Annotated in this window: 193 protein-coding genes, 6 tRNA genes, 1 other RNA gene and 5 pseudogenes (1 of these 205 cut by a window edge); 102 read left to right on the forward strand and 103 right to left on the reverse strand. The window is 64.6% G+C overall.

Annotated elements, in window-relative coordinates:
- Window positions 1-567, forward strand: the 3' portion of a protein-coding gene (locus EPD80_RS01660; protein WP_142808896.1) for a SphA family protein. It extends 366 nt beyond the left edge of the window; only the last 567 of its 933 coding nucleotides appear in the window; the start codon falls outside the window, past its left edge; the stop codon is at window positions 565-567.
- A 7-nt stretch (window positions 568-574) separates the two neighbouring features.
- Here the strand turns inward: EPD80_RS01660 and EPD80_RS01665 are convergent, their stop codons facing one another.
- The 5 genes and pseudogenes from EPD80_RS01665 to EPD80_RS01685 form a co-directional block, all read right to left on the reverse strand.
- Entirely contained in the window at window positions 575-1,345 is a 771-nt protein-coding gene (locus tag EPD80_RS01665; RefSeq protein ID WP_142808898.1) for an SIR2 family NAD-dependent protein deacylase, read from the reverse strand.
- 23 nt (window positions 1,346-1,368) lie between these two features.
- The gene (locus EPD80_RS01670) at window positions 1,369-2,763 is read right to left on the reverse strand and encodes an amidase (protein ID WP_142808899.1); all 1,395 of its coding nucleotides are present in this window, start codon (window positions 2,761-2,763) and stop codon (window positions 1,369-1,371) included.
- Between the two features lie 107 nt (window positions 2,764-2,870).
- The gene (locus tag EPD80_RS01675; protein WP_221928772.1) at window positions 2,871-3,815 is read right to left on the reverse strand and encodes a DMT family transporter; all 945 of its coding nucleotides are present in this window, start codon (window positions 3,813-3,815) and stop codon (window positions 2,871-2,873) included.
- A 310-nt stretch (window positions 3,816-4,125) separates the two neighbouring features.
- Window positions 4,126-4,856 (reverse strand): annotated as a pseudogene (gene istB, locus EPD80_RS01680) (IS21-like element helper ATPase IstB).
- Window positions 4,768-5,076 (reverse strand): gamma-glutamyltransferase, encoded by a 309-nt coding sequence (locus tag EPD80_RS01685; RefSeq protein ID WP_221928773.1) that lies wholly within the window; start codon window positions 5,074-5,076, stop codon window positions 4,768-4,770. Before EPD80_RS01685 ends, istB begins: the two are co-directional and overlap by 89 nt.
- A gap of 185 nt (window positions 5,077-5,261) precedes the next feature.
- Between EPD80_RS01685 and EPD80_RS01690 the strand changes: the two genes are divergently transcribed.
- Together EPD80_RS01690 and EPD80_RS01695 are read left to right on the forward strand one after the other, a co-directional pair.
- A complete protein-coding gene (locus tag EPD80_RS01690) occupies window positions 5,262-5,873 on the forward strand; it encodes a hypothetical protein (RefSeq protein WP_142808902.1) in 612 nt (203 codons plus the stop codon).
- A gap of 709 nt (window positions 5,874-6,582) precedes the next feature.
- On the forward strand, window positions 6,583-7,251 hold the full coding sequence (locus tag EPD80_RS01695; RefSeq protein WP_142808904.1) for a cupin domain-containing protein: 669 nt from the start codon (window positions 6,583-6,585) through the stop codon (window positions 7,249-7,251).
- A 49-nt stretch (window positions 7,252-7,300) separates the two neighbouring features.
- Here EPD80_RS01695 and ychF read toward each other — a convergent pair whose 3' ends face one another.
- The 12 genes from ychF to EPD80_RS01755 form a co-directional block, all read right to left on the reverse strand.
- Window positions 7,301-8,392 (reverse strand): redox-regulated ATPase YchF, encoded by a 1,092-nt coding sequence (gene ychF / locus EPD80_RS01700; RefSeq protein WP_142808905.1) that lies wholly within the window; start codon window positions 8,390-8,392, stop codon window positions 7,301-7,303.
- A complete protein-coding gene (pth, locus tag EPD80_RS01705; protein ID WP_142808907.1) occupies window positions 8,389-9,012 on the reverse strand; it encodes an aminoacyl-tRNA hydrolase in 624 nt (207 codons plus the stop codon). The genes ychF and pth overlap by 4 nt, the downstream gene beginning before the upstream one ends.
- A 20-nt stretch (window positions 9,013-9,032) precedes the next feature.
- A complete protein-coding gene (locus tag EPD80_RS01710) occupies window positions 9,033-9,638 on the reverse strand; it encodes a 50S ribosomal protein L25/general stress protein Ctc (protein WP_142808908.1) in 606 nt (201 codons plus the stop codon).
- 88 nt (window positions 9,639-9,726) lie between these two features.
- Complete coding sequence (locus EPD80_RS01715; RefSeq protein WP_142804780.1) at window positions 9,727-10,677, reverse strand: ribose-phosphate pyrophosphokinase; 951 nt, start codon at window positions 10,675-10,677, stop codon at window positions 9,727-9,729.
- An 87-nt stretch (window positions 10,678-10,764) separates the two neighbouring features.
- Window positions 10,765-10,841 (reverse strand) — tRNA-Gln (locus EPD80_RS01720).
- A gap of 22 nt (window positions 10,842-10,863) precedes the next feature.
- Complete coding sequence (gene ispE / locus EPD80_RS01725; protein WP_142808910.1) at window positions 10,864-11,706, reverse strand: 4-(cytidine 5'-diphospho)-2-C-methyl-D-erythritol kinase; 843 nt, start codon at window positions 11,704-11,706, stop codon at window positions 10,864-10,866.
- Complete coding sequence (locus tag EPD80_RS01730) at window positions 11,703-12,242, reverse strand: outer membrane lipoprotein LolB (protein ID WP_185957666.1); 540 nt, start codon at window positions 12,240-12,242, stop codon at window positions 11,703-11,705. The genes ispE and EPD80_RS01730 overlap by 4 nt, the downstream gene beginning before the upstream one ends.
- Window positions 12,243-12,463: 221 nt before the next feature.
- Window positions 12,464-14,182: a tetratricopeptide repeat protein gene (locus EPD80_RS01735; RefSeq protein WP_185957667.1), complete on the reverse strand. Its 1,719-nt coding sequence runs from the start codon at window positions 14,180-14,182 to the stop codon at window positions 12,464-12,466.
- 124 nt (window positions 14,183-14,306) lie between these two features.
- A complete protein-coding gene (locus EPD80_RS01740; RefSeq protein WP_142808915.1) occupies window positions 14,307-15,293 on the reverse strand; it encodes a metal ABC transporter solute-binding protein, Zn/Mn family in 987 nt (328 codons plus the stop codon).
- A gap of 21 nt (window positions 15,294-15,314) precedes the next feature.
- Window positions 15,315-16,187: a metal ABC transporter permease gene (locus EPD80_RS01745; RefSeq protein ID WP_142808917.1), complete on the reverse strand. Its 873-nt coding sequence runs from the start codon at window positions 16,185-16,187 to the stop codon at window positions 15,315-15,317.
- Window positions 16,184-16,954, reverse strand: coding sequence for a metal ABC transporter ATP-binding protein (locus EPD80_RS01750; protein ID WP_142808919.1), 771 nt, complete (start codon window positions 16,952-16,954; stop codon window positions 16,184-16,186). The genes EPD80_RS01745 and EPD80_RS01750 overlap by 4 nt, the downstream gene beginning before the upstream one ends.
- Window positions 16,955-17,051: 97 nt before the next feature.
- Window positions 17,052-17,477, reverse strand: coding sequence for a Fur family transcriptional regulator (locus EPD80_RS01755; protein ID WP_142808921.1), 426 nt, complete (start codon window positions 17,475-17,477; stop codon window positions 17,052-17,054).
- Window positions 17,478-17,576: 99 nt separating this feature from the next.
- On the opposite strand from EPD80_RS01755, the gene EPD80_RS01760 reads away from it, so the two are divergent.
- The gene (locus tag EPD80_RS01760; RefSeq protein WP_142808923.1) at window positions 17,577-18,284 is read left to right on the forward strand and encodes a fumarylacetoacetate hydrolase family protein; all 708 of its coding nucleotides are present in this window, start codon (window positions 17,577-17,579) and stop codon (window positions 18,282-18,284) included.
- A gap of 15 nt (window positions 18,285-18,299) precedes the next feature.
- Here EPD80_RS01760 and EPD80_RS01765 read toward each other — a convergent pair whose 3' ends face one another.
- Complete coding sequence (locus tag EPD80_RS01765) at window positions 18,300-19,646, reverse strand: malonyl-CoA decarboxylase (protein WP_142808925.1); 1,347 nt, start codon at window positions 19,644-19,646, stop codon at window positions 18,300-18,302.
- Between the two features lie 4 nt (window positions 19,647-19,650).
- On the reverse strand, window positions 19,651-20,466 hold the full coding sequence (gene lgt, locus EPD80_RS01770; protein ID WP_142808927.1) for a prolipoprotein diacylglyceryl transferase: 816 nt from the start codon (window positions 20,464-20,466) through the stop codon (window positions 19,651-19,653).
- 100 nt (window positions 20,467-20,566) lie between these two features.
- On the opposite strand from lgt, the gene ilvD reads away from it, so the two are divergent.
- From ilvD to EPD80_RS01800, 7 genes are all read left to right on the forward strand, one after another.
- The gene (gene ilvD, locus EPD80_RS01775) at window positions 20,567-22,417 is read left to right on the forward strand and encodes a dihydroxy-acid dehydratase (protein ID WP_142808930.1); all 1,851 of its coding nucleotides are present in this window, start codon (window positions 20,567-20,569) and stop codon (window positions 22,415-22,417) included.
- Between the two features lie 3 nt (window positions 22,418-22,420).
- Window positions 22,421-22,630 (forward strand): hypothetical protein, encoded by a 210-nt coding sequence (locus EPD80_RS01780; RefSeq protein WP_142808932.1) that lies wholly within the window; start codon window positions 22,421-22,423, stop codon window positions 22,628-22,630.
- Entirely contained in the window at window positions 22,623-22,925 is a 303-nt protein-coding gene (locus tag EPD80_RS01785; RefSeq protein ID WP_142804768.1) for a cell division protein ZapA, read from the forward strand. The genes EPD80_RS01780 and EPD80_RS01785 overlap by 8 nt, the downstream gene beginning before the upstream one ends.
- A gap of 23 nt (window positions 22,926-22,948) precedes the next feature.
- Window positions 22,949-23,130, forward strand: a non-coding RNA gene (gene ssrS, locus EPD80_RS11615) — 6S RNA.
- 34 nt (window positions 23,131-23,164) lie between these two features.
- The gene (locus EPD80_RS01790; protein ID WP_185955386.1) at window positions 23,165-23,977 is read left to right on the forward strand and encodes a sulfite exporter TauE/SafE family protein; all 813 of its coding nucleotides are present in this window, start codon (window positions 23,165-23,167) and stop codon (window positions 23,975-23,977) included.
- A gap of 6 nt (window positions 23,978-23,983) precedes the next feature.
- Window positions 23,984-24,790 (forward strand): NADPH-dependent 7-cyano-7-deazaguanine reductase QueF, encoded by an 807-nt coding sequence (gene queF, locus EPD80_RS01795; protein WP_142804766.1) that lies wholly within the window; start codon window positions 23,984-23,986, stop codon window positions 24,788-24,790.
- 305 nt (window positions 24,791-25,095) lie between these two features.
- Window positions 25,096-25,404 carry a c-type cytochrome gene (locus EPD80_RS01800; RefSeq protein ID WP_142804765.1) on the forward strand — a complete coding sequence of 103 codons (309 nt, stop codon included), beginning with the start codon at window positions 25,096-25,098 and terminating at the stop codon, window positions 25,402-25,404.
- A 59-nt stretch (window positions 25,405-25,463) separates the two neighbouring features.
- Here EPD80_RS01800 and EPD80_RS01805 read toward each other — a convergent pair whose 3' ends face one another.
- Entirely contained in the window at window positions 25,464-26,612 is a 1,149-nt protein-coding gene (locus tag EPD80_RS01805) for an EAL and HDOD domain-containing protein (RefSeq protein WP_142808934.1), read from the reverse strand.
- Window positions 26,609-27,631, reverse strand: coding sequence for a CDP-6-deoxy-delta-3,4-glucoseen reductase (locus EPD80_RS01810; protein WP_142808936.1), 1,023 nt, complete (start codon window positions 27,629-27,631; stop codon window positions 26,609-26,611). Before EPD80_RS01810 ends, EPD80_RS01805 begins: the two co-directional genes overlap by 4 nt.
- Window positions 27,632-27,678: 47 nt before the next feature.
- Between EPD80_RS01810 and EPD80_RS01815 the strand changes: the two genes are divergently transcribed.
- Genes EPD80_RS01815 through EPD80_RS01825 form a run of 3 tightly spaced genes read left to right on the forward strand, consistent with a single transcriptional unit; the run spans window position 27,679 to window position 30,203 of the window.
- The gene (locus EPD80_RS01815) at window positions 27,679-28,569 is read left to right on the forward strand and encodes an NAD-dependent epimerase/dehydratase family protein (protein ID WP_142808938.1); all 891 of its coding nucleotides are present in this window, start codon (window positions 27,679-27,681) and stop codon (window positions 28,567-28,569) included.
- 56 nt (window positions 28,570-28,625) lie between these two features.
- A complete protein-coding gene (locus tag EPD80_RS01820) occupies window positions 28,626-29,036 on the forward strand; it encodes a CopD family protein (protein WP_142804762.1) in 411 nt (136 codons plus the stop codon).
- Window positions 29,037-29,045: 9 nt separating this feature from the next.
- On the forward strand, window positions 29,046-30,203 hold the full coding sequence (locus EPD80_RS01825; protein ID WP_142804761.1) for a THUMP domain-containing class I SAM-dependent RNA methyltransferase: 1,158 nt from the start codon (window positions 29,046-29,048) through the stop codon (window positions 30,201-30,203).
- Between the two features lie 156 nt (window positions 30,204-30,359).
- On the opposite strand, the gene EPD80_RS01830 is transcribed toward EPD80_RS01825, so the two are convergent.
- Window positions 30,360-31,493 (reverse strand): PilT/PilU family type 4a pilus ATPase, encoded by a 1,134-nt coding sequence (locus EPD80_RS01830; RefSeq protein ID WP_142808940.1) that lies wholly within the window; start codon window positions 31,491-31,493, stop codon window positions 30,360-30,362.
- 11 nt (window positions 31,494-31,504) lie between these two features.
- Complete coding sequence (locus EPD80_RS01835; protein WP_142808942.1) at window positions 31,505-32,545, reverse strand: type IV pilus twitching motility protein PilT; 1,041 nt, start codon at window positions 32,543-32,545, stop codon at window positions 31,505-31,507.
- A 72-nt stretch (window positions 32,546-32,617) separates the two neighbouring features.
- Here EPD80_RS01835 and EPD80_RS01840 point away from each other — a divergent pair, with 72 nt between their 5' ends.
- Genes EPD80_RS01840 through EPD80_RS01855 form a run of 4 tightly spaced genes read left to right on the forward strand, consistent with a single transcriptional unit; the run spans window position 32,618 to window position 35,062 of the window.
- Window positions 32,618-33,337 (forward strand): YggS family pyridoxal phosphate-dependent enzyme, encoded by a 720-nt coding sequence (locus EPD80_RS01840; protein ID WP_142808944.1) that lies wholly within the window; start codon window positions 32,618-32,620, stop codon window positions 33,335-33,337.
- Complete coding sequence (gene proC / locus EPD80_RS01845) at window positions 33,334-34,152, forward strand: pyrroline-5-carboxylate reductase (RefSeq protein ID WP_142808946.1); 819 nt, start codon at window positions 33,334-33,336, stop codon at window positions 34,150-34,152. The genes EPD80_RS01840 and proC overlap by 4 nt, the downstream gene beginning before the upstream one ends.
- Entirely contained in the window at window positions 34,152-34,745 is a 594-nt protein-coding gene (locus EPD80_RS01850) for a YggT family protein (protein WP_142808948.1), read from the forward strand. The genes proC and EPD80_RS01850 overlap by 1 nt, the downstream gene beginning before the upstream one ends.
- Window positions 34,742-35,062 (forward strand): DUF167 domain-containing protein, encoded by a 321-nt coding sequence (locus EPD80_RS01855; protein ID WP_142808950.1) that lies wholly within the window; start codon window positions 34,742-34,744, stop codon window positions 35,060-35,062. Before EPD80_RS01850 ends, EPD80_RS01855 begins: the two co-directional genes overlap by 4 nt.
- Here EPD80_RS01855 and EPD80_RS01860 read toward each other — a convergent pair.
- The 6 genes from EPD80_RS01860 to EPD80_RS01885 are packed head-to-tail and all read right to left on the reverse strand — an operon-like array spanning window position 35,049 to window position 41,260.
- Window positions 35,049-36,326 (reverse strand): dihydroorotase, encoded by a 1,278-nt coding sequence (locus EPD80_RS01860; RefSeq protein WP_142808952.1) that lies wholly within the window; start codon window positions 36,324-36,326, stop codon window positions 35,049-35,051. The two genes, EPD80_RS01855 and EPD80_RS01860, sit on opposite strands and share 14 nt — an antisense overlap.
- Entirely contained in the window at window positions 36,323-37,294 is a 972-nt protein-coding gene (locus tag EPD80_RS01865; protein ID WP_142808954.1) for an aspartate carbamoyltransferase catalytic subunit, read from the reverse strand. The genes EPD80_RS01860 and EPD80_RS01865 overlap by 4 nt, the downstream gene beginning before the upstream one ends.
- The gene (gene pyrR / locus EPD80_RS01870) at window positions 37,272-37,796 is read right to left on the reverse strand and encodes a bifunctional pyr operon transcriptional regulator/uracil phosphoribosyltransferase PyrR (protein WP_142808957.1); all 525 of its coding nucleotides are present in this window, start codon (window positions 37,794-37,796) and stop codon (window positions 37,272-37,274) included. Before pyrR ends, EPD80_RS01865 begins: the two co-directional genes overlap by 23 nt.
- Window positions 37,793-38,260: a Holliday junction resolvase RuvX gene (gene ruvX / locus EPD80_RS01875; protein WP_142808959.1), complete on the reverse strand. Its 468-nt coding sequence runs from the start codon at window positions 38,258-38,260 to the stop codon at window positions 37,793-37,795. Before ruvX ends, pyrR begins: the two co-directional genes overlap by 4 nt.
- Window positions 38,261-38,268: 8 nt before the next feature.
- Window positions 38,269-38,835 carry a YqgE/AlgH family protein gene (locus EPD80_RS01880; protein ID WP_142808961.1) on the reverse strand — a complete coding sequence of 189 codons (567 nt, stop codon included), beginning with the start codon at window positions 38,833-38,835 and terminating at the stop codon, window positions 38,269-38,271.
- Window positions 38,836-38,851: 16 nt separating this feature from the next.
- Complete coding sequence (locus EPD80_RS01885) at window positions 38,852-41,260, reverse strand: penicillin-binding protein 1A (protein ID WP_221928774.1); 2,409 nt, start codon at window positions 41,258-41,260, stop codon at window positions 38,852-38,854.
- A gap of 112 nt (window positions 41,261-41,372) precedes the next feature.
- On the opposite strand from EPD80_RS01885, the gene pilM reads away from it, so the two are divergent.
- From pilM to rpoS, 19 genes are all read left to right on the forward strand, one after another.
- The gene (gene pilM / locus EPD80_RS01890) at window positions 41,373-42,443 is read left to right on the forward strand and encodes a type IV pilus assembly protein PilM (RefSeq protein ID WP_142804749.1); all 1,071 of its coding nucleotides are present in this window, start codon (window positions 41,373-41,375) and stop codon (window positions 42,441-42,443) included.
- The gene (locus tag EPD80_RS01895) at window positions 42,440-43,027 is read left to right on the forward strand and encodes a PilN domain-containing protein (protein ID WP_142808963.1); all 588 of its coding nucleotides are present in this window, start codon (window positions 42,440-42,442) and stop codon (window positions 43,025-43,027) included. The genes pilM and EPD80_RS01895 overlap by 4 nt, the downstream gene beginning before the upstream one ends.
- Window positions 43,024-43,692: a type IV pilus inner membrane component PilO gene (gene pilO, locus EPD80_RS01900; protein WP_142808965.1), complete on the forward strand. Its 669-nt coding sequence runs from the start codon at window positions 43,024-43,026 to the stop codon at window positions 43,690-43,692. The genes EPD80_RS01895 and pilO overlap by 4 nt, the downstream gene beginning before the upstream one ends.
- On the forward strand, window positions 43,689-44,231 hold the full coding sequence (locus EPD80_RS01905; RefSeq protein WP_142808967.1) for a pilus assembly protein PilP: 543 nt from the start codon (window positions 43,689-43,691) through the stop codon (window positions 44,229-44,231). Before pilO ends, EPD80_RS01905 begins: the two co-directional genes overlap by 4 nt.
- A 5-nt stretch (window positions 44,232-44,236) precedes the next feature.
- On the forward strand, window positions 44,237-46,393 hold the full coding sequence (pilQ, locus tag EPD80_RS01910; protein WP_260677337.1) for a type IV pilus secretin family protein: 2,157 nt from the start codon (window positions 44,237-44,239) through the stop codon (window positions 46,391-46,393).
- Between the two features lie 117 nt (window positions 46,394-46,510).
- Window positions 46,511-47,071: a shikimate kinase gene (locus EPD80_RS11435; protein WP_142808971.1), complete on the forward strand. Its 561-nt coding sequence runs from the start codon at window positions 46,511-46,513 to the stop codon at window positions 47,069-47,071.
- The gene (aroB, locus tag EPD80_RS01920; protein ID WP_142808973.1) at window positions 47,064-48,143 is read left to right on the forward strand and encodes a 3-dehydroquinate synthase; all 1,080 of its coding nucleotides are present in this window, start codon (window positions 47,064-47,066) and stop codon (window positions 48,141-48,143) included. The genes EPD80_RS11435 and aroB overlap by 8 nt, the downstream gene beginning before the upstream one ends.
- Window position 48,144: 1 nt before the next feature.
- Window positions 48,145-49,263 (forward strand): deoxyguanosinetriphosphate triphosphohydrolase, encoded by a 1,119-nt coding sequence (locus EPD80_RS01925; RefSeq protein ID WP_142804742.1) that lies wholly within the window; start codon window positions 48,145-48,147, stop codon window positions 49,261-49,263.
- Between the two features lie 218 nt (window positions 49,264-49,481).
- On the forward strand, window positions 49,482-54,161 hold the full coding sequence (locus EPD80_RS01930) for a glutamate synthase-related protein (protein WP_142808976.1): 4,680 nt from the start codon (window positions 49,482-49,484) through the stop codon (window positions 54,159-54,161).
- Between the two features lie 23 nt (window positions 54,162-54,184).
- Complete coding sequence (locus EPD80_RS01935) at window positions 54,185-55,651, forward strand: glutamate synthase subunit beta (RefSeq protein ID WP_142808978.1); 1,467 nt, start codon at window positions 54,185-54,187, stop codon at window positions 55,649-55,651.
- A gap of 71 nt (window positions 55,652-55,722) precedes the next feature.
- Complete coding sequence (locus EPD80_RS01940) at window positions 55,723-56,922, forward strand: MFS transporter (protein WP_142808980.1); 1,200 nt, start codon at window positions 55,723-55,725, stop codon at window positions 56,920-56,922.
- A 10-nt stretch (window positions 56,923-56,932) separates the two neighbouring features.
- Window positions 56,933-57,409 (forward strand): single-stranded DNA-binding protein, encoded by a 477-nt coding sequence (ssb, locus tag EPD80_RS01945; protein WP_142808982.1) that lies wholly within the window; start codon window positions 56,933-56,935, stop codon window positions 57,407-57,409.
- A gap of 254 nt (window positions 57,410-57,663) precedes the next feature.
- Window positions 57,664-58,623 carry an MBL fold metallo-hydrolase gene (locus tag EPD80_RS01950; RefSeq protein WP_142808984.1) on the forward strand — a complete coding sequence of 320 codons (960 nt, stop codon included), beginning with the start codon at window positions 57,664-57,666 and terminating at the stop codon, window positions 58,621-58,623.
- Complete coding sequence (locus EPD80_RS01955) at window positions 58,620-59,372, forward strand: tRNA threonylcarbamoyladenosine dehydratase (RefSeq protein ID WP_142804736.1); 753 nt, start codon at window positions 58,620-58,622, stop codon at window positions 59,370-59,372. The genes EPD80_RS01950 and EPD80_RS01955 overlap by 4 nt, the downstream gene beginning before the upstream one ends.
- On the forward strand, window positions 59,369-59,752 hold the full coding sequence (locus EPD80_RS01960) for a sirohydrochlorin chelatase (RefSeq protein ID WP_142808986.1): 384 nt from the start codon (window positions 59,369-59,371) through the stop codon (window positions 59,750-59,752). Before EPD80_RS01955 ends, EPD80_RS01960 begins: the two co-directional genes overlap by 4 nt.
- A 57-nt stretch (window positions 59,753-59,809) precedes the next feature.
- Window positions 59,810-60,568, forward strand: a complete 759-nt coding sequence (gene surE / locus EPD80_RS01965) for a 5'/3'-nucleotidase SurE (RefSeq protein WP_142804734.1) — start codon at window positions 59,810-59,812, stop codon at window positions 60,566-60,568.
- Window positions 60,565-61,221, forward strand: coding sequence for a protein-L-isoaspartate(D-aspartate) O-methyltransferase (locus EPD80_RS01970; RefSeq protein WP_142804733.1), 657 nt, complete (start codon window positions 60,565-60,567; stop codon window positions 61,219-61,221). Before surE ends, EPD80_RS01970 begins: the two co-directional genes overlap by 4 nt.
- Before the next feature lie 21 nt (window positions 61,222-61,242).
- Window positions 61,243-62,100: a M23 family metallopeptidase gene (locus tag EPD80_RS01975; protein WP_142804732.1), complete on the forward strand. Its 858-nt coding sequence runs from the start codon at window positions 61,243-61,245 to the stop codon at window positions 62,098-62,100.
- 13 nt (window positions 62,101-62,113) lie between these two features.
- Window positions 62,114-63,085 (forward strand): RNA polymerase sigma factor RpoS, encoded by a 972-nt coding sequence (rpoS, locus tag EPD80_RS01980; protein WP_142804731.1) that lies wholly within the window; start codon window positions 62,114-62,116, stop codon window positions 63,083-63,085.
- On the opposite strand, the gene EPD80_RS01985 is transcribed toward rpoS, so the two are convergent.
- From EPD80_RS01985 to EPD80_RS01995, 3 genes are read right to left on the reverse strand one after another with little or no spacing between them, the layout of a single operon-like run.
- Window positions 63,067-65,094 carry a transglutaminase TgpA family protein gene (locus EPD80_RS01985; RefSeq protein ID WP_142808988.1) on the reverse strand — a complete coding sequence of 676 codons (2,028 nt, stop codon included), beginning with the start codon at window positions 65,092-65,094 and terminating at the stop codon, window positions 63,067-63,069. The two genes, rpoS and EPD80_RS01985, sit on opposite strands and share 19 nt — an antisense overlap.
- On the reverse strand, window positions 65,091-66,074 hold the full coding sequence (locus EPD80_RS01990) for a DUF58 domain-containing protein (RefSeq protein WP_142808990.1): 984 nt from the start codon (window positions 66,072-66,074) through the stop codon (window positions 65,091-65,093). Before EPD80_RS01990 ends, EPD80_RS01985 begins: the two co-directional genes overlap by 4 nt.
- The gene (locus EPD80_RS01995) at window positions 66,071-67,006 is read right to left on the reverse strand and encodes an AAA family ATPase (RefSeq protein ID WP_142804728.1); all 936 of its coding nucleotides are present in this window, start codon (window positions 67,004-67,006) and stop codon (window positions 66,071-66,073) included. Before EPD80_RS01995 ends, EPD80_RS01990 begins: the two co-directional genes overlap by 4 nt.
- 110 nt (window positions 67,007-67,116) lie before the next feature.
- Between EPD80_RS01995 and EPD80_RS02000 the strand changes: the two genes are divergently transcribed.
- The 6 genes from EPD80_RS02000 to EPD80_RS02025 are packed head-to-tail and all read left to right on the forward strand — an operon-like array spanning window position 67,117 to window position 72,659.
- On the forward strand, window positions 67,117-68,043 hold the full coding sequence (locus EPD80_RS02000) for a histone deacetylase family protein (protein ID WP_142804727.1): 927 nt from the start codon (window positions 67,117-67,119) through the stop codon (window positions 68,041-68,043).
- Between the two features lie 52 nt (window positions 68,044-68,095).
- Complete coding sequence (gene dapA / locus EPD80_RS02005) at window positions 68,096-68,986, forward strand: 4-hydroxy-tetrahydrodipicolinate synthase (protein ID WP_142808992.1); 891 nt, start codon at window positions 68,096-68,098, stop codon at window positions 68,984-68,986.
- A 17-nt stretch (window positions 68,987-69,003) separates the two neighbouring features.
- Complete coding sequence (gene bamC / locus EPD80_RS02010; protein ID WP_142808994.1) at window positions 69,004-70,146, forward strand: outer membrane protein assembly factor BamC; 1,143 nt, start codon at window positions 69,004-69,006, stop codon at window positions 70,144-70,146.
- A gap of 5 nt (window positions 70,147-70,151) precedes the next feature.
- Window positions 70,152-71,459 carry a 23S rRNA (uracil(1939)-C(5))-methyltransferase RlmD gene (gene rlmD, locus EPD80_RS02015; protein ID WP_142808996.1) on the forward strand — a complete coding sequence of 436 codons (1,308 nt, stop codon included), beginning with the start codon at window positions 70,152-70,154 and terminating at the stop codon, window positions 71,457-71,459.
- Window positions 71,460-71,465: 6 nt separating this feature from the next.
- Window positions 71,466-71,843 carry a diacylglycerol kinase gene (locus EPD80_RS02020; RefSeq protein ID WP_390613029.1) on the forward strand — a complete coding sequence of 126 codons (378 nt, stop codon included), beginning with the start codon at window positions 71,466-71,468 and terminating at the stop codon, window positions 71,841-71,843.
- A gap of 15 nt (window positions 71,844-71,858) precedes the next feature.
- The gene (locus tag EPD80_RS02025; protein ID WP_142809000.1) at window positions 71,859-72,659 is read left to right on the forward strand and encodes an undecaprenyl-diphosphate phosphatase; all 801 of its coding nucleotides are present in this window, start codon (window positions 71,859-71,861) and stop codon (window positions 72,657-72,659) included.
- Here the strand turns inward: EPD80_RS02025 and EPD80_RS02030 are convergent.
- The 5 genes from EPD80_RS02030 to EPD80_RS02050 all read right to left on the reverse strand — a co-directional run bounded on the left by EPD80_RS02030 (window position 72,644) and on the right by EPD80_RS02050 (window position 79,954).
- Window positions 72,644-75,232 carry a [protein-PII] uridylyltransferase gene (locus tag EPD80_RS02030; protein ID WP_142809002.1) on the reverse strand — a complete coding sequence of 863 codons (2,589 nt, stop codon included), beginning with the start codon at window positions 75,230-75,232 and terminating at the stop codon, window positions 72,644-72,646. The two genes, EPD80_RS02025 and EPD80_RS02030, sit on opposite strands and share 16 nt — an antisense overlap.
- Entirely contained in the window at window positions 75,216-76,043 is an 828-nt protein-coding gene (gene map / locus EPD80_RS02035; RefSeq protein ID WP_142809004.1) for a type I methionyl aminopeptidase, read from the reverse strand. The genes EPD80_RS02030 and map overlap by 17 nt, the downstream gene beginning before the upstream one ends.
- Before the next feature lie 17 nt (window positions 76,044-76,060).
- Window positions 76,061-77,165, reverse strand: a protein-coding gene (prfB, locus tag EPD80_RS02040; protein WP_142804719.1) for a peptide chain release factor 2 whose coding sequence is annotated in 2 segments (ribosomal slippage) — window positions 76,061-77,083 and window positions 77,085-77,165 — 1,104 coding nt in all. Because the reading frame shifts where the segments join, the coding sequence is not laid out codon by codon here.
- Between the two features lie 39 nt (window positions 77,166-77,204).
- Window positions 77,205-78,923 carry a single-stranded-DNA-specific exonuclease RecJ gene (gene recJ / locus EPD80_RS02045; RefSeq protein ID WP_142809007.1) on the reverse strand — a complete coding sequence of 573 codons (1,719 nt, stop codon included), beginning with the start codon at window positions 78,921-78,923 and terminating at the stop codon, window positions 77,205-77,207.
- The gene (locus EPD80_RS02050; RefSeq protein ID WP_142809009.1) at window positions 78,920-79,954 is read right to left on the reverse strand and encodes a hypothetical protein; all 1,035 of its coding nucleotides are present in this window, start codon (window positions 79,952-79,954) and stop codon (window positions 78,920-78,922) included. Before EPD80_RS02050 ends, recJ begins: the two co-directional genes overlap by 4 nt.
- 51 nt (window positions 79,955-80,005) lie before the next feature.
- Between EPD80_RS02050 and EPD80_RS02055 the strand changes: the two genes are divergently transcribed.
- Together EPD80_RS02055 and EPD80_RS02060 are read left to right on the forward strand one after the other, a co-directional pair.
- The gene (locus EPD80_RS02055) at window positions 80,006-81,256 is read left to right on the forward strand and encodes a lipoprotein-releasing ABC transporter permease subunit (protein ID WP_142804716.1); all 1,251 of its coding nucleotides are present in this window, start codon (window positions 80,006-80,008) and stop codon (window positions 81,254-81,256) included.
- A complete protein-coding gene (locus EPD80_RS02060) occupies window positions 81,249-81,947 on the forward strand; it encodes an ABC transporter ATP-binding protein (RefSeq protein ID WP_142809011.1) in 699 nt (232 codons plus the stop codon). Before EPD80_RS02055 ends, EPD80_RS02060 begins: the two co-directional genes overlap by 8 nt.
- Window positions 81,948-81,962: 15 nt before the next feature.
- Here EPD80_RS02060 and EPD80_RS02065 read toward each other — a convergent pair whose 3' ends face one another.
- From EPD80_RS02065 to ppsR, 5 genes are read right to left on the reverse strand one after another with little or no spacing between them, the layout of a single operon-like run.
- Window positions 81,963-82,541, reverse strand: coding sequence for a DUF2062 domain-containing protein (locus EPD80_RS02065; RefSeq protein WP_142809013.1), 579 nt, complete (start codon window positions 82,539-82,541; stop codon window positions 81,963-81,965).
- Window positions 82,542-82,548: 7 nt separating this feature from the next.
- Window positions 82,549-83,517 carry an alpha/beta fold hydrolase gene (locus EPD80_RS02070; protein ID WP_142809015.1) on the reverse strand — a complete coding sequence of 323 codons (969 nt, stop codon included), beginning with the start codon at window positions 83,515-83,517 and terminating at the stop codon, window positions 82,549-82,551.
- Window positions 83,514-85,952 carry a DNA internalization-related competence protein ComEC/Rec2 gene (locus EPD80_RS02075; protein WP_142809018.1) on the reverse strand — a complete coding sequence of 813 codons (2,439 nt, stop codon included), beginning with the start codon at window positions 85,950-85,952 and terminating at the stop codon, window positions 83,514-83,516. The genes EPD80_RS02070 and EPD80_RS02075 overlap by 4 nt, the downstream gene beginning before the upstream one ends.
- A 21-nt stretch (window positions 85,953-85,973) precedes the next feature.
- Window positions 85,974-87,173, reverse strand: a complete 1,200-nt coding sequence (locus tag EPD80_RS02080; protein ID WP_142809020.1) for a DUF2863 family protein — start codon at window positions 87,171-87,173, stop codon at window positions 85,974-85,976.
- A gap of 22 nt (window positions 87,174-87,195) precedes the next feature.
- The gene (gene ppsR, locus EPD80_RS02085) at window positions 87,196-88,035 is read right to left on the reverse strand and encodes a posphoenolpyruvate synthetase regulatory kinase/phosphorylase PpsR (protein WP_142804710.1); all 840 of its coding nucleotides are present in this window, start codon (window positions 88,033-88,035) and stop codon (window positions 87,196-87,198) included.
- Window positions 88,036-88,144: 109 nt separating this feature from the next.
- Here ppsR and ppsA point away from each other — a divergent pair, with 109 nt between their 5' ends.
- Window positions 88,145-90,529 (forward strand): phosphoenolpyruvate synthase, encoded by a 2,385-nt coding sequence (gene ppsA / locus EPD80_RS02090; protein WP_142809022.1) that lies wholly within the window; start codon window positions 88,145-88,147, stop codon window positions 90,527-90,529.
- A gap of 11 nt (window positions 90,530-90,540) precedes the next feature.
- On the opposite strand, the gene EPD80_RS02095 is transcribed toward ppsA, so the two are convergent.
- Both EPD80_RS02095 and EPD80_RS02100 read right to left on the reverse strand, forming a co-directional pair.
- Window positions 90,541-93,723, reverse strand: coding sequence for a translocation/assembly module TamB domain-containing protein (locus EPD80_RS02095; protein ID WP_142809024.1), 3,183 nt, complete (start codon window positions 93,721-93,723; stop codon window positions 90,541-90,543).
- Window positions 93,723-95,474 (reverse strand): autotransporter assembly complex protein TamA, encoded by a 1,752-nt coding sequence (locus EPD80_RS02100; RefSeq protein WP_142809026.1) that lies wholly within the window; start codon window positions 95,472-95,474, stop codon window positions 93,723-93,725. The genes EPD80_RS02095 and EPD80_RS02100 overlap by 1 nt, the downstream gene beginning before the upstream one ends.
- Window positions 95,475-95,627: 153 nt before the next feature.
- Between EPD80_RS02100 and EPD80_RS02105 the strand changes: the two genes are divergently transcribed.
- Window positions 95,628-95,704 (forward strand) — tRNA-Arg (locus EPD80_RS02105).
- A 67-nt stretch (window positions 95,705-95,771) separates the two neighbouring features.
- Here the strand turns inward: EPD80_RS02105 and EPD80_RS02110 are convergent.
- The 4 genes and pseudogenes from EPD80_RS02110 to EPD80_RS02125 all read right to left on the reverse strand — a co-directional run bounded on the left by EPD80_RS02110 (window position 95,772) and on the right by EPD80_RS02125 (window position 101,479).
- The gene (locus EPD80_RS02110) at window positions 95,772-98,630 is read right to left on the reverse strand and encodes a valine--tRNA ligase (protein ID WP_142809028.1); all 2,859 of its coding nucleotides are present in this window, start codon (window positions 98,628-98,630) and stop codon (window positions 95,772-95,774) included.
- A gap of 111 nt (window positions 98,631-98,741) precedes the next feature.
- Window positions 98,742-99,019: pseudogene (locus tag EPD80_RS02115) on the reverse strand (ISAs1 family transposase); the annotation flags it as partial.
- A gap of 147 nt (window positions 99,020-99,166) precedes the next feature.
- Window positions 99,167-100,612 carry a mannose-1-phosphate guanylyltransferase/mannose-6-phosphate isomerase gene (locus tag EPD80_RS02120; protein ID WP_142809030.1) on the reverse strand — a complete coding sequence of 482 codons (1,446 nt, stop codon included), beginning with the start codon at window positions 100,610-100,612 and terminating at the stop codon, window positions 99,167-99,169.
- Between the two features lie 211 nt (window positions 100,613-100,823).
- A pseudogene (locus EPD80_RS02125) lies at window positions 100,824-101,479 on the reverse strand (hypothetical protein).
- 278 nt (window positions 101,480-101,757) lie between these two features.
- On the opposite strand from EPD80_RS02125, the gene EPD80_RS02130 reads away from it, so the two are divergent.
- Complete coding sequence (locus EPD80_RS02130; protein ID WP_142809033.1) at window positions 101,758-102,840, forward strand: MraY family glycosyltransferase; 1,083 nt, start codon at window positions 101,758-101,760, stop codon at window positions 102,838-102,840.
- A gap of 8 nt (window positions 102,841-102,848) precedes the next feature.
- On the opposite strand, the gene EPD80_RS02135 is transcribed toward EPD80_RS02130, so the two are convergent.
- From EPD80_RS02135 to EPD80_RS02145, 3 genes are read right to left on the reverse strand one after another with little or no spacing between them, the layout of a single operon-like run.
- Window positions 102,849-103,118 carry a hypothetical protein gene (locus tag EPD80_RS02135; protein WP_142809034.1) on the reverse strand — a complete coding sequence of 90 codons (270 nt, stop codon included), beginning with the start codon at window positions 103,116-103,118 and terminating at the stop codon, window positions 102,849-102,851.
- Window positions 103,115-103,543, reverse strand: coding sequence for a DNA polymerase III subunit chi (locus EPD80_RS02140; protein WP_142809036.1), 429 nt, complete (start codon window positions 103,541-103,543; stop codon window positions 103,115-103,117). The genes EPD80_RS02135 and EPD80_RS02140 overlap by 4 nt, the downstream gene beginning before the upstream one ends.
- Window positions 103,544-103,551: 8 nt before the next feature.
- Window positions 103,552-105,066 carry a leucyl aminopeptidase gene (locus EPD80_RS02145; protein WP_142809038.1) on the reverse strand — a complete coding sequence of 505 codons (1,515 nt, stop codon included), beginning with the start codon at window positions 105,064-105,066 and terminating at the stop codon, window positions 103,552-103,554.
- A gap of 25 nt (window positions 105,067-105,091) precedes the next feature.
- On the opposite strand from EPD80_RS02145, the gene lptF reads away from it, so the two are divergent.
- The gene (lptF, locus tag EPD80_RS02150) at window positions 105,092-106,138 is read left to right on the forward strand and encodes an LPS export ABC transporter permease LptF (RefSeq protein ID WP_185955366.1); all 1,047 of its coding nucleotides are present in this window, start codon (window positions 105,092-105,094) and stop codon (window positions 106,136-106,138) included.
- Window positions 106,135-107,214: an LPS export ABC transporter permease LptG gene (gene lptG / locus EPD80_RS02155; protein ID WP_142809039.1), complete on the forward strand. Its 1,080-nt coding sequence runs from the start codon at window positions 106,135-106,137 to the stop codon at window positions 107,212-107,214. The genes lptF and lptG overlap by 4 nt, the downstream gene beginning before the upstream one ends.
- A gap of 79 nt (window positions 107,215-107,293) precedes the next feature.
- Here the strand turns inward: lptG and rplS are convergent, their stop codons facing one another.
- The 5 genes from rplS to EPD80_RS02180 form a co-directional block, all read right to left on the reverse strand.
- Entirely contained in the window at window positions 107,294-107,692 is a 399-nt protein-coding gene (gene rplS / locus EPD80_RS02160) for a 50S ribosomal protein L19 (protein WP_142804425.1), read from the reverse strand.
- 63 nt (window positions 107,693-107,755) lie between these two features.
- Window positions 107,756-108,523, reverse strand: coding sequence for a tRNA (guanosine(37)-N1)-methyltransferase TrmD (trmD, locus tag EPD80_RS02165; protein ID WP_142809041.1), 768 nt, complete (start codon window positions 108,521-108,523; stop codon window positions 107,756-107,758).
- Between the two features lie 3 nt (window positions 108,524-108,526).
- Entirely contained in the window at window positions 108,527-109,039 is a 513-nt protein-coding gene (gene rimM / locus EPD80_RS02170; protein ID WP_142809347.1) for a ribosome maturation factor RimM, read from the reverse strand.
- Between the two features lie 16 nt (window positions 109,040-109,055).
- Window positions 109,056-109,307 (reverse strand): 30S ribosomal protein S16, encoded by a 252-nt coding sequence (gene rpsP, locus EPD80_RS02175; RefSeq protein ID WP_142809043.1) that lies wholly within the window; start codon window positions 109,305-109,307, stop codon window positions 109,056-109,058.
- Window positions 109,308-109,371: 64 nt separating this feature from the next.
- Window positions 109,372-110,067 (reverse strand): hypothetical protein, encoded by a 696-nt coding sequence (locus tag EPD80_RS02180; protein ID WP_142809045.1) that lies wholly within the window; start codon window positions 110,065-110,067, stop codon window positions 109,372-109,374.
- Window positions 110,068-110,299: 232 nt separating this feature from the next.
- Between EPD80_RS02180 and purL the strand changes: the two genes are divergently transcribed.
- On the forward strand, window positions 110,300-114,220 hold the full coding sequence (gene purL / locus EPD80_RS02185) for a phosphoribosylformylglycinamidine synthase (protein WP_142809047.1): 3,921 nt from the start codon (window positions 110,300-110,302) through the stop codon (window positions 114,218-114,220).
- A 38-nt stretch (window positions 114,221-114,258) separates the two neighbouring features.
- On the opposite strand, the gene EPD80_RS02190 is transcribed toward purL, so the two are convergent.
- Together EPD80_RS02190 and EPD80_RS02195 are read right to left on the reverse strand one after the other, a co-directional pair.
- Window positions 114,259-114,588: a type II toxin-antitoxin system RelE family toxin gene (locus EPD80_RS02190; protein ID WP_142809049.1), complete on the reverse strand. Its 330-nt coding sequence runs from the start codon at window positions 114,586-114,588 to the stop codon at window positions 114,259-114,261.
- Window positions 114,575-114,826: a type II toxin-antitoxin system prevent-host-death family antitoxin gene (locus EPD80_RS02195; protein WP_142804432.1), complete on the reverse strand. Its 252-nt coding sequence runs from the start codon at window positions 114,824-114,826 to the stop codon at window positions 114,575-114,577. The genes EPD80_RS02190 and EPD80_RS02195 overlap by 14 nt, the downstream gene beginning before the upstream one ends.
- 237 nt (window positions 114,827-115,063) lie before the next feature.
- Here EPD80_RS02195 and rimP point away from each other — a divergent pair, with 237 nt between their 5' ends.
- The 16 genes from rimP (at window position 115,064) to mnmC (ending at window position 131,006) form a co-directional block, all read left to right on the forward strand.
- Complete coding sequence (rimP, locus tag EPD80_RS02200; RefSeq protein ID WP_142804433.1) at window positions 115,064-115,519, forward strand: ribosome maturation factor RimP; 456 nt, start codon at window positions 115,064-115,066, stop codon at window positions 115,517-115,519.
- Complete coding sequence (gene nusA, locus EPD80_RS02205; protein WP_142809051.1) at window positions 115,516-116,988, forward strand: transcription termination factor NusA; 1,473 nt, start codon at window positions 115,516-115,518, stop codon at window positions 116,986-116,988. The genes rimP and nusA overlap by 4 nt, the downstream gene beginning before the upstream one ends.
- Before the next feature lie 12 nt (window positions 116,989-117,000).
- Window positions 117,001-119,838: a translation initiation factor IF-2 gene (infB, locus tag EPD80_RS02210; protein ID WP_142809053.1), complete on the forward strand. Its 2,838-nt coding sequence runs from the start codon at window positions 117,001-117,003 to the stop codon at window positions 119,836-119,838.
- Window positions 119,835-120,227 (forward strand): 30S ribosome-binding factor RbfA, encoded by a 393-nt coding sequence (gene rbfA / locus EPD80_RS02215; protein ID WP_142809055.1) that lies wholly within the window; start codon window positions 119,835-119,837, stop codon window positions 120,225-120,227. The genes infB and rbfA overlap by 4 nt, the downstream gene beginning before the upstream one ends.
- Window positions 120,199-121,161 (forward strand): tRNA pseudouridine(55) synthase TruB, encoded by a 963-nt coding sequence (gene truB / locus EPD80_RS02220; RefSeq protein ID WP_142809057.1) that lies wholly within the window; start codon window positions 120,199-120,201, stop codon window positions 121,159-121,161. The genes rbfA and truB overlap by 29 nt, the downstream gene beginning before the upstream one ends.
- 65 nt (window positions 121,162-121,226) lie before the next feature.
- On the forward strand, window positions 121,227-121,496 hold the full coding sequence (gene rpsO / locus EPD80_RS02225; protein ID WP_142804438.1) for a 30S ribosomal protein S15: 270 nt from the start codon (window positions 121,227-121,229) through the stop codon (window positions 121,494-121,496).
- A 73-nt stretch (window positions 121,497-121,569) separates the two neighbouring features.
- Window positions 121,570-123,663, forward strand: coding sequence for a polyribonucleotide nucleotidyltransferase (gene pnp / locus EPD80_RS02230; RefSeq protein WP_142809059.1), 2,094 nt, complete (start codon window positions 121,570-121,572; stop codon window positions 123,661-123,663).
- 43 nt (window positions 123,664-123,706) lie between these two features.
- A tRNA-Pro gene (locus EPD80_RS02235) sits at window positions 123,707-123,783 on the forward strand.
- 32 nt (window positions 123,784-123,815) lie between these two features.
- Window positions 123,816-123,892, forward strand: a tRNA-Arg gene (locus tag EPD80_RS02240).
- A 23-nt stretch (window positions 123,893-123,915) separates the two neighbouring features.
- A tRNA-His gene (locus tag EPD80_RS02245) sits at window positions 123,916-123,991 on the forward strand.
- A gap of 57 nt (window positions 123,992-124,048) precedes the next feature.
- Complete coding sequence (gene folD / locus EPD80_RS02250) at window positions 124,049-124,906, forward strand: bifunctional methylenetetrahydrofolate dehydrogenase/methenyltetrahydrofolate cyclohydrolase FolD (protein ID WP_142809061.1); 858 nt, start codon at window positions 124,049-124,051, stop codon at window positions 124,904-124,906.
- A 50-nt stretch (window positions 124,907-124,956) separates the two neighbouring features.
- Window positions 124,957-125,424: a 5-(carboxyamino)imidazole ribonucleotide mutase gene (gene purE / locus EPD80_RS02255; RefSeq protein WP_142804514.1), complete on the forward strand. Its 468-nt coding sequence runs from the start codon at window positions 124,957-124,959 to the stop codon at window positions 125,422-125,424.
- Window positions 125,421-126,587, forward strand: coding sequence for a 5-(carboxyamino)imidazole ribonucleotide synthase (locus EPD80_RS02260; protein WP_142809062.1), 1,167 nt, complete (start codon window positions 125,421-125,423; stop codon window positions 126,585-126,587). The genes purE and EPD80_RS02260 overlap by 4 nt, the downstream gene beginning before the upstream one ends.
- The gene (locus EPD80_RS02265) at window positions 126,584-127,579 is read left to right on the forward strand and encodes an L-threonylcarbamoyladenylate synthase (RefSeq protein ID WP_142809064.1); all 996 of its coding nucleotides are present in this window, start codon (window positions 126,584-126,586) and stop codon (window positions 127,577-127,579) included. The genes EPD80_RS02260 and EPD80_RS02265 overlap by 4 nt, the downstream gene beginning before the upstream one ends.
- 30 nt (window positions 127,580-127,609) lie before the next feature.
- The gene (gene gltX / locus EPD80_RS02270) at window positions 127,610-129,010 is read left to right on the forward strand and encodes a glutamate--tRNA ligase (protein ID WP_142809066.1); all 1,401 of its coding nucleotides are present in this window, start codon (window positions 127,610-127,612) and stop codon (window positions 129,008-129,010) included.
- A 157-nt stretch (window positions 129,011-129,167) separates the two neighbouring features.
- On the forward strand, window positions 129,168-131,006 hold the full coding sequence (gene mnmC / locus EPD80_RS02280) for an FAD-dependent 5-carboxymethylaminomethyl-2-thiouridine(34) oxidoreductase MnmC (RefSeq protein ID WP_142809067.1): 1,839 nt from the start codon (window positions 129,168-129,170) through the stop codon (window positions 131,004-131,006).
- A 6-nt stretch (window positions 131,007-131,012) separates the two neighbouring features.
- On the opposite strand, the gene lysS is transcribed toward mnmC, so the two are convergent.
- Window positions 131,013-132,527: a lysine--tRNA ligase gene (gene lysS, locus EPD80_RS02285; RefSeq protein ID WP_221928778.1), complete on the reverse strand. Its 1,515-nt coding sequence runs from the start codon at window positions 132,525-132,527 to the stop codon at window positions 131,013-131,015.
- Between the two features lie 187 nt (window positions 132,528-132,714).
- Here lysS and EPD80_RS02290 point away from each other — a divergent pair, with 187 nt between their 5' ends.
- Window positions 132,715-134,514, forward strand: coding sequence for a methyl-accepting chemotaxis protein (locus EPD80_RS02290; protein WP_142809069.1), 1,800 nt, complete (start codon window positions 132,715-132,717; stop codon window positions 134,512-134,514).
- Window positions 134,515-134,596: 82 nt separating this feature from the next.
- Here EPD80_RS02290 and lpdA read toward each other — a convergent pair whose 3' ends face one another.
- From lpdA to aceE, 3 genes are read right to left on the reverse strand one after another with little or no spacing between them, the layout of a single operon-like run.
- Window positions 134,597-136,465 (reverse strand): dihydrolipoyl dehydrogenase, encoded by a 1,869-nt coding sequence (gene lpdA / locus EPD80_RS02295; protein WP_142809071.1) that lies wholly within the window; start codon window positions 136,463-136,465, stop codon window positions 134,597-134,599.
- Between the two features lie 16 nt (window positions 136,466-136,481).
- On the reverse strand, window positions 136,482-137,867 hold the full coding sequence (locus tag EPD80_RS02300; protein ID WP_142809072.1) for a dihydrolipoyllysine-residue acetyltransferase: 1,386 nt from the start codon (window positions 137,865-137,867) through the stop codon (window positions 136,482-136,484).
- Between the two features lie 12 nt (window positions 137,868-137,879).
- Entirely contained in the window at window positions 137,880-140,570 is a 2,691-nt protein-coding gene (gene aceE, locus EPD80_RS02305; protein ID WP_142809074.1) for a pyruvate dehydrogenase (acetyl-transferring), homodimeric type, read from the reverse strand.
- A 187-nt stretch (window positions 140,571-140,757) separates the two neighbouring features.
- Here aceE and EPD80_RS02310 point away from each other — a divergent pair, with 187 nt between their 5' ends.
- Window positions 140,758-142,824 carry a PAS domain-containing sensor histidine kinase gene (locus tag EPD80_RS02310; RefSeq protein ID WP_142809076.1) on the forward strand — a complete coding sequence of 689 codons (2,067 nt, stop codon included), beginning with the start codon at window positions 140,758-140,760 and terminating at the stop codon, window positions 142,822-142,824.
- A 2-nt stretch (window positions 142,825-142,826) separates the two neighbouring features.
- A complete protein-coding gene (locus EPD80_RS02315; protein ID WP_142804452.1) occupies window positions 142,827-143,474 on the forward strand; it encodes a response regulator transcription factor in 648 nt (215 codons plus the stop codon).
- Between the two features lie 3 nt (window positions 143,475-143,477).
- Here the strand turns inward: EPD80_RS02315 and EPD80_RS02320 are convergent, their stop codons facing one another.
- The gene (locus tag EPD80_RS02320; RefSeq protein WP_142809078.1) at window positions 143,478-144,998 is read right to left on the reverse strand and encodes an NAD(P)H-hydrate dehydratase; all 1,521 of its coding nucleotides are present in this window, start codon (window positions 144,996-144,998) and stop codon (window positions 143,478-143,480) included.
- Between the two features lie 77 nt (window positions 144,999-145,075).
- Between EPD80_RS02320 and tig the strand changes: the two genes are divergently transcribed.
- From tig to EPD80_RS02360, 8 genes are all read left to right on the forward strand, one after another.
- Entirely contained in the window at window positions 145,076-146,395 is a 1,320-nt protein-coding gene (gene tig / locus EPD80_RS02325; RefSeq protein WP_142804454.1) for a trigger factor, read from the forward strand.
- Between the two features lie 100 nt (window positions 146,396-146,495).
- Window positions 146,496-147,122: an ATP-dependent Clp endopeptidase proteolytic subunit ClpP gene (gene clpP, locus EPD80_RS02330; protein ID WP_142804455.1), complete on the forward strand. Its 627-nt coding sequence runs from the start codon at window positions 146,496-146,498 to the stop codon at window positions 147,120-147,122.
- Between the two features lie 6 nt (window positions 147,123-147,128).
- Complete coding sequence (gene clpX, locus EPD80_RS02335; RefSeq protein ID WP_142804456.1) at window positions 147,129-148,403, forward strand: ATP-dependent Clp protease ATP-binding subunit ClpX; 1,275 nt, start codon at window positions 147,129-147,131, stop codon at window positions 148,401-148,403.
- A gap of 358 nt (window positions 148,404-148,761) precedes the next feature.
- Window positions 148,762-151,200 carry an endopeptidase La gene (gene lon / locus EPD80_RS02340; RefSeq protein ID WP_142804457.1) on the forward strand — a complete coding sequence of 813 codons (2,439 nt, stop codon included), beginning with the start codon at window positions 148,762-148,764 and terminating at the stop codon, window positions 151,198-151,200.
- A 57-nt stretch (window positions 151,201-151,257) separates the two neighbouring features.
- Window positions 151,258-151,333: transfer RNA gene (locus EPD80_RS02345), tRNA-Val, on the forward strand.
- 59 nt (window positions 151,334-151,392) lie between these two features.
- Window positions 151,393-151,743 (forward strand): hypothetical protein, encoded by a 351-nt coding sequence (locus tag EPD80_RS02350; protein ID WP_142809080.1) that lies wholly within the window; start codon window positions 151,393-151,395, stop codon window positions 151,741-151,743.
- Window positions 151,744-153,051, forward strand: coding sequence for a sensor domain-containing diguanylate cyclase (locus EPD80_RS02355; RefSeq protein ID WP_142809082.1), 1,308 nt, complete (start codon window positions 151,744-151,746; stop codon window positions 153,049-153,051).
- Window positions 153,052-153,083: 32 nt separating this feature from the next.
- Window positions 153,084-154,457 carry a UDP-glucose dehydrogenase family protein gene (locus tag EPD80_RS02360; protein WP_142809084.1) on the forward strand — a complete coding sequence of 458 codons (1,374 nt, stop codon included), beginning with the start codon at window positions 153,084-153,086 and terminating at the stop codon, window positions 154,455-154,457.
- A gap of 48 nt (window positions 154,458-154,505) precedes the next feature.
- Here the strand turns inward: EPD80_RS02360 and EPD80_RS02365 are convergent, their stop codons facing one another.
- Window positions 154,506-155,777 carry a bifunctional O-acetylhomoserine aminocarboxypropyltransferase/cysteine synthase gene (locus tag EPD80_RS02365; RefSeq protein WP_142809086.1) on the reverse strand — a complete coding sequence of 424 codons (1,272 nt, stop codon included), beginning with the start codon at window positions 155,775-155,777 and terminating at the stop codon, window positions 154,506-154,508.
- 263 nt (window positions 155,778-156,040) lie between these two features.
- On the opposite strand from EPD80_RS02365, the gene EPD80_RS02370 reads away from it, so the two are divergent.
- Entirely contained in the window at window positions 156,041-156,652 is a 612-nt protein-coding gene (locus EPD80_RS02370; protein ID WP_142809087.1) for a LysE family translocator, read from the forward strand.
- On the opposite strand, the gene EPD80_RS02375 is transcribed toward EPD80_RS02370, so the two are convergent.
- Window positions 156,636-157,391, reverse strand: coding sequence for an S-methyl-5'-thioinosine phosphorylase (locus EPD80_RS02375; RefSeq protein WP_142809351.1), 756 nt, complete (start codon window positions 157,389-157,391; stop codon window positions 156,636-156,638). The two genes, EPD80_RS02370 and EPD80_RS02375, sit on opposite strands and share 17 nt — an antisense overlap.
- A 94-nt stretch (window positions 157,392-157,485) precedes the next feature.
- Between EPD80_RS02375 and typA the strand changes: the two genes are divergently transcribed.
- Window positions 157,486-159,306 (forward strand): translational GTPase TypA, encoded by a 1,821-nt coding sequence (typA, locus tag EPD80_RS02380; RefSeq protein WP_142809089.1) that lies wholly within the window; start codon window positions 157,486-157,488, stop codon window positions 159,304-159,306.
- Window positions 159,307-159,345: 39 nt separating this feature from the next.
- Here the strand turns inward: typA and galU are convergent, their stop codons facing one another.
- From galU to smc, 4 genes are read right to left on the reverse strand one after another with little or no spacing between them, the layout of a single operon-like run.
- Window positions 159,346-160,260 (reverse strand): UTP--glucose-1-phosphate uridylyltransferase GalU, encoded by a 915-nt coding sequence (galU, locus tag EPD80_RS02385; RefSeq protein ID WP_221928780.1) that lies wholly within the window; start codon window positions 160,258-160,260, stop codon window positions 159,346-159,348.
- A 4-nt stretch (window positions 160,261-160,264) separates the two neighbouring features.
- The gene (ligA, locus tag EPD80_RS02390; RefSeq protein ID WP_142809091.1) at window positions 160,265-162,310 is read right to left on the reverse strand and encodes an NAD-dependent DNA ligase LigA; all 2,046 of its coding nucleotides are present in this window, start codon (window positions 162,308-162,310) and stop codon (window positions 160,265-160,267) included.
- 10 nt (window positions 162,311-162,320) lie between these two features.
- A complete protein-coding gene (locus tag EPD80_RS02395) occupies window positions 162,321-163,427 on the reverse strand; it encodes a cell division protein ZipA C-terminal FtsZ-binding domain-containing protein (protein ID WP_142809093.1) in 1,107 nt (368 codons plus the stop codon).
- A gap of 33 nt (window positions 163,428-163,460) precedes the next feature.
- Entirely contained in the window at window positions 163,461-167,033 is a 3,573-nt protein-coding gene (gene smc / locus EPD80_RS02400) for a chromosome segregation protein SMC (protein WP_185957670.1), read from the reverse strand.
- Window positions 167,034-167,045: 12 nt separating this feature from the next.
- Here smc and dapD point away from each other — a divergent pair, with 12 nt between their 5' ends.
- Genes dapD through prmB form a run of 4 tightly spaced genes read left to right on the forward strand, consistent with a single transcriptional unit; the run spans window position 167,046 to window position 171,129 of the window.
- A complete protein-coding gene (gene dapD, locus EPD80_RS02405; protein WP_142809097.1) occupies window positions 167,046-167,876 on the forward strand; it encodes a 2,3,4,5-tetrahydropyridine-2,6-dicarboxylate N-succinyltransferase in 831 nt (276 codons plus the stop codon).
- Between the two features lie 13 nt (window positions 167,877-167,889).
- Window positions 167,890-169,068, forward strand: coding sequence for a PilT/PilU family type 4a pilus ATPase (locus tag EPD80_RS02410; RefSeq protein ID WP_142809099.1), 1,179 nt, complete (start codon window positions 167,890-167,892; stop codon window positions 169,066-169,068).
- On the forward strand, window positions 169,065-170,216 hold the full coding sequence (gene dapE / locus EPD80_RS02415) for a succinyl-diaminopimelate desuccinylase (RefSeq protein WP_142809101.1): 1,152 nt from the start codon (window positions 169,065-169,067) through the stop codon (window positions 170,214-170,216). Before EPD80_RS02410 ends, dapE begins: the two co-directional genes overlap by 4 nt.
- Window positions 170,203-171,129 (forward strand): 50S ribosomal protein L3 N(5)-glutamine methyltransferase, encoded by a 927-nt coding sequence (gene prmB / locus EPD80_RS02420; RefSeq protein ID WP_185957671.1) that lies wholly within the window; start codon window positions 170,203-170,205, stop codon window positions 171,127-171,129. Before dapE ends, prmB begins: the two co-directional genes overlap by 14 nt.
- Before the next feature lie 52 nt (window positions 171,130-171,181).
- Here prmB and EPD80_RS02425 read toward each other — a convergent pair whose 3' ends face one another.
- From EPD80_RS02425 to EPD80_RS02460, 8 genes and pseudogenes are all read right to left on the reverse strand, one after another.
- Window positions 171,182-171,505 (reverse strand): HesB/IscA family protein, encoded by a 324-nt coding sequence (locus tag EPD80_RS02425; RefSeq protein WP_055422756.1) that lies wholly within the window; start codon window positions 171,503-171,505, stop codon window positions 171,182-171,184.
- Window positions 171,506-171,576: 71 nt separating this feature from the next.
- Window positions 171,577-172,719 (reverse strand): annotated as a pseudogene (locus EPD80_RS02430) (IscS subfamily cysteine desulfurase); the annotation flags it as partial.
- 12 nt (window positions 172,720-172,731) lie between these two features.
- Complete coding sequence (locus tag EPD80_RS02435; RefSeq protein ID WP_142804474.1) at window positions 172,732-173,895, reverse strand: cysteine desulfurase family protein; 1,164 nt, start codon at window positions 173,893-173,895, stop codon at window positions 172,732-172,734.
- A 4-nt stretch (window positions 173,896-173,899) separates the two neighbouring features.
- On the reverse strand, window positions 173,900-174,382 hold the full coding sequence (locus EPD80_RS02440) for an Rrf2 family transcriptional regulator (RefSeq protein WP_142809107.1): 483 nt from the start codon (window positions 174,380-174,382) through the stop codon (window positions 173,900-173,902).
- Window positions 174,383-174,474: 92 nt separating this feature from the next.
- Window positions 174,475-175,251: a serine O-acetyltransferase gene (gene cysE, locus EPD80_RS02445; protein WP_142809109.1), complete on the reverse strand. Its 777-nt coding sequence runs from the start codon at window positions 175,249-175,251 to the stop codon at window positions 174,475-174,477.
- A 42-nt stretch (window positions 175,252-175,293) separates the two neighbouring features.
- Window positions 175,294-176,055, reverse strand: a complete 762-nt coding sequence (locus EPD80_RS02450) for an RNA methyltransferase (protein ID WP_142809110.1) — start codon at window positions 176,053-176,055, stop codon at window positions 175,294-175,296.
- A gap of 13 nt (window positions 176,056-176,068) precedes the next feature.
- Window positions 176,069-176,347, reverse strand: a complete 279-nt coding sequence (locus tag EPD80_RS02455) for a type II toxin-antitoxin system RelE/ParE family toxin (protein WP_142809112.1) — start codon at window positions 176,345-176,347, stop codon at window positions 176,069-176,071.
- Window positions 176,344-176,619, reverse strand: coding sequence for a CopG family ribbon-helix-helix protein (locus EPD80_RS02460; RefSeq protein WP_142809114.1), 276 nt, complete (start codon window positions 176,617-176,619; stop codon window positions 176,344-176,346). Before EPD80_RS02460 ends, EPD80_RS02455 begins: the two co-directional genes overlap by 4 nt.
- Before the next feature lie 91 nt (window positions 176,620-176,710).
- Between EPD80_RS02460 and EPD80_RS11555 the strand changes: the two are divergent.
- The 6 genes and pseudogenes from EPD80_RS11555 to EPD80_RS02490 all read left to right on the forward strand — a co-directional run.
- Window positions 176,711-176,785: pseudogene (locus EPD80_RS11555) on the forward strand (organic hydroperoxide resistance protein); the annotation flags it as partial.
- Between the two features lie 104 nt (window positions 176,786-176,889).
- Window positions 176,890-177,693, forward strand: a complete 804-nt coding sequence (locus EPD80_RS02470; RefSeq protein ID WP_142804479.1) for an inositol monophosphatase family protein — start codon at window positions 176,890-176,892, stop codon at window positions 177,691-177,693.
- A gap of 16 nt (window positions 177,694-177,709) precedes the next feature.
- Window positions 177,710-180,349: a DNA mismatch repair protein MutS gene (mutS, locus tag EPD80_RS02475; protein WP_221928781.1), complete on the forward strand. Its 2,640-nt coding sequence runs from the start codon at window positions 177,710-177,712 to the stop codon at window positions 180,347-180,349.
- Window positions 180,350-180,602: 253 nt separating this feature from the next.
- Entirely contained in the window at window positions 180,603-181,139 is a 537-nt protein-coding gene (rloA, locus tag EPD80_RS02480; protein WP_142804480.1) for a retropepsin-like aspartic peptidase RloA, read from the forward strand.
- A gap of 5 nt (window positions 181,140-181,144) precedes the next feature.
- Window positions 181,145-182,674 carry an osmotic stress tolerance membrane protein RloB gene (gene rloB / locus EPD80_RS02485; protein WP_142809116.1) on the forward strand — a complete coding sequence of 510 codons (1,530 nt, stop codon included), beginning with the start codon at window positions 181,145-181,147 and terminating at the stop codon, window positions 182,672-182,674.
- A gap of 3 nt (window positions 182,675-182,677) precedes the next feature.
- Window positions 182,678-183,661: an alpha-L-glutamate ligase-like protein gene (locus EPD80_RS02490; RefSeq protein ID WP_142809118.1), complete on the forward strand. Its 984-nt coding sequence runs from the start codon at window positions 182,678-182,680 to the stop codon at window positions 183,659-183,661.
- Here EPD80_RS02490 and dnaQ read toward each other — a convergent pair.
- Genes dnaQ through EPD80_RS02505 form a run of 3 tightly spaced genes read right to left on the reverse strand, consistent with a single transcriptional unit; the run spans window position 183,645 to window position 185,551 of the window.
- The gene (gene dnaQ / locus EPD80_RS02495; protein ID WP_142809119.1) at window positions 183,645-184,361 is read right to left on the reverse strand and encodes a DNA polymerase III subunit epsilon; all 717 of its coding nucleotides are present in this window, start codon (window positions 184,359-184,361) and stop codon (window positions 183,645-183,647) included. The two genes, EPD80_RS02490 and dnaQ, sit on opposite strands and share 17 nt — an antisense overlap.
- A gap of 3 nt (window positions 184,362-184,364) precedes the next feature.
- Complete coding sequence (gene rnhA, locus EPD80_RS02500) at window positions 184,365-184,829, reverse strand: ribonuclease HI (RefSeq protein WP_142804485.1); 465 nt, start codon at window positions 184,827-184,829, stop codon at window positions 184,365-184,367.
- Entirely contained in the window at window positions 184,826-185,551 is a 726-nt protein-coding gene (locus EPD80_RS02505; RefSeq protein ID WP_206673205.1) for a class I SAM-dependent methyltransferase, read from the reverse strand. Before EPD80_RS02505 ends, rnhA begins: the two co-directional genes overlap by 4 nt.
- On the opposite strand from EPD80_RS02505, the gene gloB reads away from it, so the two are divergent.
- Window positions 185,550-186,326, forward strand: a complete 777-nt coding sequence (gloB, locus tag EPD80_RS02510) for a hydroxyacylglutathione hydrolase (protein WP_142809121.1) — start codon at window positions 185,550-185,552, stop codon at window positions 186,324-186,326. The genes EPD80_RS02505 and gloB overlap by 2 nt on opposite strands.
- A gap of 16 nt (window positions 186,327-186,342) precedes the next feature.
- Here gloB and EPD80_RS02515 read toward each other — a convergent pair whose 3' ends face one another.
- Together EPD80_RS02515 and EPD80_RS02520 are read right to left on the reverse strand one after the other, a co-directional pair.
- The gene (locus EPD80_RS02515) at window positions 186,343-187,392 is read right to left on the reverse strand and encodes a GGDEF domain-containing response regulator (RefSeq protein ID WP_142809123.1); all 1,050 of its coding nucleotides are present in this window, start codon (window positions 187,390-187,392) and stop codon (window positions 186,343-186,345) included.
- Window positions 187,355-187,834, reverse strand: a complete 480-nt coding sequence (locus EPD80_RS02520; protein ID WP_028874187.1) for an FKBP-type peptidyl-prolyl cis-trans isomerase — start codon at window positions 187,832-187,834, stop codon at window positions 187,355-187,357. The genes EPD80_RS02515 and EPD80_RS02520 overlap by 38 nt, the downstream gene beginning before the upstream one ends.
- Window positions 187,835-187,997: 163 nt before the next feature.
- Here EPD80_RS02520 and EPD80_RS02525 point away from each other — a divergent pair, with 163 nt between their 5' ends.
- The gene (locus EPD80_RS02525; RefSeq protein ID WP_142809126.1) at window positions 187,998-190,097 is read left to right on the forward strand and encodes a methyl-accepting chemotaxis protein; all 2,100 of its coding nucleotides are present in this window, start codon (window positions 187,998-188,000) and stop codon (window positions 190,095-190,097) included.
- 16 nt (window positions 190,098-190,113) lie between these two features.
- Here the strand turns inward: EPD80_RS02525 and EPD80_RS02530 are convergent, their stop codons facing one another.
- Window positions 190,114-191,892 carry a M61 family metallopeptidase gene (locus EPD80_RS02530; protein ID WP_221928782.1) on the reverse strand — a complete coding sequence of 593 codons (1,779 nt, stop codon included), beginning with the start codon at window positions 191,890-191,892 and terminating at the stop codon, window positions 190,114-190,116.
- Between the two features lie 73 nt (window positions 191,893-191,965).
- Between EPD80_RS02530 and EPD80_RS02535 the strand changes: the two genes are divergently transcribed.
- Window positions 191,966-194,005 (forward strand): putative bifunctional diguanylate cyclase/phosphodiesterase, encoded by a 2,040-nt coding sequence (locus EPD80_RS02535; protein WP_142809128.1) that lies wholly within the window; start codon window positions 191,966-191,968, stop codon window positions 194,003-194,005.
- Here EPD80_RS02535 and radA read toward each other — a convergent pair.
- The 10 genes from radA to EPD80_RS02585 are packed head-to-tail and all read right to left on the reverse strand — an operon-like array spanning window position 193,999 to window position 202,479.
- A complete protein-coding gene (gene radA / locus EPD80_RS02540; RefSeq protein ID WP_142809130.1) occupies window positions 193,999-195,387 on the reverse strand; it encodes a DNA repair protein RadA in 1,389 nt (462 codons plus the stop codon). The genes EPD80_RS02535 and radA overlap by 7 nt on opposite strands.
- Window positions 195,387-196,328, reverse strand: a complete 942-nt coding sequence (locus tag EPD80_RS02545) for a LysR family transcriptional regulator (RefSeq protein ID WP_142809132.1) — start codon at window positions 196,326-196,328, stop codon at window positions 195,387-195,389. The genes radA and EPD80_RS02545 overlap by 1 nt, the downstream gene beginning before the upstream one ends.
- Before the next feature lie 6 nt (window positions 196,329-196,334).
- On the reverse strand, window positions 196,335-197,246 hold the full coding sequence (rluB, locus tag EPD80_RS02550; RefSeq protein WP_142809134.1) for a 23S rRNA pseudouridine(2605) synthase RluB: 912 nt from the start codon (window positions 197,244-197,246) through the stop codon (window positions 196,335-196,337).
- Complete coding sequence (gene scpB, locus EPD80_RS02555) at window positions 197,227-197,808, reverse strand: SMC-Scp complex subunit ScpB (protein WP_142809136.1); 582 nt, start codon at window positions 197,806-197,808, stop codon at window positions 197,227-197,229. The genes rluB and scpB overlap by 20 nt, the downstream gene beginning before the upstream one ends.
- Window positions 197,805-198,641, reverse strand: a complete 837-nt coding sequence (locus EPD80_RS02560) for a segregation and condensation protein A (protein ID WP_142809138.1) — start codon at window positions 198,639-198,641, stop codon at window positions 197,805-197,807. Before EPD80_RS02560 ends, scpB begins: the two co-directional genes overlap by 4 nt.
- Window positions 198,642-198,643: 2 nt before the next feature.
- Window positions 198,644-199,846 (reverse strand): tryptophan--tRNA ligase, encoded by a 1,203-nt coding sequence (locus EPD80_RS02565; protein ID WP_142809140.1) that lies wholly within the window; start codon window positions 199,844-199,846, stop codon window positions 198,644-198,646.
- A 38-nt stretch (window positions 199,847-199,884) separates the two neighbouring features.
- The gene (locus tag EPD80_RS02570; RefSeq protein ID WP_142809143.1) at window positions 199,885-200,544 is read right to left on the reverse strand and encodes a site-2 protease family protein; all 660 of its coding nucleotides are present in this window, start codon (window positions 200,542-200,544) and stop codon (window positions 199,885-199,887) included.
- Complete coding sequence (locus EPD80_RS02575; RefSeq protein WP_142809145.1) at window positions 200,541-201,167, reverse strand: L-threonylcarbamoyladenylate synthase; 627 nt, start codon at window positions 201,165-201,167, stop codon at window positions 200,541-200,543. Before EPD80_RS02575 ends, EPD80_RS02570 begins: the two co-directional genes overlap by 4 nt.
- A 9-nt stretch (window positions 201,168-201,176) precedes the next feature.
- A complete protein-coding gene (locus EPD80_RS02580; protein WP_142809147.1) occupies window positions 201,177-202,016 on the reverse strand; it encodes a 3',5'-nucleoside bisphosphate phosphatase in 840 nt (279 codons plus the stop codon).
- Between the two features lie 31 nt (window positions 202,017-202,047).
- Window positions 202,048-202,479, reverse strand: coding sequence for an FKBP-type peptidyl-prolyl cis-trans isomerase (locus EPD80_RS02585; protein ID WP_142809149.1), 432 nt, complete (start codon window positions 202,477-202,479; stop codon window positions 202,048-202,050).
- Window positions 202,480-202,644: 165 nt separating this feature from the next.
- Between EPD80_RS02585 and gcvH the strand changes: the two genes are divergently transcribed.
- Both gcvH and EPD80_RS02600 read left to right on the forward strand, forming a co-directional pair.
- Window positions 202,645-203,034 carry a glycine cleavage system protein GcvH gene (gcvH, locus tag EPD80_RS02590; RefSeq protein WP_142809151.1) on the forward strand — a complete coding sequence of 130 codons (390 nt, stop codon included), beginning with the start codon at window positions 202,645-202,647 and terminating at the stop codon, window positions 203,032-203,034.
- Window positions 203,035-203,179: 145 nt separating this feature from the next.
- The gene (locus tag EPD80_RS02600) at window positions 203,180-204,727 is read left to right on the forward strand and encodes a glycoside hydrolase family 17 protein (RefSeq protein WP_185957672.1); all 1,548 of its coding nucleotides are present in this window, start codon (window positions 203,180-203,182) and stop codon (window positions 204,725-204,727) included.
- Here EPD80_RS02600 and EPD80_RS02605 read toward each other — a convergent pair.
- The gene (locus tag EPD80_RS02605; protein ID WP_142809153.1) at window positions 204,645-205,052 is read right to left on the reverse strand and encodes a hypothetical protein; all 408 of its coding nucleotides are present in this window, start codon (window positions 205,050-205,052) and stop codon (window positions 204,645-204,647) included. The two genes, EPD80_RS02600 and EPD80_RS02605, sit on opposite strands and share 83 nt — an antisense overlap.
- Before the next feature lie 176 nt (window positions 205,053-205,228).
- On the opposite strand from EPD80_RS02605, the gene EPD80_RS02610 reads away from it, so the two are divergent.
- Both EPD80_RS02610 and ettA read left to right on the forward strand, forming a co-directional pair.
- Window positions 205,229-207,895 (forward strand): glycosyltransferase, encoded by a 2,667-nt coding sequence (locus EPD80_RS02610; protein WP_142809361.1) that lies wholly within the window; start codon window positions 205,229-205,231, stop codon window positions 207,893-207,895.
- Between the two features lie 22 nt (window positions 207,896-207,917).
- Entirely contained in the window at window positions 207,918-209,585 is a 1,668-nt protein-coding gene (gene ettA, locus EPD80_RS02615; RefSeq protein WP_142804662.1) for an energy-dependent translational throttle protein EttA, read from the forward strand.
- Here the strand turns inward: ettA and EPD80_RS02620 are convergent, their stop codons facing one another.
- Together EPD80_RS02620 and EPD80_RS02625 are read right to left on the reverse strand one after the other, a co-directional pair.
- A complete protein-coding gene (locus EPD80_RS02620) occupies window positions 209,586-210,839 on the reverse strand; it encodes a sensor histidine kinase (RefSeq protein WP_185957673.1) in 1,254 nt (417 codons plus the stop codon). It abuts the gene before it with no gap.
- Window positions 210,820-211,509 (reverse strand): response regulator transcription factor, encoded by a 690-nt coding sequence (locus tag EPD80_RS02625; RefSeq protein WP_142809157.1) that lies wholly within the window; start codon window positions 211,507-211,509, stop codon window positions 210,820-210,822. Before EPD80_RS02625 ends, EPD80_RS02620 begins: the two co-directional genes overlap by 20 nt.
- Window positions 211,510-211,589: 80 nt before the next feature.
- Here EPD80_RS02625 and EPD80_RS02630 point away from each other — a divergent pair, with 80 nt between their 5' ends.
- Genes EPD80_RS02630 through EPD80_RS02640 form a run of 3 tightly spaced genes read left to right on the forward strand, consistent with a single transcriptional unit; the run spans window position 211,590 to window position 214,275 of the window.
- Window positions 211,590-213,248, forward strand: a complete 1,659-nt coding sequence (locus EPD80_RS02630) for an ArnT family glycosyltransferase (protein WP_142809159.1) — start codon at window positions 211,590-211,592, stop codon at window positions 213,246-213,248.
- A gap of 5 nt (window positions 213,249-213,253) precedes the next feature.
- Entirely contained in the window at window positions 213,254-213,982 is a 729-nt protein-coding gene (locus EPD80_RS02635; protein WP_142809363.1) for a glycosyltransferase family 2 protein, read from the forward strand.
- Entirely contained in the window at window positions 213,979-214,275 is a 297-nt protein-coding gene (locus tag EPD80_RS02640; RefSeq protein WP_142809161.1) for a lipid-A-disaccharide synthase N-terminal domain-containing protein, read from the forward strand. Before EPD80_RS02635 ends, EPD80_RS02640 begins: the two co-directional genes overlap by 4 nt.
- 59 nt (window positions 214,276-214,334) lie before the next feature.
- Here the strand turns inward: EPD80_RS02640 and EPD80_RS02645 are convergent, their stop codons facing one another.
- Both EPD80_RS02645 and EPD80_RS02650 read right to left on the reverse strand, forming a co-directional pair.
- On the reverse strand, window positions 214,335-216,509 hold the full coding sequence (locus EPD80_RS02645) for a putative bifunctional diguanylate cyclase/phosphodiesterase (protein WP_185957674.1): 2,175 nt from the start codon (window positions 216,507-216,509) through the stop codon (window positions 214,335-214,337).
- On the reverse strand, window positions 216,506-217,270 hold the full coding sequence (locus EPD80_RS02650) for an MBL fold metallo-hydrolase (protein WP_142809166.1): 765 nt from the start codon (window positions 217,268-217,270) through the stop codon (window positions 216,506-216,508). Before EPD80_RS02650 ends, EPD80_RS02645 begins: the two co-directional genes overlap by 4 nt.
- 233 nt (window positions 217,271-217,503) lie before the next feature.
- On the opposite strand from EPD80_RS02650, the gene EPD80_RS02655 reads away from it, so the two are divergent.
- Both EPD80_RS02655 and EPD80_RS02660 read left to right on the forward strand, forming a co-directional pair.
- Complete coding sequence (locus EPD80_RS02655) at window positions 217,504-218,298, forward strand: thymidylate synthase (RefSeq protein ID WP_142809167.1); 795 nt, start codon at window positions 217,504-217,506, stop codon at window positions 218,296-218,298.
- The gene (locus tag EPD80_RS02660) at window positions 218,295-218,789 is read left to right on the forward strand and encodes a dihydrofolate reductase (RefSeq protein WP_142809170.1); all 495 of its coding nucleotides are present in this window, start codon (window positions 218,295-218,297) and stop codon (window positions 218,787-218,789) included. Before EPD80_RS02655 ends, EPD80_RS02660 begins: the two co-directional genes overlap by 4 nt.
- Here the strand turns inward: EPD80_RS02660 and EPD80_RS02665 are convergent.
- The 5 genes from EPD80_RS02665 to apbC form a co-directional block, all read right to left on the reverse strand.
- Entirely contained in the window at window positions 218,761-220,872 is a 2,112-nt protein-coding gene (locus EPD80_RS02665) for a putative bifunctional diguanylate cyclase/phosphodiesterase (protein WP_185957675.1), read from the reverse strand. The genes EPD80_RS02660 and EPD80_RS02665 overlap by 29 nt on opposite strands.
- A 10-nt stretch (window positions 220,873-220,882) precedes the next feature.
- Complete coding sequence (locus EPD80_RS02670) at window positions 220,883-222,019, reverse strand: ABC transporter substrate-binding protein (protein ID WP_185957676.1); 1,137 nt, start codon at window positions 222,017-222,019, stop codon at window positions 220,883-220,885.
- Window positions 222,020-222,222: 203 nt separating this feature from the next.
- Window positions 222,223-224,457: an arginine/lysine/ornithine decarboxylase gene (locus EPD80_RS02675; protein WP_142809175.1), complete on the reverse strand. Its 2,235-nt coding sequence runs from the start codon at window positions 224,455-224,457 to the stop codon at window positions 222,223-222,225.
- Window positions 224,458-224,514: 57 nt separating this feature from the next.
- The gene (gene dcd / locus EPD80_RS02680) at window positions 224,515-225,081 is read right to left on the reverse strand and encodes a dCTP deaminase (RefSeq protein ID WP_028874211.1); all 567 of its coding nucleotides are present in this window, start codon (window positions 225,079-225,081) and stop codon (window positions 224,515-224,517) included.
- A gap of 85 nt (window positions 225,082-225,166) precedes the next feature.
- Window positions 225,167-226,255 carry an iron-sulfur cluster carrier protein ApbC gene (apbC, locus tag EPD80_RS02685; RefSeq protein ID WP_142809177.1) on the reverse strand — a complete coding sequence of 363 codons (1,089 nt, stop codon included), beginning with the start codon at window positions 226,253-226,255 and terminating at the stop codon, window positions 225,167-225,169.
- Window positions 226,256-226,403: the final 148 nt, after the last annotated feature.

Consider the following 226,403-nt stretch of genomic DNA (forward strand, 5'->3'; position numbering starts at 1 on the left):
ACGTTCAACCCATTTTTTCTCGCGTGGCACAAGGACAATTGGCACTGGGTGGCCGGGGTGGACATCAACGTGCCCACCGGCAAGTACAAATCGGGCGATCCGACGAAGAGCATCGGCGCGAACTACTGGAGCTTCGAACCGCTCTTTGCATTCACCTATCTCGGTGATACCGGCTGGGAAGTATCCGCCAAGTTCATGTACAACATCAAGACGGAGAATCAAGATTTTCGCCCCGCGCGAGGTGCTCCGAAAATGGATTATCAGTCCGGTGACGAATTCCACATGGATTATCTCGTGGGCAAGCGCTTTGGTCAGTGGGGGGTAGGGTTGGCGGGCTACTACCTCAAGCAGACGACGGACGATGAAATCGATGGTAAGAAGATCTCTTCTGAAATGGGACCATGGTCCGATGGCCGACGGGGGCAGGTATTCGCCATCGGCCCCAGCGTGACTTACGCCACGGCCAAGGGGACGCACATGGTGGCCCAGTGGCAGCACGAGAGCCACGTCGAAAACCGTTTCGAAGGGGACAAGTTCTACTTCAAACTCATCATGCCGCTACAGTAATCAAGATTTATCCCTCCCGCGCCCGCGCTCCGGCCACGATTCGTGGCAGGAGCTCGGCCGCGTCGCCGCGCAGGCGGTAATCGACGAGATGCGAGACGGCGGTTCGTTCCGGGTTGATTTCCACCGTAGGTATGCCGGCGCTGGCGGCGAGCGCCACCGGTTCGGCGATATAGGGAAAGAGGCTGGTGGTGCCGATAGTGAAGACGAGGTCGAAACCGCGCGCAAGTTCTTCGTCGAGCCGGGCAAGGGCTGCAGGCGGCAAGGCTTCGCCGAAGAGCACTGCGCTGGGGCGCATCACTGCGCCGCATTCAGGGCAGCGCGGCGGAATGGGCAGATTTTGCCAATCGTCGTTCGCACGCCGGTACGTGCAAACGGTACAGAGCAGCTCACGGAGGTTGCCGTGGATCTCGATTACATGGCGACTACCGGCTTCGAGGTGTAGTCCATCGACGTTTTGCGTGAGCACCACCGCGTGCGGTACTTCAGCGATGGCGCGGTGCGCGGCATTCACTTGAGCCTTGCCCGCGAGGCGATGTGCCATACGCACGATCTCGCGCCACGTGAGCTCTGGTCGGGTGCGCAGCATGTAACCGGAGAGCACTTCCTCGAAAGGGATGCCCTCCTCATTGACGCCATTTTCATATAGGCCGCCAACGCCGCGGTAAGTCGGCAAACCCGAGGCCGCCGAAATGCCGGCCCCGGTGATGAAGAGCGGCCGGCGTGAGGCGGCGAGCAGCCCGGCGATTTCGACGATATATTCGTTGTCGTCGCGATCCATAGGCGTTCTTGCTCCCGTTCCCGTCATAGCAACGGATGGCGGCGATGCCAATCCGTGATCTCCTGATAGGAATGGCCCAGACCGAGCAAAAGCCCTTCTTCCAGGTGCCGTCCAACGAGCTGGAAGCCGATGGGTAATCCTGTGCCGGTGACTCCCCCGGGTAACGTCAAGGTCGGGCTGCCGGACATATCGAAAGGAGCGGTATAGCGTAGCGCATTTTCTATTCCGTCTGGTTCGCTGAAGAGGGCTTCGACTTGCGCGTTGGTGGGATTGCCAAAGGGATGGATCGGAACGAGCAGGACATCGACTTCGCGCAGCAGCTTGCGCAGTTGCCCAGTGAAGACGAGTCGATCATGATAGATGCGGGCAAATTCTTGTCCCGGCACGGCCGCACCGAGCTCGATGAGCTGGCGCAGCACCGGTCCGTAATCTGATTGACGTTGGGGATAATAAGGGGCATGAGCCAGGGCGGTTTCCACGGCGCAAAAAGCCGTCCAGCCACGGATGACGGCTTCGGTACGATCTGGCATCTGCACTTCGACGATGCGCGCCCCAAGCGCGGCGAAAGCCTGCAGGGCTTCGTCGAGGACGCGTCGGGTGTCGTTATCGCAGGGTTCGTAGGCGTAGCGAGGATCGAAGCCGATGCGCACTTCGGCGGGCTCCACCTTCATCCCCGGCTCGGGAACGGGATATTCGAGCGTGGTCGGATCGCGCGGATCGGCTCCAGCCATGGCGGCGAACATGAAGGCGGCGTCGTCGGCGCTGCGCGTCATTGGGCCGACGTGATCGAGGCTGTCCGCCAGCGGCAGTACCCCGTAGCGGCTGACGCGCCCCCAGGTGGGTTTGAGCCCCGTGATCCCATTGGCTCCCGAAGGAAAACGAATGGAGCCGCCGGTATCGGTACCGATGGCGCCAGCACACAGACCTGCAGCCACGGCAACGCCCGAGCCGCTCGAGGACACGCCCGTCCAGTGGGCCGGATCCCAAGGATTGACGGGGGTTGGGAATTCGGGGTGATGGGCCGTGAAAGCGCCTTCGGTCATGTGCAGCTTGCCGAGCATGACCGCACCTGCGCTCAAGAGACGCTCGACGACGGTAGCCGTCGTGTGGGGGATGTGATCAAGGAAAGCCTTGCTGCCCCAAGTGGTACGAATGCCGGCCGTCTCGCAGAGATCCTTGATGCCGATGGGTATGCCCTGCATCGGACCGCGATCGATGCCGCGGTGGAATTCCTCTTCGGCGCGCTTGGCTTGAGCCAGTGCAGTCTCGGCGGTTACCGTCAGGAAGCTGTGTAGGCGGGCATCGAGGATTTCGATGCGTTCGAGCAGCGCCCGCGTGACTTCCACCGGTGAGAGGGATTTGCGACGATAGGCCGCACCGAGTTCGCTCATGCTGACGTAAGGAAGGAGGTCGGTCATGGGATTGCTCCGCGACTAGAGGAGGCGCTCAAGCTCAGCTTAGCGCAAGTCCATTCGCTCTGCAAATCCCTGCTGTTTCCCCCTACGATTGAAGGGGCGAGGCGCGCTCAAGAGCGAATCTGAGCACGGTGGCGCAAGGCATCGTCGAGCGTGGCGGAGACGACTCCGAGTAGGATGAGAGCGAAACCGAACACTTCACTCGGGGTAGGGACTTCCCCGAGCATGGCCAGGGAGAGAAGCGAACCGATGAGGGGCACCCCGAGCGAAGCCAGGCTGGTGGTGATGGCTGGCAGCGAGCGCGTCACATTGATCATCGCCCAGAAGCAGAAAGCCGTGGTCACGGGGCCGTTGTAGAGCAGTACCAAGACAAGGGGTCCGCCCCAGCGGATCTGGCCGAAATCCTCAAAGACATAAGCGAGCGGCCAGAGCGCGAGGGCGGCAATGCCCATTTGCCAGGGAGCCAGGGCGAGGGGCGAGCTGCGCCACCGGTAGCCGCGCACTTTGACGATCATGAGCGCCCACAATAGGGCCGCCAGTAGCAGCGCACCATTGCCGAAGACGACGTGGATGTCTCCCCAATCGAAATGGAATGGGTTGAACAGGACGAGCACGCCGGTCAAGCCAACGGTCACGCCGAGCAGGCGCAGGCGGGTCAAGGGTTCGCGGAGACGCCAGACCGCCAGAGGCAATACCCACAGCGGGGTGGTGTACGCGAGGATAGAGGAGCGTCCTGCCGGGACGTATTGCAGTCCGATCTGCACCAGGCCAGTGAAGGCAGCCATCTGCAGTAACCCAACGGCCAGCACCAATGGCCAGTCTTCACGCAAAGGAACACGCCACTGACCACACGCCGCCGCAGCCACAGAGATGATCATGGTGCCCAGGGTCATGCGCAAGGCGCCGAACGTGAGCGGGGGAACATAGTGGAGCCCATATTTCATCACGGGCCAGCTGATCCCCCAGAGCACGACGATGAGCACGAGCAGTCCCCAAGCGTGACGCGAAGACAGTGGGGCGGATTCGACGATGCGCTCCTCAGTATCCATGCTCATGCGGCATTCCCCAGGGCGACAGAGAGCAGAATTGTCCCATGAAGAGTGGCCGCGGTCAGCGGAAAAGTACTGCCCGGACACAGTCAGTGGTTCTGATTCGCGTGGTCGCCTAGGTTCCACACATCGTGCTACGACGCCTTTGCTCGTCCCACCAGAACTCTACAGGGCAGCAACGGAACCATCACTGCGTGGATCCCAAGCGCCTTCGATCAAACCGTTCGGATGCCGCTGTCAACACCGATTGAAAACTGATACAGTTTTGCTCCAATCAACGAAGTAAAACTGATACACCCCCTTGACGCAAGCGATGCTAGTCGGGCGTCACTGCGGCATTTCTGGCGGCGAGCATCCCCGCTTGGCGTTGATGCCTGAGGCGGTAGCTCTCCCCGGCGATGGGCACGATGTGCGCATGGTGCAGGAGCCGATCGAGCAAGGCCGCCGTCAGGGTGCTGTCCTGGGCGAAGGTGGCGTCCCACTGCCCGAAGGGAAGATTGCTCGTGACGATCACGCTGCCCTTCTCGTAGCGCTGGGCGATGACCTGAAAGAAGAGATTGGCTTGTTCCCGATTCATGGGCAGATAGTCGATCTCGTCGATGATGAGCAAGATAGGCAGCGATGGTACGGTGCATGACCGTTTTGAGCCGATTCTGGGCATGTGCGGCCGACAGGGTGAGCAGCAACTCGGCCGCGGTCGTGAAACGCGTCTTGACACCGGCCTGTGCCGCCCGATAGCCCAAGGCGATGGCCAGATGCGTTTTGCCCACGCCCGAGGGGCCCAGGAGCACGACGTTCTCTCCCCGTTCGAGAAAGCCCAGGCCCGCGAGCTCGTCGATGTGCTGGCGTTTGACGCCGCTGGCAAAGGCGTAGTCGAACTGCTCGAGGGTCTTGATCGCCGGAAATCCCGCCAAGCGGGTGAGCATGTTCGCTCTTGAGCACCGTCTCGAGGAAATCGCTATAGGAGTGCTCCCCGCGGGCCGATTCCTGGGCAGCGGCCGCGTATCCCTGGGCGATGAAGGGGAGCTGCAACCAGGCCATGCACATGGGCAAAGCCTTCGCCCTCGGTGATGCCGAGGCGTTCGAAGATGCCAAGAATCATCAGCGAGGCCAAGCCCTGAGTGGGCGGCGGCAGATTATAGATCGTGCTGTTGGCCAGGCGCACGGCAAGTGGCCCGATGATCTGCGCGACATAGGCGGCAAGATCGCTGCTCCGCAACACAGCATAAGCCATTTCCAAAGGATTGGTTTCGACACGCATCGCCATGATGGGCATACTCCTTTCTCGAAGTCATGGCGTCAGACCGAGCGTGGCGCACTTCCTGCCAGAGGCGCTAAACGGAATTTACAGAAAGGATGGTACACAACCAGAGAAAAATGATACTGCCGGAAGATTCACAATCCGGTAATCGGTTGTTCGTAGGATGATGCTTCTCGCAGGCGAAGAGCATCATGGCAGAAATTTTCCTCTCACAGGAGGTCGTCTTGACGAAGACGGCCGAAGGGCTCGAGGAAATCGAGCGACGTAGCCGCGGTGTTCCGGCGCGGCTACGTCGCATCCTGATTTTGTGCGATGGACGACGTCCCTTGGGCGATATCGCCTCGATACTGGGGCCCAATGCATATTCCTCGGCGCTCGAACTCATCGATCAAGGGCTTTTGGCGGTCTCGGTTGCCTCGGCGCGTTATCCGCCACCTGCTTCGCGGGACGCTGTGACCAGTGAGGCTGGCGACGAACCTGCCGATGTACGAGGAGGCAACGAGCACCATGGCAATGCGACTCCGTCGCGCAATCGGCGACGTTCCGTCGCCATGGCACGAATGTATATGTTCGATATGGTGCATCGGCTACTCGGGGATCAGGAAGAAGTGGCTAGAGCCTATCTGCGAGAGGCTCGCTCTCCGGAATCGTTGTTGGACGCATTTCATGAATGTCTCTTCCTGATCGAAGAGATCAGCGGCAAAGAAATGGCGGCCAAAGTGGCCACCCGATTGTTGGAGATGGTGCCGGAGGAAATGATACGGCCTTTGTCTTGCCGTACCGATCTAGAACGGCAAAGATAAACCCATGGTCTTTCGCGGGTTGGTCGATCACTTTCCCGTGATCTTCCCGCCCGGTGGCGTTCTCTGGGGTTCAGGCCGTCGCCTATAATCCCCGTCTCGCCTTCTTCACTCACCCCATGACCGCGCCCACCTGGCTTGCCCCGCTCCTGATCCGCAAGATGCTGGTCTGCATCTGTACCGGTTTTGCCCCCGGGGCTGCCGCTCTACCTGCTCGTCAATCTGCTGTCTTCCTGGTTGCGCAGCGAAGACGTCGATCTGAAGATCATAGGCTTCTTCGCCCTGATCCAGTTTCCCTGCACCTGGAGATTCCTCTGCTCGCCCCTGTTGGACCGGTTTGCGCCCCCGTTCCGCCGGCAGCGCGACCGGATGCTGATCACCCAGATCGACCTTTTATCGTGCATCGGCAGCCCGAGCGGGTTCGATCCGCGGCCGAGGCGGAACTGGGTCTGGGTTGAGTGGAGGTCTTTTTTCTGCTGCGTGGCGCTGGCCGTGTAGGGGATGCTCTTACTTCGACGGGTCGCGCCTTGACGTCGTCGTTTGCCCGTTTCCGCATGATGAGGCAGCAGTTGATTTCCCAAACCCAGGTTGCCGATGCGGGGTACAATGAAAAACAAAATCTCTATTCATTACTCTAAGTGCATTCTCGATTTCATTGGCGTGAACTTGCCGGAAGGTGCGCATGAACCGGAGAATAGATCAAGGATAGATCATGGAACTGAACGCCGATTTTTCCAAGCGCGTAGCCGTTCATGCCGCCGATCTTCCCTGGGTGCCGTCACCGACGCCGGGGGTCGATCGGCGCATGTTGGATCGTATCGGGGACGAGGTGGCGCGTGCTACGTCCATCGTTCGTTACGCCCCCAACAGCACTTTCCCGACGCACACTCATGGTGGCGGTGAGGAATTCTTGGTGCTGGAGGGCGTGTTTGAGGACGAAAGTGGGGCGTACCCGGTCGGGAGTTACGTGCGCAATCCCCCGCAAAGTCGCCACACGCCCGGTTCTCGGTCCGGCTGTATGATTTTCGTGAAGCTCTGGCAGTTCGACCCTGGCGACCAGGAATTCGTGAGGCTCGACACGAAGATCCTCCCTTACCAGCCTATCGTGGGAACTCCAGGCGTTTCGTCCAAGACACTTTTCATGCGAGGCAACGAAACCGTGCGGATGCAGCGATGGGCGCCTCATGCCCATGTGCGTTGGGTCGATATCGCCGGCGGCGCCGAATTGCTGGTTCTCGACGGCGACTTCGAGGAAAGCGGCGAACGCTTCCGCCGGCTGTCATGGCTGCGGCTGCCGAGTGGCGCCACCCTGGACGCCGTCGCTGGAGCGCAAGGGACCGAGATCTGGGTGAAAACGGGGCATCTCCCAGCTTCCAGATGACGCCCCGGGTGCAGAGGCAGGGAATCTGTTGCCCCTACAGACGCTGCGCTCAGACGTTGAACAGGAAGTGGATCACGTCGCCGTCCTGCACCACGTACTCCTTGCCCTCGGCGCGCATCTTACCGGCCTCTTTGGCACCGTGTTCGCCGCCGTAATGAATGAAGTCCTCGTAGGCGATGGTTTGGGCGCGGATGAAGCCGCGCTCGAAGTCGGTGTGGATGACGCCGGCGGCTTGCGGCGCGGTGGCGCCGACGGGAATGGTCCAGGCGCGTACTTCCTTGACGCCGGCGGTGAAGTAGGTCTGCAAACCGAGGAGCCGGTAGGCGGCGCGAATGAGCCGGTTCAGGCCAGGTTCCTCCAGCCCCATCTCGGCAAGGAAGGCTTGTTTGTCCTCGTCGTCGAGCTCGGCGATCTCGGATTCGATCGCGGCGCAGATGGGAACGACTTCGGCCCCCTCGGCGGCGGCGTGCTCACGCACGGCTTCGAGCAGGGGGTTGTCGGCGAAACCGCTCTCGCTCACGTTCGCGGCATAGAGCACGGGCTTGGCGGTGAGCAGAAAGAGGGGTTTGAGGAGCGCCCGCTCTTCCTTGGTGAGCGCGAGCGCCCGCACCGGTTTGCCGGCGTCGAGCTGGGCGTAGGCGCGTTCGAGTACGGCCACCAGCGCCTTGGCGTCCTTGTCCCCGGCCTGTGCCGGCTTGCGCCAGCGGGTGAGCGCCTTTTCCACCGTGGCGAGATCGGCGAGCGCGAGCTCGGTGTCGATCACCTCGATGTCGCGCAAGGGATCGACGCCGCCGGCGACGTGCACCACGTTGGGATCCTCGAAACAACGCACGACGTGCACGATGGCGTCGGTCTCGCGGATGTTGGCGAGGAACTGATTGCCCAGCCCCTCGCCCTTGCTCGCGCCGGCCACCAGTCCGGCGATGTCGACGAATTCGACGATGGCCGGGACGATGCGCTGGGGCTGTACGATGCGGGCGAGTTCGGCTAGGCGCGGGTCGGGGACTTCGACCACGCCCACGTTGGGTTCGATGGTGCAGAAGGGGTAGTTGGCCGCTTCGATCCCCGCTTTGGTAAGCGCGTTGAAGAGGGTGGATTTGCCGACGTTGGGTAGTCCGACGATGCCACAGCGCAGACTCATGACTTCACTTCCTTGTCCGTTGGGCCGCTCTTGGGCGGTTTGGGTTTGGCGTTGATGCGCCCCATGGCGCGTTCCCACTGCCCGGCGGCGATGTCGTGCCAGGCGGCGAGCGCGCGCTCGATGGCCTCCTCGATCGCCTCGCGCTCTTCGGCGCGGGGGGGCTTGAGTACGTAGTGGATCACTGCGTCGCGCTGCCCCGGGTGGCCGATCCCTAGGCGCAAACGCCAGAAATGGTCAGTGCCGAGCGCTGCTTGGATGTCTTTGAGGCCGTTGTGGCCGGCGTGGCTGCCGCCGAACTTGAGGCGCACCTGCCCGGGGGGGAGGTCCAGTTCATCGTGGACCACGAGGATCGCTTCGGGTTCGATGCGAAAGAAGCGCGCGAGTGTTCCCACCGCCAGCCCGCTGCGGTTCATATAGGTGGTGGGCAGCAACAGCCGCAGCTCACCCGCGCGGCCGACGAGGCCGTGAAATCGACTCTCGGGGGCGAGCGTGATGCCGAGCCGCTCGGCGAGCCGCTCACAAAACCAAAACCCGGCATTGTGCCGGGTCTGGGCGTATTCGGCCCCGGGGTTGCCGAGGCCGACCACGAGGCGCGGTGAGGCGGTAGGGAGTCGCGTCATCGCCGGGTTGTCTGCCTCATTCAGCTTTCGGTGGTTTCGCCGCCCTCAGGCCCACTTTCGCCGCGCACCTTGAGCGCCGTGGCCACGACCGGATCGCCTTCGCCGTGGTGTACGGCTTCAACGCCGGGGGGGAGTTCGAGCTGCGACAGGTGCAAGGATTGTTCGGGCTGCATATTGGAGAGGTCGACGGTGATGTATTCGGGCAGATCCTTGGGCAGGCAGCGTACCTCGATTTCGGTGAGTACGTGGCTGATGATGCAGCCGCCGAGCTTGACGGCGGGGCTGTTCTCACCGCCGACGAAGTGCAGCGGCACGTTGAGGTGAATCTTCTCGCCGGCCGAGACGCGCTGGAAATCGACGTGCAGCACGAGCGGTTTGTAGGCGTGCCATTGAGTATCGCGCAGCAGGACGCTCTCGCGCTCGCCGTCGATCTCGAGCGTCAGGATCGAGGCGTGGAAGGCCTCGTTGTTGAGCTGGTGGTAGAGCTCGTTGTGATCGAGGGTGATCGGTTGGGGGGGCTTGTCGCCACCATAGACGATTCCGGGCACGCGGCCGGCACGACGCAGGCGGCGGCTCGCACGCGATCCCTGCTCGGTTCTCCGGCTGGCTTTCACGGTGATTTGCATGAGGAGTTCTCCTTACGGTTGCTGGGTGCCGCCCGCGACCAGGCGGCGTAAACTCCCGACGCTCGCGCGTCGGGGAAAATTAGAGCGCTCATTCGCTGAACAGGGAACTGACGGATTCCTCGTTGCTGATGCGCAGCAAAGTGTCGGCAAGCAGGGCGCCGACGGAAATTTGGCGAATCCTGGGACAGGCGCGGGCATCGTCACGCAGCGGGATGGTATCGGTGACCACGAGTTCGTCGAGTTCGGAATCTTGGATACGGGCGACCGCCGTGCCGGAGAGCACGGGATGGGTACAGTAGGCGAGCACGCGCGTGGCACCGTTTTCCTTGAGCGCTTGGGCAGCCTTGCAGAGGGTGCCGGCGGTGTCGACGATGTCGTCCATGATGACGCAGGTGCGCCCCTTGACTTCGCCGATGATGTTCATGACCTCGGAGACGTTGGCCTTGGGGCGGCGCTTGTCGATGATCGCGAGGTCGCAGTCGAGGCGCTTGGCAAACGCGCGGGCGCGCACCACGCCGCCGACGTCGGGCGATACGACCATGAGGTTCTCGTAACGCTGTTTTTCGAGGTCGTCGAGCAGTACCGGCGTGGCGTAGATGTTGTCCACCGGGATGTCGAAGAATCCTTGGATTTGGTCGGCGTGGAGATCCATGGTGAGCACGCGCTGCACGCCCACGGCCTGGAGCATGTTGGCCACGACCTTGGCGGTGATGGGCACCCGGGCGGAGCGGGGGCGGCGGTCTTGTCGCGCATAGCCGAAGTAGGGCAGGGCCGCGGTAATGCGCCAGGCCGAGGCGCGCTTGAGCGCATCGACCAGCACGATGAGCTCCATCAGGTTGTCGTTGGTCGGGGCGCAGGTGGGCTGCAGGATGAAGACGTCCTGACCGCGGACGTTTTCCAGGATCTCGACGTTGATTTCTCCGTCGGAGAAACGGCCGACCGTGGCCGCTCCCAGCGGGATTCCCAGGCGCCGCACGACGTCTTGTGCGAGCTTGGGGTTGGCGTTGCCGGTGAAAACCATCATGCTGCCGCGAGGCATGCGTATTCTCCGCACCCGAGTCCGTCTTCACGGGACCAGACCCGTGAAAGTCGAAACGGGCAGGCGATGCTTGCCTGCCCGTCGTGTTGGCTGGGGAGGAAGGATTCGAACCCTCGAATGCCGGAATCAAAATCCGGTGCCTTGACCAGCTTGGCGACTCCCCAAGTAACCGGTTCGCAGCGGCGCTCAGATCCAATCATGGAGTGGATGGCGATGCAGGGTTCGCACGACCTTCGGCTGCCAGCCCGAAGGCACTTCGGCGGCGATGCGCTCGGCCTCGGAGGGCTCCGCGAATTCGGCGAACACGCAACTGCCCGACCCACTCATCCTGGCCGCTCCGGCATGCCGGGCGAGCCATTCCAGCGCCGCATCGACTTCCGGAAACAGCTCTCTTACTACTGGTTCGAGATCGTTTCGCGGAGGCGTCGTTGCGAGAGACGCTATTGTGCCAATGGGGGTATTTCTTGTCAAGCGGGGCGAGGCGAAAACCCGTGATGTAGGGACGTTGACGCCTGGCCACAGGATCAGGAACCAACGTTCGGGGCCAGGGTACGGGGTGAGGCGCTCGCCGATACCTTCGACGAAGGCGTCTTCGCCGAAGAGGAAGAAAGGAACGTCGGCGCCGAGCTGCAGGCCGAGTTCCATGAGCTGGGCCCGGGAAAGTCCCCCCTGCCACAAACGGTTGAGGGCAATCAGGGTGGTGGCGGCATCCGAACTGCCGCCGCCCAGGCCTGCGCCCGTGGGCAGGACTTTGTGCAGGGTGATGTCGACTCCGTAAGGGGTGCCGAGACGCGACTGGAGCAGATGGGCGGCCCGCAGGGTGAGATCGGCCGATTCCGGTACGCCGGGGAGCTCATGCGTGCGGCGGATGCGTCCGTCGTCGCGGCGCACGAAGTCGAGGGTGTCGCTCCAATCGATGAGGCGAAAGTGCGATTGCAGCAGGTGGTAGCCGTCTTTACGCCGACCGACGACGTGCAGGAAGGTGTTGAGCTTGGCCGGGGCCGGACAGCCGCTGAGCCGCGCGCTCATGATTCGGGGTTCCAGGTGTCGAGGAGCAGGACCAACCGTGCGGCGCCGCGCTCGATCGTCAGGCGCCGGGGACGGGCGTCTTGCCAGGAGTCGAACGTGACGATCCAACCAGAATGCCAGACGCGCTGGAGTCTGCCCGTCGGGTCGCGTTCGATCCGGTCGGGCGTAGGCCCGGGATGGCCTTGGATCCAGGCGGTGAGGGCGGACAGTGGGGGCGGGGCGAATCCGAGGAGCGGTTCGAGGAGCGCAGCGGCGTCGGTTTCCTGGCGTTCGCCATCGGGTGTGCGCAGGGTGGCTACGCTGGTTTCGAGTGTCAGGATCGCCAAAGTTTGTCCGGTGGGGGAGAGCAGAGTGAGCGTGCTGCGTTTGGGGGCGTGGTCCCAGGAAAAGGAGGTCGCAAAACGCTGTTGGTCATCTTCGGCGAGCAAGCGGCCGCCGAGGCGGAACGTTTCGCGATATGGAACTTGCGTCGGTGTGGTCGCAGAAGGGGTGTCGACCGGGGAAGTGGCGCAGCCGCCGACGAGCAGGAGCAGCAAGGGGAGTAGGTAGGCGATGAACCAAGCACGATGGCTGCATGGCGGCGTTCTCCGATGCTCGAACGTTTGCCCATCGAGGTGATGTGGCTCACAGCCTGCGCTTCGGCTGTCTACCCTTGCAGCCGATCTCGAGGGGCTTTTGCGGCAGCGGCAAGATAGATCGTTGCAGTACAGGGGACGCCTGGCGAGGATTTTGCTGCCGACGAATTTTTCACGAGGGATCATCGGTTCCGTTGCTCGAGCCAGCGCCGCACGCGTTGTAGCGGCTCGGCATCGGGTGAGCGTGCAGTCGCTTGTTTGAGCAGGGCTTGGGCTTCTTCGTGTCGCCCGAGGACGGTGAGGACTTCGACCAAATGGGCGGCGATCTCGGGGTCGTACTGGCGTCGGTAGGCGTTTTGCAGCAGGGAAAGCGCTTCTTCGAGCCGCCCCTGGCGATAGCGTAGCCAGCCGACGCTGTCGAGGATGAACGGATCGTTGGGAGCGAGCTCGAGCGCCCGGGTGAGCAGGCGTTCGGCTTCGTCGAGGTCGCGGTTGGCATCGGCGAGTAGATAGCCCAGGGCATTGAGGCCATGGGCATGGTCGGGATATAGCGCGATGAGTTTGCGCAAGTATCCTTCGGCGGATTCGTGTCTTCCGAGCCGTTCCAGAATCATGGCATATTCATAGAGCAGATCGGGTTCGTCGCCGAGCTCGGCGATTGCTTCGTCGACCCAGCGACGGGCGTCTTCCAAACGGCCGGCATCTTGTAGCAAGCGACTCTTGAGCAGAACCTCCGTTGTCGGGTCGAGTACGATCCTCGTCTGGTCGAGCGTTTCGAAGGCGGCGTCGATCTTGCCTTGTTTGGCGAGCGCGTGCGCGAGCAGGCGCTTGCTTTGGTCTTCGAGGGCGGGGTGGGTGATTTGGCGCAATACGGATTCAGCGCGACGTGGCTGCTTGGCGGTAAGGTAGAGTTGCGCGAGTTGGAGGCGCAGAAAATCGACGTTGTCTCCGCCTTTGGAAATGACGTGCTCGAGGGCGGAGATGGCGCGGTCGAGGTGGCCGGTGCGTTCGGCCATCAATGCCACGGCCTGGAGCAATTGCGCATCGTCAGGGGCATTCGCCAGCAGTATTTCGAGGTGTCGTAAGGATTCTTCTTCCCGGCCGGGGGTCACGGCGAGGTGCTTGGCCAGGGTAAAACGTACGACTCGGGCGTAAGGGTACTCTCGGAGGTAGGTTTCGAGGCGGGCGATTGCCGTATCGGTCTCGCCGAGTTCGCCAAGGATTTCGGCCCATAGCGCCAGCGCGAGATCCCAGTCGGGACGTAGGGAGAGCGCATGTTCGGCTGCAATGCGTGCCGTGAGGAGGTCGTTGGCACGGCGTGCGGCTTCGGCACGGGCGAGTTGCGCTTCGGGGTATTCGAGGTAGGGCGTGGTGGCCAGCTCGATGATACGGCGAGCCATTTCGGGGTCGCCGAGCTCTTCGAGGGCGGCGTTGAGCCCTAGCAGGTTGTTCGGGAGTTGTTCTGGGTGTCGCCTCAGGATTTCATCCAGTTGGGCCAGGACGGCTTTTTCGCGTTGGGCGTCGAGCTCGGCCCGCATGCGTTCGAATCGTTCGATGGTCTCGGCGTTCGGTTCCACTTGGCGCCATAGGGTGAGGGCGCGGTTGAGCATTTCGTTTTGGCGGGTGATGGCGGCGATCTCGGCAGCCCGGCGAGCGAGTTCCGGAGCGCGTGCGTGTTGTGCGGCAAGCAGAAAGGCTTGCGCTGCGCTGCCGAAGTCTTGTTGCCTCAGTGCGATCTCGCCGATGAGCGTCCAATAGAGGGTTTCGCCGTCCAATCCTTCGGCGGATGACACGATGGGGGGGGCAGTGTCCGCGGGGGGGTGGGGCGATTGGGCGAGCGCGCAGGCACAGGCCGTGGACAGGCCCAGCGACAGGAGAATACGGCCAAAGCGACGGTTCATGGCATCTCGATGAGAGGAAGGCCGGATCGAGGAAAGGGCGCGCGACCATGACGCCACTTCCTCTCCCGGTCGACGTTTTCCATAGGATAGCGCAGAAATGGCCGATCCGCGCTCCCGGCGTCGTTCAGCGGGCTGACGACGCCGCGAGCGCCTCATGGAGTGTACGGGCGTTGACTTCGACCAGGTCGAGGTAGGTGGGGGCGGGGCCGGTGGGCCCGCTGAGGGCATCCGAATAGAGACGTCCGCCCACGGTGAGTCCCGATTCGCGGCGTAGTTGCTCGACGAGGCGGGGATCGGCGACGTTCTCTAGGAAGGCGACGCGAATGCCCTCGCGTCGTGCGCGATCGGCGAGCGCGGCAAGTGCCTTGGCGCTGAGCTCGCCGTGCGGTACGACGCCCTGGATGCCGATGAGTTCGAGGCCGTAGGCCCGGGCGAGGTAACGGAAGGCGTCGTGATTGGTGTAGGCGCGGCGTGCGTCGGGAGGAAGGGCGGCAAAGCGTTCGCTCCATTGACGCCACAGGGATTCGAGACTATTCGCATATTCAGCGGCGCGTCGCCGGTAGTGGTCGGCGTGCGCGGGATCGCGCTGGGCGAGCGCTTCGGCTAGCGGCGGCATTGCCTGGGCCACGAGGCGTGGGTCCTGCCAGAAATGGGGGTCGAACTCCCCATGCGCGGGGTGATCGCCTTTATGGTCGTGCGCATCATGACGGTCGTGGTGGTCGTGACCGTCGTGTAAGGCGACGGCGGACAGGAGGGCCTTTTCGGCGAGCAAGATTTTGCCGAGCAGTAGCAAGTCGTTTTTCTTGCCCGCGCTACGGGCGAGCCGTTCGACCCAGTCGTCGAACCCCAAATCGATGCCGACGACGAGGGCAGCTTCCTTGATGGCGCGGGTGTCCGAGGGTTTGGGTTGGTAGCCGTGCGCATCGGCGTCCGGGCCGATCAGGGAGGTGACCTGCACGCGATCGCCGCCCACTTGGCGTATCCAGTCGGCAGCGATGGAAAAAGTGGCGACGACGGGCAGAGGGGAACTCGCCTGAACTTTGGGGGCGCGCAGCCCGAGCAGCGGCGCGGTGGCAAGTGCCAGGAGGATGCGGCGGCGGGCAGTAAGCATGATGGGGGAACTCCGATCGGTTCAGTTTTCGAGGTGGCGTTTGCGCGGATGGCGCCGGCGTAGAAAGCCGTGCGGGGCGAGCAAGAGCGAGATGAGATAGGGCAGCGCGAGTGCGAGTGCGATGGCCGGACCGGCGGGGAGGTCCCAGCGAAACGACGCGACGAGCCCGAGGTAACTGCCCAGGGCGCCGCAGCCGGCGGCGAGCACGAGCGCTTTCCCCAGGCCGTTGACCCACAGGCGGGCGGTGGCAGCGGGCAGGATCAGCACGCTGATCGCCAGCAGGGTGCCGATGGCATGGAAGGCGGCCACGAGGTTGAGTACCACCAGGACGAGGAATCCGTAGTGCGCCAGCGCCGACAGGCGCGGGCTGTGGCGGCGCAGGAAAGGGGCGTCGAAACATTCGAGTACGAGGATGCGCCAGCCCAGGGCGAGTAGCACCAGCGTGGCGGAGGCCACCAGGGCGATGAGCGTGAGCGTGTCGCGGTCGATCGCGAGGATCGAACCGAAGAGCAGCTGTAGCACGTCCACGGGGCGGCCGTGCGCCGTCATGAGCAGGATGCCGGCGGTGAGCGACAGGATCTGGAACGTCCCCATGGCGGTGTCTTCGAAGAGTACCGAGTGGCGTGCCGCCCAGCCCGTGGCGATCGCCACGAGCACGCCTGCGGCCAGGCCGCCGAGCGTCATCGCGCCCAGGGATAGGCCGGAGAAAAAGTAGGCGGCGGCTACGCCCGGAAGAACCGCGTGGCTCATGGCATCGGCCATGAGGCTCATGCGGCGCAGCATGAGGAAGACGCCCACGGGAGTGGCGCCCAGCGTGAGCATCAGGGCGCCGGCGAGCGCCCGGCGCATGAAATCATAGTCGGCAAAGGGGGTGAGGAGCTGGGGCAAGGTCATTGGGGGACTTCGTCTTTTTCCTCGTCCGCGGGCAGGGGACAAGGGGCGGCATGCTCGTCGAAGGCTTCCGCATGGTGTCGGGCGCGTTCGAGGTGCTCGGCGCTCAGCACCGCTTCGGTGGGGCCGAAGGCGACGAGCTCGCGCGCGAGCAGCAGGGTCAGAGGGAAGTGACGTCGTACCCGTTCGAGATCGTGCAGCACGGCGATCACGGTGCGCCCTTCGTCGTGCCAGCGACGGAGGAGGGCGAGGAATTCTTCCTCGGTGGACTCATCGAGTGCGTTGAACGGCTCGTCGAGCAGGATGAGCCGGGCATCCTGCACGATGATCTGGGCAAAGCGCACCCGCTGCAATTGGCCCCCGGAGAGCGATTGGAGCGGCCGATGCTCGAATCCTTGCAATTTGACCGCCGCAATGGCTTCCGCCACCCGACGGTGTGCCGCTTCATCGAGGGCGCGCCAAGGACCGAGCCAAGGCCAGCAGCCCATGGCCACCGCGTCGTGGACGTCGACGGGGAAATCCAGGGACCAAGTCGGCTGCTGCGTGAGGTAGGCGAGTCGCTGCCGGTACTCGGGCGGCATGCCGACGCGACCGGTCATGGGCTTGAGCTCGCCGGCGAGCACTTTGAGCAGCGTCGACTTGCCGGCACCGTTGGGCCCGGCCACGGCGAGTAGCGCGCCGCAGGGGATCGTTGCATGCAGGTGATGGATGGCCGGATGGCGGCCGTAGCCGGCGGTGAGATCGTGCAGGACGATGCCCGGGCTATTCATCGGGTACCCCAGACGTAGAGCAGCCAGATGAGCCCCAGGGGCAGCGTCGCCAGACCGAGGCGACCGACGATGCCCAACGTCCACAAGGATCGGGCGCTCATGGGGTATCTCCAGTACGGCAGGCGGCGCACAGGCCGTGGATCACCAGCTCGACGCGTTCGGCCGCATACCCCGGCGGCAGCGGCGGCAGCGGCGGTGTGGGTGCGGGCAGGCAGCGCGTTTGAGCGCAGCGGCGGCACTGGAAATGGGCATGCGCTTCCTTATCCTCGACCGGCTCGTAGCGGGCGGCGCGCCCTACCGTCGCCAGCCGCCGTACCAGACCGTGGACGGCGAGCCAGTCGATCGCGCGATAGATGGTGACCCGATCTGGGACGTGATCGGAATTCCGGCCGAGGTGCTCCAATACCTCATCGGGCGTGAGCGGCTCGTCGGCGTCCGCCAGACATCGCAATACGGCCAGGCGCGCCGTGGTCACGCGGCCGCCGGCATCGCGGATGCGCCGGGAAAGATCTGGATCGGTCATGGCGGGTTTCGTTCGGGTCTTTTTGCCATTTTATTGCATTTTTAACCGGCGTCAAGGCAGCGTAGAATCGCGCTGAACGTTCAAGACGAGGAGTCGAGCATGTCCCCTGAAGAATTCGTGATCCCCGTTCCTTCCCGGCCGGTGGTTCCGGTGGGCTGCGGGGGGCTCTTCCCCGTGCGCCGCATCTTCTGCGTGGGGCGCAATTACGCCGAACACGCGCGCGAGATGGGGGGTGATCCGAGTCGCGAGTCGCCGTTCTTCTTCATGAAACCGGCCGATGCCGTCTGGCACCCCGGCGATGCCGACGCGCGCTGGCCCTATCCGCCGGCCACCCACGAGGTGCACCACGAGGTCGAACTGGTGGTGGCGCTGCGCGCCGGAGGCCGGGAACTCTCCTTCGAGGAGGCGGCAGAGGCGATCTACGGCTATGCCGTGGGGCTCGACATGACGCGGCGTGACCTGCAGGCGGAGGCGAAAGCCAAAGGTCGGCCTTGGGACGTGGCCAAGGGGTTCGACGCCTCGCTGCCGATTTCCACGATCCTGCCGAAAGCGGGGGAAGTGCTGCGCCGTGGTGAGATCGGCCTGGAGATCGATGGGACGCCACGTCAGCGCGGCGATCTCGCACAGATGATCTACGACGTACCTGCGGTCATCGCCGAGATCTCGCGTTATTGGCGGCTCGCGGCGGGTGATCTGATCCTCACGGGAACGCCCGCCGGCGTCGGCCCCGTGCGACCGGGCGAGCGCGTCCGCGCCTGGATGGAGGGCGTGGGCGAGCTCGCCTTTCTGGTGGGCGAGGATGCGTAGTCTGGCGATCCCGTCTCAACGCGCGAGGCGCCGTACCGCGGAGGTCGCTTCGATGATGCCGTCGCGCTCGTAGGCGTCGATGCGATCCTGCAGTTTGTCGGGTTCGTAGCGATAATTGACCATGATCGCCCAGGATTGGCGCCAGCCTTTGGGCGAGGTGTCGGCGGGCCAGTTGAGCCGCTCGATGCGCGCGCCGTTGCCCAGATGGAATCGCGCCACCGGGTCGAGGGCGCGATCGTTCTCCGTAGCGAGCAGATAGCGCGCCGCGGCGCGCAGCAGCGGCGCGGCAAGCGCCTCGCGCCATGCTTCGGTGCCGGCGATTTCCGGCGTTTCGAGGAGCTGCTGCAGGAGCTCCGTTCCCTCGGGGGCGCTGGCGGCGCGTAGCCGGCGCCAGTCGGAAGCGGTGAAGGCTTGCGCGAGCGCTTCCGGGTGTGCCCGGTACCAGCGTACCAGCCCCGGCATGGGGGAGAGCGTGGCAAAGCACTCGAGTTTAGGGAAATCGCGGCGCAGGTCGTCGATCACCCGCTTGAGCAGAAAATGGCCGAAAGAGATGCCGCGCAGCCCTTTCTGCGTATTGCTGATGGAGTAGAAAATGGCCGTGTCGGCACGCTCGGAGGCAAAGAGGGGCGCCGAGACGTCGAGCAGCTGCTGCACGTCGCCCGCCAACCCTTCGGTCAGCGCGACCTCGACGAAGATGAGGGGCACCGAAGGCATGCGCGGATGGAAAAACGCGTAGCAGCGCCGGTCGGAATCGAGCCGGTTCTTCAGATCTTCCCAGGATTTGATCTCGTGCACCGCTTCGTATTGCACCAGGCGCTCGAGCACGTCGGCCGGGCTGTGCCAGGTGATGCGCTGCAGCTCAAGGAGCGCCACGTCGAACCACGAGGCGAGCAACCCCTGCAGTTCCAAATCGAGCGGGGAGAGCAGGGGATCGTCGCGCAGAAAGTCGAGCAGCTCGGCGCGCAGGTCGACGAGGAAATGCACGCCCGCATCCGAAGCGGAGAACTGGGTGAGGATACGGCTGCGGGGGGTGCGCAGGCTCTCGCGCAGCGCCGCTTCCGCTTGCCATTGCGCATCGCTGCCGCGCGCGCTGCGGTAGGTTTCATAGGCATCGTCGATGCGCTCGGGTTCGGGGCCGAATTCGGTGAGCAGGATGCGCAGGAATGCCCGCCGGCCGTTTTCATCGAGCTCGGTATACGTCTTGGCGAGCTTGGCGGCACGCTGGCGTGCGCTCACCTCGCCACCGATGAGATCGGCACATTCGCGCAGCTCGTCGCGGATGCGCTCGAGCACTTTCTCGGGCGGCGGTTCGAACCAAGCGCGCACCAGGGACAAGCCTTTGCTCAGAAGGTCGTTGCTCATTCGTTCATCCTTGCGTCGAAGAGAAGGAAGAATCGGGTCGTTGGCGTGCGTACAGGTACAGAACGGCGCCAGCCAATAGCATCGCCAGTGAGAGCCACTGCGCCGTGCTCAGCGCCGGGGTGAGCCAGGAGAGGATGCCCGGGTCGGGCGTACGGAAACACTCACAGACGAAGCGGATGGCACCGTAGCCCATGAGAAAGACCGCTGCGACCCGCCCCTTGGGGCGTGGGCGACCGGCATACCACCACAGCAGCACGAAGAGCAACAGACCTTCGCCGAGCGCCTCATAGAGCTGCGATGGATGGCGCGGCAGGGTATCGACTTGGGGATAGATCATCGCCCAGGGCAGGGACTCGGGGGCCGGACGGCCCCAGAGCTCGCCGTTGATGAAATTGCCCAGCCGCCCGAATCCCAGGCCGGGCGGCACGAGCGGGGCGACGAAGTCGGCTACCTGCCAAAACCCCATACCCTCACGTCGTGCAAAGAGCAACATGGCGACGATGGCGCCGACGAGCCCCCCGTGGAAACTCATGCCGCCACGCCAGATGGCGAAGATTTCGAGCGGATGGGCGAAATAGTATTGCGGCTGGTAGAAGAGCACTTCGCCCAGCCGCCCCCCGAGCACTACGCCGAGTACGCCGTAGAAGAGCAGCGCGTCGAGACGCTCCCGCGTCCATCGCACATCGCCCATGCGCTGTGCATGGCGTGGCGCGAGCCACAGGAAGGCGAGAAAGCCGGCGAGGTACATGAGGCCGTACCAGCGTACCGACAAGGGGCCGAGCGAGAAGGCGACGGGGTCGAACTGCGGATGCACGAGCATGGATCCCAGACCACTGTATGGACCGAGAGTTCATTGTAGCCCAAGGCCGGTTCGGGACTAGAATAACGGGCATCGCAGCCGACGTTCGAGGATACAGTCCATGCCGCAGTATCGATCCCGCACCAGTACCCACGGTCGTAACATGGCCGGTGCCCGCGCCCTGTGGCGCGCCACCGGCATGAAGGAAGAGGATTTCGGCAAGCCGATCATCGCGATCGCCAACAGTTTCACCGACTTCGTGCCCGGGCACGTGCACCTGCGCGATCTCGGCCGCCTCGTGGCCGAGGAGATCGAAAAGGCGGGAGGCGTGGCCAGAGAGTTTCACACCATCGCCATCGACGACGGCATCGCCATGGGGCACCAGGGCATGCTCTATTCCCTGCCCTCGCGCGAAATCATCGCCGACTCGGTCGAATACATGGTCAATGCGCACTGCGCCGATGCGCTGGTATGCATCTCCAACTGCGACAAGATCACCCCGGGCATGCTCATGGCCGCCTTGCGGCTCAATATCCCGGTCGTCTTCGTCTCCGGTGGTCCGATGGAAGCCGGCAAGGTGCGATGGAAGGATCAGGACCTCTCGCTCGATCTGGTCGACGCCATGGTGAAAGCGGCCGACCCCAACGCGAGCGACGAGGAAGTCGCGCTCGTCGAGCGTTCGGCCTGCCCTACCTGCGGTTCCTGCTCTGGGATGTTTACCGCCAACTCGATGAACTGCCTAACGGAGGCATTGGGGCTAGCGCTGCCGGGCAACGGCACGCTCGTGGCCACGCACCGCGACCGCGAAGGGCTTTTCCGCCGCGCCGGGCGGCTCATCGTCGAGCTGACCAAGCGCTATTACGAGCAAGGTGACGAATCCGTCTTGCCGCGGCGCATCGCCACCCTGGCCGCGTTCGAAAACGCCATGTCGCTCGACGTCGCCATGGGCGGGTCGACCAATACCGTGCTGCACCTCCTCGCCGCGGCGCACGAGGCCGGAGTGCCCTTCACCATGGCCGACATCGACCGCATCTCGCGCCAGGTGCCCTGTCTGTGCAAGGTGGCCCCGGCAGTGAGCACGGTCCATGTCGAGGACGTGCATCGCGCCGGCGGTGTGATGGGCATTCTGGGCGAGCTGCAGCGTGCCGGATTGCTGCACGACGAGGTGCCGACGGTGTATAGCCACACACTCAAGGCGGCGCTGGCGCACTGGGACGTGATGCAGACTGCGGTGCTCGACGTCTTCGAGTTCTATCGCGCCGCTCCCGGCGGCGTGCCGACCCAGCGTCCCTTTTCGCAAGAGCGGCGTTATCCCTCGCTCGACATGGATCGCACCGCCGGGGTGATTCGCGACCAGGCCAACGCCTTTTCCCAGGACGGCGGGCTGGCGGTGCTCTACGGCAATCTCGCGCCCAAGGGCTGCATCGTCAAGACGGCAGGCGTGGACGAGTCGATCTGGGTCTTCCGCGGGCGCGCCCGGGTTTTCGAGAGTCAAGAGGAAACCGTCGCGGCCATCCTCGGTGACCGGATCCAGCCCGGCGACGTGGTGGTGGTGCGCTACGAAGGGCCCAAAGGGGGGCCGGGGATGCAGGAGATGCTCTATCCCACGAGTTATCTGAAATCCAAAGGCTTGGGGAAATCCTGTGCGCTCCTCACCGACGGGCGTTTCTCCGGTGGAACCTCGGGCCTCTCCATCGGGCACGTCTCGCCGGAAGCCGCCTGCGGTGGCACGATCGCGCTCATCGAAGAGGGCGACACGATCGAGATCGACATTCCGCAGCGGCGCATCCATCTGGCGGTCTCGGAGGAAGAGCTCGCGCGCCGGCGGGCGGCGATGGAGGCCAGAGGAGAGGCGGCCTGGCGTCCAGCGTCGCGCCAGCGCCAGGTCTCGGTGGCCCTGCAGGCCTACGCGGCGCTCACCACCAGCGCCGATACCGGGGCGGTGCGCGATCTCGGGCAACTGCGGAGGTAAGCGATGGAGACGGAACTCGCGCATCTCGAACGCCAGGCCGAGCGGCTCGCGCAACTCGTCGAGCGTCTGAGCGCACACAACCAGCGGCTGGAGCGCCAGGTGGCGCAGCTCGAGGCCGACAAGCGCATCCTCGAGGGCAAGCTCGCACAGGCGATTCGCGGCATCGAGCGTGCCGTGACTCTGCTCGAACCGGAGGAGGTGAGCGATGTCTGAAACGCACGTCGATGTGACCCTCATGGGGCGCACCTATCGCCTGGAGTGTGAAGCGGGCGAGGCGGACTCACTCGCCCAGGCCGCGGCTTTGCTCGACGAGCGCATCACCGCTCTGGCGAAACGCTCGGGTCTGAGCGGCGAGAAGCTGGTGCTATGGACGGCGCTGGAAGTGGCGCTCGACCTGGTCAAGTTGCAGCAGCAGGGAGGGTTTGACATCACGCGATTCAAGCGTAGAATTGAGCTCATCGGCGCGCGGCTCGATGGGGTGCTGAGTCAATACGATCGCCCCTTGTAGAAGATGGAGCCGTCGCCCTCAGGTTTCCCCTGCGGCGTTCGGGAGGGTCGTACGATCCTAGAACCAATATCGTGACGATGGGTCGCGGCCCAGAGAAACCGCCAGTGTGCGCGCCCTTTGCGGGTGTGCCTGAGGCGGAAGGAAAGCGACCAACCTGAACCTCGGGTTCAGGAGCATCGGCCCGATCGGCGCTCGCGGGGGATCTCCTTCTTCAAACCCGGCTCAGTCCGGGTTTTTTCATGGGGCAAGCGATGGATGCATGGTGGCTGGCCTATCCGCTGCTCGGTGTCGTGGTCGGCCTCTTCGCCGGTTTGCTCGGCGTGGGCGGCGGGGCGATCATGGTGCCAATCCTCACTTCACTCTATACCGTTCAAGGGTTTCCCGCTGAAAACGTGGTGCATCTGGCGCTCGGAACGTCCATGGCGAGTATCGTGCTCACTTCGGTGAGCAGCTCCCGGGCGCACCATGCGCGCGGGGCGGTGGAGTGGGGGGTGGTGGTGGCCATGGGGCCGGGCGTGCTCGTCGGCATTTTCCTCGCCTCGTTCATCGCTGCTGCTTTGCCTTCGCGGCCTTTGGCGATCTTCTTCGCCTGTTTCATCGCCTACGTCTGCGTGCAGATGTTGCTCGACATCAAGCCCAAGCCCTCGCGGCAGTTGCCCGGCCCCTGGGGGCTGGCGACGGCCGGCGCCGTGATCGGGGCGGTGTCGGCGCTGGTGGCGATCGGCGGCGGTTCGCTCACCGTCCCCTTCCTCACCTGGTGTAACGTGCCGGCGCATCGCGCCATCGGTACGTCCGCCGCTCTGGGGCTGCCGATTGCGCTCGCGGGTACGGTCGCTTACCTCGTCATGGGTTGGGGGCATCCGGGCTTGCCATCCTATTCGCTGGGCTACGTTTATCTGCCGGCGGTGATCGGGGTGAGCGCCGTGAGCTATTTCACCGCCCCGCTGGGGGCGACGCTCGCCCATCGTCTGCCGGTGCGCACGCTCAAGCGCATCTTCGCCTTGGTGTTGCTCGCGCTGCTCGCGAAGATGCTGCATGCTCTCTTTGGATGATCGCCCATGAACGAATTGTGGCTCGGCCGCCAAGTGGCGGTTCCTGCGTCCTACGACCCCGGCGTGCTCACGCCGATCGCGCGTGCGCAGACTCGCCGCGACCTCGACCCGCCGCCTTTCGTCGGTTTCGACGAGTGGCATGCCTATGAGCTCTCCTGGCTCGACGGGCGCGGCAAGCCGGTAGCGGCGCTGGGGCGCTTGCGCGTGCCTTGCGATTCGCCCTGTCTCATCGAATCCAAGTCCCTGAAGCTCTACCTCAATGGCTTGGGTGGCACGCGTTTCGCCGAGGTCGAGGCGGTCGCGGCCACGATCCGGGCCGATCTGTCGCAGGCAGCCGGGGCGTCGGTGGAGGTGGCGATCGTACCGCTGTCGACCCGGCCGCGGCGCGCGCCGGGCTATCCCGAGGGGTATTGCGTCGACGATCTGCCGGTGGAAATCGAGACCTACCGCTATGATCCCACGCTGTTGCGCGTCGTCGAAAACACACCGAGCGAGCAGCGGCTCGTGAGCCATTTGCTGAAGTCGAACTGTCCCGTGACCGGGCAACCCGATTGGGGCTGTGTCGTCGTACACGCCCTGGGGCCAGTGATCGATCCGGCTTCATTCCTGCGCTACGTCGTTTCCTTTCGCGAACAGCAGGAATTCCACGAGCAGTGCGTCGAGCGCATCTACCGCGACCTGTGGCGCCTGGGGATGCAGGAGCTGCTGGTGTTCGCTTGTTACACCCGTCGCGGGGGATTGGACATTTCGCCGGTGCGCGCCTCGCGCGTCGGTTTGCTGCCATCCACGGTGCCCGAAGAGATCCGGCAATGATCGATGGATTGAACGAACGATTGGCCGCGAAGCGAAGCTGTAGGGGGCGCTCTCCGGCGCTCGGTGTGCCGTGCTTTGCGCCCGCTCGCAGCGGGGGCGGCAGCCTACGCTATTGTGTTTCCTTCGGTAAAAAACGCTTGCGTTCATCGTGTTTCGGGCTAAGGTGATGGATGTTCGAAGGTTCAGTTTGGGTTAACATAGCGCCTCGCGCCGCGGGCTGTGCCGCGGTTCGAGTGACGAAGGCCCTAGCAGCGCACCTCGCTGGGCGCTTCGCTCCATTTTCGGTGATACAAAGGAGAGAAACGATGTACAAGGCACTTTGGGTCGGCGCTGCGGCGCTGTTCTTGGCTGGGCCGGCGCTCGCTGCCACGGAAGGCGAAACGCTGATGAAAACCAAGGGCTGCGCTGCATGCCATGCCGTCGACAAGAAACTGGTCGGCCCGTCGTACAAAGACGTGGCCCAGAAATACACCGAAGCCGACGTGCCCAAACTCGTCGAAAAAGTGAAGAAGGGCGGTGTGGGCGTGTGGGGTCCCGTGCCGATGCCGCCCAATCCACAAGTGGCCGATGCGGACATCGAAAAGATCGTCCGTTGGATCCTGACCTTGAAGTGAGTCGAGTCAGCCGCGGCCCATCGAAAGAGAGGCCGCGGCTTTTCAGGCGGTCAGCACACTCACCCGTTGAGTCGATCCGCGTATTCCAGTGCGATGATATGTGCCCGATTCAAGGTGTCGGTGCTCAAACTCAATTTTTCTGCGTGATGGCGTAACGAGGCAGGGTCGGCACTTTCACACGCTTTGGCGAGCTCCAGGAAAGGGGCTAGCTCCCCTCGCCCTGTTAGGAGGGTCTCGCAGATCGACTCGCTCAGCGCGATCTCGCCCAAGAGCTTTTCCATTGGTATGCCGAGAAGGACGTCCAGGAGGGAACAGGCGCCACAGAGAAAGAGCTGGTCGGAGTATTCCTCTGCCAGAAAGGCTTTTCCGATCTCTTCCATGAGGCGCCCTCGGGCGATCGAAGTCTGCACGAGAGTCTGTTGTGAGGGGTGTGGTGAAGCGTGGAGCAACAAGAGCGTGAGCCATCGTAGCAGGTTACCGTAGCCGAGAATCTGCACGGCATGGCGGAACGAGGTGATCTCACACAGCAGACCCATTCCTGCGGAATTGATGTAGCGCAGCAGTCGATAGCTGAGTGCAACGTCGTGTTTCAGTAAATCTTCGATCTCGCCTATGTCGGCGTCTTCTTTCAGCTTTTGGATGAGTTGGAGGACGATGCCGTAGGATGGGGATACTCCCCGTTTTTCTGTGGTGAGATCCGGTCTGCGCAGGAAGAACCAGCCGCAGACGCCGGAAAACCCTTTCGCGATGGTTTCTTCGAAGTGGGTGGGGTCGGTCAGCCCCCACGCGAGGGCGATGCCGGGCGCTTTGCCCGGTACGGGGCTGAGGCGCAGATCCACGAGTGTAAAACGCCAGTTCCCAAGGGGTGGCACGGGGCTCGTGCCATCGTACCAGCCGAGGCAAAGAGGTAATTTTTTTTCTGCGGCCAGGGGCAAGAGGGCTTGAACTTTGGGGTGGGACAGGGCAGGCGAGGGGATTTCCAGGAAAGTCCCTTCCGGCCAATCCCATGTCAGGAGCTCTGGCCCGGGAACGAGTCGGCCGAAAGAAAGAAACACCGTGTGGGCAGATGGCCAAAACGGTCGTAGGCGACGCAGTGATTCCAGTGCGGATTCCGTGCTCGAAGCGTGCAGCAGCAGGCGATTGGCGGTGATCGCCTGCCTGAGGTTGACCACGGGCTCTCGGGTGAGAACGGTGTCGAGAACAGTCATGATGGATTCGCAAAAGTGAATGCGTCACTGTGGAAGGCATCGACGTCCAGCCCTTGGGAGAGGAAGTCGCGCCGCGCGGCCTCGATCATCGCCGGGGCGCCGCAGGCGTAGACCTCGTGGCCCGAGAGCGTCGGGAAGTCTTGCAACACGGCGCGGTGCACGAGCTCGGTGCGCCCTTCCCAGCGATCTTCCACGAGGGGTTCGGAGAGCACCGGGACGTAGCGCAACCAGGGATGTTCGGCGGCGAAGCGCTCGAGCCATTCGTGCCGATAGAGACCGGAACGCGTGCGCGCACCCCAGTAAAGCGTGGTTGGGCGGGCAATTCCGGCATGGTGCATGTGCCGCAGCATCGACTGGATCGGGGCAAACCCCGTGCCGCCGGCAAGAAAGAGGATCGGCGCTTCGCTTTCCTCTCGCAGGAAGAAACTGCCGAGCGGCCCCTCGAGTCGCAGCACCTCCTTGGGCTTCATCGCCGTGAAGACGTGCGTGGTGAAGCGCCCGCCGGGCACGAGCCGGACGTGGAGTTCGAGAAAATCGTTCTCTTCCGGGGCGTTGGCGAGCGAGAAGCTGCGCCGCGCCCCGTCGGGCAGCAGCACGTCTACGTATTGGCCGGCGCGAAAACGGAAATCCAGGCTCGCCGGCCGTTTGAGCGTGAGGATCATCACGTCTTCGGCGGCGCGCTCCAAACGTTCGACCCGGGCGGGGAATTTGTGCACGGGGACGTCGTCGGCACGGCGCAGCTCGCGCACGGCGATGACGAGATCGGTGAGCGCCCGGGCGCGGCAGGGTAGAAACCAGCCTTGGGCGCGTTCCTCTTCGGTGAGGGCCGAGGCGGCCACGGGGCCGGTATATTCGATCTTGCCTTCGAGGAGTCGGGCACGGCAGGCGCCGCAGGCGCCGTCGCGGCAGCCGTAGGGCAACAGCAGGCCGGCGGCGAGCGCCGCTTCGAGCACGGTCTGATCCGGTGCGACGCGGAAGTCGGCGCCGGGATGGTCGACGATGCGGACGGTGGCGTTCATGATAGGCTTGCGTATCCAGCGTGACGCAGAAAGCGCAAAAGGATAGCATGAAGCGGGCAAGGAGATTGCTGGTGGTTGGGGCGGGCGACGTGGCGGCGCGGGCGATGCGTTTCTTGCCGAAGGGGGTGTCGGTCATCGCACTGGTGCGTCGTCCCGAGGCGGCGACGGCCTGGCGTGAGAGGGGAGCGAAGGTGCTGATCGCCGATCTCGACGACCGGCGTAGTCTGCGTCGCCTCGCCGGGCTCGCCTCGTGGGTGTGGATGCTCGCGCCGCCGCCGGCCGCGGGGACGGAGGATCCCCGCTCGCGGCGCCTCGCGGCGGCGCTGGCCCGCGGCGGGAGGCGCCCTCGCCGTCTGGTCTATGTCGGCACGAGCGGTATCTACGGCGATCGCGGCGGCGCCTGGGTGAGAGAATCCGATCCCCCGCGGCCGCAGACCGCTCGGGGAAAACGGCGTCTTGCGGCCGAGCGCTGCTGGCGCGCGTTTGCGCGTCGCCGGGGCGTGCGGCTGACGATCCTGCGTGCGCCGGGAATCTACGCCAAGGATCGCTTGCCCCTGGAGCGGCTGCGCCGGGGCTGGCCGGTGCCGTGTGAGCCGGTGTGGACCAACCACATTCACGCCGACGATCTCGCCCGTGCGCTGTGGTTTGCCACCTTCCGTGGGGCGAGCGTGCGCGCCTATCACGTGGTCGATGAAAGCGGGCTGACCCTCGCCGCATTCTACGAGCGGCTCGCCGCGACCTTCGGCTTGCCGGCGCCGCCGCGTCTACCCTTGGCCGAAGCGCTGGCAGCAGTGCCGCCCGCCACGGCCTCCTTCATGCGAGAATCGCGCCGTCTGCGTTCCGAGCGGCTGCGGCGAGAATTGCGCCTGCGCCTGCGTCACCCGACGGTGGAGGGCGTATTGGCGGCGCTCGCAGCCCATGGTGAAACGGAGGAGTAGCGCGAAGAACCGTCGCACAGTAGGTTATTCGAGGTGCCCAAAAGGAGAATGAGTCCATGCTGGTCGTCAAATCGCTGCACATCATCTTCGTCGTGAGCTGGTTCGCCGGGCTCTTCTACTTGCCGCGCATCTTTGTCAATCTGGCGATGGTCGAGGAGCCGGCGGTGCGGGCGCATCTCTTGGTCATGGCGCGCAAGCTCTACCGCTTCATGACGCCGCTGGGGGTGCTCGCGATCGCTTTCGGTCTGTGGCTGTGGTTCGGCTTCGGCTTTTCCGGCGGCTGGTTGCATGCGAAGACGCTGCTCGTGGTCTTTCTCGTCGTCTATCACCTGGCGTGCGGCCGCCTGCTGCGTGCCTTTGCCGAAGGACGCAACCGGCACACTCATCGCTGGTACCGGGTCTTCAACGAGATTCCCGTGCTGGTGCTCACGGTGGTGGTGTTCCTCGCCGTGTTGAAACCTTTTTGAGGAGGCGGCGTGAGCGAGCGCTTTTTCATCCCTTGTCCGCGTGGTCTGGAGGGGGTGCTCGCCCAGGAATTGGCGAGCTTGGGGGTCGAGCGGCCCGAGCCGGCTTCTGCCGGGGTGGGGTTTGCCGGTGAGTTCACGCTCGGTGCCTGGCTGAACCTGACGAGCCGCATCGCTACGCGCGTACTGTGGCAGGTGGGGGAAGGGGTCTATCGCAACGAGGACGAACTCTATCGCCTGGCCCGCGACGTTCCCTGGCCACGGTATTTCGCCGTGGAGCGCACGATCCGCGTCGATGTGCGCGCGCAGCGCTCGCCTTTGCGTAGCCTCGAATTTGCAGCGCTGCGGGTCAAGGATGCGCTCTGCGACCGCTTCCGGGCGCAGCTGGGCACGCGACCCAGTGTCGATACCGCCACGCCGGAAGTACGCATCTGGGTTTTCTTGCAAGAGCGGCGCGCGCGGCTCTATCTCGACTTGAGCGGCGAGCCGCTCTACCGCCGCGGTTTCAAACGCTCGACGGTCGCTGCGCCCTTGAAGGAAAATCTCGCGGCGGGGATCCTCATGCTCACCGGCTGGCGGCCGGACGAACCGCTGGTCGACCCGATGTGCGGCAGCGGGACTTTTCTGCTCGAAGCGGCGATGGCCGCGTGCGGCATCGCCCCGGGGCTCGCGCGGGGGTTCGCCCTGGAAAAGCTGGAAAATTTCGATTCGACGCAGTGGCGGGCATTGCGCCGGCGTGCCGAGGCGCTGCGCCATGATACGCCGCTGAAGTTATGGGGGTCCGACGTCGACGCGGCGATGGTGGCGGCCGCGCGCGAGAACCTCGCCGCGGCGGGACTGGAAGAATCGGTGCATTGGCAAGTGGCCGATGTGGCAGAGCTGGCTACCCCGGCACCGGAAGGCGTTTTGGTGGCCAATCCGCCCTACGGCGTGCGGCTCGACGAGGCGCAGCGGCTGGCGGCGTGGTATCCGCGCCTGGGCGATGCCCTCAAGCGCCATTGGACGGGCTGGCGTGCCTGGATCCTTACCGCCGATCCGGAATTGCCGCGCGGCATCGGGCTCAAGGCGAGCCGGCGCGTGCCGCTCTTCAACGGGGCGCTGGAGTGTCGCCTTTTGGAATACCGCCTCGTGGCTGGCCCGATGCGGCGGCGCGCCAGTACGCCGCCGTGAGGCATGCCCTCAGGGAAACGCTGAAGAAATGAGCGAGTGGGATGAAGCGCAAGGCGCACGGAGCGCAGCGACCGAGACATATCGAGTAGATAGGCGAGGGAGCGAGCACCGCGCAACGCAGCGATTCGCCCGCGCAGCCAATTATTCAGCGTTTCCTCAGAGGACGTCGAGGCCATCGGGCGGACGAATGTCGGGTTTGTCTTCCCGTTTGCTGTAGAGTTTGATCTGCAGCCGCAGGTCATTGACCGAGTCGGCATAGCGCAGTGCGTCTTCATAGCGGATGAGCCCCGCCTCGTAGAGGTCGAAGAGGGCCTGGTCGAAGGTCTGCATGCCCAGCTCGCGCGAGCGCTTCATCACGTCCTTGATCTCGCCCACCTCCCCTTTGAAGATGAGATCGGCGATGAGCGGGGAGTTGAGCATGATCTCTACGGCCGGGATGCGGCCGGGGCCGTCGGCGCGTGGCAACAGGCGCTGCGACACGAAGGCGCGCAGGTTGAGTGAGAGATCCATGAGCAACTGCTGGCGCCGGTCTTCGGGGAAGAAGTTGATGATGCGATCGAGCGCCTGGTTGGCGCTGTTGGCGTGCAGCGTAGCGAGCGCGAGGTGGCCGGTTTCGGCGAAGGCGATAGCGTAGTCCATCGTCTCGCGATCGCGGATTTCCCCCATCATGATGACGTCCGGCGCTTGGCGCAAGGTGTTCTTCAGGGCGATTTCCCAGTTTTCGGTGTCGATGCCGATCTCCCGTTGCGACACGATGCAGTTCTTGTGCGTGTGTACGAATTCGATCGGATCTTCGATGGTGATGATGTGGCCGAAGGAATTCTCGTTGCGGTAATCCACGAGCGCCGCGAGCGAGGTGCTCTTGCCGGTGCCGGTGCCGCCGACGAAGACCACCAAGCCGCGTTTGAGCATGGCGATTTCCTTGAGAATGGGGGGCAGCATCAGCTCCTCGAAGGTGGGGACCCGGTCGGCGATGGCGCGCAGCACCAGCGCCACGGCGCCTTTTTCCAGATAGGCATTGACGCGGAAGCGCCCGATCCCGGTGGGATTGATGGCGAAGTTGCATTCCTTGGTCGCCTCGAACTCGGCGGCCTGCCGGTCGTTCATCAAGGAACGGGCGATCTCGGCGGTATGGACGGCGGTCAGCGGCTGCGCCGTTTGCGGCGTGACCTTGCCGTCGATCTTCAGCGCCGGGGGGAAATCCGGGGTGATGAAGAGGTCGGAAGCCTTTTTCTGCTTGGCGAGCTTGAGCAAGTCGTTGACGAAGCGCAGCGATTGGTCTTTTTGCATGATGACGGTCCTTAGCGGAACTGATCCTTGTTCTGCGCCACCGACCGGGCGTCGTCGACCGAGATCACCTGCTGGCGCACCAGCTCCATGAGGCACTGATCCAGCGTCTGCATGCCGATGGCCTGATTGGTCTGGATGATGGAGTACATCTGGGCCACCTTGTTCTCGCGGATGAGGTTGCGGATGGCGGCGTTGGCGATCATGATTTCATGTGCCGCCACGCGGCCGGTACCGTCCTTGCGCTTGAGTAGCACTTGCGAGATGACGGCGCGCAGGGATTCGGAAAGCATTGATCGCACCATCTCTTTCTCGGTGGCGGGGAAGACGTCGACGATCCGGTCGATCGTCTTGGCGGCCGAAGAGGTGTGCAAGGTGGCGAAAACGAGGTGGCCGGTCTCGGCCGCGGTGAGCGCGAGCCGGATGGTTTCGATGTCACGCATTTCGCCGACCAGGATCACGTCCGGGTCTTCGCGCAGCGCCGAGCGCAGCGCATTCTCGAAAGAATGGGTGTCGCGGTGTACCTCGCGCTGGTTGATGAGGGCTTTCTTCGGCTCGTAGACGAATTCGATGGGATCTTCGATGGTGAGGATATGGACCGGTTGATGGGTGTTGATGTAATCGAGCATCGCCGCCAAGGTGGTCGATTTCCCCGAGCCGGTCGGACCGGTGACGAGCACGATGCCGCGGGGTTGATCACAGATGGTCTTGAACACGGGGGGGGCGGAGAGATCCTCCAAGGTGAGAACTTTGCTCGGGATGGTGCGAAAGGCCGCTCCCATGCCGCGGTCCTGCATGAACGCATTGACGCGGAAGCGGGCGACACCGGGAACTTCGAAGGAAAAATCCTCCTCCAGATGCTCCTCGAAGTTCTTGCGCTGCGCATCGTTCATGATGTCGTAGACGAGCGCCTTGACGTCGGCATCGGTGAGCGTGGGCAGGTTGATGCGCCGGATGTCACCGTTGATGCGCAGCATTGGCGGCATGCCGGCGGAGAGGTGGAGGTCGGAGGCCTTGTTCTTGACGGAGAAGGCGAGCAGTTCGGTGATGTCCATACAGACTCCTGGGAGGCGGACGGCGGCGATGCTATACTCGATGCGGTCTTGGACTCGGAGTATGGCCTCGGAATGACGATTGTAGCGGATTCGCCGCATCGCGAGGAGTTTTTGTGTCATCGGCTCGATGCGTTGCGTGCGCGCGTGGCCGAGGCCGAGGTGCGCGCCGGGCGTCCTCCCGGCTCGGTGACGATCGTGGCGGTGTCGAAGACCCAGCCACCGCAGGCCGTACGTGCGGCTTTTGCCTGCGGGCAGAGGGTATTCGGCGAGAACTATGTGCAGGAAGGCGTGGCCAAGGTCGAAGCGCTCGCGGATCTGCCGCTCGAATGGCATTTCATCGGTCCGATCCAGAGCAACAAGACGCGCGCCATCGCCGAGCACTTCGCCTGGGTGCATTCCCTCGATCGGTTGAAAGTGGCCGAACGGCTGGCGGCGCAGCGGCCGGCCGCATTGGGGCCGCTGCAGGTGCTGCTGCAGGTCAATGTGAGCGGCGAAGCGAGCAAGTCCGGCGTGGCGCCGGCCGAGGTGCCTGCGCTCGCGCAGGCGGTGGCGTCGCTGCCTGGTCTGCGTTTGCGCGGTCTGATGTGCATTCCGGAGCCGACTTCCGATGAGCGGCTTTTGCGTGCGCGTTTTCGCACGCTGCGCCGTTGCTTGGATGACCTGCGTGCGAGGGGGCTCGAGCTCGACGTGCTCTCGATGGGCATGTCGGGTGATTTTGCCCTCGCCATCGAGGAGGGGGCGACGCACGTGCGCCTGGGGACGGCGATCTTCGGGGAGAGGAAGAAACCATGAGAATCAGTTTTCTTGGCGGTGGCCGCATGGCCGAGGCCCTGATCGGCGGCTTGTTGGCGCGCCAGGTGGCGAGTGCGCGCGGGGTTCAGGTCATGGATCCCGACGCGGTGCGCTGCCGGACGCTGGAAGCGCGCTTCGGCGTGGCGGCGCAGACGGTGCTCGACGATGCCTGGTTCGAGACCGACGTGATCGTGTTGGCGGTTAAGCCCCAACATCTGCGTGAGGCCGTGGCTCCGCTCGCCGGCCGACTGGGGCGGATCCTGGTGCTGAGCATCGCCGCGGGCTTGCCGCTGGCCGTGATCGGGCGCTGGCTCGGCGGCCATAGGCGGCTCGTGCGCGCCATGCCCAACACGCCCGCCCTGGTGGGAGCCGGTGTCACGGGGCTCTATGCCGACCCGAGCGTCGACCCCTTGGGGCGCGAGGAGGCCGAGCGCATCATGGCGGCGGTGGGTGAGGTGCTCTGGGTCGAAGAGGAAGGCAAAATCGACGCGATCACCGCGCTCTCAGGCAGCGGTCCGGCCTACGTCTTCGCCTTTCTCGAAGCCTTGCAGGCGGCGGGCGAAGCGCTGGGGTTCGATGCTACCACTGCCCGGCGCCTGGCGCAGACCACGGCCGCCGGGGCGGTGCGGCTTGCTCAGGGGAGCGAGGAGCCTTTGTCGCGTCTGCGTGAGAACGTGACGTCCAAGGGGGGGACGACGGAGGCGGCGTTGGCGCGCTTGAATGAACGCGGGTTCGCCGAAGCCATCCGCGAGGCGGTGTTTGCCGCTCATGCGCGCAGCCGGGAGCTTGCCCGGCAACTGGGCGAGGCGCCGTGATGATGGGACAGCAGCTTTTCGACCTGGTGTTCGGCACGCTCGCGCAGGCATTCACCGCCGTGCTCTGGCTGCGGGTGTTGATGCAGGCGCAGCGTATTTCCTTTTACACGTCGCTGGGCCGTTTCGTGCTTACGCTCACCGACTGGGCGGTGTTGCCGCTGCGCCGCGCCTTGAGGCCGCGCATGCGCTGGGACGTGGTGAGCCTGGGGCTGGCCTGGGCGACGCAGTCGCTCTTCGTGCTGCTGAAAATGGCAGTGTTCGGGCAGCTCGCGCTCTTGCCGCTCGGTGGCCTCGTCGGCCTGGTGGTCCTGGGCGGGCTACTCGAGACGTTCTACGTGCTGGGGTATCTCCTCTTTTTTGCCGTACTCTTCGCGGCGGTTTTGAGTTGGGTCAATCCCCATGCCCCGGCCGCGGCGCTGGCCGAAGCGATCGTCGCGCCCTGGCTCTATCCCATACGCCGAATCGTGCCCACCATCGGCGGCATCGATCTGAGCCCTCTGGTCTTTTTGTTGCTGCTGCAGGTGCTGGCGATCGCCGGCGGGCAGATGCGATTCCTGCTGGTGCGGCTGTTGCTCGGTGGCGGGATGGGATGAGCGAGGCGCCGATCCGCCTCGAGCGCGAGGCCTTGGTGGTGAGGCTGCACGTTCAGCCGGGCGCCAAACGCAGCCAGTGGGCGGGACGCCATGGCGACGCGCTGAAGCTGCGCGTGGCCGCGCCTGCCGTGGAAGGGAAGGCGAACGAGGCGCTCGTGCGCTTTCTGGCCGAATTCTGCGGCGTGCCGCGTTCGGCCATCGAGATCCTGCAGGGGGAAGCGAGCCGCACCAAGCGCGTGCGCATCGCCACCCCGGATCCGCAGGCGGTGGCGGCGCGGCTCGTGGCGATTTCCTCGCCGGCTCTCAGCAGCGACTGAAGACCGGTCGGCCGGCCACCAGGGTGGCGACCACGCGCCCCTGCACCGTTTTTCCCAAGAGCGGCGTGTTCTTCCCGAGGCTTGCGAGCGACTCGGGCGTGACCTGCCAGCGGGCCTGGGGGTCGAAGAGGCAGAGGTCGGCCACCGCGCCTTCTCCGAGATGCCCCGCGTCTGCCAGACCGAGGAGCCGGGCGGGGCGTTCGGTGATCGGAGCGAGCGCCGCAGCGAGGTCGAGCCCGCGCTCGCGCGCCCACGCGAGGGTGAGCGGCAGCAGCAGTTCCAGCCCGGTCGCGCCGGGTTCGCTCTCGGCAAAGGGCACGGACTTGGCGTCGTCGTCGACGGGAGTGTGGTTCGAATCGATCACGTCGATCAGTCCTTCGGCGACGGCCTGAGCGAGCGCTGCACGGTCGACTTGGCTGCGCAAGGGGGGGATCACGTGTGCGTTGGTGTCGAAGTGGCCGATGTCGTGTTCGCTGCAGGCAAGGTGCAGCGCCGAGACGCTGGCGCTCACGGGCAGCCCCGAGGCTTTCGCCTGGGCGAGCAGCGGCAGCGAAGCGGCGCTCGAGAGGTGTTGCACGTGCAGACGCACGCCGGTGGCGCGGGCGAGTTCCAGGAGCCGTGCCAAGGCGATCGTCTCGGTGCAGGTGGGAATGCCCGGCAAGCCCAGGCGGGCGGCGACTTCCCCGTCGTGCGCACAGCCGGCTGCCGCGAGCCAGGGGTCGGAGGCCGTGAGCCACACGGGGAGATCGAAGGTCGCGGCGTACTGGAAGGCGCGAAAGAGCGACAGGCTGTCGGCGATCGATACGTCGGCCTGACCCAGGGCGACGCAGCCGACTTCGGACAAAAGCGCCATCTCCGAGAGGCGCTCGCCTTTGAGTCCCAGCGTGAGTGCGCCCACCGGGTGCACGCGGGCGAGCCCCAGCGCTTCGGAGCGGAAACGCAGCATCTCGACGAGGCCGGCTTCGTCGAGCGGGGGATCGGTGTCGGGCGGAGTGACCACCCGGGTGATGCCGCCGCCGACGGCAGCTTTGAGCTCGGAGGCGAGCGTGGCGCGATATTCGAATCCCGGCTCGCGCAAGCGTGCGAAGGTGTCGATGAGGCCGGGGCAGACGACCAGCCCTTCGGCTTCGATCGTCTGATCGGCGTGGAAATCCGGGGCCGGGCCGCGGCCGACAATGCGTCCGTCGGCGATCAGCAGATCGGCGAGCTCTTCTTGGCGGCGACGGGGATCGACGAGGCGGGCGCCGCGGATGCGCACTCTCATGCTTGGGCTCCTTGTCCGGCGAGCAGGCTCATCACCGCCATGCGCACGGCGATGCCGAAAGTGACTTGCGGCAGGATCACCGACTGGGGACCGTCGGCCACCGACGAGTCGATCTCAATGCCGCGGTTGAGCGGCCCAGGGTGCATGACGATGGCGTCGGGCTTGGCGAGCGCGAGTTTCTCGGGCGTGAGCCCGAAGCGTTGGTGGTACTCTTCCTTCGATGGCAGCAATGCCCCTTTCATGCGCTCGTTCTGGAGTCGCAACATCATGACGACGTCGACGTCGCGCAAGCCCTGGCGCAGGTCGTGGAAGACCCGGGCGCCGAACTGTTCGAGCCCTACGGGCAGCAGCGTCTTGGGGCCGATCACGCGCAGCTCGCCCACGCCCAGGGTGGCGAGTGCGGCGATCTCGGAGCGGGCCACGCGCGAGTGGAGCACGTCGCCGACGACGGCCACCGTCAGCCGGGAGAAATCCTTCTTGTAGTGCCGGATGGTGTACATGTCGAGCAGCCCCTGGGTGGGGTGGGCGTAGCGTCCGTCGCCGGCATTGACCACGTGGATGTGCTCGAGGCCGCGCTCGCGCAGGTGGCGGGCGATAAGGAAGGGCGCGCCGCTGCTCGCGTGGCGTACGACGAACATGTCGGCGTTCATCGCGCAGAGGTTGTCGATGGTGTCGAGTAGCGACTCACCCTTGGTGGTGGAGCTCGTGCTGACGTTGAGGTTGATGACGTCGGCCGACAACCGCTTGGCGGCGATTTCGAAGGTGGTACGCGTGCGGGTGGAGTTCTCGAAGAAGAGGTTGAAGACGCTCTTGCCGCGCAGCAAGGGCACCTTCTTCACTTCGCGCTCGGTGACTTCGAGAAAAGGCTCGGCCATGTCGAGGATCTGGAGCAGCACCTCGCGCGGCAGCCCGTCGAGGCTCAGGAGATGCTGCAAGCGACCATGTTCATCGAGTTGTGGGTGGCTCATCGCGCAGGGTCCGGAGGGTGAAGAGGCCCGCCTCGTCGCGGGCGAGTTCGAGGCGCTCGCCCGCGGGTAGCGGTTGGGGTAGGGTGTGGGCTACATAGCGCGCGCAGATGGGGAGCTCCCGTTCGCCGCGGTCGACGAGCACGGCGAGCTCCACGCGCGCGGGGCGGCCGTAGTCGAAGAGCTCGTTGATCGCCGCGCGTACCGTGCGACCCGTGTAGAGCACGTCATCGACGAGCAGGATCCGCGCATCCTGCACCGGGAAAGGGATGTGGGAGGCGCGCACGCGCGAGCGCCCCAGACCCCGTTGGGCGAGGTCGTCGCGGTAAAACGAGACGTCGATGCTGCCGAGCGCCTTGGCAGGAGCGAGCTCGCGCTGCAGCCGCTCGGCGAGCCAGGCTCCACCGGAGTGGATGCCCACCAGCGCGTCGAAGTGGTCGATGTCGGGGGTGAGCCGTTCGCGCAGCGTCGCGTAAAGGCGTTCTGCCTCGGGTATCGGGTTCATGCGGGCTCCTTGGAGGCGAGAGCGTCGCGCCAGGGGGCACCGTCGAAGAAACTTTGCAGGATGACGCTCGCGGCGAGGGCATCGCGTACCGGTTTGCGGTGTCGCCAGTCGCGTCGGCCGATTTCTACGAGCTGGCGTTCGGCGAGGCACGAGGAGAGGGATTCGTCGACCAGCACGACGGGTAGGCGGTGACGACCGTGCAGGCGGCGGGCGAAGCGCTCGCAGCGCAGTCCAAATGCGTGCTCCTGGTTTTCACCTGGACGGCCAACCACGAGCAGCACCGGATGCCATTCTGCGAGCAGCGATGCGATGGCAGAGAAGAAAAACGACTCATCGGTGGATTCGAGCACCGCGAGTGGCATGGCAATCCGGGTCTCGAGCTCGCCCTGGGCGATGCCTGTACGTGCGAGGCCGTAGTCGAATGCGAGCACGGTTCCGCGGTGCGGGATCATCGGCGAAGACATGGGCGGTATCAGCCGTGTCCGGAATGGACGACGAGGTGGTGCAGCGCAACGCCCAAGAGTGCGAGGGCGGCTTCATAGCGTAGCGCCGGGTCCACGCCAAAGATCAAGTCCGGATCGGCAGGGACGCTGAGCCAGGCGTTTTGCGCGAGCTCTTGCTCGAGCTGACCGGGTGCCCAGCCGGCGTGTCCCAGCACGACGAGGAAATCGTGAGGGTCTTTGCCTTCGCCGATCGCTTGCAGCACGTCGCGTGAGCTGGTGAGCGCTAGGCCATGGGGCAAGACGGTGGTGCCGTGCCATGAACCGCCGGGGCGGTGCAGGACGAAACCACGCTCGGTGGCCACCGGTCCGCCGAAGAAGACCGGTCGGACGGCCACATCAGGGGCGGGGGCAGGCAGGTCGATGCGTTCGTAGAGCGTGCCGAGCGTGATTTCGGTGGGACGATTGATGATCACGCCCATGGCCCCTTCGTCGGAGTGCTCGGCGAGGTAGACCACCGTCTGGGCAAAGTTGGGATCGGCCATGTCAGGCATGGCGATCAGAAAGTGGTGTTTGAGGCTCATGCTGGTTTTCTTCATGGGCGGATTCTAGCATTCAGTTCAGGAATGGACGCTCCAGGATCGGTGCGTGCCTCGGTTCCACGGGTTGCGGTAGCCTTCGTTGCCGAATGAGGTCGTAGAGAGGATCTTCACTCGTGTCGTTTGCGGCGGGATGCTCGTACAGGAATTCGGGGAATTCGGGCATCGGTGGATAGGGCTCGGGGGGTGGGAATTCACTGTAATGATATTCGGGCACGTCGCCGAGTAGCACGGTCGAGATGCCTTCGGGCATGGGGCGTTTGACTTCGGGTTGGCCTCGCAGTGCCGTCTCCATGTACTCGATCCAGATCGGAAGCGCTGCGCGCCCCCCCGTCTCTGCGCGACCGAGCGAGCGCGGCTGGCTGAAACCGAGCCAGCTCACGGCGACGATCTTGGGTTGATAGCCGGCAAACCAGGTGTCGACCTGGTTGTTGGTGGTACCGGTCTTGCCGGCCAAGTCCGAGCGTTTGAGTTTGCGCGCGGCGGTGGCGGTGCCGCGTTCGACCACGCTGCGCAGGAGCGAGTCCATCAACCAGGCATTGCGCTCCGAGAGGACGCGCGGAGCATCCCGTGCGGCAACCTTGGGTTGTACGCGAAGCAGGAGGTTCCCCTGGGCGTCGCGGATCTCCTGGATGAAGTAGGGTTCGACGAGGTAGCCCCCGTTGGCGAAGACCGCGTAGGCGCGTGCCATCTCCCAGGGGGTCGCGCTGCCCGATCCCAGCGCCATTGCGAGATAGGGGGGGTGCTTGGCCGGGTCCAGACCGAAACGGGTGAGCCACTGCTGGGCGTATCCCGTCGTGATGTCATTGAGCACGCGGACGGCTACGACGTTCTTGGACTTGGCGACTGCATCCCGTAGTCTCATCCATCCTTCATAACGATTGTCATAGTTCTTGGGTTCCCAGTCTTTGCTGCCAGTGACTTCGGCAGAAAAGCTGATGGGTTCGTCCTCGACCCAGCTGCCCGGCCCCCAGCCTTTCTCGAGTGCGGCGGAGTAGATGAAGGGTTTGAACGAGGAACCCGGCTGACGCTGACCTTGAGTGGCGTGGTTGAATTTGGTGAGACTGAAGTCGTAGCCGCCCACGAGCGCGCGCACGGCGCCGGTATCGGCATCGATCGATACGAGCGCGGCCTGGGCTTCGGGAATTTGCGTCAATTCCCATCGTCCCTCGGGAAGTGCGCGGATACGTACGATCGCACCCGGACGCAGCCGTTTCGCTTCGGGTATCTTGGTTCCGATGTTACTGCGTACGAAATCGAGCGCTTTGCCGGTGAATTCGATGGTTTGGCCGTGCCGCCAAACGACGAGCTTACGCTCATCCGCTTCCACTACGACGGCCGCCAGCGCATCGGGTAGATCGGGGAAACCGGAGAGCTGGGCGTCGAGTGCGTCCCAATCCTCTTTGGTGATGGCCTCGGGCGCGATCCAGCCTTCTGGTCCGCGATAGCCGTGTCGCCGATCATAGGCCAGCAGGCCATGTCGCACGGCGGCCTCGGCCGCGCGCTGGTCTTCGATACGAATCGTGGTGAAAATCTGGATGCCGGCGGTGTAGGCCGCCTCTCCGAAACGTTCCAGCGCAAAGAGCCGGGCCATCTCGGCCACGTACTGGCCAGCGCCATTGTCATTGATGGCGGCGGGATCCTTACGGGAGCGGTCTTGTGCGAGCACGATCGGCTCGGCTCTCGCGGTTTCATATTGCGCTCGGTCGATGAACCCCGCGTCGAGCATGCGAGAGAGCACGTATTCACGACGCCTTTTGGATGCTTCGGGATTACGCAGGGGGTTGAGCAGCGAAGGAGCCTTGGGCAGTCCGGCGAGCAGTGCGGCCTCGGCCAGCGAGAGCTCCTGCACGGGCTTGCCGAAATAGGTACGAGCAGCAGCGGCGAATCCGTAGGCGCGCTGGCCGAGATAGATCTGGTTGAGGTAGAGCTCTAGGATCTGGTCTTTGGTGAGTTCGCGCTCGATCTTGAAGGCGAGCAGTATTTCGTAAAACTTGCGGTTGAAGGTCTTTTCACGCGAGAGGTAGAAATTGCGCGCCACCTGCATGGTAATGGTGGAAGCGCCTTGCGCCCTCCCGCCGCGCACGAAATTGACCAAGGCAGCGCGCGCGATGCCCATCACGTCGACGCCCGGGTGTTCGTAGAATCGTTCGTCTTCGGCGGCGAGGATGGCCAGCTTGAGATGTGTGGGCACGACATGCACGTTCAAGACCACCCGTTTTTCCTCTCCGAATTCGGCCAGCGGCTCCCCTTCGGCGGAATAGACGCGCAGAGGTATTTTCGGCTGGTAGTCGAGGATCTGATCGAGCTCGGGAAGTTTCTGCCAGGCCAGCGCAGCTGTAGTGGCGATGACGCCAAAAGCGGTGGCGATCAAGGCCAGGAGGGCGACGAGCAGGGATTTTACCCAAGGCATGAGGATATCCATCGAAGAATCTTTTGATTATACCGAGCCAAAGGGCGTTGTCGTTTGCATGATATGCCGATTATAATTCTCGCACATCGGATGGGTGTATGCCGTGGCCGCAGGGAGACGACGGATGGACTTGAAGCGGATTTTTGGGCTCGGGAACGGGGGAATCGGCAGTTTGATCGGCATCGACCTGTCGGCCTCGGCAGTGAAAACCCTCGAATTGTCGGGCACGCCCGATGCGCCGCAAATCGAGCAGTGTGCCATCGTCGCTTTGAAAGAAGGGGCCATGGTGGACAATGCCGTGGTCGATTTCGACGCGGTGGTCGGTGCGCTACGTCGCGCGCTCGATATGCACGGGAAAGGGAAGGAGCGTCTGGCCTTCGCACTGCCCGACTCGGTCGTCATGATGAAATCGGTGGTACTCGCCGCCATGCAGAGCGAGCGGGAGTTCGAAGAGCTCGTCATGATGGAGGCGGCCCGCTTCGTGCCTTTCTCTCTCGACGAGGTCGCACTCGACTGGCAGGTGCTGGGACCCGGGCATATCGAGGATACCGTCGAAACCTTCATCGTCGCCGCGCGGCGAGATCGCGTCGATGAGCTCGTTGCGCTCGCCGACGCCGTCGATGCCCAGCCGGCCGTGGTCGACGTCGCGTCGCTCGCCTGGCAGCGGGCGATGTTCCGGAATGCAGAAAAGGAAAGGTCGAATCGCATCGAGGCGCATTGTAATCTCGGCGCGAACCTCCTGGAAGTGCTCATCTTCCATCGCGGCAAACGTATCTTCGACCGTACCCAGCCCGTCGGCGGCAGGCAACTCGAACACGAACTGATGCGTCGCAGCGGGAAAACCGCCCAGGAAGTAGAGCAAATGATGCGGCAGCGGAGCTGGCCGATCGACCTCCTCTCCCAGGTGGTGACGCCGTTTTGTGACACCCTCGCCCAGGAGATCGCTCGCGCCTTGCAATATTTTTTTGCAACTCAGTCGTCCGATCACGTCGATGGGGTCGTCTTGGGTGGAGGTTTGGCGGCGCTACCGATGCTTCCCGACGCCGTCCGGCAGCGGGTCGCCGTGCCCGTGGAAGTGGCCGATCCCTGGAAAGGGTTCCATCTTCATCCGCGATTGCGCGATCGCTTGCAACCCGTCGATGCACCGCGGATGATCATCGCCACCGGTCTCGCTCTGCGGAGGTTCGAATCGTGATTCGCATCAATCTGTTGCCTTGGCGCGAAGCGCTCAGAGAACGCCGTCGACGCCTTTTTTACGTCCATCTGGGCCTGGCCGGTGCAGCGGGAATCCTGGTCGGAGTGATGGGCTCGCTGTATCTCGACGGGCTCATCGAGCGGCAGCAAGGGCGCAACCGCTTTCTCTCCGAGCAGATCGGCCAACTCGACAAGCAGCTGGCAGAACTCAAAGATCTTCGAGCGCTCATCGACGGCATCATCGCGCGCAAGAACGTCATCGAGTCCTTGCGTGCGCGTCGGGTCGAACCGGTTTTGCTCGTTGATGAGTTACCTCGGCGCTTGCCCGAAGCCACTTTCCTCGAATCGCTCGAGCGCCGCGATGCGTTGGTGACCCTGCGCGGTATCTCCCAGTCGAATGCGCGAGTCTCCGAGACGATGCGAAGCCTCGAATCCTCCCCTTACCTCACCGACGTGCGTCTGATCGAAACGGTAGGATTGGACCGTAACAACCAGCGAGTGGTTCGTTTCGGGCTTCAGCTGCGGATGGATCGAAAGACGATAGAAACCATGGGGGCGCCCGACGCGGGGGAGGGTAAGCCATGAAACGCACGGCATCGTTCGATTTGGCTCAGACGCTCGATCGCCTGCTTCTCCAGTTTCGCGATCTCGATCCGCAAGACCCTGGTCGCTGGCCCCCTGCGCCTCGATTCCTCGTCATGATCGTCGTCTTCGTCATGATCGTTGCCGGCGCCTGGTGGTTTTTCTGGGGGGATCAGACGATGGAGCTCGAAAAAGCCAGGGCTCAGGAAGCACAGCTGCGTGAACAATGGCTCTCCAAGAAGCGCCAGGCGGTCAATCTACCCGAATATCGTGCCCAGTTGCGAACGGCGGAGGCACAGTTCGGTGCCCTGCTCAAGCAGTTGCCGAGCAGGTCCGAAATGGACGGTCTCCTGCAGGACGTGCATCAAATCGGTTTGAAGCGGGGCTTGCGCTTCGAACTGTTTCGTCCGGGTGATGAGCTCAAGCGCGACTTCTACGTGGAAATGCCCGTGGCGATCGTCCTCGATGGTGGCTATCACGAGATTGCCGGTTTCCTGAGCGATGTGTCGTCCATGCCTCGTGTCGTGACTTTCGGGGATCTGAAGATTTCTCCGCAGAAAGAATCCGGGTTGAAGTTCGAGGCGACTTTGCACACCTACCGTTATCTCGACGAAGACGAAATCCCAAAAAATGAGCCCAAGCCGTCGGCACAAGGGAGGAAGAAATGAATTTTCCCTCCGTTCGGAGCACGCTACCAGCCTTGATTTCAGCAACATTGCTGGTGGCGTGCGTGGAAGCGCCTCCTTCCGGGGTCGCGGACATCGAGCAATGGATGCAGGAGTCTTCCAAGGGGATGAAAGGGCGGGTACCTCCTTTGCCCGCAGTACACCCCTTCCCCTCCATCGCGTATGCCGCTTACGATTTGCCCGATCCTTTCGATCCCGGTCGTCTGGCTCCTCCTGCCCTGAAGTCGGCCACGGGGAGCGGTCTGCCGGCACCCGACATGACCCGGCCGCGGGAGCCGCTCGAGCGTTTTTCTTTGTCTGAACTCAGGCTAAGGGGCGTGTTGCGTAAAGGAAGCGAGATCAGGGCTTTGATCGAGGCTCCGGACGGAGTCTATCCCGTCGGGCTCGGTGCCTATCTCGGCCAGAATTTTGGCCGTGTCGTAAACATCCAAGAGACCAAGATCACGATAGAAGAGATGGTGCGGGATGCCGATCAATGGGTCAAGCGGACGGCAGAATTGAACCTGGAGGAAAAACCATGAATCGCATGGGCTATACCACTTTGTGCGCGTCAGCCAAGGGAGATGCTGCCGTGCTTTGGCTCAGATCGTTCGTTTTGGGGGTCTGTTTCGTGCTTCTTGCTGCCTACGCTCCCCCGGGATGGGCTGCTGCGGACTCCTCGGTCGCGCTGAAAGATGTCTCCCTCGTCGAGTCGGGGGAAGGGGCGGTTCGGCTGGATCTCGTCTTTGACGCACCGGTGGGTGCTCCTTCGCATTTCTCGATGGCGAGCCCTTCACGCATCGTGCTGGATTTCCCCGAGGCCAAAAATCTGCTGGGTACTCCCTCCAGGGAGATCAAGCGCAGCGGCATCGAGCGTATCTACGCGGTCGAGGGAGCAGGGCGTCTGAGGGTGGTGTTGGCGCTTTCCCAACCGATGCAGTACCGCTTGACCCAAGTCGCAGGGGGGTGGGGGGTGGAACTCCAGACTGCGTCTTCGAGTACGGGTACGAGTTCGGCGCAAGAGGCACTGGCACCCTATCAGCGCGACGGTGGCGGCATGCCGAGTTCGACTGCCTCGGCGCCCGCAGGCACCCCTTCCATCGTATCGGTCGATTTTCGTCGTGGCCCGGAAGGGGAGGGGAAAGTGATGATTCGCCTCTCTTCCGCCGACATCACGCCGGATCTACGCCGCGCCGGTGAGCGCGTCGAGATCGTCTTTCCCGAAACGGCTCTGCCGCAGGAGCTCTATCGGCGCAGCGACGTGACCGATTTCGCCACGCCGGTGCAAAGCTTCCGTTTCGAGCGCAGAGGGCGGGACACCGTGCTCGTGATCGAACCCAAGGGAAATTGGCAACACACCGCCTATCAGGCCGATACACTCTTCGTCATCGACATTCAGCCAATTCAGGAAGACCCCAATAAAGTGCTCGTGGGTAGGCCGCAGTACAAGGGCGAGCGGCTCACCCTCAACTTCCAGAACATCGACGTACGCGCCGTGCTGCAGGTGTTGGCCGACTTCAGCGGTTTCAACCTCGTCGTCTCCGATACGGTGCAAGGCACGATCACGTTGCGCCTGGTCGACGTGCCCTGGGATCAGGCCCTCGACATCATTTTGCAGAACAAAAAACTCGACAAGCGGCAGCAGGGCAATGTCATCTGGGTCGCTCCGGCCCAGGAGCTCGCCGAGCACGAGAAAATACGACTCGAGGCGCTCAATCAGAGCATCGAAAAAGGCGTGTTGCTCACCGAGAGCTTCCAAATCAATTATCATTCGGCGGCCGAGATCTATCAAATGATTTCGGAAGAGAGCAGGGGTGGTGGTAGTAGTAACAAAAAAATTCTCTCCGACCGCGGCATGGCCACTTACGACGTTCGGACCAACAAGCTCTTCGTCACTGACGTCGAGGAGCGGCTGCAAGCGGTGCGTGAACTGCTGAAACAGATCGACGTGCCGCCGCGTCAGGTAGTGATCGAGGCTCGCATCTTGGAGGTGTCGTCGAATTTCGGCAAGGAGATCGGAGCCAAGCTTTCGTTCGACGATGCCCGCATCCGTAGTCTGGGAAATGGGGCACTCTTCACCGTGGGCCCCTTCAACCGTCCGTTCTACCAGCAGAGCTCACTACCGGGCGGCCAGTTTTCGACTTTTGCCCTGTCGATCTTCAATCGCTCGGCTACACGTTTCCTCAACCTGGAACTCAATCTGGCAGAGGTCACGGGCAAGAGTCGCATCGTCTCCAATCCCAAGATCATGACGGCGAACAACATCGAGGCGCGCATCGCCGTTGGCGACGAGATTCCCTATACCACGACTTCGACGGTGGGTAACATGACCACGCAGGACGTCGAATTCAAGGAGGCGTTGCTTGAACTGCGGGTGACGCCGGTGCTCACGCCCGACGGGCGAGTGCGGATGAAGGTGCTCGTGCGTAAGGATCGTGCTGATTTCTCCCGCTCGGTTCAGGGTAATCCACCCATCCTGAAGAAAGAGGTAACGACCGATGTCCTCGTGGAAAATGGAGGCACCGTCGTACTGGGCGGCTTGTTCGAGGAGTCCGAAACCAATTCGGTCGATAAGGTTCCAGGGTTGGGTGACATCCCGCTCCTGGGGAATCTCTTCCGGAACAAGGCAGACACGGCTCAGCGCACAGAGCTGATGGTGTTCCTCACTCCGCGTATCATTGCCGAGGATCTGCGTCTGCGCTGATCGTACGTTCCTTCTTCCGCGAAGACCCGCCCCGTCGCCGACGGGCGGTTTTTTTACGCCGTATGACCGCTCTTTTTACGGTACACTAATTCCGATCAACGAACGTGAGCGTATCGGGTGGAGCCCATCGTGTTCATCGGAATGATGGGGGCCGGCAAGACGACCGTCGGGCGCGCTTATGCGGCACGACACGGGCTGGCTTTCATCGACAGCGACCAAGAATTGGAGGTGCGCACCGGCGTCTCCATTCCCACGATCTTCGCCGTCGAGGGAGAGGAAGGATTTCGCGAGCGCGAGACGCGGCTGCTCGCCGAACTGCTCGGCCGCGAGGACATCGTGCTCGCCACCGGCGGCGGGGTGGTGCTGCGGCCGGAGAATCGGGCTCAGCTGCGTCGTCGGGGCATCGTCGTCTATCTGCACGTGCCGCCAGAGGTGCTGTGGGAGCGGCTGCGGCACGACCGCCATCGGCCGCTGCTGCAGGTGCCACAGCCGCGGCAGCGTATTTTCGAACTCTATGCCCAGCGTGACCCGCTCTATCGCGAGGCGGCCGACATCGTCGTCGATGGCGGTCGGATGAAGCCCTCGGCCATGCTCGCGCGCGTCGAGGAAGCGGTACGCGACTACCTGTCAGGTAGAGGGGAAAGGGCAGTGATCGCGCAAGGAGAAGGGGATGCGTGAGCTGGCCGTCGATCTGGGTGAGCGGTCCTATCCTATTTTCATCGGCTCCGGCGTGCTTACGGCCCATGAGTTGCTGTTGCCGCACCTGGAGCAGCCGCGCGCGGTGCTCGTCACGAACGAGACCGTGGCGCCGCTCTATCTCGAGCGCGTGACCACCATGCTGGAGCGTCACGCCGTGCGCGTCGACTCGGTGGTGCTGCCCGACGGGGAACAGTACAAAAACTGGCAGACACTGGAAAAAGTCTACGATACGCTCGTCGATACCCGCGCCGAGCGTGCCACCACCCTCATCGCCCTGGGCGGAGGCGTCGTTGGCGACATGACGGGTTTTGCCGCTGCCACCTGGCAGCGCGGGGCTCCTTTCGTCCAGATGCCCACCACGCTCCTCGCGCAGGTCGATTCTTCCGTGGGCGGCAAGACGGCGATCAACCACCCGCGCGGCAAGAACATGATCGGGGCTTTCCATCAGCCTCGTGCGGTGCTCATCGACACCGACACGCTCGCGACCCTGCCGCTGCGCGAGCTGCGCGCGGGGCTCGCCGAGGTGATCAAGTACGGTCTCATCCGGGATGCCGCCTTCTTCGATTGGCTCGAGGGGCACATGGAGGCTTTGCTCGCGCTGGAGCCGGGGCCGGTGGCCTTTGCCATCGAGCGCTCCTGTCGCAACAAGGCCGAGGTGGTTGCAGCCGACGAGACCGAGCGCGGCGAACGGGCACTGCTCAATCTCGGACATACCTTCGGCCATGCGATCGAGACGGGGACAGGCTACGTCGATTGGCTGCACGGTGAGGCGGTGGCCGTGGGGATGCTGATGGCGGCCGAGGTGTCCTTGCGCCTCGGGTGGCTCGACGAGGGCGAGCTTGCGCGCATCGAGGGGCTTTTGATCCGGGCTGGCCTGCCGGTGCAGGGGCCCGCTTTGCCGGTGGATGAGATGTTGCACTGGATGGCCGGCGACAAGAAAGTGAGCGGTGGGCGGCTACGCTTGGTCCTGCTCCAAGGGATCGGCAAGGCGGTGGTGACGGCAGACGTGCCGCCATCCGTGTTGCGCGCCGCGATCGAAGCAAGGAGCTGAGATGCTGGCCCCGTACGCGGTCCATGAAGCGGCGAGCCGCGGGCGCCGGCACCCGGAGCCGAGCGCGGCGCCGCGTAGCGAATTCCAGCGCGACCGTGACCGGATCGTGCATTCGAGCGCCTTTCGCCGGCTGGAATACAAGACGCAGGTCTTCGTCAATCACGTCGGGGACCACTTTCGCACGCGGCTCACCCATTCGCTGGAAGTGGCGCAGATCGGCCGTTCCATCGCCCAGATGCTCGGCGTGAACGACGTGCTGGTCGAGGCGATCACTTTGGCGCACGACCTGGGGCATACGCCTTTCGGGCACGCCGGGCAGGAGGCGCTCGACGAGTGCATGAAAGAAGAGGGCGGATTCGAGCACAACCTGCAGTCGCTGCGCGTCGTCGACGAACTCGAGGAAAAGTACGCCGAATTCGACGGGCTCAACCTCATGTTCGAGACGCGCGAGGGCATTTTGAAGCACTGTCGTCCGGAACACTGGGCCCGGCTGGGAGAGGTGGCCGAGCGTTTTCGCCGCGACTTGCGGCCCTCGCTGGAAGCGCAGATCGCCAACCTGGCCGACGAGCTCGCCTACAACAACCATGACATCGACGATGGTCTGCGCTCCGGCCTCCTTACCCTCGATGCGCTCGAGGCGGTGCCGATTTTCGCGCGCACGCGCGCCGAGGTGGAAACACGCTATCCGGGTCTGGAGCGCAAGCGGCTCATCCATGAAACGATTCGCCGCATGATTTCGCTCATGGTGCTCGACCTCGTCGAGGAGAGCCGGCGGCGCATCGCCGAAGCCGATCCCGCCTGCGTCGAAGACGTACGCCGTGCGCCGCCGCTCGTGCGGCATTCGAGTGCGATGCGCGAAGAAGTCGCAGTGCTCAAGCGTTTCCTCTTTCTCCAGCTTTACCGTCACCCGAAAGTGGTCGACATGAACCGCCGGGCGCAGCGCATCATCCGTGAGCTCTTCGCCGCCTATGCCACCGATCCTTCGCTGCTGCCAGAGGGGTACCGGCGACGTTTCGCCGAGAAAGGCCGTCGCGCCTTGGCCGATTACATCGCCGGGATGACCGACCGCTATGCCGTTCGCGAGCATCGCCGCATTTTCGGTCTGGAAGAGGCGTTCTGAGGTTTTTTCTGGTGTTGACCGCAATCACGTCGGGGACAAATTTTTTCCTCGACCGATCTTGATCGGCGGCCTCTTCGACGGTATAGTGTTTGGCCGCCTTTTCGTGCGCCAGGATACTCCGCCGGTCTCTCGTAACGGTACCCGGTCGATCCCGTAGCGCCACAGCGGCGCGCCCTTTCTTTCACCGTCATTGGATCCGAGTCGAGGAAAGCCTGACCATGTCCGAATCGTCGCCATCTGCCGGTCTCTATCGTCCCGAGTTCGAACACGACGCCTGTGGCGTCGGTTTCGTCGCCCACCTGAAAGGCGTCAAACGCCATGACATCGTCACCCAGGGGCTGGAGATCCTGAAAAATCTCGATCACCGTGGTGCCGTGGGGGCCGATCCCCTGCAAGGCGATGGGGCGGGGATCCTCATTCAGATTCCCGATCGGCTCTACCGCGAAGAGATGGCCAAGCAGGGAGTGACCCTGCCGCCGGCCGGCGACTACGGCGTGGGGATGATTTTCCTGCCGCAGGAGACTGCCTCGCGCCTGGCCTGCGAGGAAGAGATCGAGCGGGCGGTACGTGCCGAGGGACAAGTGGTGCTCGGTTGGCGCGACGTGCCCGTCGATCGCACCATGCCCATGTCGCCGGCGGTGAAGGCCAACGAACCGGTGATCCGGCAGATCTTCATCGGTCGTGGTCCGGAAATCATGGTCACGGATGCGCTCGAGCGTAAGCTCTACGTGATCCGGCGCCGCTCGGCCAACGCCATTCGTGCGCTCGAGCTCGAGCACGCCAAGGAATTCTACGTCCCTTCCATGTCGGCGCGCACCGTGGTCTACAAGGGGCTGCTGCTCGCCGACCAGGTCGGGCGCTACTATCGCGACCTCGCCGATCCGCGCACCGAGTCGGCGCTCGCGCTGGTGCACCAACGGTTCTCGACCAACACCTTCCCCAAGTGGAACCTCGCCCATCCGTTCCGGATGATCGCGCACAACGGCGAGATCAACACCCTGCGCGGCAACTACAACTGGATGCGGGCACGCGAGCGGGGCGTCTCATCCACCTTGCTGGGCAAGGATCTGGAAAAGCTCTGGCCCATCATCTATCCGGGACAGTCGGATTCGGCCTCTTTCGACAACGCGCTCGAGCTCCTGGTGATGAGCGGCTATACGCTTGCCCACGCCATGATGATGCTCATCCCCGAAGCCTGGGAGGCACACACCCTCATGGACGAGCGGCGTCGCGCCTTCTACGAGTACCACGCGGCGATGATGGAGCCCTGGGATGGCCCGGCGGCGGTGGCCTTCACCGATGGCCGCCAGATCGGGGCGACGCTCGATCGCAACGGCTTGCGGCCGGCGCGCTACCTCGTCACCGACGATGATCTCGTCGTCATGGCGTCCGAGGCCGGCGTGTTGCCGATTCCCGAAGAGAAGATCGTGCGCAAGTGGCGCCTGCAGCCGGGGAAGATGTTCCTCATCGACATGGAGCAGGGCCGCATCATCGACGACAAGGAGCTCAAGGAGACGCTCGCCAACGCCAAGCCCTACCGCGAGTGGATCCAGCGCATCAACATCAAGATCGATTCCCTGCCCGCGCCCGGCAGCGCCGCCGTGTATGCGGCGCAGTCGCACGTCCCCATCCTTGATCTGCAGCAGGCTTTCGGCTATACCCAGGAAGACCTCAAGTTCATCCTCGATCCCATGGCCGAGACGGGGGAGGAGGCGGTGGGATCGATGGGCAACGACGCGCCGCTCGAAGTGCTCTCGGAGCGGCCCAAACCCATCTACCATTACTTCCGCCAGCTCTTCGCGCAGGTGACCAACCCGCCGATCGACTCGATCCGCGAGCAGATGGTGATGTCGCTCGTCTCCTTCATCGGTCCGAAACCGAACCTGCTGGAGCTGAACGAAATCAACCCGCCCTACCGGCTGGAGGTGCCGCAGCCGGTGCTCGATTTCGAGGCGATGGCCAAGCTGCGCGACATCGCCCGTTTCACCAAGGATCGTTTCCGCAGCCACGAGATCGACATCTGCTACCCCGTGTCCTGGGGCAAGGAGGCGGTGGAGGCGCGGCTCGCCTCGCTGTGCGCCCAGGCCGAGGATGCGGTGCTCAATGGTTACAACCTGCTCATCGTGTCCGATCGCAAAGTCGATGCCGAGCACGTCGCCATCCCGGCGCTGCTGGCCACTTCCGCCATCCACCAGCACCTGGTCAACAAGGGGCTGCGTACCCGCACCGGCCTGGTGGTCGAGACCGGCTCGGCGCGCGAGGTGCACCATTTCGCCGTGCTCGCGGGCTACGGGGCGGAGGCCGTGCATCCCTATCTCGCGCTGATGACGCTGCGTGAGCTCGCCAACGGCGACGAGAAACAGGAGAAGGAATACGTCAAACACTTCATCAAGGCCATCGGCAAGGGGCTGATGAAGACGATGTCCAAAATGGGCATCTCGACTTACATGTCCTACACCGGCGCGCAGATCTTCGAGGCCGTGGGCATCAAGCAGTCGGTGTGCGACAAATACTTCACCGGCACGGTGAGCCAGGTGGAGGGGCTGGACGTCTTCGATCTGATGGACGAGGCGATCCGCCTGCACCGGGCGGCGTTTGGCGAGAACCTCTTCCTCGAGAACCGGCTCGACGTCGGCGGCGAGTACGCCTACCGGCGCTTCGGCGAGGAGCACATGTGGACGCCGGACGCCATCGCCAAGCTGCAGCATGCCACGCGCTCGGGGCGTTTCGAGACGTACGAAGAATACGCCCGCATCATCAACGACCAGAGCCGGCGTCTCATGACCCTGCGCGGCCTCTTCCGGTTCCGCAAGGCGGCGCAGCCGATTCCGCTCGAAGAGGTCGAACCGGCGAGCGAGATCGTCAAGCGCTTCGCCACGGGAGCGATGTCGCTCGGCTCCATCTCCACCGAGGCGCACACCACGCTCGCCGTGGCGATGAACCGCATCGGCGGCAAATCCAATACGGGTGAAGGCGGCGAGGACCCGGCGCGCTTCAAACCGATCGCCAAACCGACCAAGCTCTCCGAGGTGATCGGACCGCATCGCATCGCCCGCGATCTCGAGCTCAAGCCCGGCGACAGCCTGCGCTCGGCGATCAAGCAGGTGGCGTCCGGCCGCTTCGGGGTGACGGCCGAATATCTCGTCAATGCCGATCAGATCCAGATCAAGATGGCGCAAGGCGCCAAACCCGGCGAGGGCGGTCAGCTGCCGGGGCACAAGGTCACCGAGTACATCGGCTTTCTGCGCCACTCGGTGCCGGGCGTCGGCCTCATTTCGCCGCCGCCGCACCACGACATCTATTCGATCGAGGATCTGGCCCAGCTCATCCACGACCTGAAGAACGTCAATCCGAAGGCTTCGATCTCGGTGAAACTGGTGGCCGAGGTGGGGGTGGGTACCGTCGCGGCGGGCGTGGCCAAGGCCAAGGCGGATCACATCGTGATCGCCGGCCACGACGGCGGCACGGGGGCTTCGCCCATTTCCTCGATCAAGCACGCCGGTTCGGCCTGGGAGCTGGGTCTGGCGGAAACGCAGCAGACGCTGGTGATGAACCGCCTGCGCGGCCGGGTACGGGTACAGGTCGACGGTCAGATCAAGACCGGGCGCGACGTGGTCATTGGCGCGCTGCTCGGTGCCGACGAGTTCGGCTTCGCCACGGCGCCGCTGGTGGTCACCGGCTGCATCATGATGCGCAAGTGCCATCTCAACACCTGCCCGGTGGGGGTGGCTACGCAGGATCCCGAGCTGCGCCGGCGTTTCTCCGGGCAGCCCGAGCATGTGATCAACTACTTCTTCTTCGTGGCCGAGGAAGTACGTCGCCTCATGGCCGAGCTCGGCGTGCGCACGTTCGACGAGCTCATCGGCCGGGTGGATCTGCTCGACGTGCGTGAGGCCGTCGATCACTGGAAGGCCAAGGGGTTGGATTTCGGCAAGGTGCTCGCACGCATCGAAGCGCCGGAGGGGGTGGCCACGTACCACTGCGAGACCCAGGACCATGGGCTCGACAAGGCACTCGATCTGCGCTTGCTCGAACTCGCCAAGCCGGCGATCGAGGCGCGCAAGGTGGTGCACGCCGAGGTGCCGATCCGCAACGTCAACCGCACGGTGGGCGCGATGCTCTCCGGCCGCATCGCCGAGCGCCATGGCCATGAAGGCTTGCCCAACGATACGGTGCGCTTCACGTTCCGCGGCACGGCCGGGCAGAGCTTCGCCGCCTTCCTCGTGCGCGGCGTTACCTTCGACCTGATCGGCCAGGCCAACGACTACGTCGGCAAGGGGCTCTCGGGCGGGCGCGTCATCGTGCGCCCCGATCCGGTCTTCCGCGGCGAGGCGCCGGAGAACATCATCGTCGGCAACACCGTGCTCTACGGGGCGATCGAGGGCGAAGCCTACTTCAGCGGCGTGGCCGGCGAGCGGTTTGCCGTGCGCAATTCGGGGGCGGTCGCCGTCGTCGAGGGCGTGGGTGACCACGGCTGCGAATACATGACGGGCGGCACGGTGGTGGTGCTCGGGCGCACGGGGCGAAATTTCGCCGCCGGCATGTCGGGCGGCATCGCCTACGTGCTCGACATCGACGGGGATTTCGCGCAGAAGTGCAACCAGGTGCAGGTGGCGCTCGAGCCCCTGCCCGAGGAGCTGGAGGCTAGGGCGCAGTCCGACTTCGGCCCCGAACTCGAGACGCACGGTTTCGTTCGCATCGACCACCTGACGATGGGCGATGAGCTCATCCTCAAAGGGCTCATCGAGCGTCATGCGCGCCTCACCGGCAGCCGCCGCGCCAAGGAGATCCTGGCGCACTGGAGCCTGTGGCGCGCCAAGTTCGTCAAGGTGATGCCTCATGAATACCGTCGGGCGCTGCGCGAACTCGCTGCCGCGCGTGCGGCCAGCATGGCCTGATTCTCTCTGGAGACTGCAAGGAAATGGGTAAACCCACAGGTTTTCTCGAATACCGCCGCGTCACGGAAGCCTACGATCCGGTTCCCGAGCGGATCCGGCATTACAAGGAGTTCGTGCATCGACTCTCGGAGAACGAGGCGACGATCCAGGGCGCGCGCTGCATGGACTGCGGCATTCCTTTCTGCCACAACGGCTGTCCGGTGAATAACCTCATCCCGGACTGGAACGACCTCGTCTATCGCAAGCGCTGGCGCGAGGGTTGGAACGCGCTCGATGCGACGAACAATTTCCCCGAATTCACTGGCCGCGTGTGTCCGGCACCGTGCGAGGCGGCCTGTACGCTCAACATCAACGATGATGCCATCGGCATCAAGTCGATCGAGCGTTTCCTCATCGACCTCGCCTGGGAACGCGGCTGGGTGCTGCCGCATCCGCCCAAACGCAAGACCGGCAAGAAAGTCGCGGTGGTCGGCTCCGGTCCGGCGGGCATGGCGGCGGCGCAGCAATTGGCGCGCGCCGGGCACGAGGTGACGCTCTTCGAGAAGAACGACCGCATCGGTGGCCTGCTGCGCTACGGCATCCCCGACTTCAAGCTGGAGAAATGGCTCATCGACCGGCGGCTGGCGCAGATGGAGGCCGAAGGGGTGCGTTTTCGCACCGGCGTGCTCGTCGGGGCGTCGGATACTCCCGCCGCAATCCAAAACGCGGCCAAGAGTTTCGTCTCCGCCGAGGAGCTGCGCCGTGAGTTCGACGCGGTGGTGCTCGCCGCGGGCTCGGAAGTGCCGCGCGATCTGCCGGTGCCGGGACGCGAGCTCGAGGGCATCTACTTCGCCTTGCAATTCCTCATCCCGCAGAACCGCGAAGTGGCTGGCGACGCACCCAATCCGATCTCGGCCAAGGGCAAGCACGTGGTGGTGATCGGCGGCGGCGACACCGGCGCCGACTGCGTGGGAACGGCGATTCGCCACGGTGCCAAATCGGTGACCCAGCTCGAGCTCATGCCCCGTCCGCCCGAGCAGGAGGACAAGGCCCTCACCTGGCCTTACTGGCCGAACAAGCTGCGTACCTCGACCTCTCACCTGGAAGGGGAGGTGAAACGCGAGTTCGCCGTGCTCACCAAGGCATTCCTGGGTGAGAATGGCCGCGTGCGCGCGCTGCGCCTGGCGCGGCTCGACTGGAGTGGCGGGCAGATGAAAGAGATCCCGGGCTCGGAATTCGAGATTCCCGCCGATCTCGTGCTGCTTGCCATGGGATTCGTCCATCCGCTCGGGGCACTGCTCGAAGCCTTCGGCGTGGAAAAAGATGCGCGCGGCAACGCCGCGGCGCCGACCGAAGGCCCTGGAGCCTACGCCACCAGCGTGCCGGGCGTGTTCGCTGCCGGGGACGTGCGCCGCGGCCAGTCGCTGATCGTTTGGGCGATCCGTGAGGGGCGGGAAGCGGCCCGTGCGGTCGATCTCTATTTGATGGGCGAGAGCATCCTGCCGGCCTGATCGGCAGGCTTCGTCATGAATCTCGAGGAAGCCGGCCGCCTTCGTGGCCGGCTTCATTTTTTGGAGTGTGCATGGACGATCGACTCTCTCGCAGCGAACGACTGATCGTGGTGCGGCTCGCCGCGGTCTTCGCGCTGCGCATGCTGGGGCTCTTTCTGATCCTGCCCGTCTTTGCCGAATACGCGCGGCATCTGCCCGGTGGCGGGAACGAGGCGGCGATCGGCTTGGCGATCGGTATTTACGGTCTCACCCAGGCGGTGTTGCTGATTCCTTTCGGCGCGGCCTCCGACCGCTTCGGGCGCAAACCGGTGATCGTCGCCGGACTCGCCCTCTTCGTGGTAGGCAGCCTCGTGGCTGCGTTTGCGCCGGATCTGCACTGGGTCACCGTGGGGCGAGCGCTGCAAGGCGCGGGGGCGATCTCGGCCACCGTGACGGCACTGGTGGCCGACCTCACGCCCGAGACGCACCGCACGCGCGCCATGGCCATGATCGGCTCGACCATCGGTCTCTCCTTCGCCCTCTCTCTGGTATTGGGGCCGGCGCTCTACGGCCTGGTGGGCATGCGCGGCATCTTTCTCCTCACGGGCGTGCTTGCCGCCGGCGCGGCGGTGATGGTCTGGCGCAGCGTGCCCACTCCGTCACGACCGGCCGCGCCCGTGGCCGCGTCTCGCGCCTCCCTGTGGGCAGTGCTCAAGGACGGGCGTCTGCTTCGGCTCGATGTAGGCGTGTTCTCGTTGCATTTCATCCAGATGGCGATGTGGGTGGTCGTGCCAGGGGCGCTGGTCAAGCATGGCGCACTGCCACTGGAAGATCACTGGAGCGTTTATTTGGTCGCGGTGCTCTTCTCCTTCACGGTGATGGTGCCCGCCATCGTCTTCGCTGAGCGGCGTGGCCGCCTGAAAACGGTCTATCTCGCCTCCATCGCGCTGCTTGCCGTGGTGCAACTGGGGTTTGCCCTGTGGGCGAGGGATCTATGGACGATCGGACTGTGTCTAACAGCATTTTTCATCGCCTTCAACATTCTGGAAGCGACCCAACCTTCTTGGGTATCGCGCATCGCGTCGCCGCAACGGAAAGGGGCGGTACTTGGCGTTTATAACACCTTGCAATCTTTAGGGTTGTTTTGCGGTGGATGGATGGGCGGGTTGATCGCACAGCACCTCTCTCCTCAGGCGATCCACTGGGTGGCGGCGGGGCTCGCGCTCGCGTGGTATGCTTTGAGCCTCGGGTTGCAGCCTCCGGCACGCCCGCAAGATTCGCAATCTTTATGAGGATGGAACGATGGCATCAGTCAATAAAGTGATCTTGGTTGGTAACCTCGGCCGTGACCCCGAGACCCGCTACATGCCCAGCGGCGAGGCCGTGTGTAATTTTTCGCTGGCCACCTCCGAAACTTGGAAGGACAAGGCCACGGGTGAGCGCAAGGAGGCCACCGAGTGGCATCGCGTGGTGCTTTTCGGGCGGCTCGCCGAGATCGCCGCGCAGTATCTGCGCAAAGGTTCGTCGGTCTACATCGAGGGAAGTCTGCGCACGCGCAAATGGACCGACCAGAGCGGTCAAGAACGCTATACCACCGAGATTCGGGCCGATGTGATGAAGATGCTCGGTGGGCGCGGTGGTGCGGGAGCCGGGCCCGATGCGCCTTTGGATGAGGGAAACGCTTCGCCCGCCACTGCGCCTAGGCAAGGTGCTCAGTCTGCATCGACGGCCAAAAAGAATTTCGACAACGGTTTCGAGGAAGACGACATTCCGTTCTAGGGGCCGTGCCTCGGTCAGAATTTTCATGTGCGCCGAAAGATTCGTTTTTTTCGGATGGACCGAATATCCGTGCCGCGGAATCGAGGAAGGTAACGGCCATTACGGGGGCACTGTAAAAGAACCAACGCGAGCGCTTGCAGGGCAAAGATTCCGGAGCGTGGAATGCGAGGCAATGTCATGGATAAGCGAGCGCGTAGCGCCGCCATGCGGTCGCACGGTAGATCGTTCGAGATGTCCATAGGGAAGGGCATGACGTGGATTACGTGATTGCACACGAGGACGGAGTACTTACCGTCGATACGGGCTATCTGCGTCCGGGTTTGGCCGCGGTGCACCTGATCGTGCAGGATGGGCGGGCAGCGGTGGTCGATACGGGGGTGAATGCCTCGGTGCCGCGGGTCTTGGAAGCGCTGGCGGCGAGCCACGTTGCGCCCCAGGGAGTGGAATACGTGCTGCTCACGCACGTGCATCTGGATCATGCCGGCGGAACGGGGCATCTCATGGCGGCCTTGCCCAACGCCCGGCTGGTGGTACATCCGCGTGGTGCGCGCCACATGATCGATCCCTCGCGGCTATGGCAGGCAGCCGCTGCCGTCTATGGTGAAGCCGAAGCGTATGCCATGTACGGCCATTTGGTGCCGGTGCCCCCGGAGCGGGTGATCGCGGTGGATGACGGGCAGGTGTTCTTTCTGGGATCGCGCGCACTGACGGTGTGGCATACGCCGGGGCATGCTCGCCACCACGTGGTGATTCATGATTCGGTGGCACAGGCCGTTTTTACGGGAGACACTTTCGGCGTCTCATACCGGGAGCTGGACGTTGCGGGACGGGCGTCGGTGATTCCGACGACGACGCCCACCGAGTTCGAACCGGAGGCGCTCCATGCCTCCATCGATCGCATTCTCGCCGCCCGTCCCTCGGCCGCCTATTTGACCCATTTCGGGCGCGTGCGTGAGCTCGAGCGCTTGGCGACCGACCTGCATCGTCTGATCGATGCCTACGTCGAGGTGGCCCGGTCGGCCCGCGGCGAAGGAGTGGCGCGGCATCTGGAGATCCTCGCTGGTTTGCATGCCTTGATGCACGAGGAAGCGGAGCGTCAGGGCTGGCTAGTGCGGGGGGATGCGCTCATCGAGTTGCTACGTATGGATCTCGAGCTCAATGCCCAGGGTCTGGGCGTGTGGCTGGATCGGCAGCAGCTGGTCAGTACCGGATGAGTGAAGCAGTCGAACTGGAGCGACGCTTCGGGGGGATCGAGCGTCTCTACGGCAAAGGCGCGCTTGCCCGTTTGCAGCAAAGCAAAGTGGCGGTGGTGGGCGTGGGCGGGGTCGGTTCCTGGGCGGCCGAGGCGCTCGTGCGCAGCGGCGTGGGGGGAGTGCGCCTCATCGATCTCGACGTGGTGGCGGAATCGAACTGCAACCGTCAGATCCATGCGCTTTCCTCGACGCTGGGGCGTGCCAAGGTGGAAGCGATGGCAGAACGCTTGGCCGACATCAATCCTTCATTGTCGTGTGAGCTGATCGACGACTTCCTCACGCCGGAGAATTGCGCCGCGCTCGCCGCCGGGATGGACGCGGTGATCGATGCCGTCGATGCGGTCCGCGCGAAGGCGGCGTTGGCGGCGCACTGTCGGGCGCAGGGAATTTTTCTCGTGATGACGGGGGCAGCCGGAGGCAAGCGCGATCCGGCGCGACTCGAGGTGGCGGATCTGGCGCACACCGTACAAGACCCGTTGCTGGCGAAGACACGAGCTTCGTTGCGTCGCGAGTATGGGTTTCCGCGTGGCCGGGGCCGTTTCGGCATACCGGCGGTGTTCTCGCCCGAGCCAATGCGCCGCGATGCCCAATGCGATGCTCGCGCCGGACTCGCTTGCGCCGGCTACGGTTCGAGCATGATGATGACGGCCACGATGGGGCTGATCGCCGCCGAGCGCGTCGTTGCATGGCTGGTGCAGGAGGAGCGATGAGCGGGGTACCTGCGGTGATTCTCTTCGCGCACGGGGCGCGCGATCCGCGGTGGGCGGAACCGGTGCTCGCCTTGGCGCAACGGCTGCGGCAGGCGTTGCCCGAGGCGTTCGTGCAGCCGGCGTTCCTGGAATTTCTCGCGCCCAGCCTGTCCGAAGCGGTAGAGGCAGCGCTCGCGCTTGGCCATCGGCGAGTGACGCTGGTTCCGGTGTTCATTGCCGTCGGCGGTCATCTGCGCGAGGACCTGCCGCGTTTGTTGGCGCCTTTGCGCGCAGCGTATCCAGACGTCTCGTTCGAGGTGCTGCCAGCCTTGGGTGAATCCGAGAGGGTCCGGGAGGCGATGGCCGCGACCGTTTTGGAATGGATCGGGGCAGGCGAATGAAACGCTCGGGATCACTGTGGTAATATCGATGCACGAACGATAGCTCGCGAATGATCCATGCGTTTCCTGCTCAGCAACGACGATGGTTATTTCTCTCCTGGCCTGGAGGCGCTAGCACACGCGCTGCGTACCTTGGGTGACGTGACGGTGGTTGCGCCGGAACGCGACCGCAGCGGGGCGAGCAATTCGCTCACGCTCGATCGTCCGCTCATCGTGCGACGGGCGCCCAACGGGTTCTATTTCGTCAATGGCACGCCGAGCGACTGCGTCCATTTGGCGGTGACCGGCATGCTCGACGTGCAGCCGGACATGGTCATCTCGGGCATCAACATCGGGGCGAACATGGGCGACGACACCGTTTATTCGGGTACGGTGGCGGCCGCGACCGAGGGGTATCTGCTGGGGGTGCCGTCGCTCGCCGTGTCGTTGGTGAGCAAGTCGCCACAGGATTTTTCCGCCGCGGCCTACGTCACTCGTCGGTTGGTCGAGCGGCTCTTGTCCAAGCCCTTGTCGCGCCAGGCGGTGCTGTTGAACGTCAATATCCCTGATCTACCCTTGCCACAATTGAAAGGGTATCGGGTCACGCGTCTGGGAAGGCGACACAAGGCCGAGCCCGTGATCCCAGCCAAAAATCCGCGGGGAGAGACCGTTTATTGGATCGGCCCGGCGGGGAAGGCGGCCGAGGCGGGCGAGGGGACCGATTTCCATGCCGTCGCCGAAGGTTACGTGTCCATCACCCCTTTGCAAATGGACCTGACGCACTATGAGTTGCTGCCCGAGGTAGAAGGTTGGTTGCAGGAGACGGGCGCTCCATGAACCATGCTGCAGTACGCTTCGATGCCATTTCTTCGCGTGCGCTCGATCGTTTGCTCGACAAGTTGCGTCACGAAGGTATTCGCGATGAACGGGTGCTCGAAGCGATGCAGCGTGTCCCGCGCCACCATTTCGTCGAGGAAGGGCTGCAGCTTCGGGCCTATGACGACATCGCCCTGCCGATCGGGTTTCAGCAGACGATTTCCCAGCCCTATGTGGTGGCGCGGATGCTGGAGTTGCTGCTCGCCGGCCGCGAGCCGGGGCGTACGCTGGAAGTGGGTGTGGGTTGCGGGTATCAAACGGCCTTGCTGGCGCAACTCGCGCCGGAAGTCTACGGTATCGAGCGCATCCGGGCGCTCTTCGATCTGGCGCGAGAGAATCTTCGGCCGTTTCGTTTCGCGCACGTTCGCCTGAAACACGGCGATGGTATGTTGGGGCTGCCTGAGGTGGCGCCGTTCGATTCGATCATCGTCGCTGCGGCGGCGCCCGTCGTTCCGCCCGCGCTCGTGGAGCAGCTCTCTTTGGGCGGAAGGCTGGTCATGCCGGTGGGCGATGCGGTCCAGTCGTTGCGGGTGGTCGACCGAACTTCTTCCGGCATCGTGCTCTCAGAGCATGAACCGGTACGTTTCGTGCCCCTCCTGGGAGGAGTGGGTTAAATGCTTGGAAGGAGCCTTGAGATGACGAAAGGGTGGGGTCGCCGAGTGGCCTTCCTCTTGGGCTTGGCAGGGATTTTGGCGGGTTGTTCGAGCGCGGTCAAAGCGCCGGTGGCCGATCGATCGACGGGCGCTCCAATGGCTGCGTCAGCGACGGCAACGCAAGCGACACCCGCGGCCCCTGGCCCGGTCCATCACGTCGTTCAACCCGGTGAGACATTGCGCGGCATCGCGCGGCAATACGGGGTCTCGGTCGATGAGCTGGTAACGCTCAACCAGCTCTCCGATCCGAATCGCATCGTCGTTGGACAGACCCTCAGGGTTCGCGAAGGTCCGTCTTCGTCGCCGGCCGAGGCGAGTGGAGTGCAAGTGGTTCCGGTGCCGCTCGATGGTGCGCCTCAGGCGGTGAGCGCTGCGCCGGTGGTGACTTCGCCCAAGGGCGGGCGAACCGGTGCAGAGGCAACGTCCGCGCCCGTCGCCCCGAAGGCCGAAGACAAGGCGCCGGCGGCAGGCGAGGGCTGGCAATGGCCGGCAGACGGGCCGCTCCTGACCCGTTTCAACGGCACGAGCGTCAAGGGCATCGACATCGGCGGCAAGATGGGTGATCCGGTGCGCGCAGCGCTCGATGGTACGGTCTCTTACACCGGCGAGGGGATCGAGGGCTATGGACTCATCGTGATCGTCCAGCATCCCAACGACTACGTCTCGGTGTATGCCCACAACAGCAAAGTCCTCGTCAAGGAGGGCCAGCAGGTCAAGCGTGGTGAGGTGATCGCGGCCATCGGCCAGACCGGGAAGGACGTGAAGCAGCCGAAACTGCATTTCCAGATCCGCAAGGCCGGTCAAGCGGTCGACCCGCTCAGACTCTTACCGTCACGCTGAGGAGGCACTCATCATGGAGGAGGACGACGTCACAGGCATCCAGGATATCCATGCCGACGGTGAGGTGGCTTGGTGGCGTGACTTGGGCGAGGCGGCCGAGGAAGTTCCTCCCGAGATTTTGGCGTTCGACGAAGACAAGGTCGTCGATGACGAGCTCTTTTCCGATGTCACGCAACGCTATCTCAACGAGATCGGCACCTACCCCTTGCTCACGCCCGAAGAGGAGCGGCGGTTGGCGCAGCTCGCCAAGGAGGGGGACGAGGCGGCGCGCCGGACGATGATCGAACGCAACCTGCGCCTGGTGGTGAGCATCGCCAAGCATTACCAACACCGCGGGCTTCCCTTTCTCGATCTCATCGAGGAAGGAAACTTGGGCTTGATCCACGCGCTGGAGAAATTCGATCCTTCTCGAGGGTTTCGCTTTTCTACCTATGCCACGTGGTGGATACGGCAGAACATCGAGCGAGCCATCATGAACCAGGGGCGCACGATCCGCTTGCCGATCCACGTGATGAAGCGCATCAACCGGCTCTATCACGCGCGCCGGGCGGAGGCCACGGAAAACGGCGGCGAGACGCCCCAGTCGCTTGCCGAGCGCCTCGGACGTCCCGTCGAGGAAGTGCACGAACTGCTCGCGTTGCTGGAACCCACGGCTTCGCTCGATGCGCAGATCGACCGCGATACGGCGCGCTCGCTCGTCGAGCTGGTGGCCGACGAATCCAGCCTCAGCCCGGAAGATCAGATCTACAACGCCGAGCTCGAAGCGCTGGTGCAGCGCTGGCTCGACGCCTTGCCGCCGAAACATCGTTTCGTCGTCGTGCATCGCTACGGCTTGCGCGGCATCCTGCCGCAGACGCTAGAAGATCTCTCCGACGAGATGGGGCTCACCCGCGAGCGGGTGCGCCAGATCCAGCTCGAATCGCTGCGCCGGCTGCGCCACATGGCGCGCGAATCGGGGCTCGACGGTCAGGCGCTTTTTTCCTGACGCAGGCGGCGGCGCAGCTGGCGTAGGGCGCGCCGCATCGCCGCGGCGGCTTCCTCCGTTGCCAGACCGCCGCCGTAGCGCGCTTGGAGATAGGGGCGAAGCAGGGCCTCGATTTCTCCGCTCGCCTGGGGAAAGTGCCGCATCAGCCGCCTGCCGTAATCGAGCGGTCCCTCGGCCGGGGCGCGCGCCAGGCCGCGGCGCGCCATCAGGCGACAGAAGCGGTGCCACTGCCGCTCCAGGGGGTCGCGCGATGTCGGTGGCCGTTGCAGCCACCAGGCGAGCAGGGCCGCGAGCGCGAGCGCCATTCCCGTGGCGGCGAGCGCCCAGCCCAGGGCGCGGTCCGGCCTCCAGCCCAGGTTCTGCCACAGTCGCCGCTGGCGTTCGGCGTCGAACCCCGCCACCCACACGTTCCAGCCGTATTCCCAGGCTTCGAGCTGGGCGCGCAGGCGCCAGGCCCAGCGCCACTCAGGGCGCAGCAACAGGGGCAAGCCCTCGCGTTCGCCGAGTACTTCTCCCAGTGGACGTTCGGCGCGCTCGGGCTGGGCGAAGGTGGTGGGATCGACGCGAACCCAGCCCCTCCGGGCGAGCCAAACTTCCACCCACGAGTGGGCATCCGCCTGGCGGATGACCCAGGTGCCGTTGGCGGGATTGCGTTCGCCGCCGAGGTAGCCAAGAACGATGCGGGTGGGGATCCCGGCGGCGCGGGCCATCACGGCGAAGGCATCGGCGAAGTGCTCGCAGAACCCGGCACGGACCTCGAAGAGCACCTGGTCGGCGCTATCGCGCTCCATGGGCGGGGGGGTCAGGGTGTAGCGTAATCCTCGTTCACGGAAAAAATCGATGATGGCCGCTAGCCGGTCTTCGGGTCGGGGGTATCGGTTGGAGAGGGCTTCACCGATTTCTCGGGTGCGGGGATTGACCCCCGGCGGCAGGGACGTCAAAGCGCGGATCGAAAGCGGGGAGAGGGGCTCCGGGAGAGGTTCGCCCGAGCGGGCTTCGCCCTCGAAAAGGGTACGCTGCAATAGAGGCCGGCGAGTACGCCAGGAACCGGTCGGCATGCGTTCCACGTCCGCCGCGCCGCGCAGCGCATGGGTGCGCTCCAGGGTGAATACCCACGTGAGGTCGGAGGGTTCCTGGAGACTGCGGTAGCGTACTTGAGCTGGCTGGGGCAAGGCGTCGAGCATGGGGTTCGCTGCCCGCCACGAAGAGGGTTTCCAGCTGCGACCGTCGTAGACTTCGAGTACCGGACCTCGCCAGTAGCGAGGGGTGGGTAGCCGTCCTTCCAGGACTTCGACGACGAAGGCGATCTCGTCGGATCGGGCAAGGCTTGCGATGCTGCCCGCTTCCATCGTCTCGGACATTCCGGTGCGTCCGGCACGAGCGTCGGCGGGCAGTCCCCACAGTGGCCCGGGAACGCGCGGCACCAGCACGAACAGAAGCACGGCGAGTGGGAGTGCCCAGAGCATCGCACGGCCGGCGTCCCGATCCGCCAGAGCGAGAGGGGTCGGAAGGATGGGGGAAACCGTCAGTCGGGCGCAGGCGAGCAGGACGAGACCCGCCCCGCTGAATGCCACCAGCGCGTGCAGCGGCGTTTGCCCGCGCAAAAATACGGCCGTGAGCAGAAAGAGAGTGAGCACGGCGACGGTGCGTTCGTCTCGCTCGGTGCGTGCCTCGAGCCACTTGACCCACACCAGCAAGGCGACGAGGGCGACTCCGGGCTCTTGGCCGAACCAGTAGCCATATTGCCAACGCACGACGAGTGCGCAGGCCAAACCCGTCAGCCACAGACGCCAACCGCCGAGTGCTCCCAGCTCTCGGCGCCGGCGCAGAAACCAGACGAAGGCAAGCAGGGCGACTCCGGCTTGGATGCCGAGAGGAAATTCGACGAATTGGCTCCCCAAGGCGAGCACGAGCGCCAGCGCGAGCGGTGCGGCGGCGGTACCGGCAAGGCGGCCTGTGAGCCGGTTCAGTCCGCGCAACAGTCGGGCGATCGGAGCGGACTCGCTCATGAGGTTTCCGATGGAAAAAGTGCCAGACGGCGGAGCACGGCGTGAAGATGGGATTTGCCCCGGTTGGGGGGTACGATGATGCCTGGTAATTCCACGCCGAAAGCCAGTCCTTGGCGATGGGCGGCGAGCACCCAGGCGCACAGACGTGAGAGGCGCGATTCCGTCTCGCCTGCGCTGAGCGTGTCGCTCCAGCGCAGCAACACGGAGCCACTGGCGGGGGATTCTCTGCGGGCCAGCATGCGCGGACCGCCGCGGGCGACGATCTTCCACACGATCCGCTGCAACGGCTCGCCCATCCTCCAAGGTCGAAGGTCGTCGAAGTCTTCTTCCCCGGGGCGAAGGCGTCGAGCGCGTGCGCTCGCTCCGTCGGTCGTGGCCGCAGCGACGCTCCACGGTGGAGCCTCGGGCTCGGGCCGGGGATAGACCCAGGCGGTGACCGTAGGCCAGAGCACCGTCCAGGCGCGGAACCAGCCGAAAGGGTGACGCGTGGCGACGGTGAGGCGCCCAAGGCGACGCAGGCCGCGCTGCCCGGTTTCCTGTTCGAGAAAAACCCGTACGGATCCCGCGGTAGGCGTGAGCACGGCGAAGGCGTGCGCATCGGGTGCACTGAGTGCCAAAGGGCGCAAACGCGCCGTGTGGGCGCGTAGCGTCACCGGCCAGCGCACGTGTTCGCCGGCGAAAACGGCTTCGGGTTCGCTCACCTCGATCGTCACGCCACGCAGCGTGGCGGCGGTGGAAGGAATCGCCACGACCGCGACGGCCGCAAGCCAGAAGACGAGGGCGTGACCCAGGGAAAGGAGGTAGTTGATGGAGAGCAGCCAGAGCACGACTAGCGCAAGGGCGAATCCCACGCCGGCCGCGGTAGGGAGGATGTAGAGGGTGCGGTGGGTGACGGTGAGCGTGCCTTCGGAGGCGGAAGCGCGGCGGCGCTGCCAGCGCTCCAGCCAGTTGCGCCAGATCGAAACGGCACGCAGGCTCATGGCACCGGCACCGTGGAGAGAATTCGCAGGGCCGTGTTCGTGCAGGCTTCGCGTTCGCCACTGCGCAGCACCAGGCGATGGGCTGTGGCGGCGACGAACACGGCTTGCACGTCTTCGGGCAAGACGAAGTCTCGGCCCGCGAGGAAAGCATGGGCGCGCGCCGCGGCGAGCAGGGCAAGCCCCCCGCGCGGGCTCAAGCCTAGCCGTACGCCCGGATGCGTGCGTGTCTCCTGTACGAGTGAGAGCACGTAGTCGAGGAGCGCCTCGCGCACCGTCAGGGAACGCACGTTGGCTTGCCAGGCACGCAACTCGGTGGCGTCCGCCAACGGGCGCAGGGCGGCCAAGGCCGCGGCGCCGCCTTCGCCGGCCAGCAGGCGTTTTTCTACTTCCGGCGGCGGATAGCCGATTTCCAGGCGCAGCAGGAAGCGATCCAGCTCGCTCTCCGGCAAGGGGTAAGTGCCCACCTGTTCGAGGGGGTTCTGCGTGGCGATGACGCAGAAAGGTTCGGGCAGGGCGTGTGTGACTCCGTCGATGGTTACCTGGCGCTCGGCCATCGCTTCGAGCAGGGCGCTCTGCGTCTTGGGCGAGGCGCGGTTGAGCTCGTCGGCGAGCAGTACTTGATGAAAGATCGGTCCCGGCACGAAACGCAGCTCGCGCCCGACTTCGTCGAAGACCGAAAGACCAAGCAAGTCGGAAGGCAGGAGGTCGTTCGTGCCCTGGACGCGTCCGAAGTCGAGTCCGAAGACACGGGCAAGCGCCTGTGCCAGAGTCGTCTTGCCGACGCCGGGCAGGTCTTCGAGGAGGAGATGCCCGCCGGCGAGCAGCCCGGCGAGCGCCAGGCGAATCGTTTTCTCTTTTCCCAGGAGCACGGATTCCAGGGCGCGACGGATCGTACGAAGACGTTCGTGGAGCGGAGTGGTCGAGGGGCTCATCGGAGGGAGATTGCCAGCCGGGGGGAAAGACCCGATAATAGCCGATACGGACGGGCCAGAGGGAGGAGACGGTCTCGGGAGCTCGTCCGCTCACGGAGGGGATCCCCACGATGACGATGACCGCCCTGATCACCCATCGCGATTGCGCCTTGCACGAGATGGGCTCCTATCACCCCGAATGTCCCGAGCGGCTGGCGGCGATCCAGGATCGGCTGATCGCCACCGGCCTCGACCAGTATCTCGTCTATTACGATGCCCCCCTGGCCGAGCGTGAGCACTTACTGCGGGCGCACACCGCCGAATATCTCGACGCGCTCTTTGCCAGTGCCCCGGAAAAAGGCTTGGTGCACCTCGACCCGGACACCGCCATGAATCCGCACACCCTGCGCGCGGCGTTGCGCGCGGCCGGCGCCGGTGTGCTCGCTGTCGATCTGGTGATGAAGGGGGAAGTGGAGAACGCTTTTTGCCTCGTGCGTCCGCCTGGTCATCACGCCGAACGCGCCAAGGCCATGGGGTTTTGTTTCTTCAACAACGTGGCGGTGGCAGCCCTGCACGCGCTGGAAGCCCACGGGCTCGAACGCGTGGCCATCGTCGATTTCGACGTGCACCACGGCAATGGCACCGAGGACATCTTCCGCGACGATCCTCGGGTGGTGATGGTGAGCATCTTCCAGCATCCGTTCTATCCCTATAGCGGTACCGAGGACACGCCCAAACACATGGTCAACGTACCGGTACCGGCGGGAACCCGGGGCGACGCCTTTCGTCAAATCGTTTGGGACCTTTGGATACCCGCTTTACGTGAACACCAGCCGCAGATGATCTTCATCTCGGCCGGGTTCGATTCTCATTACGAAGACGATATGGGCAGTCTGGGGTTCGTCGAGAACGATTACGCATGGGTGACGCAACAACTCGTCGATGTCGCGAAGGAGTGTGGGCATCGGCGCATCGTCTCGACGCTCGAAGGTGGGTACAATCTATCTTCGCTCGCACGCGCGGCCGTCGCCCATATCAAGGCGCTCGCGGAAAGCTGAGTCTCCAACGTACAATACAACCTTTGCGCAATTCTTTGCAGGAACCGCTCGCATGAACCGCATCACCGGCTCACTGGTCGCGATCGTCACCCCCATGCACGAAGACGGCAGCCTCGACTGGGAGCGATTCAAATCCCTGATCGATTGGCACATCACCGAAGGGACCGACGCCATCGTCGTGGTCGGCACCACGGGCGAATCGCCCACCGTGTCGTTCGAGGAACACGTCGAGCTCATTCGTGTGGCCGTGGCGCACGCCGCCGGGCGTATTCCCATCATCGCCGGTACGGGGGCCAATTCCACGAGCGAGGCGATCTACCTCGCCCAAGCGGCGCAGGAGGCCGGAGCCACGGCGCATCTCTCGGTCGTGCCGTATTACAACCGTCCGACGCAGGAGGGGCTCTACCGCCATTTTCGTGCCATCGCGGAAGCGGTGGAGCTGCCGATGATCCTCTACAACGTGCCGGGGCGTACCGTGGCCGATCTGGCCAACGACACGACCTTGCGCTTGGCGCAGATTCCCAACATCGTCGGCATCAAGGATGCCACCGCCAACCTCGATCGTGCGTGCGATCTCATCGACCGGGCGCCCGAGGGGTTCCTCCTCTACTCGGGCGACGACATGACGGCGATGGCGTTCATGCTGCTCGGCGGCCACGGCACGATTTCGGTCACTGCCAACGTCGCCCCCCGCTTGATGCACGAGATGTGCACGGCGGCGGTGGCGGGCGATGCCGCGCGGGCACGCGAGTGCAACCGCCGCCTGGTCGGCCTGCACCGCGACCTCTTCTGCGAGGCCAATCCCATTCCGGTGAAATGGGCGCTGGCGCGCATGGGTCGGATCGCCGATGGCATCCGTTTGCCTCTCACCACGCTCTCGCCGGATTACCACGACCGCGTCCGCGCCGCCCTGGCGCGCGCTGGTATTACTCTCTCGCTTTGAATTCTGGAAACGACTGCATGAAGCCTTTCTTCTCACGCGAACTGGCCGGCTCGCTCGCGGCGCTGGCGGCCGTCGGCGTGCTCTCCGGTTGCAGCAGCAATGAGCTGCTCCAAGGCAAAAAAATCGATTACCGCAGTGAGCAGAAGGTGGCACCGCTCGAGGTGCCGCCCGATCTCGTCTCTCCGGCCAAGGAAGACCGTTTCGTCGTGCCGACCACGGCGGGAAAGGGGGGGGCCACGTTCTCGACCTACGTCGCCGAGCGCAACGCGCCCAAAGACGCCTCGCAGCGCGAGGTGCTGGTCGAGCCGAAGGAGGGGATGCGCATCGAGCGCGCCGGCACGCAGCGCTGGCTCGTGGTCGAGGGCACGCCCGATGCACTTTGGCCGAAACTGCGGGATTTCTGGCTCACGATGGGCTTTTCGCTGGCGGTCGATCGACCCGACATCGGCGTGCTCGAGACCGATTGGGCGGAGAACCGCGCGAAAATCCCCCAAGACTTCATCCGCAATACGCTCGGCAAGCTCATCGACAGCCTCTACTCCACGCCCGAGCGCGACAAATTCCGCATGCGCATCGAACCGGGCAAGAAGCCGGGTGAGATCGAGATCTACATCTCGCATCGCGGCATGCAGGAGATTTACCCGACCGAGGCCAAAGACCGTACCATCTGGCAACCGCGTCCGCCCGATCCCGATCTCGAAGCCGAGATGTTGCGCCGCCTCATGGTCTACCTCGGAGTCAAGGAAGAGCAGGCGCAGCAGATGCTGGCGCAAGCTCGGCCCAACCTGCGCGCGCGGCTCGAAACCGATGGCAATGTCGCCCGTCTCGTCGTCGACGATAACTTCGACCGGGCATGGCGACGCACGGGGCTGGCGCTGGATCGGATCGGCTTTACCGTCGAGGATCGCGATCCGGCGGAGGGTATCTACACCGTGCGCTATCTCGATCCGGACTTCGATAGCGGCCAGAGCGGTGGTTGGCTATCGCGTCTGGCCTTTTGGCGAGGCAGCGACAAGCCGCAGCAGAATACCCAGTATCGGGTGAGCGTTTCCGGACAGGGGGACAAGTCCGTGGTTCAGGTACTGACTCTGGACAGCCAGCCCGATACCTCGAAGACGGCCAAGCAGATCCTCGAACTGCTCTACGAAGAACTGCAGTAGGGTCGATGGATCGGGTCCGCATCGAATCGCTCGACCTCGAGGGCCGTGGCGTGGCGCACGTCGAGGGCAAGGCCGTCTTCATCGAAGGGGCGCTGCCCGGCGAGCTGGTCGAGTTCACCGTAGTGCGGCGCCGTCCGAGCTACGAGCTGGGGCGGCTCACGCGGGTGGTTCGCCCTTCCAGCCAGCGCGTGGCGCCGCGTTGCCCGCACTTCGGCGTGTGCGGCGGCTGCGCCCTGCAGCATTTCGAACCGGCGGCGCAGGTGGCAGCCAAGCAGCGGGTGCTGGAAGACGCGCTGTGGCACATCGCTCGCGTGCGTCCCGCCCGGCTGCTCGCGCCGATCCACGGGCCTTACTGGGGCTACCGTAGCCGCGCGCGCATCGGGGTGCGCTTGGTGCCGAAGAAAGGCGGCGTGCTCGTGGGGTTTCGCGAGCGCAAGAGTAGCTACATTGCTGACATGACGCGCTGCGAGATCCTGCCGCCGCACGTCTCGGCGCTGCTGCCGACGCTGCGCACCCTCATCGGCGAGCTCTCTTGCCCCGACCGCATCCCCCAGCTGGAAGTGGCGGTGGGGGACGACGGGACCACCGTCCTCGTCTTCCGCCATCTGGTGCCGTTGCTGCCGACCGACCGCGAAGCACTCGCCGCCTTTGGCGAGCGTCACGGAGTGCAGGTGTGGCTGCAGCCCGGCGGGCCGGATTCGATCGTTCCGCTCTTCATCGGCGAGGGACGGCCGCTCGCCTACCAGCTGCCCGAGTTCGGCCTGACGCTGCGGTTCACGCCCACCGATTTCACCCAGGTGAACGTGGCCGTCAATCGCTTGCTGGTACGCCGCGCGATCGACTTGCTGGAGCCCTGCCCGGGCGAGCGCATCGCCGATTTCTTCTGCGGGCTGGGCAACTTCAGCCTGCCGATCGCCCGCCGGGGCGCGCAGGTGCTGGGCATCGAGGGTTCGGAGGCGCTGGTGGCGCGCGCCCTGGAGAATGCGCATACGAACGGCCTGGCCGAACGCTGCCGGTTCGATGCCGCTAACCTCTTCACTGTCACGCCCGACAGCCTCGCCGCGCTCGGTGCCTTCGACAAGTGGCTGGTGGATCCGCCGCGCGACGGGGCGATCGAGCTCGTCAAGGCGATCGATCCGGCCCGGGGGCCGCGGCGCATCGTCTATGTCTCGTGCAATCCGGCCACGCTCGCGCGCGACGCGGCGGTGCTGGTGCATGAGAAAGGCTATCGGCTGGAATCGGCCGGGGTGGCTAACATGTTCCCGCACACGGCGCACGTCGAGTCGATCGCGCGCTTCGAGCGGGCGGGCTGAGGACGGATCGTGCGTAAGAACGAGGGAGGATGGCGGCATGCGCTCGTCGCCTTCGTCTATTCCTGGCGAGGCTTGCGCGCGGCTTGGTGCCACGAGGTGGCGTTCCGCCAGGAGGTGATCGTCTTTGTGCTCGCTTTGCCGGCGGCCTGGCTTTTGGGCCGCACTTCGTCCGAGCGGGCGTTGCTGGTTGCCGTGACCTTGGCGGTGCTGGTCGTGGAGTTGCTCAATTCGGCGATCGAAGCGGTGTGTGATCTGGTGCATCCCGAAGCCCATCCGCTGGTGGCGCGGGCGAAGGATCTGGGAAGTGCCGCCGTGCTGCTGTCGATTGCGTGCGCCGCGCTCGTATGGGGTGGGGTGCTGTGGCTGAGGTTCGTGGGTGGGTGACGGAAGGGGATATCGATGGCGGGGATGACTTGGTGGGAAGCGGCGCTCTTGGGACTGGTGGAAGGGGCGACGGAATTCTTGCCGATCTCGTCGACGGGACACCTCATCATCGTGCAGGATCTGCTGGGACACACGGACGAGGCGAGCAAAGTCTTCAACGTGGCGATCCAGCTCGGGGCGATTCTGGCCGTGTGCTGGTATTACCGCGATCGGCTCTTCAGAGTGGCCCGGGGCGTGGGGCATGATCCCGCTGCACGGCGTTTCCTCGTCAACCTTTGCGTTGCTTTTTTGCCTGCGGCAGTGATCGGGCTCTTGGCGCACAAGGCGATCAAGGCGCATCTCTTCAACCCTCCGATGGTGGCACTCGCGCTGGCGTTGGGGGCGGTGATCATCTTCGTGGTGGAGCGATGGCGACCCGCACCGCGCATCCATAGCGTCGACGACATGCGGATACGCGATGCCTTGAAAGTGGGGTTTGCGCAGAGCTTGGCCTTGATCCCGGGCACTTCGCGCTCGGGGGCGACGATCATCGGCGGGATGGCGTTCGGTCTGTCGCGCCAGGCAGCGACGGAATTCTCGTTCTTCCTGGCGATCCCGACGATGTTCGCGGCCGTGATCTATGACGTGGCGAAGAACTGGTCGATGCTCAACGCAGACGATCTCGCTGCGATCGCCGTGGGTTTTGCCGTGGCCTTCGTCTCGGCCTTGGCGGCGGTGCGCTTCCTGCTCGGCTTCATCGCGCGTCACTCGTTCATCGGTTTCGCGTGGTATCGCTTGGCGTTGGCTTGCGTGGTTTGGGTCTATTTTGCCGTTTGAGACAAGTCGATCGCACGGGTGAGTTCGCTGACCAGCGCGTGGCGTCGTTGCGGGGATTCGAGCGCGTCGCCGCGAATGAGAAAGGTGTCTTCGGCACGTTCGCCCAGCGTGTCGATGCGCGCCATGTCGATGGCGATCCCGTGACGTGCCAGGGTGCGCACGATTTTATAGAGCAGCCCGGGCTGATCGATGGCGGTGACGTTGAGGACGTAGTGTAGGCCCCTTTCGTCTGGATTGAGGTGGATTTGCGGGGTAAAGGGGAAGTGGCGTACCAGCCGTGGAAGGCGCCTGCTGCCGAGATCGGGCTCGGGGGGAGAGCCTGGCTGGCTCAGCCGACGCGGGAGTTCGTATTCGAGTAAGGGCAAGAGTTCGCGCGCCGGCAGATCGTTCGGAGGCCGTAGCACGAAACTGTCGAGCGCGTGGCCGGCATGGGTGGTGTGGATTTTCGCTTCCCAGACTTCGAGCCCGAGCTGAGTGAGGTAGGCGATGAGCCGCAAGAGCAGCTCGGGGGCGTCGCGCGTATAGACCATGAGCTGGATGCCGCCGTCCTCGGGCGACAGCCGTGCGCGTACTACCGGCTCTTCTTGTTGGAAGCGGCCGTAGAGGATGCGGGTGTGCCAGGCGATCTCTTCGGGGGAGTGGCGTAGGAAGTAGGCGGTATCGAGCGTGTGCCAGAATGGGGTCTCGGCCTCGGGGCGCAGGCCGTGGAATCGCAGCAAACGGCGGGCATCTTCGAGCCGGGTGGTGAGCGGATCGTGCGCGATTCCTTGACGGCTCTGACGCAGGTGGCGGCGCGTCGCTTCGAACAAATCGTGCAGTAGCCGTTCTTTCCACGGAGTCCACACTTTGGGGCTGGTGCCGCGGATGTCGGCGTGGGTGAGGAGATAGAGGGCGATGAGGCGACGTTCGTCCCCCACCAGCGTGGCGAAGCGCGCCACGGCCTCAGGATCGCTGATGTCTTCTTTCTGCGCCGTACGTGACATTTCCAGATGATGGCGCACGAGCCAGACGACGAGTTCGGCGTCTGACGAATCGAGCCGGTGTTCGCGGCAGAATCGTTCGGCCTCTTCCGCGCCAATGAGGCTGTGATCCCCACCCCGTCCCTTGCCGATGTCGTGGAAGAGCGCGGCGAGGTAGAGCAGCCAGGGTTGCCCGAACTCGAACATCAGCGCATTCATCGCCGGATATTCGTGCGCGTGTTCGCCCATGGTGAAGCAGCGCAGGTTGCGTACGACCATCAGCGTATGGGTATCGACGGTGTAGGCGTGGTAGAGGTCGTACTGCATCTGGCAGATGATGCGCCGCCAGGGAGGGAGGTAGCGCGAGAGGATGCCGAACTGATTCATCCGCCGCAGGCCATGCACGATGCCGCGGCGCTGTTTCAGGAGGTCGAGGAAGAGTGCCTGGTGGCGGGGTTCGAGGTGATAGGCGTCGTCGATGAGCTCGCGGTGTGCCCACAGCAGACGCAGGGTGCGAGCGGTGAGGTCGGTGAGCTCGCTTCTTTGTGCGAGCAGCAGGAAGACTTCGAGGAGCGCCTCGGGGTGACGTACGAAAGTGTCCTCGCTCACCACGTCGAGCCGGTCGCCCCGCTGCTGGAACCGCTCGTTGATGGGGAAGGGCAGGCGCTGGCGCTCGGGGAAGAGGGCTTCGGCGAAAGTAGCCATGAGGATGGCGTTGAGCTGTAACACCTGCTTGACGGTGAGGTAGTAACGCTGCATGAAGACTTCGGCCGGGCGACGACCATCCTGTCCGGCAATGTCCAGGCACTGTGCGAGTTTCTCTTGATGATCGAACAATAAGCGGTCTTCGGCGCGGCGTGCGAGTAAGTGCAAATGGATGCGCACACGGGCGATGAAACTCTGGCAGCGCGACAGCGCCTGCGCTTCGGCGGGGGTGAGCAGACCTTTGGTGGCGAGCGCCGCCCAGCCGCCCCGATAGCCGAGCGCCCGGGCGATCCAGATGAGGAGCTGCAGGTCGCGCAATCCGCCGGGGTGTTCCTTGCAATTGGGCTCGAGCGCGAAGGGTGAGCCGAGCATGCGGGCGTGGCGCTGTTCCTGTTCCTGGCGCTTGGCTTCATAAAAGGATCGTGGGTCGAGCCAGGTACGGTAGCGTTCGCGGAACGCGTGGTAGAGCGTGCGCGAGCCGGCAAGCAGCCGCGTTTCTAGGAGCGTGGTGGCGACCGTGATGTCCTCGTCGGCGAGCGCGAGCGACTGCTCGATCGTGCGCACGCTCGCCCCGACCTGCAAGCCCACGTCCCACAGCGCCGCCACGAGCGCGTGCACCCGTGCCTCGTCTTCGGCATCCGCCGTTTGGGCCAGCAGGATGAGGACGTCGATGTCGGAGTGGGGATAGAGTTCGCCGCGGCCGTAGCCGCCCACGGCCAGGAGCGCCGCGCCGCGCGGCAAGGGGTGGGTTTCGAGTAGGCGACGCAGGGTTTCGTCGACCAGGTGCGCATGGCGCGCGAGGTAGCGCGCCGGGGAGAGGGTGGATGCGAGAAAGGCGCGTGCGAGCGCTTCGCGCCCGCTGGCGAGTTCATCCTTGAGCGGGGCGAGGTTTTCAGCCGATGAAACCATGGCCAAAACGCTCGCGCACGATCTCTGGTGGCGGCGGACAGCCGGGCGAGACGGTGAGCACTTCCACGCCGGTGTCGGTGACCAGCACCGCGTGTTCCCATTGCGCCGAGAGGCTGCGATCCTTGGTGATGACGGTCCAGCCGTCGGGCAGCACCGAGGTGGCCGCGCGTCCGGCGTTGATCATCGGCTCGATGGTGAAGATCATGCCAGGCTCGAGTTCGATGCCGGTGCCGGGTTTGCCGTAGTGCAACACCTGCGGGTCTTCGTGGAACTTGCGCCCCACGCCGTGGCCGCAGTATTCGCGCACCACGGAAAACCCATGGCGCTCGGCGTGGCGCTGGATGGCGGCGCCGATGTCGCCCAGGCGCGCGCCGGGCCGTACCTGGGCGATGCCCAGCCACATGCATTCGAACGTCACTTCCACCAGGCGCTTGGCGAGGATGCTCGTCTCGCCGCCTACGACGAACATGCGGCTGGTGTCACCATGCCAGCCGTCCTTGATGACGGTGATGTCGATGTTGAGGATGTCGCCTTTTTTCAGTTTCTTCGGCACGGGGATGCCGTGGCAGACGACGTGGTTGACCGAGGTGCAGATCGACTTGGGGTAGGGCCGGCTGCCGCCGCCGGTGTAGTTGAGCGGCGCGGGGATGGTGCCCTGGACGTTGACCATGTAGTCGTGACAGAGCCGGTCGAGCTCCTCGGTGGTCACGCCCGGCTGCACGTAGGGGGCGATGTAGTCGAGCACTTGGGCGGCCAGCCGCGAAGCGACGCGCATTTTTTCCAGGTCTTCGGGATTGGTATAGATCGCCATCGTTCGTTCGCTTCCGGTCAGACGCCCTGTTTGAGCGAGGCTTCGATGAAGCCGTCGAGATCGCCGTCGAGCACGGCCTGGGTGTTGCCCACCTCATAGCCGGTGCGTAGGTCCTTGATGCGCGACTGATCGAGCACGTAGGAGCGGATCTGGTGCCCCCAGCCGATGTCGCTCTTGCTCTCTTCGAGCTTTTGCTGTTCCTCGCGGCGCTTGCGCAGTTCGTGCTCATAGAGGCGGGCGCGCAGCATGGACATGGCCGCGGCCCGGTTCTTGTGCTGGGAGCGGTCGTTCTGGCATTGGACGACGATGCCGGTGGGCAGGTGGGTGATGCGTACGGCCGAGTCGGTCCGGTTGACGTGCTGCCCGCCCGCGCCCGAGGCGCGGTAGGTATCGATGCGCAGATCCGCCGGGTTGATCTCGATCTCGATGGAGTCGTCGACTTCGGGGTAGACGAAGACCGAGGCGAAACTGGTGTGCCGTCGGGCGTTGGAGTCGAAGGGGCTCTTGCGCACCAGGCGGTGGATGCCCGTTTCGGTGCGCAGATGCCCGTAGGCGTAGGGGCCGTTGACCTTGATGGTCGCGCTCTTGATGCCGGCCACTTCTCCTTCGGATTCTTCGAGCAGTTCGGTCTGGAAGCCTTTGCGCTCGCAGTAGCGCAGGTACATGCGCTCGAGCATCGCCGCCCAGTCCTGGGCTTCGGTGCCGCCGGCGCCGGCCTGGATCTCGATGAAGCAGTTGCCCGGATCCATCGGGTCGGAGAACATCCGGCGCAGTTCGAGCTCGTGCAGCTTCGCATCCAGCGCGTCGACCTCGGGGATGAGCTGCTCGAGCGAGGCCTCGTCGTTTTCTTCATTGGCGAGTTCGAAGAGCTCGGCGAGCGCCTGGGCCGAGTCGGCCACTTCGTCGAGCGTCAGGACGACGTCTTCGAGTTCGCGCTTTTCCTTGCCGAGTTTTTGGGCCTGCTCGGGGTCGTTCCATACGGCGGGGTCTTCGAGGGCGCGGTTGACTTCTTCGAGCCGGCTTTTCTTCTCGGCGTAGTCAAAGATACCTCCGTAAGTCGGCGCCGCGCTCGGCGAGGCCATGGATTCGGGCTTCGAGTTCGTTGATCGCTTGGGCGTCCATCGTTTCTCCTGGAAAATGAGTAAAAATTTTGCTCGGGGATTATACGCTGCCGGCTTCGACCTCGGCCGGACGGGCGAGTTCGATCTGCAGCCGCAGCCGCTCGACGCCGTTCCACGCGTCGCGTATGGGACGGTAGGCGAGCTCGACCTCGGAGGGCAGCGGTTCGGCATGGCCGAAGAAGATCGCCTCGCACGATTGGCGGGCACGGCGCAGCTTGAGCTGCAGGTGCGCGTCCTTGAGGAGGCGCTGTTCGGTGACGGTGAAGGCGTCGAGAAAGACCGGCGGGGGGAAACCCTGTCCCCAGACTTCGCCCTCGAGCCGGCCGACGGTGGCGAGCGTGAGCGCTTCGAGCGGAAGCGACCCGTCGGTGGGCAGCTCCGCCACGCCCAGCGCTTCGGTGCCGATCGTGTGCGCCGCCTCTTCGAACGCCTGCTCGAAGCGGGCGAGGTCGGCGGCGCGCAGGGTCACCCCGGCGGCCATGGCGTGTCCGCCGAAGCGCAGTAACAGCCCGGGGTGTTTCTTGCTGATCCAGTCCAGCGCATCGCGCAAGTGCAGTCCGGGGACGGAGCGCCCGGAGCCCTTGAGCAGATCTTCATCGCCCGGAGCGAAGGCGAAGACGGGGCGATGGTAGCGCTCCTTGATGCGCCCGGCGACGATGCCGATCACGCCCTGATGCCACTCGGGGTGGAAGAGCGTGAGGGTGGCGCGTCCCTCGAGCGCGAGGGCATCGAGCGCGAGCTCGGCCTGCTCGCGCATCTGCGCTTCGATGCCGCGCCGCTCCCGGTTGATGTCTTCGAGCCGCTGGGCGAGTTCCAGCGCGCGGCTCGGGTCGTCCTCGAGCAGGCAGGCAATGCCCAGGCTCATGTCTTCCAGCCGTCCGGCGGCGTTGAGGCGGGGGCCGAGAAAGAATCCCAGATCCTGGGCGGTGGCGCGGGCGGGGTCTCGTCGGGCCACCTGGAAGAGGGCGCGCATGCCCGCCTGCATCCGGCCGGCGCGGATGCGGCTCAGCCCCTGGGTGACGAGGATGCGGTTGTTGTGATCGAGCCGTACGACGTCGGCCACCGTCCCCAAGGCGACGAGATCGAGGAGCTGCGCGAGATTGGGTTCGGGGCGGGCCGCGAACGCGCCGCGGTGGCGCAGCTCGGCGCGCAGGGCCAGCATCACGTAGAAGACGACTCCCACGCCGGCGATCGCCTTGCTGGGGAAGTCGCAGCCAGGCTGATTGGGATCGACGATGGCGTCGGCTTCGGGCAGGACGTCGCCGGGAAGGTGGTGGTCGGTGATCACGAGGCTCATGCCGAGCGCCCGGGCGGTCGCAGCCCCTTCGACGCTGGCGATGCCGTTGTCGACCGTGATGAGGACGTCCGGTGCGAAACGTTCGGCGGCGAGCGCCACGATCTCGGGTGAGAGCCCGTAGCCGTAGGTGAAGCGGTTGGGGACGAGGAAATCGGCCCGGGCCCCCAGGGCGCGCAGCGCGCGTACGGCCACGGCGGTGGCGGTGGCGCCGTCGCAGTCGTAGTCGCCGACGACCACGATGCGCGCCTGTGCTTCGATTGCATCGGCCAATAGTTCGGCCGCCTCGCGCGTGCCTTTCATCGCTTCGGGCGGCAGAAGGCGTGTGAGCGCCGTGTCGGCCTCGGCGGGGTGTTCGATGCCGCGGGCGGCGTAGAGGCGGGCGAGCAGGGGGTCGATGCCGGCTTCGAGCAGTCGCTCCAGTGCACGGCGTGGCGTGGGGCGGACGATGGGACGGGGGGTCATTGGGCGGTTTCCTCCAGCAGCCGCGCGAGTGTGTGCGGGCTGCGAAAAAGGCGGCGCAAAGGAGCGAGGCGGCGGCGCGATGGGGTGATCTCCAGGCGCACGCTCGCCTTGTCGCCGGGCAGCAGGAGCGAGAGGCGCGGCAAGCGGGCTTCGAACCCGGCGAGCCAGTCGCGATCGAGGGCGGCGAGGGCCGTACGCCAGGCGGTGAGGTCGAGCCGGCGGCAAGGGGCTTCGGCGGCATCGAGGAGCGCCACGTCGAACGTCTGTCCCGTGTCGTGCCCGGCGAGCACGAGGTCGTGTCCGGCGGCACTCGCCCAGCCGCGTGCGAGGGGATCGAGCGTATCCATGCCGAGCACGCGGCGGAAAGGGACGGCGTTCGCCGTGGGCTGTTCGTTGCCCCACAACCACAGAGAATCGAGGGTGGGCCATCCCCGGCGGCGGCGTTCGGCATTGACGGGATGTGCGTGCAACCAGACCTGGATTTCGTTCATCAAGCGTCGCCAGCGCCGGGCGTCTTCCCCTTGGGGTAAAAGGAGGTCGAGCGAGCGGCCGGAGGCTTCGTCGAGCGGGACGAAACGCACCCCCTCGGCAGGAGCGGCGAGCCGCAAGTAGCCGCGCTGCGGTCTGGCGAGCTCGAATCCCAGGATCCACTCTGGAGCGAGCTGCGTGAGCCAGGCGGAGAGATCGGAGGCCAGGGCAGCGGCTTCTTTAGAGTCGAGTCCCGCTTCGCCCGGCTCGGTGACGACGATGCGATCGCGCGCGAGCGTCAGCGTCACCGGGTCGGCGCACAGCAGGAAACCGCCGGGGGAAGCCGGAGCCCCTGTTTCACCTCTCCGGCGCAGCTCGGCGAGCGGGGCTGGCGCCGGTCCCAGCACGGTGGCAAGCGTTTCGCGGTATGATCTCGGCGATTCGCGACGGCAGGCGCCCACGGCGAGCCAGCGTTCGAGCGTGGGGTGCGCAACGCCGTCGAGCAGGCCGTGCGCGCCGGCATTGGGCCAGAGCAAGCCGGGGAGGACGACGGTCGGAATCATGGGGCGATTGTACCGTCGACGACGTGCCCCACGGAAAACGGAAAAGGAACGATGTACGAAGGGTTCATCGGCTGGCGCTATACGCGTCGGCAACGCGGCACGCGCGGGCGCAACGCGTTCGTGTCGTTCATCTCGCTGGTCTCCATGCTGGGCCTGATGCTGGGCGTGGCCGCCCTCATCGTGGTGCTGTCGGTGATGAACGGGTTTCAGGACGAACTGCGTCATCGCATCCTGGGGGTTGCCTCGCACATAGAGGTGTCGTCCCAGAGGGGGATGCTCGAAGCCTGGCCGGCGGTGCTCGATCGGGTGCGGCGTCATCCGGAGGTGCTCGGGGCTGCACCCTTCATCCAGGAACAGGCGATGGTGAGCGGCAATGGCCGTGTGCAAGGGGTAGGCGTGCGGGGCATCGAGCCCTCGCTCGAGCGTGGCGTCGCCCAGTTCGACGATTATCTGCGGGCGGGCAGCCTGGATGCCTTGCAGCCTCATTCCTACGGGATCATTCTGGGCACGGATCTGGCGCGACGCCTGGCCGTGGGGATGGGCGACGAGGTGACGCTGATCGCGCCCACGGCAACGACGACGATTGCGGGTGTCATGCCACGGGTGCGCGCCTTTCACGTGGTCGGACTCTTCGAGTCCGGCATGTATGAATACGACTCGGGGCTGGTGCTGGTGCATCTGCGCGATGCCCAGGCGCTCTATCGCTACGGCGAGGCGGTTACCGGGGTGCGCCTGAAAGTGCGCGACCTCTTCGCTGCGCCGGCTGTGGTGCGTCAACTCGCTCCGACGCTGCCCGCCGGCTTGTGGCTGCGCGACTGGACGCAGACGCACGCCAATTTCTTCCGCGCCGTGCAGCTGGAGAAAACGATGATGACCCTCATCCTCTTTCTCATCGTGGCGGTGGCCGCGTTCAACATCGTCTCGACCCTGGTGATGGCAGTACAAGACAAAACCGCCGACATTGCCATTCTGCGCACCCTCGGTGCCAGCCCGGCTTCCATCATGGCGATTTTCATCGTGCAGGGCACGACCATCGGCGTGCTGGGGCTGACGGCGGGGCTCGCGCTGGGGCTGGCGATCGCGCACCACCTCGACGTGGTGGTGCCGGCGCTCGAACATCTCACCGGGGCAACCTTGTGGAACAAGGAGATCTACTTCCTGAGCGAGCTACCCTCGAAGGTGCTCGCTGCCGACGTGCTGCGCGTGCTCACCGGTTCTTTCGTGCTCACCTTGCTCGCCACCCTCTATCCCAGCTGGCGCGCTTCGCGCCTGCAACCGGCCGAGGCGTTGCGCCATGAGTGAGATGACGATGCCCGACGCTCCGGTGCTGCAGGCGCAGGGGCTGAGCAAGGTGTACCTCGACGCCGGCGCACCGCTCACCATCCTCGAGGGCGTGGATTTGTCGGTTCAGGCTGGCGAGCGGGTGGCCATCGTCGGCGCCTCGGGCTCGGGCAAGAGCACCTTGCTGCACCTGCTCGGCGGGCTTGATAGGCCAAGCAGCGGAGAAGTGCGCTGGTCGGGGCGGGCGGTGTTCGCGCTCGACGAGGCGGCACGCGGGCGGTTGCGCAATGCCATGCTCGGTTTCGTCTATCAATTCCATCATCTGCTGCCGGAATTCACCGCGCTCGAGAACGTGGCACTGCCATGGATGATCCGGCGCCGGCCGAAGGCCGAGGCACTGGAGCGGGCCCGGGTGCTGCTGTGTGAAGTCGGGCTGGAGGCGCGCCTCGCGCATTTCCCGTCCCAGCTCTCGGGCGGTGAGCGCCAGCGCGTGGCGATCGCCCGGGCGCTGGTCACCGAGCCACTCTGCCTGCTCGCCGACGAACCCACCGGCAACCTCGACCGGACGAACGCCGAGCGTGTCTTCGAATTGCTGCTCTCGCTCACCCGCACGCGCGGCATGGCGCTGGTGGTCGTCACCCACGACGAGCGCCTGGCCGCCCGGCTCGACCGCCGGCTCGTGCTGGAGTCGGGGCGGCTGGTAGCAGTATGATGTAGTGATGTCAGCTCATCCCTGCTTCTTTTTAGGTGCAAGGGAAGTCGTCGCCATGCGATGGCGGCTCTGGCGTCGTTGCCACTGGTGAATCAGATGCCAGCGCCACCAGGCGCGCACGAGGAAATAGCCTGCGATGGCAAGCGTGCTTGCCAGCACGAAGAGGCCGAGAAAGAGCGGCGTCCCCAAGGAGGCCACCCAGGCGAACGCCTGATCCATCCATTCTCTCAGGCTTTGCTCACCCCATTCGGGTGCGGGCTGAAAGCCGCCGTTTTCTCGTCCGAGCAGGAAGCTTCCGATCTGGAAGGCGGCGAAATAGATCACGGGGATGGTGAAAGGGTTCGTATAGAGGGTGGTGAACACGGCTACTGGCAGATTGGCGCGAAAGAGGACGCACAGGAGCGCGGCCGTGAGCATCTGGAACGGCCCGGGGATGAGACCGCACCACAGGCCGATGGCCACACCCGCCGATACGGAGCGGCGGTTGATGTGCCACAGGCGCGGATGGAGCAGGGTGTTGCGGAAAGGACGCAGCCAGCGATTGTCGCGCACGACTTCGTGATTCGGCAGGATACGTTTGAACCAGCGCCGCATGGGAACCTCAGGGCGAGGAGCGATCGAGCAAAAATTCCTCGACGATGGCGATCTGTTTCCGATCCATCAGCGCCGGGGCGTGGCCGACGCCGGGGATCTCGACCAGCTTGGCGCGCGGGCCGCGGCGGGTCATCGCTTCGGCGGTCTCGTGCGTGAGGAGGTCCGATTCGGCGCCGCGCAGCACCAGGGTGGGGCAGCGGATGGCATCCCACAGGGCCCAGAGATCGACGTCGAGTGCCGGCTGCGTCTGGAAAGGGACGGCGATGCCGGGGTCGTAGCGCAGCACCCAGCGGCCGTCCACGTCCTGGCGCACCGAATGTAAAGTGAGATGCCGCCACTGCGCGTCCGTGAGCGGTCCAAACGGCGCGTGGATGCGCCGCAGGTAGGCTTCGGCCTCTTCCAGGCTGGCGAAGTGCGGTGTTTCGCCCACGTAGCGCCCGATGCGTTCGAGCGAGGCGGCCGAGAGCACGGGGCCCACGTCGTTGAGCACCAGCTTGTCGATCGGGCTCATGGGCTGCGCGGCGAGCGTCATGCCGATCAATCCCCCCATGGAGGTACCGACCCAGTGCAGGGTCTTGGGGCGGATCTTGCCGAGCAGGGTGAGCATGTCCGAGACATAGAGCGGGATCGTGTAGTCGGTCTTGACGGTGAGCCAGTCGGAGAGCCCCCGGCCGACTACGTCGGGGCAAATGACCCGATAATAGGGTGCGAGCGCGCGGGCGAGTTCGTCGAAGTCGCGTCCGGTGCGCGTGAGACCATGCACGCACAGCAGCACCCTGGGGTTGGTAGGGTCGCCCCATTCGTAGTAGACCATACGGTGGATGCCGTGCGGGCCGACGCACATGATGTGATCGGTGCGCATTTCGGTGGGGTGGTCGGTGCGGCGCGGCGCAAATCCGCCGTCGGGGGTACGTGAGGCGGGGCGCGCGCCGGCGAGCCAGCGCTTGGCGCGTTCGAGCCAGTCGGCCAGACTCATGGGGAATGCTCCTCTTCGCAGGAAGGTTCTTGCCAGAGAGAATACCAGTAGCGCTGGGTTTGCGCACGCCAGGCACGCACCGTCGGCTCGTTCCTGCCGAAGAAGGCCGTGATCGCACCGTCGCGGTCGCTGCGCCACGCTCGTGCGCCGGCCTGACGCCAGGCCGTGGCGACCTCACAGGCTGGATGGTGGAAGCGATTGCGGTAGCCGACGGCATAGACGACATGGTGCGCACCCGTGGCCTCGATCCATTCGGGGGCAGAGCTCGTCTTGCTGCCATGATGCCCGGCGACGATGATCTCGGCGCGCAGCGCTTGCGCCGGCAAGGTGGCGATCAGATGACGTTCGCCGCGCAGGCTCAGGTCGCCCGACACGATCGCCGCACCGGCTTTCGTCTCTACGCGCAGCACGCAGGAGGCATCGTTGTCCCCGCGCCCTTTCCAGGGGTCGGCAAGGTCGGGATGGAGGATGGCAAAGCGCACGCCGTCCCATTCCCAGCGATCGTCGCGGCTGCAGGGTAGCGCCAGCGGATGGAGCGCCGCGAGGCCCGATTCATCCATGCCGCCGGCGCGCACGGAGGCAACGGGGACTACCCGCGCGAGCGCAGGCCAGCCGCCCACGTGGTCGTTGTCCGGGTGAGAGAGGATGACCCGATCGAGCCGGCGCACGCCTTGGGTGCGAAGATAGGGGACGAGCACGTGGCTGCCGGCGTCGAACCCGCCCTGCCGCGGGCCGGTGTCGAAGACGAGGTCGTGCGCGGCGGTCTGCACGTGTACCGCCAGCCCCTGTCCGACGTCGAGCACCGTGAGGCGTGCCTCTCCCGGTCCCGGGCGCGGCGGCTGCCAGAGGAAAATCAGGGAAAATCCGGCGAGCACGGCGAGCGCGCGCGCCGGCGTGCCGCGTGGCAGGAGCGCCCAAGCGATTGCGGCGGTAGCGGCGAGCACCACGGGCCACGGCGGAGGTGGCAGGCTCAGCATCGCACCGGGTATCGAGGCACAAAAACGCAACACCGCTTCGAGCGCGGCAATGCTCGCATCGAAGACGCCGACGAAAAATCCGGTGGGAAAGACGAGCACCAGCAGCGCGAGCGGGGTGACCACCCAGCTCACCCAGGGAATGGCGACCAGATTGGCCAGTGTGCCGAGTGCGGCGACGTTGCCGAACCAGCCGAGCACTACGGGCGCCAAAAGTAAGGTCATGCGCCATTGCAGCAGGACGAGGTCGCGGCCCGAGGCGAGCAGGGAGCGGTACCACGGTGGGGAGCCTACCAGGCTTGCCGACTCGGGCGCGAGCAGGTCCTGCGTCGAGGGCGAGCCTTGGACGATGATCGCGCCCATGGCGAGGAAAGAGAGCCAAAAGCCGGGCGCGCCCACCGCCCAGGGATCGAAGACGAGCACCGCCCACAGGCTCAGCATCAACACCGACCAGGAAGAGACGAAACGTCCGCTGGCGAAGGCCAGCGCCGCCGCCATCAGCATCGTCACCGTTCGCTGCGTGGGTATTCCCAGGCCGGAGAGCGCCGCATAGGCGAGCGCCGCGAGCACGCCGGCGATCAACCCTACTTGCCGTGCCGGCAAGCGCAGCAGACGGGCGGGATCGCGTCGCCACAGTGCCGCCGCGATGCCGCCGGCGAGCAGCGCCACCAGCGTTACGTGGAGCCCCGAGATGCTCACCAGGTGCGCCGTGCCGGTGGCGGCGATCGTTTGCCAGGTGTCATCGTCGAAACCGCCCCGCTCGCCGATCGCCAGCGCACCCAGCCAATCGCCGTGGCGCGCCCCCGTGCGTTCCAACCGTTGCCGTGCCGCCTCGCGCCAGCGCTCGAGTAGCACTCGCGGGGTCCAGACGGTGCCGGGAAGGGCCGTGGGCGGTGCCTTCACCCGGCCGGTGGCGCCGATACCCCGGGAAAACCAGAAAAACTCGCGATCGAAAACGCCGGCATCGGCGAGTCCGTGCGGCGGGCGCAGGGTCACCCGCAGTCGCCAGCGCGAACCGGGTTGCCAGAAAGCGTCGGGAAAAGGCGGGGCGTTTCGCGCCGCAGGAGCGAGTAACCACAGGGTGGACGGAACGCCCGCCGGAGCCTCGTCGACGACGAACACGAAACGGCGGCCGACCTCATCGGCCGCCCCTAGGGTGCGTACATAGCCCTCGACTGCGAGCTCACGCTCGGCGAGCGCCTCCGGCAGGCGATCGGCCAGGCGCACCGCGCTGCGCCAGCCGCTCGAGGAGAAGGCGAGCAGGAAGGCGGCAAGCAGAATCAGCCCGTGCGCGCGCAGATCCGGCGCGTCGGGTGCTTCGCGCCAGCGCCGCCACCCTAGGACGAAGGCGAGCGCCCCGGCAAGGACCAGGGCCGAGAACGTCCCCCGGCCCGGCAGCGCCGGCAACAGGTGCAGCGCGACGCAACCGAGCAGCCAGCCGGGGGCGAGCGTGGCGATCACGGCTGACCATCCCGCCGGCGGTCAATGCAGGTAGCGTGGACCCGACGGCGTGTGATTGAGATCGTCGCTCTCGTCTGCTTCCTGGGCGGGCAGCTCGGCGTGTACCAATTCGCCCTCGGTATTGGGAAAGAGCGGAGCGCCGCAGTCGTCGCAGAATTCGAGCGGCAGGGTACGGCGCAAGGTCACGATGTCGTGGATGCCGACCGCCTTGAGGGTCTCCTGGATCTGCCGCTCCGCTTCGGCTTCGGTTTCGTCGGCGCCGAGCAGAGGCCAAGGAATGCCGTGCACCACCTGGCCGCCATGCTTGAGCGCGAGTCCGATGCGGTATTCGAATTCACCCTGGCTTTCGCAGGGTGCGACCACGGCGCGCAGATGGCTCGCGGCAATATTGGCTTCGGCGGCAAGAAAAGCGATCGCGGCGTGGATCGCGAAGGGGCGAGCATCGCGGTTCGCCTTGCGCGATGCGGTGAAGTACGCGTCGGGCAATTCCGGTTCGGTGCCGCAGCCGGGCATGAGCTGGGCGAGCACCGGCCCGGCCTGTTTGCGCCATTGGGCAAACGCGAAATCCCGGTCTCCCTCTGCTTCCTGCCAGGTGAAGATGGGGTTTTCCTTGGGCACCGCAGCGGCCACCAAGACGTAGCGGATGTCGGAAAGAAAGACGGCCGACTCGGGCAGTGCATCGCGATCGACGGCATGATCGCGCTCGGCGAGCGCATCCTTGCCAGCAGCCAGCAGCCAACGCCGTGTGGCGACGAATCCCTCGGGCAGTTGGTCCGGGCTGAAGAGATAGTCGAAGATCGCGAATTTCACCCCGGCGGCGAAGACGTGCGCTCCCAGGTGTACCCGAAGGTTCTCGCGAACGGCCTGGGGAATGGGGCGGGCAGGGATCTGGAAACGTGACCAGGCGAGCACGGGAGCGGCTACCAGCACCAGGTCGTGGTTCTTGTCGAAGGCGGTGAGCGTTTCGGCCTCCGAGTCGAGCACGTCGCTCAACTCTTCGTAAGCCTGTAGCTCACTTTGGTAGAGGTGGTCGAGGGCGCGTTCGATCGCGATTTCGTTCCCGGCTTCGAGCAAGGCGCGTACCGCTTCGCCGAGCAGTCGTTCCCAGTAGCGATCTTCGATGCGGCTGCCAGAATGGGCCAACCCTTTGGCGAGCCAACTCAGGCGCTCGGCTTCGCGCGGCAGGCCACTCGGGCGGGGAATGCGGGTTTTCTTCTTCATGGTGTCGCTCCAAAAACCCGTCTCACAGATCGGCGTATTTTTGCATTTTTTGCAGGTGCTGCATGATCACGGCAGCGATTTCCTCGATCGATTTGGTCGTCGAATCGATCCATGGAATCCCTTCGCGGCGCATCAGCGCCAAGGCTTCTTCCACTTCCTTGCGGCAGTTCTCCAATGAAGCATAGACGCTGTTGGGACGTCGCTCCTCGCGGATCTGCGCCAGACGCTCCGGGGCGATCGTCAGGCCGAAGAGCTTGCGTCGATGAGTCTTGAGCGGCGCCGGCAGGGCTTTGCGCTCGAAATCCTCGGGGATGAGGGGGTAATTGGCCGCCTTCACCGCATACTGCATGGCCAGGTACAGGCTCGTGGGCGTCTTTCCCGAACGGGATACCCCGATGAGGATGATGTCGGCGTCGTCGAGCGTGCCGTCCTGCACGATTCCGTCGTCGTGCGAGAGAGCGAAGTTGATCGCCTCGATCCGGCGCTGGTAGCTGCGGTTGTCGAGGATGCCATGGAAACGCCCCACTGCGTGCGTGCTCGGCATGCCCAGCTCGCGCTCGAGCGGTCCGAGAAAGGTGCCGAACAGATCTACGATGTGCGCTTCGGCCCGGTGCAGTACGGCCACGACGGCAGGTTGCACCAGGGTGCTGAAGACGATGGGACGTATTCCCGTGCGTCGCTTCACGCGCTGGATTCGCTCGACGAGGTCGCTCGCCTTCTCCGGTGCATCGATGAAGGGGGCGCGTACCTCGTCGTAGTCCAGATCGGGGAATTGCGCGAGCAGACTGTGACCGAGCGTCTCGGCGGTGATGCCGGTGCCATCGGACACGTAAAACACGGTACGCTTGGTGGATTCGAGCATGGGCAGAAGGGATGCAGGCGCCGGGGGCGGACGTCTCGTGCTTACCAAAACGGAAGAAAACGCTTAGAATACCATTTTTCCGTGCCTCACGAACTCAGGAAAGGCTGCGATGACCCGATATGTGATCCCGTTCAACGAGCTGCGCATGACCGACGTCGGCATCGTCGGCGGCAAGAACGCCTCGCTCGGCGAGATGATCAGCCAACTGCCCGCGGACGTGCGCGTGCCGGGCGGTTTTGCCACCACCGCCGAAGCCTACCGCCTCTTCCTGGCGCAAAATGGTCTCGCACAGCGCATCCACGACGCGCTCGAAACGCTCGACGTCGATGACGTCAGCGCGCTCGCCCAGACCGGCGCCGAGATCCGCCGCTGGATCATGGAGACGCCTTTCCCGTCCGAGTTCGAGGCCCAGATCCGCCAAGCCTACGCCGAACTCGTCACCCGCGAAGGCGAAGGGGCGAGTTTCGCCGTGCGCTCATCGGCCACGGCCGAAGACCTGCCCGATGCCTCCTTCGCCGGCCAGCAGGAAACCCTGCTCAACGTCTGCGGCATCGAGAACATCCTCCACGCCATCAAGGAAGTCTTCGCCTCGCTCTACAACGATCGGGCGATCGCCTACCGTGTGCACAAGGGTTTTCGGCATGCCGAAGTCGCGCTTTCGGCCGGCGTGCAGCGCATGGTGCGCTCCGACGTGGGTGCCTCCGGCGTGATGTTTACCATCGACACCGAATCCGGTTTTCGCGACGTCGTCTTCATCACCGCCTCTTACGGCTTGGGCGAGATGGTGGTGCAAGGGGCCGTCAACCCCGACGAATTCTACGTCCATAAACCCACCCTGATGCAGGGCAAGCCCTCCATCATCCGCCGCAATCTCGGCTCCAAGCTCATCAAGATGGTCTTCGGCGAACCGGGAGAGGGCGTGCGCGTGAAAGTGGTCGACGTGCCCGAATCCGATCGTAACCGCTTCTGCCTCGAAGACGCCGACATCCTCGAGCTCGCTCGCTACGCCGTCATCATCGAACGCCACTATGGCCGTCCCATGGACATCGAATGGGGCAAGGACGGCATCGACGGTAAGATCTACATCCTGCAGGCGCGTCCCGAAACGGTGAAGTCGCAGGAAAGCGGCCGCGTCATGGAGAAATACCGCCTCAAGCAGCACGGCAAGGCGCTGGTGCATGGGCGCGCCATCGGGCAGAAAGTCGGCGTGGGACCGGTGCGCATCGTCACCGACCCCAGCCAGATGGACCGCGTGCAGCCAGGCGACGTGCTCGTCACCGACATGACCGACCCCAACTGGGAGCCGGTGATGAAACGCGCCGCCGCCATCGTCACCAACCGCGGCGGGCGTACCTGCCACGCCGCCATCATCGCCCGCGAATTGGGGATCCCCGCCATCGTCGGCTGCGGCAACGCCACCGAAGTGCTGCAAGAAGGGGAAGTGGTCACGGTCTCCTGCGCCGAAGGGGATACCGGCTACGTCTATCGCGGCAAGCTCGACTTCGAAGTACAACGCACCGACCTCGGAACGCTGCCCGAGCTGCCGGTGAAGATCATGATGAACGTGGGTAATCCGGAACTTGCCTTCGAGTTCGCCCAGATCCCCAACGCCGGTGTGGGTCTCGCCCGGGTGGAGTTCGTCATCAACAACGTCATCGGCGTGCATCCGCGGGCCATCCTCGAATTCGACCAGATCTCGGCCAAGCTGCGTGAGGAGATCGCTCGCCGTGCCCGCGGTTACGCCAGCCCGCGCGCCTTCTACGTCGAGAAGCTCGCCGAAGGCATCGCCACCATCGCCGCCGCGTTCTATCCGCAGCCGGTGATCGTGCGCCTGTCGGATTTCAAATCGAACGAGTACCGCAAGCTCCTGGGCGGAGAGATCTACGAGCCCGAGGAAGAAAACCCCATGTTGGGCTTTCGCGGCGCGGCGCGCTACATCGCGCCGAGTTTCCGCGAATGCTTCGAGATGGAATGCGAGGCGGTGAAGAAAGTGCGCGACGAGATGGGGCTCACCAACGTCAAAGTGATGATCCCCTTCGTGCGCACGGTGGGCGAGGCCGAGCGTGTGGTCAAGCTCCTGGCGGCCAACGAGCTCGAACGCGGCAAGAACGGGCTCGAGCTTATCATGATGTGCGAGATTCCCTCGAACGCGCTGCTCGCCGAGGCGTTTCTCGAGCACTTCGATGGGTTCTCCATCGGTTCGAACGACCTCACCCAGCTCACGCTGGGCCTGGATCGCGACTCGGGGCTGGTGGCCGAATCCTTCGACGAACGCGATCCGGCGGTGCAAGTCCTGCTCGGCATGGCGATCGATGCCTGCAACCGGCTCGGCAAATACGTCGGCATCTGCGGTCAGGGGCCGTCGGATCATCCGGATCTGGCCGAATGGCTGATGGAGCGCGGTATCCAAACGATCTCACTCAATCCCGACACCGTCATCGACACCTGGTTCAAGCTCGGAGCGCGACGCCAAGAGGGCGCCGCGGCTCGCTGAGCCTCGCTCGATCAGCGCTCGATGCGATAGATCAAATCGCCTCCCTGTGACGTCGGGCTCGAGAAGAGCTCGATGCGCAGGTGGCGACTCAAGCGATACTCCGTGATCACTTTGCCTACGCCGTCGGTCACGCCGATGGCGTAGCGCACCAACAAGTCGGGTCCGAGGCGCTTGCCCAAGGTGAGCTGGCTGCTGCCGTTTCCCGACTCATTCGACAGTCCCACTTCATCCAAGCCCAAGGCCAGCCCGATCTCGCGCGCGATCTGTTCCCCACGGTTCACGCCCAGGCTGGAGAGGGCGCCGAGCAGGAGCTGTGCTTCACCTCCACGCACCTGAGACAGACGATGTCCCGTGAGCAGTAAGCTCAAGGCCTCGGCTTCGGGCAACGCGGGTTGGGCATAGACTCGGCTGCGGGGTTGTTGCAGGCTGCCCAGTAGTTCCAATCCCGCAAGATACGCACCGACCGTGCGTTCGGCGCGTACTTCGAGGATGGGGTTGTCGAGAGCGCCGGTAAAGAGGAGCCGTCCGCGGGCGATCTGCAGCGCTTGACCATAGGCCTCGTAGCGCCCCTCTCGCAGCGAGACTTCGCCGAAGGCGGCAAGCGGCAAATGGCCATCCCCACGAAGGCGAAGGTTGCCGGAAAGTTTGGTAGAAAAACCGAACCCTTCCAACGAGACCCGCTCTCCCAGCACCACGTCTACATCGACACCGAGGGGGTAGGGAGCAGGGGGCGGACTTTGGCCGACGACTCGCAGATCCGCGCTCTCCTTCACGGCGCCTTCGGGAAGGGTACGGATCTTGGCTTCGGCCCGGGGCAGCAACAAATGGCCGCGAAGGAGCGCCATGCGTTCGTCGGCCGTCAAATGCAAGTTCGGGCTGGCATCCACCGTGAGTTCGGGCGTACGGAGCACGGGCAGCGCTTCTCCTTGGAGATCGAGCCGTGCCTGCCACTGGGGCAGATCGGCGAGCAGCGCGACGCCGTTCAGATGCAACGACCCGCCGCTCGCCCCGGCGAGGCTGCCTTCGAGGGCAACCCGGCGGGAGGGATCCACCCTCAGGTGCAAGCGGCCATCGACGTAGCGCACGCCCGTGGGGGGCAATTCCAGCCGGGATAGATCGAGCACGAATTCCGCTTGTGGAAGGGGCGTGTCCACGGTTCCGCTCACGCGCACCGAGCCATCGAGCGAACCGTCGAGCGCGATTTGCTCGGGGGCGAATTCGCCCAGCCAGGAAAGCTGCGGCGCACGCACCGACAAGAGCCCTTCCAGCGACCGACGCCCTTCCAGCTGCGCCTGAATGTTCCCTTCCAGGAAGAGGCGTTGGGTGAGCGTGCCAGTAAACTCGAGCTTCAGGCGTTTGTCTCGTACCGTCAGGTGGGCAGCGACGTCACGATAGGGCAGAGCGAGCGGTTGGGAGGCGGGAGCGTGTAGGTGCACTTCATCGTCAGGAACGTGCACTTGCACATTCAGCTCCGGGGTCGGCCCAAGTTCCGCCTCGGCCCGGAGCGAGGCCGACGACGACGGTAAGTTCAAGGTGGGCGGTAGGAGCGCGTCGAGGAGCGCCAAGGGCAGCGTGGCCTCGAGCAGGGCACGCTGCTGGCCGTCATCTTTCGTTTCCGCCCTGAGACAGAGTTCGCTCTTGCGCAGCGTCTCTGCCGAGGCCGCGAAAGGCAACTTGGTCGGGGCGAAGCAAGCCGGTCTCAGAGAGACCTGCAAGGCATGCATGCGCAGCGAAGCGGGCGCTTTCAGGTGCCAGTCCCCGCCTGGGGTGCCGTTCAGGATCAGCCGCTCGAGCGTGCCGTTCCAGCGATTTTCCTGCAAGGCGCCCTGCAGGCCCAAGGCGACTCGGCCCACGTCGCTATCGAGTGTGAGGGTGAGGGCGTGCCCCGCCATCCGTCCTCGAGCAGAGAGGTTCGCCGAGCGCACATGTCTGCCAGCTCCCTTCAAATCACGGAGTGTGGTAGCAAGCTCCAGGCGATCTTGCCGGACCTCGGCTCGGAGCGAGAAAGCGGCCAGGGTCCACTCCGCCAAGGACAGCGCCCGCCCTTCGAGCTGCCCCTGCACCTCGGGTCGATCCAAGGTGCCTGCGATCCGCCCTTCGCCCGCAAGCGATCCCTGAATCGGGGGAATGAGTCCGCCGGGTAGCGGCAGGGCTGCCAGTTGCGGCAGCCGTAGCCGATAGGCAAGGTCGAAAGGCGGGCTGGCGGTGCCTTCCAGCCAAACCGAGTTCTCACCCAAGGTGAGTTCGGCCGGCCGCAGACGCAAGCGGTCGCCTTCGAGGTCGAGTTCCATCCGTCCGGCGAGGGGACGTCCTTCGATTGCACCATTCAGCTCGGAAACCGATAGCTGCACCGCCAGCGGCGCTGTGCCCCAGTAACCCCGAGTCGTCAATTTCGCGCCGATCGATCCGTTCAGTGGGGATGCCAACCAGGGTCGCAGGGCCGCCAGGTCCACAGCCGAGAGTTCCATGGCGGCATCCCAGGCGATACCCTCGTCTCGTGGTTCGGCATCGAGGCGAGCCGAAATGCGTGCACCCAGGATGGTGCCAGCGAGATCATCCATCCGGAAACGCTGCCCGTCGCCCGAGACGGTGGCCCCTAGTTCGGCGAAATGCACGCCGCTCACTTCTCCTGCCAGGCCGTCGAGGCGGGCATGATAGAAAATTGCCCCGTCGGCCTCCCAGCGTAACCGGGCTCCGATCGACGCGAACTCGAGCGTTTCTCCGGAAGGCAAGCGCACGAGCAGCGATGCCACGTCGATGGCCGGTAGCGACACGGGCAGCGGTGGGGCGGGCAAGGTGAAGACAGGCAGGACGAAGGGCTCGTCTTCGTTCGTCTGCGCTTCGCCCTGGGGCAGATCGACCCGTACTCCCGTCAAGGCGAGCGTACGCAAGCGGGCGAGCGGCGCGCGCAGTGCAGGCCAATCCACGGCCAAGACGATTTCCTGCGCCGTCACCCTCAGACCGGCGTCGTCATCGTACGCCACCCCCTTCAGGCGCATTCCTTGCCATAGGGAGCCTTCGACCGCCTCGATCCTGAGCTCCGGAATCAGGCGTACCCCCATCCGTACTACGATCTGGGTGCCGCTGGTGGTGAAGAACACCCAGGCGAGGGCGAAGAAAATCCCCGGTACGAGCAAACCCAGCGCCCAGGAAAAGGAGCGCGCCAGCCGTATCCAGTGTTTCCGTGCCGCCATCAGAACGAGGCTCCGATACCGACGTGCAAACGAGGAGAAGGCGAATCCATGTCGAGGGGGTAGGCCACGTCCAGGCGCACCAGTCCCAGCGGTGAGCGCCAGCGCACGCCTACTCCCACGCCCGTCTTCAGATTCAGGTCGCTACGCCCGTCGAAGGCGTCGCCGCTGTCGACGAAAAGGGCACCGTACCAGTTGTTGGCGTGAATCGGGTGCATCACTTCGGCGCTCACCGTAAAGAGGTAGCGCCCTCCCACCACCTGACCACGCTCGTCTCGGGGGCCGATTTTCTCGAACCCGTAGCCGCGCACCGAATTGTCTCCTCCAGCGAAGAAGCGCAAGGATTTCGGCAGCCGTGCGAATTCATCCATCCACGTGAGCCCTAGATCCATCCGCCCTTTGAAGATGAAACGTCCCACGGAATGCGCGCCTACCCCACGCGTCACGATCTGCACGAAGTCGGTGGCACTCAAGAGTGCCTCGCTCGCGCCTTGCAGGGTGAAGTCCAGAGAATGCCCTCGAGTGGGAAAGAGTGGATCGTCGAATCGGCGATGCCCGAGCTTGACGCCAGCGAGCACGAAACCGTCTCCTCGTCGTGGCTGCCGGCCATACTCGGTACGCTCGTAACGATACTCACCAAAGAGCGCCTGCGTCCACCCATTACGCAAACGCGCGTACTGAGCCCCCAGCCGGACCGAGTCGGAGACGATGTCGTTGGCGTCTTCCCGGTCGAGGCGGGTGTATAAGTCGAGCGAATCGGTCAGTGGCGAGCGCCCCGGAATGGTGTAGTTGCTCTCGATGCGCTGTAGTCGCGGAGAGAACTCCACGTTGCCTTTCCACCGATGCCCGCGGCGATTGACCCAGCGTCGCGTCGCGTCTGCTCCCAGCCGTGGTCCGGTATCGGTGGCAAACCCGACACGCAGGCCGTAGGCGGTGCGCTTGTTGGGCGTGAGTACGACGTCGACGGGCACGGTCTGCGCCTGGCGTTGCTCGGTGAGCGGGTCGATGCGCACCTCGGCGAAATAACCACTGGCGCTCAGATTGCGGTAGATCTCGGCCAGCGCCTCGCTGTAGTATGGGTCGCCTTGGGTCACCGGCAACAAGCGCGCGACGAAGTCTTCGTCCAAGATGTCTTGCTCGACGCGGATCGTCCCAAAGTAATAGCGTGGTCCCGAGTCCAAGTGTAAGCCGATGCGGGCCGTGTTCGTCGCGGGATCCACCCAGAGTTCGCGCCGCCGGTAGTGCGCGTCGAGATAGCCTGCCGAACGGGCGCGATTGAGCAGCGTGTCGCGGATCTCTTCATAGAGACCCTGATGCAATCGCGAGCCCTTTGCCAGCGGAAGCTCGTCGAGATAACGCCGTATCATCGGATCTCGTGCGAATTCGCCTTCGATCTCCACCTCCAGCACATCGATGAGCGTGGGCGGGCCCGGCTCGATTCGCAGCACGGGCCGTTTGCAGTCCTCGGTGTGCTCCAAATCGGCCTCGATCGTCGCGTTGAAATGTCCCAAGGCGCGCAGCGCCGACGTAGCCGCGGCGCGCGCTTCGCGCAGATAGGCGCGCCAGCGCACTTCGGGGGCATCGCACGCAAGGCTCGAGGGAGGCGCCAGCTTCATCACGTTGGCAGCCAATTCCGGGTGTGCTTCTAGGCCGACGATGCGCAAGCGAGAAGGCGCGGCATCTGGTTGGGCCGGCACTGCATGGCGCGGAAAGAGCACGGCGAAGAACACGACCAAGGCGGCCAGAATCGGCAAACGATACGGCGCGTCGATGATGCGGCTCCAAACGGACGATGAGGGCGATGATAACCCGGTGGCAACTCACGAGGGAGTGTTCGTTCGCGAAACGAAGCGTTGCCGGAAGCTTGACATGTACCGGAGAATGGATATAATTTCAATCTCCGTTGCGCGCCCGTAGCTCAGTTGGATAGAGTACCTGGCTACGAACCAGGGGGTCGTGGGTTCGAATCCTGCCGGGCGCGCCAAGAATCGAAACCCGAAGCCGCCGATGCGGCTTCGGGTTTTTTCATCGATGAAGGAATGATGCCTTTCTCACCCCCTCCCCAAATGCCGCTCAAGGCGCGCGAGCTGGGGTTCGAGCTGGGCGAGCGTGGCGCTGAAGCGTTCGATGCGCTCGCGCTCCTGGGCCACCACCTCGGCCGGGGCGCGTTCCACGAAACTGGGGTTTTCCAGTTTCTTCTTCGCCTTGGCGATTTCGGCCTGCAGGCGGGCGATCTCCTTGGCGAGTCGCTCATGCTCCTTGGCAGCGTCGATGGGCACGTCGAGCATGAGCTGCAGGGTTTCCACCGCCGCCACGGGAGCGAGCGCGTCTTCGGGCAGGCGCGCGAGCGTGCGCACTTCCGTGAGCCGCGCAAGCGCTTGCAGGTAGGGGACGAATCCGGCGATCGTCGCCGCGAGCGCCTCGTCGGACGGCTCGCCCAGTGCCACCGCGAGCGGCACGCGCTCGCCCGGGTTGAGCTTCATCTCGGAACGTAGCCCTCGCACCGCCCGTGTGATCGCCTGAAAAAGCGCCATTTCGCGCTCGGCCGCCTCGTCGAGCTTTTCCGGTTGGGCGACGGGGTAGGGCGCCAGCATGATCGAATCGCTCACCTTGCGCCCGGCCACGGGGGCGACGTGTTGCCATAGCTCCTCGGTGATGAAGGGAATCACCGGATGCAGCAGCCGCAGCACGGCCTCGAGCACGCCGATGAGCGTGCGGCGCGTGGCATGGCGCACCGCCTCGTCGTCCTGGGCGAGACGCACCTTGGCGAGCTCCAGGTACCAGTCGCAGTATTCGTCCCAGACGAATTCATAGAGCGCCTTGGCGTAGAGGTCGAACCGGTAGTCGGTAAGCTGCCGTTGCGCTTCGGCCTCCACCCGCTGCAGTCGCGAGACGATCCAGCGTTCGGCAAAGCCCAGCGCTTCGGGCGCCGCAGGCGTATCGGGCAGGCGTTCGCCCACGTTCATCAGCACAAAACGCGTCGCATTCCACAGCTTGTTGCAGAAATTGCGGTAGCCTTCGCAGCGGCCGAGATCGAACTTGATGTCGCGCCCGGGGCTCGCGAGCGAGGCGAAGGTGAAGCGCAGGGCATCCGCGCCAAACGCGGGGATGCCGTTGGGAAACTCCTTGCGCGTGCGCTCGGCGATCGCCTCGGCCTGCTTCGGATTCATCAAGCCGGTGGTGCGCTTCTGGATGAGCGATTCGAGGTCGATGCCATCGATGAGGTCGATCGGATCGAGCACGTTCCCCTTGGATTTCGACATCTTCTGCCCTTCGGCATCGCGGATGAGGCCGTGGACATAGACGTGCTTGAACGGGATCTTGCCGGTGATGTGGGTGGTCATCATCACCATGCGCGCCACCCAGAAGAAAATGATGTCGAATCCGGTGACCAGCACCGAAGAGGGCAGGTAGAGGTCGAGCGCCGGGTTCGATTTGGCCGGATACTCGGGCGTCCAGTCGAGCGTGGAGAACGGCCACAAGGCCGAAGAAAACCACGTATCGAGCACGTCGGGGTCGCGCGTGAGTTTGCCGGTGTACCCTTCGGCCGCGGCGAGCACGCGCGCCTCGGATTCGTCGTGCGCCACCCAGAATCGGCGATGCTCGGCCGGATCTTCGTCGGCATACCATGCCGGGATCTGGTGCCCCCACCATAACTGCCGCGAGATGCACCAATCTTGGATATTGACCAGCCACTGGCGATAGGTGTTCACCCAGTTCTCGGGGAAAAAGCGGATGCTGCCGTCCTCGACCACCTCGAGCGCCTTCTGCGCGAGCGATTTGCCGTCCGGCCCGGGCTTGGTGGTGGCCACGAACCACTGGTCGGTGAGCATGGGTTCGAGCACCACGCCGGTGCGCTCGCCGCGCGGCACCATCATCGTGTGCGGTTTCACCTCCACCAAAAGCCCCTGCGCTTGCAGTTCGGCCACGGCCTTTTCCCGGGCGACGAACCGGTCGAGCCCGCGGTAGGCGGGCGGGACGTTGTCGTTGAGATGCGCATCCAGGCGGAAGATGTTGATCATCGGCAGCTCGTGGCGATGGGCCACGGCGTAGTCGTTCGCGTCGTGCGCCGGCGTCACTTTCACGCAGCCGGTACCGAAACTCGGATCGACCACCGGATCGGCGATGATGGGGATGCGACGGCCCACGAGCGGCAGGATCACTTCCTTGCCGATGAGCCCCTGATGGCGCGGATCTTCCGGATGGACCATCACCGCCACGTCGCCGAACAGCGTCTCCGGCCGCGTGGTGGCTACCACCACCCCGGCACGGCCGTCGATGGGGCCATCGGCGAAGGGATAGAGGATGGACCAGAGGAATCCTTCCTCCTCTTCCGCCGAAACTTCCAGGTCGGAGACCGCCGTGCGCAGCTTGGGATCCCAGTTCACCAGACGTTTGCCGCGATAAATCAACCCCTCCCGATAAAGCCGCACGAACACCTCGAGCACCGTGCGCGACAAGCCCTCATCCATGGTGAAACGCTCGCGCGTCCAGTCGGCCGAAGTGCCCAGCCGCCGCATCTGGCGCGTGATGGTGCCGCCCGAATATTCCTTCCACTGCCACACCCGCTCGAGGAACTTCTCCCGCCCCAGATCGTAGCGCGTGAGCCCCTCCTGCTCGAGCTGGCGCTCGACCACGATCTGGGTGGCGATGCCGGCATGGTCGGTACCCGGCTGCAGCAGCACGTTGTCACCGCTCATGCGCCGCCAGCGCACGAGCATGTCCATGATCGTCTGGTTGAAACCATGCCCCATGTGCAAGGTGCCGGTCACGTTGGGCGGCGGCATGAGGATGCAGTAAGCATTGTTGCGGCCTGGGTCGAAACCGGCGCGGAAGTAGCCGTGTTCTTCCCACCAGGGGTACCAGCGGGATTCGATCGCCTTGGGTTCGAAGCTCTTGTCGAGGGTCATGGCGGAGTCTGGTCGTCTGAGAAAGCTGATAATTATAGCCAAGCGGGACGGACTGCGGCAGGGGAACGTGCCATGGCCAGGGCAATCGCATGAACGTTACGCCAATTGGAGCCCAAATTCCCGAATGGTCCGGGCGATGTTCGCTTGTGTGCCCATTGCATCGATCGTGACGATGCAGCCCTCGAGCGCCAAGGTGGCCAGCGACTGCGTAATCGCCGTCTTCTCGTCTGATTTTTTCTCCACTATCGCCCGTTGCCCCAGCACCAACCCAGCACCAGTCGCAAAAGCACCGACCAGATGCAAAGGCGTAGGATCGAGCTTGCCCGAGCGGCGACTGGTCTTGCCGTCGATCGCCGCACCACGGCATCGACGCCCAAGGCCGGCACCAGCATACGCTTTTGCTCATTCCTGGGCTCGTCATCGGCATCCCGGCACTCTCATCAAGTCGTCACACTTCGGAATCGAAACCGCCGTTCGGGCTCCTCACGAATATCAGAGCAGAAAAATTTTATAAAGGAAGGGGTCGAGGAGTTTTATCAGGCGCGCCCATAGTCATCCTGAAAGCGGACGATGTCATCCTCACCCAGATAATCCCCGCACTGCACCTCGATCATTACGAGATCGAGAATTCCTGGGTTTTCCAGACGGTGCTTGTGGCCAGCGGGGATGTAAGTCGATTCATTGGGGCGAACGTAGCATTCCTTCTCCCCGTTGATGATCTTTGCCATGCCGCGCACGACGATCCAGTGCTCGCTGCGATGGTGGTGCATCTGGAGCGACAGAGAAGCCCCCGGTTTGACCTCGATACGCTTGATCTTGAACCCTGGTCCTTCCTCGAGCACCGTATAGCTGCCCCACGGTCGCACGACGGTGCGGTGGAATTTGTAGACGTCATGATCCCGTGCTTTGAGCCGGGCGACGACGTGTTTCACGTCCTGCGCCTTGTCGCGGTGGGCGACGAGCAGTGCGTCGGGGGTATCGACGATCAGCAATTCCTCCACACCAAGGGCAGCGACCAACCGATCTTCGCTATGGACGTAGGTGTTGCGGCTGTCGAAGAAAAGGGCTTCACCTCGAGCCCGGTTGCCGGCCTCGTCGGGTGTTGCCAGCACGCTCAGGGCGCACCACGAACCGATGTCGCTCCAGTCAAACTCGGCCGGGACGACCGCGACGGCCTCGGATCGCTCCATGAGGGCGTAGTCGAGGGAAATATCCGGAATCGCGGCAAACGATTCGGCATCGAGTTCGAGGAGGGCGGTTTCTGAGGTACACCGTTCGCGGGTGCGCTCCCAACACCGCGCCGCTGCCTCGGCCACGTCCGGCGCATAGCGCGCCATCTGTTCGAGCAGAACACCGGCCTGAAAGCAGAACATACCGGCATTCCAGTAGAAATTCCCCGCTTCGAGGTACTGTCGAGCGAGGTCTAGCGCGGGTTTTTCGACGAAACGAACCACCGCCCGCCCCGGACCCAGCGCCTCGCCGGCTTCGATGTAACCATAACCAGTTTCCGGCCGATCAGGAACGACGCCAAAGGTGACGAGCCGTTGCTGGCTGGCTAGTTGAGCGGCCTGACCGACGGCACGGCGAAACGCCGCCTCGTCCGTAATGAGATGATCGGCAGGCAGGACTAGCAGCAGAGCATCCGGGCCGTGGCGCTCGGCAAGCACGTGTGCGGCGAGCGCCACGGCAGCTGCCGTGTTGCGCCCTACCGGTTCGAGTAGAAAGGTGCTGCGATAGCGTCGATCGAGCCCGGCTCGGGCGAATTCATCCTTGCTGAGGAAATAGTAATCCCGGTTGGTGACGGTAAGGATCTCCGCTGGCACTCCTTCTTGCTCATCATGCAGAGCGGCTGCCCGGCGGTAGGTTTTGTGCAGCAAGGTTTCGCCGTCAGGTAGTGTGATGAAGGGCTTGGGATGTCCCTCGCGCGACACCGGCCACAGGCGCGTGCCTGCGCCGCCGGAGAGGATGACGGGAATCAGCATAGTGTTTCCTCACGCAGTGTTCCATGCTCAAGAAAGAATACCCGTTTGCAGTATTCCTTTCTGAGTTCAGGGGAATGTGAACAAAAACGCAAAATTTCGAATTTGCAATGAATAAGATACATGATCCTATGCTGCGCCTTTTCTTGGAAGGCCGCACCCTCTGTACCACACATTTCGTCGATGGGCAAAATTTCAGGTTGAACCAACGTGGCTACGTGTGAGGTTCCGTACGATTCCATGGTGTTGTTTTTATGAAGAGTTTCGGTTTTTGGCTTCGTCGAAACCCGCTTCGTTCGTTTTCCTGGTACCATTTTCTCATGGCTTCGATGGGGGTGGCATGTGCGAAGGCTTTCTGGGGGATGTGGTGATCGTACCGCCAGACGTCGCGCTGAAGCGTCGCTTCGAGTGCTTCCCGGCTGTCGAAGCGCGGTGGATGGCAAGCACTTTGCTGATGTGCCCGTTGAGGTGTTCGACCCTGCCGTTCGTTTGCGGATGGTGAGGTTTGCTTTGGGCGGCAATCGCCTCAGCGAACCGAGTCCGTGACGACGCAGGCAACGATTCCCGCCCCGGGCGCGATACGTTCGGTGTGATGACATTGCGCACCACTGCCAGCAAATCATCCAGGGGCAACCTCAGGAGCTTGCGCAGCTCCACCACGACTGCCGCCTGAAACGGAGGGTCGAGTTCGTCTGCAGGCGCCGCGCCGTATGCGGACGATCTTCGACGTCGGTACTCGTTGCCACGTCGAATGGTGTCCTCCCACACCCCGAGTTCCCAGGCAAGGCGGCGGACCGGCAGGTTCGAGCTTTGGATGGTGCGCCGGATCGCAGGGGTCGTGGTGGCGTTCTCATGCAGTCGGATCCTCATATTTTTACCTCTCGAGCGCTTCGAGCGGCTCGTACATCGTCTCACGAGCCAAGAATGATGTACGACGTCGTGGATCGATGCAAGCGTCCGGGACCCGGCATCAGGTTCAGCTTGCCCGTTTGGCGAACTTCAAATTTCGGTATTTCAGTTGGGTCAAAAGGGGCGATGCGGTATTATCGCAAAGAATCAAGAGACTGCATCTGATCCATGACAAATGAGCACGTATTCAGAGGAATTTTTTTGAAGATGCCATCATGGACGGACGGGAGAAAGTAGCAATGAACGTCCTGCTGACGGCATTTCTGATGAGTTTTTTTTCAGTGCTCTGCTTGATTCGGCTGCATCGTCGCTATGGATGTTTTGCAACGGATGAGTGGGGTGGGGTGCAAAAATTTCACCGCTATCGTGTAACGCGAATTGGTGGGACGGGTGTGGTGCTTGGGCTGGTGGCGGCAGTGGTGCTGCTGTGGCTCGAAAATCGTGGGATCGCCCGCGAGTTCGCCCTGTTGCTGGTGGCGGGCATTCCTGCCTTTGCCGGGGGGCTGGCCGAGGATGTCACCAAACGCGTGGGCGTGGGGGCGCGTCTGCTACTGACCATGGGTGCGGCGGCGCTGGGGTTCTGGCTCCTGGGGGCGGTGCTCACGCGGGTGGACGTGCCGCTCGTCGATGACCTCTTCCGTTATGGGCCGGTGGCGCTGGCAGTGACGGTGGTGGCGGTGGGGGGCGTGGCCAACGCGATCAACATCATCGACGGATTCAACGGCCTGGCAGGGATGGTGGGAGTGATGATCCTCTCGGCGCTGGGGTACGTGGCCTACGTGCTGGGCGATCATCTGCTATGGAACGTGTGCATCGCGAGCGTGGGGGCGCTGCTGGGATTCTTCGTGTGGAACTATCCGCGGGGCTTGATCTTCCTCGGTGATGGCGGGGCCTATCTGGTGGGGTTCCTGATCGGGGAGGTTTCGGTGCTGCTGGTGGGGCGCCACGCGGAGGTGTCGGCGTGGTTTCCCATGTTGCTGGTGGTGTATCCGGTGTTCGAGACGGTGTTTTCCATCTACCGCAAGAAATTCGTGCGCGGAATCTCGCCCGGCGTGCCCGATGGCTTGCATCTGCACATGTTGGTATTCCGCCGTATCGTGCGCTGGGCCGGGGGGCGCGAGGCGGAGGTGCTGGTGCGGCGTAATTCGGCCACTTCGCCCTATCTGTGGCTGCTGTGCTCGGCCTCGGTGATCCCGGCAGTGCTCTTCTGGCGGCACACCTACGTGCTGATGGGCTTCACGCTGGGGTTCGCGGTGCTCTACGTGTGGCTGTACCGGCGCATCGTGCGCTTTCGCACGCCGGGGGTGTTGCGGCGGGGGTGAGCCGCTCGCTACTTCGGCGGCCCCTGTTCCAGCTCGAGCTTCAGCCGGGTGAGGACGCGCGTCTGCAGCAATGCCATCTCTTCGGCGAGGATCTGCGGCAGGCGCCGTTCGATCCAGCGCAGTTGTGCTTCGGCGGCGGGGGTGAGGTTCTGATTGGGCGAGGGTAAGGGGGACGAGGCGCTTGCGGGGTTGGGCGTATCGACCACTTCCGTGAGGAGCGGCAGGTCGTCGACGGGTAGCGGCGGGGCGGTGGGGGAGGGGTCGTTGGTCGGAGTCATGGGGTCGGGGCCTTGCGGGGGATGGCCTGGACGTCGTGTCCTTCGGTGCGGTAGCGACGAAAACGTTCTCGCGCGGGGGCTTTGTCGTTTTCCTGGGGGCCGACGATCTCCAAAACCCATTCGCTGTTCCGATCCAGCTCGGGATGGGAGCGGGCGAGCTGGATGAGGACGGGGCGCGGCGGGATGGGCGCTTCGGCCGTGAGGAGGACGATGGGGGTTTGCCCGGCGAGCGGCGAGGCGGCGGGGACGTTGGGCAGGAAGGCGCCGGATTCCTGGGTCCAGAGGCGGTGGGCCAGGGTGGCGAGCATGGTTTCGTCTTCCAGGCGCACGGCCACTTTTTGCCCGGCGCGGTAGGCGCGGGCGGCGAGCTCGTAGGCGAGCGCGAACGGCTCGGGCACGTCGTAATAGAAGCGGACGTGCGCCATGGGAGGAGTCAGTCGGCCTGACGCCGGGCGGCGGCGCGCTCGAGGAGGAATTCGACGAGCAGCGGCACGGGGCGGCCGGTGGCGCCTTTTTTCTCGCCGGAGCGCCAGGCGGTGCCGGCGATGTCGAGATGCGCCCAGGGGACGTTTTCCACGAAGCGGGCGAGGAAACAGGCGGCGGTGATGGAGCCGGCGGCGCGGTCGGTGCTGACGTTGGCCACGTCGGCGAAATTGCTCTTGAGCGCTTCCTGGTATTCGTCCCACAGCGGCAGCTGCCAGGCGGGGTCGGCGGCGCGCTCACCGCTTGCGAGGAGTTCGCGGGCCAGAGTGTCGTCGTTGGCGAGCAGCCCCGTCGCTTCCTTGCCGAGGGCGATGACGATGGCGCCGGTGAGCGTGGCCACGTCGATGAGGCATTCGGGGTGGTATTCGCGCTGGGCGTAGGTGAGGGCGTCGCACAGGATGAGCCGCCCTTCGGCGTCGGTGTTGAGGATTTCCACCGTGCGGCCAGCGAGGGTGCGCACGACGTCGCCCGGGCGGGTGGCGGTGCCGCTGGGGAGGTTTTCGGTAGCGGGGACGATGGCGACGACGTCGAGCGGGAGCTTGAGCCGGGCGACGGCTTCCAGGGTGCCGAGCACGGCGGCGGCGCCGCACATGTCGAATTTCATCTCGTCCATCTGGGCGGCGGGCTTGAGGCAGATGCCGCCCGAATCGAAGGTGATGCCTTTGCCGATGAGGACGATGGGGCGGCGTTTGCGGCGTTTCTCGCCGCTGCCGCGGTATTCGGCCACGATGAATTTGGGGGGTGTCTTGCTGCCGGCGGCCACGGCGAGGAAAGCGCCCATGCCGAGGCGTTCGGCATCCTCGCGCTCGAGCACTTCGACTTTTAGATCGTAGGCCTTGCCGAGTTCGAGCGCCGTTTCGGCGAGTTTGGCGGGGGTGCAGAGGTTGGGCGGGAGGTTGCCGAGCTCACGGGCGCGTGCCATGCCGGCGGCGATCGCCCGGCCTTCTTCGAGGGCGGCGAGTTCGTTGGGCGTGAGCGGCGTGGGCAGCGGCAGTTCGATGCGCTCGGCGCCGCGTGGTTTCTTGCCGTTGGTGGTTTTGGTGGCGTCGTAGGTGTAGGTGGCGTCTTCGAGTGCCGTGGCCAGCCGGCGCAGGCGTTCGGTGAGCGTGGTTCCGGGCACTTCGATCTCGGCGAGCGAGACGACGGCCGTGCCGACGGGGCCGTTGGCGAGCGCCGCGGCGGCAGAGCGCACCGCTTTCATCCAGGCGCGGCGGTCGAGCTTGGCGCGCGGGCCCAGCGAGACGACGTGTAGGCGTTCGGCGTCCAGCCCCGGGAGCGTGGTGTAGGTGTGCAGGCTTCCGGCTTTGTCGAGATCGGTTTCTTCTTTCAGGAGCGCCGAGAGCTTGCCTTTGGTGAGCTTGTCGAGGTGTGTGACGAGCAGGGTGGGCTCGTCGGCGAAGACGGGGAGGACGAAGGAGGTGGCAGGGATTTTTTCGGCGGGTTGGACGTTTATGGTAAATTCCACGGGCTCACTCCTCGTAGTCGATCCGATGATCTTTCGTCGAAGCATTTTAGCCGAGATCGTACAGAACGCGGCGATGGCGGCCTTTGGGCTGCTTGCCGTGGCCTTGACCGTGCTCGTGGTGCGGCTGGTGGGGGAGGCGGCCGGCGGTCAGATTCCGGCCGATCTGGTGTGGACCTTCTTGGGATTGAGCGTGATCGGCCAGTTGCCGCTGGTGCTGGTATTGGGCGGATTCGCTGGGGTGTTGCTGACCATCCAGCGTTTGGCGCGGGATTCGGAGTGGGTGGTTTGGCGTGCGGCCGGGGTGTCGCGCGTGGGCTTTTACGATCCGTTGCTCTTTTTCGCGCTTCCCTTGGCGCTCTTGGTGCTGTGGATCACGATGTGGGTGTCGCCTTGGTCGGAGCGGCAGCGTGCAGAGCTGTTGGCGAGCGCGGCGGCGCGCGACGAGACGCAGAGCGTGGCGCCGGGGGTGTTTCGCGAGTCGGGCGATGGGCGGCGGGTGTTCTTCGTGATGCCGGGCCAGGATGGACGGCAACAGGTGTTCGCGCGCTTGCGGCGAGAGGAGCGCAGTTCCGTGATCTTTGCGGCCGATGCCGAACTTTTCCAGCGGGACGAGGCGCAGTGGGTGCGTTTGCTCGACGGGCGGCGGTACGAAGAAGGGCAGACGCCGTTGGCGTTTCGCATCGAGCAGTTCGAGTGGCAGGAATTGCGTTTGCAGGCGAAAGCGGGCGAGTCACCCAGATTCCGGATGAAGGCGATCCCTTTGCCTGAGTTGCTGGCCGAGCCGGGGCGGCAGGCATTGGCGGAGCTCGCCCGCCGTTTGGGCTTGCCCTTGGCGGTGTTGCTGCTCGTTGCGATGGCTTTGCCGCTGGGTGAGTCGAGTCCGCGTACGAGCAAGGGGTACGCCTTGGTGATGGCCGTGCTCGTGTTCGTGACGTACACGAATTTCATCAGCGTGAGTTACGGGTGGATTGCGCGGGGTCGAATGGAGTTCTGGTCGGGGTTGATGTTGCCGCACGCGCTGGCTGCGTTGGCCTGGCTCGGCTTGATGGTCTGGAGGAACAGACGGGGATGAGCGTGCTGTCACGCTGGATCGTGACGGAGGTGTTGCGGGCCACGGCGGTGGTGACGGCCGTGTTCATCGCACTCTTTCTTTTCTTCGATTTCGTCGATCAGCTCGATGATATCGGACGTGGGGCTTATGGCCTGAAAGAGGCCGCGCTCTATGTCGTGTTGCGGCTTCCGTCTCGTTTGTACGAGTTGCTACCCATTGCGCTGCTGGTGGGAACGCTGGCGGCGCTGGCGCAGCTGGCGCGGCATTCGGAGCTGGCGGTGCTGCGCGCTTCCGGAATGTCGGTGGGTGGGCTGTGGCGTATCCTCGCCCTGGCGGCGCTGATCCAGGGCGTGATCATTTTCGCGGTGGGGGAGTGGCTGGTGCCTCCGGCGGAGCAGACGGCGCGAAGTTTTCGTTTGCAGGCGATGGGTGGAAGCGACTTTTCCACGGACATGCGCTCGGGCTTGTGGATCCGTGAGGGGGAGGATTTCCTCAACGTGCGTCGCCTGGGGAGTGATGGACGGCTGCGCGAGCTGGAGATCTATCGTTTCGGGCCGGATCGGGTGATGACGGCGATCGACCAGGTGAGGGAGGCGGAATTCGATCCCGTGCAGGGGGTGTGGCGTTTGAAAGAGGTGCAACGGCGTCGGCTCGCGCCCGAGAGGATCACGGCGGAGTCGCTGCCGGAGCTCGAATGGAGCACGGAGCTCACGCCCCGTGTGCTGGCGGTGCTGATGGTGGAGCCGTACCGCATGAGCATCGGCGCGCTCTACACGTTCAGCCGGCATCTCATACGCAATGGACAGAACGCGGATCGCTATTTGCAGGCCCTGGGACGCAAATTGGTCTATCCGCTGACGGCCTTGGTGATGGTGACATTGGCTTTGCCCTTTGCCTTGGGGCATGCAAGAGGCGCTCCGATCGGTTTCAAGGTGTTCCTGGGGACTTTGCTCGGAGTGGCCTTCCACTTGCTCAATTCCCTCGCGGGCAGCCTGGGGGTGCTCGCGGGGTGGTCGCCCTGGTTGGCGGCTGCGCTGCCCGCGATGACCTTCACCTTGCTCGCCCTGGCGATGATGCATTGGGTGGAGCGACGCTGAGGAGGACATGAAAGAAAAAGGCCCGTGCGGGCCTTTTTCCTTTTCTCCGTGCGTTTCGGCGCGGTAGACGCCGGCGGGCTTACTGCTCGGATTGCTGGGCCGCGCCTTCGCGGTTCTTGCGCACGATCTTTTCCTTGATGCGGGCGGCTTTACCGCTGCGCTCGCGCAGATAGTAGAGCTTGGCGCGGCGCACGTCGCCGCGGCGCACGACCTGGATCGAGGCGACCAACGGGGAATAGAGCTGGAAGGTACGCTCCACGCCCACGCCGGAGGAGATTTTGCGCACGATAAAGGAAGAATTGAGGCCGCGGTTGCGGCGGGCGATGACCACGCCTTCGAATGTTTGCAGCCGCTCGCGGTTGCCTTCTTTCACCTTGACCTGCACGGCGACGGTGTCGCCGGCGCGGAAGTCGGGGATGGACTTGTCGGCGGTGAGCCGGGCGATTTCTTCGCGTTCGATCTGTTCGATCAGGTTCATCGGGAACTCCTGGTAGCAAAAACGCCCCTCGAGGGGGCTGGTTGCGCACAGAGCAGCCGGGTTTCAGGCTGATGCGTCGCGTTTCTCTTCTTGCTCGAGTTCTTCGAGCAGGCGCGATTCTAGCACGGAAAGGGGGCGGGAGGCGAGGAGATCGGGGCGCAACGTCCGGGTGCGGCGCAGGCGTTCCTTGAGGCGCCAGCGTGCGATCGCTTCATGGTTGCCCGAGCGCAGCACTTCGGGCACCGCTCGGCCTTCGAAGACTTCGGGGCGGGTGTAGTGGGGGTGATCGAGCAGGCCGCCGACGTAAGAGTCGGCTTCGGCCGACTGCGCGTCGCCCAGCGCCCCGGGCAATTGGCGGATCACCGCGTCGAGCACGACCATGGCGGCGAGCTCGCCGCCGGTGAGGACGAAATCGCCGAGGGAGAGCTCTTCGTCCACTTCGGCTTCGATCACGCGCTGATCGATGCCCTCGTAACGGCCGCAGAGCAGGATGAAAGACGGGCGTGCGGCAAGCCGCATCACTTCGGCGTGATCGAGGCGCTTGCCTTGGGGCGAGAGGTAGATGACCGGACCGGGGGTGCCGACCGCGCGGATCTGCTCGGTGCGAGCGTGGCGCAGGGCGGCGGTGAGCGGTTCCGGGCGCATGAGCATGCCGGGGCCGCCGCCGTAGGGGCGGTCGTCGACACGCCGGTGGGGATCGTCGGTGAAGTTGCGTGGATCGTGGAGCGCGAGTTCGTAGAGGCCGCGTTCGTGCGCACGCCGGGTGACGCCGTACTCGGTCAGCGCAGCGAACATGGCGGGGAAGATCGTGACTACGTCGTAGCGGCGCATCGACTACCAGTCGGGGTCCCAGTCGACGGTGATGCGGCGCCCGGGCAAGTCGACGTCGAGCACGTAGGCGCGCACGAAGGGGATGAGGCGGGTGCGATCGTGCGCTTCGTCGCGCACGGAGAGGACGTCGTTCGCTCCGGTGGCGATCAGCTCGGCGACGCGGCCCAGCGCAGCGCCACCTTTCGTATGCACCTCGGCACCGATCAAATCGCCCCAGTAGTATTCGTCTTCTTCGGTTTCGGGCAGGGCCTCGCGTGGCGCACCGATGTACCACCCCTGGTAGGCTTCGGCGGCCGTGCGATCGTCGATGCCGGCAAACTTGACGATGAGCCCGCGGCCGTGCGGACGAAGCTCGGCGAGCGACAGGGTCTGCCAAGATTCCGAGGGAGCATCGGGGGCGGGCGCGACCCACCAATGGGGCATTTCGGCCCAGGAACCGGGGTCGTCGCCGTATGCGTGGAGTTTGAACCAGCCTTTGATGCCGAACGGGGCGACGAGGCGCCCCAGGACGACGATGGCCATGGAGCGAGATTCAGGCGGCGTTCTGGCGCGCTTGCTTGACGAGGCGGCGCACGGTGGGGGAGAGCTGGGCGCCGTGGCTGGTCCAGTAGTCGAGGCGGGCGAAATCGATGGAGAGGCCTTTTTCGTTGCCGGAGGCGAGCGGGTTGTAGTAGCCGACGCGTTCGATGAAGCGACCGTCGCGGCGATTGCGCGAATCGGTGACCACGAGGCTGTAGAAGGGGCGCTTCTTGGCGCCGCCACGGGCGAGACGGATGACGACCATGTGTGTTCCTCGATGTACGGTGGTGATCGAAAACCGCGGATTATACGAGGTTCGAAAGGTCGAATCAATGCCGTTCGATCGAAAGGTGCCGACGTAATCGCTCGGGCGTGGTGTATTCGATCACGGTACGGCCGCGCTCGGTGCGCAGGATGTGGATGCCGCGTTCGGGGTAGAGATAGTGTTGAACCTTGGTTTCTTCCTCGAGCCACTGGTGGGCCGGTGAGCCATACCGTTCGCGCAATATGGCCTCGTCGATTTGCGCTTTGGGCAGGAACGTGATGAGGGTGAGGGGAAGCCGGGATAGCCTGGAGAGACTTTCTGGGCCGACCTCGACCTTGCGGGCGCCGCTGGCGGTGGGTTCGGCCCGGCCGTGGCGGGTGAATTCGCGCGACAGCGCCTCGGGATCGCCGGAGAACCGGAGGATGAGTTTGCCTTCGATTCGTCCGACGATGAAATCGGGGTAATAGGCTTCGAGCACGGGTGGGTTTCCGGGGCGTTCGAGGATCGCCCACTGACCGCCTTTGCCGAGGTGCTGAAGAACGTCGGCAACGGTGCTCGAATCGAGGACGAGACCGAAAACGGACGGGCGGCCAGCCTCGTCGAACGTGATGCTCCAGGGGAGCGGAGGCTCTTTCGTCGGCGTCTGGACCGTGGTGGGGGGGTGCCATAAGAGCCGCACCAGCGGGGTGAGTACGATGGCGATCAGGGTGAGCCCGAGGATCCAGTAAAGCTGGCGCACTCGAATCTTTCTTCTACTCATGTCGATTGGCGTGGCTCCGATCAGAGAGGGTTCGCTGCACGGTGCGGTGTGCCGATCTGTGCCCGTACGCGGGAGGGGGAACATGCGGCTGTCTTGGGCGCTTCGTACCGAGGCTCGGCGCGACGGTCGTTCGAGGCGGCTCCCCTATTCGCCATCATAGACGAAGCCGACCAGGAAATAAAGGGCACGGCAAACGGTATAATTCCCGTTTCCGGTTCGTTGGCGGTCATTCATGAGCGAAATCGTCTCGTTCGCAGGGGGCGCTGCCTGGTCGGCGCCGAGGTTGCAGCGTCTGGCGCGGCGTTTGGCCGCGGCGATCGGCCGGGAGGCGACGCTGTCGGCGCAACAGTGGTTCTGGGCCGAGTGCGAGGCACCGCTCGATGCGCTCGCCCGCGGGCGCCTCATGGAGCTGCTGGCGGCGCAGCCGGCGCCGCCGGAGTCGCCGGCGGACGTGCTGGTGGTGCTGCCGCGTTTCGGCACGATCTCGCCGTGGTCCTCCAAGGCCACCGACATCGCGCACCAGTGCGGGCTTTCGGCGGTGCGCCGGCTGGAGCGGGGCATCGTCTATCGGCTGGAGGGGTTCGGGCGGCTTGCCGCGGCGCAGCGCGCGGCGGTGGAGGCGCTGCTGCACGATCGCATGACGGAATCGGTCGTCCACGATCCGGCCGAAGGGGCGAGGCTCTTTGCGCATTTTCCGCCCAAGCCGCTCGAGACGGTGCCGCTCTTGCAGGAAGGGCGTGCAGCGCTGGAGGCGGCGAACCGCGCGATGGGTCTGGCGCTCTCCGATGACGAGATCGACTATCTGCTCGACGCCTACCGGCGCATGCGGCGCGATCCGACCGATGTCGAGCTCATGATGTTCGCCCAGGCCAATTCCGAGCATTGCCGGCACAAGATCTTCAACGCGCGCTGGGTCATCGACGGTCAGGAGCAGGAAAAGTCCCTCTTCCAATGGATTCGCGATACGCACGCGGCGCATCCCGAAGGCACCATCGTGGCCTATGCCGACAACGCGGCGGTGTTCGAGGGGCGGGAGTGCGAGGTGCTGCATCCCGATGCCGACGGCGTGTGGCGTGCCCATCGTGAGCGCATGCATTTTCTCGGCAAGGTCGAGACGCACAACCATCCCACGGCGATCTCGCCTTTCCCGGGTGCGGCCACGGGCGCGGGCGGCGAGATCCGCGACGAGGGGGCCACCGGCCGCGGCGCCAAGCCCAAGGCGGGGCTTGCCGGGTTCACCGTCTCCAACTTGCATTTGCCCGACTTCGAGCAGCCCTGGGAGCACGCTCATGGGCGACCGGGGCGCATCGCTTCGCCCCTGGAGATCATGATCGAGGGGCCGATCGGGGCAGCGGCGTTCAACAACGAGTTCGGCCGCCCCAATCTCGCCGGCTATTTCCGTACCTTCGAGCTCGAGGTCGACGGCGAGGTGCGCGGCTACCACAAGCCCATCATGATCGCCGGCGGGGTGGGCGCGATCCAGGCGCGGCAGGCGAAGAAAGTCGGTTTCGCGCCGGGAACGCTGCTGATCCAGCTCGGCGGGCCGGGGATGCTGATCGGCCTGGGCGGCGGGGCGGCCTCTTCGGTGAGCGCGGGCACGAACGAGGCGGAGCTCGACTTCGCCTCGGTGCAGCGGGGTAACCCCGAGATGCAGCGCCGCTGTCAGGAAGTGATCGACCGCTGCTGGCAGCTCGGCATCGACAATCCCATTCTCTCCATCCACGACGTGGGGGCAGGGGGCCTGTCGAACGCCTTGCCCGAGCTCGTCGATGGGGCCGGCCTGGGGGCGCACATCGAGCTGCGCGAGATCCCGATCGAGGAGCCGGGCATGAGCCCGCGCGAGATCTGGTGCAACGAGGCGCAGGAGCGCTATGTGTTGGCCGTGGCGCCGCAGCAGCTCGAGCGCTTCGCCGCCATCTGCGCGCGCGAGCGCTGCCCCTTCGCTGTGGTGGGCGAAGCGAGCGAGGACGGCATGCTCGTCGTGCACGATCGGCTCTTCGGCAACGATCCGGTGCGCATGGAGATGGAGACGCTGCTGGGCAAGCCGCCGAAGATGGTGCGCAACGTTTCGCGCCGGGCGATCCACCTTCCACCCTTCGATCTCACGCCGATCGCGCTCGACGAGGCGATCGAGCGGGTGCTGGCGCTGCCGTCGGTGGCGAGCAAGAAATTCCTCGTCACGATCGGGGATCGCACCGTCGGCGGCTTGACGGCGCGCGACCAGCTGGTGGGGCGCTGGCAGGTGCCGGTGGCCGACGTGGCGGTCACCTCGGCCGATTTCACGGGATACGCGGGCGAGGCCTTTGCCATGGGCGAGCGCACGCCGCTTGCCTGCGTCGATCCGGCCGCCTCGGGGCGCATGGCGGTGGGCGAGGCGATCACCAACCTCGCCGCGGCCGACGTGGCCGAACTCACGCGGGTGAAACTCTCGGCCAACTGGATGGCGGCGGCGGGGCATCGTGGCGAGGATGCGCGGCTCTACGAGACGGTCGCGGCCGTGAGCCGCTTCTGCCAAAGCGCGGGGCTCGCGATTCCGGTGGGCAAGGATTCGCTCTCCATGAAGACGGCCTGGCGCGAGGCCGACGGCAGCGAGCGCGAGGTGGTCTCGCCCGTGTCGCTCATCGTCACGGCCTTTGCCCCGGTCGAGGACGTGCGCCGCACGCTCACGCCGGAGCTCGTGCGCGAGGGCACGCGCGAGACGGAACTGGTGCTGATCGACCTGGGCGAGGGCAAAAACCGCCTGGGAGGCTCGGCGCTCGCCCAGGTGTATGCCTCGGTGGGCGAGCAGGCGCCCGACGTGCGCCCCGAGACGCTGACCGGATTCTGGCACGCGCTGCGGGCACTGCGCGCGCGCGGCCTGGTGCTCGCTTACCACGACCGCTCCGACGGCGGCTTGCTCGCCTGCGCCGCCGAGATGATGTTCGCCTCGGGCTGCGGCCTTTCGCTGCAGCTCGACACGGTGGCGATCGGCGGCGCCTGCCTGGACGTGGATTCGACCAAGCGATCCGACACCGTGCTGGGACGGCGCAACGACGCGGTGCTCTCGGCCCTCTTTGCCGAGGAGCTGGGAGCGCTCATCCAGATCGAGCGCGACCGGCGCGAGGAGGTGCGCGAAATCCTGCGCGAGCACGGCCTCGTGCATCATTTCGTCGGCACCTTGAACGACCGCGACGAACTGCGCCTGTGGCACGGCGGGCAGCTTCTCTATGCCGCCCCGCGCACGGCGCTGTGGCAGCGCTGGAGCGAAGTGAGCCGGCGCATCGCGCGCTTGCGCGATGACGAAACCTGCGCCGAGGAAGAGTTCGCCGCGCTCGCCGATGCCGAGGACCCCGGCCTTTCCTGCGCGCCTACTTTCGAGATGGACAAGGCGCCCATGGTGGCAAGCGGCGCGCGCCCGCGCGTGGCCATCCTGCGCGAGCAGGGGGTCAATAGCCACGCGGAAATGGCCGCGGCGTTTTCCCGGGCCGGGTTCGAGGCCGTGGACGTGCCCATGACCGATCTCGTCGCCGGTCGGCGCCGGCTCGAGGAATTCAAAGGAATCGCCGCCTGCGGAGGGTTTTCCTATGGTGACGTGCTCGGAGCCGGGGCGGGTTGGGCCAAGGCCATCCTCTACAATGAAACGCTGCGGGCGCAGTTCGCGGCGTTCTTCGCGCGCGAAGACAGCTTCGCTCTGGGAGTATGCAACGGCTGCCAGATGATGGCGCAACTATCGCCTATCATCCCCGGGGCGGCGCACTGGCCGCGTTTCGTGCGCAACCGCAGCGAGCAGTTCGAGGCACGCTTCGTGATGGTGGAGGTGCTGGAGAGCCCTTCCATCTTCTTCGCGGGGATGGCAGGCAGCAGATTGCCCATCGTGGTGAGCCACGGCGAGGGACGCACCGAGTTCGCCTCGTCCGAACAGGCTGCCAAGGCGATCGCGACGCTGCACTACGTCGATCACCGCGGCGCCCCTACCGAGCGCTACCCCTTCAACCCGAACGGCTCCGCAGGCGGCACCACGGGCTTCACCACGCCCGATGGCCGCTTTACCATCCTCATGCCGCATCCGGAACGCGCTTTCCGCACGGTGCAATGGTCCTGGGCGCCACCTGGCCTGGGCGAGGAATCGCCATGGTTCCAACTCTTCCTCAATGCCCGTCGCTGGGTGGGTTGAAAGAGCCGCGAGCGCGCGCCATCGCAGAGGGGCTGGCACTACCTATCTACAATCAATCGCTCGATGGCCGCGCGATAGGCAACCATGTCCTCGCGCTTGGCGATGGCCAGCACCAGCACGACCAGAGCATCGTCCTCGACCTGATACACCAGTCGGTAGCCCTGCTTGAGCAGTTTGATCTTGTAGCAGTCGCGCAGATCCCCGTGCAATTCCGCGCCGGGGACGCGCGGCTGCTCCAATCGCTTCTCGAGTAGTTTCTTGAAGACGGCTTTGAGGCTGCCGTCCAGGGCGTTCCATTCCTCTAGCGCTGCGGGCAGAAACTTCAGGCGATATTTCGTTGCCCTGGCCGAAGGATCAGAGCTCGTCAAGATCCACCTCGACGGCGCTGTCCTTCATGGCCAGACGTCGGCGGGCTAAATCGACCAAATCGCGGTCGGCCAACTCTTCGACCAGCGCCTCGAAGAGCTTGGGAGTGATCAGGTAGAAGGCTGGACGGTTGTGGTTGAGTACCGCCACGGGCTTCTCGCCCGCGGCGCGCAGCACCCGTGCCGGGTTGCGCTTGAACTCGGACATGCTGATGGAGTAGTTGGCGTAGATTGCATCCATGATGCGTTCCCCTCAAAGTAACGGCTACGAATATAGCTCTAAATATAGCGCTTTTTCGAGAAGTGTGGAGCGTGTCGATCTAATATCTTGTAGAAACACTCTCTCTTGTAAAAACCCCCTCGATGGTGCTATAGTTCGTCATCTCGTCCGGGCAAACTTGCTAAGTTGCCCGGATTTCCGGTTGGTAAGCAAACGGAAATGGGCTCTTCTGGCCCATTTTTTTTTCTTGGGTGAAACATGGTGGATCTGGAAGCCTTGGTCGAGCAGGTGGTGTCAGGCATGGGGTTCGAACTCGTCGATTTCGAAGTCTCGCCCCGGGCGCGCATTCTGCGCGTGTTCATCGACATCGAGCGCGGTGTCACCGTCGATGACTGTGCGGCGGTGAGTGATCAGCTGCAGCGCGTGTTCGAGGTCGAGGACATCGACTACGACCGTCTGGAAGTCTCCTCGCCGGGGTTCGACCGGGTACTGAAGAAACCACGCGATTTCGCCCGTTTCGTCGGTTCCCAGGTCCAGCTCAAGCTGCATGAGCCCTGGCAGGGGCGCAAGAATCTGAAAGCGGAACTGCTGGGTATCGAAGAGGATCGGGTGCGCGTCTCGAGCGACCTGGGAGAACATGAATTCGCGTTGGCGGAGATCGACCGGGCCCGCCTCGTCCCCCAATTCGACGGTTTCGGAGGTAAGAAACGATGAGTCGCGAACTGCTGTTGTTGGTCGATGCGCTGGCCCATGAAAAGAACGTCTCCAAGGATGTCGTCTTCGCTGCGCTGGAAGCGGCGCTCGTCTCCGCCACGAAGAAGCATCTCCACGAAGACGCCGACGTGCGCGTGGAGATCGACCGTTCCACCGGCACGTACCGCGCCTGGCGGCGTTGGTTGGTGTTGCCCGATGCCGAAGTGACCAACGACGAGCGCGAGATGGGGCTCATCGACGCGCGCGAGATCGATCCCGACATTCGCGTGGGCGAATACTACGAGGAAGAGATTCCGGTGCAGGATTTGGGGCGGATCGGAGCGCAGACGGCCAAGCAGATCGTGCTGCAGAAGATTCGCGACGCCGAGCGCGAGCAGATCCTCGAAGAATTCCTCTCGCGCAAGGAAACGCTCGTCTCTGGCACCATCAAGCGCATGGAGCGCGGCAACGCCATCGTCGAAATCGGTCGGCTGGAAGCGCTCCTGCCGCGCGAGCAGATGATTCCGCGCGAGGCGCTGCGCGTCGGCGACCGCATTAAGGCGGTGGTCATCCGCATCGATCGCAGCGGCCGCGGGCCGCAGCTGATCCTTTCGCGCACCTCGCCCGAGTTGGTCGTCAAGCTCTTCGAGCTGGAGGTGCCGGAGATCGAGGAGGGGCTCATCGAGATCAAGGGCTGCGCCCGCGACCCCGGTCTGCGCTCCAAGATCGCCGTGCATTCGAAGGATCCGCGGCTCGATCCGGTGGGTACCTGCGTGGGCATGCGCGGCTCGCGGGTGATGGCGGTCCGCAACGAGATCGCCCAGGAACAGATCGACATCATCGTCTGGTCGCCCGATCCGGCGCAGTACGTGATCGCGGCGCTGCAGCCGGCCGAAGTGCTCTCCATCGTGGTCGACGAAGAAAAACACGCCATGGACGTGGTGGTCGACGACGCGAACCTCGCCATCGCCATCGGCCGCGGCGGGCAGAACGTGCGGCTCGCCTCCGAGCTCACCGGCTGGACCATCAACCTGATGAGCCAAGCCGAGTCGCAGCAGAAGCTGGAAGAGGAACGGCAAGCTTTGCGCGTTCTCTTCATGGAGAAACTCGACGTGGACGAGGAGCTTGCCGATCTGCTGATCGACGAGGGCTTTTCCTCGCTCGAGGAGATCGCCTACGTGCCGCTCTCCGAAATGCTGGCGATCGAGGGCCTGGACGAAGAGACGGTGCAGGCGCTGCGCGAACGCGCCCGCACGGCGCTGCTCTCGGAAGCGATCGCCATCGAGGAGGCGATCGAACAGGTGGAGCCTGCACTCCTTGAGCTCGAAGGGATGGACAAGGATTTGGCCGTGAAGCTCGCTCGCCAGGGTATCACCCGGCTCGACGATCTGGCGGAACTGGCGACCGACGAGCTCGCCGAATTGACCGGCATCGACCATGAGCGCGCCGCCGATTTGATCACCAAGGCGCGTGCCCATTGGTTCGAGTAAGGGGAAAGCAAGATGGAAACGAAAAACGTCAAAGAATTCGCCGAAGAGCTAGGGCTCGACGTACAACGCTTGCTCGACCAATTGCAGCAGGCGGGCGTAGAGAAGAAGAGCGCCGAAGATGGCATCACGGCCAAGGACAAGGCGCAACTGCTCGCTTTTCTCAAACGTCAGCACGGCGAAGGCGGCAGTGGCAAGATCACGCTCACTCGCAAGGAAACCACCGCCCTGCGAGCAACCGATGCCCAGGGGCGCGCACGTACCGTGCAGGTCGAGGTGCGCAAGAAGCGGGTGCTGGTCAACCGCGACGAGCTGCTCGCCAAGGCGAAGGAGGAGCAGGCCAAGCTCGAGGCGGCGCTGAAGGCGACCACAACGGTCGAATCGGCTCCGTCGGCGCGTCCGGCGCCTTCTGCCGAAACGATCTCCCCCGTGCCCGCCGAAACGACCGAGCCCGAGATGGTTGAAGTCGCGGCAAGCGAGGAGCGCGCGGCCGTTGCACCGGAAGTGACGGCTTCGAAGCCCCCGGCTCGAGCCGCCGCACCGGAGGTTCCTCCTCCCGTCGCCGAGTCGAAGGCGAGCGAGCCCCCACCGGCATCCGAGCCCGAGCGGACCGCAACGCCGCTTGAGCCCAGCAAGCCCAAACCTCAGCCATCCGCGACATCCATCTTGCCCCCCGAAGAGATCGCACGCCGAGAGGCCGAGGCCAAGCGTCAGGCCGAGCTGCGTGCCCGCCAGGAGGCCGATCTGCGCGCCAAGCGCGAACGCGAGCTCGCTCGTCAGGCACGCGCGCAGGCTCAACTGCGAGAGGATGCGGCGAAGGCCGAAAAAACAGCGACTGCCACTGCCGAGGCGGCTCTCGGCACGGCCAAACCGGCGACGGAAGAGCGTCCGACCCTGCACAAGGTGAAGGACAAAGAGAAGAAGGTCGAGAAAAAAGTCGAAGAGCGGGCACCCAAACGCGGCGGGCTCAAAGTCCGCGCGCTCGACGATGGCAGCGCCGGCTGGAAAGGAGGTGGCAAGGGCGGAAAGGCGGGCAAACGCGCTCCCCGGGGGACGGAATCACGTTCCCAACAATTCCAGGCGCCCACCGAACCGATCGTGCGTGAAGTCCATGTGCCCGAGACCCTCACCGTGGCCGAGTTGGCGCACAAGATGTCGGTCAAGGCCACCGAGGTCATCAAGACCATGATGAAGATGGGCATCATGGCCACCATCAACCAGGTCATCGACCAGGAAACGGCCATGATCGTGGTCGAAGAGATGGGGCACAAGGCCGTGCCTGCCCGTCTGGACGAACCGGATGCCTTCCTCGAGGAAGTCGGCGAGCAGCACTACGAAGAAAAACCGCGTCCGCCGGTGGTCACCGTCATGGGTCACGTCGACCACGGGAAAACGTCGCTGCTCGACTACATCCGCCGCACCAAGGTGGCTGCGGGCGAGGCGGGCGGCATCACGCAGCACATCGGGGCGTATCACGTGGAAACGCCGCGCGGTACCATCACCTTCCTCGACACGCCGGGTCACGAGGCCTTCACGGCCATGCGGGCGCGGGGTGCGCAAGCCACCGACATCGTGGTGCTGGTGGTGGCCGCCGACGACGGGGTGATGCCGCAGACGCGCGAGGCGATCCACCACGCGCGTGCCGCCGGCGTGCCCATCATCGTTGCCGTCAATAAGATCGACAAGCCGGAGGCCAAGCCCGAGCGCGTGCGGCAAGAGCTCGTGGCCGAAGGCGTGATCCCGGAAGAATACGGCGGTGACACCATGTTCTACAACGTCTCGGCCAAGACGGGGCAGGGGATCGACGAGCTGCTCGAAGGCATCCTGCTGCAGGCCGAGGTGCTGGAGCTCAAGGCGCCGGCCGAAGGCCCGGCCAAAGGGATCGTGCTGGAGGCACGCCTCGACAAAGGGCGCGGCCCGGTGGCCTCCGTGCTGGTGCAAAGCGGCATGCTGCGCAAGGGCGACGTGGTGCTCGTCGGTTCCACCTGGGGGCGTGTGCGGGCCATGCTCGACGAAACCGGCAAACCGGTCGACTCGGCCGCACCTTCGATGCCCGTCGAGATCCTGGGCTTGGAAGACGTGCCGCAGGCGGGCGAAGAGTTCGTGGTACTGCCCGACGAGCGCAAGGCGCGCGAGATCGCCCTCTATCGCCAGGGCAAGTTCCGCGAGGTGAAACTCGCCAAGCAGCAGGCGCTCAAGCTCGAGAATCTCTTCGAGCAGATGAGCGAGGGCGAGGTGAAGACGCTGCCCATCATCATCAAGGCCGACGTGCAGGGTTCCCTCGAGGCGCTCAAGCAGTCGCTGGAGAAACTCTCCACCGACGAAGTCAAGGTGCAGGTCATCCACGGCGCAGTGGGTGGCATCAGCGAGAGCGACGTCAACCTCGCCCAGGCGTCCAACGCCATCATCATCGGCTTCAACGTGCGCAGCGACGCCAGCGCGCGCAAGCTCGCCGAGAGCTACGGCGTGGACATCCGCTACTACAACATCATCTACGACGCGGTCGACGAGATCAAGGCGGCCTTGAGCGGCATGCTCTCGCCCGAGCGCAAGGAAGAGATCATCGGTCTGGCCGAGGTGCGTCAGGTCTTCCGCGTGCCCAAGGTCGGCACCGTGGCGGGCTGCTACGTGCTCGAAGGCACGATCAAGCGCGGCGCCAAGATGCGCGTGTTGCGTGACAACGTCGTCATCCACGAGGGCGAGCTCGATTCGCTCAAACGCTTCAAGGAAGACGTGCGCGAAGTCAAGGCCGGCTACGAATGCGGCCTGTCGGTCAAGGGCTACAACGACATTCAAGAAGGCGACCAGATCGAAGTGTTCGAAGTACGCGAAGTGGCGAGGACCTTGGCATGAAAGGCGGCAATCGGACCCGCCTGCCGCGGGTGGCCGAGGGCATCCGCGAAGAATTGGCCGAGCTGATCGCGCGGCAGGTGAAGGATCCCCGTGTGGGCTTCGTCACCATCACCGCCGTCGACGTGAGTCCGGATTTCGCGCACGCCAAGGTGTATGTGTCTACGCTCGCCGATCCGGCCACCATCCCGGAGCTCCTCGAGGGGTTGCAGCACGCGGCGGGGTTCCTGCGCCGCGAGCTCGGCCGGCGTCTGCACATCCACACCATCCCACAGCTCACCTTCGTCTACGACGAGTCGATCGAACGGGGACTGCGCCTGGCGCATCTCATCGACGAGGCGGTGGGCAAGGAACCGGGAAAGGATGGCGAGGACGAAGACCGTGGTGCTTGACGGCGTGGCGCTGCTCGACAAGCCCGAGGGGCTCACGGCGAACGCCGCGCTGCAACGGGTGCGCCGCGCCTTGGGGGCGGCGAAGGCGGGGCATACCGGTACGCTCGACCCCATGGCGACCGGCCTCATGCTGCTCGCTTTCGGCGAGGCGACCAAGTTCGCCCAACGCTGGCTGGAAGCCGACAAGGTCTATCTCACTCGCGTGCGTTTCGGGGTGGCCACTTCTACGGGGGACGCCGAAGGAGAGGTGATCGCCTGCGCCCCGGTTTCCTTCGGCGCTGGAGCGGTGCAGGAGGTGCTGCCGCGTTTTCTCGGCACCATCGAGCAAGTGCCGCCCATGGTGTCGGCGCTGAAGCACGAAGGCAAGCCGCTCTACCGTTACGCCCGCGAGGGGGTGATGATCGAGCGTGCGCCCCGGCCGGTGACGATCCACGAGCTGCGTCTCGTGGAGTGGGACGAAGCCCTCGCGGCGGCCACCCTCTATGCCCGCGTCGGCAAGGGAACGTACATCCGCACGCTCGCCGAAGACCTCGGCGCAGCGCTGGGGGTGCCGGCGCACATCGATCGGCTGCGACGCCTGGCGATCGGCCCCTTTTCGGTCGAAAAGGCGAGAACGCTCGCCGAATGGGAGGAAGCGGGAGCGCAAGGGCGGGAATGGCTGCTGCCGCCCGATGCCTTGGTGGCAGACCTGCCGCGGGTCGAGCTGGATGCGACCCGGACCCTGGCTTTTCTTGCCGGACAGCGCATCGCCCGTGCCGCGCTTGGGGATTCCCGTTCCTCTGGCATGGTGCGCGTCTATGGGGCACGCGAGGAGGGAATCCCCATTTTCATCGGTTTGGGGGAATGTGACCCGGCGCGGGGCTTGTCCCCGAAGCGCGTCATTGCTAATATAACGCCGCCTTCGTCGCGTGTTCCGGTCATCCCGGCCGAATGATCCCTTCCGGGTCGCGGCTCGTTTTTCATTTTTTGCGTTCAGATTCACGAGAGAGAACCACATCCATGGCGCTAGACAACGCAACCAAAGCCCGCATCATCGCGGAATACAAACGCGGCGACAACGACACGGGTTCGCCCGAAGTGCAGATCGCATTGCTCACCGCCCGCATCGAAGGGCTGCAGCCGCATTTCAGCGAACACAAGAAAGATCATCATTCCCGCCGGGGTCTGTTGAAGATGGTGTCGCAGCGCCGTCGGCTGCTCGACTACCTCAAGCGCACCGAACCCGAGCGTTACCTCGAGCTCATCAAGCGGCTCGGCCTGCGTAAGTAATTCCCTCTTCCGGGCCGATCGCTGTCGTCCGGCTAGGCGAGGGTCGGCCCTCTCACCGAGAAAGGATCGTCCCTTGCCTACCGCCATCAAAAAAACCTTCACCTACGGTCGTCACCAAGTCACCCTCGAGACGGGCGAACTCGCGCGTCAAGCAAGCGGCGCGGTGCTCGCTTCCATGGACGACACCGTGGTACTCGCCACCGTGGTCGCCGCCAAAGAGGCCAAACCCGGGCAGGATTTCTTTCCGCTCACCGTCGACTACATCGAAAAGTTCTACGCCTCCGGCCGCATTCCCGGCGGTTTCTTCAAGCGTGAAGGTCGTCCCTCCGAAAAGGAAACGCTCACTTCGCGCCTGATCGACCGGCCCATCCGCCCCCTCTTTCCCGAAGGGTTCTACAACGAGGTGCAGATCGTCGCCACGGTGCTCTCGCTCAACCCCGAGGTCAACGCCGACATCGTCGCGATGATCGCCGCGAGCGCCGCGCTCGCCGTCTCCGGCGTGCCTTTCCACGGGCCGATCGGCGCTTGCCGTGTGGGCTACCTCGATGGTCAGTACGTCCTCAACCCCAACGCGAGCGAGCTCGAGAAGAGTGCCCTCGACCTGGTGGTGGCCGGCACCGAGAACGCCGTCTTGATGGTCGAATCCGAAGCGCAGGAGCTGCCCGAAGACGTGATGCTCGGCGCCGTGGTCTTCGGCCACGAGCAGATGCAGGCGGCGATCCAGGCGATCAACGAACTCGTCGAAGTCGCGGGCAAACCGGCCTGGGACTGGAAGGCTCCCCAGCCCAACGAGGCGCTGGTGGCGCGCATCCGCGAGCTCGCCTTCGCCGAGCTGGAAGAGGCTTTCCGCATCACCGCCAAACAGGCGCGCAACGATCGGCTCAAGGCGATTCGCGCCCAGGTGATCGAAAAGGTGCTCGCCGAGTTCGATCCGCTGCCCTCCATCCCCGACATCGAGAACATCCTCTTCACGCTGGAAGCCTCCATCGTGCGCGGGCGTATCCTCGCGGGTGAGCCGCGCATCGATGGGCGCGACACGCGCACCGTGCGCCCGATCGACATCCGGGTGGGGGTGCTGCCGCGTACGCACGGTTCGGCGCTCTTCACCCGGGGCGAGACGCAGGCGCTGGTGGTCGCCACGCTCGGCACCGGGCGCGACGAGCAGATCATCGATGCCGTGGCTGGCGAATATCGTGAAAGTTTCATGCTGCACTACAACTTCCCGCCGTTCTCCACCGGCGAGACCGGGCGGGTCGGTTCGCCCAAGCGCCGCGAGATCGGCCACGGCAACCTCGCCAAGCGGGCGCTCTCGGCCGTGCTGCCCCAGCAGGAGGATTTCCCCTACACCATCCGGCTCGTCTCCGAAGTCCTCGAGTCGAACGGTTCGAGCTCCATGGCTACCGTCTGCGGCGGCTCGCTCGCGCTGATGGATGCCGGCGTGCCGACCAAGGCGCACGTGGCCGGGGTCGCCATGGGTCTCATCAAGGAAGGCAACCGTTTCGCGGTGCTCACCGACATCCTGGGCGACGAGGATCATCTCGGCGACATGGATTTCAAGGTGGCCGGTACCGAGCGTGGCGTCACGGCGCTGCAGATGGACATCAAGATCCAAGGCATCACCAAGGAAATCATGCAGGTGGCGCTCGCCCAGGCGCGCGAAGGCCGCATGCACATCCTGCAGCTGATGCGCCAGGCGATGGGCGAGGCGCGCGGCGAGGTTTCGGCCTATGCGCCGCGTATGATCCAGCTCAAGATCAACCCCGAGAAGATCCGCGACGTGATCGGCAAGGGGGGCTCCGTGATCCGGGCCCTGCAAGAAGAGACCGGTACCGTCATCGAGATCGCCGACGACGGCAACGTCACCATCTCGTCCTTCAGCGCCGAAGGTGCCGAGGAAGCCAAGCGGCGCATCGAGGAGCTCACGGCCGAAGTGGAAGTGGGCAGGGTCTACGAGGGCACGGTCGTCAAGCTGCTCGATTTCGGCGCCATCGTCAACATCATGCCGGGTCGCGACGGGCTGTTGCACATCTCCCAGATCGCCGACGAGCGGGTGGAGAAGGTTTCCGACTACCTGCAGGAAGGGCAGAAGGTGCGCGTGAAGGTGCTCGAGACCGACGATCGCGGGCGCATCAAGCTGAGCCTCAAGGCGGTCAAAGAGGGTGAATGAGGCTTTGACAAGCGGGGCGATCGGGTTATAATGATCGCCTTTCCGGGGTGTAGCGCAGTCCGGTAGCGCGCTTGCTTTGGGAGCAAGATGTCGGGGGTTCGAATCCCTCCACCCCGACCACGCTACTTCCGGAATACTGCCTGGGACGGAATCTGCCCGTAGCTCAACCGGATAGAGCACCGGCCTTCTAAGCCGGGGGTTACAGGTTCGATTCCTGTCGGGCAGGCCACGCGAGCCCCAAGGTTTGCGGCGGCGGCATTAGCTCAGTTGGTAGAGCACTGGATTGTGGCTCCAGGTGTCACCGGTTCGAATCCGGTATGTCGCCCCAGTTTTCACGAATAGGCCGGCCCTGCGTCGGCCTATTTTCTTTCTCGACGGGTGTACGATGACCGCTGAACTCATCGACGGTAAAGCCATCGCCCAGGCCTTGCGCCGCCGCATCGCCGAACGCGTGGGCGTCTTGCAGGAGCGCGGCGTCGTGCCGACGCTCGCGGTGATCCTGGTGGGGGAAGATCCTGCCTCTCACGTCTATGTGCGCAACAAGGTGGCCGCTTGCGCCGAGGTCGGGATCCGCTCGCGCAAGTACGAGTTTCCTGCCGACGTGTCCGCCGAGCGGCTGCTCGCCTGTATCGACGCCTTGAATGCCGATTCCGAGGTCGACGGCATCCTCGTGCAGCTGCCGCTACCGCCGCACATCGACGAGACTTTGGTACTCGAGCGCATCGCCGTGAACAAGGACGTCGATGGTTTCCACGCCGAGAACGTGGGGCGGCTGGTACAGGGCCGGGAATGTTTCTGGCCCTGTACGCCGCACGGGGTGATGCAGCTGCTCGCCTGGGAAGGCATCGAGCCGCAGGGCATGGACGCGGTGGTGGTGGGGCGTTCCAACATCGTCGGCAAGCCCATGGCACTCATGCTGCTCAACGCGGGGGCGACGGTGACGGTGGCGCATTCGCGCACGCGGGAACTCGCCGCGCACACCTGTCGCGCCGATCTGCTGGTGGTGGCGGTGGGCAAGCCCGAGTTCATCACACCCGAGATGGTCAAGCCCGGGGCGGTGGTGATCGACGTGGGCATCAACCGCTTGCCCGACGGCCGGCTGGTGGGGGACGTGGCCGCCGGAGTGCGTGAGGTCGCCAGCCGGATCACGCCCGTGCCCGGCGGCGTGGGGCCGATGACGATCGCCATGTTGCTGGAAAATACCTTGCTCGCGGCCCAGCGCCGCCGGGGGATCGCGCCGTGAATGGGGAAGTCCTGCGCTACGGAACCGGCGAGCCGCTCGTCGGGGTGGTGATGGGGTCTTCTTCCGACTGGCCGACGATGCGCGCCGCGGCCGAGGTGCTGCGTGAGTTCGAGGTGCCCTTCGAAGCGCGGGTGGTGTCGGCGCACCGCACGCCGGACCTGATGTTCGCCTACGCCGAGACTGCGCTCGAACGGGGCTTGCGGGCGATCATCGCCGGAGCCGGCGGGGCGGCGCATCTGCCGGGAATGCTGGCGGCGAAGACGACGGTACCGGTGCTGGGGGTGCCGGTGGAGTCGCGGGCGCTGCACGGGCAGGATTCGCTGCTCTCCATCGTCCAGATGCCCAAGGGGGTGCCGGTCGCCACCTTTGCCATCGGCGCGGCCGGAGCGGCGAACGCGGCGCTCTTCGCCGTGGCGATGCTCGCGGCCACGGACGAAGTGCTCGGGCAGCGGCTTGCCGAATTCCGCCGCCGCCAGAGCGAATCCGTGCTCGCCATGCGCCTGGAGCCGCTGGAATGACGGCCGGGCGAATCGAGGCGCCGGCGAGGCTGGCGATCCTCGGCGGCGGGCAATTGGGGCGCTTTTTCGTGCGGGCGGCACAGGAGCTCGGTTACGCAGTCTGGGTGCTCGATCCCGATTCCGAGGCGCCGGCAGGGCGCATTGCCGAGCGGCATTTGTGCGGTGCCTACGACGACGAAACGCTGCTCGCGGAAGTTGCGGCCCACTGCGCCGCGGCAACCACCGAATTCGAGAACGTGCCCGCGACGAGCCTCGCCCGGCTCGCCGAGTCCATGCCCGTGCGCCCCGGCGCGGCGGCGCTTGCCGTCTGCCAGGATCGCATCGAAGAGAAGTCCTTTCTCGCGCGAAATGGCCTGCCGCATGCGCCTTTTCTCGCCGTGCGCACGGCAGAAGACCTCGAGCGCGCGCCCGAGGCGCTTTTCCCCGGCATCCTCAAAACGGCGCGTTTCGGCTATGACGGCAAGGGGCAGGCGGTGGTCGCTGACCGGCAAGAGGCGCGGGCAGCGTTCGTGCGCTTTGGGCGCGACTGCGTGCTGGAAGCGCGGCTGGCCTTGGAGGCGGAGCTTTCGGTGGTGCTCGCCCGCGGCGCCGACGGGCGCATCGCCGCCTTCGAGGCCGGACTCAACGTACATCGCGACGGCATCCTGGATACGACGTTCGCCCCGGCCCCCTTGCCATCGACCGTGCTGCGCGAGGCCGGTGAGATCGCCGCGGCGCTCGCCGAGGCGCTCGGCTACGTCGGCACGCTGGGGGTGGAATTCTTCTACGCCGACGGCAAGCTCTACGTCAATGAGATGGCCCCGCGGCCCCACAACAGCGGGCACCATACGCTCGATGCGCACCGCGTCTGCCAGTTCGAGCAGCAGGTGCGCGCCTTGTGCGGCCTGCCGCTCGCCGTGCCCGAGGCGCATTCGCCGGCGGTGATGGTCAATCTCTTGGGCGAGGTGTGGTTCGCAGGCGAGGTGCTGCGCGAGCCGCCCTGGCACGAGATTCTCGCCCTGCCGGGCTTGCGGTTGCATCTCTACGGCAAGCGCGAGGCGCGACGCGGGCGCAAGATGGGGCATTTCACCGTCACGGCGGCGACGCTCGCCGAGGCGTGCGCCGTAGCAAGCGAAGCGCGGCGTCGTCTGGGTTTGCCCCCGCTGCCGCCCTTGCCGCAATGAACGCGCGCATCCTGCCTCCCGGCGAAGAAGCGCTGGCCGAGGCGGCGGTGAAACTTCATGCCGGCGAATTGGTGGGGCTGCCGACCGAGACGGTCTATGGCCTGGCGGCCGACGCACGTAACCCAACGGCGGTACGGCGCATCTTCGCCGCCAAGGGTAGGCCCAGCGATCATCCCCTCATCGTGCATCTGCCTTCCGCCGAACACCTGCCCCAGTGGGCGCGCGACATCCCTGAAGAGGCCTGGGCACTCGCGCGTCGATTCTGGCCCGGCCCTTTGACGCTCGTGCTTCGGCGCGGCGATGGGGTGCCGCTGGACGTGACGGGGGGACAGGAGACGGTGGCGCTGCGCGTGCCGGCGCACCCCGTGGCCTTGGCGCTCTTGCGCACTTTCGGTTCGGGGCTGGCGGCGCCGAGCGCCAACCGTTTCGGCCGCGTGAGCCCGACCACGGCCGCCGACGTGATCGAAGAATTGGGCGACCAAGTGGCGCTCGTACTCGACGGCGGTCCCTGCCCGGTGGGGGTGGAATCGACCATCCTCGATCTCTCCCGCCTGGACGCCGTGGGTCCTGTCATTCTGCGTCCCGGCGCGATCGGGGAAGAATCATTGGCCGAGGTACTGGGGCGACCCGTGGCTGCAGCCGATGGCGGTGCGCCGCGCGTCTCGGGGTCGTTGCCGGGGCATTACGCGCCGACCACGCCCGTGCGTCTGGCCGCGCCCGGCGAGATCGGGTCGCTCGTCTCCCGTCTGCTCGCCCAAGGCAAACGCCTCGCCCTGTGGAGCCGGCATGCGCTCGATCTGCCGGGGGTGACGTGGTACGAGATGCCCGCGACGCTCGAAGATTTGGCGCGCCTCCTCTACGCCCGGCTGCGCGCCTTCGACCGGCTCGGCATCGACGAGATCGTCATCGAACGCCCGCAAGGGGAAGGCCCCTTGGCGCGGGCGATCGCCGACCGCCTGGAGCGCGCCGCGCGCGGCTCCGGCGGGCGTTGAACCTTTGTTTATCGAGGAACCATTTCGATCATGACCGTCCGCACGCGTTTTGCTCCTAGTCCCACGGGTTATCTGCACATCGGCGGTGCGCGCACCGCGCTCTTCTCTTGGGCCTATGCCCGCCATCATGGCGGCCAGTTCATCCTGCGCATCGAGGACACCGACCGCGAGCGTTCCACGGCCGAAGCGGTCCAGGCCATTCTCGATGGTATGCATTGGCTGGAGCTCGACTATGACGAAGGGCCTTATTATCAGACCCAGCGCATGGATCGCTACCGCGAGGTGATCGAGCAGATGCTCGCGGCCGGTACCGCCTATCATTGTTACATGAGCCCCGAGGAGCTGGAGGCGCTGCGCGAGGCCCAGCGTGCCCGGGGAGAAAAGCCACGCTACGACCGGCGCTGGCGCCCCGAGCCCGGTAAAACCCTGCCGCCTCCGCCGCCGGGCGTGCAGCCGGTCGTGCGCTTCAAAAATCCGCTCAGTGGCACCGTTGCCTGGGACGATCTTGTCAAAGGGCGCATCGAATTCGCCAACGAAGAGCTCGACGACTTCGTGATCGCCCGGGCCGACGGCACCCCCACTTACAATTTCTGCGTGGTGGTCGACGACTGGGACATGGGCATCACGCACGTCATCCGTGGTGACGATCACGTCAACAATACGCCGCGCCAGATCAACCTCTACCTCGCGCTCGGCGCCCCCCTGCCGCAGTTCGCCCATTTGCCCATGATCCTGGGGCCGGACGGGCAGAAGCTCTCCAAACGCCACGGGGCGGTGTCGGTGATGCAGTACCACGAGGACGGTTATCTGCCGGAAGCGGTGATCAACTATCTCGCCCGTCTGGGTTGGAGTCATGGCGACGACGAGATTTTCACGCGCGAGCAGTTCGTTGCCTGGTTCGACCTCAAAGACGTCAATCCTTCGGCGGCGCGCTTCGACTTCGACAAACTCCGCTGGCTGAACGCCCACTACATCAAGCAGGCCGAAGTGCGCCGGCTCGCCGCCGATTGCGCCGAGCGGCTCACGCGGCGCGGCGTCGTGGTTGCCGATGCCGCAGCGCTCGAACCGGTGGTGGCGCTCTATCAAGACCGGGTGCAGACTTTGGAGGAACTGGTCGACTGCGTCGAGCCGTTCGTGGTCGAAGTGCATCCTGCGGCCGAATTACGAGAAAAACATCTCGACGAAGCCGCCGTCCGGGCGCTGGCCGAGCTCCATCGTCGGCTCGAAGCGATCCCGGAAACGGAATGGCGGCGTGAGCGGCTCGCCGCAGCCATCAAGGAAACGCTCGCCGCAGCTGGCGTAAAAATGCCCAAGCTCGGCATCCCGCTGCGGGTGGTGCTGCTGGGCGTGCCGCAATCCCCGGCAGTGGAAGCGGTGCTCGAAGTGCTGGGACGGGAACGCACGCTTTCGCGGCTCGAGCGCGCCCTCTGAGGAGACGCTGAAGAAATGAGCGAGCGGGATGAAGCGCAAGGCGCACGGAGCGCAGCGACCGAGACATATCGAGTGGATAGGCGAGGGAGCGAGCACCGCGCAACGCAGCGATTCGCCCGCGCAGCCAATTATTCAGCGTTTCCCTAAGCCCGTGACCATGGCAAGGCTCCTCGAACTCACCCCGGCGCGCCTGCAGTGGCGCGAGGGCGTGCCGGCGCACGGCGACTACGACGACGTCTATCACTCAGTGCATGGAGCGCTCGCCCAAAGCCGACACGTCTTTCTCGGCGGCACGGGGCTGCCGCAGGCGTGGGCGGGGCGGGCACACTTCGCCATCCTGGAGACGGGATTCGGGCTGGGGGGGAATTTTCTCGCCACCTGGGCTGCGTGGCGTTCGGATCCGCGACGCGCGCAGCGGTTCGATTTCGTTTCCCTGGAAAAGCATCCGCTCACGGCCGAAGACTGGCGCCGCGTGTGGGCACAAGGGGAGAGCGAGCTGCGCCCGCTCGCGCTGGCCTTGGGCCAACGCTTGCCGCCGCTCGTTCCGGGTATTCACACCCTCGAGTTCGACGAGGGTCGGGTGCGGCTCTTTCTCGTCTACCACGATGCCGCGGCGATCGAGGAGATCGAAGGCCGGTTCGATGCCGTCTATCTCGACGGATTCGCCCCGACGAAGAACCCCGCCATGTGGTCGGAGCCGCTGCTCGCCGCGATCGCACGGCGCATGAAACCGGGGGCGCGGCTCGCTACCTGGTGTGCGGCCGGTGAGGTACGCCGGCGGCTCGCCGCATCGGGCCTGAGCGTCCGTCCGGCGCCCGGATTCGCCGGCAAGCGGGAGATGACCATCGCCTGGCGCGAGGGGATGCTCGCCGAGGAACGACGTCCCGCTCGGGTCGTGGTGATCGGCGCAGGCATGGCAGGGGCGAACCTCGCCCATGCACTCGCGCGCCGCGGCGTACCCGTGACGCTCTTCGAACGCGAGGCTTCGCCGGGGCAGGGCGCTTCGGGCAATCTCGCCGGGGTACTGCGCTGGTTGCCGAGCGCCGACGACAATTTTCTCTCGCGCTGGACGCGCGCCGGCACGCTCGCCGCCCACGCCATGCTGCGCGAATGGGAGCATCGAGGGATCGAGGCCCCTTGGGGACCGAGCGGGGTAGCGCATCTGGCGCGCGACGAAGCGCAGGCGCGCAAGCAACGGGCAACGCTTGAGCGGCTCGCCCCGCCACCCGAGGTGTTGACCTGGCTCGACGCTGCCACGCTCTCCGAGCGCATCGGCTGGCCGGTGGCGCAGGGCGGTTGGTGGTTTGAGCTCGGCGGATGGATCGGCCCGCAGCGCTGGTGCCGCCGCTTGCTCGAGCTCGCCGGACCGATGCTCACGCTGCGTTGCACCACGGCCGTGGGTTCGATCGAGCCGTACGCACCGGGCTGGCGCGTGCGCGACGCCGAGGGTAGAGTATTAGAAGAGGCCGACGCGGTGGTGCTCGCCGCGGGCGCGGCAGTCTCCTCGTTCGCTCAGGCGGCCGGACTGCCGATCCGGCCCGCGCGCGGCCAGGTGTCGCTCTCGCCGGCCGAGGCCGGTTCGCCGCCCCGGGTGACGGTATGCCGCAATGGCTATGTGACGCCGGAAGTCTCGGGGCAGCGCGCCTTCGGGGCGACGTTGGCCGTGGATGACCCGGACCCTGCCGTGCGCGCCAGCGATCACCGGGAAAACCTCGCCAAGCTCGAAGCGATTTTACCCGGCTACACGGCGGGGCTCGATCCCGCCTCGCTCGAAGCACGGGTAGGATTTCGGCCGACGGTACCGGATCGCCTGCCGGTGGTCGGCGCCTTGGGCGAGACGCCGGGACTTTTCATACTCTCGGGATTCGGTGCGCGGGGCTTGGCCTTCGCGGTGCCGGCGGCGCGGCTTGCCGCGGCCATGCTCTGCGGCGAGCCCTGGCCGCTCGAGCGCACCACGGCGCTCGCGGTCGACCCGGCGCGCTTTTTCCGCCGCTGAAGCGTTTTACTCTTCCGGACGCATCGCGGGGAAAAGGATGACGTCGCGGATGTTGGGGCTGTCGGTGAGCAGCATCACCAGACGGTCGATGCCGATGCCGCAGCCACCGGTGGGCGGCATGCCGTATTCGAGCGCCCGGATGTAATCGGCGTCGAAGTACATCGCTTCTTCGTCGCCGGCCTCTTTTGCCCGCACTTGCGCGAGGAAGCGCTCGGCCTGGTCTTCCGGATCGTTCAATTCGGAAAAGCCATTGGCGATCTCACGCCCGACGATGAAGAGCTCGAATCGCTCGGTGATCTCGGGGTTGGTGTCGCTACGGCGCGCGAGCGGCGAGACTTCGGCCGGATAATCGACGATGAAGGTCGGCGACCAGAGTTCGGCTTCGGTGGTTTCCTCGAAGAGCGCGAGCTGCAGCGCCCCCAGTCCCATGTCCGGTTTGACATCCACGCCGAGTTCGGCCAGCTTGGCGCGCAACCACTGAGGATCCTCGAGCTGGGCGCGAGACCAGCCGGGGTGATGTTTCTGGATCGCCTCGACGATGGTGAGCCGCGCGAAGGGCTGTGACAGATCGAGCTCGCGCCCCTGATAGATGAAGCGTTCCGTGCCCAGCGCCACGCGCGCCGCATGACGGATCAACCCTTCGGTGAAATCCATCAGCTTACGGTAGTCGCTGTAGGCCTCGTAGAACTCCATCATGGTGAATTCGGGGTTGTGCCGCGGCGAGATCCCTTCGTTGCGGAAATTGCGGTTGATCTCGAACACCTTTTCGAATCCGCCCACCACCAAGCGCTTGAGGTAGAGCTCGGGAGCGATACGCAGGTACATCGGCATGTCGAGCGCGTTGTGGTGGGTGACGAAGGGACGAGCGTTGGCCCCGCCCGGAATGGGGTGCAGCATGGGCGTTTCGACTTCGAGGAAGCCGTATTCGAGCATGTACTCGCGGATCGCCTGGATGAGGCGGCTGCGGGCGACGAAACGCCGGCGCGTCTCCTCGCTCATGATGAGATCGACGTAGCGCTGGCGGTACTTCAGCTCCTGATCGGCGAGCCCATGGTATTTGTCCGGCAGCGGACGCAGGCTCTTGGTGAGCAAGCGGATCGATTCCGCGTGGATCGTGAGCTCGCCGGTGCGCGTCTTGAAGAGGTGACCTGCGACGCCGACGATGTCGCCGATGTCCCAGTGTTTGAACTCCTCATAGACCTCGGCCCCGACGCTGTCTCGCGCCACATAGACCTGGATGCGGCCGGAGAGATCCTGGATCGTGATGAAGCTCGCCTTGCCCATGACGCGCTTCAACATGATGCGCCCGGCCACGACCGCGGCGGGCTTGAGTTCCTGCAGTTTTTCCGCCTCGGCTTCGCCGTAGGCTTCGTCGAGCTTGGCGGCGAGATTGAGCCGTTCGAAATCGTTGGGAAAGGCCGGCCCACGGGCACGCAGCGCCGCGAGTTTCTTGCGCCGTTCGGCGCTGATGCGATTCTCTTCGGCAAGGGTGAGCGGCTCGGAAGTCATCGGTTCCGTCATGGGAGGACTCTGCGTCTGGGCGAACGAAAGGGGAATTTTCGCATTTCCAGCGCGAGGGAGCAAACCTCATGACTTCTGGCAGCCGCGGACAGCGTAGTGTCAGCCTCGTGCAAGCAAGGCATGCCAGCATCGGCTAAAGTTTTTTCGAGGGGAGCCGATAATCCCCCAAACGCCGAGGGAGAAGGATATGGATTGGTTCTGGCGCGTCTACGACTGGGTGGAACGGACGTTCTTTACCACGGTCACGAGGAAATTCGCGAGTTTCCTCGTCGTGCCTCTCATCGCTTCGGCTGGGTTCCTGCTGCTGTATTCGTTGCAAGCCCGGGTCGACGATCTGCTCTCGAGGCAGGGGAACGAGGCCTTGCGTGCCGAGGTGGCGGCGGCCTTCGCCGATACTGTGGGCGAGTTCGGGATGCTCATGGTCGCGATGCTGCTCGTGTCCGTCGGGCTCATCCTCTACATGCGCCACCTCATCGTCCGGCCGTTGCGGCGCATGGCCGAGATCTTTCGTACCCTGAGCAACGACCGTCGCATGGGGGATTTCTCCGTCGACTTGCCGGTGATGACGCACGACGAGCTGGGGGAACTCGCCAAAGCCTACAACGCTTTTGCCGAGAAGATGCGAGCGATCATCGTCGACCTGCGTCGGGTGAGCGTGGAAGTGGGTGGGGATGCGGTGCGCGCCGATGCCAAGGCGGTGGAAGCCGAGAAGAGCGCCCAGACCCAGCTGCGCCTGGCCGACGAAGTCTTTGCCGCGAGCCAGCGTACGACGGAGGCGATCGAGGAGGTCCAGACGCGGATTCAGGGGCTGGACACGACGATGCAGGAGAGCTTGGCCGCCGTCTCTTCGGCACTTTCCGAACTGCACGCCGTCGTGCAGCGCATCGGCACTTCACGCGAGCGTCTGGCGGGCTTTACCGGCACGGTGGGCGAATTGGCGAACCGCTCCGAGCAGATCCGCCGCATCGCCGGTTTGATCCGTGAAGTCGCCGACCAGACGAACCTGCTCGCCCTCAACGCTGCCATCGAAGCGGCGCGCGCCGGAGAATATGGACGCGGATTCGCTGTGGTGGCCGACGAGGTACGCAAGCTCGCCGAACGCGTCAACCTCTCCTCGCAAGAGATCACCCAAGACATCGACGGCATGATCGGCATCGTCGACCAGACCCGTAGCCAGAACGAGGCGATCAACGCCGACATGGACGAGACGCTGCGTTCGGTCCATCACGTCGAAGAGGAGTTCGCGCGCATGGACGAGGCGTTCCACCGCAGCCGCGAGAGCCTGGGAGAGATGGTTACGGCCAGTGACAATCTGGCCCGGGCGAACGAGGCCACAATCGAACACGTACGCCACATCGCCGAGGTGGGCGAGGCCGTACGCTGCCTGATGCAGGAGACCCGCAGCGACACCGACGCTTTGACCGAGCGCACCGAGACCATCCTCGAGATACTCGCCCGTTACCGGGTGGGGCGCGGTCGCTTCGACCAAGTGGTACGCGAAGAACGGGCCGTGCGCGACGCCATCCAGGTCCAGCTCGAAGCGATGGTGCGCGAGGGAATCGACGTGTTCGACCGCAACTATCGCCCCTACTTGAACTGCGATCCGCCGAAATTCAAGCTCGCCTGGAGCGACGAGTTCGTGCGCCGCTGCCAGCATCTGTTGGACGAGGGGCTCGCGCGGATCCCGGAGGCGGTGTTCGTGGTGGCCGTCAATACCGACGGCTATCTCTCGGCGCACAACGCCAAATTCAGCAAACCCCTCACGGGCGACCGGGAAAAGGATCTCGTGGGCAACCGGACCTACCGCAAGTTCGACAACCCTCGCGAGCTGCGCGCGGCGCAGAATACCGCGCCGGTGCTGATGCAGACTTACCGCCGCGACACGGGCGAGGTCCTGGTCGACGTGGCCATGCCAATCTATGTCAACGGCCGCCTGTGGGGGAACGTGCGCGTCGGCCTGCCGATCGAAGCCCTGAGCAAGGACTGATGCGCGCGTCGCTCAATGGTGCAGGATCTGCCCGAGGAAGCGGCGGGTACGTTCTTCTTCCCCGCCGACAACGGCAAGGAACTCACCGCTTGCGCGCAGGAGGAAGGTCGGTGCAGCTCCCCTCGGCGACTTCCGCGGCCAGACCCACCGTCTCGATGAGCGTCGGGTGGGGATGGATGGTACGGGCAATGTCGCCTGCTTCCGCCCCCATTTCGATCGCCAGGCAGATTTCACCGATCAGATCCCCGGCGCTGGCGCCGACGATGGCGCCACCGACCAGGCGGTGTGTTTCGGCGTCGAACAGCAGTTTGGTGAATCCTTCCTCGCAACCGTTGGCGATCGCTCGGCCCGAGGCGGCCCAGGGAAAGACGGCCTTTTCCACTTCGAGACCGCGGGCCTTGGCTTCGGCCTCGGTGAGTCCGGCCCAGGCGATCTCGGGGTCGGTGTAGGCCACCGAGGGGATCTGCAAGGCATCGAACGCCGCTTTCCGGCCGGCGGCCGCTTCCGCCGCCACGTGCCCTTCGTGCACGGCTTTGTGGGCGAGCATCGGATTGCCGGTGAGGTCTCCGATGGCGAAGATGTGGGGCACGTTGGTGCGTCGTTGCGGGTCGACGGGGATGAATCCTCGTTCGTCGAGGTGCACGCCCGCCGCTTCCACTCCCAAGAGAGGCCCATTGGAGCGACGGCCCACGGCCACGAGCACGAGGTCGTAGCGTTGCGCTTCCTTGGGCGCTGCTTCCCCCTCGAAACTCGCCCAGATGCCGTCTGCTCGCGCCTCCAGCGCCGTGGTGCGCGTGTTGCGGTACAAGGCGGCGAAACGGCTGGCGTTTTTCTTCTCCCACACGCGCACGAGGTCACGGTCGGCGCCGGGAAAGAGATCGGCCGTGGCTTCCACCACGTCGACCGCGGCGCCGAAAGCGGCGTAGACCGTGCCCATTTCCAGACCGATGATGCCCCCGCCGATCACCAGCATGCGTTGGGGAATAAAGGGCAGTGCAAGCGCACCGGTGGAATCCACCACCCGCGGGTCGTCGGGCTGGAACGGCAGGCGTACCGGTCGCGAACCGGCGGCGAGGATCGCCTGTTCGAATTGCACGATTTCGACGGCCCCGGTTTCACGCGCAGGATCGCCCTCCATGCGCCGCACTTCGAGGTGATGGGGGCCGACGAGCCGACCTTCCCCCTGCAGCACCCGCACGCCGCGCGCCTTGGCCATGCCCGCGAGGCCCTTGGTCAGCCGTCCGACGACTTCGTCCCGGTGCGCCCGCACCCGTTCGAGGTCGATTTTCGGCGCTTCGAAGACGATCCCGGCCTGGGCAAGCTGCGTGCGCGCTTCGATGCCGGAGGCTAGATGCAGCAGGGCCTTGGAGGGGATGCAGCCCACGTTGAGGCACACGCCGCCGAGCACGGGTTCGCGCTCGACCAGCAGCACGTCGAGCCCGAGATCGGCCGCGCGGAAGGCGGCGGAATAGCCGCCGGGGCCGCCGCCGAGTACGAGCAGCTGACAGCGGTGGTGGACTTCGCCGGCGAAGGCGGGCGCGGACGACGCTACCGCCGCTGCCTCGGATCGAGGGACGGAATGCGTCTCCGCCGCTGGCACGGGAGCCGATCCGGACTGCGCCGTGGCGGCTGCGTTCGCTTCGACGCCGCGCTGGACTGGCGTGGCCACGTCGCCGGGGGGCTGAGAGGCTTGCTCGGATGCTCGATCCGCTTCTTTGGCTTCCAGGCGGATGACGGGGGTGCCTTCGGAGACCTTGTCGCCGACCTGGACGAGCACCTCGCGCACGATGCCGGCCACGGGGCAGGGCACGTCCATGGTGGCTTTGTCCGATTCGAGGGTGCAGATCGGGTCTTCGGGCGCGAGCACGTCGCCGGGCTTGACCAACACCTCGATCACCGGCACGTCGTGATAGTCGCCGATGTCCGGTACCTTCACTTCGATGAGGGACATGGGATTCGCCTCCGTTTCAGAGCAGCACCCGCCGGAAATCGGCGAGCAGCTGGGCAAGGTGGGTGGTGAAACGCGTGGCGTACGCCCCGTCGATGACGCGATGATCGGCCGTGAGCGACAGCGGCAGGATTTGGCGCGGCACGAACGCCTTGCCGTCCCATACCGGTTTGACGGCGATCTTGTTCACGCCGAGGATCGCCACCTCGGGCGCGTTGATGATGGGGGCAAACCCCGTACCACCGATGCCGCCCAAGCTGGAGATGGTGAAGGTGGCGCCCTGCATCTCGGCCGGCTTGAGTTTGCCTTCGCGCGCCTTGCGGGCGAGTTCGGCCGTTTCGGCGGCGATCTCACGCAGCCCCTTCTTGTCGGCCTCTTTCAGCACCGGCACCACCAGACCTTGCGGCGTGTCGGCGGCAAAGCCGATGTGGTAGTAGCGCTTGTAGACGAGCTTGTCCCCGTCGAGGCTGGTGTTCATGTCGGGGAAGCGCTGCAGCGCTGCCACCACCGCCTTGATGAGGAAGGCGAGCATGGTGAACTTGAGCCCTTCCTTTTCGTGCTCGCGGTTGAGTTCGCGGCGGAAGGCTTCGAGCTCGGTGACGTCGGCCTCGTCGTGGTAGGTGACCGCCGGGATCATGATCCAGTTGCGCGCGAGGTTCGCCGCCGAGATCTTCTTGATGCGCCCTAGCTCCTTGACCTCGATCGGGCCGAACTTGGCGAAGTCTACCTTGGGCCAGGGTGGCAACTCTAAGCCGGCGAGCAACGAGCCGCCGCCCGCTTTGGACGGCTCCCTGGTTTCACTTTGCATCACGCGCTTGACGTAGGCGACGACGTCTTCACGCAGAATGCGCCCGTTGGGCCCGGACGGAGTGACTTTGGAGAGATCGACCCCGAGCTCGCGGGCAAAGGCGCGCACCACGGGGCTGGCGTGGATCTTGCCGCCGAGCTGGATCGGTGTGGGCGAAATGGGAGACGGTGTCAGGGGTTCGGCGACGGGCGCCCAAACCGCCGCACCGGCGACCGAGGCCGGTCGCGGTGACGCGGCAGGAGGGGTGGGTTCGCCGACTTCCGCCGTGGCGGCTGCGTTCGCTTCGACGCCGCGCTGGACTGGCGTGGCCACGTCGGCGGGGGGCTGAGAGGCTTGCTCGGATGCTCGATCTGCTTCTTTGGCTTCCAGGCGGATGACGGGGGTGCCTTCGGAGACCTTGTCACCGACCTGGACGAGCACCTCACGCACGATGCCGGCCACGGGGCAGGGCACGTCCATCGTGGCTTTGTCCGATTCGAGGGTGCAGATCGGGTCTTCGGGCGCGAGCACGTCGCCGGGCTTGACCAACACCTCGATCACCGGCACGTCGTGATAGTCGCCGATGTCCGGTACCTTCACTTCGATGAGGGATGCCATCGGGAGTCTCCTTTAGGCCGTGCGCGGGTTGGGTTTGGCGGGATCGATGCCGTATTTGGCGATGGCCTCGGCCACCTTGCTTCGCGGCAATTCACCGTCTTCGGCGAGCGCCATGAGTGCGGCGAGCGTCACCCAGTGCCGATCGACCTCGAAATGGAAGCGCAGCTTCTCGCGGGTGTCGGAGCGCCCGAATCCATCGGTACCCAGCGTGTAATAGGTGCGTTTGACGAAAGGACGAATCTGCTCGGCGAAGAGTTTGACGTAGTCGGTCGCGGCGACCGCCGGGCCGCGATGACCGGAAAGTTTGCGCTCGACGTGGCTCTTGCGCGGTGCTTCCAGGGGGTGCAGCAGGTTCCAGCGCGCCGTGTCCTGGCCGTCGCGGGCGAGCTCGTTGAAGCTCGTGCAGCTCCAGACGTCAGCGGCCACGCCCCAGTCCTCACGCAGGATGTCGGCCGCGGCCATCACTTCGCGCAGGATGGAGCCGCACCCCATGAGCTGCACGCGGGGCGCGTCGCCGGCCGGGGCAGCGCGCAGCAGATACATTCCCTTGAGAATGTCCTCGCGCACGCTCTCGCCTTCGGGCATGGGCGGATGCTCGTAGTTCTCGTTGAGCACGGTGATGTAGTAGAAGACGTCTTCCTGCTCCGCCATCATGCGCCGCAAACCTTCGTGCACGATCACGGCGAGTTCGTACTGGAAGGTCGGGTCGTAGCTGATGCAGTTGGGCACGACGTGCGCGAGCACGTGACTGTGGCCGTCCTGGTGCTGCAGCCCCTCCCCGTTCAGCGTCGTGCGCCCCGAGGTGCCGCCAATGAGAAATCCTCTCGAACGTTGATCTCCCGCCGCCCAGATGAGATCCATGGTGCGCTGGAAGCCGAACATCGAGTAGAAGATGTAGAAGGGGATCATGATCACGTCGTGCACGCTGTAGCTCGTGGCCGCCGCGATCCAACTGCAGGTCGCGCCCGCCTCGTTGATCCCTTCTTCGAGGATCTGACCGTCGCGCGATTCCTTGTAGAACATCAGCTGGTCATGATCCTCGGGAACGTATTTCTGCCCTTCCTGGTTCCAGATGCCGAACTGGCGGAACATTCCCTCCATGCCGAAGGTGCGCGACTCGTCCGGCACGATGGGTACCACGCGTTTGCCGATCTTCTTGTCGCGCATGAGCTGGATCATCATGCGCACCAGCGCCATGGTCGTGGAGATCTCGCGCCCTTCGCCGCTGCCGGTAAAGAATGAAGCAAACGATTCGAGCGGAGGAATCTCCAGCGATTCGCTCGCCTTCTGCCGTCGCTGCGGCAGATAGCCGCCCAGCGCCTGGCGCCGTTCGTGCATGTAGCGCGCCTCGCGCGAGTCGGGGGCAAAGGTGAGGAAAGGCAGGGCATCGATCTGGTCGTCGGGAACGGGCAGTTGAAAGCGGTCGCGGAAACTGCGGATCGCGTCGTGATCCATCTTCTTCGCCTGGTGGGCGATGTTCATCGCCTCGCCCGCCTGTCCCATGCCGTAGCCCTTGATGGTCTTGGCGAGGATCACCGTCGGCTGACCCTCGTGCTCGACGGCGGCCTTGTACGCGGCGTACACCTTGAAGATGTCGTGGCCGCCGCGGTTGAGCTGCCAGATCTCCTCGTCGGTCCAGTCGGCCACCAGCGCCTTGAGTTCCGGCGTGTTGAAAAAATGCTCGCGGATGTAGGCTCCGTCCTTGGCGCGGAACGTCTGATAGTCCCCGTCGCACAGCTCCATCATGCGTTTTTTCAGGATGCCTTTCTTGTCGCGGGCAAAGAGCGCGTCCCAGCGCGACCCCCAGATCACCTTGATGACGTTCCAGCCGGCGCCACGGAATTCGGCTTCCAGCTCCTGGATGATCTTGCCGTTGCCGCGCACGGGGCCGTCGAGCCGCTGCAGGTTGCAATTGATGACGAAGATGAGATTGTCGAGCTTCTCGCGCGCCGCCAGGCCGATCGCCCCCAGCGTCTCGACCTCGTCGACCTCACCATCGCCGATGAAGCACCATACTTTGCGTTTGGCGGCTCGTTCCGCGTCGAGCAGCCCCCGGCAGGCGAGATATTTGATGAAGCGTGCCTGATAGATCGCCTGGATGGGACCCAAGCCCATGGAAACGGTAGGGAATTGCCAGAAAGCCGGCATCAACCAAGGGTGGGGATAGGAGGAAAGCCCCTTGCCGTCGATCTCACGGCGATAATTGATGAGCTGCTCTTCCGTGAGCCGGCCGAGCATGAAGGCGCGGGCATAGATCCCGGGCGCGGAGTGCCCCTGGAAAAAAACGAGGTCCCCCAGATGATGCTCATTCGGCGCACGGAAAAAGTGGTTGAAGCCGACGTCGTAGAGTACGGCGGCCGAGGCGAACGAGGCGATGTGTCCGCCCACGTTGGAATCGCGGTTGGCACGCACCACCATGGCCATCGCGTTCCAGCGGATGTAGGAGTGGATCTTGATCTCGAGGTCGGGGTTGCCGGGATACGGTGGCTGCAACTCGACGGGAATGGTGTTGATGTAGGCGGTGTTGGCCGAGTAGGGGATGTCGACTCCATGTTCTCGCGCTTCTTCGATCAAGGTCTCCACGAGCGCATGCGCCCTTTGTGGGCCCTCATGCTCGATGACGGCATCGAGAGCTTCCAGCCATTCCTGCGTCTCTGAGGGATCGGGATCGGGATGCACGTGATGCTGGGACTGGACGGACATGAGAGGCTCCTTTCGCGGACGACGTCCCGCAATATAAAATTTAATTTCACGAAGTGCAATCGTGCGGTGCACCATCCCCGGTGCCAGGCATGCTTACGGGTTTTCCCTAGTGGCCAGAAATCACTGAATGCGCCACAGTTCGGCCTGGTGAAGCGAATTTTTTCCTCGTCGTGCGATCGCAGGTTTTATGAACGGTGACCGACCCCCTTTGCTGCGTTCCGATCGCCCGCTTCGCATCGGCGCCGCGACGGCTTTCGTCCTGCTCTTCATGGTAGGCGCTCTCGCCATGCTTTTCCAGTGGGGAAGCGGATGGCGCAATGGCTCGGCCGACGCAGAGATGCTGACCATGCTGCTGGTGATCGTAGCGCTCGGGGCCTGGGTGATCGTACTCCTCATTCGCGCACGGCAGCAGGAACTGGCCCTGCTCCGGGTCGAGCGCGAACGTGACCGCTTGTTCCACTTCTCGCTCGATCTGCTGGCGGTGATGGAGCCAGACGGCAAGATCCTGCGCTGTAATGCTGCTTTCCCCCGCGTGCTCGGTTATACCGAGCGGATGTTGCGGCGAAAATCCCTCATCGATCTCGTGCACCCCGACGATTTAGGCGAGACGATGACGGCGCTGAGACAGCTCTCGAGCGGAGAGGCGGTAGAGTTCGTCGTGCGCGTGCGCAGCATCACCGGAGAGTATCGCTGGCTGTCGTGGCGTATCAACCCCGTCAATGACGAAGATGCCTGCTATGCCATCGCCCACGACATCACGCGGGCAAAGCAGACCGAAGAGGCCTTACAGGCCGAGATGGCGTTTCGGCGCGCGATGGAGGAGTCTCTCGTCACGGGGTTGCGGGCGATCGACCTGCAGGGTCGTATCATCTATGTCAATTCGGCCTTCTGTCGACTGGTAGGTTTTAGCGAAGCGGAATTGCTCGGGTGCAGTCCACCTTTTCCCTATTGGCCGGAAGAGTCGATCGAGTCTTGCTGGGAGAGCCTGCGCATGACGCTCTCGGGCCGTTTCCCCACCGAAGGTTTCGACATGCGCATAAGTCGTAAGGACGGCGAGCGGATCGATGCGCGTTTCTACCTTTCCGCGCTCATCGACGGCGAGGGGCGGCACACCGGTTGGATGGCGGCCGTGACCGACGTGACCGAGGCCCGGCGGGCACGTGCGGCTCTCGAAGCCGCGCAAGATCGTTTCGCCGCGGTGCTAGAAGGGCTCGATGCCGCGGTCTTCGTCGCCGATTGGGCGAGCGACGAAATCCTCTTCGCCAACCGGGCATTCAAGCGCATCTATGGCTTCGACGCGGTGGGACAAAGGGCGGCGGCCTTGGGGGTGCCTCGGCCGATCTCCCCCGAGCCGGAAGGATCTCACCCCGACGAAGAGACGCTGCCCCGCGAGCTCTTCGACGGCGAAGTGCAGCATCCAGAATCCGGGCGCTGGTACCATGTGCACGAGCAGCTCTCGCGCTGGGTCGACGGGCGGATCGTACGCATGGCGATCGCCACCGACATCACGGTGCTCCAGCATCTACGTGCGCTGGAGTTGCAGCGTCAGGCCCAATTACAGCAAACGGCACGGCTCATCACCATGGGTGAGATGGCCTCCACGCTCGCCCACGAGCTCAACCAGCCGCTGGCGGCGATCGCCAATTATTGCCGCGGAGGAATGAGTCGCTTGGCGCAGGGCCGGCTCGACGAGGCTGCCACGTGGGCCGTACTGGATAAGGCGGCGACGCAGGCCGAGCGTGCCGGTTCCATTCTGAATCGCATCCGCGACTTCGTGCGTAAGTCCGAGCCCAGGCGCGACGTGGTGCCGCTCGCCGACATCGTGGCGGGCGCCGTCGAGATCATGACGCCCGAAGCCAAGCGCAACAACGTGCGTCTTCTGGTAGAGCTCCCCGCGGGTTTGCCGGAAGTGCGAGCCGACCCGATCCTGATCGAACAGGTGCTGGTGAATCTGATTCGCAACGGAATCGAAGCGATGTCCCGGACGAAGCCCGCGGCACGCCAGATCCGACTGCAGGCGAGCCGGCAGGACGAGCGCTACGTGGCTGTGTCGGTGATCGATCGCGGCCGGGGTCTGTCGCCCGAGGAGCGTGAGCAGATTTTCACCTCGTTTTTCACCACCAAGCCCGACGGTCTGGGAATGGGTCTGAAGATCTGCCGCTCCATCGTCGAATTCCACGAAGGGCGGCTCACGGTCGACGACAATCCCCTGGGCGGAACGGAGTTCCGCTTTACCTTGCCCGTGGAGGCGTAAGAATGAACGGGATGGAGGAGGAGCCCCTCGTACATGTCGTCGATGATGACGAAGCGATGCGGGATTCCTTGCTATGGCTGCTCGAAGGCAGTGGGCATCGTGTGCGCACTTACGCTGATGCGGCATCCTTCCTTGCCACCATCGGACCGTCGGGTAGCGGCTGTGTGTTGCTCGACGTGCGCATGCCGGGCATGAGTGGTTTGGAGCTCTTCGAGGAGCTGCGCCGACGCGAGCTGCCGCTGCCGGTGATCTTCATCACTGGACACGGCGATATTCCCATGGCGGTGCGGATGTTGCGCAAGGGGGCGGTCGATTTCCTCGAGAAACCGTTTTCCGATGCTCAGCTCCTCCAATGCATCGAGGAGGCGCTGGCGCGCTCGCGTATTTTGCGAGAACGGCGAGGACGGCGCTCAGAGATCGAGCGCCGGTTCGAGACCCTGTCGCAGCGGGAGCGCGAAGTGCTCATGCTCATCGTCGCCGGTCGCCTCAACAAGCAGGTCGCCGACGACCTGGGGATCTCGATCAAGACGGTGGAAGTCTATCGCTCTCGTGTGATGGAGAAGATGGGCTGTGATTCGCTCGCCGAGCTGGTGCAGACGATGACGTGGTGGGAGGAGGAGCGGGCCCGCCCCTGGGGGCAGATCGAGTAGTAATCAAAGCGCTTTTCGATTCCGCTCGGACCATTCATTCACCAGCTGCCGCGCCGCCGCCACCGTCTCGCTGGCGGTGAGCCCGATCGGACCAATGCCTTCCGCGGCGAGCCGGTCGGCTGCGGCGCCATGCAGGAAGGGGCCGAAGCGTGCCGCCAGCGCTACCGGCCAGCCCTGGGCGAGCAAGGACCCGAGCAAGCCGCTGAGCACGTCCCCCATACCGGCGCTCGCCATGCCCGGATTCCCTGTAGGGTTGATCGCCCAAGCGCCGTCGGGGTCGGCCACGACCGAGCCGCAGCCCTTGAGCACGACGTGCGCCCGATACCGCCGGGCGAGCTCCAGCGCCGCGGCGACGCGATCCCTCTGCACCGTCGCCACGTCGGTGCCGAGCAGCCGCGCGGCCTCCATCGGGTGGGGCGTGAGGATCGCCGGGATCGAACGCCCGCGCAGGGACTCCTGCAATTCGGCGTCGACGGCCAGGCGATTGAGCCCGTCGGCGTCGAGCACGAGCGGCAGGGGAGCGGGGAGAAGACGCGCGAGCAGGGCGCGGGCTTCGGCCGAGGCGCCCAAGCCCGGCCCGACGACGAGGACGTCGACGCCACGTTCGGGAATCGCGTTTCCCACCATCAATTCCGGATGCACCGGACTGAAGGAGGGGATGTTCGGGTCGAGCGCGCACAACGTCACCTTGCCGGCGCCGGTGGCGAGCGCCGCGTATCCGGCGAGAAAAGCCGCCCCGCTCATGCGCGGCGCCCCGCCTACCACCAGCACGTGGCCGAAACTTCCCTTGTGGGTGTTCTGGCGCCGTGGCCGCAGAGGGCCGGCGAAAGCGTCCAGCCCGAGCAAACGGCCTTGCCCCGGATCGTGGCGCGACGGATCGATGCCCAGCGCGTCGACCATGACTTTGCCGGCCCGATCCGGGCCGTCGAGCGTGTGCAGGCCGGGCTTGTCGGCAAGGAAAGTCGAGGTGAGGTCCGCCGTGAAACAGGGTCCCGTGCAGCGCCCCGTGTCGGCATCGAGGCCGCTGGGCACATCCACCGCCAGTTTGAACGCCGTCTGCGCCAGGCTCCATTCGATCCAGGAAGCATAGGGTTCGCCGATGGGACGCGCAAGACCGATACCGAAGAGGGCATCCACGATCGCCGCCGGAGGGGCTTCGAGCGCTTCCGGTCCGGGCAAGACGACCCCACCGGTTGCCATGAACGCTTCGCGCGCCGCCGCGGCTTCCCCTCCCGATCGCCCTCCGTCGAAGCGACAGATCACCACGGCGCGCCGTCCGAGGGCAAGCAGACGACGCGCCGCGACGAACCCGTCCCCCCCGTTGTTGCCCGGCCCGCACAGAACGCATACCAAACCGCCGGGCGGAACGTGCGCGATCACCGAGCGGGCGATCGCTGCACCGGCCCGCTCCATCAGCGGCGGATCGGCCAGGGGGACTTCCATCGCCTCGATCGCCCGGATTTCCTGCAGACGGAGCAAGGGGCGGGAAGAAAGGGGCGCAGTGAAAGAGGAAACGAAAGGCATGGCGCGGCTCCCGGCTGGAGATCAAACCATGTTAGAATGAAAAACCGTTTTTACCCACCCAATTGCAAGGAACTCGGATGGAAGTCGCCGAACAGACGCCCGCGCAGCAGCCCGTCAATCCGCTCGAGCGTTCGCTCACGCTCGAGATCCCCGTCTCTGAGGTCGAGAAAGAGGCCGAGAAACGGCTCAAGCGTATCGCGCCCACCGTGAAGATGCCCGGTTTTCGTCCGGGCAAGGTGCCCATGCGCCTCGTCAAACAAATGTATGGGAACGAGACTTGGGCCGAAGCGGTGAGTGAGGCGATCGAACGCAGCTTCAACGAATCGGTCGCGCGCGAGGGTTTGCGCGTGGCGGGAAATTTTCGCATCGAACCTGCCGAATCGGCCGATTCGGCCATGCTCGCATTCACCGCCAAGTTCGAAATCTACCCCGAGATCGAACTGGCCGATCTCTCCGAACACACCGTGGAGCGGGTGAACCTCGAAGTCACCGACGCCGAGGTCGACAAGACCCTCGAGCGCCTGCGCAAGCAGCGCGCCACTTGGCGTGAAGTCGAGCGCCCGGCGCAGGAAGGTGATCGCGTCACCGTCTCCTACGTAGCCCGCAAAGACGGCGAAGAAGTCGAAAATGGGCGCATCGAGAATTATGCTTTCGAAATTGGCGCAGGGACCTTGCTCGAGCCCATCGAAAAAGCGCCGATCGGGATGCGCGCGGGCGAGACCAAGACCTTCGAAGTCACCTTCCCCGAAGGTGAAGAGAGCAAGTTCGCCGGCCAAACACTCCAGTTCGAGCTCACGGTGCATAAAGTCGAAGAGCCCGAGCTTCCTGGGGTCGACGCCGACTTCGCCCGTGCGCTCGGCATCGAAGATGGCGACGTGCAGAAACTGCGCGACGAAATCCGCGCTTCGCTCGAGCGCGAGCTCAAGCAGCGACTCGACGCCGATCTGAAAAAACAAGTGTTCGACCTCTTGCTCGCCGCCCACGAGTTTGCCGTCCCAAGTGCGCTCGTCGAACTCGAGGCCGAACAGCTCCTGGAGCGGGCCAAGCGCGATCTGCAGATGCGCGGATTCGATGCCAACCAGCTCAAACTCTCGCCCACGTTCTTCGAAGAAGAAGCCCGGCGACGGGTTCGTCTTGGGCTGCTCATCGGCGAAATCGTCAAGCGCCATGAGCTCAATGCCTCGCCGGAGCAGGTGAGGGCGTTCATCGAGGAAATGGCATCCGAATACGAACGGCCACAGGAAGTCGTCGATTGGTATCATGCCGACCGACAGCGACTGGCCACCATCGAAGCGGTCGTCATCGAAGACAACGTGGTGCAATGGGTTCTGGAGCGAGTTCGGGTTACCGAAAAAACCGTCGACTTCGACGAATTCATGGCGCAGAAACCCGTCTGAGCCGAGCGGCGCGGCTGCGGTGCATTTTTGCCTCGGCCGCGAACTTACCGTCTTTTTTTGCGTCGATTGCTGGCAAGTCGATACGCTGTGTGAGGAATTCATGAAAGAATCGTTTGAGGCGAATACCCCGCTCGGCCTCGGTCTGGTGCCCATGGTGGTCGAGCAAAGCGGCCGAGGCGAGCGAGCCTACGACATCTACTCGCGCCTGCTCAAGGAGCGGGTGGTCTTTCTCGTCGGTCCCGTCGACGATGCGGTCGCAAGCCTGGTCGTCGCGCAGCTCCTCTTCCTCGAGTCCGAAAACCCCGACAAAGACATCCACTTCTACATCAACTCGCCGGGCGGATCGGTCACGGCGGGCATGGCCATCTACGACACGATGCAGTTCATCAAACCCGACGTGAGCACCCTGTGCATCGGCCAGGCTGCGAGCATGGGCGCCTTCCTGCTCGCGGCCGGTGCCAAAGGCAAACGCTATTGCCTGCCCAACTCCCGGGTGATGATTCACCAACCTCTGGGCGGCTTTCAGGGGCAGGCTTCCGACATCGAGATCCATGCCCGAGAGATCCTGAAGATCAAGGCAAAGTTGAATGAATTGCTCGCCTTTCACACCGGCAACGATATCGAGCGCATCGAACGCGATACCGAGCGGGACAACTTCATGAATGCCGAAGAGGCCGTCAAATACGGCCTCGTCGACAAAGTGCTCATTCGTCGCGAGGATATCTGAGTCAACATGGCAAAAAGCAAACGCGGCAACAGCGGCGAATTCTTCTGTTCCTTCTGCGGCAAGAGCCAGCATGAGGTCAAAAAACTCATCGCCGGCCCATCGGTGTACATCTGCAATGAGTGCATCGAGCTGTGCAACGACATCGTTCGCCAAGACCTCGAAGAAGTGCGCGGCGAGGCCGTAGATGCAGCACGGCGTCTGCCCACCCCCAAGGAACTCGTCGACTACCTAGACCAGTACGTCATCGGCCAAGACTACGCCAAGCGCGTGCTCTCGGTCGCGGTCTATAACCACTATAAACGCCTGGCACTTGCTGCTCGCGACGACGAGGTGGAAGTCGCCAAGAGCAACATCCTGCTCATCGGGCCTACGGGTTCGGGCAAGACGCTGCTCGCACAGACGCTCGCGCGCAAGCTCGACGTGCCGTTCGCCATCGCCGACGCCACTACGCTCACCGAGGCGGGCTACGTGGGCGAGGACGTGGAGAACATTCTCGCCCGCTTGCTGCAGACGTGCGACTTCGACGTCGAGCGAGCCCAACGGGGTATCGTCTTCATCGACGAAGTCGACAAGATCACGCGCAAATCCGAGAACCCCTCGATCACGCGCGACGTCTCCGGCGAAGGCGTGCAGCAAGCGCTCCTCAAACTCATCGAGGGAACGGTCGCCTCCGTGCCGCCCCAGGGCGGACGCAAGCATCCGAATCAGGATTTCATCCAGCTCGACACCACCAACATCCTCTTCATCTGCGGCGGTGCCTTCGACGGGCTGGAGAAGATCGTCGAGCGTCGTACCGAAGCCGCCGGCATCGGGTTCGGGGCAGCGGTGGCGAGCAAGAAAGAGCGCAAGAAATCCGAGTTGCTGCGTCAGGTCGAACCCGACGATCTCGTGCGCTTCGGGCTGATTCCCGAGTTCGTCGGACGCTTGCCAGTGATCGTTCCGCTCGAAGAGCTCGACGAAGAGGCGCTCATGCGCATCGCCACCGAGCCGAAGAATGCCCTCGTCAAGCAATACCGCAAGTTGTTCGAGATGGAGGGCGTGGAGCTCGAATTCACCCCGGGAGCAATCCGGGCGATCGCCCGTAAAGCCATCGAGCGGCGTACCGGTGCCCGAGGCTTGCGCTCCATCATGGAAGACATCCTGCTCGACCTGATGTTCGAACTCCCCAACCTCAGTAGCCAAGGGGTGCACAAGATCCTCATCGAAGAATCCACCGTGACTCAAGGAACCGAGCCGCTCAAGATCGGCAACGAAGAAGCCCACGTCAGCGGTGAAAACTGAGCGCTCATGCAGTGATTGCCGCAAACGGCCCGCCCGCGAGGCGCCAAGGGCTCCAGCGAAACCGTTCGAGCAGCTCGAACGGTTTCGCTGTACTGCGACATGGCGGTGTTTTTCTGGTGCTGGGCTGCAGGCTTTGCCCTGATAGAGCGTTGCCGTACTCCGGTTGGCTTGCCCCGTAACCGCTCACGACGATTCATCGAGGCATTTCTTGGTGTATCGGATGAGCAAGGCGCGATGCCCCGAGTAGCGATGCGCCGGCAGGTCGCTGGCAGCACGTCCCACGAGCCCCCTTGATTTTTGCCCGCCAAGCGACCATATTGCGAAGTAGCGATCTCTCGCCTCATCAGGATTTCCACACATGACCGAACTCATCGAAGCCCAGGGTAAAACCCTCGAACACCTGCCGCTGTTGCCCTTGCGCGACGTGGTCGTGTTCCCTCACATGGTCATCCCGCTCTTCGTCGGGCGACCCAAGTCCATCAAAGCGCTCGAGCGTGCCATGGAAAATGGCGGGCGGCTCGCGCTCGCCACGCAGAAAGACGCCGCCAAGGACGATCCCGGAGCGGACGACATCTTCACGCTCGGGTGCATCGCCCACGTATTGCAGATGCTCAAACTCCCCGATGGGACGGTCAAGGTGCTGATCGAAGGGCGGCAGCGGGCGCGTTTCGATCGCATCCTCGAAGAGGGTGACACCTTCGTCGCTCTGGCTAAGCCGCTGGAAACACAGCCGGGCGACCCGCGTGAGACCGAGGCGCTACGCCGCTCGTTGCTGTCGGCTTTCGAGGAGTACGTCAAGCTCAACCAGAAACTGCCGCAAGAGCTCGTCGCCTCGCTCGCGGCGCTCGAAGATCCCGAGCATCTCACCGACATCATCGCTGCGCATCTGCCGCTGAAGATCGACAAGAAGCAGGAACTGCTCGAAATTCTCGCACTCGTGCCGCGCATGGAGCGCCTGTTGGCGCTGCTCGAAGCCGAGATCGACATTCTCGAAGTCGAGAAGCGCATTCGCAGCCGCGTCAAGCGCCAGATGGAGAAGTCTCAGCGCGAGTTCTACCTCAATGAGCAAGTCAAGGCGATCCAGAAGGAACTCGGCGAAGGTGACGAACAGGCAGAGCTCGACGAGCTCGAGAAGAAGATCAAGGCCGCCGGCATGCCCAAGGAGGTGCAGGAGAAGGCCGAGGCCGAGCTCAAGAAGCTGCGCATGATGTCGCCCATGTCGGCCGAAGCCACCGTGGTGCGCAACTATCTCGACGTGCTCGTGAGCCTGCCGTGGAACAAGAAAACCAGGGTCACGCTGGATCTGACCAAGGCGCAGAAGATCCTCGATGCCGACCACTATGGTCTGGAGAAAGTCAAGGAGCGCATCGTCGAATACCTGGCGGTGCAAAAGCGCGTCGATGTCGTCAAGGCGCCCATCCTGTGTCTGGTCGGTCCTCCCGGAGTGGGCAAGACCTCGCTCGGGCAGTCGATGGCGCGTGCCACGGGGCGTAAGTTCGTGCGCATGGCGCTGGGCGGCGTGCGCGACGAAGCCGAGATCCGCGGCCATCGGCGCACCTACATCGGTGCCATGCCGGGTCGTATCATCCAGAGTCTCATCAAGGTCGGCGTCAAGAATCCGCTCTTCCTGCTCGACGAGGTCGACAAGATCGGCATGGATTTCCGTGGCGATCCGAGCTCGGCGCTGCTCGAGGTGCTCGACCCCGAGCAGAATCACGCCTTCCAGGATCACTACGTCGAGGTCGATTTCGACCTCTCGGAAGTGATGTTCGTGGCCACGGCCAATACGCTCAACATCCCGGCGCCGCTGCTCGATCGCATGGAGGTGATTCGGCTCTCGGGGTACACCGAAGATGAAAAGATCGCCATCGCCGAGCGCTATCTTTTGCCCAAGCAGATGAAAAACAACGGGGTGAAGAAGAACGAGCTCACCGTGACCACCGAGGCGATCCGTGACATCGTCCGCTATTACACGCGGGAAGCCGGTGTGCGCAGCCTCGAGCGTGAGATCTCGAAAATCTGCCGTAAGGTGGTCAAGGGAGTCCTGCTCAAGGCACTCAAAGCGCCGGTCACCGTGGACTCGGGCGATCTCGAAACCTATCTGGGTGTGCGCAAGTATTCTTTCGGCGTGGCCGAAAAGGAGAACCAGGTGGGACAAGTCACGGGCCTCGCGTGGACCGAAGTCGGCGGCGAGCTCCTTACCGTGGAGGCGGCGGTGATGCCGGGCAAAGGCAAGGTCATCACCACCGGCAAGCTCGGCGAGGTCATGCAGGAATCCATCCAGGCAGCCATCACCGTGGTGCGCAAGCGCGCGCGCAAGCTTGGCATCCCGGAAGATTTTTACGAGAAGAACGACGTGCACGTGCACCTGCCCGAAGGCGCCATCCCCAAAGATGGCCCCTCGGCAGGGATCGCCATCACCACGGCGCTCGTGTCGGCGCTCACCGAAATTCCGGTGCGCTGCGACGTGGCCATGACGGGCGAGATCACCCTGCGCGGCGAGGTACTGGAGATCGGCGGGCTCAAGGAGAAACTGCTCGCCGCGGTGCGCGGTGGCATCCGCAAGGTGCTCATCCCCGAGGAGAACGTCAAGGATTTGGCCGAGATTCCCGAGAACGTCAAAGGTGTGCTCGAGATCATTCCCGTGCGCTGGATCGAGCAGGTGCTCGAGCTCGCCCTCGAGCGCAAGCCCGAGCCTTTGGTCCCAGCCAGCGAGCCTCCCGTCGCGACGCCAGTCGTTGCCGCGAGTACCACGAGCACGGGCGTGAGCCCAGCGGCAAGCGAATTGCCGCATTGAGCTTCGCCGCGTTTGCCAAGCAAGGTCGGTGATGGTACCATTGCCGGCTCTTGCAGCGGGTGCTTAGCTCAGTTGGTAGAGCGTCGCCCTTACAAGGCGAATGTCGGCGGTTCGAGTCCGTCAGCACCCACCATCCGCCCCTTTTCGCTATGCTATCATTGTGCATTCGGTGCATGGGCGAAGGGGCTGGCGATGGTGCAACCAACGTTTCTGGCGCGCAACGTGGGAATGTTGGAACACGCCATTGCCGCCAAGCTCGCCGTTCTGGGGCTCGATCCCGCCAATGCCAAGCAAATGCGCGATCTCGCCCGCGAGGCCCTCGATACCGACGCTGAGCACCTCACGCAGCATTTCTATTCTTCGACCCTCGAGCCGCGCGTGCGCGCCGAGCTCCTGGGGCTCATCGCCCTCATGTTTCAAACCATGGCTTCGGCAGCGAGCATGGGAGAGGAGCTCCACGGCGGCCCCGTGTGGAAGGCCGTTGCGCGGGCGATCTACGAAGAAGCCGAGGCCCGCGGGCTCATTCCGACGAAAGGGGCGTGAATGCGGAAGGATCCCATCTCGTCATCTCCTCAGCTCGAAACGCGCCTACGGCTAGCACTAGAAGCGGCTGAGCTGGCAACGTGGGATCTGGATTTCGGGAATGAAACTGCCTGGCTCGATGCCCAGTGGAGCCGTTGGATGGGTTTGGGCAACGAGCCCGTCCGCTTGAGTTTTGCCGAATGGCGTTCCTTCGTCCATCCCGATGACTGGCCCAAGGTTCGCTCGGCCCTCATCGATCTGCTCAAAGGAAAAACTGCAACTTATCAGCAGCGTTACCGTATCCGGACACCGGATGGCCGCATCCTGTGGCTCGAAGATCGAGGCCAGATATGTGACCGCGATCCTACGACGGGACGCGTGTTGCGTGCGATCGGTGTGTCGCGTGACGTGACCCAGGAAGAAGAAAAAATCCAGCGAGATCGCCTCTTGACCGCAGCGCTGCGCCATGCGCCGGTAGGCATCATGATCGCGGCGGCCGACGGTACCGTCGAATGGGTCAATCCAGCGCTCGAGCAGATCACGGGTTACAGCGCGGGCGAACTCATCGGTACGCGGGCAGGACTTCTCTTTCATAGCGGCGTTCAGCCGGAATCGTTTTACCGGGAATTATGGGAGACGATTTCCCGGGGAGCAGTCTGGCAAGGAAGGATGGTGAACAAGACGGCAACAGGGGAATTGCGCCACCACGACGTGACCATCGCCCCCGTCACCGACAACGAAGGGCGGCCTTTGCATTACATCGCCACCTATCGCGACGTCACCGAACAGGTAGTGCTCGAGGAGCGGCTCGAACGCATGGCCATGACCGATCCGCTCACCGAGTTGCCCAACCGGCGAGCCTTTCTCGAGGCGATGCAAAAGGAGTTTCAGCGTGTCGTTCGTTCTGGATTCACGATCGATTCCTCTTTTTGCCTCATCGATCTCGATCACTTCAAACGGATCAACGACACCCTTGGGCATGCCGCGGGCGACGCCGTGCTGCGTCATTTCGCCCAGACGGTGCAGCAAACCCTGCGTCAGATGGACGTCTGTGGTCGGCTGGGGGGAGAGGAGTTCGGCATCCTGTTGCCGCAAACCGACGATCGGGCGGCCATAGCGGCGATGGAACGGCTTCTACGCGCGATCCGCCAAAGCGTCGTCGTCTTCGAAGGCCATGCGATCCGCTATACGATAAGCGCCGGCGGCACGTCGTTTGCGATCAGCGATCGCACGATCGACGACGTGTTCGCACGTGCCGACCGGGCGCTTTATCGCGCCAAAGAATATGGGCGAGACCACTTGGTTTGGATCGCTCCGGAAGATCAGTAACTTGTCGTTGTCACGAGTCGAGGGGGAATTCAATGGATTTGTGCGTGATCGGGACCGGCTACGTCGGTCTCGTGACGGGGGCGTGTTTCGCCGAAATGGGCAACGAGGTGTGGTGCGTCGACGTCGATGCGGCCAAGATCGAGGGGCTGAAAGCGGGGAAGCTGCCCATCTATGAGCCGGGGCTCGAGGAGATCGTCGAGCGCAACCATCAGGAAGGGCGGCTGCGTTTCACCACCGATCTGGGCGAGGCGATGGCCGAGTGCGACGTGCTCTTCATCGCCGTGGGCACCCCTCCGCTCGAAGACGGCTCGGCCGACCTGCAGCACGTGCTCACGGTGGCGCGCGACATCGGCCGGCGGCTTTCGCGCTACAGCGTGATCGTCGACAAATCCACGGTGCCGGTGGGAACCGCCGAGCGGGTGCGCCGTGCGATCCAGGAAGAGCTCGATGCGCGTGGCGCGTCGATCCCGTTCGATGTCGTCTCCAACCCCGAGTTTCTCAAGGAAGGCGCCGCGGTCGAGGATTTCATGCGACCGGACCGCATCATCGTCGGCACCGATTCGGAAGCGGCGCGCGAGCGCATGGCCGAGCTCTACGCGCCTTTCAACCGTAGCCACCAGCGCGTCATCCACATGGGCGTGCGCGATGCCGAGATGACGAAGTACGCCGCCAACGCCATGCTCGCCACCAAGATCTCTTTCATGAACGAGATCGCGGCGTTATGCGAGCGCTACGGCGTCGATGTGGAGAATGTCCGCCTGGGTATCGGAGCGGATCACCGCATCGGCTACCACTTCATCTATCCGGGCTGCGGCTACGGCGGCTCGTGTTTTCCCAAGGACGTCAAGGCGCTCATCGCCATGGCCCAGGCGGCCGGGGTCGAGCCGGAAGTGCTCACGGCGGTGGAAGATCGCAACGCGAAGCAGAAGCGGGTGCTGGAAGAAAAGATCGTCGCCCGTTTCGGCGAAGACCTCGGCGGACGGACTTTCGGCGTGTGGGGGCTTGCGTTCAAGCCCGGAACCGACGACATGCGCGAAGCCCCGTCGATTCCGCTCGTCGAGGGCCTGATCGGGCGCGGTGCCAAGGTGTGCGCCTACGATCCAGTCGCCATGGACAACGCACGACGAGTATTCCCGGCGCAATGGTTCGACGAGGGCCGCCTCGTCTTCACCCGTCATCAGTACGACGCGCTCGAAGGAGCCGACGCCATGGTTCTGGTGACCGAATGGAAACCCTTCCGCCATCCCGATTTCGCGGCGATCAAGCGGCTTCTGAAAACGCCCGTGATCTTCGACGGGCGCAACCAGTACGATCCGCAGCAGCTCCAGCGGCTGGGAATCGCCTACGTCGGCATCGGGCGGGCGAACGCGCTCGCCGGGGAAGAGAGCAGGGCGGTTGCGCTTTGATCCGCCGAGAGGGGTGCCTCACCCCCGCCTAGGCGGGGGAGGGCAGACTCAGGCAGCGGCAAGCGCCTGGTCGAGGTCGGCGATCAGGTCGTCGACGTGCTCGATCCCTACTGACAGCCGGATCATGTCCTCGCTCACGCCGGCCTTTTTCAGCTCTTCGGCCGAGAGCTGGCGGTGCGTGGTGGACGCCGGATGGCAGGCGAGCGTCTTGGCATCGCCGATGTTCACGAGCCGCGTCACCAGCTTGAGCGCATCCTGGAAGCGGGCACCGGCTTCCCGGCCACCCTTGACGCCGAAGGTGAGGATGCCGGAGGCGCGGCCGCCGAGGTACTTCTGCACCAGCGCATGATCGGGATGATCTGGCAGTCCGGCGTAATTGACCCAACCCACTTTCGGGTGAGTGCGCAGGAAGTTGGCGATGCGCACGGCGTTGTCGCAGATGCGATCCATGCGCAGCGGCAAGGTCTCGATGCCCTGCAGGATGAGGAAGGCGTTGAAGGGGCTGAGCGCCGCGCCCATGTTGCGCAAGGGCACTACGCGCGCCCGGGCGATGTAGGCGGCTGCACCGAAGGTTTCCGTGTAGCTCACACCGTGATACGACGGATCGGGCTCGACCAGCACGCGGAAACGCGCTTTGTGCTCGGCCCAGGGAAACTTGCCGCTGTCGACGATCACTCCGCCGATGGAATTGCCGTGCCCGCCGAGGTATTTGGTGAGCGAATGCACCACGATGTCGGCGCCGTGCTCGAAGGGACGGCAGAGGTAAGGGGAGGGGACGGTGTTGTCGACGATGAGCGGAAGGCCGTGTTCGTGGGCGATCGCCGCGAGCTGCTCGAAGTCGGTGATGTTGCCGAGCGGATTGCCGATCGATTCGCAGAAGATCGCCTTGGTCTTGCCATCGATGAGGCGGGCGAAGGAAGCCGGATCGCGATGGTCGGCGAAGCGCACCTCGATGCCGTACTTGGGCAGCGTATGGGCGAAGAGATTGTAGGTTCCGCCATAGAGCGTGGCCGAACTGACCACGTTGTCGCCGGCTTCCGCGATCGTCTGGATGGCATAGGTGATGGCCGCCATGCCCGAGGCGAGCGCGAGGCCCGCGATGCCGCCTTCCATGGCGGCGACGCGTTTCTCCAGCACGTCGCAGGTCGGGTTCATGATTCGGGTATAGATGTTGCCCGGCACCTTGAGGTCGAACAGATCGGCGCCGTGCTGCGTGTCGTCGAAGGCGTAGGACGTGGTTTGGTAGATCGGCACCGCCACGGCTTTGGTGGTCGGATCGGGCGTATAGCCGCCATGGACGGCGAGCGTCTCGATGCGCATGGAACTGTCTCCTATCGGATGGTGCGCGGAAATATAGCACGATGGCCAGAAGAGGACAGGGGGGCGTGGGAATGTCTTTATTCATGCACGATCTGGATCCTCCGCCGCGTGGCCATCTGACCATGCGCCGCCTCGCATGCTCGTCCCGCCTGGCTATGGTTTATTTTACATAATACAAATTATCACGCTAAAACATGGGGTGATCCGATCGGCCGCTCGAGGGATAATGTGCGGATGGTTCAGAATGTCATTCCTGCGGAAACATGACTGCGGGCGCTTTTTTCCTTCTGTTTCTTGTTCACGCACTGGCGCTGATTTCGCCGGGTCCTGACTTCGCGGTGATCAGCCGGCTGTCGATCGTTTCCGGTCGCGGAGCTGGTGTGGCTGCTGCCGGCGGCGTGGCCTGCGCGATTGGCCTGTATGTGCTGTTCTGCCTGTTCGGCTTGTCCCTACTGCTGGACGCTCTGCCTACGCTGTCCCGCCTGCTTTCCGTCGCGGGATCCCTTTATCTCGGCTACCTCGGAATCCGCTGCCTTATCTCAAATGGCACGCTGCCGGAAGAGAATACGCGCCCCCCTCGCGGTAAGGCATTCCTCGCCGGTTTCATGACCAACCTACTCAATCCCAAGGCCATGGCCTATTTTGGCTCGATCCTGTCGCAGGTACTGACACCGGAGGCAAGCCCGGCAGATGCACTTCTCGTCTTCATGCTACTGGTCACGGAATCGTTTCTGTGGTTTGCCTTGGTTGCGTGGTTGTTTTCATCGACCGGCATTCATGGCTGGTTGGCGCAGCGAATGAGATGGCTCGACCGCCTCGTCGGAACCGCGCTGCTCGGCGTGGCCCTTGGAATGATTTTCATGGCGACGAGATGAGTGGGAGTACTGCAAACGCTTCCAGTACGTGCCGCACCCGCGCCATGGTCTCGGAAAGCGTCGCTTCGATTTCCGTGAATGAGATCTCGTTCGCGTCGGCGCCGCGACCGGCGGCGTAGTTTGCCACCACGTTGATCGCGGCGTAGGCAAGCCCCAGCTCGCGGGCGAGCGCTGCTTCGGGCATGGCGGTCATGCCGACGACGTTGGCGCCGTCGCGCTCCAGGCGGTCGATCTCGGCGGCGGTCTCCAGGCGTGGCCCCTGGGTACAAGCATAGACGGCGCCGTCGATCACCGGCTCCCCTGCTCCGTCCGCGGCGCGAATCAGCCGCTCGCGCAATGAAGCGGTAAATGGCAGGGTGAAATCGATGTGCGTGACCGGGGCCTCTTCGTCCTCGAAAAAGGTCGACACGCGCCCCCAGGTGTAGTCGATGATCTGGTGCGGAATCACCAGGGTGCCAGGAGCATAGCGCTCCTGGATGCCGCCCACCGAGGCGACCGAGATCACTTCGCTTACCCCCACGTGTTTCAGCGCCCAAACGTTGGCCCGGTAGTTGATGCGGTGCGGTGCGTAGGTGTGGCCATAGCCGTGGCGGGCAAGGAAGACGACGTCCTGCCCGGCGATGCGGCCGATCGTGAGCGGCCCGGAAGGATCGCCGTAGGGAGTGCGGACGACTTGACGATGAACGATTTCGAGGTTGTTGAGCGAAGTGAGGCCAGTGCCGCCGATGATCGCGAACATGGGGTTTTCCGGGTCGAACCGATGGATGCGCAATTGTACACGACGCCGCCCTGCCCCTTTGTTATAATTGGCGTTTTCGTACGTCTGGAAGTCCATGTCCTCCGCCATTCGCAACATCGCCATCATCGCGCACGTCGATCATGGCAAGACCACCCTCGTCGACCAGCTCCTGAAACAATCCGGCACATTTGCCCAGCATCAGACCGTCTCGGAACGGGTGATGGACAGCAACGATCTCGAGCGCGAGCGCGGCATCACCATTTTGGCCAAGAACTGCGCCATCCGCTATGGCGACACCCACATCAACATCGTCGATACCCCGGGCCACGCCGATTTCGGCGGTGAAGTGGAACGGGTGCTCTCCATGGTCGACGGCGTGCTGCTGCTGGTCGATGCCGTCGAAGGCCCCATGCCTCAGACGCGCTTCGTCACCAAGAAAGCGCTCGCGCAGGGGCTCAAGCCCATCGTGGTCATCAACAAGATCGACCGCCCCGGCGCGCGCCCCGACTGGGTGATCAACGCCACGTTCGACCTCTTCGCGGAGTTGGATGCGAGCGAGGAGCAGCTCGACTTCCCCATCGTCTATGCTTCGGGACTGCAGGGCTATGCCACGCTGGATCTGAACGAACCGGGCAAGGACATGCGGCCGCTCTTCGAGACCATCATCGCACACGTTCCGCCCCCTCCGGTGTCGATCGATGCCCCCTTGCAGCTGCAGATCTGCTCACTCGACTATTCGAGCTACGTCGGGCAGCTGGGCATCGGCCGCATCCGCCAGGGGCGCCTGCGCCCCAATCAGGAAGTGAGCGTGTGGCTGGGCGAGCAGAACCTGGGCCGGGCGAAGATCGGCCAGGTGCTGAAATTCGTCGGCCTGGAGCGGGAGGCCGTGCCCGAGGCGGTGGCGGGCGACATCGTGATGATCTCCGGTGTGGAACAGGTCGGCATCGGCGTGACGGTGTGCGACCCCGAGGCGGCGCAACCGCTGCCACCGATCGAGGTGGACGAGCCCACGCTCACCATGACCTTCATGGTCAATACGTCGCCGCTCGCCGGGCGTGAAGGAAAATTCGTCACCAGCCGCCAGATCCGTGAGCGGCTGGAGAAGGAGTTGCTCAAGAACGTGGCGCTGCGCGTGCGCTTTGGCGAAGATGGCGACAGCTTCGAGGTCTCCGGCCGGGGCGAACTGCACCTCACCATCCTCCTCGAGACCATGCGCCGCGAGGGCTATGAACTGGCGGTGGGTCGGCCCCGCGTGGTATTGAAGGAGATCGACGGCGAGATACACGAACCCTACGAGCGGCTCACCGTCGACATCGAGGAAGGCCATCAGGGCGCGGTGATGGAGGAACTGGGCCGCCGCCGGGCGGAGCTCCTCGACATGGCGCCCGATGGCAAGGGGCGCGTGCGGCTGGAGTACCGCGTGCCGGCGCGCGGCCTCATCGGCTTCCAGGGCGAATTCCTCACGCTCACGCGCGGCACGGGGCTCATGAGCCACATCTTCGACGGCTACGGACCGCTCGCCGGCCCCGTGGGCGGACGGCGCAACGGCGTGCTCGTGTCGCAGGACGACGGCCAGGCCGTGGCCTACGCGCTGTGGAAGCTGCAGGATCGCGGGCGCATGTTCGTCAATCCGGGCGATGCGGTCTATGAGGGGATGATCATCGGCATCCACACGCGGGAAAACGACCTCGTGGTGAACCCGATCCGTACCAAGCAGCTCACCAACATCCGCGCTTCCGGCTCGGACGAGGCGATCCGGCTCGTACCGCCGATCGAACTCACGCTGGAAGCGGCGGTGGAGTTCATCGAGGACGACGAGCTGGTGGAGATCACGCCGAAGTCGATCCGCCTGCGCAAGCGCCACCTGCAGGAGCACGATCGCCGCCGCGCGGCGAAGCAGACGGCGCTCGCCTGAGCCTCCTTTCGCGAAAAAGCCCCCGAAGGGGCTTTTTCGTTACAGCCCCACCGAGCGGGCGCGCAGGAAGTCGCGGAACTCGCTGGCGACTTCGGGATGACGCAGGGCGAATTCGACCGTGGCCTTGAGGTAACCCAACTTGGAGCCACAGTCGTAGCGTACGCCGTCGAACTCGTAGGCGAGCACGGCTTCTTCCTGCAGCAGTGAGCTGATGGCATCGGTGAGTTGCAGTTCGCCGCCGGCGCCGGGTTGGATGCGGTGCAGGTGTTCGAAAATGTTGCCGGAGAGGATGTAGCGCCCGACCACGGCCTGGGTGCTGGGGGCTTCTTCGGGCTTGGGTTTTTCGACGATGCCGGTGATGCGCTGGATCTTGCCGCGGGCTTCGGGCTCGGTGCTGACGATGCCGTATTGGCGCGTTTCTTCGCGCGCGACGTTGATGGTACCGAGCACCGAGCAGCGGTGGTAGTTGTAGACGTCGATCATCTGGGCGAGCACGGGCTTGCCTTCGGGGTGGTCGCAGAGGTCGTCGGCGAGTAGCACGGCGAAGGGTTCGTCGCCGACCACGGATTCGGCACACATCACCGCGTGTCCCAAACCCAGCGCTTCGGACTGGCGGATGTAGATGCAGTTGACGCCCTTGGGAACGGTCTTGCGCACGACGTCGAGGAGCTCTTTCTTGCCGCGGGCTTCGAGCTCGGATTCGAGCTCGTAGGCTTTGTCGAAGTGGTCTTCGATGGAGCGCTTGGTGCGACCGGTGATGAAGATGAGCTCGGTGATGCCGGCGGCCACCGCTTCTTCCACGGCGTACTGGATGAGGGGCTTGTCGACGATGGGCAGCATTTCCTTGGGGCTCGCCTTGGTGGCGGGGAGGAACCGGGTGCCCATCCCAGCCACGGGGAACACGGCCTTGCGCACGGCTTTCTTCATCTCGTTCGACTCCTGCGATTGATCCATGGGTTCATCCTTGGGTTGTGCTGCGCTCGGCGATCAGGCGCTCGAGCGTGTCTTCGTCGATGACGGGAACGCCCAGCTCGAGCGCCCGCTGCAGCTTGCTGCCGGCTTCGCTGCCGGCCACGACGTAGTCGGTCTTCTTCGACACGGAAGAGCTCACCTTGCCGCCATGCGCTTCGATGAGCGCCTTGGCTTCTTCACGGCTCATCCGCGGCAGCGTGCCGGTGAGCACGAAAGTGAGGCCGGCGAGCGCCCTGCTCTGCTTCGCGGGTGTGCTTTCTTCCCACTGCACGCCGAGCCGGCGCAGGCGCTCGATCACTTGGCGGTTGTGCGGCTCGTCGAAGAAGTCGCGGATGCTCTGCGCCACCACCGGGCCGATGCCCTCGATGGCGGTGAGCTCCTCGAGCCCGGCCTGCATGAGGGGTTCGAGCGCGCCGAAGTGCTCGGCCAGAAGCTTGGCGGTGGCCTCGCCCACGTGCCGGATGCCGAGCGCGTAGATGAAGCGCGCGAGCGTGGTCTTCTTGCTGCGTTCGATGGCGGCCATCAGCTTGGCGGCGGATTTTTCCCCCATGCGGGGCAGGCTCGCGAGCCGCTCGGCGTCGATTTTGTCGGGGTCGTAGAGGTCGGCCGGGGTTTCGACCCAGCCGAAATCCACGAGCTGGTGAATGAGTTTCTCGCCCAGCCCCTCGATGTTCATCGCCAGGCGCGAGGCGAAGTGCTCGAGGGCGCGTTTGCGCTGGGCGGGGCAGTACATGCCGCCGGTGCAATAGGCCGCGGCTTCGTCGGGGTCGCGGGCCACCGCCGAACCGCACACGGGGCAATGCGTGGGCATGACGAAGGGGCGTTCGCTGCCATCGCGCCGCTCGGCAAGTACCTTGACGATCTCGGGGATGACTTCGCCCGCACGGCGCACGACAACCCAGTCGCCGATGCGGATGTCTTTGTCCCGGATGTAGTCTTCGTTGTGCAGGGTGGCGTTGGTGACGGTGACGCCCCCTACGAAGACGGGTTCGAGCCGGGCGACGGGGGTGAGCGCGCCGGTGCGTCCGACCTGCACTTCGATGCCGATGAGGCGGGTGATCTCTTCCTGCGGCGGAAACTTGTGGGCGATGGCCCAGCGCGGCGCCCGGGCGATGGTGCCCAGACGCTGCTGCGCGGCCAGATCATCGACTTTATAGACGACACCGTCGATGTCGAAAGGAAGGCGGTCGCGCTCGACTTCCATGCGTCGGTAGTAGGCGAGCAGGCCGGCGATGCCGTCGGCGAGCGCGCGCGCATCCGATACGGGAAAACCCCAGCGTTGCAGCAGCGCGAGCGCCTGACTGTGCGTTTCCGGCCAAGGGTGCCCTTCGAGGCGCACGAGCTGGTAGGCGTAGAAACGCAGCGGCCGTTTGGCGGTCACGGCGGGATCAAGCTGGCGCAGGCTGCCGGCGGCGGCGTTTCTCGGGTTGACGAAGGTTTTTTCGCCGGCCCGGAGCTGCGCTTCGTTGAGGCGTTTGAAGTCCTCGCGGGTCATGAGGACTTCGCCGCGCACTTCCAGCAACGTCGGCGGGGAATCGAGCCGCAGGCGCAAGGGAATGGAACGAAGGGTGCGCAGGTTGGCGGTGACGTCTTCGCCGGTGAAACCGTCACCCCGGGTGGCGCCGAGAGTGAAGATGCCGTCGCGGTAGATGAGCGAGACGGCGAGCCCGTCGAATTTCGGTTCGCAGGCATAGCGGATGCGCTCGACGCCGAGCAGCTCGCGGCAACGCCGGTCGAAGGCATATACTTCTTCGTCGGTATAGGCGTTGGTGAGCGAGAGCATCGGCACTTCGTGCCGGACTTCGGCAAATTGGGGCGCCGGTTTGCCGCCCACGCGCTGGGTGGGGGAATCGGGGGTGACGAGCTCGGGGTAGCGGGTTTCGAGCTCGACGAGTTCGCGGAAGAGCCGGTCGTATTCGGCATCCGGCACGAGCGGCTCGGCGAGCACGTAGTAGGCATGATCGAGCCGAGCAATCTCCTCGCGCAGCCAGCGGGCGCGCTCGACCGCCTCCGGCGGGGCATGGGAGGTCATGACGGTCCTTTCATCCGGCAAAGACGCGACGGGCGATGGCGCTGCCGGGAGGGATTTCTTGCGCTTTCATGCGCTGGTGGATCTGGGCGATGCGATCACGGATGAGCCGACCGGCCTCAGGCGTGATGGGGTTGCCGGCATCGTCGACCAGCTGGCCATCGAGCGTGGAGGCGAGCTTCTCGGCAAACGTGAACATGCGGTCGAACACCACCGGCGAGGGGATCTTGGTGACTTCGAGAAAGAGGGTGACCCCGTTTGCCTGATGCAATTTGATGTCGGGTTGACGGAAGGGGCGCCCGTCGAGATCGGCGAGCGCGTACAAGGGAACACCATGATCGTCGAGCAGGCGATAGAGACCGTCTTCACCGAGCGTGAGACCGGCCGCTTCGGCGGCGGCCCGGATCTTGGTACCCGGGATCGGGGCATTGCGCGGCACGACGTTGACCGCGATTTGTACGTCGACCTCGGCGCAGAAGCGATCGAGCGCGGCGGCACGCTCGAGCACGGTGACGCGCGATTCGATGGCCCCGGGCACGGCGCCGAGCTGGTCGGCCACACGCTCGACGCCGCCGGTGAAACGCAGATAGTCTTTCTCGCCGATGGCGCCGCTGCGATCGGCGAGCTGCAGCGAGGCGAGCGCGAGGTGATACTGACCCTCGGTTTTGGCGGTGAGTGGCTGCCAGTCGTTGCTCGCATCGTCGAAAACGTACCAGCCGACCGGACGCGGCGAATCGCGGAATTCACGCAGAACGACTTCTCTGAGCGCCGCGGCATCCATGCCGCCGAGCGATTCGAGGCGCACCATGAGATCGACGCCTTCCTTGAGACCGTCGGGATGATGGTGTGGAGCGCGGGATACGGACGGCGCGGCGGCGTATTCTCGCCGGGCCGGAGCGTGCCGAACCGGATCGAGTACGAGGTCTCCTTCCCCACCCTCTCCAGACGTCTCCGGGGTCTCGTCATGCCTGGTGTCGAGCAGGGGGTCGTGCGACGGCGTGTGCAGGGTGCGCTCGAGGGTGCGTCGGCTGCGGGTCTCCTGCCACTTGCTGTAGCCGAAGAATCCAGCAGTGACGATGACGAGCACGCCTCCCAGTGCGACGAGTAGATCGGTATCCATGCGTATTCCTTTGCGTCGGCGCGCGGGCTGGCCTCAGGGCGTTTCGGCGAGCCGAAGCGCTTCGTCGATATCGACGGCGACGATGCGCGAGACGCCCTGCTCCTGCATCGTGACGCCGATGAGCTGCTCGGCCGCCGCCATTGTGATTTTATTATGACTGATGAAGAGAAGTTGCGTCGTGCCGGACATCTCCCGCAACAATCGGGCGTAACGTTCGGTGTTGGCATCGTCGAGCGGCGCATCGACCTCGTCGAGGATGCAGAAAGGCGCCGGGTTGAGGGCGAAGAAGGAGAAGACGAGCGCGATGGCGGTGAGCGCCTTTTCCCCCCCGGAAAGAAGGTGGATGCTCGCATTCTTCTTGCCCGGCGGTTGGGCGACGATCTGCACGCCGGCATCCAAAATCTCTTCGCCGGTGAGCACGAGCTTTGCCTGCCCGCCGCCGAAGAGCCGGGGAAAGAGCCGGCCGAAATGGGCATCGACGGCATCGAACGTGGCGGCGAGCGCCTGGCGCGTCTCGCGGTCGATGCGCCGGATCGCTTCTTCCAGCGTGCCGATGGCGGTGGTGAGATCGTTGAGCTGGGTTTCCAGTGCCGTCTTGCGCTCTTCCACCTGACGCAGGGCTTCGAGCGCGGCAAGGTTGACTTCGCCCAGCGCGGCGAGCTCGCGTCCGAGGCGCTCGATCTCCCGGGCGAGCTTGGCGGCGTCGAGATGGTCGAGCTGGGGTTCGAGCGCGGCCAGATCGGCGCCCAATTCGGCGAGCCGCTCTTCGGCGTGGGTGAGCGCCGCGACCGCTTCCTGCCGCCGTAACCTCGCCTGCTCGAGTTCGTCGCGCAGGGGTTGCAGGGCGAATTCCTGCTGCTGGCGGGTTTCTTCGAGCGTACGGAGCTGCTGGTGGTGCTCGTCCACCCGCAGGCGGGCTTGGGCAAGTGCATTGGCAGCGTGTTCGCGCGCTTCGCGTACGAGGGATTCTTCTTCGAGTGGCGCGGCGGCGAGCCGTTCGCGTTCGGCCTCGTGCTCGGCGCGCTCGCGCTCGAGCCGCTCGAGGCTTTCGGCGGCGATCCGGGCGCGGCGCTCGCTCTCCTCGCGCTTGAGGGCGCATTCGCGGCAGGAGAACTCGGCCTCCTGCAGCTCGCGGGCGAGCGCCTGACGCTGCGTGCGGGCCTCTTCGAGGCGTTCGTGCTGACGGCGGAGATCGGCCTGACGCTCGAGGCAGGAGGTTTCGAGCGCGGCCTCGCGTTCGAGCAGCTCGGCGATGCGCTCCTGCAGCGTGGCGAGCTCGGCGCGCTCGCGCTCGGCCTGATGAGAGAGGGCGGCACGCTCTTCGTCGATGGCCTGCCGTCGACGACGGGCGTGCTCAAAGACCGTCTCGAGTCGGGCAAGCTCGAGCGCATGGTCGCGTTGCAGCTTTTCGGCTAGCTGCAGCTCGCGGCGCAGCGCCTCGTGTGCCTCCTTTGTTTCGTCACAGGCAGCGGCACGGCGGGAACGTTCCTCCGCGGCGGATTCCCGCTGCCGCTCGAGCTCGGCACATTCGGCGTCCAGCACACCGAGCTCGCGGGCGCGCTCGAGGACCCCGGCGAGCATCCGCTCGTCGGCGCCGAGGCTACGCGCTCCATGGGGATCGGCAATCCAGCCTCGCCGGTCGACCAGGCGCAACCCGCGTTCGCGGGCCCAGGCGAGGTTCGTTTCGTCGATCGTCTCGACGAAGACGGTATGGGCCAGGAGACGCTGGAGGGCTCCGGCGAGCGTTGGGTCGCTCGTGGAGACCGCCGCCGCGGCGCGCACTGCCCCCTGGGGCACTGGCCCGAAGCCTTCCGGCTCGTCCGCCAGGGGAAGATCCTGCCACAGGCAGGCTTCCCCTGAACGCGGCGCGTGTTCGAGCTGCCTCGCGGCCTCGGGTAGCGGCACGAGGCGCGCGCCGAGCCAGGGGCCGAGCACCGTTTCGGCTGCCGCTTCCCAGCCAGCGGCGACTTCCAGCCTGGGCCAGAGGGCCGCGTATTCCTGCCCTGCAGCCCCGGCGCAGCGCGCCTGGGTTTCGGCGAGCGCCCGACGGCGCGCTTCGAGCCGACCGAGTTCGGCATCGAGCCGACGGAATTCGTCGCGGACGGCGTCGAGGCGTACCTGCGCCTCCTGCGCTTTGGCTTGGGCGGCGGCCAGTGCCTCACGCAGCTCCTCCACCCGCCCGGCGAGCGTGTCTTGCCGGGCGCGCTCGCGTTCAAGCGCCTCCTCGTCGCCGCCCTCGAGCGACGAGGATTCCTGCGCCAGACGCTCGAGCCGGGTCTCGTTCGCCTGCAGCGAGCGCTCGAGCGCGGCAATGCGGGCGCGTTCGACGGCGATCTGCCGCTGGGCATCGTTCCGCTCGCGCTCGGCGATCGCCGCGCCGTGGCGGGTATCTTCCAGGGCACGCCCGAGTGCCTCCAGGACCTCGTCGAACGAATCCACCCGCTCCTGCAGCGTCTCGCGACGCCCCTGGGCGAGTTCGGCGAGCTCGTCCCAGCGCGCCAGGTCGAGGCGGGCCTGTTCGCCCTCTTCCTGCCAGCGTTGCGATTCCTCGGCAATGCGCTCTAACCGCTCGGCAAGGGCGGCGAGCGTCTCCTCGCGGTGGCGACGGGCCTCGATCACCCGCTCGAGCCGGGCGCTCGCCTCGAAATAAACTTGCTGGGCGGATTCGAGCGCCGCGGCGGCCGCCTGCGCCTCGACCCGGGCAGATTCGAGCGCCGCTTCGAGGCTCGTTCGTTCCTGCCGCTGCCGTTCGAGCTCGGCTTCGAGCGCGGCGATGCGCTCGTCTCCGGCGGCAAGGGCCGTGGCCGCCTCGCGCCGCCGCAGCGCCCAGGATTGCTGCCGTGCGAGGCGCAGGCGCTTTTCCAGCTCACGATAACGCCGGGCACGTTCGGCCTGGGTGGCGAGCGTCTCGGCCTGGGCCGCGAGTTCGGCGTGCAGGTCGGCCAGCCGCTCGAGATGGGCGCGCGCATCCCGCAGCCGCGCTTCCGTCTCCTTGCGCCGCTCGTGGTAGCGGGTCACGCCGGCCGCCTCTTCGAGGAAACGGCGCAGCTCCTCGGGCTTCGCCTCGACGATGCGCGAGATCATGCCCTGTTCGATGATGGCGTAAGCGCGCGGCCCCAGTCCCGTGCCGAGGAAGAGGTCGACCACGTCCCGGCGGCGCACGCGCTGTCCATTGAGGAAATAGCTGGATTCGCCGCCGCGCACGACGACGCGTTTGACCGAAATCTCGGCAAACCGCCCCCAGGGGCCCGGCACGCTGCCGTCGGCATTATCGAAGACGAGCTCGACGCTGGCGCGCGCCAATGGTTTGCGCGTGTCCGAGCCGTTGAAGATCACGTCCGACATCTGCTCGCCGCGCAGGGCGGAGGCGCGCATTTCACCGAGCACCCAGCGCACGGCGTCGATCACGTTCGATTTGCCGCAGCCATTGGGGCCGACGATGCCGACCAATGCCCCGGGGAGCACGAGGGTGGTTGGCTCGACGAAGGTCTTGAAACCGGCCAGTTTGATCTTGATGAGTCGCACGGCGTATGAGGGAAGACCAATGAGGGCTTCGAGCCGCGCATGATACCATTTCGCGTTTCGTGAAACTGAAAATCGATCCACGGAGGACACCCCATGACCGACTGGCAAGGCGTCGCATCGCTGATCGACGCGGCATTCGAAGAGCGCACTCGCTTCTCCCCCGGCAACGCGCCCAAAGATCTCGTCGACGCGGTGGAGGCGGTGATCGACGGGCTCGACCGGGGCGCGATCCGGGTGGCCGAGAAGCGCGACGGCGATTGGCACGTCAATCAGTGGATCAAGAAAGCGGTGCTGCTCTCTTTCCGCCTGCGCGACAATCGCCTCATGGAAGGCGGCGAGACGCGTTACTTCGACAAGGTCGAGCCGAAGTTCGCCCGCTACGACGAAGCGGCGTTTCGCGCGGGCGGCTTTCGCGTGGTGCCCCCGGCGGCGGCGCGGCGCGGCTGCTACATCGCCAAGAACGTGGTGCTCATGCCTTCCTACGTGAACATCGGCGCCTACGTCGATGAAGGCACGATGGTCGATACCTGGGCCACGGTGGGCTCCTGCGCCCAGATCGGCAAGAACGTGCATCTTTCCGGCGGCGTGGGCATCGGCGGCGTGCTCGAGCCGGTGCAAGCGGGGCCGGTCATCATCGAGGACAACGTCTTCGTCGGCGCGCGCTCCGAGATCGTCGAAGGCGTGATCGTCGAAGAGAATGCCGTGATCTCCATGGGCGTCTATCTGGGAATGAGCACGAAGATCTACGATCGCGAAAGCGGTGAGATCCTCTACGGGCGTGTGCCCTCCGGCGCCGTGGTCGTGCCCGGCAGCCTCCCCTCCCCGGATGGCAAGTACAGCCTGTATTGCGCGGTGATCGTCAAGCGCGTGGATGCCCAGACGCGCGCGAAGACCGCGATCAACGAACTGCTGCGCGGCGCCTGAGGAGTCGATCATCATGCCGATCGTTACACCGGTGCTGGAAAAACTCTTTCGCGCGATGCACGATCGCAGCGCCTCCGACATCTTCATCACGGCGGGCGCGCCGATCCACATCAAGATCAACGGCATCGTGGCGCCGATCAACCAGCAGGTGATGAAGCCCGAACAGGTACGGCGGATCTTGGAAGAGGCCATCGCCGACGAGACGCTGTGGCAGCGCTACGTCGAACGCAAAGAGCTCAATTTCTCGCTCGGCGTCTCGGAGATCGGCAACTTCCGCATCAACGCGTTTTGGCAGCGCAACAGCCCGTCAGTGGTGATCCGCTATGTGAGCCGCGACATCCCCTCTTTCGAGGCTTTAGGTCTGCCGCCCGTCCTGGGCGAAATGGCTCTGGGCAAGCGGGGGCTCATCCTGGTGGTGGGCCCCACGGGGTCGGGAAAATCGACCACGCTCGCCGCGATGATCGATCATCGCAACGCGACTCTACCTGGGCACATCCTCACGGTGGAAGATCCGATCGAATACCTCTTCAAGCACAAGAAATCGCTCGTCAACCAGCGCGACGTCGGCATCGATACCCTCTCCTGGGGTGAGGCGCTCAAAAGCGCCATGCGCCAGGCACCGGACTGCATCCTCATCGGCGAGATCCGCGACCTGGAAACCATGCAGGCGGCCATCGCTTATGCGCTCACCGGGCACCTGGTGCTGGCCTCGCTGCATGCCAACAATACCTATCACGCACTCAACCGCATCGTGAATTTCTACCCGCTCGAGAGCCGGAGCTTGCTCTTCTCGGACCTGAGCGTGGCTCTGCGGGCGATCATCGCCCAGCGCCTGGTGCGGCACGTCCAAGGGCAACGCATTCCTGCGGTGGAGATTCTCGTCAATTCGCGGCTGATCGCCGAGATGATCGAGAAAGGCAATCTCTCCATGATCAAGGACGCGATGGAGCGCTCCCTCTCGCCGGGCGTGCAGACCTTCGACCAGGATCTCGTGCGGCTCTACCGCAGCGGCGCCATCACTGTGGAAGAAGCCATCGCCCAGGCCGATTCGCCCACCAACCTGCAATGGGAACTGCAGAATACCGGGGTGAAAACGTCGATACAGGACGGAGGCGTTCCGTCTGCCGACGTCGACCCGCCTTCGCAGATGAGCGAAATCGAATTCCCCTCTTTGACCGATAACAAGACATGAACGTGCTCGAGCTCGCCCGGGTGCTCATTCGCCGCCCTTCCGTCACCCCCGACGATGCCGGTTGCCTCCAGTTCATCGGTGAGCGGCTCGCTGCGCTCGGTTTCACGCTGGAGCGCCTCGATGCGGGCGGCGTGGCGAATCTCTGGGCGCGGCGCGGCGAAGAGGGGCCGCTCTTCGTCTTTGCCGGGCACGTCGACGTCGTGCCCCCCGGCCCCGAGGATCGCTGGCGTTTCCCCCCTTTCTCCGCCACCGTGGCCGAGGGCAGGCTCTACGGGCGCGGCGCCGCCGACATGAAGAGTTCGCTCGCCGCCATGGTGTGCGCGGTGGAATCCTTTCTCGCCGAGCATCCCTCGCCTCGGGGCTCCATCGGCTTTCTGCTGACTTCAGACGAAGAAGGACCGGCAGTCCACGGCACGCGCCACGTGGTCGAGATCCTGCAAGCGCGCGGCCTGCGTTTCGACTACGCGCTGGTGGGTGAGCCCACCAGCGAACACGCGCTCGGCGACACGATCAAGAACGGCCGGCGCGGCTCGCTCACCGGCCGGCTCACGGTGCATGGCAAACAGGGGCACGTCGCCTATCCGCATCTGGTCGCCAATCCCGTGCATCGCCTGGCACCGGCGCTCGCCGAGCTCGTAGCCACCGAATGGGATCGGGGCAACGAACATTTTCCGCCGACATCGCTGCAGGTGACCGACCTGCATGCCGGGGTAGGCGCGACGAACGTGGTGCCCGGCGAATGCCGCATGACCTTCAATTTCCGCTTTTCCTCCGAGCAGACGCCGGAGGGCCTGCAAGAGCGAGTGGAGGCGATGCTGCGCCGGCACGGTGCGCCCTTCTCGCTTACCTGGGAACTGGGCGGTCGCCCTTTTCTCACCCCCCGAGGCGAACTCATCACCGCCCTGTCGGAGAGCATCGAGGCAGCCTGCGGGATCCGGCCGCGGCTCTCCACGAGCGGCGGTACCTCCGACGGTCGCTTCATCGCCGCCATTTGTCCGCAGATCGTGGAGTTCGGACCGGTGAATGCGACCATCCACCAGATCGACGAATCGGTGGCGCTCGCCGAACTCGAGCCGCTCGCCGCGGCCTACCGCGGTGTACTGGAACGTTTGCTGCCCCCTGCCGGAGATGACGATGCCCGAGTTTGAAGACGATCCGATGTTCGCAGCGCACGATCACGACGAGACCGAAGCGCTCATCACGGTGCGCGACTGGGTGCGTTACGCCGTCACTCGGCTCGAGAGCGAAGAAGCTTTCTACGGCCATGGCTGCGAGGACGTGATCGACGAAGCGGTGTGGCTGGTGAGCGGCGCCTTGAAGCTGCCGCGCGAGCGCCTGGAGTGGTTCCTCGATGCGAGTCTCACCGAGTCCGAGCGCCAACGCCTTGCCGAGCTGGTGGAGCGCCGTGCCGTCGATAAAGTGCCGACGGCCTACCTCCTCAACGAAGCCTGGCTGGGACCGTTTCGCTTTTACGTAGACGAGCGCGTGATCGTGCCGCGATCCTTCCTCGCCGAACTGCTCGAGGAGCGCTTCTCCCCCTGGATAGAGCAGCCGGAAGCGATTCATCGCGTGCTCGACCTGTGCACCGGTTCCGGCTGCCTCGCGGTCGTGGCCGCCTACGCATTCCCTCAGGCGGAGATCGTGGCGGCCGATCTCTCGGACGATGCGTTGGAGGTCGCGCGCATCAACGTCGAAGCCTACGGCCTGCAGGATCGCGTACGGCTGCTGCGCTCGGACGTGTTCTCGGCGCTTGCCGGGGAATCATTCGATTTGATCATAAGCAATCCGCCCTACGTCACGATGCAGGCCATGGCCGAATTGCCGCAAGAATACCGCCACGAGCCGACGCTCGCGCTCGCCGCGGGCGAAGACGGGCTCGACGTGGTGCGGCGCATCCTCGCCGAAGCGAAGCGCCACCTCACGCCGCAGGGCTGGCTCGCCGTGGAGGTCGGCCACAACCGGGCGCTCGTGGAAGCGGCTTTCCCCGAACTTCCCTTCACCTGGCTCGCCACGGAGACGGCGGAGGACAAGGTGTTTCTCCTGCCCGCCTCCGCGCTATGAGCGCCGGGGAAGAAATCGTCGCGAGCGGTTCGAGTGATGCCCTGGCGCTCTCTCAGACGGCGAAGCTCTCGCCGCACCCGCAGGTGGCCTTCACGTTGGGGTTGTCGAACTTGAAGGATTCGTTCAAGCCTTCGCGGCGGTAGTCGATCACCGTGCCGTCGAGCTTGGGCAGATCCTCCTGCGCCACCACCACGTTCACGCCGTGGCTCTCGAACACGAGATCCTGTGGCCCCGCCGCGTCGGTCACGTCGAGCTTGTAGGCAAAGCCCGTGCAGCCGGAAGGGGTCACGCCCAGGCGCAGGCCCAGGCCGTGGCCACGTTTTTCCAGGATCCGCCGCACCTGGGCAGCGGCGCGTTCCGTCAGGGTGATCGTCATGGTCTTCGTTTCCTTTGCTTGCAGTAGATGAAATGACGCCGCTCGTGCGTCGGGGTTCCGCTTCAGCGCCCGCGCAGGGCAAGGATGCGCTCGCGCAGCAGGCGGATCGCCGTGTCGATCTCCTCGGCGGTGGTGAAGCGCCCCAGGGTGAGGCGCAATGCACTGCGGGCGAGCTCTGGCGACCGGCCCAGCGCGCGCAGCACGTAGGAGGGTTCGAGGCTTGCCGAGGTGCAGGCCGAACCGGCCGACACGGCCAGTTCCTCGCCCAGCGACAGGAGCAGCGCATCGCCCTCGATGCCCTCGACCGAGACGTTCAAGTTGTGCGGCACGCGATGTTCGAGGTCGCCATTGAGGTGGATGCCCGGCAGTTCCTGCAAGGCGGCGAGCAGCCGGTCGCGCAGCGCCCGGATGCGCGGCAGCTCATCGGACATCTCCGCGCGCGCGAGGCGATAGGCTTCCCCCATGCCGACGATCTGGTGCGTGGGCAGCGTCCCCGAGCGAAAACCACGCTCGTGCCCTCCGCCGTGCATCTGCGCCTCCAGCCGCACCCGCGGGCGACGGCGCACGTAGAGCGCGCCGATCCCTTTGGGGCCGTACGTCTTGTGGGCAGAGAAGGACATGAGCGAGACGTCGAGTTTTTGCAGGTCGATCGCCACCTTGCCGGTGGCCTGCGCCGCATCGACGTGAAAGAGGATGCCGCGCTCGCGGCACAGCGCCCCGATCTCCTCGATCGGCTGGATGACACCGATCTCGCTGTTGACGAGCGCCACCGACACGAGCAGGGTGTCGGGGCGCAGGGCACGTTCGAGTTCGTCCAAGTCGACCAGACCGTCGTCGCGCACCGGCAGATAGGTGGCGGTGAAACCGCGCGATTCCAGCGCCTTGACGCTGTCGAGCACCGCCTTGTGTTCGGTCCGCAGGGTGACGAGATGCCGACCCCGGTCGCGGTAGAACTCCGCCACGCCCTTGATGGCGAGGTTGTCGGCCTCGGTCGCGCCCGACGTCCACACGAGTTCGCGCGGCTCGCAGCCGACGAGCTCGGCCACACGGCTGCGGGCCTCCTCCACGACTTTCTCCGCCTCCCAGCCGTAGGCGTGGGTGCGGCTTGCCGGGTTGCCGAAACGTTCGGTGAGCCAGGGAATCATGGCATCGCGCACGCGCGGATCCACCGGCGTGGTGGCGGCATAGTCGAGGTAGATCGGTCGTCGCTGCATGAAGGATTCCTTTCAATCGGCACACAGGGCCGCGAGGCGCCGCAGCTGGCCCGCGGCTTGCGCGAGCGCGGCGAGAAACCCGTCGATGTCGGCTTGGGTCGTGCTGCGTCCGGTACTCACGCGTACGGCCCCGCGCGCGAGCGCCTCGGGCACGCCCATGGCGAGCAGGCTGCGCGGCGCGCCGGGCTGGGCGCTGGAGCAGGCCGAGCCGGTGCCCACCGCGAAACCGGCGCGATCGAGCACACCGGCGAGCGCCGCCCCTTCCAAGCCGGGCAGGGCAAAAAACGTCGTATTGGGTAGCCGCGCCGCGCCGGCGCCGAAGATCACCGCCCCCTGCGCTGGGAGCCCCGCCTCCAGCCGCTGCTGCAAGGCGTGCAGGCGGGCGTGCAAGGATTCCCTGGCTTCGAGCGCTTCGACGAGCGCCGCGGCCATGGCCATCGCGCCCGGCACGTTCTCGGTGCCCGAGCGCCGCCCTGCCTCCTGCCCGCCGCCGGTGAGCAACGGCGCCAATGCCACTTCACGCGCGAGCACGAGGGCACCGATCCCCGTCGGCGCGCCGAACTTGTGCCCCGACAGCGTGAGCGCATGCACGCCTAGGGCGCGCCGCGACAACGGCATTTTCCCGGCCGCCTGCACCGCGTCGCAATGCACCAGGGCGCCGGCCTCGCGTGCCGCTCGGGCGAGGCTCGCCACGTCCTGGATCACGCCCGTCTCGTTGTGCGCCAGCATCACCGAAACGAGCGCCGGGCGCTCGCGCAGGATGCGCTCGAAGGCGAGCGGGTCGACCCGGCCCGCGGCATCCACAGGGATCTCGACGAAGCGCCAACCGTGCGCAGCGAGGCTTCTTGCCGTTTCGTAGACGCTGGAGTGCTCGACGGCACTCACGGCGATGATGCCAGGCTCCATGAGCGCCGCCGCACCGCGCAGGAAGAGCGCGTTGGCCTCGGTGCCGCCGCTCGTGAAGACGATCTCCTCGGGCGCTGTCTCGAGACAGTCGGCCAGGGTACGCCGCGCCTCTTCGAGCAGGGTACGGGCGCGTCGCCCCGCGGAATGCAGACTGGAGGGGTTGCCGAGCAACTCTCCGTCCAGACAGGACTGCAACACGGCGCGCGCCGACGCCGCGAGCGGCGCGGTGGCATTCCAATCGAGATAGACGCCACCCGGGGCGAGGGTCATCGCCTCAGCAAGCCTCGCAGGCGGCGAGCTCACCCGTCTCATTGGCCTTCTTCTTTTTCGGCCGGCGACGGGAAACGACGCGCTTGATCTCGCCGCGCACCACGGCGCCCAAGGTGACGGAGTCGAGATACTCCATCATGCGCACGTTGAGGTTGCTCCAGAGATGGTGCGTGGAGCAGATGTGGTCGTTCTGACAATTTTCCTTGCCGCCGCACTGCGTGGTATCGAGCGGCTCGTCCACCGCCTCGACGATCTCGGCGATGGTGATTTCGTCCATCGGTCGCCCGAGGCGGTAGCCGCCGCCGGGCCCGCGCACGCTCGACACCAGACCCTCGCGCCGCAGGCGGCTGAAGAGCTGCTCCAGATAAGACAAAGAAATGTTTTGGCGCTCGGCGATGGTTGCCAGCGCCACCGGCCCCTTGTCCTGGTGCTTGGCCAGGTCCACCATCGCGGTGACCGCGAATCGCCCCTTCGTCGTCAGTCGCATCGTCCATCCTCCCGCCGGGCCGTGGCCGACGTTTCGCGAGCAAGATAGCTTATCCTACTGAAAAAGTCAACTATTCGGACGATGCGTCCTGCCTATTCCACCCAACGTGAAACGCGCTGCGGGTCGAACCCCTGATCCTCGCCGGGCAGATCGGGCAAAGCGATGCCGGCCGCTTCCAGCCGGCGCACGAGTTCGGCGAAGCGTCGGTCGGATTCCACCGCATGATCGAGCAGCGCGTGCAGCGCCTTGGCGAGCGGATCGTCGAGATCCTTGGTGAGGCCATAAGCGGTGAACCCGATCTCCTCGGCCTTGCGTCGACGCGCTTCGTCGCGCGATTCCTCCTGTTCCGGCTCGAGGATACGCGCGAGCGTTCCGACCGCGGTCGCACCGGGCGGAACCGGCTTGACAACGACCGCGTTCGAGCCGATCTTGGCCCCTGCTCCGACGGTAAACCCTCCCAGCACCTTGGCCCCGGCACCGACCACCACGCCAGATTCCAGCGTGGGGTGGCGCTTCACGCCACGATAGAGCGAGGTGCCGCCCAGCGTCACGCCCTGGTAGATGGTGCAGTCGTCGCCGACCTCGGCCGTCTCGCCGATCACCACGCCCATGCCGTGATCGATGAACACCCGCCGGCCGATCTTCGCGCCGGGATGGATTTCGATGCCCGTGAGCCAGCGCGTGAGGTGGCTGAGGAAGCGGGCGAGCCAATACCAGCGCCGCGTCCACAAGAAATGCGCCATCCGGTGCAGCCAGAGGGCGTGCAAACCAGGGTAGCAGGTGAGCACTTCCCAGCGCGAGCGTGCCGCCGGGTCGCGTTGCAGGATGCTGTCGATGTCTTCACGCAGGCGTTCCAGCCAAGAGGGCATGGAGAAGTTCCTTTCTCGGATCAGGCGGGAAAGCAAAGCATTTTACGGGATTTTGCGCACCACCGCCTTGAGCATGCCGCGCAAGATGTCGAGTTCGGCCCGCTCGAGCCGAGCGCGCGCAAGCAGCCGCCGCAGCCGCGCCTCCAGCCGTTTCGGCGCAGCCGGATCGTAGAAATCGAGCCGCTCGAGCACGGTGAGCCACTGCGCGAGCAACCCCTCGACCGCCTCGTGCGAAGCGGGCACGAAATCGGGTGCGTCCGCGATGGCGCTCGCCTGCGGCGCAAAGGCTTCGCAGGTGCGGGCGAGTACGTAACAGGCCACCTGCACCGCCGCTGCCAGATTGAGCGAAGAATACTCGGGATTGGCCGGAATCGTTGCCGGGAAAGTGCATTGCCACACTTCCTCGTTCGTCAAGCCGTTCGTCTCGTTGCCGAAGACGAGCGCAGCCTGAGCATCGGGTACGGCCTGGAGCACCTCGAGCACTTCGCTGGCGCTCTCTTCGGGGGTACGAAAAGGCTGAACATACGTGCGCGAGCGCGTCGTGAAAGCCACGCTCACGGCAGTCCCGGCAAGCGCCTCGGCGAGGGTATCCACCACCACGGCGCGCTCGAGCACGTCGACCGCGCCGGAGGCCCTGGCCGTGGCCTCCGCATCGGGAAAACACCGCGGCGCCACCAGCACGAGGTGGGACAAACCCATCGTCTTCATCGCTCGCGCCGCCGCTCCGATATTTCCCGGATGCGAAGGACGGCACAGCACGACGCGTACACGGGCAAGCGATCGCGCGCCTTCATGGTCTACCATAGGTGACAACAATTCAGCGCTGCTCCCGTGTATGCCATATGCGCAAAATGAAGATATCCGCGTCACGGAGCTCGTATCGCATCTCGTAATCGCTTATGAGCAACCGACGAACCTCGCGTGGCGCGAACTGAAAAAGCTGCTCCCCGATCCGGGGATTCGTCACCAAGACGCTCGGCGACGAAATCAGGGTTTTCATCACCCTCTTGGCCACCTGCTCGTTCTTCGGGGCAAGAAAAGCGTAGAGACGCTCCAAGTCGGACAAGGCCTTGCCCGTCCAGCGTATTTCCCTCATCGCGGCTCGGGCATCGGCAAGGGTTGATCGGTACCGATTCGTTCGACCCATTCCTGAACGACCCGATGCTCCACCACGTACCCCGCATCGACGTCTTCGAGTGCCTCCCTCGTGAGACGATCCTTTTCTTCCTCTTGGGCGATCCAGGCCACAAGTGCCTGTTTCAAGATCCAGCCCCGCGACCGCTCCATGCGCCGGGCGAGATCATCGACTTTCTCGGCCAAAGGGACAGGCACGTGGACTGTCAGAACTCGAGTCTCGGTTTTCGACATCTGTAGTCTCTTCATGCTTTGAATCAATGTGATTCATTCTAAATCGCCATTGAGAAAAACTCAACGCACGGCAGAAGAACCGATGCTTGCCGCACATCACGTCTGCCCCTACTCCAACGCCGTGCGCGGCAACATCGACGTGACCTTGTCGGTGCGGGGGGTCTGAAACGTACGACCGGGGCCGGTTATCTGTCCGCCGGCCTCGCCGCCCTTTACGGTAAAATCTTGAGTTCGCCCGCGGAAGGCGTTTCACTACCGAGGATTTTGCCGATGATCGTCCACCCCACCCTCAACATCGCCATCAAGGCCGCCCGGCGTGCCGCCGCCATCATAAACCGCGCGGCCCTGCAGCTCGAGCGCCTCACCATCGAAGCCAAGGCGTTCAACGACTTCGTCACCGAGGTCGATCGCGCGGCCGAAGAGGCGATCATCGAGACGATCCGCGAAGTGTATCCGGAACATGCCATCCTTGCCGAGGAATCGGGCGCATTGGCCGGGGAAGGGTTCGAGTGGATCATCGACCCGCTCGACGGCACGACGAACTTCATCCACGGCGTACCGCAATACGCCATCTCCATCGCCGTGCGCAAGGACGGGATATTGGAACATGCGGTGGTCTTCGACCCGGTGCGCAACGAGCTCTTTGCCGCCTCGCGCGGCAGTGGGGCGTATCTCAACGAACGGCGCATTCGCGTGAGCCGCACGGTGAAGCTGCACCAGGCGCTCATCGGCACGGGGTTTCCTTTCCGCGAGTTCCGTCACATCGACACCTACCTGGCGATCTTCCGCGATCTGGCGCAAAAGACCGCCGGAATTCGCCGTCCCGGCGCAGCGGCGCTCGATCTGGCCTACGTGGCCGCCGGCCGATTCGACGGTTTCTGGGAATTCGGTCTCCAGCCTTGGGACATGGCCGCGGGGGCGCTGTTGATCCTCGAGGCGGGCGGCCTGGTGAGCGATCTCTCCGGTGAAGGCGGCTTTCTCGAGAGCGGCAACGTCGTGGCCGGTACCCCCAAGGTTTTCGTGCCGCTGCTCGGCGTGGTGCGTGAGCACCTCACGCCCGAGCTTTCACGCTGATCGAACGTTTTTGCCCATGCCCGTGTCGCACACCCCCTCCGTCGCCGATCTCTCCGCCCATACCCCCATGATGCAGCAATATCTGCGCCTCAAGGCGCAGCATCCGGGGTGCCTGCTGCTCTTTCGCATGGGGGATTTCTACGAGCTCTTCTACGAGGACGCCGAGAAGGCCGCGCGGTTGCTCGATCTCACGCTCACTACCCGCGGCCAGTCGGCTGGAGCCCCCATTCCCATGGCCGGCATCCCGTTCCATGCATTGGAGACGTACTTGGGGCGGCTGATACGCGCTGGCCTGGCGGTGGCCATCGCCGAGCAGCAGGGCGAGCCGGGCGCGCAAAAGGGGCCGATGGAGCGGGTGGTGACCCGCATCGTCACGCCAGGCACGCTCGTCGATGCGGCGCTGCTCGACGAGCGCAGCGATGCGCCGCTCGCCGCGTTGTTTATCCGCAAAGGGAAAATGGGCGTGGCGACCCTGACGCTTGCGAGCGGCGATTTTCGCCTGCTGGTGTGCGATGCCGCCGAGCTGGAAGCGCAATTCGAGCGCCTGCGCCCGGCCGAGGTGCTCGTGCCCGAGGATCTGCCTTTGCCCGCGGTGTTGGAGACGGAGCGCACACCCTTGCGCCGCCTGCCCGGCTGGCAGTTCGACGCAACGATCGCTCGGCGCCTGCTCACGGCCCATTTCGGCGTGCAGGATCTGGCCGCCTTCGGCGTGGAAGCGATGCACGAGCCGGCGCTCGCCGCGGCCGCGGCGCTTTTCGAGTACGTGCGCCAGACGCAGAAGAGCGAGCTCGCCCATGTGCGCGCCCTGCGCCTCGAGCGCGACGACGACTATCTCTGGCTCGACGCCGCCACGCGGCGCAACCTCGAACTCACCGAGACGCTGCGCGGCGAATCCTCCCCTACCCTTTTCTCCACGCTCGATTTCACCCGCACGGCGATGGGTGCGCGCTGGTTGAAGCAAGCCTTGCACCATCCGCAGCGCAGTGCTGCTGCTGCGCGCGAGCGCCAAGCGGTGATCGGCAGGCTGCTCGCGCAACCGCGCACCTTGGATGCGCTCCTCGAGCGGCTCGACGGCTTGGGCGACCTGGAGCGGATCGCGGCGCGCATTGCGTTGGGCACGGTGCGCCCGCGTGAGCTGGCGGCGCTGCGCGCCTCGCTGCGCCGTCTGCCCGAGCTGAGGGCGTTGCTCGAGCCGCACCGCGAGGTGCCGCGCCTTGCCGCCTTGAGCGATTCCCTGACGGTGCCGCCCGAAGCGCTCACCCTTCTCGAACGCACGCTGGCGGACGATCCTCCGGCGCTGGTGCGCGACGGCGGTGTGATCGCCCCGGGGTTCGATGCCGAACTCGACGAATTGCGCGCCTTGCACAACGACTGCGGCGCCTTCCTGCTCGAACTGGAAGCGCGCGAGCGCGAGCGTACGGGCATCGCGACGCTCAAGGTCGAATACAACAAGGTGCACGGTTTCTACATCGAGGTGAGCAAGACGCATGCCGACAAGGTGCCGGCCGACTACCGTCGGCGCCAGACGATGAAAAACGCCGAGCGTTTCATCACCCCCGAGCTCAAGTCCTTCGAGGATCGGGCGCTGTCGGCGGCCGAACGGGCGCTCGCGCGGGAGCGTTTTCTCTATGAAGAGTTGGTGCGTCAGCTACTTGCCTGGGTGGCGGCGCTACAGGAGGCCGGGCGCGCTGCCGCCGAGCTCGACGGGCTCGCTTCGCTCGCGCAAGCCGCCGAACGTTACGGCTACGTCGCACCGGAATTTACCGACACGCCGGGGCTCGCGATCGACGGTGGGCGACATCCCGTGGTCGAGCGTCAGGTGGAAACCTTCGTGGCCAACGACGTGCGGCTCGACGGCGCGGCTCGGCGGCTGCTGGTGATCACCGGCCCCAACATGGGCGGCAAATCCACCTTCATGCGCCAGACGGCGCTGATCGCCCTGCTCGCCTACGTCGGCGCCTGGGTGCCGGCACGGCGCGCCGTCATCGGGCCGCTCGATGCGATCTACACCCGCATCGGCGCAAGCGACGATCTCGCCTCGGGCCGCTCCACCTTCATGGTGGAGATGACGGAGGCGGCCTATATCCTGCACCACGCGAGCGAGCGTAGCCTCGTACTGATGGACGAAATCGGCCGGGGTACCTCGACCTTCGACGGCATGGCGCTCGCCTGGGCGATCGCGCGCCACTTGCACGGCAAGAACCGCGCCCTCACCCTCTTTTCGACGCACTATTTCGAGCTCACGCGCCTGGCCGAAGAGCTGGAAGCCTGCGCCAACGTGCATGTGGAAGCGGTGGAGCACGAGGGACGGGTGGTCTTCCTCCACTCGGTGCGCGAAGGGCCGGCGAGCCGCAGCTACGGCATCCACGTGGCCGCGCTCGCGGGCATGCCGCGCGCCGTGCTCACCCAGGCCCGCCGCGAACTGGCGCGCCTGGAAGCCCGCGCCCTGGAGGAAAGCCGCCAGCCCCAGCTCTTCGCCTGTGAACCCACGGACGACGACTTGCCGCCCGAACCCGAGCGCGTGGAAGTGCTTCCTGCCTGGCTAGAGCCGCTCGCCGACGTCGATCCGCGCGCGCTCACCCTGGGAGAGGCGATCGCATGGTTCGAGCGCCTGCGCGCCGCGCTGCGGGCAGCCGAGGGAGAATCTCGACACTAGCGAGATGAGCACCTTCGAGCGTCTCGAATAACCTATTATCATAAATTAATTCCCCAGCGACCGGATTGCAGGCGTCTTTCCTTGGCGTTTTTCGTAGCCTTCCGAGGTGGCACGGACGGCGTAACTGTATCGAATCGTGTTGAACCGGGAATCAAGAAATCAGAATGCTACAATGAAAGCCGGCATCACGATGCTCACCAGACTTCGTCATTTTAGTCGATTTTCATCTTTCTCTTCCTTGGAGGTCGGGTCCATGAGGTTTCAAGCCCATCTCATGTCGCTGTGTCTGCTGATCCTACCGCTCGTCGGCGTGGCTGCCGAAAAAACGATCTATGGCCTGCATGAATATGTCGGCATCCCTGATTTCGACTTGGAAGTCAAGGCCAAACTAGACACTGGTGCCGTGACCGCGTCGCTCAGCGCACGCGACATTACCCGTTTCGAGCGCAAGGGGGAGCCTTGGGTGCGGTTCTATCTGGCCATAGATGGTGCACACGCACATCCCATCGAACGACCGATCAAGCGTATCAGTAGGATCAAACGCCGTGCCGACGATTTCGACCCGAAAAAAGAAAAGCCCTATACCGAAAGGCCCGTCATCGAGCTCGACTTGTGTATCGGTGAGACGAAACGCACCATCGAAGTCAACCTCACCGACCGTACTTCGTTCGAATACCCGCTTTTGATCGGTTCCGATGCCCTCGTCAGTTTTGGCGCCGTGGTTGACCCAAGCCGATCTTTTACCGCCGGCAAACCCGGTTGTCTCAAAAAATCCAAAACTGATAAGTAATCAACATGCGCGCACTGAGTCTGCATTTGAAGATCCTGATCTCTCTGCTCGTTGTATTGGGAGTTTCGGTTACTGCCTATCAAATCTTCGTTCTCGGCATTCCAATTACCGAAGACGTAATCGACGACCTCTGGAATATCGAAGCCAAGATCGAATTCCAAGCCAATCCAGGCGTGCCCGTGAAACTGCAGATGTATGTGCCGCCATTGGATCAGGATTTCGTCAGCCTCAACGAGAGTTTCATCTCCAACAACTACGGCGTCAGCGTGAACCAGGTCAATGGCAACCGCCGTGTAACCTGGTCAGCGCGCCGCGCCAACGGCAAACAGACGCTCTATTATCGCTTGGTGGTGACCAAGCGCTACAGCGCAGAGCAAAGCAAACCCACAGGGCCTGTTTTCCGTGAACCAATCCCGATCGAAGGCCCGGAGAAGATCGCCGTCGAAGCCTTGCTTTCATCCATTCGTCAGCACTCCGCCGACATCGAAACCTTCATCAGCGAAGCGATCAAGCGGGTCAACAATCACAACGACGACAATGTCAAAATTCTTCTGGGCGGCGATACCTCGATCCAGAACAAGGCTCGCGTCATCGAGCTGATCCTCTCCATGGCGCACGTGCCGATGGAACGCGTGCACACCATCCGATTGAACGCCGATCAACCTCAGACGCCGGAACTTTGGCTGCGCAGTTTCAATGGTAATAGGTGGCTGTTCTTCAATCCACAAACCGGTGCACAGGGTTTGCCCAACGACCGTCTGATCTGGTGGGCCGGTGACGAGCCACTGATCAACCTGGAAGGTGGTCGTAACCCGAAGGTGACATTCACGTTGAGCAGCAGCGAGTTGAACGCGATCCGCCTAGCCAAAATGATCGACGAGAACACCGAGGCCAACATCCTGAAGTATTCCCCTCTCTATGACCTGCCGCTGCAAACCCAGCAGCTTTACCAGATCATCCTCATGATCCCCGTTGGCGTGCTGGTCATCCTGATACTTCGTAATCTTATTGGCATAGATACGCTCGGTACATTCACGCCGGTGCTGATCGCTTTGGCATTCCGTGAAACCCAGATCAGTTACGGTATCATCCTATTCACCCTGATCACCGCGCTCGGCCTGGCGCTGCGCTCATACCTGGAACACCTCAAGTTGCAAATGTTGCCCCGCTTGTCAGTGGTACTGACCTTCGTCGTGGCATTGATCGCAACGATCAGTTTGTTCAGTCACAAACTCGGCCTGGAACGTGGATTATCGGTTTCGCTGTTTCCCATGGTGATCTTGACCATGACCATCGAACGCCTATCCATCACCTGGGAAGAACGTGGCGGCGGTCACGCTTTCAAGGTGGGGATCGGAACGCTAATCGCAGCGAGCTTGGCGTATTTACTGATGAATATCCGGGAGTTGGCTTACTTCATCTTCACCTTCCCGTCCGTACTGCTGCTCATAGTGGCTTTCATGCTGGCGATGGGACGCTATCGCGGGTATCGCCTGACCGAATTGTTCCGATTCAAAGCCCTGGCAAAGGACTGAGTCATGTTCGGTCTGATCGAGACGTGGAGGGCCCTGGAAGCCAAAGGGGTCATGGGCATCAACCGGCGTAACGCCGATTACGTGCTCATGTACAACGAACGCAGTCTGTATCCGCTCGTCGATGACAAGATCCTTACCAAGCAGCGCGCCATCGAGGCGGGCATTCTCGTACCGGAGATGTACGGCGTCATCGAGACCGAGAAAGACATCGAAAAACTACAGGACATCGTCAAGGATCACCAAGATTTCGTCATCAAGCCGGCTCAGGGCGCTGGCGGCGATGGGATTCTGGTGATCGCCGGGCGATTCGAAGGTCACTACAAGACGGTATCCGGCAAAATCTTGACCCACGAAGAGATCGAGCATCACATATCCAATATCCTGACCGGCCTTTACTCGCTCGGCGGCCATCGCGACCGTGCCTTGATCGAGTATCGTGTCAAGCCCGATCCGATTTTCAAGAGTATCAGCTATGAAGGCGTGCCGGACATCCGTATCATCGTACTGATGGGCTATCCTCTCATGGCCATGCTGCGTCTGCCTACCCGCCAGTCGGGCGGTAAGGCCAACCTGCATCAGGGTGCCATCGGCGTTGGTGTCGATCTTGCTACCGGCATTACCTTGGGCGGTACTTGGCACAACAAAAAGATCACGAAGCACCCTGATACCAACAACGCGGTAAACGGCATTCGGCTGCCCAGTTGGAGCGGGTTCATGCGGCTCGCCGCCGACGCTTACCATCTATGCAATCTGGGCTACATAGGGGTCGATATGGTGCTAGACCAAAACAAAGGTCCGCTGATCCTCGAACTGAACGCTCGCCCGGGGCTGAATATCCAGATCGCCAACAACTGTGGCTTGCTCCCCCGTGCCCGCGCCGTGGAACGCCACTTGGAAACGCTCAGAGAGAAAGGTATTCAGGAAACCGTCGAGGAACGGGTAAGGTTTTCTCAGGAGCGCTTCGGCCATGTCACGTCGCACGACTGACCGCAAGCGTACGCCACAGCGTCTTGCCACCGCTCGCCTGGTCGATCTCCACGAGCACCGCTTCATGGGCGATGAGCTCTTCCTCGCTCGGTCGCAGCACCCGCAGGGCCGGCCGTGGGGTGCCATCGCGCAGAGCGCCGCGCTGGGCCCTTGCCGCGGGCGTTGCATCCAGCATCAGGGTTTCCTGCCCGCGGGTCATCGCCAGATAGACTTCGGCGAGCAATTCGGCGTCGAGTAGCGCGCCGTGCAGGGTGCGGTGGCGGTGGTCGATGCCGTAGCGCTCGCACAGGGCGTCGAGTGAAGCCTTCTTGCCCGGAGCGATCGTCTTGGCGAGCTTGAGCGTGTCGATCACGCCGCTGACCACCGTCTCGATCGGATCCCGTCCCAGGCGAGAGAGTTCGGCGTTGAGGAATCCCAGGTCGAACGCCGCATTGTGGATGATGAGCTCGGCGCCGCGCACATAGTCGAGGAACTCGTCTACGATGTCGGCGAAACGCGGCTTGTCGGCGAGCATCTCGTCCGTGATGCCGTGCACCTCCACCGCTCCGGCGTCGATCGGGCGCTCGGGGTTGAGGTAGCGGTGGAAGCGATTGTCGGTAAGGCGCCGTGCCAGCAGCTCGACGCAGCCGATCTCGATGATGCGATCGCCGTTCTTCCAATCGAGCCCCGTAGTCTCGGTGTCGAGCACGATCTGATGCATGGTTCATTTCTCCTGCAGGGCGCCGCGGCGCACTTCGTCGATACCGCGGCGGGCGAGCTCGTCGGCCCGTTCGTTGCCTTCGTCCCCGGCATGCCCGCGCACCCAGTGCCATTCGATGGGAAAACGCGAAGCGAGCGCGTCGAGCTCCTGCCAGAGGTCCTGGTTGGCCACGGGCTTGCCGGCAGCGGTACGCCAGCCGCGGCGTTTCCACTGCGGCAGCCACTCGGTGATGCCTTTTTGCACGTACTGGCTGTCGGTGTAGAGCGCCACCGGAACGGCTCGACGCAACGCCCGCAGTGCCTCGATCACCGCGCGCAGCTCCATGCGGTTGTTGGTGGTGGCGGGTTCGCCCCCCCATAGCTCCTTGCAGTGGCCGTTCCAGCGCAGCACCGCGCCCCAGCCGCCGGGGCCGGGATTGCCGGAACAGGCCCCGTCGGTATGAATCTCCACTTTTTTCTCTGCGCTCACGATCTTCGTTCCAGTCGCGCACGCTCGGCGATGGCCGCGAGCCGCTCGGCACGCTGTTTCTTGCGTTTCTGCCAATCCGGCTGGATGATCCGCATACCGGGCACGCGCTTGACTGCGTCGAGCACGTAGACGCCGCCCAGGAGCGGCCACCAGCGGTCTCCCGCCGCCTCGAAAGCGCGTCGCGCACGAGATGGCGCCCCGTTGCCGGGCGGGGCATAGAGGCCGAAACGCCCTCCGCGAGGCTCGAAACCGAGCACGAGCAGACGGTCCTTGAGACGCGGCACGGTCATGCTGCCCGGCAAGTGCGGCCAGCGCTCGCGGCGCAGGAGCAGCCGCCAAGGATACCAAGGGTTGAACCCAAAGAACAGCGCATGACCTTCCGGCACCAACACGCGCTCGATTTCGCGCAGCAGCGCATGGGGATCGGCGCTGCGATCGAGCGCGAACGGAACCACGACCAGATCGAGGGCGTTCGCTTCGAACGGCAGTTCGTCCCAGGCGGCGCGCACTTCCCCTCCTTCGGGGTCGCAGCGCCAGCGCCAGGGAATGCGGCAGGAAGCGAGCAGATCGCGCTGTGGCAGGCCGAGCTGGATGGCGTAGAATCCAAAGACGTCGGCGACGAAGCGATCGACGACCTCCTCACACCAAGCCCAAACCCGTTCCCCACCCGGCGATTCCAACCAGGCGGAAAAAGCCGGTTCTTGCATTTCAGGAGAAGCCATGACCCAAACGTTCCTCGAACCCATCGCCGCTTTGAGCGACAATTACATTTGGCTGGTGCACGACGGCCGGCACGCCGTGGTGGTCGACCCGAGCGAGGCCGACCCCGTGCGCGCGGCACTCGCCACCCGAAGGCTCGCCTTGGCGGCCATCCTCTTGACGCACCATCACTTCGACCACGTAGGAGGCGTGCCGGCGTTGCATGTCGAGTACGACGTTCCGGTGTTCGGACCAGCGGCCGAAGACATCGGCTGCCTCACGCAGCGGTTGCGCGAAGGCGATACGGTGTCGATTCCTCAACTGGACCTCACACTCGAGGTGTGGGAAATTCCCGGTCATACACGCGGGCACCTCGCCTATGTGGGCGCGGACTTCGTCTTTTGCGGCGACGCCCTCTTTTCCGCCGGCTGCGGCCGCCTGTTCGAGGGAACCCCGGCGCAGATGTACACCTCGCTGCAGCGGCTCGCCGCGCTGCCCGAGTCGACCCGCGTATGCTGCGCCCATGAATATACGCTGGCCAACCTGCGTTTCGCCGCGGCGGTCGAGCCGGAGAATGCCGAACGAGCCGAATATCAGCGTCGTTGCGAGCAAAAACGGGCGGCCGGCGAGCCGACGCTGCCGAGCACGATCGGCCTCGAGCGCGCGATCAACCCTTTCCTCAGGGTACATTTGCCGAGCGTAGCCACGGCGCTCGCGCGGCATTACGGGCATTGCCCCGACGATCCGGTCGAGCGCTTTCGTCTGCTGCGCCAATGGAAGGACGGCTTTCGCGGCTGATGCACGCACTCTCGACTCAACGAGACGCAGGCAAAGAGGACGCCATGGCATCCGCATCGAAGATGACGACTCGGTTCCTGCCTTCTTTTTTCGCCCGATAGAGGGCGGCATCGGCAAAGTCGATGAGGCGGCTCGCCGGCATGGCCGGCAAGGCGGCCGGATGCGCCACGGCTCCGCCCACGGAGATCGTCACGTGTTCCGCCATACCCTGGGCCGGGTGGGAAATGCGCAATTTATCCACGTTCTCACGGATGCGCTCGGCGATGTGGCGCGTACCGGCCAGGTCGGTGTTGGGCAACACCACGGCGAATTCTTCGCCGCCGTAGCGCGCGGCCATGTCTCCCGGACGCTGCAAAGACCCGGCGATGGTGGCGGCGACGATCTTCAGCGTATCATCGCCTGCCAGATGCCCTAAGCTGTCGTTGAACGCCTTGAAATGATCGACGTCGATCATCAAGAGCGCGAGCGGACGCTCTTCACGGCGGCAGCGCGCCCATTCGCGGGCGAGCTTGTCGTCGAAGCCGCGCCGGTTGGCGATACCCGTGAGTCCATCGAGATTGGTGAGCCGGCGCAGTTTCTGGTTGGCTTCGTCGAGCCGACGGGTGAGCAGAAGAAGGTTCTGCTGAGCGTGCGCCAGGCGCAGCATCGCCCGCAGTTTGGCCGCCAGCACCACGAACGAGACCGGCTTGGTGAGATAGTCGTCGCCGCCCGCCTCGATTCCCGATTCGATCGCCCGGTCGTCGCTGCGGGCGGTGAGGAAGATGATGGGGGTCCACTCGCCGGGGCGCTCGGACTGGCGGATGCGCCGGGCCACTTCGATGCCATCGATACCGGGCAGGATCACGTCGAGCAGCACGACGTCGGGATCGTGGCGAAAAAACGCTTCCAGCCCCTCTTCGCCGCTGTGCGCCAGCAAGGGGATACAGCCCATCTTCTCCAGATGGCGCGCGAGTACCGCGGCGCTGGTGACCGTATCCTCGATCACCAGAACCTTGCGCTCGCCGCCGAAGGATTTGTCGACGGGTACCTCAGTGGGCGTGTCCGCCGGCTCCGTGTGGGTGTCCATGAGCGATCTCTTCGGGCGTGGCGGGACGCACATCGGCAACTTCGAGGTCGAAGACCAGCGCCATGCCCGCGAGCGGATGGTTGCCGTCGACCACCACCTTCCCTTCGGCGATGTCGGTGATGCGATAGAGAATGTCGTCCTCACCGTCTTCGCCCACGCGCTCGAAGGCCATGCCCACCTCGATGTTCTCGGGGAAGAGGCTGATGTCCTCGACGAAGACGAGCTCTTCGTCATACTCGCCGAACGCCTCTTCGGGCTGCAGCTTGAGGCGCAGGGTATCGCCCACTTTCTTGCCCTGCAGCGTTTCCTCAATCTTGGGGAAAATGCCGTCGTAGCCGCCGTGCAGATAGACCAGGGGCTCCTTGCCGTCGTCGATCAATTCGCCGTCGCTGTCGCGCACCGTGTAGCGCAGCGTGACCACCGTGTTTTTTGCCACTTCCATGGAACGAACTCCGTACAATCAAAGTAAGATGACACCGCCCGAGGACGCCCCCGTCCGATGCCAAGCCATTGTAGCAGCATGATCGCCGGCGCGGCAGGAGGTTCCTAAAGTTTTTATTGCGCCTGCCGTAATTACGAAAATCCACCAACCCGAGAGTCCGACCATGCGGATCAACGAACCCGTGACGCAACAGGAATACCCCGTGCGCGACGACGTGGTGATCGTCTCGCACACCGACAAGGAAGGCGTCATCAAATATGTGAATGACGACTTCTGCGAATACGCCGGGATGACGCGCGAGGAGCTCATCGGCCAGCCGCACAACGTCATCCGCCACCCCGACGTGCCGCCCGAAGTATTCCGCGATATGTGGGCGACCATTCAGAGCGGCCGCCCCTGGCAGGGCGTAGTCAAGAACCGGCGCAAGAACGGCGATCACTACTGGGTCAAGGCCACGGTGGCGCCGCTGCCCGACGGCTCGGGCTACATGAGCATCCGGCTCAAGGCTGCGCCGGAAGAAATCGCCGCCGCGCAGGCGCTCTACGCCCGCATGAACGCCGATCCCTCCCTGCGGTTCGAGCGCGGGCAGCTGCGCCCGCCGGCGCCGGTGCGCTTCCTGCGCCGCATCACCCTCAAGGCCCGTCTCTGGACCACGGTGGCCGTAGCGATGCTGCTCTTCACCGGCATGGGGTATACCGCCGTGCAGACCCTGCAAAGCGAGATCAGCATGATGGGCTCCATCTACCAGGACCGGGTGCTACCGCTTGCCGACCTAGCCACGGTGAAGCAGCTCATCGAGCGCAAGGGCTCGATGCTCTACCGCGCGTTTGGCGAAGCGGCCACCCAGTACGGCAGCGGCGAGTATTACCGCGAAGAGTGGCAGGAAATGGATCGCGCCGCCACCGAGATCGATCGGCGCATCGCCTCCTACCTCAAAAAAACCGACGATCCGGAAGAACGGGCGCTGTTCGAAAAATTCGAACAGCATCGCCGTGCCTATCATGAACTGCTGAAGACGGCGCGCGATGCGCTGGAGCGGGCACCCGAGCGCGACACGGTGCTGGCCATCGCCGGGGGTTATCTCACGGCGATGGAAGAGCGCGGCCGGGAGGTTCATGCCACGCTCGACGAACTCATCGCCTTCCAGCGCGCCCGCACCGATGCCGGGTTGCAGCACGCCGTCGCCGAAGCCCGTAGTACCGAATACGCCTTGCTCGGGCTGGGCGCAAGCGGCTTCGTCCTGCTCGCCATCCTGGCTGCCTGGGCCGGGCGGCGCATCGAGCGCGGCATGGGGAACATGCTTACCATGGCCCGCTCGATCGCCCGGCTCGATCTGCGCACCGACGTCGACGACCCGCAGCGTGACGAGATCGGCGATCTGCTCGATGCGCTCAAGATCATGCGGGCGCGTTTCTATGAGGTGGTGATCACCTTGAGCCAGGTCGGGCACAAGCTCGAGGAGGCGGTACAGGACGAGACCCGGCGCGCGCTGCAGACGTCGGACGCCGCCTCGCAGCAGGCGGATGCGGCGCAGCGCATGGCGGGCAGCATCGAAGAGCTCTCCACGAGCATGGACGAGGTGGCGGCCAACGCCGAACGCTCAGCCCAGCAGGTGGCCGAGGGGGTCGCGCGCAACCGTGCCGCTGCCGCCCGGGTGCGCGCGAGCGCCGAGAAAACCGAGCGGCTCGCCGACGAACTGGGCGCCATCGCCGGCGAGGTACAGTCGCTCACCCAAGCGATGCAGTCGGTGCGTTCGGTGGTCGCGGTCATCCGCGACATCGCCGAGCAGACGAATCTCTTGGCGCTCAACGCCGCCATCGAGGCGGCGCGCGCCGGCGAACAGGGCCGCGGCTTTGCCGTGGTGGCCGACGAAGTGCGCAAGCTCGCCGAGCGCACGGCCAAATCCACCGTCGAGATCGGCGAGATGATCAGTCAGGTGGAAGAAAAAGTGGGAACGACGGTGGCCCACATGGCCGAAGGTCAGCGTACCGTGGGCGAGACCGTGGAATCGGCTCGCGAAGCCGCGCAGGAAATCGCCCTCGTCGAACGAAACATGGATCAGATCGGGGCGCAGGCGCTGGCGATTCGCGACAGCGTCCAGGAGCAGGCCGCCGTGACGCGACATGAGGCGGAAGAAGTGAGCCACATCGCCGAAATGGCGGAAGCCCTCGCCAAGTTGGCGCAGCAGGGACGGGAGCTCGCGCGCGACCTCGATACCATGACGCAAGCCATGGCGCAGATGCTACGTCAGTTCCGCACCTGAGGTCGGCGCGAACGATTTACTGCTGCGCGGCGGGATGCAGCCAGGAAGTCAGGCGCTCCCGCTGTTGCACCGTGGCACGCGGCATGCGGCGCAGCTCCACCCGCTCGAGCGCCGGCGGCGCGAGTTCGAGGCTCGTCTGAAAGAGCCGTCCTTCGCGAAAGGCGTGCACGGCGATTCGTGCCCCCGCGCCGCGGCGGCGCAGCACGCTCTCCCACTGCGCGGAATTCGCCTTGAATCCCTCGACTGCGATGAGCTCGTCGCGCGGCGCGATGCCAGCGCGCTCGGCCGACCCGCCCCGGCGCACCGTCGCCACGCGCATCGAATCGCGCTCGAAGCGCAACCCTGCATCGGGCAAAGTGGCCATCACCTCCCGCCACTGCACGCCAAAACGGCGCAGCAACGCTGCCAAGGGCGGATCCTCCGTGCACTGGACCATTCTTTCCAACCAGCGTGCGAGCCGCGCCCCGGCCATCTCATGGAGCACGGCAAAGGGCGTATTTTCTTCCAGCCCCTTGCCGCTGCGGCCATGGCGTTCCCACAGGAGGCGCACGAGCGCATCGAGCGATGCTCCGCGTTCGCGCAGCTGCAGGTCGAGCGCCAAGGCCAGCAACGCCCCTTTGGCATAGTAGCTCACGTTGGCGTTGGCGCTGTTCTCGTCGGGGCGATAGAACTTGATCCAGGCATCGAACGAGGCGTCCGCCAGGCTCTGCCGCAGACGCCCCGGGGTGGTCAGCACCTGCGTGGCCGTTTTCGCCACGAGCGCGAGGTAACGGTCCGCGTCGATCACCCCGGCACGAACCAGCAGCAGATCGTCGTAGTAGGACGTCCAGCCTTCGAAGAGCCACAACAGGCGCGTGTAGTTTTCGCTGAAGAGATCGTAGGGTAAAAGGCCGGCAGGCTTGAGGCGCTTCACCACCCAGGCGTGGAAATATTCGTGGCTGAAGAGCCCCAGCAAGCGAACGTACTCGTCCGACGGCGCCCCCATCCCCGGCCAGGGCAGATCGCGCCGCGCCGCCAGGAGCGCCGAACTCTCGCCGTGCTCCAGACCCCCATAGCCCTCGTCGGTAAGCGTCAGGAGGAAGAGATAGCGGCGAAAAGGGATGTCGCCAAACAGCGCCTGGGTGGTGCTGCAGATCGCCGTCAGGTCGGCGGCAAGGCGTTGCCGGTCGACGGGCTCGAGCTGCCCGGTGAACGCCAACGTATGCGGCACGCCTCCGGCACTGAATTCGACGAACTCGAGCGGCCCCATCGCCACCGGTGCGTCGATGAGCGCGTCGTAATCGGGCGCACGATAGTCCCCGAAGCTCCACGGGGCCGTCCCCTCGGCACGATCCAAGGCCGTGGCCACGCGCCAGCCGGCACAGCGGGAATCGGAGGGTGGGACGAGCCGGACCCGATGTTCCTCGCGGATTCGACCTTCGACGCGCAAAAAGAGACTCGTGCCATTGAAAAACCCCCGGTTCGTGTCGAGCCAGGCTTCGCGCACCGAGGCGTCGAACGCCCACACGCGGTAGCGGCAGCGCACCGCGCGAGCGCCGCGCGGCGGCAGCACACGCCAGGAGCACTTGTCGATTTTGGTGACGGCAAGCGGCCGTCTCGCGCCATCGCTCAATACCGCTTCGGCGGTCAACTCGAGCACGTGGCGGGCGAACTCGCGGATCAGATAGGAACCGGGAATCCATACCGGCAAGCGCAGCAGGAGCGCTTCCTCACCGGCAAGGGGAACATCCATTTCGACCCGAAATTCATGGGCGGCGGGATCGTCGCAGTAAACCGTATATTCTATTGACATCATCGTTCTCCTCGCCCTGGCAGCCAAGCCACGGCAAGGGTCCTATAATGCCTCAAAATTCCCCGTGTGCTGCCCTATGACCGAATCGCTCGCCCTCGTCCTGTGCCCCTCGCCGTCCGAACGAGACACGCTCCTCGCCGTGCTCGAATCCCTGGGCTACGAAACTCTGGTAGCGGAAACGCCCGAAGGAGCCATCGCGCACTTCGAACGGCGCCATCCCGACCTCGCGGTGCTCGAACACGGCGAAGGACTTCCCGCGCTGTTGCGGGAGCTGCGCCGCCGGCGCCGGCACGAGGTCGAATTCTTCGTGCTGGCGCCCACGGAAGAAGACGCCATCCGCGCACTGGAAGCTGGGGCGAGCGAGGTTGCACTCGCGCCCCTGCATCCGGTCTTGCTGCGCCATCGCCTCCAGCGTCTGCATGCCGAACGCCTGCTGCAGCGCAATTTCCACGGTCTTCAGCAACTATGCACCACGGCTTCGCGCATCGCCGGCATCCTCGGCTGGGGCTGGCGGCCCGACGAAGACCGCTTCCATTGGCCCGACGAAGCCCATCAGTGGTGGCGTGGCGAGCCTCCGCCCAACCGTGCGGCATTGCTTGCACGGGTCCACGACGAAGACCGTTTACGCGTGGAAACGACGCTCGAGCACCTGCGCCTCCTCGGCCGGCAGGCAGAGGTGGAATTTCGCCTCGATGAAGAACCGCCCCGCTTCGTGCGGCTGGTTGCCGAACCCTGTGAAGAAGAGGCTTCCCTCATCCTCGGCGTGCTGGTCGACGTCACTCTCGCACGTCGTTTCGAAGCCACGCTCGAGCGTCTGACGCACTACGACGAGCTCACCGGCATTCCCAACCGGGCGCATTTCCTGCGCGCGGCGCGGGACATGATCCGTCAGGCCACCCCTGAAAGGCCTCAGCTTCTCCTGTGCCTCGACGTCGCTGGGCTCGCGAACATCAACGATGCCTTCGGTGACCGGGCAGGAGACGAACTCCTACGCACTCTGGCGCAGCGTCTCGCCCAATGGGCAGCACGTCATGGCGGGGTGGCGAGCCGTTTCGGCAGCGACGAATTCGTCGCCCTCGTGAGCCTCGGTTCGGAGAGCCGTGAAGCAGAGCCGATCGAAGAGCTGCTTGCCACCTTGCACAATCCGGTCGGCGTACTCACGACAGGCGGGGAACGACAGGAGCTCCATCCCCGTGTCACCCTGGGAGGCGCCTGGATTCCGGCTGCCGGCACCGACGTCGAAGCCCTGCTGCGGCTCGCCCGTCACCAGCAACGCCAAGCCAAGGAGCGCGGACGGCGTTACTTCCTCACGAGCGACGCGGAATCCGGCGAAACCCCGCTCCTGCAGCTCGAATCCGATCTGCACCAGGCGATCGCACGCCAGGAATTCTTCGTCCTCTATCAGCCGCAGCGTGCACTGGAAACGCAGCGACTCGTCGGAACGGAAGCCCTGCTGCGTTGGCGCCATCCGGAGCGCGGCGTGCTGCCGCCCATCCAGTTCATTCCGCTACTGGAAGAAACGGGGCTGATCGTGGAAGCAGGCCGCTGGATCATCGACGAGGCATCGGCCCGGCTCGCCGCCTGGAACGACGCGGGGCTTCCCCTTCGCCTTGCGGTAAACCTTTCTCCGCGCCAGATTCTGGACGACGGGCTGGTCGATCACATCGCCGACTGCCTGCAGCGCCACCGCCTGCTCCCGCAGCGGCTCGAATTCGAGATCACCGAAACGCTGGCCATCCGCGACCCCGAACGCGCCCGCGCCATGATCGCCGCCATCCGCTCGCTCGGCTGCCCCGTGGCACTCGACGACTTCGGCGTAGGCTACGCCTCGCTCGAATACATGCTGCAATTCCCCTTCGACGCGATCAAACTCGACATGTCCTTCGTCCATCGCCTGGTGGAGACCCCGGTCGATCGCGCCATCGTGCGCGGCGTCGTCACCATGGCCGACGCTTTGGACAAGCGCGTGATCGCCGAAGGCGTGGAGACGGCGCGCCAGGCCGATTACCTGCACGCGCTCGGAGTAGACGAAATCCAGGGCTGGCACGTGGGCAAACCCATGCCACCCGCCGATCTGATCGGGGAACTACGCAAAGAGCGGCAGCGCACTCAATGACGCAGCTGCGCAAGCGCTGCCTCGATGCGATCGACACCGATCACCTCCAGCCCCGGGATGGGCTGCTTGGGGACGTTGGCCCGCGGCACGATCGCCTGGGTGAATCCCAGCTTGGCCGCTTCGCGCAAGCGCTCCTGCCCGCGCGGCGCCGGCCGGATTTCGCCCGCGAGCCCTACTTCGCCGAAAACCGCCAGACGCAGCGGCAAGGCCCGGTTCCTGAGCGAAGAGACGATGGCGAGCGCCATCGCCAAGTCGGAAGCCGGTTCGGTGATGCGCACTCCGCCCACGGCATTGACGAACACGTCCTGGTCGACACACGACACGCCGGCATGGCGGTGCAGCACGGCGAGCAGCATCGCCAGACGGTTGGGCTCCAGCCCCACCGTCAGGCGCCGCGGCGTGGGGCTCGCCGAGCCATCGACGAGCGCTTGAATCTCCACGAGCAACGGCCTCGTACCTTCGAGCGTGACGAGGATGGCGCTGCCGGGCACATCCGCCCGGTGCTCGGAGAGAAAGATCGCCGAGGGATTGCTCACCGCCTTGAGCCCCCGGTCGGTCATGGCGAACACGCCCAGTTCGTTCGCTGCGCCGAAGCGGTTCTTCACCGCGCGCACCAAGCGAAAGCTCGAATGCGCGTCCCCTTCGAAATAAAGCACGGTATCGACGATGTGCTCGAGAACCCGTGGCCCGGCCAGGCTCCCTTCCTTGGTGACGTGCCCCACGAGCAGCACCGCCGTGCCGCTTCCCTTGGCGTGGCGGGTGAGCTGTGCCGCGCACTCACGCACCTGCGCCACCGACCCGGGCGCGGAGGTGAGCGCCTCGGTGTACATCGTCTGGATGGAATCGATCACCATCACGCGCGGCGTGAGCACCTGCGCCGCGGCAAGCACCCGCTCGAGCTGGATCTCGGGCAGCAGCGGCAGCGGCAAGCCCGCCAGCCCCAGGCGCTCGGCCCGCAACGCCACCTGCTCGGCCGATTCTTCTCCCGTGACATAGAGCACGGGGCCGGCGCCGGCAGCTTCCAAGCGGGCGAGCGCCTGCAGCAGCAAGGTGGACTTGCCGATACCGGGGTCGCCGCCCAGCAGGACCACCGCCCCGGGCACGATGCCGCCGCCGAGCACACGATCGAACTCGTCGATGCCCGTGGCTTGGCGCTGGAGGGGGCGGCGCTCGATGCGATCGAGCGTGACCAAGCCCGAGCCCGCGTCGGCCGCGAGCGCCGCCGGGCGTTGGATGGCCCGATGCAGGGTCGGCCCCGAGTCATTCGTCTCGCGTGTTTCCTCCAGCGTGTTCCACGCCTGACATTGACTGCACTGCCCCTGCCAGCGGGGAAAACGCGCGCCGCACTCGCGGCAGACGAAAACCGTGCGTGCCTTGGCCATCAGCGTCCGAAGAAGAATTCGGCCGAAGGCAGCTGCCGTTCCATGGTCTGGATACGCTCCCGGGCGAAATCGGCGAAGGTCATGATGAGTCGCGAGCGAAAACGATCCTTGGGCAGGATCAACTCGAAGGGCGTATATTGCGGCGGATCGAGCGGTGCGGCCGCCAATTGCCCCGTACGCAGCTCTTCGAGCAAGGCCGCGCGGGAAGCGATGGCGACGCCGATGCCAGCGGCGGCGAGATGTTTCACCCCCTGCAGCGTTCCGATCTCAGCGGCGATTTCCAACGCTTCGGGAGCGATCCCCGATGCTTCGAAAAACGCTTCGGCGATCTCGCGAATGCCGTTGCCTGGGTCGCGCTGGATGAACGGATGCTTCGCGAGCTGCTCGGCGCGCACGGGCTTGCCTTTTCCCTTGGCTAGCGGATGGTTCGGAGCGAAGATTGCCCATAGTTCGTCCCGGCTAATTTCCTCCTGCTCCAAACCGGGCTCCTTGGTGGCGATCTCGATGAATCCCAGATCGAGCTCGCGCTCGAGCACCCGTTGCTGCGTAAGCTGCGAAGTGCCCACCACCAGCCGCGGAATCACGCGCGGGTGGGCTCGCTTGAATTCCTCGATCACGCGCGGCATCCACCAGGTCGCCAGCGTGGTCGACGCGCCGACGGAGAGTAGCCCCGAGAGCTCGCTCGTGAGTTCGGCCACGCGCGTCTCGAGTTCCTCATCGAGCGAGAGCATCTTTTCGGCATAGGCGAAGACGATCTCGCCGGCTGGAGTGAGCTTCAGCTTGCCGTGGCCACGCTCGAGCAGCCGAGTGTTGAAATGCTCCTCCAGCTGCTTGATCTGGAACGTGACGGCGGGTTGCGTCATGAAGAGCCGCTCCGCCGCCTTGGTGAAGGATCCCGCCTTGACGACGGTATAAAAGACCTGTAGTCGGCGATCAGCCATCGATGGTCACCTCTTCGAACGATGAGTAGTGGAGGGGCGCGGTGTGGTGCGCGGACGTGGGATCTTTCCTGCACGGGGGTTCGTTCGCTTCGTCTCGGAGGGGGTCAGCCCGAAAGTCTGCACCACCGACTCCGGCGGCAGTTCCATCCACATGCCGCGCTTGAGCCGTGGCGGCAGCGCCACGGGACCATAGCGCACGCGAATGAGACGGCTCACCGTAAAGCCCAACGCCTCGAACATGCGCCGCACTTCGCGGTTGCGTCCCTCCTTGATGATGACGTGGTACCAATGGTTGGTCCCCTCGCCGCCCGCATCGACGAGGGCTTCGAAACGCGCCGGGCCGTCTTCCAGGGTGATGCCGCCGGTGAGCTCCTCGACCTGCTGCGGCGTGAGCTCGCCGATGATGCGCACGGCGTACTCCCGCTCCAGCTCGTAGCGCGGATGCATCAGGCGGTTGGCGAGCTCACCGTCGTCGGTGAAGATGAGCAGGCCCGAGGTGTTGAAGTCGAGCCGCCCCACCGCGATCCAGCGCCCCTTGCGCAGCGCCGGCAAGCGATCGAACACGGAGGGGCGCCCCTCCGGATCTTCGCGCGAGACGATCTCCCCTTCGGGTTTGTGATAAAGCAGCACGCGGGGGATTTCGCGCCCTGGCCGCCAGGCGAGGAGCTTGCCATCGACCTTGATCCGATCGCCCGGCCCTACCCGATCGCCCAATTGCGCCGGTCGATCGTTGATCGCCACCCGCCCCTGCGCGATCCACTCCTCGATGGTGCGGCGCGAGGCGAGTCCCATGCGCGCGAGTACCTTCTGCACCCGTTCGCGCGGTGCCTCGGTCGAGGCGGCCGGCGCCGGAGCGTCCTTGTGCGCACGGGTGCGCCGCGGCGCAGCGCGAGGCGTTTCAACTTCCTTGGTCTTCATCTTCATCCTTGTCATGCACTCCCTGCAGGGGTTCGAGCATCGCTTCGAGCTCGGCGAGCGGGGGCAGTTCCGTCACGTGGCGCAAACCCAGATCGTCGAGGAAGCGCTGCGTGGTGGCATAGAGCGCCGGCCGCCCTGGGCCGTCGCGATGCCCCACGACTTCGATCCAGCCTCGTCCCTCCAGCGTGCGCAGCACCTGCGTCGACACCGTCACGCCGCGGATCGCCTCGATGTCGCCGCGCGTGACCGGCTGGCGGTAGGCGATCACGGCCAAGGTCTCCCACACCGCCCGGCTGTAGGTGGGCGCGCGCTGAGCCCTTAGCCGGTCGAGCCAGGGCTGGATTTCGGAGCGCGTACGAAAACGCCAGCCGCTCGCCGTGCAGACCAGCTCCACCGCTTTGCCGCTCCACTCCTGCTGCAAGTCGGCGAGCACCGAAGCGAGGATGTCCGCTCCCGGATCGGGTTCGAAGAGCCGGCGCAGGACGTCCAGCGTCAGCGGCTCGTCGGCCGCGAGCAGCGCCGCCTCGACGATGCGCTTGGTCGAAAAGGGGCCCGTCGTCATGGTTCGAGCGCCAGGGGTTCGGTTTCCGGTGCCGCTTCGGCCGAGCGCACCCAAAGAGGCGCGAAGGGCTCGCGCTGTTCCAGGTGCAAGGCCCTTTCCTTGCACAGCTCGAGCACGGCCACGAAGGTGACGGCCACGCCCAGCCTCCCCTGCTCCGGTTCGATCAGCGTGGAGAACGCGAGCGCTCCCGCGGCATGATGCAGCCGGCGCAGCACGCGGCTCATGGCCTCGCGCACCGAGACCGCCTCGGCGGCGACTTCGTGCCGGCGCTCGAGCCGCAGGCGCTGCAGGATTCCCGTCCACGCCTCGATGAGCCGATCCAGACTCGCCTCCGGCTGCGGCCGCTGCGGCGTATGGCCCCACTCGATCGGCCCGGCCCAGAGAAAATCCCGTCCCGCCCGCGGATGCTCGCCCAAGAGGTGCGCCGCGCGTTTGATGCGTTCGTATTCGAGCAGGCGGCGCATGAGCTCGGCCCGTGGATCGTCGCCCTCGTCTTCCTGGAGCACCGAAGGGGCTCGTGGCAGCAGCGAGCGCGATTTGATCTCGAGGAGCGTAGCCGCCATCAAGAGGTAGTCGGCCGCCAGATCGAGGTCGAAGCGGCGCATCGCCTCCACGTAGGCGAGATACTGCTCGGTGAGCCGCGCCACCGGGATGTCGCGCACGTCGAGCCGGTTCTTCTGGATGAGATACCACAAGAGGTCGAACGGCCCCTCGAAGGTTTCGAGGAAGACCCGCAGCGCCTCCGGCGGAATGAAGAGATCTTCCGGCACGGCGGTGAGCGGCTCGCCGTAGACACGCGCGATCGGCGCCTCGGTGGCCAGAATTTCATCCATGCTCACGTGTAATCCAGGCCCATCGCTTCGCGCACGTCGCGCAGGGTCGCCTGAGCGAGCTTGCGCGCCTGCTCGCAGCCGTCGGCGACGACGTTACGCACGAGACCGGGGTTCTCCACATAGGGCTGAGCCCGCTCGCGCATCTCTGCCTGCTCCTCGAGGATGGCCTCGAGCACGGGCTGCTTGCATTCCAGGCAGCCGATCTTGGCGCTACGGCAGCCCTCCTGCACCCACTGGTGCACCTCGGCGTCGGTATAGATCTTGTGGAACTGCCATACCGGGCAGCGTGCCGGATCGCCGGGATCGGTGCGGCGCACCCGCGCCGGATCGGTCTGCATGGTGCGCACCTTGCGCGTGATCGATTCGGGGTCTTCACGCAGATAGATCGTATTGCCATAGCTCTTCGACATCTTCTGCCCGTCGAGGCCGGGCATGCGGGAGGCCTCGGTGAGCAGCACTTGGGGTTCCACCAGGATGTGCTTGCTATAGCCCTCGAGATAACCATAGAGCCGCTCACGGTCGCCCAGGGACAAACTCTGCGCTTCCTCGAGGAGGGCGCGGGCCTGTGCGAGCGCCTCGGTGTCGCCCTCCTGCTGGAAACGGGTACGCAACTCGAGGTAGAGCCGGGCGCGCTTGCTGCCGAGTTTCTTCACCGCCTCTTTGGCGTTTTCCTCGAAATTGGGCTCGCGACCGTAGAAATGGTTGAAGCGGCGTGCCACTTCGCGCGTGAATTCCACGTGCGGGATCTGGTCCTCGCCCACCGGCACGAGATTGGCGCGATAGATGAGGATGTCGGCCGCCTGCAGCAAGGGATAGCCGAGGAATCCATAGGTGGTGAGATCCTTGTGCGAGAGCTTTTCGAGCTGATCCTTGTAGGTCGGTACCCGCTCGAGCCAGCCGAGCGGCGTGATCATGGAAAGCAGCAGATGCAGCTCGGCATGCTCGAGCACCCGGGACTGGATGAAGAGCGTGGCCTGGTTCGGGTCGATGCCCGCTGCCAGCCAGTCGATGAGCATCTCCCAGGTGGCCTGCGAGATCACGTCGGGCTGGTCGTAGGCCGTGGTGAGCGCATGCCAGTCGGCCACGAAGAAAAGGCAAGGATATTCATACTGCAGGCGGGCCCAATTTTTCAGCACGCCGTGATAATGCCCCAGATGGAGGCGCCCGGTGGGACGCATTCCCGAAAGGACCCTTTCAGCATACATGGTTTTTTCGCCTTTACGGTTCGTAGGATTCGAAGGTGCTAAAAGCCGATCGTCGCGAGAATTGTGCTGCGTACCGCGACGAACATCGGCCACAGGATGGAGGAGCCCACCCCGCTGATCATGGCCACCAGCAGGATCGCGATGCCGTACGGCTCCAGCCGCGACAAGGCCCAGGCCGGACGCGGCGGCAATACGCTCACGAGCATGCGACCGCCGTCGAGCGGCGGCAGCGGCAGGAGGTTCAATACCATGAGGGCGACGTTGATCGAGATGCCGGCATCGGCCATGCGCGCGAGCGGCACTGCCCAGAAGGGAGGCAGGAACGTGAGCGAGAGCTTGAAGAGCAAGGCCCATCCGAGGGCCATCGCCAAATTGATGCCGGGCCCTGCGCCCGCCACCCAGAACATGTCGCGCTTGGGATGACGCAAGCGGGAGGGATCGACCGGCACCGGTTTCGCCCAACCGAAGAGCAGCGCTCCGGCGCCGGTGAGCAGCGACAGCAGGAGAATGCCCAGCGGCACGAGGAGGGTGCCCACCGGGTCGACGTGACGCAGTGGATTGAGCGAGATGCGCCCGGCACGCTCGGCGGTGGGATCGCCAAAAGCTCGGGCGACGTAGCCGTGCGCCGCCTCGTGCAAGGTGATCGCCAGCAGCACCGGCAGCGCCCAGAGCGCGAGATCGGCGAGAAAGGCATTCATTCGGCGATAAATGGGGTGGGATCGCCCGCCCCGACGCGCACGATGTGCGGCGCTTCGCCCGTGAGATCGACCACGGTGGTGAGCTCGCGGCAGGTTTCGCCCGTGTCGACGATCACGTCGACCAGCTTGCCGATGCGTTCGGACACCGTCTCGGCATCGGGCAAAGGCTCCGCCTCGCCGGGCAGGATCAAACTGGTGCTCAGGAGCGGCTCGCCCAGCGCCTCCAGGATCGCCTGCACCACGCGGTGCTGCGGCACGCGAAGCCCGATGGTGCGCCGTTTGGGGTGAAGGATGCGCCGGGGCAGATCGTGCGTCCCCTCGAGGATGAAGACGTAGGGGCCGGGGGTGTTGGCCTTCAGCAGGCGAAAGACGCGGTTATCCACCCGGGCATAGTTGCCCAGCTCGGAGAGGTCGCGGCACAGCAAGGTAAACGGCTGCGACTCGTCCATGTCGCGAATACGGCGGATGCGCCGGATCGCCTCGACGTCCCCCAGATGACAGGTGAGGGCATAGCTCGAGTCGGTGGGCATGGCCACGACCGCGCCTTGCCGCAATTGACGCGCGACGAGGTCGACGAGTCGGCGTTGAGGATCGACCGGATGAATGGAAAGGATTTGCGCCATAATCAAACATTATAGCGCGCATTCGAGCAGCTGCCACACCGGCGTAAGATCCGGCGGCAAGGGGGGCGCCGCGCCCAGATCGACGGCGGATTCTTCCGGTGCATGGAAGTCGGAACCCATCGAAGCGGCAAACCCCCACTGGCGCGCGACGTGCGCCCAGCGGCGCATGTCGTCGGGGCCGTGGGAACCGGAACTCACCTCGATGGCCGTGCCCCCTGCTTCATCGAAGCGCCGTAGCAGCTCTGCGAACTGCGAGGTCGAGAGGCGGTAGCGCGCCGGATGGGCCAGCACCGCCACCCCGCCCGCCCTGTGGATCCAGGCGAGCGCCTCTTCGAGCACGGCCCACTCGTGTTCGACGTAGCCGGGCTTGCCCTTGGCGAGGTAGTATTGGAAGACTTCCGAGACCGAGCGCATCAAACCGAGCGAGACGATATAGCGGGCGAAATGTGCGCGGCTCACCAAGGCCGGATTCTTCGCGAAGCGCAGGGCGCCTTCCCATGCACCGTGGATGCCATGGCGCTCGAGCTCCTCGGCGATGCGCTTCGCCCGCGCGTCGCGCCCCGAACGCACCCGTTGCAAGCCTTCACCGAGGGCAGGATCGCCGGGATCGACGCCCAGGCCGAGCACGTGAATCGTCTCGTCAGCGAACGACACCGAGATCTCCACCCCAGGCACGAAAGAGATGCCCCACACGCGCGCCTCTACCTCAGCCGAGGCGCAGCCGGCGGTCTCGTCGTGGTCGGTGAGTGCGAGCAACGCCACGCCGTTCGCGGCGGCGCGACGAACCACCTCGGCCGGGGTGAGAACCCCGTCCGAGACGAGCGAATGGCAATGGAGATCCACTTTCATCGCATCCACCCTTCGCCCGCCGTAAAGCCGCTTAATGAACGGCGACGAGCTCGATCTCGAACGTGAGGTCGCGCCCGGCGAGCGGGTGGTTCGCGTCGATGGTGATCGAATCTTCGGTCACTTCGACGACGACGATGGGGATCTGCCGACCGTCACGCGATTGCATCACCAGCTGCTGTCCCACTTCCGGGTCGAGATCCGGCGGCAGCTGCTCGCGCGGCACCTGCAACACCGCCTCGGCCACGCGATCCCCGTAGGCCTCGGCCGCCGGGATGGTGACGGTTTTCGTCTGCCCCACGGCCATGCCCTCCACGGCTTGTTCGAAACCGGGAATCACCTGACCGGAGCCGACGGTGAATTCGAGCGGGTCGCGCCCGGCCGAGCTATCGAACACCGAGCCGTCGTCGAACTTGCCGGTGTAATGGACCTGGACGGTATCGCCCGCTTTTGCTGCTTGATTCATGATCTTTCCTTTCCGCTGTCGTGTAGAGCACGCCGGTATCGACCGACGTATCCAAGACCTTACCTGCTTTCTCTTGCTTTGGCTAGACGTTTGCGGAAAAATTCCTTGCCCCTTTGGGCACTTGATGCTAATTTGGCGCCCCTGCAGCTTGCCCCGGAGCCCGTGATGAATCCCTCTCCCGACGACCGTCTGTACCTTCCCAGCCACCAGTGGTTGCGCCGCGAAGACGATGGAATTTACACTCTAGGCATCACCGATCATGCCCAACGTGAGCTCGGCGACATTGTCTATGTGCAATTGCCCGAGCCTGGCCAGCATCTCGAAGCCGGAGACGTGCTCGCCGTCGTCGAATCGGTCAAGGTCGCTTCCGAGATTCTCTGCCCTTTCCCCGCCACCGTCGTCGCGGTAAACGAAGAGCCCCGCGAACGACCCGAGCGACTCAACGAAGCGCCCTACGAGGTCTGGCTCCTGCAATTGATGCCCGACGAAGACGCGCCTCTCCCCGAGCTGCTCACGGCGCGCGCCTATGATGCACTCCTCTCAGGGAGACGCTGAAGAAATGAGCGAGCGGGATGAAGCGCAAGGCGCACGGAGCGCAGCGACCGAGACATATCAAGTAGATAGGCGAGGGAGCGAGCACCGCGCAACGCAGCGATTCGCCCGCGCAGCCAATTATTCAGCGTTTCCCTCAGTCTGAACCATGGTCTCTGCCGCCCAGGCGCCTTTACGGCGGTATTTCGCTCTCACGGCGCTCGTGCTCGCCGCCCTCCTGGGGTGGTACTGGCACGAGAGTCGTCCCATCGATCTGCCCTCCTCGCCGCTCGCCGACCCGCGTCTGCAGTGCGTCTCTTACGCTCCCTACTATCGCGACGGCTACACCCCGTTCAAGAAAGACCTGAAACTCACTCGCGAAGAAATCGCCACCGATCTGCGCTCGCTCGCCGCCGTCACCCGCTGCGTGCGCACCTACTCGGTCGACCAAGGGCTGGATCGGGTCCCCGAAGTGGCACGCGAACTCGGGCTCACCGTGCTCTTGGGGTCATGGATCGGGCGCGACGACGATAAGAACCGCCATGAGCTCGAGCGCGCACTGGAGGTGGCCAATGCCAACGCCGACGTCGTCACGATGCTCATCGTCGGCAATGAGGTGCTGCTGCGCCGCGAGCAAAGCCCGGAGGCGATGGGCCGCTGGTTGGAAGAAGCCCGCGCGCGCAGCCGCGTGCCGGTGACCTACGCCGACGTCTGGGAATTCTGGCTGCGCCATCGCAGCGCGCTCGAGCCGCACGTCGATCGTGCCACCATCCACATCCTGCCCTACTGGGAAGACCGCCCTCAGCCGATCGAGGCGGCGATCGATCATCTCGTGCGCATCAGGACGCTTGCCCGTACCTTGCTGACCAAACCGGTGGTGATCGGTGAGACCGGCTGGCCCAGTGCCGGGCGCCAGCGCGAAGGGGCGATTCCTTCGCGCGTGAACCAGGCGCGCTACGTGCGCGAATTCCTGGCCTTGGCGGAGCGTCACGGCTGGCAGTACAACTTCATCGAAGCGGTGGACCAGCCCTGGAAGCGCTGGCTGGAGGGCACCGTCGGTGGCCACTGGGGGATGCTCGACACTTCGCTCGCGCCCAAATTCCCCCTTACGGGGCCGATCGCCGAACGCGCGTCATTCTGGCCGGTGCTCGCCTGGGCGGGCATGGGCGCGGCGCTGCTGCTCCTCATGGCCGCGCCAAGAGCCGCGAGCGGACGCGACCACGCGTGGCATGCGCTCGCTGGCGCCGTGCTCGGACTCATCGCGATGTGGCAGTGGGAACACGCCCGGCTGGCCTACCGCGACGCCGTGGAATGGAGCGTGTTGGGAGCGATCGGGCTCGCCTCGATTCTCGTCGCCGCGTGGCTTGCCGTGGCGCCGCGCCTGCCGGCCCGCTCCGTCGCGCTCGCGCTGCGGCTCTTGCTCTTTTGCGCCGCCGTGGCCTCCGTCTGGCTCGTGGTCGACGGCCGCTACCGCGACTTTCCCACTGCGCTCTATCTGCCGCTCGCGCTCTTTGCCTGGCGCCGCGCATGGGAGGTGAGCGCCGAAGAGCGGCTCTGGGCCTGGATTCTCTTCGCCTTTGGCCTCTACCGCTGGCTGGAAGAACCGGGTAACGGCCAGGCACTGCTGTGGGGACTCACGGCGATGACGTTCGCGCGCGCCATCCACGCGGCGCATCGCAGAACCACAGCCGCGGCAAAGCCCATAGCACCGCAATGACTCCCGGCGTGGCGGCATAGAACACCGTGGCCGCCACGCCGAGCCACAGTGCCGCCACCGCCCAGCGGCGCGATCCACGAAGCTGGGAGAGGGCCGCGCACAACACGGCCACCCAACCGATGCGTTCCTCGAGAAACGCCTGAACCAACAGGAACTTGGCTGCACAGGCAACGCCTCCTCCGGGCACCCACTTGCCGCCGCAGGCCGCCGGCGCGAGTTGCGCCTCCAGCCATCCGAAGCGCACCCATAGGCAGGCGAGCCCCACCAGGATCGCACCCAAGAACCAGCCGCGCACCAAGGCGCGCCATCCGCTCTTCTTCGTCATCCGGTTCGCCGTCTACATCCACCAGGAAACAAACATTTTCTCATCGCCCCGGCCAATTCCGCACGGGAAGCCGTAAAATCGTCCGTTATCCTCCCGTACCACGGATCGATGCAGTGAGCGTAAAACTCCATCTCTTCTGGCGGGCGCTCGTCGCCCTCGTCCTTACCCTGCTCGTGATGTTCGGAACCTTCAAACTATGGGAATGGCAGGCGCGGGGCGATGCCATGCCCGGCGTCTCGGGCGAGATCGGCGGCTTCGCCTACACCCCTTTCCGTCGTGACCAGTCTCCCTTCGAGAAGAAGTACCCCACGCCCGAACAGGTCGCCGAAGACCTCGACATCCTGAGCAAGTACACTCGCCGCATCCGTACTTACGGCGTCACCGATGTCCCCTCGATCTATCCCTTGGCCGAAGAAAAAGGCTTTACCGTCACCATGGGTTTGTGGGTCTCGGCCGACAAGGAACTCTCCGAGCGGGAGATTACCGAAGGCTTGGCGCTCCTGAAGCGACACAAGAACATCGAACGCATCGTGGTGGGCAATGAAGCGTTGCTGCGCAAGGAGATGACGGTGGCCGAGATGGCGTCCTATCTCGACCGCGTGCGCGCCGACATCCGCCGCCAGTTCCGCAAAGGACAACGTCCTCCGGTCTCCACCGCCGAACCTTGGCACGTCTGGCTCGCCAACCCCGAGCTCGTCGACCACGTCGATTACCTCATGGTGCACCTGTTGCCCTATCACGAGGGCATCTCCTCTGCACGGGCGCTCGAATACGCTTTCAGCCGATACGAAGAGCTGAGGCAGCGATTTCCCAAGAAGCCCATCGTCATTGGCGAGATCGGCTGGCCCACCAAGGGTGAAGTAATGCCCAACCTCATGGGCGGGGACGAATACGCCCGCGCCACCCTCGAAGACGCCGTGCGCTTCGTGCGCGGATTCCTCGCCGATCCACGTTCCGCCTTCCTCGATTACTTCATCATGGAGGCGTTCGATCAGCCCTGGAAAGTCGCCGTGGAGGGCTGGGCGGGTTCCTACTGGGGCATGTTCGACGCCGATCGTCAGCTCAAGTATTCCCTCGACGGTCTCATCGTGAGCGACGTACGCTGGCAAGAAAAAGCGCGACTGGCGGTGACGGTCGCAGCCGTGCCCATGTTCCTCATCGCCTTCGCCCTGGGTAGCTGGAACGTGCTCGGGCGCCTGTGGCTCATGGGCTTGGTGCAGCTCTCCGCGGCCGTACTCGTGGTCGGCGTCTATCTGCCGAAGGATTATTACCTCTCGCGGGGCGATCTCGTCGGTCTCGTCTTTCTCATCTTTGCCACCCTCATGACCATCGCCGTACTGCTGTCGCACGGCTTCGAGTTCGGCGAGGTGCTCTTCAAGCGACAATGGCGCCGGCGATTCACCCCCCGTGAGCCTCTACCGCCGGAGCAGCAGCCCTTCGTCTCCATTCACCTCGCCTGCTACAACGAGCCGCCCGAGATGGTGATCGCCACCATCGACTCGCTCGCCCGGCTCGATTACGCCAACTTCGAGGTAATCGTCGTCGACAACAACACCACCGACGAAGCCCTGTGGAAGCCGGTGGAGGCGCACTGCGCCACGCTCGGGCCGCGTTTCCGCTTCTTCCACCTGCCGAAGTGGCCCGGCTTCAAGGCCGGCGCGCTCAATTTCGCCCTAAAGCAGACGGATCCGCGCGCCGAGATCATCGGTGTAGTCGATGCCGACTACGTCGTCGAACCCGATTGGCTCGCCCGACTCGTGCCGCACTTCCTCGACAGCCCTCAGGTGGCGGTGGTCCAGGCGCCGCAGGCGCACCGCGACTTCGAACACAGTTTCTTCCAGCGCATGTGCAACTGGGAGTTCGAAGGGTTCTTCCGCATCGGCATGCACCACCGCAACGAACGCAACGCCCTGATCCAGCACGGTACGATGACGCTCATCCGCCGCCGGGCCCTGGAGGAAGTCGGCGGCTGGTCGGAATGGTGCATCTGCGAGGATACCGAACTCGGCCTGCGCCTGATCGAGCTCGGCTACGAAACCCGCTACGTGGATCACATCTTCGGCCGTGGCCTCACCCCTTCGGACTTCGCCGCCATCAAGTCGCAGCGCTTCCGCTGGGCGTTCGGTGCGATGCAGATCCTCAAGGCCCACTTGCCCAAGCTCCTGGGGCTGCGACCCTCGAAGCTGAACTTCGCTCAGCGCTACCACTTCCTCACCGGCTGGTTCGCCTGGTTCGGTGATGCCCTGCACCTCGTCTTCGCGCTCGCCTCCATCTACTGGACGCTGGGCATGATCCACTTCCCCAAAACCTTCGCCCTGCCGGTCGCCTCGCTCGCCATGCCCGTGCTCGGTTTCATGGCCTTCAAGACCGCACTCGGGCCCGTCCTCTACCGGCGCACCATGCACACGCGCTGGAGTGACATCCTCGGCGCCTCGATTCTCTCGGTCGGCTTGGCGCACACCATCGCGCGCGGCGTCTTCGCCGGGCTCTTCCAGAAGAAAGGCACCTTCGTGCGCACCCCCAAAGGTTGGCGCGCCAAAGGAACGTTTGCCTTCTTTGGCCCCATCCGCGAGGAACTCGGCCTGCTCGCGACGATCGTATTGGGTGCAGGGGTTCTCGTGGCCGAACGAGGGTTGCTCGACCTGGAAATCAAGCTCTGGGTCTCCATCCTCATGCTGCAGGCGATCCCCTATCTGGCAGCGGTGCTGTGCCAGATCATCGCCTATTTGCCCGACAATGGCCCAGCGCAAGAGAGACTTCCCCAAACGTCCTCGCCGCCTCTGGGGAGCCATGAACCAGTCCCGGGAACTCCGGCCGGCGTTTCGGGTACAATGACCCATTGAACCGTAATTCTTCGGGAGTACCATGGCTCAGTATGTCATGTCCATGCTTCGGGTGAACAAAATCGTTCCCCCCAAGCGTCAGATCATCAAGGACATCTCGCTTTCCTTCTTTCCCGGCGCCAAGATCGGGCTATTGGGCCTGAACGGCGCGGGCAAATCCACCGTGCTGCGCATCATGGCCGGCGTCGACAAGGAGTACGACGGCGAGGTGCAATGGCAGCCCGGTATCCGCATCGGTTACCTGCCGCAAGAACCCCAGCTCGACCCGGAAAAGACCGTGCGCGAAGAAGTCGAAGAGGGGCTGGGCGAACTCGTCGAGGCGCGGCGCAAGCTCGAGGAAATCTACGCCGCCTATGCCGAGCCCGACGCCGACTTCGAGAAACTCGCCGAAGAGCAGGCCAAATACGAGGCCATCCTCGCCAGCGCCGGCACAGACCTCGAAAACCAGATGGAGATCGCTGCCGACGCGCTGCGCCTGCCCCCGTGGGACGCCAAGATCGCGCACCTCTCCGGCGGCGAGAAGCGGCGCGTGGCGCTGTGCAAGCTCCTGCTCTCCAAGCCCGACATGCTGCTGCTCGACGAACCCACCAACCACCTCGACGCCGAATCGGTCGAATGGCTCGAGCAATACCTCGTGCGTTTTCCCGGCACGGTGGTGGCCGTCACGCACGACCGCTACTTCCTCGACAATGCCGCCGAATGGATCCTGGAACTCGACCGTGGCGAGGGTATCCCGTGGAAGGGCAATTACACTTCCTGGCTGGAGCAGAAGGAAAAGCGCCTGGAGCAAGAAGCCAAGGCCGAAGCTGCTCGCCTCAAAGCCATGAAACAAGAGCTCGAATGGGTGCGCCAAAACCCCAAAGGGCGGCAGGCGAAATCCAAGGCGCGTCTGGCGCGCTACGAGGAGCTCGCCTCGATCGAATACCAGCGCCGCAACGAGACCCAAGAGATCTTCATTCCGCCCGGTGAGCGGCTCGGCGACAAGGTGATCGAATTCCACCACGTGAGCAAAGGCTTCGGCGATCGGCTGCTCATCGACGACCTCTCCTTCTCCGTACCCAAGGGGGCGATCGTCGGCATCATCGGCCCCAACGGTGCAGGTAAATCCACCCTTTTCCGCATGATCCTCGGCAAGGAACAGCCCGATTCCGGCACGATCGAGATCGGCCCGACGGTGAAGATCGCCGCCGTGGATCAATCCCGCGAAGGGCTCGATCCCAACAAGACGGTGTGGGAAGAAGTCTCCGGGGGGCTCGACATCCTCAAGGTCGGCGCTTTCGAGATGCCCAGCCGGGCCTACCTCGGCCGCTTCAACTTCAAGGGAGCGGATCAGCAAAAACCCGTGGGCAAACTCTCGGGTGGTGAGCGTGGACGGCTGCACCTCGCCAAGACCCTGATCCAGGGGGGCAACGTGCTGCTACTCGACGAACCCTCCAACGACCTCGACGTGGAAACGTTGCGAGCGCTCGAAGAAGCGCTCCTCGAATTCCCCGGCTGTGCGCTGGTGATCAGCCACGACCGCTGGTTCCTCGACCGCATCTGCACCCACATCCTCGCGGCCGAAGGCGACTCGCAGTGGACCTTCTTCGAGGGCAACTACCGCGAATACGAAGAGGACAAGAAAAAACGCCTCGGCGAAGACGCCGCCCGCCCGCGGCGCGTCCGTTACAAGCCGCTCGCGCGCGCCTGATCATTCCCGGCCGGAATCTTCTTCCTCCGGCCGGGAAAACGCGACCCGGACTCGGGTGCCTCCCGTAGCGGGTCGCTCGAAGTGCAGGACCCACCCCTCCCGTTCGCACAGCCGGCGTACGATCGTTAACCCACGGCCACGAGCCTGGGCTCGAGCCACGTCCTGATCAGGAAGGCCGATCCCGTCGTCTTCGATATTCACCCCCTGCGCATCGATGCTTACCTCGACCCGGTGGCAGCGGGCGTGCTGGAGGGCATTACGCACCAGATTGGTCACGATCACCGCGAGCGTCTGGGGCGATCCATACAGCGTCGGGCTCGCCTCGACGCTGAAATGCAGGACAGGACCTCCGTCTCGTGGAGTGAATTCGACCTGAGCAAGGCAATTGCGAACGATTTCGCTCACGTCGAATTCCTCCCGCGTCGCTTCCGGTTCACGCGCGAGCAGCAGGAGGGTCTCGATGGTCTCGGCCATCCGTACGCTCGCGTGATCGATACGCGCCAGGGCCCTCCGGGAACGCTCCGAGAGAGAGGGATCTGACGCGAGCAGCTCTGCTGCATGGCGGATCACGGTCAGCGGCGTGCGCAATTCGTGGCTCGCGTCGGCCGAAAAATCCCGCTCACGCACGAGCGCCTCGAACATGCGCTGCCGGTAGTCTTCGAGCGCCCGCGCCAGCACCAATACCTCTTCGTCCATGTCCTCGTCGGCCAGTCGCATTTCGGGGGAAAAATCATGTACCACACTCAAACGCTCGGCGAGTCGATTGAGCGGTGCGAGCAAACGGCGGGAGAAGTAGAACCCGAACCACAGCGCTGCATAGCCGGCGAGCACGGTGCCGGCGAGCATGATGAACACGCTCACCCATTCGCGCTGTTCGATGCTGGAGATGTCGTGGAGCACGGCAAAACGCCGGCCATCCGCGAGGGAGGCAAACCCCACGATCCATGCTTTGCGCCCGAGTTCGAATTCATGCACACCATCGGGCAGGAAAAAAATGGCATCTGGCAAAGTTTCGAGCTCGAGAGCGTACGAAACGAGGACCTCGGGATGGCGTGGATGCGGGCGCAAGGCAAAGTTCTCTGGCGCCGCCATGAGGCTAGTCAGGCGATCTTGCACCACCTCCATCACCGCTCGCTCTTCCAGCTGGTAGCTTACCCAGAGCATGATGCCGGAGACGAGTGGCCCCAAAACCACCCCGAGGAAAGCAAAGGCGGCGATGAGCCGAACGCGCAGGCTATGCGGGCGTTTCTTCATCGGGTACGGCCAGACGATAACCCACGTGGGGTACCGTATGCAGCAAAGGAACATCGAACGGTCGATCGATCGCCTGACGCAGACGATGGATGTGGGTTCTCAGTGCGTCGCTGTCGGGCGGATCGTCTCCCCATAGTGCGGCTTCGAGGCGCTCGCGCGTCAGGACGGCGGGCGAAGCGCGCATCAAGAGCCGCAGCAGTTGGTAATCGAACGGGGCCAGGACGATTCTTTTCCCTTGTCGCGATACCTGGTGGGTTCGTTCATCGAGGATCAGGTCACCCACTTGCAGGCGTCGTCGTTCCAAGCCGCCTGCGGCCCGCCGCACGTTTGCCCGCAATCTCGCTTCGAGCTCGCGCAGCGAGAGGGGCTTGACGAGATAGTCGTCGGCACCCACTTCCAGACCGAGCAGCTTGTCGTCCAATTCACCCCTGGCCGTGAGCACGAGGATCGGTGTGGCGATCCCTTCTTCCCGCAGGCGACGGCAGAGCTCGATCCCGTCGAGGCCGGGCAAGCCGAGGTCGAGCACGATGGCGTCGAAGGGCTTGCTCGCGGCCAGATGCAGCCCGCTCAGACCATCGCTCGCCCAATCGACCCGATGACCGCATGCTTCGAGATGGTCGAGGAGGTTGCCCGCGAGATCCCGATTGTCTTCGATGAGCAGAACATCCATGTCGTCATTATAAAGGGGGGTTACCGATTTTCGAGGATTTCACGCGGCGTTGACCTAGGGTTCACTAAAATCTCGCTCCCATGGATGCTTTACTGCGCCGCCCCTTTCCTTTGCAAACGTTGCCGCTCCATCTCGGCTGCTGGCTCGTCGGCATCTCGGCACTCACCCTGGCGTTCCTCGTTTCTCTGCCTTTCCTGCCGATCGACGAGACGCGCTATCTCGGGGTTGCCTGGGAGATGTTCGCACGCGGCGATTTTCTCGTCCCGCATTTGAACGGCGAACCCTATCATCACAAGCCACCGCTGCTTTTCTGGATATTCCACCTGGGCTGGGCCCTGTTCGGGATCAACGATTGGTGGCCGCGCGTGGCCGGGGCCGCAATCTCCTTTGCAGGATTGCTGCTCACGGCACGGCTCGCCCGGCGGCTCTGGCCGGAAGAAGCGATGCTCGCCCCTTTGGCCGGGACGATTCTGCTGGGGGCCGGACTCTGGGCCGCTTACACGCCGGCCGTGATGTTCGACATGCTGCTCGCGGTCTGCGTTCTATTGGCGATGAACGGATTGTGGGACGCAGCACAGGGTCATGGTCGAGCCTGGACGTGGGTGGCTGCGGGCATCGGTTTGGGGGTACTCGCCAAAGGGCCGGTGGTGTTGTTGCACGTGCTGCCCGCGGCGCTGCTGTGGCCGTGGTGGCGGCCTCTGGCACAGCCCTTGGGGCGCTGGTACCGACGCCTGGCGCTCGCCGTCCTGGGGGGCGCGGCGATCGCGCTCGCCTGGGCGGTGCCGGCGGCGATCCGCGGCGGCCCCGAGTACGCGCACATGATCTTCTGGGGGCAGAGCGCCGGGCGCATCGTCAAATCCTTTGCCCACCGGCGCCCCTGGTGGTGGTATTTCCCCCTCTTGCCGCTGCTCCTCTACCCCTGGTTGCTCTGGCCGAGCGCTTGGCGGGCGCTCTCGCGGCTCGAATGGCGAACCGATTCGGCGCAGCGCTTCCTCCTGGCTTGGGCAGTGATCCCTTTCGTCGCGTTCTGTGCCATCAGCGGCAAACAAGCCCATTACCTCCTGCCGCTCTTCCCGGCCGTATCGCTCCTGCTCGCGCGCACCCTCGCGACGCGGGGGATACTTGCTACCCGTTTCGACCATTTCCCCTTGCTTCTGCCGCTCCTCGCGGCAACGGCGCTCCTCTTCCTTCGTCTGCGGCCCCCGGCTCATCTTCCCCCTTTCATTGCCGAAAGCGCTTGGTGGCCGATCCCTGCGCTTGCCGCCGTAGCCATTTTCGGCTGGCTGGCTCCCGGGCGCATACTGTCTGCGAGGGTATCGTCGCTCGCGGGCACCACCGTCCTGTCGCTCGTGATCCTCGCTCTGGGGCTGGGTCGTGCTGCAGCCCCTTATTACGACGTACGTCCTACGAGCCGCTTCATCGCCCAAGCTCAGGCCGAGGGGCGCCCGGTGGGTTTCGTCGGTAAATACTACGACCAATTTCATTTCTACGGTCGTCTGACGCAACCGATCGAAGAGATTTCCTGGTCGAGTCTGCACGCATGGGCCAAAGACCATCCTCATGGGGTGATCATCGAGACTTTCGCCAACACCCCGCCCTCTGAATTCGCTGCGCCGGCTTTTCAGCAACCCTACCGCGGCCGGATTCTACTCGTGGTCGCCGCCTCCGACGTCATGTCGGTTTCCGGCGACGAATCCACCCACCCTTCCAACGACGAGGCCGACGACGCGTCGGAATGAACTTCATGGACCTCTCCATCGTCATCCCTGTACACAACGAACGCGACAACGTCGCCACCCTCGCCGAGGAGATCGCCACGGCACTCGGCGACAAGCTCGATTTCGAGGTGATCTTCGTCGACGACGCGAGCACCGACGACACCTTGGCCGTGTTGCAAGATCTCTGCGCCAAGAAGGGGCCGAACTGGCGCGTCTTGCATCATGCACGCAACGCCGGTCAGAGCGCGGCGCTGCTCACGGGAGCGCTCGCCGCACGGGGAGAATGGCTCGGGACGCTCGATGGCGACGGCCAGAACGACCCGGCCGATCTGTGGCGTTTCTGGACCCTGGTGCAGCAGGAGCCAAACCCGCCGGACATGGTCATCGGCCATCGCGTCGATCGCCACGACACGTGGATTCGGCGGCTGTCCTCGCGCATCGCCAATGCGGTCCGCTCGGCGCTGCTGCACGATGGCGTGCCCGACAGCGGCTGTGGCGTGAAACTCATCCGGCGCGAGCTCTTTCTGCGCCTGCCCTACTTCGATCACCTACATCGTTTCCTTCCCGCTCTGGTGCGACGCGAGGGCGGACGCGTGGTCTCGGTGCCGGTGCATCACCGCCCCCGACGGCACGGCACCTCGAAATACGGCATCGGTAATCGCCTATGGGTCGGACTGGTCGACCTCCTCGGCGTATGGTGGCTCCTGCACCGCCGCCGCTTACCTTTTTCCTCGCAGAATGGAGGGCAAAAATGAATCCCGACTTCATTTGGCTAGGCATCGGCCTGCTCGGTCAGGCGCTTTTCTCGATGCGCTTTCTCGTCCAATGGCTCGCCAGCGAACGGCAACGGCGCAGCGTGATGCCGCTCGCGTTTTGGTACTTCAGCCTCGCCGGCGGGGCGACGCTGCTTGCCTATGCCATCTACCGCGCCGATCCCGTCTTCATCATCGGCCAGCTCACGGGCCTTTTCATCTACGCCCGAAATCTGCATCTCATCTGGCGGGAGCGCAAGGTCCATGCGAAAGAGACGATGCACGCCTCGACCTGAGCGCCGGTGAAGCAACCGTCGCGCAGCAGATTCACCATAGGCCCCGAGCCGGGGCGCATTCATTCTGCCGAAGCATCCACCCCTGCGGGCGGTAGGATATCCGGCCGAGGAAGGCCGATGTAATACCCCTGCGCATGGGTCACGCCAAGCTCCTTGATCTTCTCGAGCAGTTTCTGGCTCTCGACGAACTCGGCCACCGTCTGGATGCCGAGATCGTGGCATAGGCGGGCGAGGTTGCGCACCAGCGCTTCGTCGGTCTTCGAGTGCTCGATGCCGCGGATGAAGGCGCCATCGATCTTGACGAAGTCGAATTCCAGCTCGCGCAGGTAGTGGAAGGAGTTGTAGCCGCTGCCGAAATCGTCGAGGGCGAAACGAAACCCTTTCTTGCGCAAGGTGGAGAGGAAAAGGCGGATCTTCTCCATGTCGGAGATGGCATCGCGCTCCAGCAGTTCGAAGACGATGCGATGAGGGTCGATCTCCCACTGATAACAAAGGCGGGAGGCAAAGGTCAGTACGTTGCGGTTCTGGATCTCCTGCACCGAGAGATTGAGGAAAAGCATCGGCGCAGTTTCCTTCGACTCGGCGGGAAGACGGCGCAAAGTATCGAGGGAAGCGGCAATCATGCGACGATCGAGTTCTCGCCCCATGCCATACTTCTCGATTGCATCGATGAAGCGGGCGGCGGAGACGATCTCCCCATCGTCGGCAATGAGGCGGGCGAGCACCTCATAGGCGACGACCCTGCCGCTCGCCGTTTCGATGATGGGCTGGAAATAAGGGACGATGCGCCCTTTGCGCAAAGCGGCCCGCACGATCTCCGCTTCTTGGCGGCGGTGCTGGGCGATGCGCTGCGCCTCCTCTCCACGATCGATGTCGCTGTAGAGGAAGATGCCATTCTTGCCCCGTTTCTTCGCTTCATAGGCGGCGAAGTCGAGCCGGGTCATCAGATCGTTTTGATTGGCTCCGTCGGCGGGATAGGTGACGATGCCGATCGAGGCGGTGAGATGGAATTCGAGCTGGGAAGCGTGGACGGGATGCTCGCGCAGACGGTCACGGATGGTACGGGCAAGGCGTTTGGCTTCCTCTTTGCCCGTCTCCGGCAAGAGGATGACGAATTCGTCGCCTCCGATGCGGCAGACGAGATCGCCCGGGCGCACGCTGCCCTTGAGGTGATTGGCTACCTGACACAAGGCTTCGTCGCCCACGGGATGGCCGAAGGTGTCGTTGACGTCCTTGAAATCGTCGAGATCGACCATCAGCAGAGAGAATTCGTGCTGGTGGCGCTCGCTGCGCGTGATCTCGTACTGCAGCATGGAGAGAAAATGCCGCCGGTTGTAGAGGTTGGTGAGGGGGTCGTGCAGCGAATAGTATTCGAGCTCGGCGAGCGACTGCCCCAACGCGCGGCTGGAGCCGACCACGATGACGACGATCGCCAGAAGCGAGCGGATCACCGCCTCTTCCTGCGGCGAGAGCTTCTCATGCACGCCGAAGGCCGCCCCGAGGATGCCGGCGAGCTTGGTGTGCCGCTCCGGCACCCGCTCGGTGATCAACATCATCGATTCGACCGGCTTCGCCTCGGCGGGTTGGGTCGTGAGGAAATGCTCTTCGATGTCAAACGCCGCATCGGGAGGCTGACCCAGGGAAGCGAGGACGTGCTGCGAGACGCGATGCAAGAGCTGCTCTCGCATGGCCGATTCCAGCGCCGCAGGGTGGAAGACCTTGAGCGTCAGCCCGTGCTTCTCGGCAAAAGCGACGAAGAACGCATCGAACGGAAAGATCTGGTAAAAATCGGTGAGGATCTTCTTGAGGAACTCCATCCATTGGGAGATGCGCTCATAGGAAAAGATGATGCGTTCGAGCACGGCGCGCTGCCGGTCGATGAGCTCCTTCTCCACCAGGGTCTGGGTGAGTTCGGCGCTGGCTGCTTCAAAGTGGTGCAGCAAGGAGACGATGGCCTCGGTCTGGGCCCGCCCATCCTGGTCGAGGAGCTCGTGGAGCAGACCGACCATACGGTCGAGGCGGGCAAGCTGGGAGCGGGGAGATTCCGCCTCGGCCGTTCCTTCGGCCGGCGGATGCTCGAGCGTCGCCGCCAGACGGCGATGGGCGCGCTCGAGTGCAGCCGCCATGGCCGAAAACCCGAGACGGAAACGGGTCTCATGCTCGAGGATACCGGTGATCGCTCGCAGGCTATCGCGCCGCAGACGCAAGAGATCGGGGGGAATGAAACGGTTCATCGCCGAAACACTCCCCCGGGCTGCAGGAGATCGACGCCGCATTCGAGCCCCTCGAGCCAGCCGAGGAACTGGCCAACGGCAGCGCCGCGATAGACCGGCCCGTGCTGTGGCGCCAGCAGCTCGACCGGCCGCTCGCCCAAGGTTTCCCTCCACGCTTTGATGGCGCGGTTGCTCGCCATGTAGCGGCGATGGAACCCCTCGATGCGGGGCAGATGCGGCGCCAGATCCTCGATGAAAGTCTGCGTCTCGGCGCCGCTCAGTTCGGAAGCCCCCACGTCGCCGGAGAAGAGGATCTTCGCCCGCGGGTCGTAGACCTGGAAGTTGCCTTCCGAATGGAGGAAATGCGCCGGGATCAGCTCGAGGACGGCGGAGGTTCCGAGGTCGATCTGGGCGCCGGTGTCGGGAATGGCGACGATGCGATCGGTACTCGGAAGACCATAATGGGGGATGAAGCGCGTCCACAGGCGCGAGATGAGGACGGTGGCGCGGGTGAGCTCGAGCCAGGAAGCCAGGCCGCCGACGATGTCCGGATCCTGGTGCGACAGAATGATGTAGCGGATCTGCTCCGGTTCGCAGTAAGCGAGCATCGCCTCGAGCACGTCGGCCATCACGCCGAAACCGCCGGGATCGAGCAGGACGCCGAACTCCTGATGCAGGATGAGGTACTGGTTGGAGTGAATGCCGCCTTCGTCGAGCTCTTCGCTTTCGTTGAGGAGCACGCACAGGTGAGCATCGTCCCGATAGAGCTCTATGTTGTGCATCGATTTCGTCTCACCTCGTGAGAAAAAGGGGCTCTGCTTCGAGTTCGATAAGAATAACACCGACTAGCTCAGGGATAAAACCCCATCAGAGGGTGTGGAGACATGGAACGAGTGCCTGTCCAGTCACGGGGAATATGCTCTGCTGGGCGGGAAGGCCGCACGACGCTACCGGGTGCCGTTTCCGCGTCCTTGCTGCGTTAAAATGGGCGGTCAAAATTCGTTGCGGCACGGCGATGCGCCCCTATCTCGACCTTCTGCGCCACATCCTCGAACACGGCACCCGCAAGGCAGACCGCACCGGCACGGGGACCTTGTCGGTCTTCGGCTGGCAGATGCGCTTCGACCTGCGTGAAGGCTTTCCGCTGCTCACCACCAAGAAACTGCACGTCAAATCGATCATCTACGAATTGCTGTGGTTCTTGCGTGGCGACACCAACGTCGCTTACCTGCGCGAACACGGCGTGACGATCTGGGACGAGTGGGCTGACGAGCACGGCGAGCTCGGCCCCGTCTACGGCAAACAGTGGCGACGATGGGAGGCCCCGGACGGGCGCACCATCGACCAGATCGCTCGCCTCGTCGAAGGGTTGAAGACCAATCCGGATTCGCGCCGGCATCTGGTCGTGGCCTGGAACCCCGCCGAGGTGGACCAGATGGCGCTGCCGCCGTGCCATGCGCTCTTTCAATTCTACGTTGCCGAGGGCAGGCTCTCCTGCCAACTCTATCAGCGCAGCGCCGACGTCTTTCTCGGCGTGCCGTTCAACATCGCCTCCTATGCGCTGCTCACCCTGATGGTGGCCCAGGTCTGCGGCTATGAGGCGCACGAGTTCATCTGGACGGGCGGCGATTGCCACCTCTATCTCAACCACCTGGAACAAGCTCGGCTGCAGCTCGGTCGCGAACCAAGGCCATTGCCCAAGATGAAGCTCAACCCGGCGGTGACCGATCTCTTTGCCTTCCGCTACGAGGATTTCACGCTGGAAGGCTACGATCCGCACCCCCACATCCCCGCTCCGGTGGCCGTATGAGCGAGTGGGTGATCGTCGCCGCCGTGGCGCGAAACGGGGTGATCGGCCGTGGCGGGGCACTGCCGTGGCGGCTGAGATCCGACTTGCGGCACTTCCGCCGGCTCACCACCGGGCACGCGGTACTCATGGGGCGAAAGACATGGGAATCGCTCGGCCGCCCCCTGCCCGATCGGCGCAATGTGGTGGTGAGCCGCGATCCCTCTTTCACGGCCCCGGGCGCCGAGGTCTATCCGTCGCTGGATGCCGCGCGGGCGGCGCTCGCCGATGAGCCGGTCGTCTTCGTGATCGGCGGCGCGCAGCTCTATCGCCAGACCCTGCCGTTTGCCGATCGCCTGGTACTCACGGAAGTGGACGCCGAGCCACCGGGAGATGCCTTCTTCCCGGAGTGGGATCGGACGCGCTTCGTCGAAGTCGGCCGTCAGGCGTTACCTGAAGAAAGCGACGAGTATCCGGCCGTGGTGGTCACGTACCACCGCCGGCCTCGAATTTGACCGTTCCCTGCCCGTCGCTGGAGGCAGGAGCCAGCATTTGCCGCAAGGTTTCTTCGAACTGCTCGATCGGCAACGGTCGAGCAAAATAGTAGCCTTGATAGGCGGGGCACCCGAGTTCGGCGAGGAATTTCCACTGCTCGGGCGTTTCCACCCCTTCGGCGATCACTTGCAATCCGAGGCTTTCGGCCAAGGCGACGATGGTACGGGCGATGGCGGCATCATTGGGATCGGTGAGCACGTCGCGCACGAAGGACTGGTCGATCTTGAGCTCATCGAGCGGTAGGCGTTTGAGGTATCCCAACGAGGAATATCCCGTACCGAAATCATCCAAGGCAAAACCGATGCCCCGTTGTTTCAGGACGCGCATTTTGTCGATGATGCCGCCGAGATCGGAGGCGAGCGTGCTCTCGGTGAGTTCGAGTTTGAGGCGGCGAGGATCGGCCTCCGTCTTCTCGAGGATTTCGAGCACCCGCTCGACGAAATCGGGCTGATAGAACTGACGCGCGCTCACATTGACCGAGAGCGTAAGCCCTGCCGTCTCCGCCTTGCGTTCCCATGCCACCAATTGCCGACAGGCGTTTTCGAGAATCCACCAACCAAGCGGTACGATAAGTCCCGTCTCCTCGGCCAAGGGGATGAATTCGGCCGGAGAGATCAAACCACGTTCGGGATGCGGCCATCGGATCAGCGCCTCGGCGCCGACCGGCCAACTGGGACCACGCACCTGAAGCTGATAGTAAAGGACGAATTGCCCCGTCTCCACCGCCTTGACGAGATCCCGCTCGAGTTCCGCTCTCCGGCGGACGGCGCGCGCCATCTCTTCGTCGAAGAAACAGAGACGGTCACGGCCGCTCGCCTTGGCGTGATACATCGCCACGTCGGCGCGTTTGAGCAGTTCTTCCAGCCCAGGATCACCATCGTGGAACAGCGCGCCCCCCGCGCTGGCGGTGGTGCGTACCGAGGCATGGTCGATCCGACAAGGAAGGGCAAGGGACTCGCGCAGGCGGGAAAAAACGGCCTCGACGCGCTGCTTGGCCTGCTCTTCGGTCGCTCCGAGCCGCGACAGGATCACCAAGAATTCGTCGCCCCCGGCCCGGGCGATCAACCCTTGGCTTTCGAATTCGACACGCAAGCGCTCGGCGATCTGGCGCAGCAACTCGTCCCCTGCTTCGTGCCCCAAGGTGTCGTTGAGCGTTTTGAAGTCGTCCAGATCGACGAGCAGCAATGCGCCGTACTCTTGCGGGCATGACAGTAAAATCTCCCGTAGGTGCTCGAGCGCGGCGATACGATTGGGCAGGCCGGTGAGCTGATCATAGAAAGCGAGCTGGCGGATGCGCGCCTGCGCCCGCTTCTGTTCGGCGATGTAGGCGGCGAGTTTTTCCGTCATCGAATTGATGCCCTGCTGCAAGTCGCCCAATTCGTCGGCGTAGGTGATCGGGATGCGCGTCTCCAGCGCCCCTTCCTCGATCCGCGCGAGCGCCCTGAGGGTGCGCTGTACCCGGCGCGTGATGAGACGGTGCGCGACGAAGACGATGGCAAGCGACGTGAAGAGGAGGAAGGCCAGAGACAAGGCCGTCCCCCAGGCGATCACCTCGCGTTTGGCGGCACGCAACTCGGCGGTGTCGAAATCGAGCACCACCGTATAGAGGGGAATGGGGGTTTGCGGCCCTCGCAGACGTAGGACGGCAGTGAGCCGCTCGGACGTGAAGGACGCTTCGATCGGAGGGCGAGCGGCATCGTTCAACCAGGAAGGATCGAATCCCGGCACTTCTTCGGCTTTCTTCCCCAGGAGAAACGGGTCGCTCGCGACGATCACCCGGCCGTTGCCGCCCAAGACGAATCCGCCCTGGTATTCGAGGCCGATCAGGTCGGACATGAGGCAAGGGGTGGCCACCGCGTTGAGCGGCAGGTTTTCTTCCTGCAGCATGCGGCCGACGCGCTGCAGTTGAGCTTCGATGCGCCGCTCCATGATGGTGCGCGAGCGATCGAGATACACCGCCGTGAGCGCGCCGAAGGCGAGCGCCTCGATCGCGAGGACCAGCCAGGCGATGCGAGCGATCAGGCCGAAGCGCGGGCGGGTCATGGGCTTCCTCTCAGGGGGTATAGAGCGGGGTCTCATCGAAAGATTCGAGACGAGTATGATCTTCCCTCTCGTAGCGCACTTCTTCGGGGCTCAGGTGCCCAAGGATTTCGATGCCGGCGGCGGGGTTGACGGGATCATGGCGCCAGGTAGCGGTATAGACGGACTGCTGCAGGTGATGGCTCACCGGATCCATCCAGGCGTCGTCGTGCTGCATGCGCTCATGCCCGCTCCAACGCATCGTCTCGAGCGTACGGATCACGGCGTGGTTCTGCGTGGTGCCCGCGGCCTCGATCGCTTGCAACAGGGCGCGCATGGCCAGATAGGCGGCGTGCGTCACGTCACCGGGATAATCGAGCACCGTGTTGCCGTAGCGCTGGCGGTAGCGCGCCACGAACTCGGCCGTGCCGGGCGTGTCGAGATTCCACGCCCAGGTGGTGCCGAAGAGCGGCCGCGGCGTGCCAGGCGCCGGATAGAGTTCCTCCCAATCGACCTCCCCCACCACCCACGACTGCCGTTCGAAGAGCGCGGGGTCGATCTGGGAGAAGAGGCGGATCTGGTTGTTGCCGCTCAGATTGACGGCGACGACGTCGATGTCCATCGACGCGATGCGCGCGGCAAGCCCGGCTGGATCGGGCAGTGAGACGGGGACGACGATCTCCTCGACCACGCTGCCGCCGTAGCGCTCGATGTAACCGCGCGAGGCCGCGGCGTTGCTGTGCCCCCAGACGTTGTCCTCGGTGAGCAGGATGGCCCGTTTACGCGGATGTCGATCGAGGGCGTATTTCAGGAGCGCCTTGTTGAAGTTGGCGCCGTTGGCATCGAAAACGAATTTCGTGCGATGGGCGTTCTCCACCGCTTCCGAGGGAGCCGAGGAGTTGGTGTTGATGAAGATCACGCCGTAGCGTTGGCACACTGCCGACATGGCGGCGGCCACGCCCGAGTCGATCGCCCCGACCATGAAGGCGATACGGTTCTGCGTGATGAGCGACTCGGCGATCTCGGCCGCTTTCGCCGGATCGGTGGTAGCGTTACGTGTGAGCAAAACCAGGTCGCGCCCCAGGATTTTACCGCCGAAATCCTCGATCGCCATTTCCACGCCGCGCCGGTCGGCCTCGGCATGCAAAGCGAAACGCCCCGTGGTGGGCATCACGTGCGCGATGAGGAGCGGTGGCTGCTGTGCTCGAGCAAGAGGGCTTCCGCTCCAGACCATCAAGGCAGGAAGAAGACACTGAGCGAAGAAGATCACACATCGGGAAAAAAATGCCCTGACCGATGCTGACGGTTTGCCGGATCGCTGCATGCCCTCTCCTTTTTCGGATTTCTTGTATGGGTAGCAGCGCTACTTAGCCGCTACGAACGCACGCAGTCGACATGATAGTCCCCTTCAGAGTCCTTGACCAGACCATGGATATCGGTTTCGAATCCGGGAAACTGCCGATTGAAGTCGCGGGCGAAACGCAGATAGCGCACGATGGTGGCGTTGAAACGCTCGCCGGGGATCAGCAGAGGAATGCCAGGCGGATAAGGGGTGACGAGCATGGCGGTGATCCGGCCTTCGAGCTCGTCGATCGGGACGCGGTCGATCTTGCGGTGCGCCATCATGGCGAAGGCGTCGGACGGACGCATCGCCGGCACCATTTCGGAGGTGTACATCTCGGTGGTGAGCCGCGCGACGTCGTGCACCTTGTAGAAAGCGTGGATGCGCTGGCACAGGTCGCGCAGCCCCCAGTCCTCGTACTGCGGGTGCTTGGCGACGAATTCGGGCATCACGCGCCACAGCTTGCGGTTCTCGTCGTAGTCGTCCTTGAACTGCTGCAGTTCGGTGACCATGGTATTCCACCGGCCCTTGGTGATGCCGATGGTGAACATAATGAAAAATGAATAAAGACCCGTTTTCTCGACCACGATGCCGTGCTCGGCGAGGTAGCGCGTGACGACTCCGGCCGGGATACCCCATTCGTCGAATTCGCCCTCCACGTCCAACCCCGGCGTGATGATGGTCGCCTTGATCGGATCGAGGATGTTGAATCCTTCGGCCACGGCGCCGAAGCCGTGCCAGCGCTCGTTGGGGCGCAGCAACCAGTCTTCGCGCTGGCCGATTCCTTCCGCAGCGAGATACTCGGGCCCCCATACTTTGAACCACCAGCCGCCGATCTCGGCTTCCACATCGCGCATGGCACGGCGGAATTCCGCCGCCTCCATGAGGGATTCCTCGACGAGCGCCGTGCCGCCGGGCGGTTCCATCATGGCCGCGGCGATGTCGCACGAGGCGATGATGGCGTACTGGGGCGAGGTGGATGTGTGCATGAGATAGGATTCGTTGAACACGTCGCGGTCGAGCGTGCGCGTGCGCGACTCCTGTACCAGGATCTGCGAGGCTTGCGACAGGCCCGCGAGCAGCTTGTGCGTCGATTGCGTCGAGAAGATGAGCGAGTGCTCGCAGCGGGGCCGATCTTCGCCGATGGCATGGTAGTCGCCGTAGAAATCGTGGAAAGCGGCGTGCGGCAGCCAGGCTTCGTCGAAGTGCAGCGTGTCGATGACGCCGTCGAGTTTTTGCTTGATGGTCTCGACGTTGTAGGCGATGCCGTCGTAAGTCGATTGCGTGATCGTCAGGATGCGCGGCGTGCGATCATTGGCCTGGTCGATGAGGGGGTGCGCGTCGATCTTGGCTTGGATCGAAGCCGGTTCGAACTCCTCGAGCGGAATCGGGCCGATGATGCCGTAGTGGTTGCGCGTGGGCGTCAGGAAGACGGGAATGGCCCCCGTCATGATGATGGCGTGGAGGATCGATTTGTGGCAGTTACGATCCACCACCACGATGTCGTTGGGTGCCACCGTGGAATGCCACACCATCTTGTTGGAGGTGGAAGTGCCGTTGGTGACGAAATAGAGGTGGTCGCAGTGGAAGATACGCGCGGCATTGCGCTCGGAAGCAGCCACCGGCCCGGTGTGGTCGAGCAACTGCCCCAGTTCCTCGACGGCGTTGCACACGTCGGCGCGCAGGAGATTCTCGCCGAAGAACTGGTGGAACATCTGCCCGACGGGGCTCTTCAAGAAGGCCACACCCCCCGAATGCCCCGGACAGTGCCAGGAGTAGGAGCCGTCGGCGGCATAATGCGTGAGCGCACGAAAGAACGGCGGCGGCAGGCTGTCGAGGTAGTTGCGCGCCTCGCGCACCACGTAGCGCGCGATGAATTCAGGCGTGTCCTCGAACATGTGGATGAAACCGTGCATCTCGCGCAGCACGTCGTTCGGGATGTGGCGGCTGGTCCTGGTCTCGCCGTAGAGAAAGAGGGGGATGTCACGGTTGCGGAAGCGGATGGCGCGCACGAAGCCGCGCAACCGAGCGATGGCACGCGCGGCATCTTCCGGCGCCTGGAATTCCTCGTCGTCGATCGAGAGGAGGAAAGCCGAGGCACGGCTCTGCTGCTGGGCGAATGAGGAGAAATCGGTGATACTGGTCACGCCCAGCACTTCCATGCCTTCGGCCTCGATCGCCTTGGCGAGCACCCGGATGCCCAGGCCGCTCGCATTCTCGGAACGGAAATCTTCGTCGATGATGACGATGGGGAAATGGAAGCGCATGGAACTCGCCCTCGCAGCAAGATTCGGCAAAGGATGAAAAACGGTTACGTACGGCGATCAGAGTCGCGGCAAGGTCACGCCGCGCTGACCGAGGTACTTGCCGCCGCGGTCGCGATAGGAGGTCTCGCAGACTTCGTCGGACTCGAAGAAGATCATCTGCGCCACTCCTTCGTTGGCGTAGATCTTGGCCGGCAGCGGCGTGGTATTGGAAAATTCCAGCGTCACGTAGCCTTCCCATTCGGGCTCGAGCGGCGTGACGTTGACGATGATGCCGCAGCGCGCGTAAGTGCTCTTGCCCAGGCAGACGGTGAGGACGTTCCTCGGGATGCGGAAGTATTCCACCGTGCGGGCGAGTGCGAAGGAATTGGGCGGGATGATGCAGACTTCGCCCTTGAAATCGACGAAACTGCGCTCGTCGAAGGCCTTGGGATCGACGATGGTGGAGTTGATGTTGGTGAAGATCTTGAATTCGTCGGCACAGCGCACGTCGTAGCCGTAGCTCGAGGTGCCGTAGGAGACGATCTTGCCGCGCTCGGTCTGGCGCACGAGCTCGGGCGCGAAAGGTTCGATCATGCCGTGCTCTTGCGCCATGCGCCGTATCCAGCGATCCGATTTGATGCTCATCGTACTCCCGTTCGTGGCCTTGGTCGAAAACGGCGCGGCCGGCAACCCTGCACGCCCGCGATTGCCGCGAAGTGTACGCCAAAACTCAGCGGTTTTGCACCACGATGGTAGGGAATTTGTGGCTGAGATCGCGCGGCGAACGCGCAAGCGCCAGCGCCACGCGGCGGGCGATGTCGCGGTAACGCCCGACGAGGGGCCCTTCGGGCTCGGCCACGACGGTGGGCGTTCCCGAATCGGTTTCCTCGCGGATACGGATGTCGAGCGGTAGCGCCCCCAAGAACGGCAGACCATACTCCTGGGCCATGCGCTCTCCCCCGCCGCTGCCGAAGATGGGCTCGGCATGACCGCAGTTCGAGCAGACGTGGATGCTCATGTTCTCGACGAGCCCGAGGACCGGAACATTCACCTTCTGGAACATTCTCAATGCCTTGCGCGCGTCGAGCAGCGCGATGTCCTGTGGCGTGGTAACGATGAGCGCGCCGGTGAGCGGCGCTTTCTGCGACAGGGTGAGCTGGATGTCGCCCGTGCCCGGCGGCAGGTCGACGACGAGATAATCGAGTTCGTGCCAATTCGTCTGGGTGAGCAACTGCAGCAACGCCTGGGAGGCCATGGGCCCGCGCCAGATCATGGGCGTCTCGGGATCGACGAGAAAACCGATGGAATTGACCTGCAGGCCGTGCGCGCGCAGCGGCTCCATGCTCTTGCCGTCGGTCGATTCGGGTGGCTGATGCCCCAACCCCAGCATCTGGGGAATCGACGGGCCGTAGATGTCGGCATCGAGCACGCCCACGCGTGCGCCTTCGGCCGCGAGCGCCAAGGCGAGGTTCACCGCCGTAGTGCTCTTGCCCACCCCGCCCTTGCCGGAGGCCACTGCGATCACGTTGGCCACCCCGGGCAGGGGTTGCGTGCCGGGCGGGATCTTGTGGATCTCGATGCGGGAGAGAAGCTCGACCTGCACCGACGCCACGCCGGGCAGCCGGGCGAGCGCTTGCGTCACCGCCTCGCGCACTGTCTCCCCCAGCGTCGCCACCGGATAATCCAGGGCGAGGCGCACGCGCACCGTCCCTCCTTCGACCTCGAGCCCGACGATCGCCCTTTTACCCAAAGGAGTGCCGAGGTTGGGGTCGGGGATCGCGGCCAGCGTGTCGCGAAGGGTATCGGCTGAAAAGCTCATTGCAAGAACTCCGACAGAGGTTCGGGTATCATAGGGGACACCTCGAATGATCTTCAGCGTGGCCGCATGGCAGCGCTCTCCGCTACACGGATGGGCCCACGGGCGTGTCGCCCGGCGACTGCTCGTGACGGTTTTTCGAGGTGTGCAT

This window comes from Tepidiphilus olei (genome assembly GCF_006980705.1).
In the GTDB taxonomy this organism is placed as follows: Bacteria; Pseudomonadota; Gammaproteobacteria; order Burkholderiales; family Rhodocyclaceae; genus Tepidiphilus; species Tepidiphilus olei.

Bases quoted from the DNA above. Each gene is read 5' to 3' on its own strand.
- lptF (WP_185955366.1), top strand. From the start codon at position 105,092: ATGATCTTTCGTCGAAGCATTTTAGCCGAGATCGTACAGAACGCGGCG.
- EPD80_RS01855 (WP_142808950.1), top strand. From the start codon at position 34,742: ATGAGCGAGGCGCCGATCCGCCTCGAGCGCGAGGCCTTGGTGGTGAGG.
- typA (WP_142809089.1), top strand. From the start codon at position 157,486: ATGTCCTCCGCCATTCGCAACATCGCCATCATCGCGCACGTCGATCAT.
- EPD80_RS01685 (WP_221928773.1), bottom strand. From the start codon at position 5,076: ATGGCGATGCGTGTCGAAACCAATCCTTTGGAAATGGCTTATGCTGTG.
- ilvD (WP_142808930.1), top strand. From the start codon at position 20,567: ATGCCGCAGTATCGATCCCGCACCAGTACCCACGGTCGTAACATGGCC.
- EPD80_RS01785 (WP_142804768.1), top strand. From the start codon at position 22,623: ATGTCTGAAACGCACGTCGATGTGACCCTCATGGGGCGCACCTATCGC.
- purE (WP_142804514.1), top strand. From the start codon at position 124,957: ATGGGGTCTTCTTCCGACTGGCCGACGATGCGCGCCGCGGCCGAGGTG.
- aroB (WP_142808973.1), top strand. From the start codon at position 47,064: ATGCGTGAGCTGGCCGTCGATCTGGGTGAGCGGTCCTATCCTATTTTC.
- EPD80_RS02525 (WP_142809126.1), top strand. From the start codon at position 187,998: ATGCGGATCAACGAACCCGTGACGCAACAGGAATACCCCGTGCGCGAC.
- EPD80_RS02640 (WP_142809161.1), top strand. From the start codon at position 213,979: ATGAATCCCGACTTCATTTGGCTAGGCATCGGCCTGCTCGGTCAGGCG.
- EPD80_RS01790 (WP_185955386.1), top strand. From the start codon at position 23,165: ATGGGGCAAGCGATGGATGCATGGTGGCTGGCCTATCCGCTGCTCGGT.
- folD (WP_142809061.1), top strand. From the start codon at position 124,049: ATGACCGCTGAACTCATCGACGGTAAAGCCATCGCCCAGGCCTTGCGC.
- ligA (WP_142809091.1), bottom strand. From the start codon at position 162,310: ATGACCTCCCATGCCCCGCCGGAGGCGGTCGAGCGCGCCCGCTGGCTG.
- EPD80_RS02670 (WP_185957676.1), bottom strand. From the start codon at position 222,019: ATGCCCACCACGGGGCGTTTCGCTTTGCATGCCGAGGCCGACCGGCGC.
- rimP (WP_142804433.1), top strand. From the start codon at position 115,064: ATGGTGGATCTGGAAGCCTTGGTCGAGCAGGTGGTGTCAGGCATGGGG.
- EPD80_RS02265 (WP_142809064.1), top strand. From the start codon at position 126,584: ATGAACGCGCGCATCCTGCCTCCCGGCGAAGAAGCGCTGGCCGAGGCG.
- rluB (WP_142809134.1), bottom strand. From the start codon at position 197,246: ATGAAGACCAAGGAAGTTGAAACGCCTCGCGCTGCGCCGCGGCGCACC.
- gltX (WP_142809066.1), top strand. From the start codon at position 127,610: ATGACCGTCCGCACGCGTTTTGCTCCTAGTCCCACGGGTTATCTGCAC.
- EPD80_RS02675 (WP_142809175.1), bottom strand. From the start codon at position 224,457: ATGCGCTTCCATTTCCCCATCGTCATCATCGACGAAGATTTCCGTTCC.
- EPD80_RS02055 (WP_142804716.1), top strand. From the start codon at position 80,006: ATGTACGAAGGGTTCATCGGCTGGCGCTATACGCGTCGGCAACGCGGC.
- EPD80_RS01960 (WP_142808986.1), top strand. From the start codon at position 59,369: ATGAGCGGGGTACCTGCGGTGATTCTCTTCGCGCACGGGGCGCGCGAT.
- ispE (WP_142808910.1), bottom strand. From the start codon at position 11,706: ATGAGCGCGCGGCTCAGCGGCTGTCCGGCCCCGGCCAAGCTCAACACC.
- ssb (WP_142808982.1), top strand. From the start codon at position 56,933: ATGGCATCAGTCAATAAAGTGATCTTGGTTGGTAACCTCGGCCGTGAC.
- EPD80_RS02625 (WP_142809157.1), bottom strand. From the start codon at position 211,509: ATGGATGTTCTGCTCATCGAAGACAATCGGGATCTCGCGGGCAACCTC.
- surE (WP_142804734.1), top strand. From the start codon at position 59,810: ATGCGTTTCCTGCTCAGCAACGACGATGGTTATTTCTCTCCTGGCCTG.
- lysS (WP_221928778.1), bottom strand. From the start codon at position 132,527: ATGACGGAACCGATGACTTCCGAGCCGCTCACCCTTGCCGAAGAGAAT.
- purL (WP_142809047.1), top strand. From the start codon at position 110,300: ATGAGCGAAATCGTCTCGTTCGCAGGGGGCGCTGCCTGGTCGGCGCCG.
- EPD80_RS02575 (WP_142809145.1), bottom strand. From the start codon at position 201,167: ATGGCGCAAATCCTTTCCATTCATCCGGTCGATCCTCAACGCCGACTC.
- tig (WP_142804454.1), top strand. From the start codon at position 145,076: ATGGAAGTCGCCGAACAGACGCCCGCGCAGCAGCCCGTCAATCCGCTC.
- EPD80_RS01755 (WP_142808921.1), bottom strand. From the start codon at position 17,477: ATGACCGATCCAGATCTTTCCCGGCGCATCCGCGATGCCGGCGGCCGC.
- EPD80_RS02435 (WP_142804474.1), bottom strand. From the start codon at position 173,895: ATGACCCTCGCCCCGGGTGGCGTCTATCTCGATTGGAATGCCACCGCG.
- EPD80_RS02645 (WP_185957674.1), bottom strand. From the start codon at position 216,509: ATGAACCGTTTCATTCCCCCCGATCTCTTGCGTCTGCGGCGCGATAGC.
- infB (WP_142809053.1), top strand. From the start codon at position 117,001: ATGGAAACGAAAAACGTCAAAGAATTCGCCGAAGAGCTAGGGCTCGAC.
- pth (WP_142808907.1), bottom strand. From the start codon at position 9,012: ATGACGCGACTCCCTACCGCCTCACCGCGCCTCGTGGTCGGCCTCGGC.
- EPD80_RS02440 (WP_142809107.1), bottom strand. From the start codon at position 174,382: ATGCGACTGACGACGAAGGGGCGATTCGCGGTCACCGCGATGGTGGAC.
- EPD80_RS02095 (WP_142809024.1), bottom strand. From the start codon at position 93,723: ATGGCGGCACGGAAACACTGGATACGGCTGGCGCGCTCCTTTTCCTGG.
- EPD80_RS02260 (WP_142809062.1), top strand. From the start codon at position 125,421: ATGACGGCCGGGCGAATCGAGGCGCCGGCGAGGCTGGCGATCCTCGGC.
- EPD80_RS02565 (WP_142809140.1), bottom strand. From the start codon at position 199,846: ATGTATGCTGAAAGGGTCCTTTCGGGAATGCGTCCCACCGGGCGCCTC.
- EPD80_RS01760 (WP_142808923.1), top strand. From the start codon at position 17,577: ATGTCCCCTGAAGAATTCGTGATCCCCGTTCCTTCCCGGCCGGTGGTT.
- cysE (WP_142809109.1), bottom strand. From the start codon at position 175,251: ATGCCCTCTTGGCTGGAACGCCTGCGTGAAGACATCGACAGCATCCTG.
- aceE (WP_142809074.1), bottom strand. From the start codon at position 140,570: ATGTCCGTCCAGTCCCAGCATCACGTGCATCCCGATCCCGATCCCTCA.
- EPD80_RS01745 (WP_142808917.1), bottom strand. From the start codon at position 16,187: ATGACCTTGCCCCAGCTCCTCACCCCCTTTGCCGACTATGATTTCATG.
- EPD80_RS01970 (WP_142804733.1), top strand. From the start codon at position 60,565: ATGAACCATGCTGCAGTACGCTTCGATGCCATTTCTTCGCGTGCGCTC.
- EPD80_RS02635 (WP_142809363.1), top strand. From the start codon at position 213,254: ATGGACCTCTCCATCGTCATCCCTGTACACAACGAACGCGACAACGTC.
- EPD80_RS01860 (WP_142808952.1), bottom strand. From the start codon at position 36,326: ATGAGAGTGCGCATCCGCGGCGCCCGCCTCGTCGATCCCCGTCGCCGC.
- EPD80_RS02515 (WP_142809123.1), bottom strand. From the start codon at position 187,392: ATGGACACCCACACGGAGCCGGCGGACACGCCCACTGAGGTACCCGTC.
- EPD80_RS01935 (WP_142808978.1), top strand. From the start codon at position 54,185: ATGGGTAAACCCACAGGTTTTCTCGAATACCGCCGCGTCACGGAAGCC.
- EPD80_RS02460 (WP_142809114.1), bottom strand. From the start codon at position 176,619: ATGTCGAAAACCGAGACTCGAGTTCTGACAGTCCACGTGCCTGTCCCT.
- gcvH (WP_142809151.1), top strand. From the start codon at position 202,645: ATGAATCCCTCTCCCGACGACCGTCTGTACCTTCCCAGCCACCAGTGG.
- bamC (WP_142808994.1), top strand. From the start codon at position 69,004: ATGAAGCCTTTCTTCTCACGCGAACTGGCCGGCTCGCTCGCGGCGCTG.
- EPD80_RS02350 (WP_142809080.1), top strand. From the start codon at position 151,393: ATGGTGCAACCAACGTTTCTGGCGCGCAACGTGGGAATGTTGGAACAC.
- pilQ (WP_260677337.1), top strand. From the start codon at position 44,237: ATGGGCTATACCACTTTGTGCGCGTCAGCCAAGGGAGATGCTGCCGTG.
- EPD80_RS01830 (WP_142808940.1), bottom strand. From the start codon at position 31,493: ATGCAAAAAGACCAATCGCTGCGCTTCGTCAACGACTTGCTCAAGCTC.
- EPD80_RS01765 (WP_142808925.1), bottom strand. From the start codon at position 19,646: ATGAGCAACGACCTTCTGAGCAAAGGCTTGTCCCTGGTGCGCGCTTGG.
- EPD80_RS02030 (WP_142809002.1), bottom strand. From the start codon at position 75,232: ATGGTTTCATCGGCTGAAAACCTCGCCCCGCTCAAGGATGAACTCGCC.
- EPD80_RS01985 (WP_142808988.1), bottom strand. From the start codon at position 65,094: ATGAGCGAGTCCGCTCCGATCGCCCGACTGTTGCGCGGACTGAACCGG.
- mutS (WP_221928781.1), top strand. From the start codon at position 177,710: ATGCCCGTGTCGCACACCCCCTCCGTCGCCGATCTCTCCGCCCATACC.
- EPD80_RS02120 (WP_142809030.1), bottom strand. From the start codon at position 100,612: ATGCTGATTCCCGTCATCCTCTCCGGCGGCGCAGGCACGCGCCTGTGG.
- EPD80_RS02665 (WP_185957675.1), bottom strand. From the start codon at position 220,872: ATGACCCGCCCGCGCTTCGGCCTGATCGCTCGCATCGCCTGGCTGGTC.
- ppsA (WP_142809022.1), top strand. From the start codon at position 88,145: ATGACCCGATATGTGATCCCGTTCAACGAGCTGCGCATGACCGACGTC.
- EPD80_RS01810 (WP_142808936.1), bottom strand. From the start codon at position 27,631: ATGAACGCCACCGTCCGCATCGTCGACCATCCCGGCGCCGACTTCCGC.
- EPD80_RS01940 (WP_142808980.1), top strand. From the start codon at position 55,723: ATGGACGATCGACTCTCTCGCAGCGAACGACTGATCGTGGTGCGGCTC.
- dnaQ (WP_142809119.1), bottom strand. From the start codon at position 184,361: ATGCATCAGATCGTGCTCGACACCGAGACTACGGGGCTCGATTGGAAG.
- EPD80_RS02410 (WP_142809099.1), top strand. From the start codon at position 167,890: ATGCCGATCGTTACACCGGTGCTGGAAAAACTCTTTCGCGCGATGCAC.
- EPD80_RS01715 (WP_142804780.1), bottom strand. From the start codon at position 10,677: ATGCCTCGCGGCAGCATGATGGTTTTCACCGGCAACGCCAACCCCAAG.
- EPD80_RS02530 (WP_221928782.1), bottom strand. From the start codon at position 191,892: ATGATGTCAATAGAATATACGGTTTACTGCGACGATCCCGCCGCCCAT.
- EPD80_RS02370 (WP_142809087.1), top strand. From the start codon at position 156,041: ATGACTGCGGGCGCTTTTTTCCTTCTGTTTCTTGTTCACGCACTGGCG.
- EPD80_RS01690 (WP_142808902.1), top strand. From the start codon at position 5,262: ATGGCAGAAATTTTCCTCTCACAGGAGGTCGTCTTGACGAAGACGGCC.
- EPD80_RS02000 (WP_142804727.1), top strand. From the start codon at position 67,117: ATGACGATGACCGCCCTGATCACCCATCGCGATTGCGCCTTGCACGAG.
- EPD80_RS02490 (WP_142809118.1), top strand. From the start codon at position 182,678: ATGTTCGGTCTGATCGAGACGTGGAGGGCCCTGGAAGCCAAAGGGGTC.
- EPD80_RS01975 (WP_142804732.1), top strand. From the start codon at position 61,243: ATGACGAAAGGGTGGGGTCGCCGAGTGGCCTTCCTCTTGGGCTTGGCA.
- EPD80_RS01675 (WP_221928772.1), bottom strand. From the start codon at position 3,815: ATGAGCATGGATACTGAGGAGCGCATCGTCGAATCCGCCCCACTGTCT.
- EPD80_RS01925 (WP_142804742.1), top strand. From the start codon at position 48,145: ATGCTGGCCCCGTACGCGGTCCATGAAGCGGCGAGCCGCGGGCGCCGG.
- galU (WP_221928780.1), bottom strand. From the start codon at position 160,260: ATGGATCAATCGCAGGAGTCGAACGAGATGAAGAAAGCCGTGCGCAAG.
- EPD80_RS02065 (WP_142809013.1), bottom strand. From the start codon at position 82,541: ATGCGGCGCTGGTTCAAACGTATCCTGCCGAATCACGAAGTCGTGCGC.
- EPD80_RS02660 (WP_142809170.1), top strand. From the start codon at position 218,295: ATGAGCGAGTGGGTGATCGTCGCCGCCGTGGCGCGAAACGGGGTGATC.
- EPD80_RS01740 (WP_142808915.1), bottom strand. From the start codon at position 15,293: ATGCTTACTGCCCGCCGCCGCATCCTCCTGGCACTTGCCACCGCGCCG.
- dapE (WP_142809101.1), top strand. From the start codon at position 169,065: ATGAACGTGCTCGAGCTCGCCCGGGTGCTCATTCGCCGCCCTTCCGTC.
- scpB (WP_142809136.1), bottom strand. From the start codon at position 197,808: ATGACGACGGGCCCCTTTTCGACCAAGCGCATCGTCGAGGCGGCGCTG.
- EPD80_RS02450 (WP_142809110.1), bottom strand. From the start codon at position 176,055: ATGGTAGACCATGAAGGCGCGCGATCGCTTGCCCGTGTACGCGTCGTG.
- EPD80_RS01710 (WP_142808908.1), bottom strand. From the start codon at position 9,638: ATGCAAATCACCGTGAAAGCCAGCCGGAGAACCGAGCAGGGATCGCGT.
- ychF (WP_142808905.1), bottom strand. From the start codon at position 8,392: ATGAGTCTGCGCTGTGGCATCGTCGGACTACCCAACGTCGGCAAATCC.
- EPD80_RS02140 (WP_142809036.1), bottom strand. From the start codon at position 103,543: ATGGCGCACGTCCGCTTCTATTACGACGTGCCCGAGCCGTTCGCGCTC.
- EPD80_RS02310 (WP_142809076.1), top strand. From the start codon at position 140,758: ATGAACGGTGACCGACCCCCTTTGCTGCGTTCCGATCGCCCGCTTCGC.
- EPD80_RS02180 (WP_142809045.1), bottom strand. From the start codon at position 110,067: ATGAGTAGAAGAAAGATTCGAGTGCGCCAGCTTTACTGGATCCTCGGG.
- clpP (WP_142804455.1), top strand. From the start codon at position 146,496: ATGAAAGAATCGTTTGAGGCGAATACCCCGCTCGGCCTCGGTCTGGTG.
- EPD80_RS01995 (WP_142804728.1), bottom strand. From the start codon at position 67,006: ATGAGCCCCTCGACCACTCCGCTCCACGAACGTCTTCGTACGATCCGT.
- gloB (WP_142809121.1), top strand. From the start codon at position 185,550: ATGACCCAAACGTTCCTCGAACCCATCGCCGCTTTGAGCGACAATTAC.
- EPD80_RS02655 (WP_142809167.1), top strand. From the start codon at position 217,504: ATGCGCCCCTATCTCGACCTTCTGCGCCACATCCTCGAACACGGCACC.
- lon (WP_142804457.1), top strand. From the start codon at position 148,762: ATGACCGAACTCATCGAAGCCCAGGGTAAAACCCTCGAACACCTGCCG.
- recJ (WP_142809007.1), bottom strand. From the start codon at position 78,923: ATGACCCCCCGTCCCATCGTCCGCCCCACGCCACGCCGTGCACTGGAG.
- clpX (WP_142804456.1), top strand. From the start codon at position 147,129: ATGGCAAAAAGCAAACGCGGCAACAGCGGCGAATTCTTCTGTTCCTTC.
- nusA (WP_142809051.1), top strand. From the start codon at position 115,516: ATGAGTCGCGAACTGCTGTTGTTGGTCGATGCGCTGGCCCATGAAAAG.
- EPD80_RS01670 (WP_142808899.1), bottom strand. From the start codon at position 2,763: ATGACCGACCTCCTTCCTTACGTCAGCATGAGCGAACTCGGTGCGGCC.
- EPD80_RS02300 (WP_142809072.1), bottom strand. From the start codon at position 137,867: ATGGCATCCCTCATCGAAGTGAAGGTACCGGACATCGGCGACTATCAC.
- mnmC (WP_142809067.1), top strand. From the start codon at position 129,168: ATGGCAAGGCTCCTCGAACTCACCCCGGCGCGCCTGCAGTGGCGCGAG.
- rpoS (WP_142804731.1), top strand. From the start codon at position 62,114: ATGGAGGAGGACGACGTCACAGGCATCCAGGATATCCATGCCGACGGT.
- trmD (WP_142809041.1), bottom strand. From the start codon at position 108,523: ATGCGCCGCTACGACGTAGTCACGATCTTCCCCGCCATGTTCGCTGCG.
- ppsR (WP_142804710.1), bottom strand. From the start codon at position 88,035: ATGCTCGAATCCACCAAGCGTACCGTGTTTTACGTGTCCGATGGCACC.
- ruvX (WP_142808959.1), bottom strand. From the start codon at position 38,260: ATGTCTTCGCCGATGATCCCGCACCGCGGAACCGTGCTCGCATTCGAC.
- dapA (WP_142808992.1), top strand. From the start codon at position 68,096: ATGAACCGCATCACCGGCTCACTGGTCGCGATCGTCACCCCCATGCAC.
- EPD80_RS02470 (WP_142804479.1), top strand. From the start codon at position 176,890: ATGATCGTCCACCCCACCCTCAACATCGCCATCAAGGCCGCCCGGCGT.
- EPD80_RS01865 (WP_142808954.1), bottom strand. From the start codon at position 37,294: ATGAGCCACCCACAACTCGATGAACATGGTCGCTTGCAGCATCTCCTG.
- EPD80_RS02520 (WP_028874187.1), bottom strand. From the start codon at position 187,834: ATGGAAGTGGCAAAAAACACGGTGGTCACGCTGCGCTACACGGTGCGC.
- EPD80_RS01750 (WP_142808919.1), bottom strand. From the start codon at position 16,954: ATGAATAGCCCGGGCATCGTCCTGCACGATCTCACCGCCGGCTACGGC.
- EPD80_RS01665 (WP_142808898.1), bottom strand. From the start codon at position 1,345: ATGGATCGCGACGACAACGAATATATCGTCGAAATCGCCGGGCTGCTC.
- EPD80_RS02600 (WP_185957672.1), top strand. From the start codon at position 203,180: ATGGTCTCTGCCGCCCAGGCGCCTTTACGGCGGTATTTCGCTCTCACG.
- EPD80_RS02585 (WP_142809149.1), bottom strand. From the start codon at position 202,479: ATGAATCAAGCAGCAAAAGCGGGCGATACCGTCCAGGTCCATTACACC.
- rlmD (WP_142808996.1), top strand. From the start codon at position 70,152: ATGGATCGGGTCCGCATCGAATCGCTCGACCTCGAGGGCCGTGGCGTG.
- radA (WP_142809130.1), bottom strand. From the start codon at position 195,387: ATGGCCAAGGCACGCACGGTTTTCGTCTGCCGCGAGTGCGGCGCGCGT.
- EPD80_RS01850 (WP_142808948.1), top strand. From the start codon at position 34,152: ATGATGGGACAGCAGCTTTTCGACCTGGTGTTCGGCACGCTCGCGCAG.
- EPD80_RS02080 (WP_142809020.1), bottom strand. From the start codon at position 87,173: ATGAAGAAGAAAACCCGCATTCCCCGCCCGAGTGGCCTGCCGCGCGAA.
- pilM (WP_142804749.1), top strand. From the start codon at position 41,373: ATGGACTTGAAGCGGATTTTTGGGCTCGGGAACGGGGGAATCGGCAGT.
- EPD80_RS02135 (WP_142809034.1), bottom strand. From the start codon at position 103,118: ATGACTCCGACCAACGACCCCTCCCCCACCGCCCCGCCGCTACCCGTC.
- prmB (WP_185957671.1), top strand. From the start codon at position 170,203: ATGCCCGAGTTTGAAGACGATCCGATGTTCGCAGCGCACGATCACGAC.
- EPD80_RS02360 (WP_142809084.1), top strand. From the start codon at position 153,084: ATGGATTTGTGCGTGATCGGGACCGGCTACGTCGGTCTCGTGACGGGG.
- pilO (WP_142808965.1), top strand. From the start codon at position 43,024: ATGAAACGCACGGCATCGTTCGATTTGGCTCAGACGCTCGATCGCCTG.
- EPD80_RS02050 (WP_142809009.1), bottom strand. From the start codon at position 79,954: ATGATTCCGACCGTCGTCCTCCCCGGCTTGCTCTGGCCCAATGCCGGC.
- truB (WP_142809057.1), top strand. From the start codon at position 120,199: ATGGCGAGGACGAAGACCGTGGTGCTTGACGGCGTGGCGCTGCTCGAC.
- apbC (WP_142809177.1), bottom strand. From the start codon at position 226,255: ATGAGCTTTTCAGCCGATACCCTTCGCGACACGCTGGCCGCGATCCCC.
- rpsP (WP_142809043.1), bottom strand. From the start codon at position 109,307: ATGGTCGTCATCCGTCTCGCCCGTGGCGGCGCCAAGAAGCGCCCCTTC.
- rpsO (WP_142804438.1), top strand. From the start codon at position 121,227: ATGGCGCTAGACAACGCAACCAAAGCCCGCATCATCGCGGAATACAAA.
- EPD80_RS01955 (WP_142804736.1), top strand. From the start codon at position 58,620: ATGAGTGAAGCAGTCGAACTGGAGCGACGCTTCGGGGGGATCGAGCGT.
- EPD80_RS02355 (WP_142809082.1), top strand. From the start codon at position 151,744: ATGCGGAAGGATCCCATCTCGTCATCTCCTCAGCTCGAAACGCGCCTA.
- EPD80_RS01735 (WP_185957667.1), bottom strand. From the start codon at position 14,182: ATGAACCGTCGCTTTGGCCGTATTCTCCTGTCGCTGGGCCTGTCCACG.
- EPD80_RS02290 (WP_142809069.1), top strand. From the start codon at position 132,715: ATGGATTGGTTCTGGCGCGTCTACGACTGGGTGGAACGGACGTTCTTT.
- rbfA (WP_142809055.1), top strand. From the start codon at position 119,835: ATGAAAGGCGGCAATCGGACCCGCCTGCCGCGGGTGGCCGAGGGCATC.
- EPD80_RS02545 (WP_142809132.1), bottom strand. From the start codon at position 196,328: ATGGCTGATCGCCGACTACAGGTCTTTTATACCGTCGTCAAGGCGGGA.
- pyrR (WP_142808957.1), bottom strand. From the start codon at position 37,796: ATGAACCCGATACCCGAGGCAGAACGCCTTTACGCGACGCTGCGCGAA.
- EPD80_RS01930 (WP_142808976.1), top strand. From the start codon at position 49,482: ATGTCCGAATCGTCGCCATCTGCCGGTCTCTATCGTCCCGAGTTCGAA.
- rloA (WP_142804480.1), top strand. From the start codon at position 180,603: ATGAGGTTTCAAGCCCATCTCATGTCGCTGTGTCTGCTGATCCTACCG.
- rplS (WP_142804425.1), bottom strand. From the start codon at position 107,692: ATGAACCTGATCGAACAGATCGAACGCGAAGAAATCGCCCGGCTCACC.
- EPD80_RS02315 (WP_142804452.1), top strand. From the start codon at position 142,827: ATGAACGGGATGGAGGAGGAGCCCCTCGTACATGTCGTCGATGATGAC.
- lgt (WP_142808927.1), bottom strand. From the start codon at position 20,466: ATGCTCGTGCATCCGCAGTTCGACCCCGTCGCCTTCTCGCTCGGCCCC.
- EPD80_RS02610 (WP_142809361.1), top strand. From the start codon at position 205,229: ATGTTCGGAACCTTCAAACTATGGGAATGGCAGGCGCGGGGCGATGCC.
- lptG (WP_142809039.1), top strand. From the start codon at position 106,135: ATGAGCGTGCTGTCACGCTGGATCGTGACGGAGGTGTTGCGGGCCACG.
- ettA (WP_142804662.1), top strand. From the start codon at position 207,918: ATGGCTCAGTATGTCATGTCCATGCTTCGGGTGAACAAAATCGTTCCC.
- proC (WP_142808946.1), top strand. From the start codon at position 33,334: ATGAGAATCAGTTTTCTTGGCGGTGGCCGCATGGCCGAGGCCCTGATC.
- EPD80_RS01905 (WP_142808967.1), top strand. From the start codon at position 43,689: ATGAATTTTCCCTCCGTTCGGAGCACGCTACCAGCCTTGATTTCAGCA.
- EPD80_RS01840 (WP_142808944.1), top strand. From the start codon at position 32,618: ATGACGATTGTAGCGGATTCGCCGCATCGCGAGGAGTTTTTGTGTCAT.
- EPD80_RS02620 (WP_185957673.1), bottom strand. From the start codon at position 210,839: ATGAAGAAACGCCCGCATAGCCTGCGCGTTCGGCTCATCGCCGCCTTT.
- EPD80_RS02570 (WP_142809143.1), bottom strand. From the start codon at position 200,544: ATGAATGCCTTTCTCGCCGATCTCGCGCTCTGGGCGCTGCCGGTGCTG.
- EPD80_RS01820 (WP_142804762.1), top strand. From the start codon at position 28,626: ATGCTGGTCGTCAAATCGCTGCACATCATCTTCGTCGTGAGCTGGTTC.
- EPD80_RS02580 (WP_142809147.1), bottom strand. From the start codon at position 202,016: ATGAAAGTGGATCTCCATTGCCATTCGCTCGTCTCGGACGGGGTTCTC.
- EPD80_RS02505 (WP_206673205.1), bottom strand. From the start codon at position 185,551: ATGGCTTCTCCTGAAATGCAAGAACCGGCTTTTTCCGCCTGGTTGGAA.
- rloB (WP_142809116.1), top strand. From the start codon at position 181,145: ATGCGCGCACTGAGTCTGCATTTGAAGATCCTGATCTCTCTGCTCGTT.
- EPD80_RS02110 (WP_142809028.1), bottom strand. From the start codon at position 98,630: ATGACCCTCGACAAGAGCTTCGAACCCAAGGCGATCGAATCCCGCTGG.
- EPD80_RS01835 (WP_142808942.1), bottom strand. From the start codon at position 32,545: ATGGACATCACCGAACTGCTCGCCTTCTCCGTCAAGAACAAGGCCTCC.
- EPD80_RS02425 (WP_055422756.1), bottom strand. From the start codon at position 171,505: ATGACGATCACCCTGACGGAACGCGCCGCTGCCCAGGTGCGGCGGATC.
- EPD80_RS02650 (WP_142809166.1), bottom strand. From the start codon at position 217,270: ATGCACAACATAGAGCTCTATCGGGACGATGCTCACCTGTGCGTGCTC.
- EPD80_RS02195 (WP_142804432.1), bottom strand. From the start codon at position 114,826: ATGGATGCAATCTACGCCAACTACTCCATCAGCATGTCCGAGTTCAAG.
- EPD80_RS01990 (WP_142808990.1), bottom strand. From the start codon at position 66,074: ATGAGCCTGCGTGCCGTTTCGATCTGGCGCAACTGGCTGGAGCGCTGG.
- queF (WP_142804766.1), top strand. From the start codon at position 23,984: ATGAACGAATTGTGGCTCGGCCGCCAAGTGGCGGTTCCTGCGTCCTAC.
- EPD80_RS02630 (WP_142809159.1), top strand. From the start codon at position 211,590: ATGGATGCTTTACTGCGCCGCCCCTTTCCTTTGCAAACGTTGCCGCTC.
- EPD80_RS02365 (WP_142809086.1), bottom strand. From the start codon at position 155,777: ATGCGCATCGAGACGCTCGCCGTCCATGGCGGCTATACGCCCGATCCG.
- EPD80_RS02535 (WP_142809128.1), top strand. From the start codon at position 191,966: ATGACCGAATCGCTCGCCCTCGTCCTGTGCCCCTCGCCGTCCGAACGA.
- dcd (WP_028874211.1), bottom strand. From the start codon at position 225,081: ATGAGCATCAAATCGGATCGCTGGATACGGCGCATGGCGCAAGAGCAC.
- EPD80_RS02060 (WP_142809011.1), top strand. From the start codon at position 81,249: ATGAGTGAGATGACGATGCCCGACGCTCCGGTGCTGCAGGCGCAGGGG.
- EPD80_RS02025 (WP_142809000.1), top strand. From the start codon at position 71,859: ATGGCGGGGATGACTTGGTGGGAAGCGGCGCTCTTGGGACTGGTGGAA.
- EPD80_RS01815 (WP_142808938.1), top strand. From the start codon at position 27,679: ATGAAGCGGGCAAGGAGATTGCTGGTGGTTGGGGCGGGCGACGTGGCG.
- lpdA (WP_142809071.1), bottom strand. From the start codon at position 136,465: ATGTCCCTCATCGAAGTGAAGGTACCGGACATCGGCGACTATCACGAC.
- EPD80_RS02070 (WP_142809015.1), bottom strand. From the start codon at position 83,517: ATGAGTCTGGCCGACTGGCTCGAACGCGCCAAGCGCTGGCTCGCCGGC.
- EPD80_RS02560 (WP_142809138.1), bottom strand. From the start codon at position 198,641: ATGGATGAAATTCTGGCCACCGAGGCGCCGATCGCGCGTGTCTACGGC.
- dapD (WP_142809097.1), top strand. From the start codon at position 167,046: ATGACCGACTGGCAAGGCGTCGCATCGCTGATCGACGCGGCATTCGAA.
- EPD80_RS02605 (WP_142809153.1), bottom strand. From the start codon at position 205,052: ATGACGAAGAAGAGCGGATGGCGCGCCTTGGTGCGCGGCTGGTTCTTG.
- EPD80_RS01805 (WP_142808934.1), bottom strand. From the start codon at position 26,612: ATGACTGTTCTCGACACCGTTCTCACCCGAGAGCCCGTGGTCAACCTC.
- EPD80_RS02375 (WP_142809351.1), bottom strand. From the start codon at position 157,391: ATGTTCGCGATCATCGGCGGCACTGGCCTCACTTCGCTCAACAACCTC.
- EPD80_RS01695 (WP_142808904.1), top strand. From the start codon at position 6,583: ATGGAACTGAACGCCGATTTTTCCAAGCGCGTAGCCGTTCATGCCGCC.
- EPD80_RS02320 (WP_142809078.1), bottom strand. From the start codon at position 144,998: ATGCCTTTCGTTTCCTCTTTCACTGCGCCCCTTTCTTCCCGCCCCTTG.
- EPD80_RS01780 (WP_142808932.1), top strand. From the start codon at position 22,421: ATGGAGACGGAACTCGCGCATCTCGAACGCCAGGCCGAGCGGCTCGCG.
- EPD80_RS02395 (WP_142809093.1), bottom strand. From the start codon at position 163,427: ATGGATACCGATCTACTCGTCGCACTGGGAGGCGTGCTCGTCATCGTC.
- EPD80_RS01880 (WP_142808961.1), bottom strand. From the start codon at position 38,835: ATGAAGAAAACCAGCATGAGCCTCAAACACCACTTTCTGATCGCCATG.
- EPD80_RS01885 (WP_221928774.1), bottom strand. From the start codon at position 41,260: ATGGATATCCTCATGCCTTGGGTAAAATCCCTGCTCGTCGCCCTCCTG.
- map (WP_142809004.1), bottom strand. From the start codon at position 76,043: ATGGCGATCTATACCAATCCCGAAGACCTGGAAAAAATGCGCGTCGCT.
- EPD80_RS02455 (WP_142809112.1), bottom strand. From the start codon at position 176,347: ATGAGGGAAATACGCTGGACGGGCAAGGCCTTGTCCGACTTGGAGCGT.
- EPD80_RS02130 (WP_142809033.1), top strand. From the start codon at position 101,758: ATGAACGTCCTGCTGACGGCATTTCTGATGAGTTTTTTTTCAGTGCTC.
- EPD80_RS01800 (WP_142804765.1), top strand. From the start codon at position 25,096: ATGTACAAGGCACTTTGGGTCGGCGCTGCGGCGCTGTTCTTGGCTGGG.